This window comes from Lentzea nigeriaca, from assembly GCF_016907955.1.
In the GTDB taxonomy this organism is placed as follows: Bacteria; Actinomycetota; Actinomycetes; order Mycobacteriales; family Pseudonocardiaceae; genus Lentzea; species Lentzea nigeriaca.
This window is the reverse complement of the sequence record NZ_JAFBCX010000003.1, coordinates 57672-288357: the sequence shown is the minus strand read 5'-3', so window position 1 is coordinate 288357 and position 230686 is coordinate 57672. Positions and strand designations below refer to the sequence as shown.

The 230686-nt window shown below is 69.6% G+C and carries 200 protein-coding genes and 3 pseudogenes (2 of these 203 only partly in view); 128 read left to right on the top strand and 75 right to left on the bottom strand.

The genetic code is table 11. The features are described 5' to 3' along the window. From JOD27_RS12250 to JOD27_RS12240, 3 genes are all read left to right on the top strand, one after another. Positions 1–10 carry the final stretch of an acyl-CoA dehydrogenase family protein gene (locus JOD27_RS12250; protein WP_204762299.1) on the top strand. It extends 1184 nt beyond the left edge of the window, so only the last 10 of its 1194 coding nucleotides appear in the window; its start codon lies beyond the left edge, outside the window; the stop codon is at positions 8–10. A 239-nt stretch (positions 11–249) separates the two neighbouring features. Then, entirely contained in the window at positions 250–1935 is a 1686-nt protein-coding gene (gene tsrT, locus JOD27_RS12245) for a tryptophan 2-C-methyltransferase (protein ID WP_204762298.1), read from the top strand. Next, complete coding sequence (locus JOD27_RS12240; protein WP_204762297.1) at positions 1932–3269, top strand: FAD-binding oxidoreductase; 1338 nt, start codon at positions 1932–1934, stop codon at positions 3267–3269. Before tsrT ends, JOD27_RS12240 begins: the two co-directional genes overlap by 4 nt. Position 3270: 1 nt before the next feature. Here JOD27_RS12240 and JOD27_RS12235 read toward each other — a convergent pair whose 3' ends face one another. After that, a complete protein-coding gene (locus tag JOD27_RS12235) occupies positions 3271–4059 on the bottom strand; it encodes a lipoyl protein ligase domain-containing protein (protein WP_204762296.1) in 789 nt (262 codons plus the stop codon). A 63-nt stretch (positions 4060–4122) separates the two neighbouring features. Then, on the bottom strand, positions 4123–6129 hold the full coding sequence (locus JOD27_RS12230) for an ATP-dependent Clp protease ATP-binding subunit (protein WP_307830096.1): 2007 nt from the start codon (positions 6127–6129) through the stop codon (positions 4123–4125). Positions 6130–6255: 126 nt separating this feature from the next. On the opposite strand from JOD27_RS12230, the gene JOD27_RS44840 reads away from it, so the two are divergent. Beyond that, a complete protein-coding gene (locus JOD27_RS44840) occupies positions 6256–6699 on the top strand; it encodes a hypothetical protein (protein WP_239566958.1) in 444 nt (147 codons plus the stop codon). On the opposite strand, the gene JOD27_RS12220 is transcribed toward JOD27_RS44840, so the two are convergent. Beyond that, positions 6647–7453, bottom strand: coding sequence for an MmyB family transcriptional regulator (locus JOD27_RS12220; protein ID WP_372441692.1), 807 nt, complete (start codon positions 7451–7453; stop codon positions 6647–6649). The genes JOD27_RS44840 and JOD27_RS12220 overlap by 53 nt on opposite strands. A gap of 85 nt (positions 7454–7538) precedes the next feature. On the opposite strand from JOD27_RS12220, the gene JOD27_RS12215 reads away from it, so the two are divergent. Then, positions 7539–8546 carry a zinc-dependent alcohol dehydrogenase family protein gene (locus JOD27_RS12215; protein WP_239566957.1) on the top strand — a complete coding sequence of 336 codons (1008 nt, stop codon included), beginning with the start codon at positions 7539–7541 and terminating at the stop codon, positions 8544–8546. Positions 8547–8581: 35 nt separating this feature from the next. Here JOD27_RS12215 and JOD27_RS12210 read toward each other — a convergent pair whose 3' ends face one another. Next, a complete protein-coding gene (locus JOD27_RS12210) occupies positions 8582–12910 on the bottom strand; it encodes an OmpL47-type beta-barrel domain-containing protein (protein WP_204762293.1) in 4329 nt (1442 codons plus the stop codon). Positions 12911–13100: 190 nt separating this feature from the next. On the opposite strand from JOD27_RS12210, the gene JOD27_RS12205 reads away from it, so the two are divergent. Further along, positions 13101–13532 carry an MmcQ/YjbR family DNA-binding protein gene (locus tag JOD27_RS12205; RefSeq protein ID WP_204762292.1) on the top strand — a complete coding sequence of 144 codons (432 nt, stop codon included), beginning with the start codon at positions 13101–13103 and terminating at the stop codon, positions 13530–13532. A gap of 65 nt (positions 13533–13597) precedes the next feature. Here JOD27_RS12205 and JOD27_RS12200 read toward each other — a convergent pair whose 3' ends face one another. Next, positions 13598–14872: a vanadium-dependent haloperoxidase gene (locus JOD27_RS12200; protein ID WP_204762291.1), complete on the bottom strand. Its 1275-nt coding sequence runs from the start codon at positions 14870–14872 to the stop codon at positions 13598–13600. A 312-nt stretch (positions 14873–15184) separates the two neighbouring features. On the opposite strand from JOD27_RS12200, the gene JOD27_RS12195 reads away from it, so the two are divergent. Beyond that, complete coding sequence (locus JOD27_RS12195; protein ID WP_204762290.1) at positions 15185–16561, top strand: amino acid permease; 1377 nt, start codon at positions 15185–15187, stop codon at positions 16559–16561. A 9-nt stretch (positions 16562–16570) separates the two neighbouring features. Here JOD27_RS12195 and JOD27_RS12190 read toward each other — a convergent pair whose 3' ends face one another. From JOD27_RS12190 to JOD27_RS12175, 4 genes are read right to left on the bottom strand one after another with little or no spacing between them, the layout of a single operon-like run. After that, entirely contained in the window at positions 16571–17992 is a 1422-nt protein-coding gene (locus JOD27_RS12190) for a dynamin family protein (RefSeq protein ID WP_204762289.1), read from the bottom strand. Further along, positions 17989–19752: a dynamin family protein gene (locus JOD27_RS12185; protein WP_204762288.1), complete on the bottom strand. Its 1764-nt coding sequence runs from the start codon at positions 19750–19752 to the stop codon at positions 17989–17991. The genes JOD27_RS12190 and JOD27_RS12185 overlap by 4 nt, the downstream gene beginning before the upstream one ends. Before the next feature lie 7 nt (positions 19753–19759). Then, positions 19760–20362: an IniB N-terminal domain-containing protein gene (locus tag JOD27_RS12180; RefSeq protein WP_204762287.1), complete on the bottom strand. Its 603-nt coding sequence runs from the start codon at positions 20360–20362 to the stop codon at positions 19760–19762. 58 nt (positions 20363–20420) lie between these two features. Next, entirely contained in the window at positions 20421–20993 is a 573-nt protein-coding gene (locus tag JOD27_RS12175; RefSeq protein WP_204762286.1) for a hypothetical protein, read from the bottom strand. 376 nt (positions 20994–21369) lie between these two features. Between JOD27_RS12175 and JOD27_RS12170 the strand changes: the two genes are divergently transcribed. From JOD27_RS12170 to JOD27_RS12160, 3 genes are all read left to right on the top strand, one after another. Next, positions 21370–22710 (top strand): Hsp70 family protein, encoded by a 1341-nt coding sequence (locus JOD27_RS12170; RefSeq protein WP_204762285.1) that lies wholly within the window; start codon positions 21370–21372, stop codon positions 22708–22710. A gap of 68 nt (positions 22711–22778) precedes the next feature. Beyond that, complete coding sequence (locus tag JOD27_RS12165; RefSeq protein ID WP_204762284.1) at positions 22779–23216, top strand: hypothetical protein; 438 nt, start codon at positions 22779–22781, stop codon at positions 23214–23216. Further along, a complete protein-coding gene (locus JOD27_RS12160; RefSeq protein WP_204762283.1) occupies positions 23213–24604 on the top strand; it encodes a helix-turn-helix transcriptional regulator in 1392 nt (463 codons plus the stop codon). Before JOD27_RS12165 ends, JOD27_RS12160 begins: the two co-directional genes overlap by 4 nt. 631 nt (positions 24605–25235) lie before the next feature. Here JOD27_RS12160 and sigJ read toward each other — a convergent pair. Beyond that, the gene (sigJ, locus tag JOD27_RS12155) at positions 25236–26108 is read right to left on the bottom strand and encodes an RNA polymerase sigma factor SigJ (RefSeq protein WP_204762282.1); all 873 of its coding nucleotides are present in this window, start codon (positions 26106–26108) and stop codon (positions 25236–25238) included. Between the two features lie 131 nt (positions 26109–26239). On the opposite strand from sigJ, the gene JOD27_RS12150 reads away from it, so the two are divergent. Both JOD27_RS12150 and JOD27_RS12145 read left to right on the top strand, forming a co-directional pair. Then, on the top strand, positions 26240–26806 hold the full coding sequence (locus JOD27_RS12150; RefSeq protein ID WP_204762281.1) for an NADPH-dependent FMN reductase: 567 nt from the start codon (positions 26240–26242) through the stop codon (positions 26804–26806). A 28-nt stretch (positions 26807–26834) separates the two neighbouring features. Continuing rightward, the gene (locus tag JOD27_RS12145) at positions 26835–27251 is read left to right on the top strand and encodes a YybH family protein (RefSeq protein ID WP_307830094.1); all 417 of its coding nucleotides are present in this window, start codon (positions 26835–26837) and stop codon (positions 27249–27251) included. On the opposite strand, the gene JOD27_RS12140 is transcribed toward JOD27_RS12145, so the two are convergent. After that, positions 27241–27714 carry a group II truncated hemoglobin gene (locus tag JOD27_RS12140; protein ID WP_204762279.1) on the bottom strand — a complete coding sequence of 158 codons (474 nt, stop codon included), beginning with the start codon at positions 27712–27714 and terminating at the stop codon, positions 27241–27243. The two genes, JOD27_RS12145 and JOD27_RS12140, sit on opposite strands and share 11 nt — an antisense overlap. Positions 27715–27777: 63 nt before the next feature. Here JOD27_RS12140 and JOD27_RS12135 point away from each other — a divergent pair, with 63 nt between their 5' ends. From JOD27_RS12135 to JOD27_RS12095, 9 genes are all read left to right on the top strand, one after another. After that, positions 27778–28095, top strand: coding sequence for a winged helix-turn-helix transcriptional regulator (locus JOD27_RS12135; RefSeq protein WP_204762278.1), 318 nt, complete (start codon positions 27778–27780; stop codon positions 28093–28095). An 18-nt stretch (positions 28096–28113) separates the two neighbouring features. After that, positions 28114–28374 carry a hypothetical protein gene (locus JOD27_RS12130; RefSeq protein ID WP_204762277.1) on the top strand — a complete coding sequence of 87 codons (261 nt, stop codon included), beginning with the start codon at positions 28114–28116 and terminating at the stop codon, positions 28372–28374. Positions 28375–28467: 93 nt separating this feature from the next. After that, a complete protein-coding gene (locus tag JOD27_RS12125) occupies positions 28468–37902 on the top strand; it encodes a polymorphic toxin-type HINT domain-containing protein (RefSeq protein WP_204762276.1) in 9435 nt (3144 codons plus the stop codon). Continuing rightward, entirely contained in the window at positions 37889–38200 is a 312-nt protein-coding gene (locus JOD27_RS12120) for an Imm53 family immunity protein (protein WP_204762275.1), read from the top strand. The genes JOD27_RS12125 and JOD27_RS12120 overlap by 14 nt, the downstream gene beginning before the upstream one ends. Then, a complete protein-coding gene (locus tag JOD27_RS12115) occupies positions 38200–38691 on the top strand; it encodes a hypothetical protein (RefSeq protein WP_204762274.1) in 492 nt (163 codons plus the stop codon). The genes JOD27_RS12120 and JOD27_RS12115 overlap by 1 nt, the downstream gene beginning before the upstream one ends. Next, positions 38682–38978, top strand: a complete 297-nt coding sequence (locus tag JOD27_RS12110) for an immunity 53 family protein (protein WP_204762273.1) — start codon at positions 38682–38684, stop codon at positions 38976–38978. The genes JOD27_RS12115 and JOD27_RS12110 overlap by 10 nt, the downstream gene beginning before the upstream one ends. After that, positions 38975–39301 (top strand): PIM8 family immunity protein, encoded by a 327-nt coding sequence (locus tag JOD27_RS12105; RefSeq protein WP_204762272.1) that lies wholly within the window; start codon positions 38975–38977, stop codon positions 39299–39301. The genes JOD27_RS12110 and JOD27_RS12105 overlap by 4 nt, the downstream gene beginning before the upstream one ends. After that, positions 39294–39572, top strand: coding sequence for a DUF7336 domain-containing protein (locus JOD27_RS12100; protein WP_204762271.1), 279 nt, complete (start codon positions 39294–39296; stop codon positions 39570–39572). Before JOD27_RS12105 ends, JOD27_RS12100 begins: the two co-directional genes overlap by 8 nt. A 70-nt stretch (positions 39573–39642) precedes the next feature. After that, positions 39643–40008, top strand: coding sequence for a hypothetical protein (locus JOD27_RS12095; protein ID WP_204762270.1), 366 nt, complete (start codon positions 39643–39645; stop codon positions 40006–40008). 48 nt (positions 40009–40056) lie between these two features. On the opposite strand, the gene JOD27_RS12090 is transcribed toward JOD27_RS12095, so the two are convergent. The 4 genes from JOD27_RS12090 to JOD27_RS12075 all read right to left on the bottom strand — a co-directional run bounded on the left by JOD27_RS12090 (position 40057) and on the right by JOD27_RS12075 (position 43933). After that, complete coding sequence (locus JOD27_RS12090; protein ID WP_204762269.1) at positions 40057–40776, bottom strand: AfsR/SARP family transcriptional regulator; 720 nt, start codon at positions 40774–40776, stop codon at positions 40057–40059. Positions 40777–40790: 14 nt separating this feature from the next. After that, positions 40791–41648, bottom strand: coding sequence for a Dyp-type peroxidase (locus JOD27_RS12085; RefSeq protein ID WP_204762268.1), 858 nt, complete (start codon positions 41646–41648; stop codon positions 40791–40793). 59 nt (positions 41649–41707) lie between these two features. Continuing rightward, positions 41708–43267, bottom strand: coding sequence for a S8 family peptidase (locus JOD27_RS12080; protein ID WP_204762267.1), 1560 nt, complete (start codon positions 43265–43267; stop codon positions 41708–41710). Between the two features lie 222 nt (positions 43268–43489). Continuing rightward, the gene (locus JOD27_RS12075) at positions 43490–43933 is read right to left on the bottom strand and encodes a hypothetical protein (RefSeq protein WP_204762266.1); all 444 of its coding nucleotides are present in this window, start codon (positions 43931–43933) and stop codon (positions 43490–43492) included. A 356-nt stretch (positions 43934–44289) separates the two neighbouring features. Between JOD27_RS12075 and xynA the strand changes: the two genes are divergently transcribed. Beyond that, entirely contained in the window at positions 44290–44988 is a 699-nt protein-coding gene (gene xynA / locus JOD27_RS12070; protein WP_275591645.1) for an endo-1,4-beta-xylanase XynA, read from the top strand. Positions 44989–45363: 375 nt separating this feature from the next. Then, positions 45364–45855 (top strand): phosphotransferase family protein, encoded by a 492-nt coding sequence (locus JOD27_RS12065; protein ID WP_204762265.1) that lies wholly within the window; start codon positions 45364–45366, stop codon positions 45853–45855. Here the strand turns inward: JOD27_RS12065 and JOD27_RS12060 are convergent. Beyond that, complete coding sequence (locus tag JOD27_RS12060) at positions 45829–46347, bottom strand: GNAT family N-acetyltransferase (RefSeq protein WP_307830093.1); 519 nt, start codon at positions 46345–46347, stop codon at positions 45829–45831. The two genes, JOD27_RS12065 and JOD27_RS12060, sit on opposite strands and share 27 nt — an antisense overlap. 160 nt (positions 46348–46507) lie before the next feature. Between JOD27_RS12060 and JOD27_RS12055 the strand changes: the two genes are divergently transcribed. Then, complete coding sequence (locus JOD27_RS12055; protein WP_204762264.1) at positions 46508–46798, top strand: DUF4342 domain-containing protein; 291 nt, start codon at positions 46508–46510, stop codon at positions 46796–46798. A 45-nt stretch (positions 46799–46843) separates the two neighbouring features. Here the strand turns inward: JOD27_RS12055 and JOD27_RS12050 are convergent, their stop codons facing one another. Further along, positions 46844–47242 carry a MerR family transcriptional regulator gene (locus tag JOD27_RS12050; protein WP_204762263.1) on the bottom strand — a complete coding sequence of 133 codons (399 nt, stop codon included), beginning with the start codon at positions 47240–47242 and terminating at the stop codon, positions 46844–46846. Between the two features lie 132 nt (positions 47243–47374). Here JOD27_RS12050 and JOD27_RS12045 point away from each other — a divergent pair, with 132 nt between their 5' ends. The 4 genes from JOD27_RS12045 (at position 47375) to JOD27_RS12030 (ending at position 51121) form a co-directional block, all read left to right on the top strand. Further along, positions 47375–48673 carry a hemolysin family protein gene (locus JOD27_RS12045; RefSeq protein WP_204762262.1) on the top strand — a complete coding sequence of 433 codons (1299 nt, stop codon included), beginning with the start codon at positions 47375–47377 and terminating at the stop codon, positions 48671–48673. Further along, positions 48670–49722 carry a hemolysin family protein gene (locus JOD27_RS12040; protein ID WP_204762261.1) on the top strand — a complete coding sequence of 351 codons (1053 nt, stop codon included), beginning with the start codon at positions 48670–48672 and terminating at the stop codon, positions 49720–49722. The genes JOD27_RS12045 and JOD27_RS12040 overlap by 4 nt, the downstream gene beginning before the upstream one ends. Positions 49723–49748: 26 nt before the next feature. Further along, entirely contained in the window at positions 49749–50744 is a 996-nt protein-coding gene (locus tag JOD27_RS12035; RefSeq protein WP_204762260.1) for a sporulation protein, read from the top strand. 89 nt (positions 50745–50833) lie between these two features. Continuing rightward, positions 50834–51121 carry a DUF3040 domain-containing protein gene (locus JOD27_RS12030; RefSeq protein WP_204762259.1) on the top strand — a complete coding sequence of 96 codons (288 nt, stop codon included), beginning with the start codon at positions 50834–50836 and terminating at the stop codon, positions 51119–51121. Positions 51122–51128: 7 nt separating this feature from the next. Here the strand turns inward: JOD27_RS12030 and tatA are convergent, their stop codons facing one another. Together tatA and JOD27_RS12020 are read right to left on the bottom strand one after the other, a co-directional pair. Beyond that, complete coding sequence (gene tatA / locus JOD27_RS12025; RefSeq protein ID WP_204762258.1) at positions 51129–51392, bottom strand: Sec-independent protein translocase subunit TatA; 264 nt, start codon at positions 51390–51392, stop codon at positions 51129–51131. A 147-nt stretch (positions 51393–51539) separates the two neighbouring features. Then, the gene (locus JOD27_RS12020) at positions 51540–51896 is read right to left on the bottom strand and encodes an ArsR/SmtB family transcription factor (protein WP_204762257.1); all 357 of its coding nucleotides are present in this window, start codon (positions 51894–51896) and stop codon (positions 51540–51542) included. Between the two features lie 20 nt (positions 51897–51916). On the opposite strand from JOD27_RS12020, the gene JOD27_RS12015 reads away from it, so the two are divergent. The 5 genes from JOD27_RS12015 to JOD27_RS12000 all read left to right on the top strand — a co-directional run bounded on the left by JOD27_RS12015 (position 51917) and on the right by JOD27_RS12000 (position 57250). Beyond that, complete coding sequence (locus JOD27_RS12015) at positions 51917–53257, top strand: MFS transporter (protein ID WP_204762256.1); 1341 nt, start codon at positions 51917–51919, stop codon at positions 53255–53257. A 373-nt stretch (positions 53258–53630) separates the two neighbouring features. Further along, on the top strand, positions 53631–54560 hold the full coding sequence (locus JOD27_RS12010; RefSeq protein WP_239566954.1) for a cytochrome P450: 930 nt from the start codon (positions 53631–53633) through the stop codon (positions 54558–54560). A gap of 15 nt (positions 54561–54575) precedes the next feature. Next, complete coding sequence (locus tag JOD27_RS47415; RefSeq protein ID WP_459178533.1) at positions 54576–54665, top strand: hyalucidin A family RiPP precursor; 90 nt, start codon at positions 54576–54578, stop codon at positions 54663–54665. Between the two features lie 61 nt (positions 54666–54726). Continuing rightward, positions 54727–55962, top strand: a complete 1236-nt coding sequence (locus JOD27_RS12005; RefSeq protein WP_204762255.1) for a cytochrome P450 — start codon at positions 54727–54729, stop codon at positions 55960–55962. A 28-nt stretch (positions 55963–55990) separates the two neighbouring features. Further along, the gene (locus tag JOD27_RS12000) at positions 55991–57250 is read left to right on the top strand and encodes an SMI1/KNR4 family protein (RefSeq protein WP_204762254.1); all 1260 of its coding nucleotides are present in this window, start codon (positions 55991–55993) and stop codon (positions 57248–57250) included. A gap of 259 nt (positions 57251–57509) precedes the next feature. Here JOD27_RS12000 and JOD27_RS11995 read toward each other — a convergent pair whose 3' ends face one another. After that, complete coding sequence (locus JOD27_RS11995; RefSeq protein ID WP_307830092.1) at positions 57510–60266, bottom strand: AfsR/SARP family transcriptional regulator; 2757 nt, start codon at positions 60264–60266, stop codon at positions 57510–57512. A gap of 160 nt (positions 60267–60426) precedes the next feature. On the opposite strand from JOD27_RS11995, the gene JOD27_RS11990 reads away from it, so the two are divergent. Next, complete coding sequence (locus JOD27_RS11990) at positions 60427–60954, top strand: hypothetical protein (RefSeq protein WP_204762252.1); 528 nt, start codon at positions 60427–60429, stop codon at positions 60952–60954. Between the two features lie 69 nt (positions 60955–61023). Beyond that, positions 61024–61590 (top strand): hypothetical protein, encoded by a 567-nt coding sequence (locus JOD27_RS11985; protein ID WP_204762251.1) that lies wholly within the window; start codon positions 61024–61026, stop codon positions 61588–61590. A 54-nt stretch (positions 61591–61644) separates the two neighbouring features. Here JOD27_RS11985 and JOD27_RS11980 read toward each other — a convergent pair whose 3' ends face one another. Beyond that, a complete protein-coding gene (locus JOD27_RS11980) occupies positions 61645–62232 on the bottom strand; it encodes a maleylpyruvate isomerase N-terminal domain-containing protein (protein ID WP_204762250.1) in 588 nt (195 codons plus the stop codon). Positions 62233–62297: 65 nt separating this feature from the next. After that, positions 62298–63740, bottom strand: a complete 1443-nt coding sequence (locus JOD27_RS11975; protein WP_204762249.1) for a multicopper oxidase family protein — start codon at positions 63738–63740, stop codon at positions 62298–62300. A gap of 113 nt (positions 63741–63853) precedes the next feature. Between JOD27_RS11975 and JOD27_RS11970 the strand changes: the two genes are divergently transcribed. Genes JOD27_RS11970 through JOD27_RS11960 form a run of 3 tightly spaced genes read left to right on the top strand, consistent with a single transcriptional unit; the run spans position 63854 to position 66498 of the window. Further along, positions 63854–64714 (top strand): hypothetical protein, encoded by an 861-nt coding sequence (locus tag JOD27_RS11970; RefSeq protein ID WP_204762248.1) that lies wholly within the window; start codon positions 63854–63856, stop codon positions 64712–64714. 3 nt (positions 64715–64717) lie between these two features. Continuing rightward, positions 64718–65851: a sensor histidine kinase gene (locus JOD27_RS45950; RefSeq protein ID WP_204762247.1), complete on the top strand. Its 1134-nt coding sequence runs from the start codon at positions 64718–64720 to the stop codon at positions 65849–65851. After that, positions 65848–66498: a response regulator gene (locus tag JOD27_RS11960; protein WP_204762246.1), complete on the top strand. Its 651-nt coding sequence runs from the start codon at positions 65848–65850 to the stop codon at positions 66496–66498. Before JOD27_RS45950 ends, JOD27_RS11960 begins: the two co-directional genes overlap by 4 nt. Here the strand turns inward: JOD27_RS11960 and JOD27_RS11955 are convergent. From JOD27_RS11955 to JOD27_RS11945, 3 genes are all read right to left on the bottom strand, one after another. Continuing rightward, positions 66495–66641, bottom strand: a complete 147-nt coding sequence (locus tag JOD27_RS11955; protein ID WP_204762245.1) for a hypothetical protein — start codon at positions 66639–66641, stop codon at positions 66495–66497. The two genes, JOD27_RS11960 and JOD27_RS11955, sit on opposite strands and share 4 nt — an antisense overlap. Positions 66642–66954: 313 nt before the next feature. Continuing rightward, the gene (locus JOD27_RS11950; RefSeq protein WP_239566953.1) at positions 66955–68010 is read right to left on the bottom strand and encodes a hypothetical protein; all 1056 of its coding nucleotides are present in this window, start codon (positions 68008–68010) and stop codon (positions 66955–66957) included. A gap of 11 nt (positions 68011–68021) precedes the next feature. Continuing rightward, positions 68022–68576: an RNA polymerase sigma factor gene (locus JOD27_RS11945; protein ID WP_204762244.1), complete on the bottom strand. Its 555-nt coding sequence runs from the start codon at positions 68574–68576 to the stop codon at positions 68022–68024. A gap of 155 nt (positions 68577–68731) precedes the next feature. On the opposite strand from JOD27_RS11945, the gene JOD27_RS11940 reads away from it, so the two are divergent. The 14 genes from JOD27_RS11940 (at position 68732) to JOD27_RS11875 (ending at position 84202) form a co-directional block, all read left to right on the top strand. Then, on the top strand, positions 68732–69298 hold the full coding sequence (locus tag JOD27_RS11940) for a TIGR03086 family metal-binding protein (RefSeq protein ID WP_204762243.1): 567 nt from the start codon (positions 68732–68734) through the stop codon (positions 69296–69298). 152 nt (positions 69299–69450) lie between these two features. After that, positions 69451–70524: a cupin domain-containing protein gene (locus tag JOD27_RS11935; RefSeq protein WP_204762242.1), complete on the top strand. Its 1074-nt coding sequence runs from the start codon at positions 69451–69453 to the stop codon at positions 70522–70524. Continuing rightward, a complete protein-coding gene (locus JOD27_RS11930) occupies positions 70524–71765 on the top strand; it encodes a beta-ketoacyl-[acyl-carrier-protein] synthase family protein (protein WP_204762241.1) in 1242 nt (413 codons plus the stop codon). Before JOD27_RS11935 ends, JOD27_RS11930 begins: the two co-directional genes overlap by 1 nt. Further along, entirely contained in the window at positions 71762–72991 is a 1230-nt protein-coding gene (locus tag JOD27_RS46565) for a beta-ketoacyl synthase N-terminal-like domain-containing protein (RefSeq protein ID WP_204762240.1), read from the top strand. The genes JOD27_RS11930 and JOD27_RS46565 overlap by 4 nt, the downstream gene beginning before the upstream one ends. 5 nt (positions 72992–72996) lie before the next feature. Next, entirely contained in the window at positions 72997–73893 is an 897-nt protein-coding gene (locus JOD27_RS11920; RefSeq protein ID WP_204762239.1) for a cyclase family protein, read from the top strand. Position 73894: 1 nt separating this feature from the next. Next, positions 73895–75274 carry a B12-binding domain-containing radical SAM protein gene (locus JOD27_RS11915; protein ID WP_204762238.1) on the top strand — a complete coding sequence of 460 codons (1380 nt, stop codon included), beginning with the start codon at positions 73895–73897 and terminating at the stop codon, positions 75272–75274. A gap of 5 nt (positions 75275–75279) precedes the next feature. After that, positions 75280–76665: a coproporphyrinogen-III oxidase family protein gene (locus tag JOD27_RS11910; protein WP_204762237.1), complete on the top strand. Its 1386-nt coding sequence runs from the start codon at positions 75280–75282 to the stop codon at positions 76663–76665. Then, positions 76662–78032, top strand: coding sequence for a radical SAM family heme chaperone HemW (hemW, locus tag JOD27_RS11905; RefSeq protein ID WP_204762236.1), 1371 nt, complete (start codon positions 76662–76664; stop codon positions 78030–78032). The genes JOD27_RS11910 and hemW overlap by 4 nt, the downstream gene beginning before the upstream one ends. A gap of 1 nt (position 78033) precedes the next feature. Further along, entirely contained in the window at positions 78034–79218 is a 1185-nt protein-coding gene (locus JOD27_RS11900; protein ID WP_204762235.1) for a flavodoxin family protein, read from the top strand. Then, positions 79215–80039 carry an alpha/beta fold hydrolase gene (locus JOD27_RS11895; protein ID WP_204762234.1) on the top strand — a complete coding sequence of 275 codons (825 nt, stop codon included), beginning with the start codon at positions 79215–79217 and terminating at the stop codon, positions 80037–80039. The genes JOD27_RS11900 and JOD27_RS11895 overlap by 4 nt, the downstream gene beginning before the upstream one ends. A gap of 60 nt (positions 80040–80099) precedes the next feature. Then, on the top strand, positions 80100–81332 hold the full coding sequence (locus JOD27_RS11890; protein ID WP_204762233.1) for an MFS transporter: 1233 nt from the start codon (positions 80100–80102) through the stop codon (positions 81330–81332). Then, positions 81329–82003, top strand: a complete 675-nt coding sequence (locus JOD27_RS11885; protein WP_204762232.1) for a DNA alkylation repair protein — start codon at positions 81329–81331, stop codon at positions 82001–82003. The genes JOD27_RS11890 and JOD27_RS11885 overlap by 4 nt, the downstream gene beginning before the upstream one ends. A 4-nt stretch (positions 82004–82007) precedes the next feature. After that, positions 82008–83081 (top strand): LLM class flavin-dependent oxidoreductase, encoded by a 1074-nt coding sequence (locus tag JOD27_RS11880; protein ID WP_204762231.1) that lies wholly within the window; start codon positions 82008–82010, stop codon positions 83079–83081. Continuing rightward, positions 83078–84202 (top strand): alpha/beta hydrolase family protein, encoded by a 1125-nt coding sequence (locus tag JOD27_RS11875; RefSeq protein ID WP_204762230.1) that lies wholly within the window; start codon positions 83078–83080, stop codon positions 84200–84202. The genes JOD27_RS11880 and JOD27_RS11875 overlap by 4 nt, the downstream gene beginning before the upstream one ends. Here JOD27_RS11875 and JOD27_RS11870 read toward each other — a convergent pair. The 13 genes from JOD27_RS11870 to JOD27_RS11810 form a co-directional block, all read right to left on the bottom strand. After that, complete coding sequence (locus tag JOD27_RS11870; protein WP_204762229.1) at positions 84169–84828, bottom strand: response regulator; 660 nt, start codon at positions 84826–84828, stop codon at positions 84169–84171. The two genes, JOD27_RS11875 and JOD27_RS11870, sit on opposite strands and share 34 nt — an antisense overlap. Before the next feature lie 6 nt (positions 84829–84834). Beyond that, positions 84835–85497 carry a sensor histidine kinase gene (locus JOD27_RS11865; RefSeq protein ID WP_204762228.1) on the bottom strand — a complete coding sequence of 221 codons (663 nt, stop codon included), beginning with the start codon at positions 85495–85497 and terminating at the stop codon, positions 84835–84837. 765 nt (positions 85498–86262) lie between these two features. Next, positions 86263–86823 (bottom strand): GNAT family N-acetyltransferase, encoded by a 561-nt coding sequence (locus JOD27_RS11860; protein WP_307830091.1) that lies wholly within the window; start codon positions 86821–86823, stop codon positions 86263–86265. Beyond that, positions 86820–88238: an ABC transporter ATP-binding protein gene (locus JOD27_RS11855; protein ID WP_204762227.1), complete on the bottom strand. Its 1419-nt coding sequence runs from the start codon at positions 88236–88238 to the stop codon at positions 86820–86822. Before JOD27_RS11855 ends, JOD27_RS11860 begins: the two co-directional genes overlap by 4 nt. Next, on the bottom strand, positions 88235–89008 hold the full coding sequence (locus JOD27_RS11850) for an ABC transporter permease (RefSeq protein ID WP_204762226.1): 774 nt from the start codon (positions 89006–89008) through the stop codon (positions 88235–88237). The genes JOD27_RS11855 and JOD27_RS11850 overlap by 4 nt, the downstream gene beginning before the upstream one ends. Then, positions 89005–89949 carry an ABC transporter permease gene (locus JOD27_RS11845; RefSeq protein WP_204762225.1) on the bottom strand — a complete coding sequence of 315 codons (945 nt, stop codon included), beginning with the start codon at positions 89947–89949 and terminating at the stop codon, positions 89005–89007. The genes JOD27_RS11850 and JOD27_RS11845 overlap by 4 nt, the downstream gene beginning before the upstream one ends. After that, complete coding sequence (locus tag JOD27_RS11840) at positions 89946–91475, bottom strand: ABC transporter substrate-binding protein (RefSeq protein ID WP_204762224.1); 1530 nt, start codon at positions 91473–91475, stop codon at positions 89946–89948. The genes JOD27_RS11845 and JOD27_RS11840 overlap by 4 nt, the downstream gene beginning before the upstream one ends. A gap of 11 nt (positions 91476–91486) precedes the next feature. Continuing rightward, positions 91487–92275: a class I SAM-dependent methyltransferase gene (locus JOD27_RS11835; protein WP_204762223.1), complete on the bottom strand. Its 789-nt coding sequence runs from the start codon at positions 92273–92275 to the stop codon at positions 91487–91489. Then, on the bottom strand, positions 92272–93417 hold the full coding sequence (locus tag JOD27_RS11830; RefSeq protein WP_372441691.1) for an MFS transporter: 1146 nt from the start codon (positions 93415–93417) through the stop codon (positions 92272–92274). Before JOD27_RS11830 ends, JOD27_RS11835 begins: the two co-directional genes overlap by 4 nt. Positions 93418–93464: 47 nt before the next feature. Next, positions 93465–94487 carry a dipeptide epimerase gene (locus JOD27_RS11825; RefSeq protein ID WP_204762221.1) on the bottom strand — a complete coding sequence of 341 codons (1023 nt, stop codon included), beginning with the start codon at positions 94485–94487 and terminating at the stop codon, positions 93465–93467. Beyond that, positions 94484–95554, bottom strand: coding sequence for a PLP-dependent cysteine synthase family protein (locus tag JOD27_RS11820; RefSeq protein WP_204762732.1), 1071 nt, complete (start codon positions 95552–95554; stop codon positions 94484–94486). The genes JOD27_RS11825 and JOD27_RS11820 overlap by 4 nt, the downstream gene beginning before the upstream one ends. Next, entirely contained in the window at positions 95554–96342 is a 789-nt protein-coding gene (locus tag JOD27_RS11815) for a Rossmann-like domain-containing protein (protein WP_204762220.1), read from the bottom strand. Before JOD27_RS11815 ends, JOD27_RS11820 begins: the two co-directional genes overlap by 1 nt. Then, the gene (locus JOD27_RS11810) at positions 96339–97589 is read right to left on the bottom strand and encodes an ATP-grasp domain-containing protein (RefSeq protein WP_204762219.1); all 1251 of its coding nucleotides are present in this window, start codon (positions 97587–97589) and stop codon (positions 96339–96341) included. Before JOD27_RS11810 ends, JOD27_RS11815 begins: the two co-directional genes overlap by 4 nt. 287 nt (positions 97590–97876) lie before the next feature. On the opposite strand from JOD27_RS11810, the gene JOD27_RS11805 reads away from it, so the two are divergent. The 7 genes and pseudogenes from JOD27_RS11805 (at position 97877) to JOD27_RS11785 (ending at position 108022) form a co-directional block, all read left to right on the top strand. After that, entirely contained in the window at positions 97877–99301 is a 1425-nt protein-coding gene (locus JOD27_RS11805; protein ID WP_204762218.1) for an extracellular solute-binding protein, read from the top strand. Continuing rightward, positions 99298–101304 carry an ABC transporter permease gene (locus JOD27_RS11800; protein ID WP_204762217.1) on the top strand — a complete coding sequence of 669 codons (2007 nt, stop codon included), beginning with the start codon at positions 99298–99300 and terminating at the stop codon, positions 101302–101304. Before JOD27_RS11805 ends, JOD27_RS11800 begins: the two co-directional genes overlap by 4 nt. A gap of 52 nt (positions 101305–101356) precedes the next feature. Beyond that, a pseudogene (locus JOD27_RS44815) lies at positions 101357–102229 on the top strand (sugar-binding domain-containing protein); the annotation flags it as partial. 157 nt (positions 102230–102386) lie between these two features. Further along, positions 102387–102749 (top strand): annotated as a pseudogene (locus tag JOD27_RS46560) (glycoside hydrolase family 2 TIM barrel-domain containing protein); the annotation flags it as partial. Positions 102750–102839: 90 nt separating this feature from the next. Next, positions 102840–103994, top strand: coding sequence for an RICIN domain-containing protein (locus tag JOD27_RS11795; protein WP_239567024.1), 1155 nt, complete (start codon positions 102840–102842; stop codon positions 103992–103994). A 151-nt stretch (positions 103995–104145) separates the two neighbouring features. Continuing rightward, positions 104146–107286, top strand: coding sequence for a S8 family peptidase (locus JOD27_RS11790; protein WP_204762215.1), 3141 nt, complete (start codon positions 104146–104148; stop codon positions 107284–107286). A gap of 112 nt (positions 107287–107398) precedes the next feature. Further along, the gene (locus tag JOD27_RS11785; protein ID WP_204762214.1) at positions 107399–108022 is read left to right on the top strand and encodes a DUF4360 domain-containing protein; all 624 of its coding nucleotides are present in this window, start codon (positions 107399–107401) and stop codon (positions 108020–108022) included. A gap of 4 nt (positions 108023–108026) precedes the next feature. Here the strand turns inward: JOD27_RS11785 and JOD27_RS11780 are convergent, their stop codons facing one another. Beyond that, positions 108027–109367 carry an aspartate aminotransferase family protein gene (locus tag JOD27_RS11780; protein ID WP_239566952.1) on the bottom strand — a complete coding sequence of 447 codons (1341 nt, stop codon included), beginning with the start codon at positions 109365–109367 and terminating at the stop codon, positions 108027–108029. A gap of 78 nt (positions 109368–109445) precedes the next feature. Beyond that, complete coding sequence (locus tag JOD27_RS11775) at positions 109446–109928, bottom strand: Lrp/AsnC family transcriptional regulator (RefSeq protein WP_204762212.1); 483 nt, start codon at positions 109926–109928, stop codon at positions 109446–109448. A 136-nt stretch (positions 109929–110064) separates the two neighbouring features. Between JOD27_RS11775 and JOD27_RS11770 the strand changes: the two genes are divergently transcribed. Beyond that, positions 110065–111504: a gamma-aminobutyraldehyde dehydrogenase gene (locus tag JOD27_RS11770; RefSeq protein WP_372441684.1), complete on the top strand. Its 1440-nt coding sequence runs from the start codon at positions 110065–110067 to the stop codon at positions 111502–111504. A 161-nt stretch (positions 111505–111665) separates the two neighbouring features. On the opposite strand, the gene JOD27_RS11765 is transcribed toward JOD27_RS11770, so the two are convergent. Both JOD27_RS11765 and JOD27_RS11760 read right to left on the bottom strand, forming a co-directional pair. Beyond that, complete coding sequence (locus tag JOD27_RS11765; protein ID WP_204762211.1) at positions 111666–111860, bottom strand: hypothetical protein; 195 nt, start codon at positions 111858–111860, stop codon at positions 111666–111668. A 538-nt stretch (positions 111861–112398) separates the two neighbouring features. Beyond that, positions 112399–112554 (bottom strand): hypothetical protein, encoded by a 156-nt coding sequence (locus JOD27_RS11760; protein ID WP_204762210.1) that lies wholly within the window; start codon positions 112552–112554, stop codon positions 112399–112401. A 186-nt stretch (positions 112555–112740) separates the two neighbouring features. On the opposite strand from JOD27_RS11760, the gene JOD27_RS11755 reads away from it, so the two are divergent. After that, complete coding sequence (locus tag JOD27_RS11755; RefSeq protein WP_307830090.1) at positions 112741–114204, top strand: helix-turn-helix domain-containing protein; 1464 nt, start codon at positions 112741–112743, stop codon at positions 114202–114204. Between the two features lie 51 nt (positions 114205–114255). Here JOD27_RS11755 and JOD27_RS11750 read toward each other — a convergent pair whose 3' ends face one another. The 7 genes from JOD27_RS11750 to JOD27_RS11720 all read right to left on the bottom strand — a co-directional run bounded on the left by JOD27_RS11750 (position 114256) and on the right by JOD27_RS11720 (position 124559). Then, positions 114256–115737 (bottom strand): APC family permease, encoded by a 1482-nt coding sequence (locus tag JOD27_RS11750; protein ID WP_204762209.1) that lies wholly within the window; start codon positions 115735–115737, stop codon positions 114256–114258. Positions 115738–115900: 163 nt separating this feature from the next. Beyond that, positions 115901–117580, bottom strand: coding sequence for an urease subunit alpha (locus JOD27_RS11745; protein WP_204762208.1), 1680 nt, complete (start codon positions 117578–117580; stop codon positions 115901–115903). Further along, positions 117577–118263 carry an urease subunit gamma gene (gene ureA, locus JOD27_RS11740; RefSeq protein ID WP_204762207.1) on the bottom strand — a complete coding sequence of 229 codons (687 nt, stop codon included), beginning with the start codon at positions 118261–118263 and terminating at the stop codon, positions 117577–117579. Before ureA ends, JOD27_RS11745 begins: the two co-directional genes overlap by 4 nt. 6 nt (positions 118264–118269) lie before the next feature. Beyond that, a complete protein-coding gene (locus JOD27_RS11735) occupies positions 118270–121161 on the bottom strand; it encodes an aminotransferase (protein WP_204762206.1) in 2892 nt (963 codons plus the stop codon). Positions 121162–121165: 4 nt separating this feature from the next. After that, entirely contained in the window at positions 121166–122191 is a 1026-nt protein-coding gene (locus tag JOD27_RS11730) for an agmatine deiminase family protein (RefSeq protein WP_204762205.1), read from the bottom strand. Next, on the bottom strand, positions 122191–123171 hold the full coding sequence (locus JOD27_RS11725) for an alpha/beta hydrolase (RefSeq protein ID WP_204762204.1): 981 nt from the start codon (positions 123169–123171) through the stop codon (positions 122191–122193). The genes JOD27_RS11730 and JOD27_RS11725 overlap by 1 nt, the downstream gene beginning before the upstream one ends. After that, entirely contained in the window at positions 123168–124559 is a 1392-nt protein-coding gene (locus tag JOD27_RS11720) for an APC family permease (RefSeq protein WP_239566951.1), read from the bottom strand. Before JOD27_RS11720 ends, JOD27_RS11725 begins: the two co-directional genes overlap by 4 nt. A 78-nt stretch (positions 124560–124637) precedes the next feature. Between JOD27_RS11720 and JOD27_RS11715 the strand changes: the two genes are divergently transcribed. Further along, complete coding sequence (locus tag JOD27_RS11715) at positions 124638–125231, top strand: TetR/AcrR family transcriptional regulator (protein ID WP_204762203.1); 594 nt, start codon at positions 124638–124640, stop codon at positions 125229–125231. A 132-nt stretch (positions 125232–125363) separates the two neighbouring features. On the opposite strand, the gene JOD27_RS11710 is transcribed toward JOD27_RS11715, so the two are convergent. Next, positions 125364–126971: an amidohydrolase gene (locus JOD27_RS11710; RefSeq protein ID WP_204762202.1), complete on the bottom strand. Its 1608-nt coding sequence runs from the start codon at positions 126969–126971 to the stop codon at positions 125364–125366. A gap of 133 nt (positions 126972–127104) precedes the next feature. Between JOD27_RS11710 and JOD27_RS44805 the strand changes: the two genes are divergently transcribed. After that, positions 127105–127716: a TetR/AcrR family transcriptional regulator gene (locus tag JOD27_RS44805; protein ID WP_204762201.1), complete on the top strand. Its 612-nt coding sequence runs from the start codon at positions 127105–127107 to the stop codon at positions 127714–127716. 5 nt (positions 127717–127721) lie between these two features. Here the strand turns inward: JOD27_RS44805 and JOD27_RS11700 are convergent, their stop codons facing one another. From JOD27_RS11700 to JOD27_RS11685, 4 genes are all read right to left on the bottom strand, one after another. Then, on the bottom strand, positions 127722–128585 hold the full coding sequence (locus JOD27_RS11700) for a nuclear transport factor 2 family protein (RefSeq protein WP_204762200.1): 864 nt from the start codon (positions 128583–128585) through the stop codon (positions 127722–127724). 139 nt (positions 128586–128724) lie between these two features. Continuing rightward, on the bottom strand, positions 128725–130671 hold the full coding sequence (locus JOD27_RS11695; protein WP_204762729.1) for an ABC transporter ATP-binding protein: 1947 nt from the start codon (positions 130669–130671) through the stop codon (positions 128725–128727). Positions 130672–130694: 23 nt separating this feature from the next. Further along, complete coding sequence (locus tag JOD27_RS11690; RefSeq protein WP_204762199.1) at positions 130695–131285, bottom strand: TetR/AcrR family transcriptional regulator; 591 nt, start codon at positions 131283–131285, stop codon at positions 130695–130697. Positions 131286–131464: 179 nt separating this feature from the next. Beyond that, positions 131465–133165, bottom strand: a complete 1701-nt coding sequence (locus JOD27_RS11685) for an AfsR/SARP family transcriptional regulator (protein ID WP_204762198.1) — start codon at positions 133163–133165, stop codon at positions 131465–131467. Positions 133166–133255: 90 nt separating this feature from the next. Between JOD27_RS11685 and JOD27_RS11680 the strand changes: the two genes are divergently transcribed. Then, the gene (locus JOD27_RS11680; protein ID WP_204762197.1) at positions 133256–133504 is read left to right on the top strand and encodes a DUF4242 domain-containing protein; all 249 of its coding nucleotides are present in this window, start codon (positions 133256–133258) and stop codon (positions 133502–133504) included. Positions 133505–133517: 13 nt separating this feature from the next. Here the strand turns inward: JOD27_RS11680 and JOD27_RS11675 are convergent, their stop codons facing one another. Further along, positions 133518–134123: a hypothetical protein gene (locus JOD27_RS11675; protein WP_204762196.1), complete on the bottom strand. Its 606-nt coding sequence runs from the start codon at positions 134121–134123 to the stop codon at positions 133518–133520. Positions 134124–134198: 75 nt separating this feature from the next. Here JOD27_RS11675 and JOD27_RS11670 point away from each other — a divergent pair, with 75 nt between their 5' ends. The 6 genes from JOD27_RS11670 to JOD27_RS11645 are packed head-to-tail and all read left to right on the top strand — an operon-like array spanning position 134199 to position 139370. Then, a complete protein-coding gene (locus tag JOD27_RS11670) occupies positions 134199–136121 on the top strand; it encodes a thiamine pyrophosphate-binding protein (RefSeq protein ID WP_204762195.1) in 1923 nt (640 codons plus the stop codon). Positions 136122–136134: 13 nt separating this feature from the next. Then, a complete protein-coding gene (locus JOD27_RS11665) occupies positions 136135–136563 on the top strand; it encodes an SRPBCC family protein (RefSeq protein ID WP_204762194.1) in 429 nt (142 codons plus the stop codon). Further along, complete coding sequence (locus JOD27_RS11660) at positions 136560–137264, top strand: flavodoxin family protein (protein WP_204762193.1); 705 nt, start codon at positions 136560–136562, stop codon at positions 137262–137264. The genes JOD27_RS11665 and JOD27_RS11660 overlap by 4 nt, the downstream gene beginning before the upstream one ends. Positions 137265–137273: 9 nt before the next feature. Further along, positions 137274–137891, top strand: coding sequence for a sigma-70 family RNA polymerase sigma factor (locus JOD27_RS11655; protein WP_307830089.1), 618 nt, complete (start codon positions 137274–137276; stop codon positions 137889–137891). Further along, positions 137888–138118 (top strand): anti-sigma factor family protein, encoded by a 231-nt coding sequence (locus JOD27_RS11650; protein ID WP_204762192.1) that lies wholly within the window; start codon positions 137888–137890, stop codon positions 138116–138118. Before JOD27_RS11655 ends, JOD27_RS11650 begins: the two co-directional genes overlap by 4 nt. A gap of 31 nt (positions 138119–138149) precedes the next feature. Beyond that, positions 138150–139370, top strand: a complete 1221-nt coding sequence (locus JOD27_RS11645; RefSeq protein WP_204762191.1) for a cation:proton antiporter — start codon at positions 138150–138152, stop codon at positions 139368–139370. 31 nt (positions 139371–139401) lie between these two features. Here the strand turns inward: JOD27_RS11645 and JOD27_RS11640 are convergent, their stop codons facing one another. After that, entirely contained in the window at positions 139402–139995 is a 594-nt protein-coding gene (locus tag JOD27_RS11640) for a class I SAM-dependent methyltransferase (protein WP_204762190.1), read from the bottom strand. Positions 139996–140333: 338 nt separating this feature from the next. Between JOD27_RS11640 and JOD27_RS11635 the strand changes: the two genes are divergently transcribed. The 19 genes from JOD27_RS11635 to JOD27_RS11545 all read left to right on the top strand — a co-directional run bounded on the left by JOD27_RS11635 (position 140334) and on the right by JOD27_RS11545 (position 168174). Beyond that, on the top strand, positions 140334–140594 hold the full coding sequence (locus JOD27_RS11635; protein WP_204762189.1) for a hypothetical protein: 261 nt from the start codon (positions 140334–140336) through the stop codon (positions 140592–140594). A gap of 109 nt (positions 140595–140703) precedes the next feature. After that, a complete protein-coding gene (locus JOD27_RS44800; RefSeq protein WP_307830088.1) occupies positions 140704–143382 on the top strand; it encodes a ricin-type beta-trefoil lectin domain protein in 2679 nt (892 codons plus the stop codon). A gap of 505 nt (positions 143383–143887) precedes the next feature. Next, positions 143888–144454 (top strand): DJ-1/PfpI family protein, encoded by a 567-nt coding sequence (locus tag JOD27_RS11625; RefSeq protein WP_204762188.1) that lies wholly within the window; start codon positions 143888–143890, stop codon positions 144452–144454. Positions 144455–144691: 237 nt separating this feature from the next. Then, on the top strand, positions 144692–146206 hold the full coding sequence (locus JOD27_RS11620; RefSeq protein WP_204762187.1) for a sugar ABC transporter ATP-binding protein: 1515 nt from the start codon (positions 144692–144694) through the stop codon (positions 146204–146206). Beyond that, complete coding sequence (locus tag JOD27_RS11615) at positions 146203–147231, top strand: ABC transporter permease (protein WP_204762186.1); 1029 nt, start codon at positions 146203–146205, stop codon at positions 147229–147231. The genes JOD27_RS11620 and JOD27_RS11615 overlap by 4 nt, the downstream gene beginning before the upstream one ends. Positions 147232–147273: 42 nt before the next feature. Further along, positions 147274–148305 carry a substrate-binding domain-containing protein gene (locus tag JOD27_RS11610; protein ID WP_204762185.1) on the top strand — a complete coding sequence of 344 codons (1032 nt, stop codon included), beginning with the start codon at positions 147274–147276 and terminating at the stop codon, positions 148303–148305. A gap of 45 nt (positions 148306–148350) precedes the next feature. Next, complete coding sequence (locus JOD27_RS11605) at positions 148351–149490, top strand: Gfo/Idh/MocA family protein (RefSeq protein WP_204762726.1); 1140 nt, start codon at positions 148351–148353, stop codon at positions 149488–149490. 15 nt (positions 149491–149505) lie between these two features. Beyond that, positions 149506–150513, top strand: a complete 1008-nt coding sequence (locus JOD27_RS11600; RefSeq protein ID WP_204762184.1) for a sugar phosphate isomerase/epimerase family protein — start codon at positions 149506–149508, stop codon at positions 150511–150513. A 15-nt stretch (positions 150514–150528) separates the two neighbouring features. Further along, a complete protein-coding gene (locus JOD27_RS11595) occupies positions 150529–151674 on the top strand; it encodes an inositol-3-phosphate synthase (RefSeq protein WP_307830087.1) in 1146 nt (381 codons plus the stop codon). Positions 151675–151725: 51 nt separating this feature from the next. Next, positions 151726–153552 carry an RICIN domain-containing protein gene (locus JOD27_RS11590; RefSeq protein ID WP_307830086.1) on the top strand — a complete coding sequence of 609 codons (1827 nt, stop codon included), beginning with the start codon at positions 151726–151728 and terminating at the stop codon, positions 153550–153552. 310 nt (positions 153553–153862) lie between these two features. Beyond that, positions 153863–156697: a PQQ-dependent sugar dehydrogenase gene (locus JOD27_RS11585; protein ID WP_204762183.1), complete on the top strand. Its 2835-nt coding sequence runs from the start codon at positions 153863–153865 to the stop codon at positions 156695–156697. Between the two features lie 37 nt (positions 156698–156734). Next, positions 156735–158438, top strand: a complete 1704-nt coding sequence (locus tag JOD27_RS46555) for a ThuA domain-containing protein (RefSeq protein WP_307830085.1) — start codon at positions 156735–156737, stop codon at positions 158436–158438. Between the two features lie 31 nt (positions 158439–158469). Next, on the top strand, positions 158470–159963 hold the full coding sequence (locus tag JOD27_RS11575; RefSeq protein ID WP_204762182.1) for an arabinofuranosidase catalytic domain-containing protein: 1494 nt from the start codon (positions 158470–158472) through the stop codon (positions 159961–159963). 79 nt (positions 159964–160042) lie between these two features. Continuing rightward, on the top strand, positions 160043–160741 hold the full coding sequence (locus tag JOD27_RS11570; protein ID WP_204762181.1) for a glycoside hydrolase N-terminal domain-containing protein: 699 nt from the start codon (positions 160043–160045) through the stop codon (positions 160739–160741). A gap of 42 nt (positions 160742–160783) precedes the next feature. Next, complete coding sequence (locus JOD27_RS11565; protein WP_204762180.1) at positions 160784–161998, top strand: ROK family transcriptional regulator; 1215 nt, start codon at positions 160784–160786, stop codon at positions 161996–161998. Positions 161999–162090: 92 nt separating this feature from the next. Further along, positions 162091–162942 carry a sugar phosphate isomerase/epimerase family protein gene (locus JOD27_RS11560; protein ID WP_204762179.1) on the top strand — a complete coding sequence of 284 codons (852 nt, stop codon included), beginning with the start codon at positions 162091–162093 and terminating at the stop codon, positions 162940–162942. Between the two features lie 32 nt (positions 162943–162974). Further along, positions 162975–166469, top strand: coding sequence for a ThuA domain-containing protein (locus tag JOD27_RS11555; protein ID WP_204762178.1), 3495 nt, complete (start codon positions 162975–162977; stop codon positions 166467–166469). 57 nt (positions 166470–166526) lie between these two features. Further along, on the top strand, positions 166527–167204 hold the full coding sequence (locus tag JOD27_RS11550) for a hypothetical protein (protein ID WP_204762177.1): 678 nt from the start codon (positions 166527–166529) through the stop codon (positions 167202–167204). Further along, positions 167197–168174: a polyprenyl synthetase family protein gene (locus JOD27_RS11545; protein ID WP_204762176.1), complete on the top strand. Its 978-nt coding sequence runs from the start codon at positions 167197–167199 to the stop codon at positions 168172–168174. The genes JOD27_RS11550 and JOD27_RS11545 overlap by 8 nt, the downstream gene beginning before the upstream one ends. Here the strand turns inward: JOD27_RS11545 and JOD27_RS11540 are convergent. Continuing rightward, positions 168171–169346: an ROK family transcriptional regulator gene (locus tag JOD27_RS11540; RefSeq protein WP_204762175.1), complete on the bottom strand. Its 1176-nt coding sequence runs from the start codon at positions 169344–169346 to the stop codon at positions 168171–168173. The genes JOD27_RS11545 and JOD27_RS11540 overlap by 4 nt on opposite strands. Before the next feature lie 122 nt (positions 169347–169468). Between JOD27_RS11540 and JOD27_RS11535 the strand changes: the two genes are divergently transcribed. From JOD27_RS11535 to JOD27_RS46550, 12 genes are all read left to right on the top strand, one after another. Then, entirely contained in the window at positions 169469–170977 is a 1509-nt protein-coding gene (locus tag JOD27_RS11535) for a sugar ABC transporter ATP-binding protein (protein ID WP_204762174.1), read from the top strand. 59 nt (positions 170978–171036) lie between these two features. Then, on the top strand, positions 171037–171984 hold the full coding sequence (locus tag JOD27_RS11530; RefSeq protein WP_372441690.1) for an ABC transporter permease: 948 nt from the start codon (positions 171037–171039) through the stop codon (positions 171982–171984). Beyond that, on the top strand, positions 171981–172964 hold the full coding sequence (locus JOD27_RS11525) for an ABC transporter permease (RefSeq protein ID WP_204762173.1): 984 nt from the start codon (positions 171981–171983) through the stop codon (positions 172962–172964). Before JOD27_RS11530 ends, JOD27_RS11525 begins: the two co-directional genes overlap by 4 nt. Positions 172965–173004: 40 nt before the next feature. Then, positions 173005–174192, top strand: a complete 1188-nt coding sequence (locus tag JOD27_RS11520; RefSeq protein WP_204762172.1) for a substrate-binding domain-containing protein — start codon at positions 173005–173007, stop codon at positions 174190–174192. Between the two features lie 9 nt (positions 174193–174201). Further along, complete coding sequence (locus JOD27_RS11515; protein ID WP_204762722.1) at positions 174202–174981, top strand: SCO3242 family prenyltransferase; 780 nt, start codon at positions 174202–174204, stop codon at positions 174979–174981. After that, positions 174978–176306 carry an EboA domain-containing protein gene (locus JOD27_RS11510; RefSeq protein WP_204762171.1) on the top strand — a complete coding sequence of 443 codons (1329 nt, stop codon included), beginning with the start codon at positions 174978–174980 and terminating at the stop codon, positions 176304–176306. The genes JOD27_RS11515 and JOD27_RS11510 overlap by 4 nt, the downstream gene beginning before the upstream one ends. Continuing rightward, positions 176306–177160 (top strand): TatD family hydrolase, encoded by an 855-nt coding sequence (locus tag JOD27_RS11505; protein ID WP_204762721.1) that lies wholly within the window; start codon positions 176306–176308, stop codon positions 177158–177160. The genes JOD27_RS11510 and JOD27_RS11505 overlap by 1 nt, the downstream gene beginning before the upstream one ends. Continuing rightward, complete coding sequence (gene eboE / locus JOD27_RS11500; protein WP_204762170.1) at positions 177157–178236, top strand: metabolite traffic protein EboE; 1080 nt, start codon at positions 177157–177159, stop codon at positions 178234–178236. Before JOD27_RS11505 ends, eboE begins: the two co-directional genes overlap by 4 nt. Then, positions 178233–179618 carry an alkaline phosphatase family protein gene (locus JOD27_RS11495; protein WP_204762169.1) on the top strand — a complete coding sequence of 462 codons (1386 nt, stop codon included), beginning with the start codon at positions 178233–178235 and terminating at the stop codon, positions 179616–179618. The genes eboE and JOD27_RS11495 overlap by 4 nt, the downstream gene beginning before the upstream one ends. 2 nt (positions 179619–179620) lie before the next feature. Further along, positions 179621–179860: a helix-turn-helix domain-containing protein gene (locus JOD27_RS11490; RefSeq protein ID WP_204762168.1), complete on the top strand. Its 240-nt coding sequence runs from the start codon at positions 179621–179623 to the stop codon at positions 179858–179860. 47 nt (positions 179861–179907) lie between these two features. Beyond that, complete coding sequence (locus JOD27_RS11485) at positions 179908–180150, top strand: FadR/GntR family transcriptional regulator (protein WP_307830083.1); 243 nt, start codon at positions 179908–179910, stop codon at positions 180148–180150. A 500-nt stretch (positions 180151–180650) separates the two neighbouring features. Next, positions 180651–181040 carry a VldE C-terminal domain-containing protein gene (locus JOD27_RS46550; RefSeq protein WP_204762167.1) on the top strand — a complete coding sequence of 130 codons (390 nt, stop codon included), beginning with the start codon at positions 180651–180653 and terminating at the stop codon, positions 181038–181040. Between the two features lie 51 nt (positions 181041–181091). On the opposite strand, the gene JOD27_RS11475 is transcribed toward JOD27_RS46550, so the two are convergent. Then, the gene (locus tag JOD27_RS11475; RefSeq protein WP_204762166.1) at positions 181092–181589 is read right to left on the bottom strand and encodes a pyridoxamine 5'-phosphate oxidase family protein; all 498 of its coding nucleotides are present in this window, start codon (positions 181587–181589) and stop codon (positions 181092–181094) included. 45 nt (positions 181590–181634) lie between these two features. Here JOD27_RS11475 and JOD27_RS11470 point away from each other — a divergent pair, with 45 nt between their 5' ends. Together JOD27_RS11470 and JOD27_RS11465 are read left to right on the top strand one after the other, a co-directional pair. After that, complete coding sequence (locus tag JOD27_RS11470; RefSeq protein ID WP_204762165.1) at positions 181635–182231, top strand: acyl-CoA-like ligand-binding transcription factor; 597 nt, start codon at positions 181635–181637, stop codon at positions 182229–182231. Between the two features lie 55 nt (positions 182232–182286). After that, the gene (locus JOD27_RS11465) at positions 182287–184428 is read left to right on the top strand and encodes a DEAD/DEAH box helicase (protein WP_204762164.1); all 2142 of its coding nucleotides are present in this window, start codon (positions 182287–182289) and stop codon (positions 184426–184428) included. Here JOD27_RS11465 and JOD27_RS11460 read toward each other — a convergent pair. Both JOD27_RS11460 and JOD27_RS11455 read right to left on the bottom strand, forming a co-directional pair. Next, entirely contained in the window at positions 184425–185093 is a 669-nt protein-coding gene (locus JOD27_RS11460) for a TetR/AcrR family transcriptional regulator (RefSeq protein ID WP_204762163.1), read from the bottom strand. The genes JOD27_RS11465 and JOD27_RS11460 overlap by 4 nt on opposite strands. Then, entirely contained in the window at positions 185086–185916 is an 831-nt protein-coding gene (locus JOD27_RS11455) for an alpha/beta fold hydrolase (protein WP_204762162.1), read from the bottom strand. The genes JOD27_RS11460 and JOD27_RS11455 overlap by 8 nt, the downstream gene beginning before the upstream one ends. Before the next feature lie 349 nt (positions 185917–186265). On the opposite strand from JOD27_RS11455, the gene JOD27_RS11450 reads away from it, so the two are divergent. Next, complete coding sequence (locus JOD27_RS11450) at positions 186266–187846, top strand: elongation factor G (protein WP_204762161.1); 1581 nt, start codon at positions 186266–186268, stop codon at positions 187844–187846. Here the strand turns inward: JOD27_RS11450 and JOD27_RS11445 are convergent. Further along, a complete protein-coding gene (locus JOD27_RS11445; RefSeq protein WP_204762160.1) occupies positions 187837–189087 on the bottom strand; it encodes an RNA polymerase sigma factor in 1251 nt (416 codons plus the stop codon). The two genes, JOD27_RS11450 and JOD27_RS11445, sit on opposite strands and share 10 nt — an antisense overlap. Beyond that, positions 189087–189476, bottom strand: a complete 390-nt coding sequence (locus JOD27_RS11440; protein WP_204762159.1) for a YciI family protein — start codon at positions 189474–189476, stop codon at positions 189087–189089. The genes JOD27_RS11445 and JOD27_RS11440 overlap by 1 nt, the downstream gene beginning before the upstream one ends. A gap of 214 nt (positions 189477–189690) precedes the next feature. Between JOD27_RS11440 and JOD27_RS11435 the strand changes: the two genes are divergently transcribed. From JOD27_RS11435 to JOD27_RS11395, 9 genes are all read left to right on the top strand, one after another. Then, positions 189691–191235 (top strand): amino acid permease, encoded by a 1545-nt coding sequence (locus tag JOD27_RS11435; RefSeq protein ID WP_204762158.1) that lies wholly within the window; start codon positions 189691–189693, stop codon positions 191233–191235. Further along, complete coding sequence (locus JOD27_RS11430; RefSeq protein ID WP_307830082.1) at positions 191236–192054, top strand: urea amidolyase associated protein UAAP1; 819 nt, start codon at positions 191236–191238, stop codon at positions 192052–192054. Continuing rightward, positions 192051–192701, top strand: a complete 651-nt coding sequence (locus JOD27_RS11425; protein ID WP_307830081.1) for an urea amidolyase associated protein UAAP2 — start codon at positions 192051–192053, stop codon at positions 192699–192701. The genes JOD27_RS11430 and JOD27_RS11425 overlap by 4 nt, the downstream gene beginning before the upstream one ends. After that, positions 192698–196297: an urea carboxylase gene (gene uca / locus JOD27_RS11420; protein WP_204762157.1), complete on the top strand. Its 3600-nt coding sequence runs from the start codon at positions 192698–192700 to the stop codon at positions 196295–196297. Before JOD27_RS11425 ends, uca begins: the two co-directional genes overlap by 4 nt. Further along, positions 196294–197991 (top strand): allophanate hydrolase, encoded by a 1698-nt coding sequence (atzF, locus tag JOD27_RS11415; RefSeq protein WP_204762156.1) that lies wholly within the window; start codon positions 196294–196296, stop codon positions 197989–197991. Before uca ends, atzF begins: the two co-directional genes overlap by 4 nt. Next, positions 197988–198698: a TetR/AcrR family transcriptional regulator gene (locus JOD27_RS11410; RefSeq protein ID WP_204762155.1), complete on the top strand. Its 711-nt coding sequence runs from the start codon at positions 197988–197990 to the stop codon at positions 198696–198698. Before atzF ends, JOD27_RS11410 begins: the two co-directional genes overlap by 4 nt. A 34-nt stretch (positions 198699–198732) precedes the next feature. Continuing rightward, a complete protein-coding gene (locus JOD27_RS11405; RefSeq protein ID WP_307830080.1) occupies positions 198733–199608 on the top strand; it encodes a class I SAM-dependent methyltransferase in 876 nt (291 codons plus the stop codon). A gap of 690 nt (positions 199609–200298) precedes the next feature. Then, entirely contained in the window at positions 200299–201846 is a 1548-nt protein-coding gene (locus tag JOD27_RS11400; RefSeq protein WP_307830079.1) for an alpha-L-arabinofuranosidase B, read from the top strand. Between the two features lie 460 nt (positions 201847–202306). Then, a complete protein-coding gene (locus tag JOD27_RS11395) occupies positions 202307–204565 on the top strand; it encodes a S8 family serine peptidase (protein ID WP_307830078.1) in 2259 nt (752 codons plus the stop codon). Between the two features lie 50 nt (positions 204566–204615). Here JOD27_RS11395 and JOD27_RS11390 read toward each other — a convergent pair whose 3' ends face one another. Both JOD27_RS11390 and JOD27_RS11385 read right to left on the bottom strand, forming a co-directional pair. Then, positions 204616–205473 (bottom strand): phosphatidylinositol-specific phospholipase C/glycerophosphodiester phosphodiesterase family protein, encoded by an 858-nt coding sequence (locus JOD27_RS11390; RefSeq protein WP_204762153.1) that lies wholly within the window; start codon positions 205471–205473, stop codon positions 204616–204618. A gap of 117 nt (positions 205474–205590) precedes the next feature. Continuing rightward, positions 205591–205803 (bottom strand): annotated as a pseudogene (locus JOD27_RS11385) (copper amine oxidase); the annotation flags it as partial. 159 nt (positions 205804–205962) lie between these two features. Here JOD27_RS11385 and JOD27_RS11380 point away from each other — a divergent pair. Together JOD27_RS11380 and JOD27_RS11375 are read left to right on the top strand one after the other, a co-directional pair. Then, a complete protein-coding gene (locus JOD27_RS11380; protein WP_204762151.1) occupies positions 205963–206112 on the top strand; it encodes an NADPH-dependent FMN reductase family protein in 150 nt (49 codons plus the stop codon). 254 nt (positions 206113–206366) lie between these two features. Further along, positions 206367–206975, top strand: coding sequence for a DUF4360 domain-containing protein (locus tag JOD27_RS11375; protein ID WP_204762150.1), 609 nt, complete (start codon positions 206367–206369; stop codon positions 206973–206975). Positions 206976–207481: 506 nt separating this feature from the next. Here JOD27_RS11375 and JOD27_RS11370 read toward each other — a convergent pair. The 6 genes from JOD27_RS11370 to hppD are packed head-to-tail and all read right to left on the bottom strand — an operon-like array spanning position 207482 to position 213603. After that, the gene (locus JOD27_RS11370) at positions 207482–208108 is read right to left on the bottom strand and encodes a CoA transferase subunit B (RefSeq protein ID WP_239566949.1); all 627 of its coding nucleotides are present in this window, start codon (positions 208106–208108) and stop codon (positions 207482–207484) included. Further along, complete coding sequence (locus JOD27_RS11365; RefSeq protein WP_372441689.1) at positions 208105–208869, bottom strand: CoA transferase subunit A; 765 nt, start codon at positions 208867–208869, stop codon at positions 208105–208107. The genes JOD27_RS11370 and JOD27_RS11365 overlap by 4 nt, the downstream gene beginning before the upstream one ends. Next, positions 208869–210197 (bottom strand): fumarylacetoacetase, encoded by a 1329-nt coding sequence (fahA, locus tag JOD27_RS11360; RefSeq protein ID WP_307830077.1) that lies wholly within the window; start codon positions 210195–210197, stop codon positions 208869–208871. Before fahA ends, JOD27_RS11365 begins: the two co-directional genes overlap by 1 nt. After that, positions 210194–211522 carry a homogentisate 1,2-dioxygenase gene (hmgA, locus tag JOD27_RS11355; protein WP_204762148.1) on the bottom strand — a complete coding sequence of 443 codons (1329 nt, stop codon included), beginning with the start codon at positions 211520–211522 and terminating at the stop codon, positions 210194–210196. Before hmgA ends, fahA begins: the two co-directional genes overlap by 4 nt. 10 nt (positions 211523–211532) lie before the next feature. Beyond that, positions 211533–212399, bottom strand: a complete 867-nt coding sequence (locus JOD27_RS11350) for a hypothetical protein (RefSeq protein WP_204762147.1) — start codon at positions 212397–212399, stop codon at positions 211533–211535. Then, a complete protein-coding gene (gene hppD, locus JOD27_RS11345) occupies positions 212386–213603 on the bottom strand; it encodes a 4-hydroxyphenylpyruvate dioxygenase (protein WP_204762146.1) in 1218 nt (405 codons plus the stop codon). Before hppD ends, JOD27_RS11350 begins: the two co-directional genes overlap by 14 nt. 158 nt (positions 213604–213761) lie before the next feature. On the opposite strand from hppD, the gene JOD27_RS11340 reads away from it, so the two are divergent. Next, on the top strand, positions 213762–214268 hold the full coding sequence (locus JOD27_RS11340) for an Lrp/AsnC family transcriptional regulator (protein ID WP_204762145.1): 507 nt from the start codon (positions 213762–213764) through the stop codon (positions 214266–214268). Positions 214269–214644: 376 nt separating this feature from the next. Here JOD27_RS11340 and hisC read toward each other — a convergent pair whose 3' ends face one another. Further along, positions 214645–215712, bottom strand: coding sequence for a histidinol-phosphate transaminase (hisC, locus tag JOD27_RS11335; RefSeq protein WP_204762144.1), 1068 nt, complete (start codon positions 215710–215712; stop codon positions 214645–214647). Between the two features lie 54 nt (positions 215713–215766). Further along, positions 215767–216204, bottom strand: a complete 438-nt coding sequence (locus JOD27_RS11330; protein WP_204762143.1) for an Lrp/AsnC family transcriptional regulator — start codon at positions 216202–216204, stop codon at positions 215767–215769. A 161-nt stretch (positions 216205–216365) separates the two neighbouring features. Here JOD27_RS11330 and pdhA point away from each other — a divergent pair, with 161 nt between their 5' ends. From pdhA to JOD27_RS11315, 3 genes are read left to right on the top strand one after another with little or no spacing between them, the layout of a single operon-like run. After that, on the top strand, positions 216366–217442 hold the full coding sequence (gene pdhA, locus JOD27_RS11325) for a pyruvate dehydrogenase (acetyl-transferring) E1 component subunit alpha (RefSeq protein WP_372441683.1): 1077 nt from the start codon (positions 216366–216368) through the stop codon (positions 217440–217442). Next, the gene (locus JOD27_RS11320; protein WP_204762141.1) at positions 217442–218431 is read left to right on the top strand and encodes an alpha-ketoacid dehydrogenase subunit beta; all 990 of its coding nucleotides are present in this window, start codon (positions 217442–217444) and stop codon (positions 218429–218431) included. Before pdhA ends, JOD27_RS11320 begins: the two co-directional genes overlap by 1 nt. Beyond that, positions 218428–219702 carry a dihydrolipoamide acetyltransferase family protein gene (locus tag JOD27_RS11315; RefSeq protein ID WP_204762140.1) on the top strand — a complete coding sequence of 425 codons (1275 nt, stop codon included), beginning with the start codon at positions 218428–218430 and terminating at the stop codon, positions 219700–219702. Before JOD27_RS11320 ends, JOD27_RS11315 begins: the two co-directional genes overlap by 4 nt. Before the next feature lie 292 nt (positions 219703–219994). Here the strand turns inward: JOD27_RS11315 and JOD27_RS44775 are convergent, their stop codons facing one another. Both JOD27_RS44775 and paaZ read right to left on the bottom strand, forming a co-directional pair. Beyond that, the gene (locus JOD27_RS44775) at positions 219995–220288 is read right to left on the bottom strand and encodes a TetR/AcrR family transcriptional regulator (protein ID WP_204762139.1); all 294 of its coding nucleotides are present in this window, start codon (positions 220286–220288) and stop codon (positions 219995–219997) included. Positions 220289–220337: 49 nt separating this feature from the next. Further along, positions 220338–222365, bottom strand: coding sequence for a phenylacetic acid degradation bifunctional protein PaaZ (gene paaZ, locus JOD27_RS11305; RefSeq protein ID WP_204762138.1), 2028 nt, complete (start codon positions 222363–222365; stop codon positions 220338–220340). Between the two features lie 87 nt (positions 222366–222452). Here paaZ and paaA point away from each other — a divergent pair, with 87 nt between their 5' ends. The 8 genes from paaA to JOD27_RS11265 are packed head-to-tail and all read left to right on the top strand — an operon-like array spanning position 222453 to position 228695. Next, entirely contained in the window at positions 222453–223385 is a 933-nt protein-coding gene (gene paaA, locus JOD27_RS11300; protein ID WP_204762137.1) for a 1,2-phenylacetyl-CoA epoxidase subunit PaaA, read from the top strand. Then, on the top strand, positions 223382–223663 hold the full coding sequence (gene paaB, locus JOD27_RS11295) for a 1,2-phenylacetyl-CoA epoxidase subunit PaaB (protein WP_204762136.1): 282 nt from the start codon (positions 223382–223384) through the stop codon (positions 223661–223663). Before paaA ends, paaB begins: the two co-directional genes overlap by 4 nt. 6 nt (positions 223664–223669) lie before the next feature. Further along, positions 223670–224494, top strand: coding sequence for a 1,2-phenylacetyl-CoA epoxidase subunit PaaC (gene paaC, locus JOD27_RS11290; protein ID WP_204762135.1), 825 nt, complete (start codon positions 223670–223672; stop codon positions 224492–224494). Between the two features lie 5 nt (positions 224495–224499). Further along, the gene (gene paaD, locus JOD27_RS11285) at positions 224500–224991 is read left to right on the top strand and encodes a 1,2-phenylacetyl-CoA epoxidase subunit PaaD (protein ID WP_204762714.1); all 492 of its coding nucleotides are present in this window, start codon (positions 224500–224502) and stop codon (positions 224989–224991) included. Position 224992: 1 nt separating this feature from the next. Continuing rightward, complete coding sequence (gene paaE, locus JOD27_RS11280; RefSeq protein ID WP_204762134.1) at positions 224993–226042, top strand: 1,2-phenylacetyl-CoA epoxidase subunit PaaE; 1050 nt, start codon at positions 224993–224995, stop codon at positions 226040–226042. 16 nt (positions 226043–226058) lie between these two features. Then, positions 226059–227225 (top strand): thiolase family protein, encoded by a 1167-nt coding sequence (locus tag JOD27_RS11275; RefSeq protein ID WP_204762133.1) that lies wholly within the window; start codon positions 226059–226061, stop codon positions 227223–227225. Further along, positions 227222–228046: a 3-hydroxyacyl-CoA dehydrogenase family protein gene (locus JOD27_RS11270; RefSeq protein ID WP_204762132.1), complete on the top strand. Its 825-nt coding sequence runs from the start codon at positions 227222–227224 to the stop codon at positions 228044–228046. Before JOD27_RS11275 ends, JOD27_RS11270 begins: the two co-directional genes overlap by 4 nt. Positions 228047–228080: 34 nt before the next feature. Then, positions 228081–228695: a TetR/AcrR family transcriptional regulator gene (locus tag JOD27_RS11265; protein ID WP_204762131.1), complete on the top strand. Its 615-nt coding sequence runs from the start codon at positions 228081–228083 to the stop codon at positions 228693–228695. A 117-nt stretch (positions 228696–228812) separates the two neighbouring features. On the opposite strand, the gene JOD27_RS11260 is transcribed toward JOD27_RS11265, so the two are convergent. Beyond that, positions 228813–229901 carry an AraC family transcriptional regulator gene (locus JOD27_RS11260; protein ID WP_204762130.1) on the bottom strand — a complete coding sequence of 363 codons (1089 nt, stop codon included), beginning with the start codon at positions 229899–229901 and terminating at the stop codon, positions 228813–228815. A 126-nt stretch (positions 229902–230027) separates the two neighbouring features. Between JOD27_RS11260 and fabG the strand changes: the two genes are divergently transcribed. Then, positions 230028–230686, top strand: partial view of a 3-oxoacyl-ACP reductase FabG gene (gene fabG / locus JOD27_RS11255; protein ID WP_204762129.1) — the 5' portion only. It continues 46 nt past the right edge of the window; 659 of the gene's 705 nt are visible here — the first part of the coding sequence; it begins with the start codon at positions 230028–230030; its stop codon lies off the right edge, out of view.

The window sequence follows — 230686 nt, the reverse complement described above, 5'->3', positions numbered from 1 at the left end:
CATCGTCTAGTCGCCTCGTTGGCTTCGGGCGTCTGCAAGTACCACCAACTCAACATCAACAGGCGCTTTTCTACTACCAACTCGCTCGTGTGGCGGCGAGCGACGCCACGCGGGTTCGACGTGTGACGAACAGGTTGGGTGTAGTTACAGGCGATTCGATCATGAGTTGGTGGTACTTGCAGACGCCCCGATCACTTGGCCAACGGTGCGCGGCACGCCATTAGCTGACCGATTAGCGGGGAAGATTCGATGAGCAGAGGCCTGGTAACACTCGTCAACCCGAACAAGGTGCACCCGCCGATCGCACCGTACGCGCTCGACGTGCTCACCACGTCGCTGGAGAACGCGGGGTTCGAGGTCGAGGTGGTGGACCTGACGTTCCACCGCGACGACTGGAAGACGTTCCTGACGGAGTACTTCACGACGCGCGAACCGATGCTGGTCGGCATCACGGTGCGCAACACCGACACCGTGTACGCGTTCGAGCAACGCCCTTTCGTGGGCGAGCACAAGGAGATCATCACCGAGATCATCCGCCTGACCGAGGCACCGATCGTCGCGGGAGGCATCGGCTTCTCCACGATGCCGTTCGCGCTCGTCGACTACTTCGGCGTCGACTACGGCGTGAAGGGGCCGGGTGAGGTGATCGTGGTCGACCTCGCCGACGCCATCGCCACCGGACGCGACACCTCCACTGTGGACGGTCTGATCCGCAACACCCCGGACGGGATCGTCCGCACCTCCACCGTCCTCACGCCCCGGCCGCTCGTCGGGCCGACCGTGGTCAAGACGTGGCAGGTCGACGGTGCCGGGACCTACATCAGAAGATCCGGCGACAAGTACAAAGTGGACAACGGTGAGTACTACCGGCGTGGTGGCCTCGCGGGCATCCTGACCAAGTCCGGCTGCGTCTACCGGTGCGCGCACTGCGTCGAACCCGACGCGAAGGGCGGTGCCGTCGCACGCCGTGACGTCGCCGCCGTCGTGGACGAGATGCAGTCGTTGGCGGCGCAGGGGATCTTCGACCAGCACACCACCGACAGCGAGTTCAACCTGTCGATCTCGCACGCCAAGAACGTGCTGCGCGAGATCGTGCGGCGCAAGCACGCGAGCGCCGCCAACCCGCTCAACGACCTGCGCCTGTGGGTCTACTGCCAGCCCTCGCCGTTCGACGAGGAGTTCGCCGACCTGCTCGCCGCGGCGGGGTGCCAGGGCGTGAACGTCGGCAGCGACCACATCCGGCCGGACGTGCTCGCGAACTGGAAGGTCACCGGCAAGGGCACGACGTACTACACCTTCGACGACACCGAGCGACTCGTGCGGCTGTGCCGTGAGCGTGGGATCAAGACCATGGTCGAAGCGCTGTTCGCGATGCCGGGCGAGACGTGGGAGACCATGCGCGACTGCGTCGACGCGTTCATGGCGCTGGACGCCACGGTCACCGCGTTCTCGCTGGGACTGCGGCTGTTCCCGCACCACCCGCTCGGCATCTCGATCGCCGAGCAGTGCGCCGGCGTCCGCACGGTGCCGGGTCTGCAGTCGAACACCGCGAGTGGGCCGATCATCCTGAAGCCGTTGGAGATGTGCGCCGGCCTCGTCGAGTACGAGAGGCAGTTCATGTTCGACGAGCGCGGCGAGTTCCGGCTCGTCTGCTACTTCTCGCCGGACCTGCTGGAGGACGAGGGCACGAACACCGACCCGAACGGCCGCTGGTCGCGCACGGTCGAGTACCTCTGGTCGCTCGTCGACCCGGCGGACCACCACCGCGTCATGCTGCCGACGCTCGCGGGCATGAGCGAGTCCGAGAACAACTACGCCGACAACCCGTTCCTCATCGGCCTGACCAGCCTCGGCTACAAGGGCGCGTTCTGGTCGCATTGGCGGGAACGCGAGGAGATCCTGCGCGAAGCCCAGCTGGCAGGGGTCGTCCAGTGACGTTCGACGGTCTCGCCGCCAGGGTCCGCGGCCGGGTGCTGCTGCCGGGCGACGACGGGTTCACGACGAGCAGCAAGCCGTTCAACGAACGCTATGCCGGCATCGTGCCCGCGGCGGTGCTGTCGGCGAAGTCCACAGAGGACGTTGTCACGGCGATCACGTGGGCACGGGAGAACGACGTCCCGCTCGTCGCGCGCGGCGGCGGCCACAGCTACGCCGGAACGTCCGTCAGCACCGGACTGGTCCTCGACCTGCGTGGGCTCGATCAGGTGCACGTCGACCCGGATACGGCGCTGGTCACGGTCGGCGGCGGAACGCGGATGCGGGCGCTGTACGAGGCGTTGCGGCCGCACGACATCACGTTCCCGCTGGGCAACTCCGACGAGGTCGCCATCGGTGGCCTCACCCTGGGCGGGGGAGTGGCGGCGGTGTCGCGGGCGTTCGGCCTGACCTGCGACTCGCTCGTCAGCACCGATGTCGTGCTCGCGGACGGGAGCGAGGTGACCTGTTCCGCTGCCGAGAACTCCGACCTGTTCTGGGCGTGCCGAGGTGGTGGCGGCGGCAACTTCGGCGTCAACACGTCGTTCACGTTCCAGGCGCGCCCGGTGGTGGACAGCGCGACCTGTCTGCTGCTGTGGGAGTGGGAGCAGGCGATCGACGTCGTGCTGCTGGCGCAGGAGATCCAGCGCACCGCACCGGACGCGTTGGCGTTGCGCATCGGCCTGACCAGCACCGGAATGGTGTCGCTGATCGGCTGGCACCTCGGGTCGGCAGACGAGCTGCGCGCGTTGCTCGCGCCGTTGACGGGTACCCGGCCGTTCCGCTGTGACATCGAGGATCGGACGTACTGGGAAGCGGTGGAGTACGTGCACCACGAGACGGCCGGTGGCGCGTTCGCGGGCCGGACGCGCACGACGTCCGTTCCCCTGCCAGAAGAAGGCGTGCGCACGCTCGTCGCGGCCGTCGGCAAGTGGCCCGGCAGCGGCAATCCCGACGGCGGAGGCGCGGCGCTGTTCGGCTGGGGTGGTGCGATCAACGCGCTGTCCCCGACGGAAACGGCGTTCCCGCACCGCGACGCGTTGTTCCTGGTGTCGCTGGACACGTCGTGGATGCCGTCGGACGGTCCGCAGGTGGTGTGCGACAACCTGGAGTGGCTGACGACGTTGCACGAGGACATCGGCGAACACACCGACAACGCGTCCTACCTGAACTTCACCGACCCGGACCTGCCGGACTGGCGGCAGGCCTACCACGGCCCGAACCTCGCCCGGCTGGCCGAGGTGAAACGCCGGTACGACCCGGATCGGTTCTTCGAGTTCTCCCAGGCGATCTGAGTCAGGCGCCGTCCACCGGGTTCGCCCGTGTCCAGTCGTCGACGTGGAAGGGCGACCCGCCGCTGACGGTCCGCGCGTGCGTGACCACCTCGGCCGGCAGCTCTCCGTCGGACAGGCCGAGCCGGGCGCGGTAGTCCGCCGCGAACGCCGCGGCCACGTCGTCGGCGGTCAGCGCGGGCGCGTAGTCGGCCAGGCCCGCGATGGAGCTGCGGCGCAGGTCGTAGCCGAGCGCGTCGGACACGTCCGCGATCACGGCACGCACCCGGTCCGAGACGACGACCTGCACCACCGCGCTGAACAGGGAACCGGTGGCGGTGACGCGTTGCGCCGAGCCCACGATCTTCGCCGTGCCTCCGACGTTGACGCTGTACTCGCCGGGGCAGTACTCCCCGTCCACCTCGCCGACGCGGGCGTCGACGTCGCCGAGCCCGCGCAGCACCCTGGCGTGGTTCTCCGCGTTGTCCGCGAACGTGGCGCTGCCCGCGTGCCGGATGCCGGTGGTGCGGTCGAGGTGGTCGATCACGACGGCGCCGCTGTCGTAGGCGACCATCCGTCCGCCCGGTGACCGGACCACGGTCTCGAAGCCGGCCGCACGCGCCACCTCGGTGGCGGCGGCGATGCCGGGCGAGCGCAGGTCCCGGCCGCTGAAGGCGACCATTGGCCCATGTGGCACGTACACGTGGACGAGCTCAGACCACGTCGCACTCGGTGCGCGCAGCAACAACGCCGGGATCACCAGCTCGGTGACGGCGGGCCCGGCACTTCCGGACACCAGCAGACGGTTCTTCACGCCCGTGATTCTCGATCACGACCCGTGTGCATGCCGCTCAGGACCTGCATGTGCCCGGCGCGGTCATGCCGGGGGATCGGTGATCGTGAGCGACAGGTCCGAATCGGTGACCGTGACGACGACGTGCTGCCCGCTGTGCAACTCACCCGCGAGCAGCGCGCGGGACAGCCGCCGGTCAAGCTCCTTGCCGATGGTGCGGCGCAACGGCCGGGCCCCGTACTCGGGGACGTAACCGCGGGACGCGAGCCAGTCGATCGCCTGCCCGTCCACCTCCAGCGTGATGTTCTGCTCGCGCAGCCGCTGGCGGGTGCGTTCGAGCAGCAACCCGGTGATCTGCCGCAGCTGCCCGGAGTCGAGGCCGCGGAACAGGATGATCTCGTCGAGGCGGTTGAGGAACTCCGGGCGGAAGTACCGGCGGACCGTGGCCATCAACGGCTCGCGCAGCTGCTCGACCGGAACCCCCGAACTCGCCGCGGCGAGCAGCTGGTCGGCGCCGATGTTGCTGGTCATGATGATCACGGCGTTGGCGAAGTCGGCGGTGCGTCCCTGCGCGTCGGTGAGCCGGCCCGCGTCGAGCACCTGCAGCAGCGTGTTGAAGACGTCGCTGTGCGCCTTCTCGATCTCGTCCAGCAGCAGCACCGAGTACGGGACGCGCCGGACCGCCCCGGTGAGCTGACCGGCGTCCTCGTAGCCGACGTACCCCGGCGGCGCGCCGATCAGCCGCGCGACGGTGTGCTGCTGCGAGAACTCGCTCATGTCGAACCGGATGAGCCGGTCCTGCGAGCCGAAGAGCACCTCGGCCAGCACCCGTGCGACCTCGGTCTTCCCCACCCCGGTCGGCCCGAGGAACAGGAACGAGCCGACGGGCTGATGCGGGTGCTTGAGGCCCGCCCGGCCCTGGCGGACCGCGTCGGCGACGGCCTCCACCGCCTCGTCCTGCCCGACGATCCGCTCGTGCAGGTGATCCTCCAGGTGCAGCAACCGATCCCGTTCGGCCTCGGTGAGCTGCGCGACCGGGATGCCCGTGCTGCGGGACACGACCTCGGCGACGTCGTTCGCGCCGACCTCGGGCGCGTTGGCCAGCGCGGCGCGGGCGGCCTCCAGTTCGGCGACGGCACGGCCGAGCTCGTCCTCCAGCGAGGACGCGTCCCCTTCTGCCGCAGCGATCTCCCGCTTCAGCCGCCACACCCGCTGCTCGAGCACCACCGGATCCGGCGGCATCGGGGACTTCTCCCGCAACCGGACCCGCGCGCCCGCGCGGTCCACCAGGTCGACGGCCTTGTCCGGCAGGAACCGGTCGGTGACGTAGCGGGCCGACAGCTCCACGGCCGACACGATCGCCTCGTCCGTGATCCGCACCCCGTGGTGCATCTCGTACCGGGCGCGCAGGCCGCGGAGGATGGCGACCGACTCCTCGGCCGACGGCTCGGTGACCACGATCGGCTGGAACCGCCGCTCCAGCGCCGCGTCCCTGGCGACGTGCCGCCGGTAGTCCTCGACCGTGGTGGCGCCGATGACCTGGAGCCTCCCGGTCGTGAGCACCGGTTTGAGCATGTTCGCGGCGTCCATCGGCGCGCCTTCGGCACTTCCGGCGCCCACCACCGTGTGCAGCTCGTCGATGAAGAGGATCACCATCCGGTTCGTCGCGGCCACCTCCGCGATGACGCCTTCCAGCCGTTCCTCGAACTCGCCCCGGTACTTGGCTCCGGCGACCATGCCCGCGAGGTCCAGCGAGATGAGCCGCCTGCCGTTCAACGTGGTGGGCACCTCGCCACTCGCGATCCTGGCCGCGATGCCTTCGACGATCGCGGTCTTGCCGACTCCCGGATCGCCGATCAGGACGGGGTTGTTCTTGGTGCGCCGCGACAACACCTCGAGCACCTCGTCGATCACGTCCTCCCTGCCGATCACGGGATCGAGCAGGCCATCCCGCGCCGCGGCGGTCAGGTCGCGGCCGAAGTGGTCGGTGCGCCGCGTGGCGGAAGGGGACCGTCCCAGTCCGCCGAACAGCTTGCCGACCAGGTCCTCCAGCGAGTTGGACCCGAAGCCGAACAGCCAGTCGTCGCCCACGCCTGTCACCTCCACCTCAATCCTGCGCCTCGTCGGCCAAGAGCACAGGTCAGAGGCATTGCGCAGAGGTATTGCACCGAGACGCAAAAGCTTCTTCCGGGGCTCTGGGCGATGTTGACTGCCGCCATGGGTTCGAGAAGCTTCAGCAAGATCGCGGCCGCTGCCGCGGTGGTGGTGTCGGCCACCGTCCTGAACGCGCCGTCCGCCGGTGCGGCCGCGCAGGAGTTCATCTACTCGGCGCAGGACTACGGCTACGCCGGGGCGACGTTCGACTGGACCGGGCGGAGCTCCGCGTCGAACATCGACCTGATCGTGTCCGACTGGGGCTGCGACGCCAAGCCGGTCTACGCCTACTTCCTGTTCTACAACGGGTCGTTGCATCCCGACACCACGCCGACGCGCCGGTACGACCACTCCGGCTGCGACAAGGAGGACTACACGACCTACAACGACCTGAAGTGGTCGATCAGCGGCGACACGATCACCTACATGGGAGTCGTGGTGTGCCGCGACGCGTTCAACGGTCCGTGCAAGGTGGGTGGCCTTTCCGGGCGCAACCCCTACGCGTGAGGATGTCGGCGCTGGCCGCGTCCACCGGCAGCCAGGCCTCCAGGTGCAGCTCGGCCAGCGTGACGTCGACGGCGGTGGCGAACGACGTCAGCGTCGTGAGCAGCTGCAGGGTGCCGTCGGGCGTGCTCAGCCGCAGCGGGACCGCGAAGCCGAGGTAGTCGTCGCCGGGCGGCGGCGCGTCCGGCACGTACCCGGACAGTTCGGTGATCAGCTCGCTGAGCTGCGGATCGGGATGGCGGGCAGCCCTGGCGCGCAGGCCCTCGATCACGTGCCTGCCCCAGACGTCGAGGTTCTGCACGCGGCCGGCCATGCCGTCCGGGTGCAGGGCCAGCCTCCAGACGTTCACGTCGCCGGTCAGCAGTTCCGGTGCGGCGCCCTCGGTGAGCACGTCGATCGCGTCGTTGGCGGCGACGATCTGGCCGCGCGGGCCCGCGACGAGTGCCGGGTACGGCATGTGCCCGGCGAGCACCTGCTGCAGCGCATCCCGCACGGGCCGCATCCGGGGGTCGTCGAGGTTCGTCTCGCTGAACGCGGGCGCGTAGCCGGCGGCGACCAGCAGCGCGTTGCGTTCGCGCAGCGACAGGTCCAGCGACTCGGCGAGGCGCAGCACGAGCGGGCGGCCGGGCAGTGAGCGGCCGGTCTCGACGAAGCTCATATGCCGTTGGGTGGTGCCCGCACGCGTGGCCAGCTCCAGCTGGCTGATGCGGCGGGCGTCGCGCCACCGGCGCAGCTCGCCGCCCAGGGCGTTCCCGATCGTCGGCACCCGGTCTTTCTAGCCGGTCACGGGCCATTCCTCGCAGGGAATTGTTCTCCTCCAGCGGAAATCACAAGATCAGCTCATGACGGAGAAGATGCGGAGCTGGCGGGCGGCCAGTGGTGCGGGGATCGACGGGTTGACGCTGCGCGAGGAACCGGTGCCGGTGCCGGGACCCGGCGAGGTGCTGGTGGCGGTGCGGGCGGTGTCGCTCGGCTTCCGCGAGCTCCTCGTGCTGCGCGGCACGTACGTGTTGCCGGTCAAGGAGGATCTGGTCCCGGTGTCGGACGGCGCCGGTGAGGTGGTGGCGGTGGGACCGGGCGTCGAACGGACGCGCGTCGGCGACCGGGTGACCGCCGGGCTCTTCCCCAGCTGGGTGGACGGTCCGTTCGGGCCGGAGCACCTGCCGCAGCTCGGCGGGTCGCTCGACGGGATGCTCGCGGAACTGGTGGTGCTGCCGGAATCCGCGCTGGTTGCGGTGCCGCGGCACCTGTCTTTCGCCGAGGCCGCGACGCTTCCGTGCGCCGGGGTGACGGCGTGGAACGCGTTGTCCGGCGTACGCGCGGGCGACACGGTCGTCACCTTGGGCACCGGCGGCGTATCGCTGTTCGCGGCGCAGTTCGCCGGACTGCTCGGCGCCGACGTGATCGCCACGACGAGCGGTGAGGACAAGGCACGGCGGCTGAAAGCGCTGGGAGCTCACGAGGTGCTGAACCACCGCGCAACGCCGGACTGGCCGGCTCAGGTGCGGGAGTCGACCGGTGGGCGCGGTGCGCACCGCGTCGTGGACGTGGTGGGCGACCTGCCGAAGTCCCTGCGGGCCGTGGCGGTGGCCGGGGAGGTGGCGCTCGTGGGGTTCGTCGCCGGTGACGTGCCGATGCTCGACCCGAGGGTGTTGTTCGGCTCCGGTGCGAGCGTGCGGTCGATCGCCGTCGGCAGTCAGGCCCAGTTCCTGGCGATGAACCGCGCGATCGAGGCCGGCGGTCTGCGCCCGGTCCTGGACCGGGAGTTCGAGTTCGAGGACGCCGCGAAGGCGTTCCGGTACTACGAGGACGAGCAGCCGTTCGGGAAGGTCGTCATCACGGTGAGCTGACCGGGTGCCGGTCTCCGGCACCCGGTCAACGGGGATTACTTCAGGCCCACCGTGACGTAGAGGATCTGGCCGTCCTCCAGCTTGGCGCCGATCCGGTAGGCGTACCCGGCCGACAGGCCCTTGGTCTGCCAGTTGTAGATGTACTGCTGTGCCGTGGCGTCCCAGCGGAACGCGCCGTCGGTCGTCGCCGAGTCGGTCGAGACCGTCTCGTTGACCGAGGAGGTCAGCAGACCACCGCGGACGGGCACGACCCACTGCGGCGCGGTCCGTGACTGCACCAGCGCGCCGGTGCCGTTACGCAGCTGGAACTTGACCGGCACCGTGCTGCCCGCCTTGAACACGCTCGTCGAGCCGCTGGCGTTGATCGGCTGCAGGAAGCCGCCGAACTCGTACAGCTGCACCTGGTACCGGCCGGTTCGCGTGCTGGTGTTGCCCGCCTTGTCCTTCGCGGTCGCGGTGAACGACCATGCGCCCGGATCCGCCAGTGCCGTCGTGACGACGACGCAACTGTCCACACCGGACACCGCGTCGGTGGCGGTGCACGCGGGAGCCGGAGCGGTGAAGCGGTACACCGCGCCGTCGGCCACGCTGACCGACTCGAAGACCGGAGCGGCGGTGTCGACGTTGATGCCGTCGACGGTCGCGCTCTGGCTGTTGCCCGCCCGGTCGGTGACCGTGCCGGTGACGGACTGGCCCGCACCGTTGGTGCTCACCACGACGTCGTCGGGGCAGGCGGTCGCCGGGATGCCGGATCCCGTGTCGGCACAGGTGAAGTGCACCTTCACCGGCGCGGTGAACCAGGGCTTGGCGCCACCGACGATCTCGGCGGTGATGGACGGCTTGGTCTTGTCGAGCTTGATCGTCACCGAGTCGGTGCCGACGTTGCCCGCCACGTCCTTCGCCGAGCCGATGACGACCTGGCCGCTGGTGTCGGTGCCGACCACGACGTCCGGCGTGACCGATGCCGCGTCCAGACCGGAACCGGCGTCGTCGTCCTTGGCCGTGAAGTGCACGGTGACGTCACTGTTGGTCCAGTCGTCGGCGTTCGGGGCGGGCGACGTGGTGTGGCTGACGGCCGGGGCGATGTTGTCCCACTTCAGCGACACACCGTTCGGGGTTTCGGCGTTGCCCGCCTTGTCCACCGCCCAGTACGTCACGGTGCCCGCGCCGCTGCCGTCGAGCGGGACCGCGACCGTCTTGCTCGCGCCCGCGGCGACCTGCTCCGCGCCGCCGTCGATCCGGTAGTGCAGCTCCTGCACGCCGGACAACGCGTCCGTCGCGGTGAGCACCACGTTCGCCGTGGAGCCGGTGCACCAGCCGTTCGTCCTGGTGCACTGGTTGTCGCTGGTGGTGCTCGGGGCGGTGCCGTCGATGTTGATGCCGCCGACGGTCTTGCCCTTGGTGGTGTTGCCAGCGACGTCGTTCGCGTCGCCGCTCGTGACGGACTGGCCGGCCCCGTCGGTCTTCAGCACCGTGCTGCCGGGGCAGAACGCGACACCGGAGCCGTCGCTTCCGTCGGCGAGCTTCGGGTCGGCGCAGGCGAAGTCGACGACGACCTCGTCGCGGTACCAGCCCGCGGCGTTCGGCGAGGTGATCGGGCCACCGCTGATCACGGGACCGGCGCGGTCGATCATCACTCCGGTCGCGGACGCGGGCGTGCTCTCGTTACCAGCCTTGTCCTTCACCGTCACGGTGTTGGACGCGAGGTTGCGGCCCTCACCGGTGATGACGCTGTCCGCGGGCACGGTCGTTTCGTCCACACCGGACAGGCCGTCGACCGCGGTCCAGTGCACGGTGACGTCCGCGTTGTGCCAGCCGGCCGTCGAGGACCGGGTGAGCACGGGTGCGGTCCGGTCGATGTTGATGTCACCGACCGTCGTGGACGCGCTCTTGCCGACGCCGTCGACAGCGGTGCCGCTGACGCTCTGGCCCGCGCCCTCCGCCGTGACCGTGGAGGGGTCGCTGCAGCTCGCGAGCCCGGACTCGCTGTCGGCACACGCGAAGGAGACAACGACGTCCGTGTTGTTCCAGCCGTGGCCGTTCGCCGGGGTGCGGCTGCCGATGATCGTCGGCGCGGCCGTGTCGACCCACAGCGCCAGCGCGTTGCCTTCCGCGCTCTCCTGGTTACCGACCTGGTCGACGCTCCAGAAGGTGATCACGTGCTTGCCGCTCGCGGTGAAGCCGAACGGACCGGTGTACAGCTGCGCCGCGTTGTCGTCGACGCGGTACTGCGTCTGGCCGACGCCGGAGAGGGCGTCCGCGGCGGACAGCGTCACCTCGACGCTGTCGGCGTACCAGCCGCTGTCGAACGGCTGCGCGACGCTCGCGGTCGTGTTCGGCGCCGCGCGGTCGATCTTGATACCGGACACCGTCGTCGTGGCGGTGTTGCCCGCCTTGTCGGTGCACGAGGCGGACGCGGACAGGTCCGTGCCCTCACCGGTGACCGTGCTCGGCGACGGTGAACCCGCCACACCGGAGCCGCCGTCGGTGCAGGTCCACGTGACGGTGACGTCCTCGCGGCTCCAGCCGGTCGTGCTCGGCGTTCCGGTGAGCGTCGGCGCGGTCTTGTCGACGTTGATGCCGGTGACACTCGCGGTCGCGCTGTTGCCCGCCGCGTCCGTCGCGGTGCCGGTCGCGGTCTGGTTCGCACCTTCGCCCAGCGTCTGGGTTCCGGTGCAGCTGTCCACACCCGACAGCGCGTCGCCGCACTCGTAGGACACGGTGACGTCCTGGCTGTACCAACCGTCCTGCGCGCTGCCGGTGACGGACGGCGTGATGGTCGGCTTGGTGGTGTCGATGCTCACCGTGGCGGGGTCGGACGCCGTGTTGCCCGCGTTGTCCTTCACGGTGCCGGTGACGGCCTGGTCCTTGCCCTCGGTGCCGACCGTCTGGTTCGGACCGCAGGTCGCCACGCCGGAACCACCGCTGTCGCCGCAGGTGAAGGTGACCGTGACGGCGCCGTTGTTCCAGCCGTTCGCGTTCGCGGCGGGAGACTGCGCGTGGGTGATCGTCGGCGGGGTCTTGTCGATGTTGACGGTGACGGTCTTCGCGGACTCCGTGTTGCCGGCGTTGTCCGTGCTCCAGTACTCGACCGCGTAGGTGCCCTGGGCGTTCAGCGTCAGCTGGGCGCCGGTTTGCGCCGCGCCACCGTTGACCTTGTAGTGCGTCTCGCGCACACCGGACAGCGCGTCGCTCGCGGAGAACGCGACCGTGACGTCGGTGTTGTTCCACGCCGTCTGCGGCGCGGTCGCGCTCGTGACCGGCGCCGTCCTGTCGATGTCGATGTTCGACACGCTCGCGGTGCCGATGTTGCCCGCGAAGTCCCTGCCGGAGCTGTTGGCGGTCTGGTCGGCGCCCTCGCCGTTCAGGAACGTCTCGGTTCCGCACGTCGCCACCTGGGACAACGAGTCCGCGCAGGTGAAGACGGCGGTGACCTTCTGGTTGGTCCACGTGCCAGGAACGTACGGGCTGCCGTCGGGCAGCTTCGCGCTCGCGGTGAGGGTCGGCGCCGTCTTGTCGATGTTGATGCCGCCGACGGTCGTGCTCTGCGCGTTGTCGGCGTTGTCGGTGGCCGTTCCGCCGGCCGACTGGTTCGCGCCCTCGTTCGTGAGCGTCGTGGCACCGGGGCAGCTCTTGATCAGCGACAACGCGTCGGAACAGGTGAACCCGACGGTGACGTTGGTGTTGTTCCAGCCGGAGGAGTTCGCGGCGGGCGAGCGGGTGCCGCTGATCGACGGCTTCACGGTGTCGCGCTTGACGACGACGGACGACTCGGGCCCGACGTTGCCGAGCGCGTCGGTACCGCGGCCGGTGACCGTCTGACCGGCGGTGTCAGCGGAGATCGTGGTCGGCGCGGTCGTCGTGCCGCCGCCGACGCCCGTGCCGTCGTTCGCCGACCAGGACACGGTGGCGTTGCCGTTGTTCCACCCGGCGGCGTTCGCGGCGGGGCTGAGCGACGACGTGACCGAGGGGCCGGTGTTGTCCAGCACGTACGAGGCGGTCACCGTGTCGGTCTTCGAGCTGCACGTGTTGTTGTTGGAGCTCTCGCCGATGAGCACGGTCAGGGTCTGCAGGCCGTCCGCGCCGTTCGGGGTCGTGAGCGGCTGCGTCCAGCTGGTGACGCCGTTGAGGGCCACCTTCGGGAATCCCGTCACGTGGATGCACTTCGCGGTGTTGGCGAAGTGTGCGACCAGGTTGATCTGCTTGCCGGACCTCGCGTAGAAGACCCCGTTCGACGTGACACCGTCGCCACTGAACGTAATCGCGGGGTTGCTGAACGACGTCGCGAACGCGGCGGGTGTGCTGAGAAGGATCGCGGAACCGGCGACCAGCGCCGTTAGCCCCCGACGAGACCTCTGTTTCATATTTTCACCGATTCCGGAACGGGTGCGGATACGGTCCTCGTTTCGGAACGCGGATACGCACCGTTACCCCCGGCCCGGGCAAACGGCGTAATTGAGGTCTTTGGTCCCGAATCGGCGGGGACCTCCGGGCGATCTCACCGTTCTGGGAAGCTGTTCGGTTCAGGCTGGAAGTTGATCAGGAAGGGGGACCGTGGCTGACTACGCGGAGGTTCCGGACGAGGTCCTGGAGCGACTGCGGGCAGTGTGCGCGGCGCTACCCGAGGTGGCCGAGGAGCGAGCCTGGCGCGGCATCCGCTGGCGGGTGGCCCAGCGGGCGTTCGCGCACGTGCTGGAGATCGAGGACGGCAGGCCGCCGTCCTACGCGGACGCGACCGGGATGGCGGACGGCAGCGTGCTGACGTTCCGGTCGGAAGGGCCGGAGCTGGCGGCGTTGAGCAACGCGCCGCACCCGTTCTTCAAGCCCCGGTGGTCGGCCAACGTCGTCGGGCTGGTGCTCGACGACGACACCGACTGGGGCGAGGTCGGAGAACTGCTCGTGGAGAGCTACCTGGTGACGGCTCCACGGCGGCTCAAGGCGTTGGTACCCGGCGGCGACGCCATGATCCGGACGCCGCCGAGGTGACGGACGGTATGTGTCGAACGCACCCCGAACCCCCGCGAAGGTCCGCGAGGCGTTGCGGACCTGAGTCACCGGCGGGGGCCGAAGGAGCGGTCGAGGACGTCGTGGGCGACGCTCGCACCGAGCCGATGGCCGTCCTTGGTGGCGAACCGGTAGTGCACACCCGCCCAGATCCTGGCCTGGTCCAGCTCGGCCGCGGCCACCGAGAGGCTGCGGTAGTGGCGGGTGGTGCCGGAGTCGGCGCTGTGGGCGCTGAAGGACAGGTCGTCGCGGCCGAAGAACGCGCGCAGGGCCGTCGTGGTCGCGGCGGTGAAGCAGGCGTGGCCGGACGGGTACTCCGGCGAGGGCGCGGTGGTCCGCAGCGGGGTCCACGCGGGGTCGCCGCCGGTGGCCGGGTTGCCGTCGGTGTCGGCGAGCGGGACCGCCGTCACCGGGCGCCAGAAGTGCCAGCGCTTCTTCTCCTGGTAGCAGGCGATGAGCGAGTCGGCGGCGGCCACGTCCACCATCGCGAACATCCGGGCGGTCTGCAGGGTGCCGAGCCGGTGGGTCGTGGCGAGCTGGCGTTTGATCTGCCATTCCACCAGCCGCGGGTCGTCCCACCAGATCGCCGCCTCGGTCTGGCCGGGCGTGCGCGTGGTGCTGGTGGCCGAGCCGAGAGACTTGGTCTCGGTGAAGTCGCGGGCCCACGCGGCCCTGGTCAGCGCGGGCGGCCCTGGGGCGCGGTAGGGGCCGGGCGCGACGACGAACGGCTTCAGCGTGGCGAACCAGGCGCCGGTCTGGAGAAAGCCCGGCGGAGTCGGCCGCCACTGGCCGGGGCCGGTGCCGACGGGCCAGGTGGCGTCGGAGAACGCGCCGTCGTTGCGCCGCGCCTCGATCATCGCCGTCGCCGTGGCCTGGCCGACGGCGATGCCGCCGCGTTCGGACGGGCCGTCGGGGATCGCGGCGAGCGACTCCTCGTACTTCGCGCGCAGGGCGTCGGCCTGGGCGGGGAAGAGCCACTCGAGCGTGCGGTAGGCCGCCGTGGCCACGGCCGCCGCGGTCGAGTCGCCCGGACGGCTGCGGGGAGCGACCAGGTACGGCTCGTACGGGGTGCCGGCGATCGCGTTGACCGCGTCGTACACCGCGCCCTGCACGATCGCGAAGCTGCGCGAGGTCGCGGTCGGCGACTGCCGGGCGACGTCGAAGATGGCGTTCTCGGCGTGGAGATTCCACGTGATGACGGCGTTCTGCCGGAGTGTGGCCTCTGCCTGCGCCGTCACCGGCACGGTCAGCGAAAGCGCGGTCAGCAGAGCGGCTCCGCACAGTCGGCGCAGTTTTCCGGGCTCACGAACACCGCGTGTCATGGAATCCCCCAGTAGCCGATCGGCAACGGCTTCCAGTGTCCTGCCGCCGTGCGGCACGGGCAACAAGCCTTGCCGGGTATGCACTTGCTCCGAACGCTGCACACCGGGAGCGATCCGGCCGGCCTCTCGAATCGTCCACTGTGGACGCCAGTGCGACGGCTGAGCACCGTGACCTGCTGGAAACACGGCCGTCATGGATTGTCGGATCTGGACAATCCAGCGGCGTGACTTCGACGAATTGTCGACTGTTCCTCGCGGCGGTGCCGCTCTCAGACTGTGCGAAACCAATTCTCACCGAGGGAAGGAGGGCCGATGTCGCAGGACCTGCAACCCTCGTTGCGGAAGCGGCACCTCAGCATGATCGCCATCGCCGGGGTCATCGGCGCCGGTCTGTTCGTCGGCAGTGGCGCCGCGATCGGCAAGGCGGGACCCGGTGTTCTGCTTTCCTATGCTGCCGCCGGGCTGCTCGTCGTGCTCGTGATGCGGATGCTGGGCGAGATGTCGGCGGCCAACCCGGACACCGGCAGCTTCTCCGCCTACGCCGAGCGCGCGATCGGCCCGTGGGCAGGGTTCGCGATCGGGTGGTTGTACTGGTGGTTCTGGGTCGTCGTGGTCGGCATCGAGGCCACCGCGGGAGCCGCGATCGTGCACCGCTGGGTCCCGGCCGTTCCACAGTGGACGTGGGCTCTCGTCCTCACGATCGCGCTGACGCTGACGAACCTGTACTCGGTGCGATCCTTCGGTGAGTTCGAGTTCTGGTTCGCCGGCATCAAGGTCGCGGCGATCACCGTGTTCCTCGTCGTCGGCGTGCTCGCGATCGGTGGCCTGCTGCCGGGCTTCTCCTCACCGGGCCTCGCGAACCTCACCGGCCACGGCGGCTTCTTCCCCCAGGGCACCGGCCCGATCTTCGCGGCGATGCTCGTCGTGGTCTTCTCCTTCTTCGGCGCCGAGATCGCCACCGTCGCGGCGGGCGAGTCGGCCAACCCCGTGCAGGCCGTGCGCGCCGCCGTGAAGTCGGTCGTGTGGCGCATCCTCGTCTTCTACATCGGCTCGATCGCCGTCGTCGTCACGCTGCTGCCGTGGGACGACGCCAACGTCGCCAAGAGCCCGTACGTCGCGGTGCTCGACACCCTCGGCCTGCCCGCGGCCGCGGCGGTCATGGACGTCGTGGTGCTCACGTCGGTGCTCTCGTGCCTCAACTCGGGCCTGTTCACCGCCTCCCGGATGGTCTTCTCACTCGCCAGGCGCGGTGAGGCCCCTGCGGCGTTCGGCCGGGTCTCGCGGCGAGGAGTGCCGACGGCCGCGGTGCTGGCCTCCACCGTCGTCGGGTTCATCACGGTGGCGCTGAACTACCTCTCGCCGGACACGGTGTTCCTCTTCCTGGTCAACTCCTCCGGCGCGGTGGCGGTGTTCGTGTGGCTGGCCATCGCGGTGTCCCAGCTGCGGATGCGGCGCCAACTGGAACAGCGGACGCCCGAGCAGCTCACGCTGCGGATGTGGGGCTACCCGTACCTGACGTGGGCGACGATCGTCGGCATGGTGGCCCTGCTCGCGGGCATGCTGTTCGACGCCGACGCCCGGTCCCAGCTGCTGTTGAGCCTGCTCGTCGCGGCGGTCGTGGTGGTGGTCGGCGTGGTGCGCGGCCGTCGGCACGCACCGGAGGCCGTGGCGGTGCCGGAAACGACGTGACGAGGAGCTTCACCTCGCGTGGGTGAGCAGCCCTTCGCACGTCCGCACCAGCACGCGGCAGGCGTCGGCGGACTTCCGGGCCAGCATCGGGTTCTCCGCTTGCGCCTGCCAGCGTCGCAGTGCCGCGAACGCGGTGTGCCGCACCTCGGCGGCCACCGCGTCCGGGGCCAGGCCGAGGCGTGCCGCCGGTGCGATGCCGGAGTCGCCCAGCAGGCGCTCCGCCTCCGCCACCATCGGCAGCGGCAGGGACACGACGCCGGACCGCAACGCCGACAGCAGCCGCAGTTCCGCGAACTCGTGGGTGCCGGCGAGGATCCGTTCCACCTCGCCGGCCAGCCGCCCTCCGCCGGAGGTGCGCACGACCCGGTCCAGCGCCAGTAGCGCGGACCTGGCCTTCAGCAGGTCGCGGCGCTCGCTGAACTGCGTCTGCAGCACCCGCTGCAGCTCCCGCAGCCCGCTGCGCGCCACCAGTTCGTCGGCCAGCGCCGCCTGCGACCGGATGCCCTGGCGGATCAGCGTCACCGACAACCGGATCCCGAACACCCCGAACCGGCGCAGCAGAGCGGCCCGCTCCTGCGACCCCGACGTGAACCGGTCCGCCGAGAGCAGCGACGACTCCAGCGACTCCCGTGGCTCGGCCGCGAGTGCCGACAGGGCCACGAACTCGGCCTGCGTCAGGGTTCGTCCGGCCATGGCGACCAGCCCCGCGACGGCGACCACGTTGTGCGCCAGGCCGTGCAGTTCGGGCGCGGAGCGGTAGCGGGCCGCGATGGCACGGGCGGAGATCATCGCGTCGACCCGGCCACCGGCGATCTCGTCGGCGCGGGAGATCACCGCGACGGTGTTGATGGCGGCCGCGCGGGCGACTCCCTGGTCGCGGAAGGACTCCAGGAAGGCCGCGTCGGCCGAGTGCAGGTGCTTCATCAGGTACACCACGGCGTCGGCCTCGGTCGGCGTCTCGTCGTCCGGTGTCAGGAACCGCACCGCCTTGGCCGAGTTCTCCGCCGACAGCGAGGCGATGCCGGGTGTGTCGATCAACGTGGTGTGCCGCAGGCTCTGCGACGGCCAGTCCACGACCAGCCGGGACACGGCGGCACCGCCGAGGTCGATCGACAGCGCCCCGTCCCGCCGCACCACGGGCAGCGACACCGGGTTGCCGGTCACCGGGTGCAGCACGATGCGCGGCGAGCGCCCGTCCTGGTACCAGGTGACGACCCGCGTGCACTCACCGGCGTCCGTGGGAGCCAGCGAGTCGCCGACCAGGGCGTTCAGCAGGGTGGACTTGCCCGCCTTGACCCGGCCGGCGATCGCGACGCGCAGCGGTGACTCCAGCCGGTCCAGCTGGCCGCGCAGGAAGTGGGCGGCACGCGGCTGGTCGCGGTAGGCGTCGACCGCGAGGGACAACACGCGGCGGACCTCGTCGATGATCACGCCGTCACCTCCGCACGGACCTTCTCCAGCGCCGCCAGTTCCGCGGCGATCTCCTTCAGCCGCGCCGAACGATCCGCCGACGAGGCCTTCACGGACTTCTGGGCCGACTGGATCGATTCCTGCAGCGAGCGCTTGAGCTGGTCGGCCAGCGCGGTGAAGTGGTCGCGCAGGTCGCGTTGCAGCACCCGGAGCATGTCGCGGGACTCCTTGCCCGCGTGGAACGTCACGTCGTCGATGTAGCGGCGCAGCGCGGCTTTCGCGTCGTTCTGGCGGCGCTGTACGATGCGTTTCCGCTCGTCGCCGATGGTCTTGCCGCCCAGCAGCACCGCGGCGCCGATCGAGATCGGGTTGATCAGCGACAGGCCGATCGCGGAGCCGAGCAGCCCGAACATGAGCAGACCCGAGTAGCCGCCGCGCAGGCCGTTCAGCAACCGGCCGCCGACACCGAACTTCTCGTCGGACCGGACCTCCAGCGCACGCACCGCGCGCAACGGGTCGCCGGACGACGTCTGCAGCGACGGCAGCGTCTGCTCCCGGTCCGAGTCGAAGTGCTCGGCCACGCGCCGGGCCAGCCAGCGGGCCCGCTGGGTCGCCCACACCGAGTTCGCCGAGACGGCCGACGCGGCGGTGTCCTGGACCCAGGTCGTGAACTGGTCCCAGATCTTCGTCGGATCACCGTCCATGATGGACTCCTCCGCCTCGCGGACGATCTCCCGCATCCGGTCGCGCAGGTCGTAGTCCACGTCGGCGTTGAGGTCCGCGACGCCGTCGGACAGGGTCTGCTGCCAGCGCGCGGACCGTTCCTTCAGGCCCGCCGCGCGCTGCTCGGCCGCGGAGAGCTGGTCGATCAACGCCTGGGCGGACGCCGGATCCGACTGGGCCGACTCCTCCGCGCGCAGCGACGAGGTGATCTGGTCGATGACGGCGTGCACGTCATGGGCGGTGGAGCGGCGGGCGAGCGCCTCGGCCTCGCCCAGCACCTTCTTGCGGATGTAGGTGACCAGCGGCGGGTAGCCCGACTCGCGGTTCACGTCCTGGTCGCCCGTCTGCAGTGCGTGCCAGCGCAGCGTCGACGACACCGTGAAGAACGACGGCTCGAGCCCGACACCTTCCAGGTGGGCCTTGTTCTGCGCCGCGACGAAGCGCCAGTCCGGGTAGAGATCGGTCTTGGTGATCACACACGCCACGTTCGGGCACACGGCCACGGCGTTGCGCAGGAACTCCAGTTCCGGCGCCGTGTACTCCTGGGACGCGTCGGACACCAGGAGCACCGCGTCGGCGGTCGGCAGCGCGGACATCGTGGCCGCGCCGTGGACGGAGCCGAGCCCGCCGACACCGGGGGTGTCGACGAGCTCCAGCCCCTCGCCGAGGATCGGGCGGGGAATACCCACCTCGACGTGGTCCAGCCGTTCCCTGTTACCGGGGTTCCCCGATTCCGACGCGTACACCGGCAGCTGGTCCACCGGCACCTCGACGCGCGAGTCACCGCGCACCAGGGTGACGACGGGCTGCTCGGCGTACCGGACGACGGTCGGGACCGACGTCGCGATGTCGTCGAACACCGGGCACACCGGCGCCCCGAGCAGGCCGTTGACCAGCATGCTCTTGCCCTGCTTGAACTCACCGACGACCAGCAGCCGCACGCGGTCGTCCCGCAGTCGTGCCCTCGCCTGGCGCAGCCGCGCTTCCAGGTCAGGCCGTTCGTAGCGCGCGATGGCGGCGAGCGCGCGGTCGACGGCCTCGATCGGTGTGGTCGTCATGGTGGGTTCACGCAATCACTGGGTCGGGTTCGGCATCGTGTTCGACGTGTTCGAGGGCAGGCTCCGGCTCGACGTCCACCGGCAGGGGCTCGGGCTCGGGTTCGGGGAGCACGACCGGGTCGTCCAGCACGATCTCCGGGTCGTCGTCCTCCACGGGGTCCGGCTCCGGCGGCACGTCGTCCTCGACGCCGGCATGCTCGTTGAAGGAGTCCTTCACCTGCACGACGTTCGTGTCGTTGTCCTGGATGGCGACGGAGTTGACCTCGGTGTCGTCGTCGGAGTTGAACGAGTCGTCGATGATCGTGACGTCCCGGTCGTCGATGCTGATGTTCTGCTCGATGTTCGTCACCGGCTTCTCCACCACGTACTCGTGCGTGGTGTGGTGGATCTCCCGGACAGGATCGTCGTCGTGGGAGGACGATCTCTCCGCACCACGGCTGCGCACCGCGCCGGAGTCGGCCATGATCAGCCGCGCGTCCCGGACGTCCTGTCCGGTGACGCCGTTCAGGCCCGCCTTCTTCAACTCGGAGTCGGGGTTCTCGTCGAACGCCTTCTTCGCGTCGTCGTCCCTCAGCAGGTTCATCAGGAAGTCGATCAGGGTGGACAGCATGTCCGGCTCCTCACGTGGAACGGACCGGCCCCAGGTGGCCCTGGGGCCGGTCCGGGGATCAGAAGGCGGGCAGGTCCAGGTCCTCGACGATGTTGTCGATCTCGTTCTCGACGTCGATGTCGAAGTCGTTCGACTGGTCCGAGACGGCGGTCAGGTCGGCGTCCTGGTCCGAGGTCTGGTCGACGTCCTGGTCCAGGTCCTGGTCGGCGTCCACGTCCACGTCGGACTGCGCCGCGCCGCCGTTGCCACCGGACGCGTCCGCGTCGCCGCCGTCACCGGTCACGCCGCCGTTGCCACCGAAGCCGATGCCGCTGCCACCCGACGTGGAGCCGAAGTTGACGTTGACGAGGCCGTCCTGGTCGATGTCGCCGCCGGCGCCGCCGACCCCGAGGCCGTTGCCCCCGTCGGCGCTGCCGCTGTCGCCACCGACGGCCGTCCCGCCGTCGCCCCCGCCGCCACCCTCGGTGTTCGTGACCGTGGTCGTGTCCTGGTCCTGGTCGGCGTCCTGGTTCGCGGACTGCGGGTTGACCTGAGCCGTCTGCAGCTGCTGCTCGGCGGCGTTGGTGGTGTCCAGGTCGAGGTCGGCGGTCAGGTCGGCGAGGAACGTGTTGAGGTCGATGGGGTTGCTCATGTCCTGCTCCTTGGTGTTGGTCGCCGGCGGCGGTTCCGACCGGCTGACAACAACGAAGCTAGGTCCCGGCGAGGCCTCTGCCATCGGGATCGAACCCTGTTCGTCTCCGCCACGAACACAGGGATCGAGGGAGGGGAGGAGTGGCCATTGAGGGATTGCCCCCTGTTTTGTCAAGAGTGGTGAACCGGACCAACTGAGACACACGTGTAGGTACGTCCGCTGCGAAGTGCCATAGGAGAGTCCGATGTCGTACCAGGTTGGACTGGATCTGGGATCGACCTTCACCACCGTGTCGACCTGTAGACCAGATCAGGCCGCGAGGCTTGAAGTGCTTGTGCCGTCTGTGGTTTTCCAGAGTCCTGACGGGACGTTCCTCGTGGGACCCGACGCGGAACGCCGCGCGCTGACCGATCCCGGCCGGGTCGCGCGGGAGTTCAAGAACCGCATCGGCGATCCCACTCCGTTGCGGATCGGTGACGCCGCGTTGACGGCGGAAGCGGTGACGGCCCGTTTTCTGGTGCGGGTGCTCGCTTCCCTGCCGGGGGGACAGCCCGCGCGGGTGGCGGTGACTCACCCTGCGGGATGGGGTCACTACCGGCTGGAGTCGTTGCGGGCCGCCCTGTCCGCGAGCGGTCTGGCCGACGCGCTGTTCGTGCCGGAACCGCAGGCCGTAGTCCGCGCGCACGACGCGCTCGCCCGCCTGGAAGATGGTGCGGCCGTCGCCGTTTATGACCTTGGTGGCAAGACTTTCGACGCCGCCGTGGTGCGCAAGCTGTCCGCCGACCGGTTCGTGATGGCCGGGCCGCCGGAGGAGCTGGAAGTCGGTGGCCTCGACTTCGACGAGGTCGTGTTCCAGCACGTCGTCGAGGCGTTGCAGCCGGGGTGGGACGCGCTGGACGCCATGGATCCCGCTGTGCTGACGGCGGTGGTCGAGCTGCGGCGTGCCTGTACCGCCGCCAAGGAGAAGCTGTCCGCCGACACCGAGGTGCTGATCCCCGTTGCTCTACCGGGGATCGCGACGCGGGAGGTCCGGCTGGGACGGACCGAGTTCGAGTCGATGATCCGGCCGGTGGTCGAGGAGACCGTGGCCGCGCTGGACCGCGCGCTGCGTGCCGCGGGAACGTCGCCGCACGAGCTCGCCGCCGTGCTGCTGGTCGGTGGTTCGGCACGGATTCCGTTGGTGACGCAGGAGGTTTCCGCGCAGCTCGGACGGGCCGTGTCGCCCGCGCCGAACGGGATGGCCGCGATCGGTGCCGCGCTCCACGCACGCGGTCTCGAACCGGAACCCGCCGCGGTCGCCACCGCGATGTGGACCCGGCCGCCGCTTCCCGAAGCGCCGAAGTCGTTGCGGCGCAAGCGGGTGAGGCTGACACCGTTCGTGACGGCCGGTGTGCTCGCCGTGGCCGTCGCAGGTGCGTTGCTCGCGAACAACGCGCTGGCCAACAAGGCCGGTGCGAAGACGACGAGCATCACCCCGACGGCACCGACCACGACGACACAGACGACAGGGCAACCCACCGTCGTCGAGTACGTGCCCACCCAGCCGCCGGCTCCGGCGCCTCCGCCGCGGCAGAACACCACACAGCCGCCGAAATCCAAGCCCACCACCACGACCACGCGTCCTTCGACGACGGTCACCACGACGAAGTCCACTCCGCCGCCGCCGAGCTCGACGACCACCACCACGAGCGGCACGACGAAAGCCGGTGCCCCGTGACAAGACCCGCCGTACCTCCAAGACCCCGCCTGCAACGCTTCCAGCCCGTCGAACGGGTCAAGCCGCCGGTGGTCCGAACTGTCGTGTTGTCGTGGACCATCGCCGCAGTGGTGCAGCTGGCCAGCTCGGCGCTCGCGTCGACGGAGGCTCGGAAGCTCTTCGCCGACCTGCTTTCTCAGATCGCGCAAGGATTTCCGGCGGAAGCCGTGGCCACGCGGGAACGGGTGGCTCTCGCCGTGCTGGCGTTGCTGCTCGGCGGCGGACCGCTGCTGGCGTTGCTGGAACTGGGGTGCGTGGTCGCGCTGAACCGGGGGAAGCGGTGGGCGCGAATCGTGCTGGTGCTGCTCGCCGGTGTCGCGGCGGTGCACGCGGTGATCGCGGTTGGGGGACTGCGATCGACGTTCCTCGTGGGCCTGGTGGTGGCGAGCGGGATCGCCGTCCTCGCGGTGGTCGTCTCGTTCTCGCCCGCGGCTCGGGTGTGGTTCGGAGGGGGAGAGAAGCGATGAAGGCACCTGAGGTCGACCTGGCGTGGAGATCCGGGAACACGGCCGCGGCGATCGAGGCAGCCGATCGGATCCTCGCCGCGGGAGCGGACGAGAACTGCCTGGCCGCGGGAGTGGCCGCCGCGGCCGCGGCAGCCGACGGCTCGCTGCTCGACGCGGCGGCCAGGTGGCGGGTGATCGCGACCGCGCTGACCGGCGCACCCTCCGTCGCCGCGCAGGCACGGGCGGCGCTGGCCGCGTGCCTCGGCGGTGACGTCGAAGCCGCCGACCGGGACCTGGCCGCGGCGCGTGAGCAGCTGTCGGGAGCGGCACCGCGCGGGCTGACGGTGTTCCTCGACGGCGTCGACGCCGCGATCGAGGCGGTGCGCGGCGGGTTCGACCGCGCCGCACGCAGGCTGGCGGGACTGGCGGCAGCGACCGTGCCCGTCGACGGACTGGCCGCCGAGCAGTGGGACGACCTGGCCGTGACCGTGCTGATCGCCGGTGGCGACGACCGCACCGCCCAGGAAGTCCTGGCAGCGCACGAAGATCGCCCGCCGACGTCGCGGCGGCGCCTGCTCGCGGCCTGGCTGCACCTGCGGGCAGGACGCCTGTCCGAGGCACGCGCCGCGATCGCGTCCGCCGGTGGCGCACCGGTGCTGCGCCGGGACGCCGTGCTCGCGGCCGCCGTCACGATCGGCCTCGCCCGGCGCACCGGAGACGCGGACGCGTTGCGCGCCACGTGGCGCCGCGTCGCACCGGTCGTCGCCGGCGCGGACGTCGAGGTGCTGCTGCTCGACGCCTGGGGCGAGCTGTCCGTTGGCGCGGCAGCGGTGTCGCGGTTCGACGGCGAGACCGTCGTCGAGGCCATGACCTGCGCCATCGCCAAGGCCGGAGTGCCGCAGTGGGCGTTGCACACCAACCACTGGTGGAGGCTGCATCGCGCCGTCGGTGCCGGAGACGGTGAGGCCGCGACCCAGGCCGCGGTGGCGTTGCAGGCAACGGAACGAGGCCCGGTCGCCCACGCGTGGGCCTCCGTGGTGCGCGGAGACGTGAACGGACGCGAGGTGGCGGCCGTGGCCGCCGGGCTGGACGACGCGTGGGAGGCCATGGCGTTGTGCGGTGCCGCGGCGGCGAAGCTCGGCGACCCCGCCGAGGCACGCGAACTGCTGAGCACCGGACGGACGTTGCGGGCGAGGTTCGCCACCGAGGAACCCGCCGACGGACTGTCCAAACGCGAGCGTTCGGTCGGCGAGCTGCTGCTGGACGGCTTGACGCAGAAGGAGATCGGCGCACGGCTGTACATCTCGCCGAAGACGGTGGAGCAGCACGTGGCACGGATCCGGCAGAAGCTCGCGGTGTCCAGCCGTGCCGAGCTGATGGCGTCGCTGCGGTCACGCCTCGCCGGCTGAGCCAGGGCCTGTATCGAGGTCGGCGCCGGCTCTGACGGCGTCTGCAAGTACCACCAACTCAACATCAACAGGCACGTTCCTACTACCAACAGGCCTCCCGTAGACGCGGTGCGGCGACCACGTTGGAGGTAGTCGGGCGTGCGGAACACGCCGGTTTGATCTTGGTGTGCGCGTTCCCGCGACGGGGCGAACCTGCGCGGCGTGCAAGTTCGGGATGAAGGGTCCCTTCAGACCCCACGTGCAGGGCTCCGGCAAAGTCGTCCTGCCTGGCACGGCGCCTGCAAGTACCACCGCCTCTTGATCAAATCGCCGCTGACTGCACCCAACTGGTTCGATGTCCTGCGAATAGGCTGGTCGCTGGCGCGGCCGTACGGCGCCCTGCGGGCCGGTTGGTAGTAGAAAGACGCAGGTTGATCTTGAGTTGGTAGTACTTGCAAACGCCATCAGTGCAGGCCCGGCGCTCACCTGCCGACTTTGCCGGGACCCTGGACCCCACGTGTGACGAAGGTTCCCTTCATAAAGATCAACGAGGGGCACCTGTCCCGTAGCACATCAACGGGAACCAAGACGGAAACCTACGGGTCATTTCGAGACGCGCCCTTGGCGGCGTTTCGATCAAGAGTCGGTGGTACTAGGTGGTCCAGGGTCGCAGCTTTTCCGGGTTGCGGATCGCCCAGATGTGCGTGATGCGGTCGTCGGCGACGTCGAACGCGTAGACCGACGTCGTGACGCCGTTGTGCCGGATCAGCAGGCCGGGCTGGCCGTTGACGGTGCGTTCCAGCAGTGTGAAGTCGCCGGAGACACTGCCGGCGACGGCGAAGAGGAACTGACCGATCTGCTCACTGCCCGTGATCGGCAGCAGCGCGGTGGTGACCAGGCCGCCGCCGTCCGCCGTGAAGGTCGCGGCTGGGTCCAGGAGACCGACGAGAGCCGTGATGTCCTGGTGCTCCCACGCCTGTTTGAAGTCGCGGACCAGAACGGCCTGGCGGACGGCCAGCGTCTCCGGCGGTGGTGACGTGCGGACGCGCCGCCGGGCGGAGGACGCCAGCTCGCGGCAGGCGGCCGGGGTGCGGCCGGTGATCTCGGCGACCTCGGCGAAGGAGTAGCCGAAAACGTCGTGCAGGACGAGCGCGACGCGCTGGGCAGGAGTCATCGACTCGAGCGCGACCAGGAACGCCATGCTGACGGACTCGTCGAGCGTGACGCGGTCCGCGGGGTCGGAGGCGTGTCCTTCCGCGGGGTCGGGCAGCGGTTCGGGGATCCACGCGCCGACATACCGTTCGCGGCGGTTGCGTGCAGAACCGAGCAGGTCGAGGCAGATGCGGCTGGTGACGGTCGTGAGCCAGGCACCGGGCGAGGCGATCTCGTCCTGCCGTGGCCCCGACAGCGCGTACCAGCGGGCGTAGGCCTCCTGGACCGCGTCCTCCGCCTCGGCCAGCGAACCCAGCAGCCGGTAGGCGAGGTTGATCAGGTGGCGGCGCTCGTCGAGGACCAGGTCCGTCATCGGTGCTCCCGTCGGTTCGGTGTCTTCACTCTGTCCGACGAGACACCACCCCGAAGTGTCAGGGCCTGACATTCCCAGGGTCCATGTCGTCGTAGTGATCGGAAGCGAACACCACGAAACGAAGGAAGCCCATGATCAGGATCGGCATCATCCTCGGCAGCACCCGTCCGGGCCGCAGGGGCGAGCAGGTGGCCCGGTGGGTGGAGGGACGCGCTGCGGCGCGCGAGGACGCGGAGTTCGAGGTGATCGACCTGCTCGACCACCCGTTGCCGCACCTGGACGAACTGCCGGGGGAGTACCGCAACGCGCACACCAGGGCGTGGTCGGCGAGGATCGCGTCGTTCGACGGTTTCGTGGTGGTGACACCCGAGTACAACCACTCGGTGCCGGGCGTGCTGAAGAACGCGCTGGACTTCCTGCGCGCGGAGTGGCGCAACAAGGCGATGGGGTTCGTGTCGTACGGCGGTGTGGGCGGTGCGCGCGCCGTCGAGCAGCTGCGGCTGGCGTGCGGCGCGCTGGAAGTGGCCGACGTGGCAACGCAGGTGACGCTGCCGCTGGCGACCGAGTTCGAGAACTACGCCGTGCTGAAGCCGGGCGAGTACAACGTCGCCGCGCTGGACGGGCTGCTGGACCAGGTCGTCGCCTGGAGCACGGCACTCGCGCCGCTGCGCGCAGACGCTCCGGTCACCGCGGCCTGACTGACGGAGGGGAACGAAAGTGTCCGAAGTGGACGAAATCAGGAAGCACATCGGCCTCATCGCGGAGGGAATCAGGGCCAAGGACCTGGAGGCTCTCCGGCGGCTGTACTCGGAGGACGTCGTGTCCTTCGACGTGGAACCGCCGTTGCAGCACGTCGGCATCGACGCCAAGCTGAAGAACTGGGCGACGGCCTTCGTCTTCTTCCAGGACGTGGACTACGAGATCCGCGACCTGGCGTTGACGGTCGGCGACAGTGTCGCTTTCGGACACTGCTTCGGGCGTCTGAGCGGCACGCTGACGAACGGCGTGCCGACGGACGGGATGTGGGTGCGCGCGACGTTCGGCCTCCGCAAGATCGACGGCAAGTGGTTGATCACGCACGACCAGGTCTCCGTCCCGTTCGACATCGCGAGCGGCGCGGGGGCGACCGACCTCAGTCCTTGACGTACGGCGGCGCCACGCCCCAGCCCCACTGGGGAACCGGGGCCCCGTGGAAGGGCGTGGCGCCCGGCTGGGAGTTCTGCACCGCCAGCCTGGTGCCCCATTCGAGGTAGGAAACGAACGCGGCACGGAACTCCGGATCGTCCGGCAGTCCCACCTCGTCCGCCGCGTCCATGACGAGGTTCAGCCAGCGGCGGCGCTGCTGCTCGGTGATGGCCCGGCCGAGGTGCTTGCCCAGCATGAACTCGTACCCGCCCCGCTCGGCGGTGTAGTCGGCAGGTCCGCCGAACACCTCGCCCAGCCACAGCGCCACGTAGCGCGCGTGGCCGGGATCCATGCCGGCGAACACGGGCGCGAGCAGCGCGTCGTCGGCGACGCGGCGGTAGAACGCCTCGGTCAGCCGCAGCAACGCCTCGGCGCCACCGGCCCAGGCGTAGAGGGTGGGTGTTGACTGGTCGTTGATCACGACGCCAACTCCAGCATCACCCTGAACGCCCGGCAAGTACGCACCTTTTGGTGAGGAGCGCCCATGTACCACTGTCCTGTCGAGCTGGCCCTCGACGTCATCGGCGGCAAGTGGCGGGCGGTGATCCTCGCCCACCTCAAGGAACGCGCGCACCACTACGGCGAACTGCGCCGCAAAGTGCCTGGCATCAGCGAGAAGATGTTCGTGCAACGGCTCCGCGAGCTGCAGGAGGCGGGCCTCGTGGCACGGAAAGAGGTGTCCCCGAACGTCGAGTACTCGCTCACCGAGGAGGGCAGGACCCTGGGGCCAGCGCTCCAGGCGCTCTACGACTGGGGCCTCCTGCGCGCGGCCAGGACAGGTGTGGTCATCGCGCAGTCGTGACTCCTATGCTCTCCAGCCATGAGCAAACTGGGGGTAGTGGTCCTGCTCGTGCTGTGCCTGGGTGCCTGCGCGGAGTCCGGACCGACGAAGCAGGACGTCATCGCCAAGATCAGGGCCGACGCCGGCACCAAGGACGCGCCCGCGCAGGCCGTCGAGTGCGTCGCCGACTGGTACATGGGCAAGCCCGTGCAGGAACGGCAGGCCTTCCTCGACGGCAAGGCCGCGGCCGGAGAACCGGACCAGGCCGTGCTCGACTGCCTGAAGACCGCGGCGCCCTGAGGTGAGAGCGCGATGAGAGTGGTCTGAGAGACCCCGGCGCTTGGGTGAGGTGGGACCTCTGGGGGAGGTCTGCCTGTTGCGCTGGAGGTAGTCGTGAGGGCTAGGCGCTCGATCACGATCCCCGTGGTGGGGACGTTGCTGGTCTCGTTGGCCGTGGCGATAGCCGTGGTGACACGGGAGGATTGTCCGGACAGCAGACCGGACGGGCCCGCGGCCCGTGCGGCGGCGAAAGCTTGTGGCGAGCCGGTGGACGTGGCGCTGCTGACCAGCGCCACCCGGCTCGTCGTCGCCAATCCCGACGGAACGATGACCGTCACCCAGCACACCGCTCCACAGCGGGTGCGCCGCGACGACGGCTGGGTGGCGGTCGACACCGCGCTCGACCCGGTGACGGTCGCGCCCAAGGCCGCGGCGGTCGACGTGCGGTTCGCCGGCGGCCCGCAGGAGTCGCTGGTCACGATCAAGGACGACGACAGGTCCCTGGAATGGGGGCCCGCGCCACAGGAACCGCCGAAGGTGGACGGCGACACCGCCACCTTCGCGACCACTCGGGTCCAGGCGCTGGCGGACGGGTTCCGGATCGTCATCACCGGCCAGGGCGCGCAGCAGGTGCGCATGCCGGTCAACACCCGCGGGCTCGCCCTGCAGGAGAGCGACGGCGTGATCCGCGCGCTGGACGCCAAGCACCGCACCGTGTTCGTGGCCGAGCGGGCCACCACGCAGGCGGGCCCGGTGCCCACGAAGATCGAGAACGGCAACGTGGTCTTCACGCTGCCCGACGGCGCGTGGGAGCTCACGCAGGTCGTGCGCCACGACCAGGGCTTCGACGGCACGGTGCTGGCCGGCGGCCGCATCGACAGCGCAAAGCTGGGCGACGAGAACGTCACCAGCACCGTCAAGACCGCGGTGGCGCAGCAGGCTTCCCGCCTCCCGCTGGAGAAGCGCGACCAGCCGCTCGTCACCACCTTCACGCCGGGCACGACCGCCACGCCGGTCGTGACGTCCACCGACTACCCGGCCGACGAGCGGGCCCACGGCGCCCCGAAGCAGCCGGGGAAGGTCGTCTTCGCCGCGCCGGGCGCCGTGGAGTTCCGCCACCGCTGGCAGGGTGAGGGCGAGTTCACGCGGGTGCCCGCACCCAGCGGCACCGCCGAGGTCAGCGTGACGCCACCGGCCAAGGGCACGCAGGTGCTCGAGGTCAGGGCCGTCGACGCGACCGGCCAGGAGTCGGAGCTCGCGCCGCACGCCACCCGCGTCGCCGCGCTGCCGGAGCCGATCGTCAAGCACGACAACGGTGTCTTCACCGCCGAGCGCGGCACCGCGTTCAAGTATCGGTGGAACACCGACTGGATCTTCGAGAAGGCCGTGGACGGCAAGGCGAAGCTGAGCCTCGTCCCGCCCACCGCGAACACCGTCGAGGTCGTGGCCATCGGCGCCGACCCGTCGGTCGAGTCCGCGCCTGCCACCTTCACCACGGCCGCCGTCGGCACGCCGCAGGTCGCCTCCGCCGACTACCCGGCCGACGGCGTCGAGCACGGTGCGGCAGGCAAGGAGGGCACGTTCACCTTCCGCGCCACCGGAACCGACCCGGTCACCGGCTTCCGCCACCAGCTCGACGGCGGCGCCGTCACCGACGTCGCGGGCTCCGGCAAGGCGCAGGCGAAGATCACGCCGCCCACCGCGGGCGAGCACGTCCTGACCGTGAAGGCGGTCGGCGCGAACGGCGAGGAGTCGCCCGCCGCGCAGCACCGCTTCAAGGTCGCGTCCGCCGCACCTCAGGCACCCGCCGCGCCGCAGGTCGTCTCCAGCGACTATCCGGCAGACGGCCAGCCGCACGGCGCACCCGGCCAGGCGGGCACGTTCACGCTGAAGAGCCCCGGTGCCAACGGTTTCCGGTACCGGCTCGGCGACGGTCCGACCACGACCGTCGCGGCCGCCGGTGAGGCGCAGGTCCAGCTCACCCCGTCGACCAGCGGCACGCACACGCTCACCGCGTGGGCGCTCAACGGCCAGACGTCCGCTCCGGCCACGTACACCTTCACCGTCGGCGGTCTCCCGGTGCCCGCACCGGACGCCCCGGTCGTGACGTCCACGGACTTCCCGGCCGACGGCCAGCCGCACGGCAGCATCGGCCAGGCCGGCACGGTCACCGTCCGGCCGCAGGGCAGCACCGCCGCGGACGTGATCGTGCACCAGCTCGACACCGACGCGGCATCGAAGGAGCAGCCGGTCGCGAACGGCGCGGCGCAGCTCTCCGTCACCCCGGTCCGCTCCGGCAAGCGCACGCTCACCGTGTGGTCCAAGGTGTCGGCGACCGGCGCGCTGTCCACGCCCGTCCGGCACGAGTTCGTCGCGGGCGCGCCCGCCGGACCGCGGGACTTCTTCTACGACGCCGCCGGTCAGCTCGCCGGTGTCGCGAACAACTCCGGTGAGGCGGCCGCCTACCGGTACGACGACAGCGGCAACCTCCTTGCCACCGAACGGTTCGTGCAGGGCGACGCGACGGTGTTCGCGATCGTGCCCGCGCGCGGCCCGGCGGGCAGCACGGTGGAGATCAGCGGCATCGGTTTCGCCGCGCAGGGCACGACCGTGACGTTCGACGGCATCAACGCCCCCGTCACCGCCTCGTCCGGCAACCGCGTCTCCGTCACCGTGCCGCAGGGCGTCCGCGAAGGCGTCGTGCGCGTCACGGCCAACGGCAAGACCTCGGTCAGCCCGCGGCCGTTCCAGCTCGCGCGGGGCGTCACCGCGCCCGCGATCACCGCGGTGTCAACGGATCGCGGCGACGCCGGCAACGTCGTGACGATCACCGGCACCGGCTTCGACCCCGACATCGCCCGCAACGTGGTGCGGTTCCACCAGACCGTGGCACGGGTGCGCGAGGTGACGGCGACGAAGCTGGTCGTGCAGGTGCCCGACGCCGCGTCCTCCGGCAGGATCACCGTCCGCACGCCCGGTGGCGAGGCCACCAGCGCGGCCGACTTCCTGGTCGCGCCGCGGGGTTTCGTGACGGGCAACCTGATCTACGGCGGCAGGCTGCAGGTCGGCACCACGACGAACCTCGACATCCCGGCGGGCAAGGCCGCAGTGGTGCTGGTCGACGGCAAGATCGGCGAGCAGCTGAACCTGAAGCTCGAGAACAACACCATCCCGGTGCGCTCGGCGATGTGGATGTTCACCCCGCACGGCGGCGACTTCGCCCGCCGTGCGCTCGGCGACCCGCTCGACCTGTTCGCGGGCAGCAAGCTGCACCAGGACCTGCCGACGTTCAAGCACAACGGCACGTACACGATCGTCGTGGCGCCGGACGACGCGGCGGCCGGCAAGGTCAGCGTCACGCTGTCCAAGGACCTGACCGGCGACAAGCTGACCCGCGACGGGTCCGGCGTGCCGTTCGACATCCGGCAGGGCCAGCCGGTGAAGGAGATGCCGTTCACGGCGACCGCGGGTGAGTGGATGAGCTTCGGGCTCACCGACATCAGCGAGCCGGGCAACTACTTCAACGTCACCGTGGTCGACCCCGACGGTACCCGGCTCACCTGGCGCGCCCGGCTCGGCGACTACATCCCGACGATGGTGTTCCAGGCGAAGAAGACGGGCACCTACAAGGTGATCCCGAACTTCGACCCGAACCAGCTCGGCTCCGGCCGGGTCTGGCTGTCCAGCGTGATCGACGCGGGACCGTTGGCTGTCAACGGGAACCCGACGTCCTACCAGGTGCTGCGGCCCGGCCAGTCGGTGCGGATGCAGTTCCAGGGCACGGCGAACCAGCCGCTGGTGCTGGGGCACACCGACAACACCATCCGGGAGAACGGCCGCGCCGCCTACCCGGTCAGCATCATGTCCGAACCGGACGGTCAGCAGGTCGAGCTCCGTGAGGGCACGGCGGAGACGCGGAACCTGAGGATCCGCAAGACGGGCACGCACAACCTGTTCATCAGCGGATGGGAGGCCGTCGGCGCGGCCAAGGCGTGGCTGTCGACCGTCGCCGAGGGCGGCAAGCTGCCCCCGAACGCCTCCACCACGGTCAGGGTCGACCGGCCGGGCCGCGAGATGTGGCTCGACTACGACGGTGTCAAGGACAAGCCGCTGACGATCGTGGTGCGCAAGAGCGTGCCGGGTGAGGTCGTCATCAGGCTCTACCGGCCTGACGGCACCACGTCGGTCGGCGCCGTCAGCGACGGCAAGCTCGACGTCGCGGCGCTGCCGGTGACAGGCAAGTACCGGATCTTCGTCGACCCGGGCTTCGCGGTCACCGGCGACCTGACGTTCCACATGTCCGAACCGGCCGACCTCGGCACGCTCGTGCCCGACGCGGCACCGTCGAACCTGAACATCACCGTGCACGGCCAGAAGATCATCGGAAAGATCGCCGGCACCCAGGGCCAGCGGCTCACGATGGGCACGGCGTCCGACCGGATTCCGTTCCTGAAGTGGACCGTGATCAAGCCGGACGGCCGGAACCTGGACACGTCGGGCAACAGCGCGTTCCCGACCGCGCTCGGTCTCGACCTGACCCAGCTCCCGGTGACCGGTGACTACAAGGTCGTGATCGAACCGGTCGACCAGGACGTCCAGCCCATGGCCGGTCCGCTGACGGTGATGCTGAACTCGGAGACCGACGGCGGCAAGATCGAGTACGGCGGAGCGGCCAAGACCGTCACGTTCAACCGGCCCGCGCAGAACGGCAGGCTGACGTTCGACGGCACGCTGAACGACCTGCCGAAGCTGAGCATCAAGCGCAACATCGGCAACAACGGCGTCTACTACACGCTCTACGCGCCGGACGGCACGGTGGAGACGACCCGCAGGTTCATCAGCACCGAGCCGTACGAGTTCTTCAGCAGGCTCAAGGCGACCGGCACGTACACGCTCGTCTTCGACCCGGCCAACAGCCCGACCGGTTCGATCGACGTGTCCATCACCAAGCGGGCCACCGCGGCCCCGGTCACGCAGATCGCGCCGCCGACGGTGCAGGAACCGACCTGCCCGCAGGTGGACCGGCGGCCGCCCGCCGCCAAGGTGGGTGCCGCGCCGCAGGGCACCGACCAGCCGAAGGTCGAGGAGAAGGAGAAGCCGACCTCGACGCCGTGCAGCTCGAGCAGCGGCTGGCGCCCGGACGCCGCGAACCTCGGCGGCGTCGACTGGACCACCCGCTACGACCCGCGCCCGGTGCGTGATCGCCCGTTGCAGTTCGCGGTCGGCTTCACCGGCGTGGTCGGCACCGTGCAGTCCACCGACGGCAAGCCGCTCGCCGGCGTGACCGTGAGCGCACGGGACAAGAAGGCGACCACCGACGCGGACGGCAAGTTCACGCTGATCGGCCTGACCGACGGCCACGTGTCGCTGCGCGTGGACGGCCGCACCACCGGCCGTTCGTTCGGCACGTTCGACATCGGCGTGGACGTCAAGCAGGGCCAGGTGCTCGTGCTGCCGCACACCGTGTTCCTGCCGGAGATCGACAGGAACTCCGTCGTGCACGTGCCCAGCCCGACCATCACCGAGACGGTCCTCACTACGAAGTCCATCCCGGGCCTCGAGGTCCGCATCCCGGCGGGCACGGTTATCCGCGACGCGGACGGCAACGTGGCCACCGAGCTGTCGCTGACCCCGATCCCGATCGACCGCCCGCCGTTCCCGCTGCCCCCGTCGAAGGTGCCGGTGTACTTCACCGCGCAGCCGGGCGGCGGCTACCTGTTCCCGCAGGGCGCGACGATCATCTACCCGAACTACACCAAGGAGGCGCCGGGCACCCGGACGCAGTTCTGGAACTACGACCCGGACGGCAAGGGCTGGCACGTCTACGGCCACGGCACCGTCTCCAAGGACGGCACGCAGATCGTGCCGGACTCGGACGTGAAGTTCTACCGCCTGACCGGCGCGATGACCGTGGTGCCGGGCCTCAACCCGGCGGCCCGCTCGCCCAGGCCCAACAACACCAGGGTCGGCGACCCGGTCGACCCGGCCACCGGCCTGCTGGTCGACGAGCAGGTGGACCTCGTCGTCGACGACATCATGCCGATCGAGGTCAAGCGCACCTACCAGCAGGGTGACGCGTTCGTCCGCCCGTTCGGCGTCGGCGCCAGCTTCGACTACGGGGTCTTCCCGTGGGCACCGCTGGTCGACGGCGCGCCGACGTTCAAGGAGTTCGACCTCGTCCAGCCGGACGGCAGCAAGATCCACTACACCCGCACGAGCCCCGGTCAGGACTACGCGGGCGCCGTGTTCGCCGCGGACCCGACGCCGACGAAGTTCGACGGCTCGGTCGCGGTGTGGAACGACGCCGGCTGGGACGTGAAACTGCGCGACGGCACCATCTACGTCATCGGCGAAGAGGCGCCGCTGCAGGAGATCCGCGACAAGTTCGGCAACGCCACGACCATCACCCGAGCCCCGGCACCACCGGGCACCGACGGCAAGGTCAGGGCGAACGGCCCCATCACGCAGGTCACCTCGTCCAGCGGCCGGTGGGTGCGCTTCAGCTACGACGACGCGAACCCGGCCAAGGTCAAGTCCGTCGAGGACAACCTCGGCAGGCGAGTGAGCTACACCTACCTCCCGACCGGCCAGCTCGAATCGGTGACCAACACGGAAGGCGGCGTCACCAAGTACACCTGGGACGCCAAGGGTCTGCTCAAGACGATCACCGACCCGCGCGAGACCCGATTCCTGCTCAACGAGTACGACGACAAGGACCGCGTCAAGTCCCAGACTGCGGCCGACGGCGGTGTCACGAAGTTCGAGTACACCGACGTCAACGGTGCGATCACCGAGACCCGGATGATCGACCCGCGTGATGCCGTGCGCCGGTTCGTGTTCAACGACAAGGGACAGGTGGTCAGCGACACCAAGGCGTACGGCACCCCGTTCGCCCAGGAGACGATCACCGAGTACGAGACCAACGGCGTGCGAGTGAAGTCGACGACCGACGCGCTCAAGCGCAAGACCTCGTACGTCTACGACGCCAAGGGCTACGTCAAGGAGAGCACCGTTCTCGCGGACACGCCCAACGCGCGCACGCAGAAGTTCGATCGTCTCGGCCCGAACGGAGAACTCACCAAGCACGTCGACGACTACACCAAGGAGACGATCTACGAGCTCACCGCGCGGGGTGCGGTCAAGTCGGTGACAGATCCGCTTGGCCGCAAGACGTTGTTCGAGGTCAACGAACGCGGCCAGGTCACCAAGGTGACCGATCCGGCAGGCAAGTCCCGCATCACCGACTACTCCGGCACCGACGCGGTGCGGACGACGGATGAGCTGGGCAAGGTCAGCACGATCGGGTACGACGTCATCGGCCGCAAGGTCCGCACCTCCGACGCGGCGGGTGTGGTGACCGAGACCGCGTACACGGCGAAGGACTTCGTCGCCTCGGTCATCGACGGCCTCGGTCGCACGATGCGGTACGAGTACGACCGCAACGGCAACCGGACCAAGGTGGTCGACGCCCGCAACAGCGAGACCGTCTTCCACTACAACGCCATGGACCAGCTCCGTGCGGTCACCGACCCGCTCGGGGTGACTACCCCGGACGCGGTGTACGACCGCAACGGCAACCTGGAGAAGGAGACCGACCGCCGCGGAGTCGTCGTCGAGCACAAGTACGACCCGCTGAACCGGAGGTACGAGAGCACCTACGGGTCGGAGAGCAAGGTGACCAACACCTTCGACGCCGGTGACCGGGTGCGGTCCAGTGTGGACAGCGTCGCCGGCACGTCGACGATCGACTACGACGACCTGGACCGGGTCAAGCAGGAGACCACGCCGACCGGCTCGGTGTCCTACGCCTACGGCACGACGGTGCGGGACCGCACGACGACCGTGCCGGGACGTCCCGCGGTGCGGCACGTCTACGACGCGGCGGGCGACCTGCAGGAGATCCAGCAGGGCGGCACCGCGATCAGCGTCGTGACCCGGGACCGCGCCGGCCGCACGGAAAGGGTGGGTGCACCCGGCACCGGTGTCGGGCAGACCTACACCTACGACGACACCGGCAGGGTCAAGACGATCACGTACAAGTCGGGCGCGACGACGCTCGGCGACCTCGCCTACGAGTACGACGCCACCGGCCTGCCGATCAGGACCACCGGCGCGTCCTCGCGGACGATGCTGCCCGAGCCGTACGGACCCGCGACGTACGACAACGCCAACCGCATCAAGACCATCGGCGGTTCGACGATCACCTACGACCCGGAGGGCAATCTGTTGTCCGACGGCGCGACCACCTACTCCTGGAATGCGAAGGGAGAGCTCGCCACCGTCACGGGGCAGGGCAGGTCGGCGTCGTTCAACTACAACTCCGACGGCCGCAGGCTGGGCCGCACGGTCTCCGGCGTGACCACCAACTACGTGTACGACGGGCAGAACCCGTTGCAGGAGAAGGTGAACGGGCAGGTCACGGCGAACATGACCGCCAGTGGTGTCGACGGGTTCCACCTGCGCGAGTCCGGTGGCACCACGCGACGGTTCCTCACCGATGCGGTCGGCAGCACGGTCGGCCTGGTCGACCCGGACGGTGCGGGTGCGTCCTACACCTACGAACCGTTCGGCCGCACCTACGCGAGCGGAGCGGGAGCGGACAACCCGTACCGCTTCACCGGTCGTGAGGACGACGGCACCGGCCTGTACCACTACCGGGACCGCTACTACAGCCCCGTGCTGCAGCGGTTCATCAGCGAGGACCCGATCGGGTTCGAAGGCGGTCGCAACGTCCACGCCTACGTGGACAACCAGCCGACCGTCCTGGGTGACCCGAGCGGCAACAAGCCCACCAACAACGGCAAGAACAACCGGGAGAGCTGCTTCGTCAACAGCTTCGTCGCCGGCACGCCGGTGCTGATGGCGGACGGTTCCCGCAAGGCGATCGAAGAGGTGAGGACCGGCGACCAGGTCACCGCGACCGACCCCGAGTCCGGCAAGACCACGGCGAGGGAGGTCACGGCGACGATTGTCGGCAAGGGCGCGAAGCGGCTCGTCGACATCACGGTCGACACCGACGGGATGGCGGGTACGGCGACCTCGACCCTGGTGGCCACCGACGGTCACCCGTTCTGGGTCGAGAACAGGGGCCAGTTCGTCGAGGCGCAGGACATCCAGCGGGGCGACCGGGTGCGCACGTCGTCCGGCGAGCTGCTCGGCGTCACGGGCCTGGGCATCCGCGCGGTGGCTGACCAGCAGGTGTACAACCTGACGGTCGACACCGACCACACGTACTACGTGGTCGCCGGCGACAAGCCGGTGCTGGTGCACAATGCCCGCCCGCCGCGTCAGCGTCCAGACCCGAACGCCAAGGGCCCGCACTCCACCTTTATGCTCGGGCCGGACGGCAAGGTGAAGAAGTACGCCACCTGGCAGGAGCAGTCCAACCCGCGCAACCCTGCTCCGTGGGAGCTGGAGAAGCGGTACGACCGGTGGGGTCCGGCGCACACCAACCCGGACGGCACGGTGGTGGACACCCCGCACCTGAACCTGCCGGATGGAACGGCGCGCCCGCCGGACGCCTGGGAGGATCCGAATGCCGGTTGCTGAAAGCCCGTTCGAGTTCTTCCAGCGGTGGTACGCCGAGCAGTGCAACGGCGACTGGGAGCACGAGTTCGGCGTGGAGATCAAGACGCTGGACAATCCCGGCTGGCACATCGTGGCCGACCTGGTCGACACCGACCTCGAGGGACGCACCCTCGAGAAGTCGAAGTCGGAACCGGCTGAGGGACGGTGGATCTGGGCGTCGTCGGACGGTGAGCGGTACGAGTCGTCCTGCGATCTGCAGTCGCTCGACGAGGCGTTGAGCCGGTTCCGCGAGTTCGTGCTGAAACGGGCCGACGGCTGATGGGGAAGAGCAGGAGCGCCACGTCGATCCGCTCGCTGTACGAAGCGGATCTGCGCAAGGCGTACGGGGATCTCACGGCTCCACGGCGTGATTTCGCGCGGGAGATGGTGAAGCGCGACCCGTATGCGGCGCTCCTGCTCGACCTGTCGTCCACGGGTGACACCGAGGACGACACGGACATCAACCACGAGGTGGCCTTCACCTACTTCGTGCGCGGCAGCCGGCTGCTGATCGTCAAGCTGTCGATGGTCGGTCCGTACGCGGTGGTGCCGGCGTTCGGCGAGGACGGTCACGGCAGGGGAGAGCTCATCTCCCGCCCTGCCGGGCCGTTCGAGTCGCGGGTGCTCGACGTGGTGGCGGCGCACGGGTTCCGGCTCGTGCCCGCCGAGCATCTGGAGACTCCGGTGCCGGTGGCGGTCGTGCCCGGTCGTGCCGAGGTGTCGCTGTACGCGGCGCTTTTCGAGCCCGAGGCGGAGCCGCCGTGGCTGTGAGTGCGTTCGAGTTCTTTCAGCGGTGGTACGCCGAGCGGTGCAACGGCGACTGGGAGCACGAGTTCGGCGTGGAGATCAAGACGCTGGACAATCCCGGCTGGCACGTCGTGGCCGACCTGGTGGACACCGATCTCGAGGGACGCACCTTCGAGAAGTCGGAGGACGAAGACGGGCGGTGGATCCGGGCGACGTCGGACGGCGAGAGGTTCGAGTCGTTCTGCGATCTGCGGTCGCTCGACGAGGCGTTGAGCCTGTTCCGTGAGTTCGTGCTGGAACGGGGCACATGAGGTCGGTGCTCGACGAGTACGACGAACTCCTCCGCGACACCTCCTGGCACATGAGCCGAGTCGTCATCACGGAGGACGACGGGCGGGTCTCGTTGAGGGTGGAGGCTACGTCCACCGAGTCGGAACGCGTCGCGTTGTGCTTCGACGGGGTCGTCGAGCTCGCGTTCCGGCAGGAGAGCGGGTTCCCCCTCGACCTGCAGATCATCGACATGGGTGATGCGGGCTGGGAGGGGGTCACCTTCAAGGTGACCGATCCGGAGCACGGCATCGCGTCGTTCTGGTGCGCCGAATTCAGGATCGAGGTGGGCAACCCCGATGAGTGACCGTGTTTTCCTGCTCTGGCACGTGCATCACGTGGCTGAGGACGAGAGCGGGGCGGTCAGGCACTTCGACCCCGGCGGCGAGTTCTGGGCCGACGAGGAGGAGGGCGACGACGTGAAGGTGCTCGGCGTCTACTCCTCACGCGAGAACGCGATGGCGTGGATCGAACGTGCCAAGGAGCTTCCAGGGTTCCGCGACGACCCGGAGTGTTTCCACATCGACGAGTACACGCTGGACGAAGCCCAGTGGACCACGGGGTTCATCACGGTCTGACGAAGGTCAGCAGCGGATCCAGCCGATGGCAAAGGCCAATCAGCCGGCCTTACCAGAAGGGATCTTGACGATGAGGATCGAGGTGTCCGCTGTCGGCACGGATGATCTCGTGTCGTTCCGCTGCCCGGCCGGTGCGGGCGCGGGTGTGTGGAAGTCGGCGGAGCCACCTGTGGTCGGACACGAGTACGAGGTCGAGGTGGACGTCGACGACGAGGTCAGCTCTCGCTCGGGTGGCGTCGCCGGGGTACGGCTCGACGGGACGTCGGTGGTTCTCGGTGGCCTGTGGCGGATGACAGAGGACGGCGTGACCTACCTCCAGGTGGCGGGTTCACCGGTGTCGGTGGACGTGGCCGACGGCGACGCGACGGCCTCCGGTGAGGTGGTGGAGGTGGTCGCGGACAGGACCGCGGTGCACCTGTTCCCCTCCAACACCTGACGTGAAGAGCTCGGCGCCTCCACGAATTTCGTGGAGGCGTCGACCGGCTCAGCTCGCCTGCAGGATCGCCGCGAACTGCTCCCGCAGCTCGGGTCCGGGATCCAGCCCCAGCTCCTCGGACAACACCTCCGAGACACTCCGGTAGGCCGCCAGCGCCTCAGCCCGCCGCCCAGAACGCCGCAGAGCCAGCATCAGCTGATGCCAGAACCGCTCCCGCAACGGGTGCTGCGCCGTCAACGACCACAGCTCCGGCACCAGGTCGGTATGCCGCCCCAGTTCCAGATCGGCGTCGATCCGCATCTCCACCGCGGTGAGCCGCAGCTCTTCCAGCCGGGGCACCTCGGCCCGTTGCAGGACGGGCGAAGGAATTCCCTCCAACGCGGGCCCGCGCCACAGCTCCAGCGCGGCCGTCAGCAACCGGGATCGGGTGCCGGGGCCTGCCGCGGCGGCCTCCGTGGTCAGCTGCGAGAACCACGTCAGGTCCAATTGGGACGGACACAACGCGATCGAGTAACCCCCTGGTGTGGTGCGGATGAGCGAGTCCCCGAGGGCCTGCCGCAGCCGCATCACGTAGTTCTGCAGCGCCGCCACGCCGCGTTGAGGTGGCTGGTCGCCCCACACCTGCTCGATCAGCGTCGTCGTCGGCACCGTGCGGTTCGGTCTCAGCAGCAGTGCGGCCAGCAGCGTGCGGAGCTTGGCTGCGCTGATCGGGACGGGCACGCCGTCCGCTCGCACCTGCACCGGGCCCAGGATTCCGAACTCGAACACAATTCCCCCTGTTGTCACGACGACTCGACCATGGCGCGGCCGAGGTAGTCGTCCTTCGTGCCGTCGGTTCCCGGCAGGGTGAAGAAGTAGCCGCCGCCGAACGGCAGCACGTACTTCTCCAGTTCCTCCCCGACGAGGCGGCGTTGGGCGGCGGCGAAGCCTGTTTCCGGATCACGTTGGTAGCACATGAAGAGGTGGCCCGGTTCGGTGGCGAACGGATAGCCGCGGCGCAGGATCTTGTGCTTCTCCTCGGCGGGGCGGGCGCGCCGCACGTGGGAGTTCAGCATCTCGGGCAGTTCTTCACCCGACTCCTTGCGCCTGCCGAAGACCCGCTCCTGGTCCTCTGTGGACTTGTGGTCCCACGTCGGCGTCGCGAGCCTGATCAGTCGCACCACCTGGTACGTGCCGCCCAGGTAGCACGCGGGTTCGTCGTCCCCGACCCACACCTGAGGCGTCGTCGGGTTCCCCGCGCCCTCCTTGAACCCGAACGCGTTGCGGTCCTCGGGCAGCTTGTGCCCGTTGATCCGCCAACGAAGCGTCAGACCGGGCACGTCGGCCAGTTGGGAGTCCACCTGGTCCGGTGTGTCCGCGAGCGCCTGCAGCAGCAGATCTCCGTGGCACCACTGCTCTTCGAGCACGTCGCCCGCGAACTTCGGCATCGTTGTCAGCCGTCGTGGCGGGCGCAGGCCGAACCTGCCGTCGAACAGGGACGCGCCGGCTGCCACCGTGACGCCACGCGACGTGACCGCGCGCAGTGTCGCGGTGAGCTCGGCGCGGGTGCGTGCCGTGACGTCGTACGCGGCCACCCCCGCGGCGGCCGGGCTCGGTGCCAGCACGCCGGGTTGGTGGTGGACGGGAACGGCAGCGGGCATCGGCGCTTCACACGCCGTCAGACCCGCCGCCGCCAGTCCCGCCAGAAAAGTTCGTCTGGTCAGAGAGTGAGCGTCCACCCGACCAGCGATCCCTCGTCGAGGCTGAAGTTGTCGCGTACGACCAGCTTCCACGTCCCGTTGCCATCCAGAGTGGACAGTGAGAGCGGGAACGTCTGGTCCAGGTTGACCGCGCTGTCGGAGCTGTTGGCCTCGCGCAGCACGACCTCCGTGCCGGTCGGCGTGACCAGGCGCACGGACAGGTCGCCGCGGAACGGGTGTTCGGCCTGCACACGCACGGTGGCGTTGGTGGCGACCTTGCGCCCGCACGCCGTCACGTCGAGCGCGACGGTGATGCTGTCCTGGTCCGGCACGGCCCGGCGGGTGGTGTCGGAGACGGTGCAGACCGGCTGCGGAAGCGGACCCGTGTAGAGGAACCTGTTGGGAGACTTCTGCGTCGTGGGCGGGTTCATCGGCGGTTCGAGCGTGCTGGGGTCCAGCACGCCGGTCACCGACCGGTTGAGGATCTCGGCGTGCACCTGCGCGGGCGTCAGGTTCGGCGTCTGCGACAGCAGCAGCGCCGCCGCGCCGGCGACGTGCGGTGAGGCCATCGATGTGCCCTTGAGGATCATCGTCGCGTGGTCGGTGGCGTTGTGCGCGGACTCGATGGACTCGCCCGGCGCGAACAGGTCGAGGCAGGGGCCGTAGTTGGACCCGCTGTCGGTGCCCTTCCAGCCGCGGGCGCGTTCGTTGACGGGGTTGGCCGCGCCCACGGTGATCGCCGCGGGCACGTTGGCCGGGCTCTTGAGACAGGCGTTCGACTCGGAGTTGCCCGCCGAGACGACGTAGGAGATGCCGGCCGCGATCGACGCCTTGACGGCGTTGTCCTCGGTCGTGCTCTGGCCGCCGCCGAGGCTCATGTTCACCACGGCGGGCTTGGCCGCGTTCGCGGTGATCCAGTCGATGCCGGCCACGATCTGGCTGATCGTGCCGCTGTTCTCGCAGCTCAGCACGCGCACCGACGCGATCTTGGCCTTGCCGGCCACACCGAACGTCTTGCCCGCGATGGTGCCGGCGACGTGCGTGCCGTGGCCGCTGGTGCTGCAGTCCTGGCCGTTCCAGCCGTCGCCGATCGCGTCGAACGCGACGGTGGCCCGCCCTTCGAACTCGGCGTGCGCGGTGCGCACACCGGTGTCCATCACGTAGACGGTGACGCCCTGACCGGCCTGGTCCGCGTACTCGTAGCGGTTGTCCAGCACGGTTCCGCGCTGGTCGATGCGATCGAGGTTCCAGATCGGGTTGGTCCGCACCGACTCACCGCGCACGACGGAGTCGGCCTCGACCCGTTCGACGCGCGGGTCGGCGGCCAGCCGGCGAGCCTGCTGCTCGGTGGCGGTCATCGCGAACCCGTGCAACGCCGCGCCGTAGACGCGGTCGACCTTCCCGCCGTGAGCTGCGGCGACGCCGAGTGCGTTGACCTGACCGGTTTTCTTCAAGGTGACGATGTACTTGCCCGCGATTACTTCAGCGCCCGCGGGTCTGAGTACGTCGCCGACGGCCGCATGGGCGTCGGCGGGAACGACGGTGGCCGCGAGAACGAGAGCAGCGATTAATCCGCGCATGCGAAACAGAGCCCCCAAAAAATGACTGGCGGACGTCAGACGTCCGCACCCCCAGGTGTCGCGTGGGCCGCGCGCCTCAGAGGCTCCCACGGCATAGGAAGACCTTATACCGCCAAAAGGGGGCTTGATCAGCGTGCTGAGACACAGCACGAAAGTGTGCAACTGAGGCACATGAATGAACGAAGAAGCAAGGGGCCAGTATTTTCGGCGCTCGGGCTGGGCTTACTCGTCGGACTGGATGACCATGAGCCGGAAGGTCGTCGACGGCGACTCGCGCCCGCACGTCTGCAGCATGTGCCAGGCCAGGTTGCCCGGCCCGTTGTCGGCCTGAGGAAGGCGCTCCCTGCTGATCCCGAGGATGCCGTCCGGGCTTTCGTCGAGGATCTCCGGCGTGCCGACGAGCACGGCCAGCCCGTACGCCAGCACGTCGGCGCGCAGATCGTCGTCGAGGTCGTCGGAAAGCCCGATCATGCACTGCGGCTCGCCGTTCTTGTCCGAGCCGAGACCGACGAGGCCAGCGAGTCCGATGCTGCGTGCCGCCGGCATCTCGAACACCCGGATGTCCGTGCCCATCGCCAGTGCCATCAGCCTGGCCACCGGCGTGGTGAGCAGCGGGTCGTTGATGGAGGCGCCGTTACCTGAGGAGTCGTCCGTGCGTTCGCGCATGATGCCTCGGATCGTATTGCCGGAGGCGGCGATCAGCGGTCGCCCGCGCGGGCGTGTCGGCCAACGTCACCCGGACGACGCACCTCCGTCCGGAAGAGCACCTGAAAATCGGGCGACCGGCCAATCCGATATGAGCCCGCTGGCCATTTTCGAAATTTTGTCGAAACTTTTTAGCCAACCTTTAGCTCCGGCGCGCGCTGCTACTGTCGGCACTGTTGACCGGTGTGCCCGTCGAATTCGGCCGACCGGTCACAATCGCACCCGACGGCGGCCGTCACCGCGATCACCACCATCCGTCGCGGGTTGTATGGCGTGCCTGGCTGCCGTGCCGACCTCAATGATGAGGAGTACCGCATATGGCTGAAGCCACTGTGCGATCGTCGCGCCGCCCACGCGGCCGCGTCGCGTTGTTCATCTACGGCGCCTGCGCCGCGCTGATCATGGCGTTGGTGCCCGGTGCCGTCGCCACCGCCGACGTGGGCGCTGCCGCCACGTGCTCGAGTCAGACGGGCAACAACGGCGGTTACTACTACTCGTTCTGGACTGACGGTGGTGGCCGGGTCTGCATGGAGTTCGGGTCCGGCGGCAACTACAGCACCTCGTGGAGCAATGTCGGCAATTTCGTCGGCGGCAAGGGCTGGAGCAACGGTTCACGGCGGACCGTGAACTATTCCGGTAGCTTCAACCCGTCCGGAAACGCGTATCTGACTCTCTACGGGTGGACGTCGAATCCGCTCGTCGAGTACTACATCGTCGACAATTGGGGCACTTATCGGCCCACCGGCACGTACAAGGGAACGGTCACCTCAGACGGCGGCACGTACGACATCTATCAGACGATGCGCTACAACGCGCCGTCCGTCGAAGGAAACAAGACGTTCCCGCAGTTCTGGAGCGTCCGGCAGCAGAAGCGGACGGGCGGCTCCATCACCACCGGCAACCACTTCGACGCGTGGAACCGCGCCGGCATGCGGCTCGGCAACTTCAACTACTACATGATCCTCGCCACCGAGGGGTACCAGAGCAGCGGCAACTCCAACATCACGGTGAGGTGAGCCTTGCGGGCTGCGGCACGCCGGCGTGTGCCGCAGCCCGCGATGGCACGTCACGGCCGAGGACGGCGTCCGCCAGGTCGCCACGGTGGCCGACCTGGCCAACAAACCGCACTGCGGCGACGGTGCCGTGGCCGCGCTCGCCGGTCTGCGGGCCGCCATGAGCACGGCGGTCCGGTTGCGGGCAGCGGGCCTGGAGTTCGTGGTCGCACCGTCCGGCGAGCCGGTGGTGGAGCTGGGAGGCGACCACGCGCTCAGCGTGTTCCCGGTGGTGGACGGGACTCCTGGACACTTCGGCCAGCCGATGACCGCGGATGACGCTGTCCTGGTGCGGGAGGTTCTGGCCCGCCTGCACACCACCGGCGTCGACGCGCCCCCGTGCCCGATCGACCTGCCCGCACCGAGGACGGGCGGCCCGTGGAGCGACGGCCCGTACGCGGAGCAGGCGCGCAGGCTGGTGCACGACCACGCGGGTGTGATCCGGGAGCGGTTCGAGTAGTTCGAGCGGCTCGCGGAAGGCGTGCGGCGGTGGTGGTGACGCACGGCGAGCCGCATCCCGGCAATCTCATCCGGACAACGACGGGCTTTTACCTGGTCGATTGGGACACCGTCGGCATGGCGGTGCCGGAGCGCGACCTGTCCGTGCTGACCGACGATCCCGCCGAACTCACGCGGTACCGGGAACTGACCGGCCACGAGCGGTCAGCGGACGCGTTGCGGCTCTACCGATTGCGATGGTACCTCTACGACCTGGTGGATTTCGTCGACTGGTTCCGCGAACCGCACACCGACGACCCGGACACGATGCCGGCGTGGACGTCGTTCCGGGAAACACTCACCGCGCTACAGGTCCAGCCACATGATGCGTAGGCCGACGTTTCCCTGACTTGGGTGGCGGAATGCCCCAGGGGCAACCCCGAGCGTGACGAACCCAAGACTCTCGTAAAGGCGGACAGCGGCCGTGTTCGTGTCGACGACGGCGTTGAACTGAACGGCCGCGAATCCGCTCCGGCGGGCCCAGTCGATCATGTCGGTGGTGAGCGCCCGCCCCACGCCGGCGCCCCGTGCCCGTTCGGCGACCATCAGAGTGCCGGAGGCGACGTGGTTTCCGGGCCCCTGGCGGTTGGCGTACATGTTCGCGGTACCGAGCACCTGGCGGTCATCGGCGGCCACGACCACCCGCGCGGGCGCGGGCAACTGCCACATCCGCCTGGCGTCGTGCTCGCTCATACCGGGGTCGTAGGGAATGGTTTCCTGCGCGGTGATGACGTCACGAATGATTGACCACATCTGCGGCCAGTCGTCGTCCTGTGCTTCGCGGACCGCGAAACCCGGCGCGACACGATGCTGCGGTTCATACACGCCGTTGATCCTGCACGTCTATCGTGGTCGCTCACCATCCATTTATGCGCACCCCGACTCATTGCTCTGAGGGTTGAATCAGGGGGAAACCCTGATGGCACGACGCTCGATCGCGGGCAAGCTGGTGTCGTAAGGGGAGATCCGCAGTTCAAGGAGAGTCATGAGCGAATCCAAGCCCGAGTCCGCCCGTGCCGCCGTCGACTCGGTGGTTGACGCCGTTCGCGGTCTGGTCAGCGAGGGCATGAACCGTCGGGTGGTCGTCCGGGACAGCAAGGACGACGTGGTGCTGGAGGTGCCGGTGGCTCTGGGGTTGGTCGCGGCCCTGGCCGCTCCGGTGGCCACGACGATCGGTGCCGGTGTCGCACTGGTGGGCAAGTGCGGGATCAAGATCGAGAACCGCCAGCAGCCCGGGAACCAGCCCGTGACGACGGTCGAGTCCGAGCGGGTGTAGTCAGGGCCCCAGAGGCCCGCCGAGATGAGGCGGGCCTCTGGGGCGTCAGGGGAGCATCGTGTCCGGCGGGATCTGCAGGGCGATGGTGATCAGCGAGTGCACCCTCGTCGCGATGACCGCGAGCAGGCCCTGCATCTCCGGTGAGGCGCTGTCGGCGGCCGCCTGGAGGCACTGCAGGTCGGTGTCGACGCGGTCCAGGATCGCGGCGACGTCGGCCTCTCTGGCGTGCAGCGCCGTGGAGATCTCGTCGAGGGGAACTCCGTGGACCTCCAGACGTTGAACGAGGTGGATCCGGTCCACGTCGGCGGAGGAGTAGAGGCGGTAGTTCGACGCGGTGCGCTGCGCGGGGCTGATCAGGCCCAGCGACGTGTAGTAGTCGACGGTGCGGATGCTGACGCCGGCTCGGGCGGCCAGCTCGCCGATCTTGAGCAACGCTTCGCTCACGTGCACCTCCTCAGGCAAACCATACAGTGCTACGTGCTACTGTTGCCTCATGCCTGATGAAGCCGACGTAGACGGCTGCAGTAGTGGGCCGGGGCGAGCCCGGCTGAACGTTGCGAGTGCCGCGGGTGCGGCATGTTGATCTTTTCCGGCCTGCTGGCGATCGTGACTCTGACCGCCGCCACCGGCTATTTCGTGGCCCAGGAGTTCGCCTACATGGCGGTCGACCGGGGCCGTCTGCGGCAGATGGCCGAGGCGGGCGACAAAGCCGCTGAACGGGCGTTGCGCGTCACGCAGAAGCTGTCGTTCATGCTCTCCGGCGCCCAGTTCGGGATCACCGTCACCGCGCTGCTGGTCGGCTACGTGGCCGAACCGCTGCTCGGCACGGGGCTCGCGAACCTGCTCGGGTTGCCCGAGTCGTTCGGTGTGCCGCTGGCCATGGCGGTCGCACTGGTCTTCGCGACCGTTGTGCAGATGGTGCTGGGCGAGCTGCTGCCGAAGAACCTCGCGATCGCGAAGCCCGAGCCGCTCGCGAAGTGGCTCAGCTCCTCGACGCTGGTCTACCTCAAGATCGCCGGTCCGGTGATCCGGTTGTTCGACGCGACCGCCAACGGGCTGCTGCGCGCGATCGGGATCGAGCCCGTGGAGGAGCTTCCGCAGGGCGCGACGCCGGAGGACCTCAAGCAGATCGTCGGCGACGCGGGGGAGCGGGGGCACCTGGACCCGGAGCTCGCCCAGCTGCTCGACCGCGGCCTGGACTTCCGCGAGCTGGTCGCAGAGCAGGCGATGACGCCGCGGGTGAACGTGCGTTCGGTGCGGGTCGACGAGCCCGCGTCACGGGTGGTGGAACTGCTCGACACCGGTCACTCGCGCTTTCCGGTCGTGGGCAAGGACGTCGACGACATCCAGGGTGTGGTGGGGCTGGCCGAGGTGCTGACCCTCACGCCGGAACAACGGCCTGTCACGCCGATCGGCGACATCGCCTCGTCCGCGCTGGTCGTGCCGGCGACGTTGCCCCTTCCCGCTGTGCTGGAACGGTTGCGGACCGAGCGCCGCCAGCTGGCCTGCGTGCTGGACGAGTTCGGCGGCTTCGCCGGGATCGTCTCGCTGGAGGACCTCGCGGAAGAGCTCGTCGGCGAGATCCACGACGAGGACGACCTGGTCGAGGACGCCATCGAACGCGTCGACGGCACCACGTGGCAGGTGCCCGGCCGGATGCGGCTCGACGAGGTCGAGGACGCCACCGGCATCGCGCTGCCGGAGGACGACGCGTACGACACGGTGTCCGGCCTCGTGCTGCACCGGCTCGGCCGCACCGCGCAGGTGGGCGACGAGATCGAGGTCGGCGACGTCACGCTGCTCGTCGGCGTGGTGTCGCGCAACGTGCCGGACACCGTCGTGCTGACCGCGCGGGTGCGGGAGGAGGCTCGATGAGCATCGGAACCGCTCTCGGGATCTCGCTGGTCCTGTTGGCGCTCAACGCCTTCTTCGTCGCCGCCGAGTTCGCGCTGATCGCGGCCAAGCGGCACCGGCTGGAGCAGGAGGCCGAGAACTCGCGTGCGGCGCGGGCCGCCGTCGCGGGGGTGCGCGAGCTGTCGTTGATGCTCGCGGGCGCCCAGCTCGGCATCACCCTGTGCACGCTGGGACTCGGCGCGCTGGCCAAGCCCGCCGTTGCGGACCTCTTCGACCCGCTGCTGCGGCTGGCCGGCCTGCCCGACGCGGTGGCGTACGGCATCGCGTTCACGATCAGCCTCGTGCTGGTGGTGTTCCTGCACATGGTGGTCGGCGAGATGGCGCCGAAGTCGTGGGCGATCTCGCACCCCGAACGGTCCGCGGTGTTGCTGGCGTTGCCGTTCCGGGCGTTCGCGCACTCGGTCCGCTGGATTCTCGGCGGGCTGAACTCGACGACGAACCGCCTGCTGCGGCTGATGAAGGTCGAACCGCAGGACGAGCTGGCGCACGCGCACCGGCCGGACGACCTGCGCATGCTGGTGCGCCAGTCGGGCGAGCACGGGCTCATCCCCGAAGGGCAGCAACGGCTGCTGACCCGCATGCTCCAGGTGCAGAAGACCACGTTGCGCGAGGTCATGGTGCCGATCGCGGAGACGTCGACGGTCACCGAGCACACCACGGCGCGCGCGATCGAGCGCCGCAGCCTCCACTGTGGACGTTCGCGGTTCCCGGTCACGAACCTGCGCGGCGAGTTCGTCGGCCTGGTGCACATCCGCGAAGCCATGCGCGCCACCGCCGCGGGCACCGACCCGGCGGCGCGGGAACTCATGACCCCGGTGCTGACGTTGTCCGCTTCGATGCCGGTCGCGGCAGCGGTCACCGCGATGAGGGCGGAACGGGCGCAGCTCGCGCTCGTGTCCGGCGACGACGGCGTGATCGGCATCGCGGCACTGGAGGACCTGCTCGAAGAGCTCATCGGCGACTTCGACGACGAGACCGACGCACCGCGCGTTGCGGTGCGCCAGAACTGACTCACACCAGTCCCACAGGAGGAGACTTGTTCAAGCGGATGCTCAGCGCGTTCGGCGTCGGCGGACCGTCCGTCGACACCGTGCTGGACTCGCCGCACGCGACGCCCGGCCAGGTCGTCACCGGCCAGGTGCGCATCCAGGGCGGCACCGCGGACGCTGAGATCGGGCAGGTCGTGCTGTCGCTGGTGACGCGCGTGGAGGTCGAGCACGGCGACCACGAGTACGGCGGCGTTTCGGAGTTCTTCCGCCTGATCGTGCAGCAGGGCGTGCGGGTGCCCGCGGGCCAGCTGCTCGCGATCCCGTTCCAGCTGCCGATCCCGTGGGAGACCCCGATCACCGCCGTCGGTGGCGCGCAGCTGCCCGGCATGACCATCGGCGTGCGCACCGAGCTCGTGATCGCGGGCGCCCCGGACAAGGGCGACCTCGACCCGGTGCTGGTGCACCCGCTGCCCTCGCAGGACGCGGTGCTGAACGCGTTCGGGCAGCTCGGCTTCTCGTTCCGCAGCGCGGACGTCGAGGCCGGTCGCCTGCACGGCGTGCCGCAGGAGCTCGGCTTCTACCAGGAGATCGAGTTCTTCCCGCCCGCCCAGTTCGCCGGTGCGGTCAGCCAGGTCGAGCTGACCTTCGTGGCCAACCCGCACGAGCTCTACGTGATCCTCGAAGCCGACAAGCGCGGCGGCATGTTCTCGTCGGGCGGTGACGCGTTCGGTCACTTCCGCGTGTCACACCAGGAGGCACCGGCCACCGACTGGGCGTCGGCGATCAACGGCTGGCTCGCGCAGGTCGCCCAGCGCGGCCACGCGAACCCGGCGTTCGGCGGTGGTTACGCGGGCCACAACCCGGCGTTCGGCGGCCACCACGGCTACGACCAGCACGGTCACCACGGCCACCACCGCGGTCCCGGCATGGGCGGCATGATCGCCGCCGGTGCGGCCGGCGTGGTCGGCGGCATGGTGCTCGGCGAGGTCATGGAGGAGGTCTTCGACGACGACGGCGGCGATTTCGCGTTCGGCGAGGAGTGATCTGACCGTTTCTCCTGTTCCGGCGTCCTTGGCAGGACGCCGGAACAGGTGCGATGGTGGAGGCGAGCACGGCAGACCAGGAGGCCCGCATGGCGCTGGCAGACCACGAGAAACGTGAGCTGGCTGAGATCGAGCAGCGCTTGTCCGTCGAGGACCCGAAGCTCGCCGCCAAGCTCGCCAGGCCGTCCGCGCTGACGTTCCTGTCCAGCCGGACGCTGCGCGTGCTCGGCGTGTTCGCCACCTATGTCTGCGGCCTGCTGGCCATGATCGGCGGAGTGACCTGGTCGTCAGTTCCGCTGATCGGGCTCGGCGCGGCGCTGTGCGTGGGCGTGTTCGGGCACCTGGTGTTCCAGGCCTGGCGCGCGCACCGCGGCTAGCCGGGGCTCAGATCGTGGGCTTGGGCGTCTGCTGAGCCGCCTTGAGCTGCTGCTGCAGCTCGTCGACCTGCTGCTGGAGCCGCGCGACCTGGGTGGCGTCGGTCACCGCGGCGTCGGGCGTCTCGTCGTTGCGCAGTCCTGACGACTCGGCCTTGAGGATCTTGGCGGACCGCCCCAGGGATCGGGCCATCTCCGGGAGCTTCTTGCTGCCGAACAACAACACGATCACCACACCGATGATCAGCAGCTCGGTGGCGCCGAGGTTGCCCATGACTCACTTCCTTCTGGTGCGGACCTGCCGGCCTCACTCGTGCGAGGCCCACAGCCGACGATAACCCTTACCGCGTCAGCACATCAGGGTGCATTGCCCTACTGTCCATTACGGACCGATTGTCGTGGATGTGCCGCGGCGTCAGGATCAGTCGTGGTCGGGCTTGCCGGTCAGGTGGTGGTCGGCGGCGTTGACGGCCTCGAACAGCAGCCGCCGCACGTGCCCGCCCCGCGCCGCGTAGAGCGCCCGCCGGCCTTCACGGCGCACGGTGACCAATCCGGTCAGACGCAGTTTGGCGAGGTGCTGAGATACCGCCGGACGTGCGATGCCGACCTCGGCGGCCAGGGTCGTCACGTCGTACTCGGCGCCGCAAAGCAGCCACAACATGCGAAAACGCGTCGGGTCGGCGAGCATCCGGAATCCGTCGACAGCCGCTTCGACGTGCGCGCCAGAGGGTAGCTGTTGCCAGTGTTCGGTTGTTGCAACGTCGTCGCGTGCGTACATGAGCACATATAGTGCCACGCATGCTCGCCGTCCTGCGCAATCGCACGTACCGCCACCTGTTCGGCGCACACGTCGTGGCTCTCACGGGGACCGGTCTGGCGACCGTCGCGCTGGGGCTGCTGGCCTACGACCTCGCCGGCGCGGACGCGGGCGCGGTCCTCGGCACGGCGCTGGCGATCAAGATGGTCGCCTACGTCAGCGTGGCGCCGATCGCGGCCGCGTTGCTCGGCGCGCTGCCGCGGCGAGCCGTCCTGGTGACCCTGGACCTGGTCAGGGCCGGGGTCGCGGTGGCGCTGCCGTGGGTGGACCAGGTGTGGCAGGTCTACGTCCTGATCTTCGTGCTGCAGGCGGCGTCAGCGGCGTTCACCCCGATCTTCCAGGCCACGATCCCGGACGTGCTGCCCGGCGAACGCGACTACACGCGAGCCGTCACGCTCTCGCGGATGGCCTACGACCTCGAAGGCCTGCTCAGCCCGGCGCTGGCGGCGGCACTGCTGGCGCTGACGAGCTCGGGCAACCTGTTCCTCGGCACCGCACTGGGCTTCGCGGCGTCCGCGCTGCTCGTGGTCTCGACCGCCGTGCCGCGCCCGAAACCGGTTAGCCGCAGGGGAAGCCTCTACGCCGCGACCACCAGAGGCATCCGCATCTACCTCGCCACACCCCGGCTGCGCGGCCTGCTGGCGGTGCACCTCGCCGCGGCGGCGGCCGGGTCGATGGTCCTGGTGAACACCGTCGCCTACGTCCGCGACGTGCTCGATCGCGGCACTACCGACGTCGCCGTCGCGCTGGCGTTCAACGGCGTCGGCTCCCTGGCCGCCGCCCTGGTGCTGCCCGAACTCCTCGACCGCGTGTCCGACCGGGCCGTGGTGCTGCGCGCTGTGCCGGCGTTGTCCGCTTCGCTGCTCGTCGGCGCGACGTTCGCCTCGCTGCTCGACGCCTGGCACTGGCCCGCGCTTCTGGTGGTCTGGGCGTTGATCGGCGCCGGGTGCTCGTTCGCGCTGACTCCCGGTGCGCGGCTGCTGCGCCGGTCAGCTCACTCGGAGGACCGGCCCGCCCTCTTCGCCGCCGACTTCGCGCTGTCGCACGCCTGCTGGCTGCTCTGCTACCCGCTGGCGGGCTGGATCGCGAGCACGATGACCACGACCGCCGCGTTCCTCGTGCTCGGCGTGATCGCCGCGGCAGGTGCGCTGACCGCGCTCCGGCTGTGGCCGCGGCACGACCCAGCGGTGGTCGAACACGAGCACTGCGACCTCGACGCCGGCCACGACCACCTGCACGACGCGGTGCTCGCGGGTGGCGTGTACCGGCACGCCCACGAGTTCCGCATCGACGACCACCACGAGCGCTGGCCGCGGCACTGACCGGGCGAGTCGGCCCCGGACGAGACGCCCGCCGTCATGCGCTGCCGGTGCCGGATTCCAGGCCGTGAATAATATTCCATGCACTCGCAGATCTGTATGGCGCCGTTCGGAGTGTTGACGCCTCTTCGTGGCAGCGGTTAGCTGACCTTCTGTTCTTCCCCGCTGGCTTCCTTCGAGGGGAGCGAAGGTGGCACTCGGTCCGGACTCCGATCCACTGGCCGCACTAAGGAAACTCCGCAGCGATCATGGCTCCGTTTTCACCAAGAGCCGGGGTGAGATCTATGTGTCAGATCCGGTGCTGGCGAAAGAAATACTGGCGAACAACGACGATCTTTTCCGGGAGCATTCCGACTTTTTCCGGATCAGGACGGGAATGTTCGCACCCCGGTCCGCGCAGGTCGAGATCGGCCGGACCGCACGGGTGCTGCTGCGGCGGCACATCGCCGACCACGCGCACGAGCTCCCGGCTATCGTCGCCGGGCTGACACCCTCCAGCGACTGGCCGGACGCGGGAAACCGCCTCGTGTACGAGCACTTCCGCCCGGCACTGATCGGTGACGCCCCTTCGGCCGCCTTGCGCGAGACGGTCGACCAGGTCGTCGAACGGGCCGTGCTGGCCGGGGCACGTGACCGCTGGTCCTGGCTCGCCCGCCACCGGTTCCGCACCCGTGTGTCGCGGACCCTGTGCGCGGAGCTCGCTGTCCGGCGCGCTCGTCGGAGGGCCGAGCCGGCCGACCTGCTGGACGTAGTCGCACTCGCGGCGGCCGAGGGCACGCCGGACCCCGACCTCGCCGAGGTGTTCCTCTCCTGCCTCTTCGCGGTCGCCGGCTCGGTCGGTTTCCTGCTCGGCTGGTCGATCTACCTCGTGGGCACGGCGGAGTCCGAGCCGGTGCACCCCTCGTGGGTGGTGCGCGAAGCCTTGCGACTGTGGCCCGTGGCGTGGCAGTTCGGCCGAACACCCAACCGGGAGCACCGGCTCGCCGCGGTCACCGCGAAGCCGGGCGACGAGGTCGTCGTCTGCAGCTACCTCGTGCACAGGGATCCCTCCCACTGGAGCGAACCGGACGAGTTCCGCCCCGGCCGGTGGGCTTCCGGCGCAGGGCAGGAGGCGTTCATCCCGTTCGGCTGGGGACCGCACGCCTGCACCGGTGCCGGTGTCGCGACCACGGTGGCGGAGACGCTCGTCGGGCTGATCACCTCGGCCTACCGGCTCGACGTCGCCGCACCTTCTTCCAGGCCCCAGGTCTCGGCGGCGCTCGCGCCCCCGCGGTTCCACCTGCGGCTGGAACCGGTTTCCGCCTGAGGGGAGGTGATTCCAGTGTCGAAGATCTTCCGCGCCGCTCTGTCCGCGCTGAACATCCGCAAGTCCGACCGCCAGTACCGCTGGTACCTGTACCACCACATCTGACAGACCGGCGGGGAGCGACCCCACCGGGACCGCTCCCCGCCCACGGCGACTGGAGTGAGCGATGGACACGGATGTGCTGCGCGACCTGCGTGGGCCGAGCGCGGCCGCGGGCGGCGTGTTCTGGCAGACGGAGCGGCAGCTCATGGTGTTCGACGCCGATGCGGCCGCCCGCGCCAACACCGACAACTACGCCGACCTCACCCTGCCCGACCGCCTGCTCGACCTCCTGCTGCGCCGGCGGAGCACACCGGTGTCCTGGAAGCGCGTGCGGTCGGCCTGGATGGCTCAGCTCCGCACGCTCTCGGGTGAAGAAGGCCTGGCGGCGCTGGATGCGCGGATGGACTCACTGCTGCGCGCACGGACAGGCGAGCTGCTGAACCTGCCGTGGCTCGGGCACGAGGTCAGTTTCCGCTCCCTGCTCCCTATCGTGCTCGACGGTCTCTCCTCCGCGGACAGTGCGAAGATCACCGAGGACGCGATCGCGAAACTGGCGAGACTGATGGGCGAGGCCGAGGAAGACCCGCCGTGGTGGCGGTCGTGGCGGCCGGTGTCGATCCAGGTCAAGGCGGGCCTGGTGGTCCGCCGCGCACTGCGGCGCCGGTCCCGTGACACCACCGCCGCGCGGACGGACCTCACCCAGCCGATCGCCGCTCTGCTGGGCGAGCTCGGCATGGACCGCGCCGTCGACGCCGTCACCGCCGTGCTGACCGCCATCGCCGGCCCGCCGGGCGCGGCCGCGGCCTGTGTCATGTACGAGCTGGTCAACCGCCCCGACTGGGCAGATCGCCTCGCCGCCGAGTTCGCCTCGGCCGGCACCGCCGAGCTGTATCGCTCCGGCACCCGCTGCGCACCGGTGACGCACCGGTTCGTGAAGGAGGTGCTGCGCCGCTGGACCTCGCCGACGATGCTGACCCGCAGCGTCCGCACCCCGATGCGCGTGGCGGGCCACGACCTCGACGTGGGCCAGCACTTCGTGCTCAGCCCCGCGATGGTGCACCAGGACCCGAGACACTGGCGGGACCCGGAGGTGTTCGACCCCGACCGCTGGCTGCCCGGCGCACCCCACGGTCCCGCGGGCGCTCAGCACTACGTGCCGTTCGGCTGGGCGCCGACCGCCTGCGTCGGCGCCGGGCTCGGCCTGTGCCAGCTGGTGCTGCTGTGCCGCCTGCTGTGCACCACCTACCGAATCGAACTGTCACGGCCGGCCACACCGACGATGGCGATAGGCCCGGTCCCGCTGCCACTCGGGTTCGACGGCCGAGTGTCCATCCGGGGCCGGACGAACCCTAAGGTGTGATCTTCCGGATCCAGTTCAGGAGATCACCATGCAGGCGGAGCTGGCGGCTGTCGCGCACGAACTCATCACCACAGTCGAACCCGGCTTCGACTTCCTGACCCTGAGGGCCTCCTGCAGCGGGGGCGGGGGCACCCACCGGCTCACGGCCGGACCGTCCGAACAGGACGCGTTCTCGCCGCTGGCGAGCCTGCGCCAGGTGGGCCACGACCGGCCGGCCGAGTTCGAGATGAGGGTCGACGCGGACGGCACGTTCGAAGCCCTCGTCACCAGGGACGTCATCCAGGGCATGTCCTACCTCCCACCCACGTACACCGTCCTGCTCAAGCCACATCAGCGCCCGGCCAGGCACGAGGTGTCGACGCTGACCGAGGTGGAGGCCGCGATCGGGGTGTCGCTGCCCCCGGAGGTGCACGCGCTGTACGCGGGCCGCGCGAAGGTCGACGACGACATCTGCCTGTACTCGCCCGACGACATCCTTCTGACGTGGCAGATGTACATCGCGACGGAAGGGGAGGACCCGCGCGAATGGGAACAGCCCGTGCTCTACGCAGGACCTCCGAACGCCGTGCGGACCGTGCGCTTTCACCCGCTGTGGGTGCCCATCGGCTACAACGACTGGGGTGACATGCTGTGCGTCGACCTCGCACCCGGCCCCGCCGGACGGGCCGGCCAGGTGATCCAGCTCGCGGGTGAGGGACCGCTGACCTACCTGGCCGCCTCCGTGGCGGGCCTTGCGCTGCCGGACTCCTACCCCGGCACCGAGGGGTTGGAGGACCACTTCGACGTGGCGGACTACGGGCCGACCGGCGTGGCGGCGCTGCCACAGACCCTGCAGACGGTCACCGTCCGCGAACCCGGCGACTTCGACTTCGGCCTGCTCGCCCGGCTGACCTCGTTGCGGCAGCTCAGAATCGTGCGGGGCGGGTCCGTTCGTCTCAGTGCCCTCGCCCACCTGCCGCTGGAACGGCTCGAAGTGAGCGGCTATGAGGTCGAACTGCCGGCGTGCGAGACCCTGACCGCTCTGGTGGTCGACGGCCCGTTCGTCGGCTTGCCCCCGCTGCCGAACCTGCGCGTGCTCGACGTGTCCAAGGCAGAGGTGGACATCGAGTCGTTGCCCAAGGTCGACTACCTCGCGCTGAACGCCTCGCAGTGGCGGCGGTGCTCGATGACTCCTGCTGCCGCCACGCTCACGGGAGAGTCCTCGCTGGCACGTGCGCTGGTGTGGGCGGGCGAGCGCGGTGTGGAGCTGCCACGCGAGGTGGTCAGGGGACGAGTCGCGTCAGCCTGACGACGGAATCCGACACCTGACGCGGGTATCGCGCAGGCGTTGATGAACGCGGTTGTGCCGGACCGGTCGCATAGGCCGGCCGGTGCTGCTGCCCCTGCCGTTGTCCGGCACGCAGCATGTGCACTTCCGTGCTGGGCAAGGAGTTCAAGGACCTCCGGCAACTCGCTGTCGGACATGTGTGCCGCATCGGACGGTCATCCTGGATTGAGGCGATCTCGACCGCGGACCACGGGCCCCAGGTCCGCACGTTGCCGACGGGTCAACGCTCCGGGGCGACGGGTGCGTCGAGCTGCTGATGGACCCGTTCGGCATCGGTGCTGCGGCCTTGTTCCCGGTACAGCTCCAGGGCTTCCTTCCACGCCGCGCGGGCCTGGTCGGGTTGGCCGAGAGCGGAGTGGGCGTGGCCGAGCTTGTCGAGCGTGTCCGCGACGTCATAGGTGTGGCCCAGCGTGCGGAGGAGGGCGAGGGCCTGGTGGTAGTGGTCGACGGCACGGCGGTGGTCGCCGGTGTGGTCGGCGATGAAGCCGAGACTGTCCAAAGTGGCCGCCTCACCGCCGCGGTCGTGGTGGCGCCGGTACAGGACGAGGGCGGCGTGGCACTGGTCGCGGGCGGTGTCGAAGTCGCCCAGGCGCGCGGCGAGCCAGCCCACCGCGTTGAGAGCGACGGCTTCCCACACCGGCAGGCCGAGCGTGCGGAGGAGGGCGAGGGCGTGTCGGGCGTGGTCCAGGGCCTGTCGGTAGTCCCCTCGTTGTTCGCCGGCCGACGCGAGCACCAGGTGGGTGTATGCCTGTTCCACGGCGTTGTGGTCGCGCACGGCCAAGGCGAGAGCCTGGTCGAGGTGCCTGGAGGACTCTTCGTGCTGACCCAGCTGGGCATGGGCGCGGCCGAGGAGCCGGTGGGCGCGGATGCGGGTGGCCGGGTCGGGCAGGTGGACGGCGGCGTCCAGCGCGGCCTGCCACGTCGTCACCGCGTCGCGCAGGCGTCCCCGCCGGAAGTGGAGGGCGTCAAGTGCCTGGGCGAGGTGCCAGACGACGTGATGGCGGCCGTGGGCGACGGCGGCGCGCTGGGTCGCCAGGAGCGTGGGGTGTTCGGCCTGCATCCAGGCCATCGCGGCCGCGCTGTCGGGGAGGGGAAGGGGGTGGACGTCCGGAGCGGGCGAGCCGGGTTGCAGGAGTTGGCGATGGGGTTCCAGGAGGCGGGCGGCGGCCAACGCGGTGTGCAGGTGGAAGTCCATCACGCGGGTCAGGGCTGTCTTCCACACGTCGGCGGGAAGGTCGTCGACGGTGGTGGCGGCGTAAGCGCGGACCAGGTCGTGCATCACGTAGCGGCCGCCGGGGCGCCGTTCGAGCAGAGATGCTTCCTCCAACGCCGACAACGCTTTGCGGGCGCGGGCCGGTGGCAGGTCGGTGAGGGAGATCGCGGCGGGCAAGCTGATGTCGGGGCCGGGGGCGATGCCCAGCAGCCCGAACACGGTGCGGTGTTCGTCGGTCAGTCGGCGCAGGGACCACGACAGCACGGCGGGCAGGCTCGCCGCGGGGTCGCTGCCGTGGTCGAGCATCTCCAGCCCCAGCTCACGCAGCTCGGCGGCGACTTCGGCCAGCGGGAGGCCGGGACGCGTGGCTGCGTCGCGGGCGGTGATCGACAACGCCAGCGGATGACCCCCGCACAACTCGACCAGATCGTCGACGGCGTCAGGCTCGGCGGCGACACGGTTCGCGCCGAGGCGTGCGGCCAGCAGGGCACTCGCCTCGGCGCGGTCCAGGACGTCCAGTCGCAGGTGGCGGGCGCCGTGCCGGTCGATCAGCGAGGGCAGCAGGGCGCGGCCGGTCACGAGCACGGTGCAGGTCGGACTGCCCGGCAACAACGGGACGACCTGCTCGGCGGTGGCGGCGTTGTCCAGCATCACCAGAATCCGCTTCCCGGCGACCAGACTCCGGTACAGCGCGGCCTGTGCGTCCAGGTCGGCCGGAACGCGGCCGGGGTCGACTCCGAGGGCGTCGAGAAACCCGCGCACCGCCACGGCCGGAGCCATCGGCTCCTGCGTGGGGCTGAACCCGTGCAGATCCACGAACAGCTGCCCGTCGGGAAACCGGTCCAGGTGGCGGTGCGCCCACGCCAACGCGAGCCACGTCTTGCCGATCCCGCCCGTCCCGCCGATCGCCGAGATCAGCACCGGGCCGGCCGTGGCGGCCAGCGTCTCGTCCAGCAGCATCAGCTCGGCGGCACGGCCCGTGAACACCGGTGGCGCGGGCAGTTGCTGTGGCGCGTCCACCATCGCGGTGGGACCGAGAACGGGGTCGGTGTCCAGGATTCGCCGGTGCAGCTCCCGCAACTCGGGCCCCGGATCGGCACCCACCTCGTCGGCGAGCCGGGCACGGATGCTCTCGAACCGCAGGAATGCCTCGGCCTGGCGACCGTTGCGGTACAAGGCGAGCATCAGCTGGCCGGCGACCCGTTCGTCCAGCGGATGCGCGTCCGCTCGCTCGGCGAGCTCCGCGCACAACTCCGCGTGCCTGCCCCGCGCGAGCGCCAGGTCCACGCGGTCGACGTCAACGGCGAACCGTTCGCGCGCCAGGCCTTCGCGGACCGCGGTGATCCACGGCGTGTCCAGCCCTTCGAACGCCTCGCCGCGCCACAGTCCCGCTGCCTCCTCGAGCAACGCCAGCGCCCGTTCGTCATCACTTCCACGCGCCTGTTCCACGAGCATGCGGAAGCGGTGCAGGTCCACCACTTCCGGATCCACTCGCAGGACGTACCCACCGCCCTGCCGCACGATCGAGGCTTCGCCCGCCAGCACACGCCGCAGCCGTGAGGCGTAGTTGCTGGCCACCCTCCGTGCCTTGTACGGCAACCGGTCCCCCCAGACGCGGTCCAGCAGTTGCTCCACCGTGACCACCCGGTTCGCCTCCACCAGGAGCACCGCCAGCACGCACCGCTGCCGCGCGTGACCAACCTCCACCAGCCGGCCGTCGATCCGCAGCTCGACCTGCCCGAGCACCCGCAGCTCGATCGCCACGATGCCCACCTCCCCGGCCCCCTTACTACTCCGGCGCATGCGGTCCTACGACCGCTGACCAGGCGATTGCCCGAACATGGTGATGTCGCGATGAGCCGGTGGCCCACCTTGGTCAGCCCGGCGGAACAACCGCCAGGGCACATGAGTGAAGCGAGGTCACATGTTCAAGAAGTGGGTCACCGCCGCGGCCGTGACGGCGCTGCTGCTGACCGGAATCGGGACGCAGGCGCAGGCGTCACCGGCTGCTGAACCCCGAGCCGCCACCACGGCGGACAAAGCCGTCGAGATCTGGCACGCCATCGAGTCCAGATACGTCGACCTGAAGGTGACCGAGACAGGTCCGCTGACCAGGACGATCACGTTCGCCGACCACAAGGGCACGAAGTACGAGTACTCGTTCGACGTGCCCGAGAACGCCGCGAACGGCGACATGAAGGCCGAGTACAAGACGACGTGGACGTCGTGGCAGCTCAACCGCAGGGAAACCCTCGAACTGGCGCGGGATGGCGCCGACGCGGCCGTCATCTACGCCATCGCCGCCGCCGCCGGCTGCGGCGCATGTGTCGTGGGCGCCGTGATCGAGGGCTACTGGTCCACGCAGGCCAACGCCTACTACAACCGCGGCAACTGCGCGGAGATCAAGTTCTGGCTCGCGATCCGCGAGTACTCCGGGGGCTACTGCCGCTGATCAGCCGACCGGTGGCCGCGACCTGGGGGTGCGGCCACCGGGACGCGTCACCCGAAAGGAGACAGGAAGATGCGAGTGAAGCCGGCGACAGCGGTCGGCGCGGTGATGGCACTCGTCGCCACCGTGCTGATGTCCGCTCCTGCCGTAGCCGCAGGAGGTTCCGCGGACTTCGTCGTCCAGGCGCGAGCCGCCGGGCTGTCCGCGGAGCAGGCCGCAGGTCTTCAGGAGAAGGCCGACCGGTACCTGGCGAAGCTGGGCGGTCAGGCTCGCCAGGTCGCACCGAACCGGATCGAGTTGCCAGGAGCGGTGCTGAACATCCCGGTGCCCGGCGAGACCAGGCCACGTGCCCTGAGCGCGGCGGCTCCCATCCCGGAGTGTCAGGGCGGGGCGAACTACAAGTGGTTCTGCGCCTACCAGTACGAGAACTTCGGCGGCGCCCATGTCGGCATGAAGCGGTGCGGGCAGTGGAATGTCATTCCGTGGTCCACCACCGGGTCGTGGGAGAACAACCAGACGCGTGGCACACAGCCACTGCTCCAGTTCCTCGCCGGCTCGACCTGGAGGATGCCAGGCGCATATGCCGTGCAGCGCACGGGTGTGGGGTGGTCTTCGGTGTACCGGATCATGCCGTGCTGACCACTTCCCGCTGATCACGTTGTGCGTGGTGGTGCGATGGAGGTGGTGGCCCCGCTAGAGGGGATTGCCGTGCCAGCGCCAGTCGTTCTGCTCCGGCTGGCCGGGCAGCTGAACCCTGTTGGTGGACCACAACAACGCGGTCCACGGGTCGATGTCGGTCAGTGTCGCGGCGGTGTGCGGAAACAACCGCGCGATGACGTTGTGGCACATCTGCGATGGCGGAGTGAGGCGCAGGCCGAGCCCGAGCGCCAGATCGTGGCCGTGCACGAGCATCTCCACGCAGCCCATGGCCGCGAAGCCTTCGGGATCGGAGCGGCCGGTGGGGTGGTACGCCCTCGTGGTCGGCGAGCACGTGCGCACGACCGAGGCGAGCAGACGGCCGCTCAGCACCAGGAATTCCAGCAGTTCGGGTGCGGAGGCGTTGGCGTCGGCGACGGCCATGAACCGCGCATAGCGGTCCTGCGGCGCCGCGATCAGCTGGCCCGCGTAGGAGATGAGGCAGTCGCCGATGTGTTCGGCGGTGGCGCGTGCGGTCCATTCACCTGTGCCGGAGGCGGTCAGCCAGTCCTGGCCGACCGCCGGCTTCAGGGTGCTTTCCACCGCGTTGATCGCGAGGTCGAGGTCATCGGCCGTGACAGTCACGTGGCTCCTGACGGGACGGCAGAGTGATGAGATCACCACCGTAGGTCACCACCCCGGTGGTGCTGCTAGTGATGTCCGTGGCCGGTGGACAGCGTGCGCGCGGTGCTGTCCTCCGTGCCCGGCTGGACGATCACGAACTGACCCATCATGCCCTTGTCCTCGTGCTTGAGGATGTGGCAGTGGTACATGTAGGGCGTCCGCGGGTCGGCGTGCCGCCCGAACTCGACGGCCAGGCGGGCTTTCGTCTTGCCGGGCACGAACACGGTGTCCTTGGCGCCGCGCAGGTGCTCCGGCGGCTGCCCGCCGTCGAGGTCGAGCACCCGGAACGACACCTCGTGGATGTGGAAGTTGTGGGAGAACGTGACGTTGTCCAGCTCCCAGATCTCGTGGGCCCCGGCCGGCACGACCAGGTCGATCCGGGACATGTCCATGTCCTGCCCGTTGATGTTCGTGCCGTTGAGGCGGAACGTGCGGACCGTCGTGCCCTCGACCGGCGGTGCGAGGTGCGCGAGGTGGTCCGGCAGCTCGGGAGACGGGGAAAGCTGGTGGGCGGCAACGAGTTTCAGCACGTCGTAGTCGCCGTTCTCGACCTCGGAGTCGCCGTCGAAGCTCTTCAGCAGCACCTGCTCGCCGGGGGTGAACGCGGCCACGATCTCGAACCGCTCACCGGGGCTGATTCGGAACCGTTGCACCGCAGCGGGTTTGGCCAGCAGCCCGCCGTCGCTCGCGACGACGTGGAATGTCCTGTCGTCCGCGAACCCGAGGGTGTAGACGTGGGCGTTGGAGCCGTTGAGAACCCGGAACCGGACGCGGCTCGTCGTGACCTGGAAGAACGGATCGTAGGTGCCGTTGACCAGGAGCTGGTCGCCGAGCAGTCCGAACGTGCCGCCGAAGCTCTCGTCCAGCCGGCCGTCGGGCGTGAACTTCCTGTCCTGGATGATCAGCGGGATGTCGTCGGTGCCGTAGTCACGGGGCAACGCGACGTCGTGGTCGTCGTCGATGAGGAACATCCCGGCGAGGCCGCGGTAGACGTGCCGGGACGTCTGGCCGTGCGGGTGCGGGTGGTACCAGGTGGTGGCGGCCGGCTGGTCCACCGTCCACTCCGGACTCCAGGTGCCGCCGGGCTGGATCATCTGGTGCGGGCCGCCGTCCATCGCCGCGGGCAGCCGCATCCCGTGCCAGTGCAGGGTGCTCGCCTCGCCGAGCCCGTTCGTCACCGACATCGCCACCCGGTCGCCCCGCTTCGCGCGCAGCGTCGGTCCGAGATGGTCACCGTTGATGCCCCACGTCGACGCGGTCTTGCCCGGCAGCAGCTCGGTGCGCCCTTCCTGCAGCCGCAACGGGTAGCGCTTCACGCCGTCCGCGCCGGGCACGGGGTCGAGGACCGGCGGGATGCGCAGGGGGTTGCGGAACGTGAGGGCGCCGGCGTTGCCGTCCGCGCCGCCGCACCCGGCCAGCGCGAGTCCTGCCACGAGCCCGGTGAGGGCGAGGAAGCTGCGTCGTCTCATGACACCGGAGCATGGTCAAACCGCAGGTCGAAGGCGTCGGCCCTGGACGGCAACGTCCGTGTACATCCTCGGCGGTAGTGTCATCCTCCGGCGGTACGCGGCAGGTGTCCGCCGTGGACGGACGCGGTGACGCCGGCTCGAACGGCAGGCTCGCCGCCATGAAACTTCTGCTGATCCCGGCCCTGCTCGGCTCCCTCGTCACGACCGTCCCGGTGGCGCAGGAGGTGGACATCGCCGTCACCCCGGAGGGTTTCGCCGCCCCCGCGACGCTGCGGGCGGGCTCGGTGACGTTGCGGGTCCGCTCCAGCGATCCCCAGGGGGCGTGGATCGGGCTGGTCAAGCCCCGTCCCGGAATCACGCTGGAGCGGTACCTCGCGGATCTGGAACGGTCGATGGGCAGCGACCCCGTCGAAGGCGGCAAGGCGGTGCTCCAGGACGTCGAGATGCTCGGCGGCGTGGCCGTCGCGGGCGTTCCGGCGTCGGTGACGCTGCGGGTGCCGCCCGGCGATCACTACCTGGTCGACTTCCGCGACGTCGGCCAGCCCGGCCTCGCGAGCCGGGTGCGGCCGGTACGGGTGCTCCCCGAACGCGCAGGTGCGGCGGCACCGGCGTCGGCACAGATCACGTTGCTGGACGGGAGGTTCCTGGCGCCCGCGAGGCTCACCGGCCCGGTTCGCGTGGTCAACCGGTCCGCCCAGCACAACGAGGCGATGCTGATGCCCGTCCGGCCGGGGACGTCGCTGCCGGACCTGGACGCGTTCTTCACCGAGGTCGACGCAGGGCGGTACCCCGCGCGCTCTCCCTTCACCGGAGGCCCGACCGGCGTGGTGCCGTTGTCGCCCGGCCGGTCCGCCGTCCTGGACGCCCCGCTGCCGCCTGGCGAGTACGCCCTGGTCACTTGGGTCCGGGAGATCAGGACGGGCAAGATGTTCGCGGCGCGCGGGATGCGCGCGTTGATCACGGTGGGGGGATAGGACGTGCCACGACCGGCCGACCTCGCGCTGGGCGCCGCGCTCGCCGCCCTGGTTCTGATCGGCGGCGTGCTCGCCGTCGGGCCGCCGGGCCCGTCGGGCCCGCTGGACCTCGGCGCGATCGCACTCGCGGTGACGGCCGGGGCGGCGGTGGCGTTGCGGCAACGGTTCCCCGTGGCGTGCCTGCTGATCGTCAACATCGCCACGGTGGCGTGGTTCCACCTCGACTACCACGGCCGGCTGATCACCATCGCCCCGCTGATCGGCTGCTACACGCTGGCCGCGCACCGCGGCCCGAAGGCGGGCGTGCTCGGCGGGCTGTTCACCGCCGCCGTCACCGTCCTCGCGGTGCGGCTGGCGCTGAACGGTCAGTGGTTCGGCGACCAGGTGTTCAACGCCGTGCCGCTGGAAGCCGCCGCCACCGCGCTGGGTGCGGCCGTGCACTCGCACCGGGCGTTCGCGGCGGGTGCCCGCGATCGTGCCGAACGGATCGCGCAGGCTCGATCCGACCAGACCCGCAGGCAGGCGGCCGAGGAACGGCTGGAGATCGCCCGCGAGCTGCACGACGTGTTCGGCCACACGATGGCCGCGATCAGCGTCCAGGCCGGGGTGGCGGTGCACGTCATGCGGCGCAGACCGGAACAGGCCGCGGAAGCGCTGAACACCATCAAGCGCATCAGCGACGAAAGCCTGGCCGAGGTGCAGGTGCTGCTCGGCGCGATGCGGACGCCGGACCTGCGCACCGCGACCGGCGGTCTGGCCAAGCTGGACAAACTCCTCGACACCGCCGGCGTGAAGGTCGACCTGGTGGTGCGCGGCGAGGACCAGACCGTGCCGGTCGCCGTGGACCTCGCGGCGTACCGGATCATCCAGGAGTCGCTGACCAACGTGCGCAGGCACGCCCGCGCGTCGCACGTGCGGCTCGAACTCACCTACGGCGACGTGCTGGAGATCGTGGTGAAGGACGACGGCGAACCCGGCGAGGTGCCGACAACCATTGGCGGACATGGCATCGACGGGATGCGCGCCCGCGCCGAGAAGCTGGGTGGCACGCTGACCGCGGGACGCGTGGAGGACGGGTTCGAGGTGCGCTGCGCACTGCCGGTCAAGAATCTGGCGGCCGAGAAGGAGACTCCGTGATCAAGGTGCTCATCGCCGACGACCAGGCGCTGGTACGCGGCGGGTTCCGGGTCCTGATCGACAGTGAGCCGGACATGACCGTCGTCGGCGAGGCGGGCGACGGCGCGGCCGCGGCCGAGCTGGCCCGCGCCACCCGGCCGGACGTGATCCTGATGGACGTGCAGATGCCTGGGGTGGACGGCATCGAGGGCATCCGCCGGGTGGTGGCCGATCCCGACCTCGCGGGCGTGCGCATCCTCATCCTCACGACGTTCGACGAGGACGACTACGCCGTCGCGGGCCTGAACGCGGGCGCGAGCGGGTTCCTGTTGAAAACCACCGATCCGGGGCAGCTGCTGCACGGCATCCGCGTGGTCGCGGGCGGCGAGGAACTGCTGTCGCCCGGCCTGACCAGGCGGCTCATCGCCCGCATGACCAGGCCGGCCGCGGTCGACCACGACGTGTTCGAGCAGCTCACCACCCGCGAGCGCGAAGTCGTCGCACTCGCCGCGCAGGGACTGAGCAACGAGGAGATCACCCGCGAGCTGGTGATCAGCCCGGCCACGACCAAGACCCACATCAGCAGGGCACTCGCGAAGCTCGGTGCTCGCGACCGGGCACAGCTCGTGGCGCTGGCCTACCGGCACGGTCTCGTACGGCCGGGCTAGCCACCCGCCGACCGCAGCGCGGTTCGGACCGCGACGGCTTTGGGGTGGTCGAGGCGGTCGAGGATCACCAGCGCGTGGCGCAGCGCGTCTCGTTCGGCTTCGACATCGCCCGCCGCGCGATGGACGGCCGCGATGTGCCGCAACGTGTGGTTCGCACCACCGGTGCAGCTCCGGGCACGAGCCGAACGCCCGGTTGACGACCTCGACGTGACCGCTCGCCCTGGAGCGGAACTGCCACCGCTGGGACTGGGCGGCGTACGGGTCGCCTGCTGGACCGAGACGTCCCGGCCAACCCGCAGTCCTTTGTGGACATGGGCAATCCGTCGAGCTCCCTCACCGCACGCGGCCGCCTCCCCTCTGACGCGGCCGGGTCCAGGACGAGGTGGGGAGCCCAGCCGGGCAGCTGAAACGCCGAAGGGAGGCCGGTGCGACACCGGCCCTCCCCGAAGCGGTTCGTCAGATCTTGCCCGCCGCCACGTCGGTGAGGAAGACGCGGGACGACTTGTACTTCACCACCCCGGGCTTCGACGGGTGCGGCGAGTTGTTGTTCGGGACGGTCTCGTCGAGGATGGGCAGGCCGTTGTCGGCGTTGATGGTGAGCACGGCCGAGGCGTCGCCGCCCAGGATGTCGGCGCCCGTGGTGATGGTCAGCGCGCGCTGGCCGTCGACGTCGGTCTTGCCGACCGTCACCTGCTTGATGGTCGCGAGCAGCTTCAGCACACCCGCGCGAACCTCCGCGTTGGCGGCACCGATGAACAGCGCGTGCGTGGCGTTGCTCCACAGGTGGTTGCTGATCAGGTTCTCCAGCTCCTGGCCCGTCGGACGCGGCCTGGGGGCGGGGACCGGCTTGCCGATCTTGCGGAACTCCTCCGCGAGCTGCGCCTGGGCGTCCGCCCAGGCCTTGTCCGCCTCGGCGGGGCTCAGGCCGACTCCCAGCGCGTTGTTGGACGCGGTGATCATCGCGATCCTGGCCTTCTCCACGTCGCCGTTCGCCGCTTCGCGAGCCGCCGCCATCACCTTCGCGTCGAACGGGACGGCCGTGTCCTCGTTCCTGGCCACCGAGGCCGCCAGGCTCTTCGCCGAGTCGCCCCTGAAGATCTGACCCTTGTCCGTGTAGACGACGTAGAACGTGTACTCCGGGAGGCCCGCGGGCATCTTCGTGCCGATGATCAGCGACGAGTCACCGATCAGCGCGGTGGCCTTGACGTCGGAGGCCAGCTTCACGAGCGGTGACTCGACCACTGGCGGGGCCACCGGCGCGGCCGCCTCGGGAGTGGACGGGCCGACCGGGACGCTGCCGCCCGTCGTGCTCATCACCACGGCCGCGGCCACCGCCGCCGCGCCCACGGCGGCGAGACTCGCCCTGGGCCAGGAAAACCAGCGCTTTGGCCGCACGACCGTGGTCACGGGTTCCGCCATCGCCGTCTGCAGCACCGTGCGGGCACGGTCGTAGGCCTCAGGACTCGGGGACGGCACATCACTCAGCTTCTTCATCAGGTCCATTTCATCCATGAGTCGTCTTCTCACGTCGTCGGGACTTGCAGCAGCGCGGCCACTTCCGGGGCCTCTCGCAACGCCTTGCGCGCCTGGTGCAGCAGACGGCGAGCAGTGCCGGCGGGGATGTCGAGCACCCGCCCGGCCTCGGCCACGGTCAGGTCCTCCCAGGCGACCAGGCCCAGCACCTCACGTTCCTCGGGTTTGAGCCGGGCCAGAGCCCTGCGCAGCAACGCCTGCGTGTCCACGCGGGCGTCCACCGCCGGCCAGGGATCCCAGTCGCTCGCCACCCCGGTCAGGTCCGGTGCCGGCTCCTCGGCCGGTTCGGACCGCCAGTGCCGCCGCAACCTGTTCAGCGCGACCCCGTACAACCAAGGTCTGGCTTCGGGATACGAACGGTCGTAGGTCGCCCGTGACTCGTAGGCGGCGACCCATACGTCGCCGAGCACGTCCTCGGCGGCCTGACGTCCCACTCTGCGCGCGAGGTAGTTCCCGATCGCCGTCTCGTGACGGCTGATCACTTCCACGAAGGCATCGGTGTCTCCGCTCAGCGATCTGCCGATCAGTTCCGCGTCTGACGACATGAAGCTCCTCGGTTTCGCTTCGCCCTTGCACCCCGTCTTTGCCAACGCGCGGCGAAAGTGTTCAGGTTGCCAGAAACCCGCTGATCAGCGGGGCACAAGCCGGCCGGGTGAGATCAGGGGTGCCTCCCCTCCGACACGGGTGGTTCAGTGAGGAGATGACCGAACTGGTCCATGCGATGAGTGAGGCCGCCGACGGATTCGGCCGCCTCGTGCGCGCCGTGGCGCCGCACCAGTGGCAGCTGCCGACCCCGTGTCCGGACTTCACGGTGCTCGCGTTGGTCGAGCACGTGGTGGAAAGCCTGACGCAGTACGCCGATCTGGTGGTCGACCAGCGGTTCGACCCCGATTTCACGGCCGACCTCGCCGGCGCGGACGTGCCGGCCGCACATCGGGCCGCGGCCGCGCTGGCGATCGAGGCGTGGTCAGCCGACAGCGTGATCGAGGCCGACCACCCGATGCCGTGGGGCCCGGTGGCCGGCCGCGACCTGGCCGGTCACCTGGTGCTGGAACACGTGGTACACGGCTGGGACCTGGCTGTCGCCACGGGACAGTCCTCCCCGTTCCACGACAAGCTGGTCGCGGCCGCGGACCGGATCGCCCGTGCGCACGACGAGCGGGTACTGCGTCAGCCGGGCATGTTCGCCGCCGCGGTGCCGGTCGCCGCCGACGCGACTGCGTCCTGCCGCCTGGCGGGCTTCCTCGGGCGGCGCTTTTCGGGCTGATCTCCTCCCACGGGAGGACTTCCTCGCCGCATTTCTCCTCCCCGGCGGCCCGCGGCTGATCGACCCGCGGGCGATGCCCGGCCGAGCCACCGGCTGCGACGCTGATCGCGGTTCGGCGGTGCACGCGAGTGCCTGGCGGAAGGGGATCGGTGGTGACGGCGATCGACGGCGGCAGCGAGGTGGGAGGCGAGGTCGAGGACCTGCTCCGCGCGGTGGGGACCACGGTGCTGGCGCAGGACGACGGCACGCCCTTCGGCGACCTCGGCGTGGACTCGCTTGCCAGGATGGAGATCTCCAAACGGGTGCAGGACCGCTACGGCGGTGACATCGAGGACCTGTTGACGGAGGACACGACGCCGGCCGCCCTCCGCAAGATCATCAACCGGCTGGCCGGTCGCCGGCCGATCGCGCGCACCGAGAACCACGTGGAGATCGCCGCTCCCATCGGCTACGTGTGGGCTGCGGTCAACGACGTGCGCCGGTGGACCGAGCTGTTCACCGAGTACGCCTCCGTCGAAGTGCTGGCGGAGGGGGAGAACTGGGTCACCTTCCGGCTCACCCTGCACCCCGACGCGAACGGCGTCAGCTGGTCCTGGGTGTCGCGCCGCCGCTGGAACCGGGACAAGTGGACGGTCAGGGCGTGGCGGATCGAACGCGGCAACTTCGAGTTCATGCGGCTGCGCTGGTCGTTCGAGCAACTCGCGCCGGATCGCACCCGCATGACGTGGGCTCAGGAGTTCCGGATGAAGCCGACGGCGCCATTGGACGACGCGGCGATGGTCCAGCGGATCAACACCGGTTCGGCCGTGCAGATGGAGATCATCGCGCGCCGGATCGAAGAGCGCCGCCGCACTGTGCGGACCTGGGACACCACGTCGTCGGTGCGCAAGCGCGGCGGTGACATGCGGACGTTGATCGGACCGGCCGCCTGCGGTTCCGCCTACGGCATCAGCGGATTCGTCGAGCTGGCGCCTGGCGAGCGGATCGACGAGCACCTGCACCCCTACTCGGAGGAGCACCTGCTGATCGTGTCCGGCCAGGCCGAGATCGACTTGGAGGACACGCCGGTTCCGTTGCAGGCCAAGCAAGGCGTGCTCGTACCGCGCAATGTCCGGCACCGGCTGCGAAACACCGGCGACGTCCCGCTGGTCGCGGTGTTCGCGCTGAGCCCGCTCGCGCCGAGGCCGGAACTGGGGCACGTGGACACCGAGTCCGGAGGGCGCTGATGACGCGCCGCACCGCGGTGACCGGCATCGGCGTGGTCGCGCCAGGAGGCCCGACCAGAGAGGCTTTCTGGCAGCGGGTGCTGGAGGGCCGCCCGGCGGTCCGCACGATCACCGCGTTCGACCCCTCGCCCTTTCGGTCCCAGGTCGCTGCCGAGTGCGACGACGTGCCGGATCTGCATGAGGATCGGTACATCTCGATGGCTGCAGCCGCCGCCGACGAAGCCGTCGCCGACGCGGGGATCGATTTGTCCACAGTGGATCCGTTCACCGTCGGGGTCAGCATGGGCACCGCCGTCGGTGCGTCGCTCAGGCTGGAGGAGGAGTACGCGCGGGCCAGCGACAAAGGTCACGTGTGGACGGTCGACGGCACGCGGGTCCACAGTGACCTGTACCCGGCGCTGGTGCCGTCGAGCCTCGCGACGGAGGTGGCGATCCGGCTGAGGGCCCGCGGGCCGGTGATGACCATCTCCACCGGCTGCACGTCGGGCATCGACTCGATCGGCGTCGCCCACGAACTGATCGTCGACGGCGAGGCCGACGTCGTGATCGCCGGTGCGTCCGACGCACCGGTCACGCCGATCACCGCCGCCTCCTTCGACGCCATCCGCGCCACCACTCCTCGCAACGAGGACCCGGTCACCGCCTCCCGGCCCTTCGACGCCACCAGGGAAGGTTTCGTCCTCGGCGAAGGCGCCGCTGTGCTGGTGCTCGAAGAGCTTTCCGCGGCACGCCGGCGCGGCGCGCGCATCTACTGTGAGCTGGCTGGATACGCCGGCCGGGCCAACTCGTTCCACATGACCGGCCTCAAGCCGGACGGCACGGAGATGGCCGAGGCCATCCGGATCGCGCTCCGCCGCGCGGGTCTCCAGCCGGGTCAGGTGGACTACATCAGCGCGCATGGTTCCGGCACGAAGCAGAACGACCGGCACGAGACGGCCGCGTTCAAGCTGGCGCTCGGTGAGCACGCGCGCAGCACCCCCATCAGCTCGATCAAGGCGGTGGTGGGGCATTCTCTCGGCGCCATCGGAGCGATCGAGATGGCGGCCTGCGCGCTGGCGATCCGAGACCGCGTGGTCCCGCCGACCGCGAACCTGCGGAACCCGTCGCCGGAATGCGACCTGGACTACGTTCCGCTGATCGCACGGCAGCACCACGTGCGCAGCGCGTTGTCGGTGGGCAGCGGGTTCGGCGGTTTTCAGTCCGCCATGGTGTTCTCCGAGATCGCGGACGGTGGCCGGTGAGCCAGGACCCCATCGTGATCACCGGCCTCGGCGTGGTCGCGCCGAACGGAATCGGCACCGAACAGCAGTGGAAAGCCACTCTGGCCAAGCGCAGCGGCATCGCGCCGTTGCCGGAGGACGTGCGCGGCGGTTCCGGTTTGCCGGCAGGCGGCCTGGTCGCCGACTTCGACGCCGACCAGTTCGTCGTGGATCGGCAACGGGTGCAGACCGACCGGTGGACGTGGTTCTGCCTGGCTGCCGCCGAGCTCTGTCTCGCCGACGCGGAACTGGACTTCGACCGGACCGATCCCTACTGCCTCTCGGTGGTCACGCCGAGCTCGACCGGCGGCAACGTGTTCGGCCAGCGGGAGTTGCAGTCGCTGTGGTCGAAGGGTCCGCGGGCGGTCACCGCGTACCAGTCCGTCGCCTGGTTCTACGCGGCGAGCGCGGGTCAGCTGTCCATCCGGCACGGTTTCAAGGGCCGCTGCACGGTGACCGTCGCCGACGGCGCGGGCGGCCTGGCCGCCGCCGGCGCGGCGTTGCGGATGCTGCGCTCGGAGCCGGACCAGCGTGTGCTGGTCGCTGGCGGCGAGGCGCCGTTCTCCCCGTATTCCGTGGTCTGCCACCAGAAGCGGACCGACCTGAGCCGCTCGGGGGACTACCAGCCGTTCCGCACACCGGCGACCGGCGGCGTGATCGGTGAGGGCGGCGCGGCCCTGCTCGTCGAGACGCTGGAGTCGGCGACGGCGAGACGCGCTCCCGGCCGTTACGCCGAGCTGGCTTCGGTCGCCTGCACCCATGACGCCCACGATCACGTGCTGGCTCCACCGACACCGGACGCGCTGGCGGCGGCGATCACCCGTGCGCTGTGGCGAGCCGACGTGACCCCGGCCGAGGTCGACATCGTGTTCGCCGACGGAAACGGCGCCGAGGACTGGGACGCGTTGGAGGTGGCCGCGTTGCGGAGCTGCCTCGGCGCACAGCTCGCCGACGTCCCGATCGTCGTGCCGAAGACGATGACCGGGCGGCTCAACTCGGCCGGGGCGCTGCTCGACCTGTGCTGGGCCGCGCAGGCACTGGTGTACGACGTGGCGCCACCGTCCCTCGGGGCCGACGAGCCTGGGCGACTCGACGTGGTCGGCGAGCCGTGTTTCGCGGCCGGGCTGAGTGTCGCGCTGGTCGTCGCCCGCGGCGCCGGAGGCTTCAACGCGGCCGCGGTGCTGAAGTCGATCGGGGGACGGGCGTGACCACAATGGACAGGACCACCACCATCGTCGACCTCAGCATGCCGGTTGCCGACCTGCCGTTCGACCCCGGTGTGGTGAAGATCGAACCCTGGACCCACGCCGACGGGCCGCGCCGGATCGGCCGCAAGGCCGCCTTCTCCCGGCACGTGCCGCTCGCGACCAGGCTGGGCCGCGCGATCGGTTATCTCACCGGCCGCAGGCGGATCGACGAACGGAGCTTCCCGGACGGGTTGTTCCTGGGCAACGAGTTCCTCACCCTCTCGGTGCACGCGGGCACCCACGTGGACGCCCCGTTCCACTACGGGCCGACCTGCGAGGGCAAGGCCGCCAAGAAGATTCACGAGATCCCGCTGGACTGGTGCGTCGGTCCCGGTGTGCTGATCGGGCTGACCGACAAGAAGCCCGGTGAGTCGATCACCGTGGAAGACCTGACAGCCGAGCTCGACCGCATCGGTCATGAGCTCCAGCCCGGGGAGATCGTGTTGCTGCACACCGGATCCGACCACCTGTGGCCGACGCCCGCCTACTTCGGCGGCCACCCCGGCATGACCGTGCCTGCCCTGGACTTCCTGCTGGACCACGGGATCAGGGTGATCGGCACCGACACCGCGGGGTTCGACCTGCCGGCCCCGGTGATGATCGAACGGTACTACCGGACAGGCGACAGGACGCACCTGTGGCCCTGCCACCTGTTCGGCCGCACCCGTGAGTACCTGCAGATCGAACGGATGGGCCACTTCGACCGGTTGCCGGCGCCGACCGGGTTCACGGTGTGCTGCCTGCCGATCAACGTGCGCGGTGCCGGGGCCGGCTGGGCGCGGCCGGTGGCGCTCGTCCCAGCAGAAATCGACACCGCAGCCATCGACAACGGCGCCACCAGCAGTGAAGTCGTGAGGGGGTGACATGCGCGTCCTACTGATCGCCACCAACCGGGAAGCCCGGCCGTCCTACGCCGTGCCCGCGGGCGTGGCCTATCTGCAGAACGCCCTGCTCGAGGCGGGCCACGAGGCGCGGATCCTGGACCTGTGCTTCGAGCCGGACGAGCGGCTCGGACCGTTGGTCGAGGAGACCGTGCGGGAGTTCGACCCTGCGCTCATCGGGGTGTCCATCCGCAACGTCGACAACGAGACGTACCTGAGGTACCGGGGAAATCTCGGCGACGTCCGGATCGTGATCGAGGCCTGCCGGGCCAACTCGCCCGCGCCCGTGGTGCTCGGCGGCTCGGCGTTCTCGCTGATGCCGATGGAGATCATGAAGGTGCTGGACGTCGATCTCGGCGTGGTCGGCGAGGGCGAGTCAGCGATCGTGGCGCTGGCGGACGCGATCGGCAAGGGTGAGGCGATCGAGAGCTCGCCAGGCCTGATCCGGATGGTCGACGGGGCACTGGTCGCGGCGGAGCCGGCACGAGTCGCCGATCCGGCGAGCATCAGGGCACCGCGGACGTTCGTGCCGGATCCGCGTTACTTCAGCGCGAAGGTCGTCGGACCGCAGCCGACCTACGGCATCCAGACCAAGCGCGGCTGCACGTTCCGCTGCTCCTACTGCCCGGTGCCGTCGATCGAGGGCAAGCGGTTCCGGCTGCGCTCTCCGGTGGAGATCGTGGACGAGATGCGGCACGTGCGCGATCTTGCCGGGGTGCGCCGGTTCTTCATCACCGACAGCATCTTCAACCTGCCCAGGCGGCACGCGATCGCGGTGTGCGAGGAGCTGGTGCGAGCCGATCTCGGTGTGTCGTGGATGGCCTACACGAACCCGTTGCAATACGACACCGAGCTGACCGACCTGTTCAAACGGGCCGGCTGCGAGACGCTGAACTTCGGCCTGGACGCGGGCTGCGACGAGATGCTCACCAGTCTGCAGAAGGACTTCAGCCGCGAGGACATCCTCAACGCCACCCGCTGCGCCAAGCAGTCCGGAGTTCGCATCGTGCACTCGTTGCTGCTCGGCGGACCCGGTGAGACCGCGGAGACCGTCAAGTCCACATTGGACACGATGGCGGAGTGTCAGCCACACGTGCTCACCATCGCCTTCGGCATCCGTCTCTACCCGCAAACCCCGCTGTGGCAGAGCCTCGGCAAGCCGAGCGGCGACGTCGACATGCTGATGCCGCTGTTCTACGTGGACGAGGCCCTCGGCGGGGACGAGTGCACCGAGATCCTCCAGCTGATCAACACCTTCATCGCCGACCACCCGGAGGTGATGGTGCGGATGAACTTCGACCAGAACAAGCTCGCAACCGAGGTGGCCGCCAGCTCACTGCGCGTCTCCGCGACACAGGGATGAGTTCGATGACAGCAACCAAGGAACCCGCGCTGCCGTTCACGGCACGGGACCGCTACCCGGTCATGTGCTACCCGATGCCGTGGGCATCACCGGACTACCCGGCCATCGCGAGCCAGATGGGGCTGGGCTCGCCCGCCCCCACGCCGGGGCCGAAAGCCATGTACATGCACATCCCGTTCTGCCAGTACCTGTGCGGCTTCTGCCCGTTCGTCAAGTACAAGCAGGACCCCGAACGCATCCGGCAGTACCTGGTCGACCTCAAGCGGGAGATCGACAACTACGGTGCCACACCGTACTTCCGCGACGCCGCGTTCGGCTCGCTCTACATGGGTGGCGGCACCGCCAGCATCCTGGAGCCGGAGCAGCTGGCCGACCTGGTCGGGCACGCCAGGAGCGTGTTCACCTTCGCGCCGGACGCGGAGATCACCCTCGAATGCAGCCCGATCACGGTGGACGAGGACAAGCTGCGGCAGGTCGCGCAGGCCGGCGTGAACCGGGTGAGCTTCGGCGTGCAGACGTTCGACGACGAGGTCGGCAGGGCCAGCGACGTCGCGCAGGACGGCGACACCTCGCGCAGGGTGATCGGCTGGGCCCAGGCCGCCGGCATCGACCACATCAGCATCGACCTGATCTACAACCTGCCCGGCCAGACCGCGGAGCACGTCCGGTCGGACATCGACAGCGCGCTGGCGGCCGGGGTCAAGCAGGTCACCATGTTCCCGCTGTCGGTGATGCCGCACACCAAGCTGTTCCGAGACGTCAACGAGCGCAAGGTGGCGGGCATCGGCGAGCTCGACCACGAGCTGGAGCTCGCCAGGGTCGCCGCCGAGCACCTCGGGGAACGGGGCCTGGCGCAGACGTCGGTGCCGGACTTCTCGCTGCCGGAGGTCACCTACCGGCACGCACAGCTCCACTTCACGGAGTTCGAGGACCTGCTGGGCCTGGGCGCCGGTGCTATGGGCACGGTCAACGAGTACACGTACGTCAACGTGGCCGAGCTCAAGCGCTACCGGGAGCTGACCGAGCAGGGCCTGCCGCCGATCAACGCGGGCCAGCAGACGCCGGAGTCCGAGCGTCCCCGCGCCACCATGGCGATGGGCCTGCGGATGCTGGAAGTGAAGCGCTCGACCTTCGTGGCCCGCCACGGCGTGCAGCCGGAGGACTTGTTCGGCCCGCTGCTGACCGAGCTGACCGACCGCGACCTGATCGTCGTGGACGACGACGGCGTGCGGCTCACGCCCACCGGCACCCTGTTCGGCTACGACGTGGCCAAGGCCTTCTACTCCGACCAGATCAAGGCCGTCGGGCAGAAGCTGGCCGAATCGCTGGCCCGCAAGCGGGACGTGATCGACCTGGAACTCAACGGCTCGCACTCCGGAGGCACCGCGTGAGCACACCGACCATTCCCTACGCCAGTCGCGAGCGGATCTGCGTCTCGCACTACCCGCTGCCGGAGACCCCGCCGGAGCAAGCGGATATCGCCACCCTGATGGAGCTGGACCAGCCGAACACGCGGCCGGGCCAGAACGCGATGTACGTGCACATCCCGTTCTGCGACAAGATCTGCAACTTCTGCCCGTTCAACAAGCAGCTGATGGACGAGGCGAAGATGGACGCCTACCTGCAGCGGCTGAACGCCGAGATCACGCACTACGCCGGGACGCGCAGGGTGTCGTCGATGACGTTCGGCTCGCTGGCGATCGGGGGCGGCACGCCGAGCTGCATGACCGCCGACCAGATGGCGGGGTTCCTCGAGCACTGCCAGGACAAGCTGCGCTTCGCCGACGACGCGGAGTTCAGCATCGAGGGCAACCCGTCCAACTTCACCTACGACAAGCTGGTCGCCGCGCGCGCCGCCGGGTGCAACCGGATCAGCTTCGGCGTGCAGACGTTCAACGACCACTTCGCTGCCACGCTGGAAATTCCGCAGGAGCCGGAAACCTCCAGGGAAGCGACCCGGCTGGCCCGCAAGGCGGGCTACGACAACGTGGGCATCGACCTGATCTACAACCTGCCCGGCCAGACGGTCGAGCAGTGGCGGGCCGACGTGCAGGAGGCCATCGACTGGCGCTACGACCACGTCACGCTGTTCTCGCTGATCATCCCACCGTTCACCCGGCTGCACTCGTTGATCGACACCAGCAAGCTCGCCCGCCCCGGCGACCACGAACACGAGGTGACGCTGTACCGGCTGGCCTCGCAGATGCTCCGCGACGCGGGCTACGAGCAGTACTCGGTGTACGACTTCGCACTCCCCGGCAAGATCAACAAGCACGCGGTCCTGTACTTCTCCGAGCAGCGCGACCTGCTGGGCGTGGGCGCCGCCGCGTTCGGCTACCTGGGCCGGTACATGTACGTCAACAAGGGCCCGCTGGCCGAGTACGAGGGCTGCGTGGACGGTGGCGAACTGCCGGTGCTGATCGGCTCGAAGGCCGACCGCGGCGAGGAGATGTGCGGCCAGATGGCCAAGGGGCTGCGTCTGTTCAGCGTCAACCGGCACCTGTTCCGCGAGCTGTTCGCCGTGGACGCCGTCGACGTGTTCGCCGAGCAGATCGCCAAGCTCACCGCGCAGGGGCTGCTGACCGTCACCGACGACGCCATCGCGCTGACCGAGGACGGCGTGTTCTGGGGCAACAACGTCTGCCGCGAGTTCTTCTCCGAGCGGTTCACCCAGGTCGAGGCCATCCCGCGGGAAGTGCTCGCACGCGGGCGCCTGCTCAGGGAGGGCCAGAAGATGCCGAAGCGGCTGGACCGCTGACATGAGGACGAAGAACGTGCTCGGCATCTGCGGCTCGCCGAAGACCAGCGCGCCCAGCGCGAGCGAGTACCTGTGCCGGCAGGCGATGCGCGGCGCCGAGGAGGTCGGCGCGACGACCAGGGTGATCAGGCTGGTCGACTACCCCATCGAGGACTGCGACGGCTGCGGAGACTGCATGAACCGCACGCCGTGCCATTTGTTCAAACGGCCGGAGGACCGCTACATCCAGCTGTACAAGCACATCAAATGGGCGGACGCGTTCGTGTTCGCCTCCCCGGTGTACGCGCTGGGGCTGCCGTTCACCTGGAAGCAGTGGCTCGACCGGTGCGAGCCGGCCAACGCGGACGAACTGCAGTACCAGTACTACAACTACGAGGTGGCCGCGGACGTCAAGGGCACCGCGTTCCAGGGCAAGGTGGCCGCGCAGATCGTCACCTCCGCCGGCATCGGCCAGGAGTGGGCGATGGCGAGCCTGATGCCGTTGTGGACGAACGTGAAGCTGTCGGTGATCGCCAGCGTCGGACTGAGCTTGATCGAGTTCGACGAACAACCCGGCATCCGCACCAAACCGTGGGGCCAGGGCGTGCAGAACGCGGAGTACGCCATCGAGATCAGCCGGCAGATCGGCCGCAGGGTGGCCAACGCCATCGGCTTCTCCACGTTCAACGTGAACGGCTCGTCGCCGCGGCTGGGTCCCAGCAAAGGCAAGGACATCAGCGAGCACCTGAAGCTGCTGACCGATCTCGGCGACCGGCCTGCCGACGTCTCGCAGGGGCCCGGCGAGCTGACCGTGCTGGTGCTGGCCGGTCAAACCAAGAGCGAGGAGGCGATGCAGCGCATCGAGCGCATCCGCAAGCTCGCTCCTGGGCTCGACGTCCGGCTGGTGGCGGCGGTGGACCAGTTGCCGCACTTCATCAGCAGGGACTTCGTCAAGGGCAAGATCGCCGAGCAGAACCACCAGGTTCCGGTGCTGATGGACTGGGAACGCGGGTTCGGCGGCGCGTTGGGCCTGTCCGCGAACGTGGAGCCGCACCTGATCGTGGTGGACCGCCTCGGCCGGATGGTGCGGCAGATCTCCGGCACGCACACCACCCGCGACGCCGTCACCGAGGTGCTGGCGGTGCGCAACGACCTGTCCGGCGCTGGTCCGGTCTCGGTGGAGATCGGGATGGGAGAACCCAGATGACGCAAGGGTTGAGCACGCGCACCACCGTGCCGGCGACCGCGCGGGTGGTCACGCTGCCGGACGGCGCCCAGCTGTTCGTCCGCGTGGACGAGGGTGACCCGGAGGCGCCGCCAGTGGTGTTCCTGCACGGAAATCGGGACAACCACACACATTTCGCCGAGCTGGCCACGATGCTGTCCGGCGAACGCCGCTGCGCCAGCGTGGATCTGCGCGGCCACGGACTGTCGTCCAAAGAGGACGTTCCACTGTCCGCGCAGCAGTGCGCCGACGATCTCGTCACGGTGCTGGACGAACTGGGCTGGGAGAGCGCGGTCCTGGTGGGTCACTCGCTGGGCTCGGTCACGGCCATGGTGTTCGCGCTGGACCACCCCGATCGGGTGAATTCATTGGTGTTGATGGGATCGGCCGCGCACTACGAGATGAAGTGGCAGCGGCCACCGGTGACCGAGGAGACCTATCGGGACGTCATCGCGCAGTCCAACGAGCGGGCGGGGCCGTTTTTCTTTCTGCCGCACCATCCCGAGGTCGCGGCGAGGGTCATCGCGAGCTGGTCGTGGGTCCCTTTCTCCGTGCACAAGAATTTGATCCAGCTGCAACATCCGGACCTGCGTGAGCGGATCGGCGGCATCACCGCCCGCACCCTGGTGATCGCTGCCGACCAGGACAGGAGCACCCCGGTCAGCAGCGCGGAACTGCTGGTGGAACGCATTCCCGACGCGCAGCTGCACGTCGTGTCCGACGCCGGCCACTTCATGTTCCTGGAACATCCGGTCGAGGTCGCCACGACGATCAGGGACTTCCTGTCCCACCCCACAGAGTGAGTAACGTGTCGCGCAGGGTCACGATCAGTTGAGAAAGACCTTTGCGTGAAAGGGGAAAGCATGTCCGAGCCATCAGCAGGGGAGGCACGGCCGAACAGCGTGTGGCAGTCCCCGCACCGCACCACGCTCGCGGTGCTCACGGGCTGCGTTGTGCTGGTGTGGGCGGTGATGATGTCGGTATTCCCCGTCCTGCCGCACATCGCCGCCGAACTCCGCCTGGACTCGGCGAACCTGGGCGTGCTGCTCGCGGTGTCGTCGTTGGTGATGACCGTGCTCAACGTGCCGGCGGGCGTGCTGGCAGACCGTTACGGCCGCAAGCCACCGATCACGATCGGCCTGGGACTGTCCGCCGTCGGCATCGTCCTCGCCGCGTTGTCCACTTCGGGGCCCGCGTTGCTGATCGTCGGCTGGCTGGTGTTCGGTGTCGGCCGCGGCCTGTTCCTCTCCCCGGCCTTCACGGTGCCCGCCGACCTGTTCTCCTTCCAGCAGAGGGGAAAGGCGATCGGCGTGCTGGCAGGCGGGATCGGCGCGGGTTCGGTCATCGGCTACGTGCTGGGTGGTCTGCTCGCGGCCGGCGGCAGCTGGCAGCTGGTGTTGTGGGTGGACGGCGTGCTGCTGGTGATCGCCACGGTCGCCGCCGCGATGTTGCCGGAGAGCCTGAAGGAGAAGCTGCCCAGCACGCTGCCCAGGGCGTTCGCGCAGACGTTCGGCTGGTTCACCAACCGGACGGTGGTGCTGTCCGGTGTGGTGGCCGGTGTCGCGTTCGCCGTCGGTGTGGCCGCGACCTTCCTGGTTCCGTTCAGCCTCACGGTGCTCAACGCGTCGGCCTGGCTGATCGCGTTCGTCTTCATCCCGTACGAGGTCGTGGCCTCGGTCGGCACGACGGTCGCGGGCGCGATCTCCGACAAGATCGGCCGCAAGCCGGTGCTGATCGGCTGCCTCGCGCTGGTGGTGGTGGCGCTGGCCCTGCTGCCGCTGGTCGGTGTGTCGGTGGCGAGCGTGGCGATCATCTACGCGTTCGTCGGCCTGGCAGAAGGACCCGCGATCTCGTTGTCCACCACCATGGTCACCGACGAGGTGCTCAAGCTGGACCCGCGCCGCGTCGGCTCCGCGCTCGGTGCCAACCGGCTGGTGCAGGGCATCGGCCCGATCCTCGGTCCGGTGTTCGGCGGCCTGCTCGTGCAGGAGCTCGGCATCGACGCCCGGTTCTGGGTGCTGGCGGCGGCCGGAGTGGTCGCGGTGCTGCTGACCCTGCCGCTGCGCGGCACGCCCGCGAAGGTGGTGACGGCGTGAGCACTTCCGCGCTGCGCAAGGAGTTCAAGGACATCACCGAGGACGTGTCGGTGCCGCAACTGCGCAGGAACACCGCCGCGTTCTGGAAACGTCATCACGGTGATCCCGCCGGCGTGACGACGGCGTTGACCGGCCTGTGGACCGGTGCCGCCGACGAAAGCCTTCGCATGGGCATCGCCATGACGCTCGGCCCGGCCGCGGACACCGTCGCCGACGCGATGGAGTTCCTGCTCGTCACCGTGCCACGTGACGACGACTGGCGCGTGCAGGAGGCGCTGGCCAAGGGATTCGACTGGTTCTGTGCGGTCCGGGGCTGGGAGAAGTCCGTTCCGGTCATCGAGCAGTGGCTCGGACACGAGCACCACAACGTGCGCAGGGCCGCGGCGGAGGGCCCGCGCGTGTGGACGAAACGCCCGTACTTCAAAGACAACCCCGAGCATGCCCTGGAGTTGCTGGGCCGGTTGCGCGCGGACTCCAGCGAGTACGTGCGCAAGTCGGTGGGCAACTCGTTGTCGGACATCAGCAAGACCCATCCGGACCTCACCCTGGCCTCGCTGAGCGCATGGGCAGCCGAGCCCGGTGCCGCCTGGGTGATCACCCGCGCCTGCCGCCACCTGGTGGACACGCGCGCCGAGCAGACGAAGCGACTTCTCGCTGTGATGAAGGGATGAACCTGTGGCCATCGGTTCGGACGTGTTCTCACTCCCCACCTTCGCGGGCGCCGTCGACGGGCCGCCCACCGCCATGTTCCAGCGGATCAGCGAGCTGACCGTGCTCGCGGACCAGCTCGGTTTCGGCCGCGCGTGGTTCGCCGAGCACCACTTCCAGCCGCACGGCGGCATCCTGTCCGCGCCGGACGTCCTGATCGCCGCACTGGCCGACCGCGCGCCGCGGATCCGGTTCGGGCTCGGTGTCGTACAGGTGCCCTACCACCACCCGCTGTCCGTCGCGGAGCGGGTGGCCACACTCGACCAGGTCACCGGGGGCCGGGTCGAGCTGGGGCTCGGGCGGGCGTTCCTGAAGTGCGAGTACGACGGCTTCGGCATCCCGATGACGGAGAGCCGCGCGCGGTTCAACGAGGGCGTTGACGTCATCGTGTCCGCGCTCACCGGCAAGGAGTTCGGTCACGACGGGCAGTTCTTCCAGTTCCCGGAGCTGCACGTGGAGCCGGCGTGCGTGCAGGCGCCGCCGCCGGTGTGGGTGGCGGCCGCGACCACGCCGGAGACGTTCGAGTGGGCCGGGCGCAACGGTTTCCACCTGATGGTGGCGCCGCTGCTGTCGCCGGACCTGCCGTCGCTGGGCGAGAAGGTCGAGCTGTACCTGGACTCCTGGACCGCGTCGGGGCACGCCCTGGACGACGTCGAGATCATGGTCAACGTGCACGTGCACGTGGCCGACGACGACGAAACGGCGCTCGCCGAGGCAGAGCCGCACCTGCGCCGGTACGTGGACGAGACCCGCGCGGCCGGCGCCTCCGCGATCGCCACCTTCCACCGCGACGGCGTGCCTGCCGACTTCGCGCACTATCCGGCGCTGGGCAAGCGCTGGTTCGACTTCACGGTGCCCGGCGCCATCGAGCGGGGCGCGGTAGCGGTCGGCTCGCCGGAGACCTGCCGGCGGATTCTGAACGCCCTGGCCGACCAGCTGCACTGCACGTCGATCGCCGCCACCTTCGACTTCGGGCAGCCGCAGGAACTGGTGGAGCGGTCCATGCGCCGTTATGCCGCCGAGCTCTTGAGCGCGCTGTGAGCGGCTTCCCGTTGCCGTTCCGGCTGGCGCTGCGGGTCCTCGGTGCGCTGAAGGTGCTGGGCCTGCGGCCGGGGGAGCCGTTGCTGCCCCGCCTGCTGTTCATGGGCGCGGACTCAGGCGAGGCCGTGGATGCGTTGCGGCGCATCAGATCCGTGTCCGACTGGGTGCGGGAGTGGACCGCACTCGGTGAGAAGCACGAGGAGTTCGGGAGGCAGGCTGTCGACGGGGGCGACTCGGTCGGTGCGGTCGAGAGCCTCACCCGCGCGGTCGCGTACCTGCGGGTCGCCGAGTACCTCGAAGCCGACGATCAGGCGCGGCGCCGGCTGTGGACGCACCTGGTGGCGGTGAGCGCGCTGGTCGCCGAGCACAGCACGCCCCGCGTGGTGCGGCGGGACATCCCGGTACCGACACTGCTCAGCCTGCCGGGGACCGACGGGCCCGCGCCGTGTGTGCTGACGCTGGGAGGGGTGGACGGGGTGAAGGAGGAGTTCTTCGGCCTGCTCGCCGCCTACGCCGCCCGCGGCTGGGCCGGGGTCGCGCTCGACCTGCCGGGTCAGGGGGAGCTGCGCCGGTTCGGTGGGGTGCCGTGGCGCGCGGATGCGGAAACCGTGGTGTCGGAGGTGATCGACGGTTTGGTCAAGACACCGGAGATCGATCCGGAGCGGATCGTCGTGGTCGGCGGCAGTGCCGGCGGCTACTTCGCCCTGCGCATCGCCGCCACCGACCACCGGATCGCCGGTTGTGCGGTGATTTCCGCTCCAGTGCGACTTCTGGACGTCTATGCCTCCGCACCGGAACCGATTCCACGCACGATGCGGTACAACCTGAAGGCCGAGTCCGCCGAAGCGGCGCGAGAAGCCTTGCGCGCCTTCGACGTCGAGCCGCTGCTGGGCGACATCACCTGCCCGGTGCTGCAGATCCACGGCGGCCGTGACGGCACGGTGCCGATCGGGCAGAGCGAGCCGGTGCGGACCGTGCTGGGAGATCTGGTCCAAACCGTCGTCTACCCGGACGGCGACCACATGTGCTTCAACCACCGGCCGGCGTGGGAGGCGACCCTGCGTGGCTGGCTGACGGAGCGGTTCACTCACCAGCGCCGGATGCCGTGCTCGAACCCGTAGATCACGAGCTGCACGCGGTCACGGCAGCCCAGTTTCTCGTGCAGGTGCCGGACATGGCTCTTCACGGTGGTGTAGCTGACCATCAGGCGATCGGCGATCTCCTCGTTGCGCAGCCCCGAGACGACGAGTTGCAGCACCTCGAACTCGCGTCCGGTGAGACCGTCCGGCATCTCGGGTGTCTGCCCCGGCGGCGGCTGGGACACGAAGGCGGAGATGAGCCTCAGCGTGGAACTGGGTGACAGCAGCGCCTCGCCGGAATGCGCTGCCCTCAGCGCCGCGACGACGACCTCCGGCGGCGAATCCTTGACGATGAAGCCGGTGGCGCCCCGGCACAGCGCGGTGAACAGGTACTCGTCGTGGTCGTAAATGGTGAACATGACGACCTTCACGCCTGTGCAGCCGCCGGGGCCGGTGATGTGGGACAGGGCCTCCAATCCATCCATTCTGGGCATTCGGATGTCCATCAGCACGACGTCCGGTTTCAATTTACGGCACAGTTCGACCGCGTCCGCACCGTCCTCCGCTTCGCCGACAACGGCCATGCCGGCCCGTTCGCACAGCACGCTGCGCAAACCGATGCGGACGAGCGGTAGGTCATCAACGAGCAACACCCGGATGAGCCCCATTGCCGCTCACCCAGGCAGGGACACTTCGAGGGTGAATTGATCCGCGGCGCTCAGTCGTGTGGTCACCCGGCCGCCGCTTTGTGCGACGGCCTTGACCAGACCATTCAGGCCGGATCGGCCCTCCCGCTCGGTGCGTGTGACGCTGGTCCGGCCGGCCACGCTCGAGATGGTCAACAGGATTTCCGATCCGAATTCGAGCTGAACCGAGACGCGCCCGCCGGTGCTGTGTTTCGCCGCGTTGGCCACGCCTTCCCGGACGATCCTTTCGATCAGGATTTCCTGAGCGGGGGTGACCTGGAAGAAGCTCGACCCGGACACGGTCGTCGAGACGTCCACGACGTTGTCCGGAACCTGCGCAGGAAGCTCTTTCATCCACTGCACCAGCCCGTTCGGCGACGGCTTGTCGATCTGGCCTGCGCGCAACAGCGTCGAGACCCGGCGCAGGCCGCGCAGCGCGGCTTCGGACATGTCGGCGAGCCGGGCCAGATCCTTGGGGTCGCAGCCGCCGCCCTCCGCCCGCCAAATCCGCGTCTGCGAGGTGAGAAGCACCAGGTGATGGCCGACGATGTCGTGCAGCACGTCCGCGGCGTGTCTCAGGTCGGTCAGCGGATGCGCCTCCGACGGGTGGGCCGGCCTGTTTCCTTGCGAGGAATCACCCGCGTCATCCATTATTCCCCCCTGGCGTGATCGTTACTCGTGAGTCGGTTACCTGCCCCGCGCGTTGTTCCGGTTTCGGCAAAGATTAGCAGCTCGGTCGAGGAGGAGTCGGGAAACAGTTGCTCTCGACGCTGTTGCGAACGGGTGATTTACTTTCACTTTCAGTCGTGGTAGGGCAGTCGTCGTTCTGGTCTCCGAATCGGGCATTTGAGGCAAGTTTCGGTTTCATGTTAGCGGTGAGTTTGCTGGTATTGATCCAAGTAATTCGCCGATACTCCAACCGCAGTCGGCACCGGTCGTCCTCGCGGCTCATTCGATTTCTTGATGGGCGGTCGCTCGGTAATTGACGCGCCTTCGAGTGGATCACCATGACGTGATCGCGGATACCGACAGGAGGTGACCGGTGTTGTACCTCGCCGAGGGTTGCGAGGCCGAAGTGATCCCCGGCGGCGGTGTGCGAGCCGGCCCTGCCGGCCCTGGACGAACTCGTCGTGACCGCCTGGGCGGCCGGCGGCCCAGGCGCTACGAGGGCTACCTGGTGCGGAGGCACGGCAATGTGTGGGGCTGTGGACCGAGGGAGGCGAGTTCCGCTTCGACAGCACGACCGGGCTGCTGGAGAGCCTGGCGATCGACCGCGGCGCCACCCCGCCGCCGGTCGGTGCTGTGGGAGAAGATCGCCTGTCACAATTCGCGGTGGTACTGCCCAGGAACAGCCGAGACTGCCGTCGGTGGGTGGAAACCGCTGCAGGACAACGGTTTCCACCCACCGGCCGGTCATCAGGCCATCTCGGCCAGCAGCGGGACGGGGATCTCGAAGTGCACAGTCTGGTTGCGATCGGGGTCGCCGTCGCGCGCGTCGCACACCTCGACCGCGACGGAGCGCCAGAACGCTTCCGCGCCCGCCACGCGAGTGTCCGTGTGCAGGTAGATCTGTTCGTAGCCGGGGGTTTCCGCGATGAACCGGACCGCGGCGTCGACCAGCGCACGTGCCAGGCCGCGGCGGCGGTGCGACGGCCGGACGTACACCCGGAACAGCTGCGCCGTCCGGTCGCCGGAGTAGCGCTCGGCGATCCAGGCCGGGTGCGGCGGGCTGGCCGGTCCCTGCGCCCGCACGGCCGTCGTGCCCACGACCTCGTCCCCGTCGACCGCGACGAACAACGCGTGCCTCGGGGTGTCGAGGTAGGTGCCGGCCAGGTCGATCACGTCGGTGTGCCACTGGGGGCGGTAGCCGTGGCCGAACTCGTGGTAGAAGGTGTCCAGCATGACGCTGCGGGCGCCCGGCAGGTCGGCGTGGGTCGCCAGCCGCACCTCGTGGGACCCCTTGTGGTGCTCGTTCACTTCATCCTCTCTTTGGCGCCGTCCAACGTCGTCGCCACCGGGCCGTCCAGGACGACCCGTCCTTCGTGGAGCACGACCACCCTGTCGGCGAGGCGGGCCACGACGTCGAGGTCGTGGCTGATCAGCACGAGCGCGCACGGCACGCTCGCGAGCAGGTCGAGCAACCCGGCGCGGGTCACCGCGTCGAGGCCCGAGGTGATCTCGTCGCACACGAGCACCTCGGGTGCGGCGAGCAGGGCGCGCACGAGCGCGGCTCGCTGGAGCTCGCCGCCGGACAGACCGCGCGGCGGCCGCAGCACCGTCCGTGAGTCGAGGCCGACCTGGCCCAGGGCGGCGAGTGCGGCGGTACGGGCCTCGGTGGGGCGGGCGCCGCGCAGCCGCACTGCCGTCCTGGCGACCTGGTCCAGCACGGGACGGTGCTCGTCGAACGAACTCCGCGCGTCCTGGAAGACGTACTGCACGGCGGCGAGCGCGGCGCGCGGCCGGCGGCGCAGCGACCGGGCGAGTGGACGGTCGTGCAGCAGCACCTCGCCGGTGACCTGCTGGTGCAGACCGGCGAGGCAGCGGCCGAGTGTGGTCTTGCCGCTGCCGGAACGGCCGACGACCGCCAGCCGTTCGCCGATCTCCAGATCCACGTCGTGCAGCACGGTTGCGTTGCGGTAGCGGGCGGTCAGGCCGCGGACCCGCAGGCGTGGCGGCCGCTCGGGCACCTCGAACGACACCGGTGGCAGAGCGTCGAGCAGCGCACGGGTGTAGTCCTCTTGAGGATTGGTCAGCAGCTCGTCCGCAGGCCCCGCTTCGACGACGCGTCCGGTACGCAGCACCACGATCTCGTCGGCCAGCGCCCGCACCACCTCCACGTCGTGGGTCAGCAGCACCAGTGCCACGCCCTGAGCGACCACGGCGGCGAGCTCGTCCACGACCTCGGCGCGGGTCAGGGCGTCCTGCCCGGTGGTGGGTTCGTCGGCCACCAGCACCGCCGGGTTCCCGACCAGCGCCTGGGCGAGGACGACGCGTTGCTGCTGGCCGCCGGACAGCTGGTGCGGATAGCGGCGCAGCAGGTCGGCAGGCACCCGAGCGCGGCGCAGGGCCGTGTCCACCAGCGAGCCGGGATCACCGTCGTGCAGTGCGGCGATCTCACGGAACACCGCGCCGAGCCGGCGCACCGGGTTGAGTGCGGACGCCGGCTGCTGGGGCACGAACCCGACGCGCCCGTGCACCTCGACGCGGCCGCTCACCGCCACGCCGGGAGCGTGTTCGCCCAGCAGAGCCAGACCCGTGGTGGTCTTGCCGCTGCCGGAGCCGCCGACCAGCGCCAGCACCCGGCCAGCTGACAACGCGAAGCTCACGCCGTCGAGCAGCACGTGCCCACCCGCTTCGGCGCGCAGGTCTTCGACGTGCACGACCAGGCTCATGTGCGCACCTTCCGCAACGCGCGGTCGAACACCAGGTTCAACCCGACGGACAGAGCGACGATGAGCAGCGCGGGGACCACGACCGTCAACGGTTGCAGGAACAGCCCGCCGCGGTTGCGGTCGACCATCACGGCCCAGTCCGCGGCGTCGGGCGGCACACCGACTCCCAGGAAACTGGCCGATGCCACCAGGTACAGCGCCGCGGTGAGCCGGACACCCACGTCGGCGGCGAGGGTGCGCAGCATCGACCGTCCTGTGTAGACGATCGAGGTCTGCCACCACGACTCGCCCTGCATGCGCATCGCCTCCAGGGCCGGCCGTCCGGAGATCTCCAGTGCCGCCGCGCGGGAAAGCCTTGCGACGTCAGGAAAGTTGACGAGCGTGACGACTCCGACGAGCACCGGAAGACCCTGTCCGGCGATGGCGGCCACGAGGATGAGAACCAGCAACGACGGCACCGCCAGCAGGACGTCGAGCGGCCGCATGAGCAGCTCGTCGACCAGCCTCGACCGGGTGGTGGCCGCGAGAACGCCGTAGGGGACACCGGCCAGATAGGACGCGAGGGTGGCGATCAACGCCACCAGCACGACCGTCTGGCCTCCCGCGAGCACCTGGTACCAGGCGTCGCGGCCCACGAAGTCGGTGCCCAGCAGGCCCTGCGGCAGGAACGGCGCACGGCGGTTCTGCTGCTCCGGCACGAACAACGGTCCCAGCAACGCCAGCGCCAGCGGTACCGCGATCAGCAGCCCGCCGATGCCCGCCCGCCTCACGCGACCACCTCCGCGCGCGGTGCCAGCCGGAACGCCACCAGGTCGGCCAGCAGGTTGACGGTCACGGTCGTGACGGCGAAGACCACGGCCAGGCCCTGCACCACGGGAAGATCGCGGGCGGCCACGGCGTCCACGAGAACGGTGCCCAGGCCGGGGATCACGAACACCGCCTCGACGACGATCACCCCGCCCAGCAACCAGTCCGTGGTGCGCGCGACCTGCTGCACGGCCGGCGCCAGCGCGTTCGGCAACGCGTGGGCGAACCGCACCCGCGTCTCGCCGAGCCCGAGCCGGCGGGCGTGGCGCACGTAGTCCGAGGCCAGTGCGTCCACCATGCCCGCGCGCACCAGGCGGCTGATCGAGCAGATCGGCCGGGCCAGCAGCACCACCAGTGGCAGCACCAGCACCGCGGGCTGGGCGAGCAGGTCCGCGCCGACCGCCGTCGGCGGCAGCCACGTCAGCTGCACACCGAACACCGCGATCAGCACCACGGCGAGCGCGAACTCGGGGATCGAGTGCAGCGCCACACTGATCGACGTCAACGCCCGGTCCAGCAGGCTGCCTTCGCGCAGCGCCGCCAGGACACCCACCAGCACGGAGATCGGCACCAGCAGCGCCAGGGTCAGCGCCGCCAGCAGGAGCGTCGGGCCGATCCCGCCGAACAGGAAGTCCGCGACCGGTCGCCCCGACACCAGCGACACGCCGAAGTCGAGTCGTGGCAACGCGATCAGCCACTCCAGGAACCGTTCGGGCGCGGGGCGGTCTAGGTCCATGGCCGCGCGGATCTGGGCGATGCGTGCCGGGTCCGGGTTGTCGCCCGCCAGCGCCACCGCCGCGTCGCCGGGCAGTGCCTGCACGACGAGGAACACGAGGGTGACGACGGCGAGCACCTGCACCAGCCCGAGTGCGACCCGCCTGGCCGCGTAGGACGCGAGGCTCACCCCAGCCACACCTTGTCGAACCGGGCCCAGTCGAGGGTGTTGGCCGGTGCGGTGGAGATCCCGCCGACGCTCGGCTTCGCGCCCACGATCCAGTCGGCGAAGCCCCACATCAGGTAGCCGCCCTCGGCGTGCAGCACGCGCTGCATCTCCCGGTACGCCTCGTCGCGCGCGGACGCGTCCGAAGTGGACACCGCCTTCTCGTAGAGCGCGTCGAACTCCGGCCGGTTCCACTTGGTCACGTTGGTGCCCGCGCCCTTGAGCAGGCGTTGCGAGATGTGGGTCTCGATGGGCATCGCGCCGGAGCGGAAGCTCGACAGCGAGCCGTTCTTGAGCGTGTCGGCCCAGTAGCTGTCCTTGTTGCCCTGGACGACCTCGATCGTCAGGCCGGAACCCTTGACCTGGTCGGCGAACACCGTGGCCGCCTCCACCATCCCGGCCGCGGCGGTGGAGGTGTCGAGCTTGACCACCAGGCCCTCGGCACCGGCCTTGCGGATCAGGAACTTCGCCTTGTCCAGGTCGCGCTGCCGCTGGGGGATGTCGCCCGCGTAGTGCTGGTAGCCCTTGCCGAACAGGTCGTTGCCGACCTGTCCGCTGCCCGCGAGCACCGACTCCACCAGCTGCGGTCGGTCGGCGAGCAGGAACAGCGCCTCGCGCAGGTCGCGGTTGTCGAACGGCGGCCGGTCGAGCTTCATGGCGAACGCCTGCACGGCGCTGTTGGGGGAGCGGTGGATCGTCATCCGGTCGCCGGAGGCGTGGCTGCGCGCGGTGGTCGGCGTCAGGTCGTGCGCGTACTCGACCTGCCCGCCCAGCAACGCGTTGGTGCGCGCGGACTCCTCGTTGGCGATCACGAACTCCAGCTCGTCCAGGTGGGGAGCACCTTCCCAGTAGTCCGGGTTTCGCTTGAGCAGCACGGACTTTCCCGGCTCGAACGACACGAAGCCGAACGGACCCGACCCGATCGGCTTGGTGAAGTCCTCCGCACCCTCGGGCACGATGTACGTGCCGAACGCCGCGAGGGCGTTGGGGAACTCGGCGAACGGCCGCTTCAGCGCGAACTCGACGGTGCGGTCGTCCACCGCACGGCTGTTCGGCAGGTCGATCAGCGCGAGGCTCGACTTGGCGCGGAACGCCCGGTTCGGGTCGAGGATGCGCGCGTAGCTGGCGAGCACGTCCTGGGCGCGCACTGGTCTGCCGTCGTGGAACTTCGCCTGGCGCAAGGTGATCCGCCAGCGGGTCAGGTCCGCGTTCGGCTCCCACTTCTCCGCGAGGCGCGGCTGCGGTGACACGTCGTCGCCGAGGTCCGCGAGCTTGTCGAACAGCGCCTTGGACCGTGCGGCTTCGACGAACAGGTTCGCCAGGTGCGGGTCGAGGACCTCCTTGGCGCCGCCACCGGCGAACGCGGCGCGCAGCCTGCCGCCGGCGCGCGGCGTGGACGTGGCCGAGGTGGCACCGCTGCCGCATCCCGCGAGGGTGACGACCGTCAGGCCGGTGGTGAGACCGAGGAAACCGCGGCGGTTCAGGGGCATGCTGGTTCCTTTCACTGGCACCCGCTTCGGCGGAGGCGGGCCACGACGTGGAGACGATCACCGGACAGCGCGCCGCTCAGTGGGGCGTCGGCGGTCCAGGGCTCGTTGGTGCGCGGGCCGGGGGAGTCGAACAGGGCGAGGACGTCGAACCCGGCGAGGTCGAGCAGGTGACGCAGTTCCTGGGGGAACAGCAGCCGCCAGGCCGAGGTCTGCACGAGCGGTTCGGCGCGCCCGGCCCACTCCCAGGTGCGGCGGCGACGCAGCAACTGGCCGGCGTGGTCGATCCACAGCTCGGTGTGCGACGTGTACTCGGTGCCCCGCCACGTCACCGAGCGAGTGCGCACGCCGTCGAGGAGTTCGGTGTTGCCGAGGAAGAACGCGCCGTTGCGCATCTCCGCGACGAACAACCCGCCGGGTACCAGGTGGTTCCGGCAGCGGTTCAGGAACGCGTCGAGGTCGGCGTTGGTGTGGCAGTACAGCATCGCACTGTCCAAACAGGTCACGACGTCGAAGCGGCGGCCGAGGTCGAACGTCCGCATGTCGGCCGGCACTACCTCGACGGCCGGGTGGTGCTCGCGGACGTGCGCGAGCATGCTCTCCGAGCTGTCCACCCCGGCGACGCGATAACCGTTGCGGGACAACCACCCCGCGTCGCGCCCGGTGCCGCAGCCGACGTCGAGCAGATCCCGCCCGCTGGTTCCGAACCGCATGACGACGTCGTGCACGAACCGGGCCGCCATGTGCCCGGGATCGGGGAACTGGTGCTCGTACAGCTCGGGGTTGTCGGTGAGCAGGTTCATCGGACGACCTCCCGCTGTGGTGGGGCGAGCGCGCCGCGGCGGTGCAGCCACATCGCACCCGCGGCGCCGGTGAGCCCGATCGCGACGCACAGCAGGAACGCGAGCCGGTTGCCGAACCCGGCGACCCACCCGACGGCGGTGTTGCCGAGGGCGGCGGCCAGTCCTGACCCCAGGTAGAACACGCCGAAGTGGGTGCCGGCCAGACTGTCCGGGCCGAACGAGGGGATCAGGTCGTAGACCAGCGGGTGCGCGATCATCACGCCGGCCGCCAGCGCGAGCGTGGCCACCAGCACCGGCGCGAGGCCGGACCACAGTGCGGGCGCCGCGAACCCGGCACCCATGACCGCCAGGCCCGCCGCCATCACCGGCCCGCGTGCCCAGCTCGACACCCGGCGTGTGATGCGGACCTGGAACAGCAGCGTCGCGACCGTGGAGACGATGAACAGCGCGGCGACGATCGCGTTCGACCCCGTGGCCTGGTGCGCCTGGATCGGCAACAGCAGGTAGAGCTGGTTCTGCAGCACGAATATCCCGCTGAACACGCACGTGAACGCGACGAACCGGCGGTTCGTGAAGCACTCACGCCAGTCACCCAGGATCGATCCTCCGCGCCGGGCGGCCGGTCGTGCGGGCAGCACGACGGCCTGGGCGACGGTCAGCACCGCGAAGATCCCGGCCGCCACCACCGCGGACACCCGGAAGTCCCACAGCAGCAACACACTGCCGAGCACCGGCCCGCACAGCGCGCCCGCCTGAGCGTAGACGTTGAACCGGGCGAACGCGTCGGCGCGCGCGTCTCCGGCTTCCAATGCGATGTAAGCGCGCACCGCGGGGTTGAACAGCGCCCCGGCCAGTCCACTGAGGACGGACGCGGCCAGCACCACGGCGAGCGACTCGCCGATCGCGAACAGCCCGAACCCCACCGCGCGCAGGGCGCAGCCGGCGAGGATGACGGTCCGGGGTCCCAGCCGGTCGGAGGCGGTGCCGCCCAGCAGGAACAGGCCCTGCTGGCTGAGCGTGCGGACGCCGAGCACCACACCGATGACGGCCGCGGACATGCCCAGGCTGCCGAGGTGGGTCGCCAGGTAGGGGATCAGCAGGTAGAAGCCGGTGTTGACGGCGAACTGGTTGACCAGCAGCAACCGCACCGGCAACGCGAACCGGGGCGTGGTCGCGGCAGCGGTTCGGGTCATCGCCGCACCACCCCGAGGCCCGGCGCTCCGGAAAGCCGCAGCGTGCCGTCTTCTCCGCCGATGCCGGCCCACGGGTCGTGCGCCAGCAGCAGATGCCCGTCCAGGTCGACCCACCGCGCATGACCGGCGAGGTGGACCGCCGGCGCGATGCCCAGCGAACTGGCCACCAGACACCCGAGCATCACGTCCAGGCCGCCGTCCCTGGCAGCCGACACGATCTCCAGCGCCGGCCGCAGCCCGCCGCACTTGGGGAGCTTGACGTTGACCCCGTCGACCGCGCCCGCCAGCTTCCGCACATCGGCGACGGTGGCCGCGTCCTCGTCGGCGACCAGCGGTGCGGGACACCGTTCGCGCACCCACGCCAGCGCGTCCGGATCACCCGGCGGGATCGGTTGCTCCACCGCGTCGAGCACCACACCGGCGGCGGTGAGCCGGTCCACCACGCGCACCGTCTCGTCCGGGGTCCAGCCGCCGTTGGCGTCGAGCACCAGGCGTGCGTCCGGCGCGGCGGCCGAGACCGCCGTCGTGCTGGCCACATCCCGGTCCAGATCCGCGCCTGCCTTGACCTTCAGCACGGAGAACCCGCGCCCGGCCAGTGCGGCGGCCCGGACCGCCGCGTCGTCCGGTGTGGTGATGCCGATGGTGGAAGCGGTCGGGGTGTCCCGCCATTCCTGTGTCCCGGCGAGCACGTGCACCGGCACCTCGCGGCGCAGACCGAGCAGATCGTGCAACGCCGCGTCGACCGCGGCCCGCACGCCTTGCGGCACAGCGGCTTCGGCGTGCAGGGCGTCGAGCGCGGTCTCCGGGGAGTCCGCGAGCACCGGCCGCAACCGGTCAAGGCTGGACGTGATCGTCTCCACGTCGAGCCGGCAGTAGGTGCTGGTGACCACCTCGCCGTGCCCGCGATGTCCGTTGTGCTCAACGACAACCCGAACGGCGTCACGACGGGACATCACCGACCTGGAGATGCGCAGTGGTGAGTCCAGTTCGAGTCCGTAGACCTCCCAGTCGATTTTCATGCGAGCACCCCTGCCCTGGACGCGACTGTTCTGGGGGCAACCACCGTTCGGCACCGCGTCCAGCCCGTGGCCTCGACGCGGAGCGGATCACCGATCTCCACCGGCCGGTCGGAGGCAGGCCCGAGCAGGCCGCGGGCGTGGCAGAAGTCGTCGTCGAAGATCGTGCCGAGGTAGCGGTGCGGACCGTCGGGGAAGATCGTCGCCACCACCACGCCGGGCTCGACCCTGGCCGCCCACGCGGCGACCAGTGCGACCGCTCCGCTGCTCCAGCCGCCGGTGACGAAGGCGTCGCGGGCGAGCCTGCGGCAGGCGTCGACCACCTCGACGGGGCCCAGCCAGTGCACCTCGTCGAACTCGGCGTACGCGACGTTGCGAGGGTGGATGCTGCTGCCGAGGCCGCGCATCACCCTGGCCCGCGCGGGTTGTCCGAAGATCGTCGAGCCGACGGTGTCCACGCCGATCAGCCGCACGCCCGGCCAGTGCCGGCGCAGTTCCCTGACGACGCCGGCGCTGTGCCCGCCGGTACCCACGCTGCACACCAGCACGTCCACCGGATCCAGCTGCTCCACCAGTTCCCTGGCGAGCCCCGCGTAGCCCCTGGGGTTGTCGGGGTTGTTGTACTGGTCGGGCCAGTAGGCGTCGGGAAACTCGCTGAGCACGGCCTGGAGCCGGTTCAGGCGCGCCTGCTGCCAGCCGCCCACCGGGTGCGGCCGGTCGACCACCTCCAGCCGTGCGCCGTGTGCGCGCAGGAGGGTGCGCATGGACGGTTCGAGTTCGTTGTCCACCACCAGGACCACGGGGTGCCCGAACGCCTGGCAGGCGAACGCGAGCCCGAGGCCGAGCGTTCCACTGGTCGACTCCACGACCACCGCGCCGGGGCGCAGCTCTCCCCGTTCGCGAGCGGCGCGCAGCATGGACACGGCCGGCCGGGCCTTCATGCCTCCGGCGCTCAGGCATTCGAGCTTGGCCCAGAACCCGCCGTGCCGGTGGGGCAGCGGCGTGTCGATGCGGGCGACCGGGCTCTGGCCCAGGAGACCGAGCAGGTGCCGGTTCTGGCGCGGGATCATCACGACGGACGCTCCGTGTGGTGGTGGATCGTCGTGGCGCCGCCGTCGAGCCAGAAGAACGGGTAGGGCTCGGCGGACACGGCCCGCACACCGCTCCCGATGAACCACGGCAGGATCGCGGCCGCGGTCTGGGCGAACATCACCACCGGCTTGCCGGCGGCGGCCCGCAGCAGCGACTCGAACGTGCCGTTGCCGACGGTCATCCCGGAGGCGAGGACGAGATCGCAGCCGTCCAGCGCGCTTTCCGCATCGGTGATGATCGGCTCGTCCCACTCGGTCCTGCCGCCTTTGAGATCACACGCCACGTAGGTCGCGCCTCGCTCGCGCAGGTGGTGCAGCAGCGAGTTGACCACGCCGACCACCAGTACCCGGTCGCCCGGCGCGGGGTCGAGCAGGTCCACGACGGCCTGCGCGCGGGCCATGGACTTGGTCAGCGAGCTGCCGGGACCGACGGTGATGGACTTGGTGGCGCACAGGTGATGCGGCCGCACGTGCGTCAGGTAGGCGTCCAGTGCGGCGGTGCGGATGGCCGGATTCGGATGGTCGAGCAGGTCGAGCACCGTCGCGCCAACGCAACCGTGCACCTCGCCGTCGGTGATGTCCTCCACCGCGCACGAGCCGACCGCCTCCTCCACACGGAGGCTGACCACGGTGTTGCGATAGGACTGTCCGCGCGTGGCGTGCCGGGCACCCTGCCTGGTGGTGAACCCGACGCTGACGGCGCACGCCGCCGGATCGAGCCCCAACCGTCCACTTCGGACGATGTCGACGAGATCGGCGAGGGTCACGCGGACTCCTCGGCGTACTCGACGGACAGACCGCCCACGAGCCGCTCGGCCCGTGCCCGCGCGCCGAGACCGGCCGAGTCGGTCACCACGACATGGCCGAGGTAGCTGTTGTTGCTGGTCGGCTCGCCCGCGCGGTGGCCGGGCTGCTTGACCGTCCAGTCCACGACGTCGTCCGCGTCCTTGAGCGCCTCGGCACCGAGGACGGCCGACACCTGACCGGAGCGCGGCGGGAGCAGGAACGAGATCGCCGCGCTGCGCACACCGGTGTCCGCGGGGCGGAGGTCCGGTCGTTCACCGGCGGCCAGCTGCGCGTACGCGGCAGGCAGGTCGATGCCGGTGACCCGCCGGACCAGTTCGGTGATCTGGTTGCCCGCAGGGCGCGGGTTGACCTCGACGAGCTTCGGGCCTTCCGGCGTCAGCTTGACCTCGGTGTGCGCGACGCCGCGGTCCAGGCCCAGTGCCTCGACGGCGGCGACGGCGACCGACTCCGCTTCGCCGGTGGGCAGGTCGGCGGGGAACATGTGCCCGCTCTCGACGAACCACGGGTCACCCGCGACGCTCTTGTCGGTGACGCCGACGACATGCGTCGTGCCGTCCACCGTGACGGTCTCGACGCTGACCTCCGGCCCGGTCAGGAGCTCCTCCACCAGCACGGTCCGCACCCTGGGCTGGTTGCGGGCGTTGACGGGGAACGCCTCGATCGCGGCGAACGCCTCGCGCAGCCCGGTCTCGTCGTCGACCTTGCGGACGTACATGCCCGCGCACAGGTCGACGGGCTTGACCACCAGCGGATAACCGAGCTCGGCTGCCGCCTTGGCGAGCGCGGGCCAGTCCTCGGCGAGGGCGAAGCGGGGGCCGGGCACACCGGCCTCGCTCAGGGTGCGGCGGGTGAGGTCCTTGCGGCAGGCCCGTTCCACGGCGTCCGGATCGGAACCGGGCAGGCCGAGGTGCGCGGCGAGGAGTGCGGCGGTCGGGAGGTAGTAGTCGCACGACGAGATCACGCCGTCGAAGCGCAGCACCGCGTGCAGGCGCTCGACGTGGTGCAGCAGCGCGGGCACGTCGTTGGTCTCCGCCGTGAGCACGTTCTCCGCGGCCAGCAACGGATGCGGGTGCGCGGGGGCGGCGCGCAGGTAGTGGTGCAGGTCGCGGGTGATGAAGGTGAAGCGGTGCCCTGACTCGTTGATCGCCCTGGGCAGCAGCGAGCTCATCGCACCGACCCAGCTCTCGATCATCAACAGGTGAGCCACATGTCCCCCTCCTCGGCCGCGCCTTCCGCGGCCGACTGTAGAACATGGTAATCATTACCGTTTTCAAAGATCTACTCCCCTCGCCCGAAGGTTGATGAACGGCGCATTTGTGCACGTGAGGTGGGCAAATGCGCCGTTCATCGTGATCGAGGTGTCTTCACGCGCCGCGGGATCTTCGCTACGGTCGGGTTGGGAGCGCTCCCAGGCCAGCTCAGCGGCCTGTCCCGCCGGTTGCAACGTCGCCCCGTCGGTACGCGTCCGCTCGTGCGGACGCGAGAGGAGTGGTCATGGAGGAGAAATCGGACCTGTCGAGGCGCACCTTCCTCGGGATGAGCGCGCTGGGCGTGCTCGGTCTCGCCGGGTGCGGGGGAGGCGGCCCTGCCACGCCGCAGGTCGATGTTCAGGTACCCCAGGCACTGCTCGACCAGGCGGCCTCGCTCCGCGGCGGATCGGTGGGGATGCTGTCGCAGAAGCTGTACTCGGAGGCCGCCAACAAGGCGCTGGACCGGTCGCTGCAGGTCTTCGCGCAGGCCACGGGAACCACGATCCGCAACGACCTGGTCTCCGGAGACGCGGGCGACATGGTCGCGAAGATGGACGCCGAGGTGAAGGCGGGCACCAGCCGCGATCTCGCCTTCGTGAGCGATCGGCGGTTCGTCGGCCAGCTCCACAACCTCGGTGCCCTCACCGACGTCACCGACGTGGTCGACGAGATGCGCAAGCTCTACGGGGAGCCTGCGACGGAGGCGAGCACCTACTGCGTGTTCGGCGGGCGCTGGTTCGCGATCCCGTACCACTTCATCGCGTCCGCGATGTATCTGCGCAAGGACTGGTACACCGAGAAGGGTCTCCCGCTCAAGCCCCACTACACGTGGGAGGAGCTGCGCGACAACGCACTGGAGGTCTCCGACCCGGCGAAGCGGCGCTACGGCTGGGGCCTCACGGTGAACCGCTCCGGCGACGCCAACGGTTTCATCGGCAACGTCATCAACACCTACGGCGGGGCGATCGCGGACAACACCGGCACGAAGGTGGTGTTCAACTCGCCGGAGACGGTCGCGGCCGTCACGTTCATCGGCGACATCTACACGAACCCGAAGTACGCGCCGATGCTTCCGCCCGGCATCGGAAGCTGGACCGACTCGAGCAACAACGAGAACTGGCTGGCCCAGATCCTGGGGCTCACGCTCAACCAGTTCAGCGTCTACGCGGATTCGAAGACCAAGAACAACCCGGTCTACGCCAACACACACCCGTTCAACGGCGCCACCGGACCGGCGATCGACAAGCCGCTCGCGTTCGGCGAGTCCAACTCGTTCGTCGTGTTCAAGGGAGCGAAGAACCCCGACCTCGCCAAGCTCGTGGCGAAGTTCATGGTCGGCGGGAGCGCTCTGCTCGGTGTCGCGAAGGAAGCACCGTGCCTGGTCAACCCCTCGTGGGACAAGGTGTGGGACTCCGACCCGTACTACACCAGCGGTGACCCGGCCTTCCCGGCACTGCGGGAGCAGACCCGCACGCAGCTCCCGCTGAAAACCACGACCGGCTACGCGTTTCCCCAGGCCCCGAGCCCCGGCGACCAGGCGGCCACCGCCGCCTATCTGCTGACCGACATGATGCAGTCGGTCATCCAGGGCACCCGGCCTGCCGAGGCCGTCGCCACGACCCACGCGCGCATCGTCCAGGTCTTCGAGCAGCAGGGCTTCAAGCAGTGACCGTCCTGCGCACGCGCCCGGTGCCGGCTCGGCCGGCACCGGTGTCGTCCTCCCTCACCCAGTCGCAGCGGCTGCTCGGGCGCGACTGGCGTCTCGCCGCCGTATTCGTCGCGCCGACGCTGGTGCTGGTCACGGGCCTGATTCTGTTCCCGATCATCAGCTCGGTCTTCACCAGCGCCACCGAACGCCACGGTGCGGAGACGGTCTTCGTCGGCCTGGACAACTACACCGACCTCATCGGCGACACGGTGTTCCACAAGGGCGTGCTCAACTCGTTCGTCTTCACCGCGTACGCCGAGATCTTCAAAGTGACCCTGGGTCTCATCGCGGCGCTGATCCTGCACCACCTCCGCCGCGGCCGGGCGATCATGGCCGGGGTGATCCTGCTGCCGTGGGTGGTGCCGACGGTCGTCACGGCGTTCACCTGGCGGTCGTTGCTGGACCCGATCTTCGGCAGCGTCAACGTCCTGCTCACCGACTCCGGCATCGGGCCCGCCCTCGCCGCGATCGGGCTCGTCGACCGATGGCCAGCGGAGTGGCTGTCGGATCCCGCGCTCGCGCTGCCGTCGGTCATCCTGGTCAACGTCTGGAAGGGCATCCCGTTCTTCGCGGTGACCTTCCTCGCCGGGCTCAAGGCCATCGACGGCAGCCTCTACGAAGCGGCCATTGTGGACGGTGCGTCGCCGTGGCAGCGGTTCGTGCACATCACGTTGCCAGGTCTTCGGAATATCATGATCGTGACGGTGCTGCTGTCGTCGATCTGGACGTTCAACAACTTCGATCTGATCTGGCTGATGACCCAGGGCGGACCGGGGGACGCCACCGCCCCGTACGTGATGGTGGCCTACTCGAAGGCCATCCAGCAGCTGCAGCTGGGCGCGGGCGCCGCGGTCACGCTGGTGATGCTGCCGATCATCGGTGTCCTCGTGGTGATCCTCGTGCGGCTGATGCGCCGCGGCGACCTGCCGGGCGCGGGCGACCTGGGACGCAGGCGGCTGACCCCCGCCCAGCGCAGGGCACTGCCGTGGGTGATCGTCGCGGTCTCGGTGCTCGTGCTGGCCTGGGCGTCGCCGCACATCGTGTGGAAGGCCGCGCTCGTGCTGGGCGTGTTCGTCGTGCTCGCGGCCGCCGTCGGACGGGTCGTCTCCGTGCTCGCCGCGCGAGGCAACCGGCTGGCCGCACGCCTCGTCAGCGGCACCGGCACCGGGATCGCGCTGCTGGGGCTGCTGGGCTTCGTGCTCGCCCCGCTCTACTGGATGACCGTCACGGCCTTCAAGTCCGACAACCAGATCGTCGCGCGCACCGACGACCTCTGGCCGACCCCGTGGAACACCGAGCAGTTCACCAACCTGTTCACCGGCAAGGCGTTCGGCACCTGGTATCTCAACACGATCCTGGTGTCGGTGGCGTCCACCGTGATCGCCCTGGTCTGCGCGGCGCTGGCCGGCTACGCGCTGGCACGGCTGAAGTTCCGGGGGTCGGAGAGTTTCACGGTGACGATCCTGCTCACCTACGTGATGCCGGGCGCGCTGCTGTTCATCCCGCTGTACCAGATGATGAGCGGTGTCGGGCTCAACGATTCGTTGTGGTCACTCGTGCTCGCGTACCCCACGTTCACGCTGCCGTTCGCGACGTGGCTGCTCGTCGGCTACTTCAAGTCGATCCCGGCCGACCTGGAGGAGGCCGCGCTGGTCGACGGCTGCACGCGGTTCGGGGCGTTCCTCCGGATCGTGCTGCCGCTCGCCAAGCCGGGCCTGCTCGCGGTCGCGCTGTTCACGCTCACCAACGCGTGGAACGAGTTCCTGTTCGCCTTCGTGTTCATCACCAAGGACCACTACAAGACGTTGCCCGTCGGCATGCAGTCGATGATCTTCGGTGACGTCGTGCCGCAGGGGCAGCTGGCCGCCGCCTCGCTGCTGATCAGCATCCCGGTCGTGCTCATGTACGGGTTCGGGCAGCGGTTCCTGACCGAGGGTCTGACCGCTGGAGCCGTGAAGGGATAGACGCACTTTTCCGCCGCCATGAGAACTCCAAGCCAGGAGAAGGAGCTCGAGCATGGCAAGAGCATTGGTGTCGGCCGTCCTCGCGGTGGTGCTCGCCGCCGCGGGGGTGACCGCCCCGGTCCCGGCGGCTGGTTCCGCAGCGCCGGTGCCGGACGTGAACGGTGTCGCGGCGGGCAACGCCGCGATCGGGTCGGTCGATCTGGCCGGCAGGTGGAGCTTCACTCCGGCGGGCCGTCCTGCCACGACGATCACCGTGCCCGGTGGTGGCTGGTACAAGCAGGGCTTCACCGACGTGTCCGAGGCGACGTACTCGCGCACCGTCACGGTGCCGGACTCGGGGCAGCCGCAGTCGGCGTGGATCGAGTTCGGCGCGGTGAACCACCAGGCGACCCTGTCGGTCGACGGGCGGGTCGTCGCCACCCAGACGACCTCGTACACCCCGTCCAACTTCGACATCACCGCTTTCGCGGCTCCCGGCACGACGCACACGATCAGCGTGAACGTGAAGGGCCGCAACGCGTTGAAGACGGCGGCGGGCAAGTACCTGGTTCCCGACGCCGCCAACTGGTCGGAGGCGGTGCCGCAGGGGATCTTCCGTTCGGCGTTTCTGCGCGTGTACCCGGCCGTGTACGTGAGCGACGCCTTCGTCCGCACCTCGGTGACCGACCAGAGCCTCACCTACGACGTGTCGGTCACCAACACCTCCGCCAGCGCCCGCACCGTGACCCTCGACGGCACGCTCGCCTCGGACAACGGACAGACCTTCGCCTACCCCGCCCTGCCCAGTCGCACGATCACGGTCGCGGCCCGCTCCACCGCGACGGTCACGGTCGGTCCGGTGGCGTGGACCCTCGGCGCGGCCTCGTACTGGTGGCCGAACGCGCCGTACCGCGAGGGATATCGCGCTCAGCTGCACCGGCTGTCGGTGCACGCGACCACCGACGACGGCCGCACCAGCGACGCCACGTACCGGTTCGGGTTCAGGGAAAGCACCCAGAACGGCGAGTACTACCGCCTCAACGGTGTGCGGCTGAACGTGCGCGGCGACAACCTGCAGGGCGCCGACTACGACCGGATCGACAATGGTGGCAAGGGGGACGCCTACGACACGTTGCCGGGCTTCCTCCCCGCCGTCGACCGGCAACGGCGGCTGGCCGCAGGCGGTCGGCAACTACCTGCGGCTCAACTTCAACGTCGTCCGCATCCACCAGGAGCCGGCCAGTCCGTACATGCTCGACACGGCGGACGAGCTCGGCCTGATGATCATCGACGAGACCGCCATCCGCGGTGCCGGCAACGCACAGGACTTCAACGCGGGCCGCGCCAACATGGTGGCCCACGCCCGTGCACTGACCCTGCGCGACCGCAACCATCCCGCGATCATCCGCTGGAGCCAGATGAACGAGCCGAACCTGGCCGACTCCGACTCCGAGCAGTTCCAGAAGGACCTGTACGCGGCCGTGAACGGCGCCGACGGCACCAGGCCGATCACCCTCGAGGTGGCCCCCGGTGCGTCGCCCACCAGGTATCCCACCATGACGCAAGCCAACTTCAACCTCATCCCGCACTACCTCGACGGCACCGGCCGCTACGGCGAGCAGACCTGGTCCGTGGCCGGCAGGCCGGACGGTGAGGGCGAGTACATCTGGCCGGCGTGCAGCAGCAAGCAGGGCTTCGAGTGGTTCGCCACCGCGACCGCCGCCAAGCGCGGCAAGGACACCAGCGATCTGCGGCCCTACACCCTGTTGTCCGCCTGGGCGAGCGTCATCCCCGGCGTGCGGACCACGGACTTCACTCCGGAGGAGGGCGGCCGCCCCGTGTACGGTGTGGACAACCTGCCGGACCCGTGGAGCAACGCCCAGATCCAGCGGGTCCAGGCCGGGTTCAACCCGATCGCCGCGATCGACCTGCCCTACTGGTCGGCTTCCGGTGTGTCCGACGGGAACGGCAGCTTCCCGCTGCCGTCGGCCGTTCCCGGTGTCGCCGGCAACACCAGGGTCGACCGCAACATCACTGTCTTCAACGACGACTTCACCGGTACCGCCGTGGACTTCGCCTGGAGCGCCCGGCTGGACAGCCCCACCGGAGCGGTGATCGCCTCCGGCAGCACGACCCTCACCATCCCGCTGGGTTCGCGGGTGGCCCAGCCCGTGTCCTTCACGACTCCTGCCAGTGGCTCACGGGTGTACCTCGTCCTGTCCACCGGCAAGTCCGGCGTCACCACGTTCACCGATACCGCCGAGTACTTCACCCTGGGCGCCGGACAAGGCCCTGCGCCGGGCAGGTACCGCATCGTCAACCGCAACAGCGGCAAGCCGCTGGCCATCGCCGGCAACTCCACCGCCGATGGTGCCAAAGCAGTCCAGCAGAGCGGAAACGCGACCTGGACCGTCAGTGCAGGCCAGAACGGAGCCTTCAGCCTGCGCTACGACCCGACCGGCAAGGTGCTCGACGTCAACGGGTCCTCGTCCACCACAGGATTGCAGCTGCAGCAGTGGACGGCGAACGGCGGTACCAACCAGCAGTGGTTCCTCCGGTCGGCGGCTGACGGGTTCTTCACCATCGTCAACGTCGGCAACGGTCTCGCCGCGGACGTCTACGGACAGTCCACAAGCGATGGTGCGCAGGTCGTGCAGTGGACTGTCAACGGTGGTGCGAACCAGCAGTGGCAACTCCAGCCGCAGTCCTGAGAGGCCTTGTCAACCAGCCGATCGGCCACTCCTGGTAGTTCTGCGGGATGACGCCGTTGACAGTACGTCGGGTCTTCCGGTGGACGCCTCACAACGCGAGGTTTCACTACGGTCCTAGTGAAACCCAATCCGATGCGCTGGAGGTAGACCTGTGAGGGCTGGAAAGCGGTTTCCCTGGAGAGGGATCACCGCGCTCGCGTTGGCGGCCTGCCTCGTCACCACGACGACGGCGGCCGTCGCGCAGGCACAGGAACCGCCGCCGGGGGAGCGCGACCACAGCGTCACGCTGATCACCGGTGACCGGGTCGGCCTGGCGGGTGGCAGGGTCGTGCGGTATGTACCGGGACCGGGCAGGTCCGACGTCCCGGTACGCACCTACACCGAGAACGGGCGGCAGCACGTCGTGCCCGCCGACGCGCTGCCGTTGGTGACGAACGGCAAGCTCGACCCGCGGTTGTTCGACGTGACGTCGTTGGTCGAGTTCGGCTACGACGACGCGAGCCGCGACACCATCCCCGTGATCGTGCGCCCGGCGGCGGGCGCACGGTCGGCGACCGCGGTCCTGCGGGCGGGCAAGCCGGTGCCCGCGGCCGACGTGGTCACCGGCGTGGTCGAGAAGTCGGGCGGTGCCTGGGACTCATTGCGTGGTGGCGGCGTCGAGAAGGTGTGGCTCGACGGCGTCCGCAAGGTGGCGCTCGACCGCAGCACCCAGCAGATCGGTGCGCCGCAGGCGTGGCAGGCCGGGATCACCGGCAAGGGCGTCAAGGTCGCCGTGATCGACAGCGGTGTCGACGAGAAGCACCCGGACCTGCAGGGCAAGCAGGTCGCCGAGAAGAACTTCACCAACGCGCCGGACGCCACCGACGAGGTCGGCCACGGCACGCACGTCGCGTCGACGATCGCGAGCAAGGGCGAGAAGTACCGCGGTGTCGCGCCGGACGCGGAGATCCTCGACGCCAAGGTCTGCCGGGCGAGGGGCTGCGACGACTCGGCGATCCTCGCGGCCATGCAGTGGGCCGCCGAGCAGGGCGCTCAGGTAGTCAACATGAGCCTCAGCGGCCCGGACACGCCGGGCATCGACCCGGTGGAGGAAGCCGTCAACCGGATCTCCCGCGACACCGGCACCCTGTTCGTGGTCGCGGCGGGCAACGCTGGACGGCCGGAGACCATCGGGTCGCCCGGCAGCGCCGAGTCCTCGCTCACCGTGGGCGCGGTGGACCGCAACGACGGCATCGCGCCGTTCTCCAGCCGCGGCCCGGCTGCGGACGGCGCGGTGAAACCGGACGTCACCGCACCCGGCGTCGACATCATGGCGGCAGAGGCCGGAACGCAGGGCCACGTCGCGATGTCCGGCACGTCCATGGCGACCCCGCACGTCGCGGGCGTTGTGGCGTTGCTCAAGCAGCAGCACCCGGACTGGACCGGGCAGCAGCTCAAGGCGACCGTGATCGCTTCGGCCAAGTCGAACCCGGCGCTCAGGACGTTCGACCAGGGCGCAGGCCGGGTCGACGTGCCCAGGATGCTGGCGCAGCAGGTGACCAGCGCGCCGGCCAACATCAACTTCGGTGTGCAGTCGTGGCCGCACGACGACGACCAGAAGATCGTCCGCGAGGTCACCTACCGCAACACGGGCGAGGAACCCGTGACGCTCGACCTGACCGTCGATGTCGCCGGGCCGCACGGGAAGTCCGCACCCGCCGGGATGGTCACGGTCGCCCCGGCGAAGCTCACCGTCCCCGCCGGCGGTGAGGCCAAGGCCACGATCACCACTGACACCAAGGTGAACGCACCCGACGGCGCCTACAGCGGCGCGATCGTCACGTCGACCGGTGTGCGCACGTTGGTCGCCGTCAACCGCGAGGTGGAGAGCTACGACCTCGGTGTCTCGGTGATCAGCCTGGACGGCGGCGCTCCGCTGGACCACTCCACGTCGTTCATCAACCTCACCACCGGAAAGCGGTACACGGCTTCGGCCGAGAAGCTCCGCCTGCCCAAGGGCGGCTACATGCTGGACAGCGCGATGCTCACGCCGGACAGGAAGATCGTGCTGACGGTGCAGCCGCTCTTCCAGGTGACCGGCGGCACCACGGTCACGATCGATGCTCGCCGGGCCAGGCTGGTCGCGCTCAAGACGCCGGACCCTGCGGCCAGGGCCGTCATGGGGGCGCTGGGGTACACGCGCACCGTGGCGGGAGAACCGCGTTCAACCGCCTGGGTGTTCTCCGATGGGATGGCCGGGCGGCTGTTCACCGCCGGGCTCGGGCCGGACGTGCCGGACTTCACCACGATGATCACGGAACACTTCAAGGGCACGGCCCGCGACGAGAAGACCCCGGTCACCTATCGGCTGTCGTGGACCGAACGCGTCATGCCGACCGGGTACGAGCGCACGGTCAAGGCGACCGAACTGGCCGAGGTGTCGAGCGGCTTCCGCCCGGCGGGCGCCGGCTATCAGCACACGATCGGCGTGATGCCGCACGCCGCCGGAGACGACGGGGTCTCCTGGCCCATTCCGGTGGCAGAAGGCGGCCGTGGCGTCGACCTGGTCACGACGAGCTCGGGCGTGACGTGGAGCTGGCTCTACGACCGGGTGACGCCGGACGGCGTCACCGAGTACACGCTCGAAACCGGGAAGCGTGCTCTCGAGCCGGGCAGGAAGTACGCCCAGACCCTCGGTGCCGCGGTCTTCGGGCCGTCCGCGTCGGGCCTCGCACTCGTCCGGGTCGAGGACCTGATCGGCGTCCAGGTGCCGCTGTTCACCGACCGCAACGGCGGCGCGGGCTGGGCGGGCATCGGAACCGCGCGGACCGCGTTGTTCCACAACGGCACCAAGCTCGGTGAGTCGAGCAAGCGGAGCAACGCCTTCCGGGTGCCTCCTGAGGAAGGCGCTTACCGGGCCGAGATGGAGTTCAGTCGCGCGGCCGAGCTGTCGACGAAGGTCAGCGGCGCGTGGACGTTCAAGTCCAAGCTCACCAACGCCATCACGCCGCTGCCGCTCTCGGTGGTCCGCTTCCTGCCAGAGCTCGACGACAAGGACACCGCGCACGGCCGCGTGCTGGCCGTTCCGCTGAAGGTCGATCAGCAGGACGGCACCCCGAAGGTCAAGCACCTCGCCGTCGAGGTGTCGTTCGACGACGGCGCGACGTGGTGCCAGGTCCCGGTGGCCGGTGACAGGGCGATCGTGCGGCACCCGAAGGACGCGAAGTTCGCCTCGTTGCGCGGCAGGACCACCGATGCGGCGGGCAACACGGGTGAGGTGACGATCATCCGGGCCTACAAGATCGCGGGCTGACGTCGTCGCGACGCACGCGGGGACCGCGGATCGTCAAGCAATCGCAAGGCGATCAGCAGGTCCGCGGTTCCCGCGATCGGGTTGGGTGGAGACCCGTCGGAAGGTGCGTCCAATGATCAACACGATTGTCGCCGCTGCCGTGGCGCTGTCCACCGTCGTCATTCCGCAGGCCACCACACCGCCACCCGGCGGGGTCACCGCCGAACTGGTCACCGTCAACGGGTCCGGCTGCCTCCCTGGCACGGCCGGGGTGGCGGTGTCACCGGACAACGCCACCTTCCACCTCGTCTACAGCGACTACGTCGCCGCGGTCGGTGTCGGCACCAGACCGACCGACTTCCGCAAGCACTGCCAGCTCACCGTGAAGGTGAAGGTGCCGCAGGGCTTCACCTTCGGCATCGCCCAGGTCGACTACCGCGGCTTCGTCCACCTCGAACGTGGCGCCACCGGAACGCTGAGAAGCAACTACTACTTCCAGGGCTCGCCGGCCACGTCGTACCGGACTCACTCGTGGCAAGGCCCGCTGAACGACGACTGGCAGGCCACGGACTCCATCGACGTCGGGTTGCCGGTGCTGCGCCCGTGTGGCGAGGTCACGAACCTCCACCTCACCACCGAGCTGCGGGTCGGTGCGGGCACGTCGGATCCGAAGACGACGACGAGCTACATGGCGATGGACTCGACCGACGCCTACATCGCTTCGGTCTACCACTTCTGGTGGGCGCGGTGCCCGTGACCGATCAGATCAGCTTCCACGCGCCTTCGAGCGCGTGCCTGATGATTTGTTCCATCTCGTCGAACTGGGCCTGCTCGCAGATCAGCGGTGGCGAGAGCTGGATGACCGGTTCGGCGCGGTCGTCGGCGCGGCAGTACAGGCCGTTGTCGAACAGGGTGGTGGACACGTATCCCTTGAGGATGCGCTCGGACTCCTCCGCGGTGAAGCTCGTCTTGGCGGCCTTGTCCTTCACGAGCTCGATGCCGTAGAAGAAGCCCGTGCCGCGGACGTCGCCGACGATCGGCAGGTCACGCAGCTTGTCCAAAGTGGACTTGAAAGCGTCCTGTTCGGACAGCACGTGCCGGTAGACACCCTCGCGGTCGATGATGTCGAGGTTCGCCAGTGCCACGGCACACGACACGGGGTGGCCGCCGTACGTCGAGCCGTGCATGAAGATCGTGCCGTCCTGGCGGAACGGCTCCATGAGCCGCTCGTCGAGGATGACGGCGCCGAGCGGGGCGTAGCCGGACGTGAGGCCCTTGGCGGTGGTGATCATGTCGGGCTGGTAGCCGTAGCGCTGCGCGCCGAAGGTGTGGCCGAGGCGGCCGATCGCGCAGACGACCTCGTCGGACACCAGCAGGACGTCGTGCCGGTCGCAGATCTCCCTGACCCGCGCGAAGTAGCCGGGAGGCGGCGGGAAGCAGCCGCCGGTGTTCTGCACCGGCTCCAGGAACACGGCGGCGACGGTGTCCGCGCCCTCGAACAGGATGGCCTGCTCGATCTGGTCCGCCGCCCACCTGCCGAACGCCTCGTAGTCGTCGGCGTGTTCGGGAGCGCGGTAGAAGTTGGTGTTGGGCACCCGGATGGTGCTGGGCACGAGGGGTTCGAAGTCCTTCTTCAGCGCGGGCAGGCCGGTGATCGACAGGGCGCCCTGTGAGGTGCCGTGGTAGGCGAGCGAGCGGCTGATGACCTTGTGCTTCGTCGGCTTGCCGGTGAGCTTGAAGTAGTTCTTGGCGAGCTTCCACGCCGTTTCGACGGCCTCGCCGCCGCTGACGGTGAAGAAGACCCGGTTGAGATCGCCCGGCGCCTCGGCGACGAGCCGTTCGGCGAGCTCGATCGCCGCCGGGTGGGCGGCCGACCACAGCGGGAAGTAGGCGAGCTGCTTCGTCTGGCGGGCGGCGGCCTCGGCGAGCTCGTCGCGGCCGTGACCGACCTGCACGGCGAACAGGCCGGCCAGTCCGTCGAGGTACCGCCTGCCCTCGGTGTCCCAGATGTACGCGCCTTCACCGCGCGCGATGACGGGCACGCCGTGGTCGTCGGCGGCGGAGTGGCGGGTGAAGTGCAACCAGAGATTGTCAAGCGGCATGACACGTTTATCGCACATGGATGACAAGATCACAAGTGAATCCGTGGCGAAGTGGCGTGCTTGCAACTAAATCCGCAGTCAGCGGGTGCCCCACTGGTAGGACTGCTTGCGCAGGGAGAGGTAGACGAGCACCTCGGTGTCGGCAACGCCCGGCAACGTCCGGACGCGGCGGGAGATCAGGTCGAGCAGGGCGGCGTCGTCCTCGCACACGACCTCGCACAGCACGTCGAACCGGCCGGCGCAGATGACGACGTACGCGACCTCGTCGATCTCGGCGAGCGCATCGGCCACCGGCTCGATCGGCCCCTGCACGTTGACCGCGACGAGGGCCTGGCGGAACAGTCCGACCTGCAACGGGTCGGTGACCGCGACGATCTGGATCACGCCGGCGTCCGACAGGCGTTGTACCCGCTGGCGCACGGCCGCCTCCGACAGCCCCACCGCCTTGCCGATCGTGGCGTACGCCCGCCGGCCGTCCTGCTGGAGCTGTTCGATGATCGCCTTCGACACGTCGTCGATGACCAGCTGGTTGCGGTCATCCGCACCGTTCGTCTTCTTCACCGCCACAGTATGACCATTCGGCGGCCCACATCCGGGCAGGCGCGACCATCGCCATCGTGCAACTGTTCCGGTAGCGTTGGCGTGACATTGCTACTGATTCCGTCGTTGGAATAGCCTTTGACCGAGGAGAAGCACCGTGACGCTGGGACTGCGCAACTTCGTAGGTGGAGAGCACGTGGACCCGGTCGAGGGTGCCCGCGCGGAGCTGGTCGACCCCGCGACCGGTGAGGTGTTCGGCACAGCGCCGGTCTCGGGTGCGCAGGACGTCGACCGGGCGTGCCGCGTCGCGGCGAACGCGTTCGAGACCTGGCGCGAGACCACGCCCGCGCAACGGCAGCGTGCGCTGCTCGCGTTCGCCGACCTGGTGGAGGAGCACGCCGACGAGCTCGTGCGGGCGGAAAGCCGCAACACCGGCAAGCCGATCGGGCTCACGGCGAGCGAGGAACTGCCGCCCGCGGTGGACCACCTGCGGTTCTTCGCCGGCGCCGCGCGCGTGCTCGAGGGCAAGGCCGCCGCCGAGTACCTGCCCGGCCACACGAGCTTCATCCGGCGCGAGCCGATCGGCGTCGTCGGCCAGGTCACGCCGTGGAACTACCCGCTGCTCATGGCGATCTGGAAGATCGCCCCCGCACTCGCGGCCGGGAACACGATCGTGCTCAAGCCGTCCGACACGACCCCGGTGACGACGCTGCGGCTGGCCGAGCTCGCGGCCGAGGTGCTGCCGGCCGGGGTGTTCAACGTCGTGTGCGGCGGGCCGGAGACCGGGCGCGCGCTGGTCGAGCACGAGATCCCGCAGCTCGTGGCGATCACGGGCTCGGTGCGCGCCGGCAGCGCGGTGGCGGCCTCGGCCGCCCGCGACGTGAAGCGGGTGCACCTCGAGCTCGGCGGCAAGGCACCGGTCGTGGTGTTCGACGACGCGGACGTCGAGGCCGCGGCCGCCGCGATCGCCACGGCGGGCTACTTCAACGCGGGCCAGGACTGCACAGCGGCGACCCGTGTACTGGCCGGGCCGCGCGTGCACGACGCCTTCGTGGCCGCGCTCACCGGGCAGGCCAGGAGCACCACCACCACGTACGAGAAGGGCGCCGAGGATCCCGACGCACTCGTCCCGCCCGTGAACAATGCGCGGCAGCTCGCCCACGTCACCGGCTTCCTCGACCGCGTGCCAGGCCACGCCGAGATCACCGCGGGCGGCCGCCGCCAGGGCGACCGCGGCTTCTTCGTCGAACCGACCGTCGTCGCCGGACTGCGGCAGGACGACGAGATGGTGCAGCGGGAGATCTTCGGCCCTGTCATCACCGTGCAACGGTTCACCGACGAGGACCAGGCGGTCGAGTGGGCCAACGGCGTCGACTACGGCCTCGCCTCCAGCGTGTGGACCCGCGACTTCGGCCGAGCCATGCGGATGAGCAAGCGGCTCGACTTCGGCTGCGTGTGGATCAACGCGCACATCCCGCTCGTCGCCGAGATGCCGCACGGTGGCTTCAAGCGCTCCGGCTACGGCAAGGACCTCTCGCTCTACGGGTTCGAGGAGTACACGCGCGTCAAGCACGTGATGGCGAACATCGAGTCCTAATAGGAGAGACGCGGTAGCTTGCCATGAGGGTGGCGTGACCTACTTGCGTCCTGGGGCTTGACAGCCGCCACAACCGATCACGACAGGTCCAGCGGTGGTGAGCCACGTCGGGGGCTGTTTTCTCGGATCAGCTGGTCTGCTGGAACAGCCCTCATGTCCCGCTAGCCAAATCGAGCTGTGGCGTAGGCGCACGGGCCGACGGTCGAGCTTCTGACGACAGCAGGGTTGCTGAACATCTGGATCAGCTGGAAGCCCGCGAGGTCGAGGTACAACTCAAGTTCGCGCGGGTAGATGACGCGCCGCCTGATCAGGTCCTCGTCTTCTCGGCCGTCATCGTGGTGCCACTGCCGCCTCATGGTGTTGATCTGTGTGCGAGGGTTCCAGTCGTACTCGATCGTCACATCAGCGTGAAGCCCATCAACGTCCAGCCGGGACGTGTGCGGCTCGCTCCGGATCATCCGTGTGACCTAAGCCGGGAGCATCGGGGAGGCTTGCCCGGTCTCGACCTGGCTCTGTCGCTGGTCGAACGAGACGCCATGCCCATTCGTCTAGTCCGACCGTCCAATGTGGTCTGTGGTCAGTTCGCGTTCTCGGTCATACAGCAGGTCAGCGACGGATCGGCCGCCTCGCTGGGGCTTGTGCTGGCCGTACCGGCGACCAACACCACGTCGGCCTGTCGCATGTGTACCGATGTGGAAGCACACAAAGCAGGCCACGCAACCGGCGACCGCGACGACAACCGTTTCCCAGCCGCAGATGCAGAGCACCGCGATGCCCGCCGTCAGAACGCGCCACGGTCGGGGCCGGGCGCCCAGTCGCAGAGCGCCGAACCCAGGTCCGCCGCAAGAGCCGGAAGTGCCAGCAGCCGGAGGAACCCGATCACGACGAGTCCCATCAGATGGTCTGCGGACTCGTGATGTGTCGTACCGCGCTGAGCACCAGCGGCAGCGACGGCACGTTGACGAAACCGCGGCCTGGCTCCGCGATCCACCGGACTGGTTCGCCGTCGATCTCGGTGGGCGGCAACGGAATCCGGCTGGCTCCAGTCATCAACCTCACGCCGACCGGAAGGCCCTGGTTCAGATTGGTCGGCGACTTGATCAGAGGAACACCCACCGGCACGGCTGACCGGACACGGCGAGAATCAGGACGATGCAGGCGGAACGCCGATCACGTAAGGAGGCAAATCGACTACCGGTAGTATTTGCCTCCCCTTGATCCGCTTCGGAGACGCACGTGGCAGACGACGAACTGATCCACGACGAGCCGGCAGAGCCTGCGGCCGTGAGGTTGGCCAAGGAGATCCGACGGTTCCGGCTCAAATCGAGCAAGAGTGACGCTGACGTAGCCACCGACATCGGCTATAGCCGGCAGTACGTGTCGATGGCCCAGAAGGTCGGGAAGAGCCTGCCTTCCAAAGAACTCGTGAACGCGTTGGACAACGCCCTTGGGGCGGGAGGGTTGCTGGTCACGCTCCGGGAAATGGCCAGGTCTGAACAGCTCGAACTACGTCAGCGGATCACAGAGCCGCCGATCGTGTCCGCACGTGCGCCCGGGCCAGCAGTAGCCGAGCAGATTCGGCAGAGCCAAGCCGAATGGCTGCATGTCCGGAATGCTCCAGGTGTCCGCGGCCGGGAACTGACAGAACTTGCGGCCTGGTTGTATCCCCAGTCGCAGCGCGGTCCTGGCGGACACGTGCTGGCAGGCCCAGGCTGGCTGCTGGACGAGCCGATAGAACTGGACGAGGTACACCTGCAGTGGTCAGACGGGCAAGGCTTGCCTTCGGCTCTCCCGCCGATGGAACATGTCCTGCCGCTGACAGATCGCGGCTACCGGTACACGACCTACAGCCGTGCTGTTCGGGACCTGGTCCGGCCGCGACTGCTGGAGAACCGGCTCAGCTATCGACTGCTCGACGTCCAGGCCAGCAAGGGCCTGACCATGACGTTCGGAACAACCGCGTTCTTCGATACCTTCGATGTGAAGCAGTCCGTCGCACATGAGTTCAAAGCCGCGTGGCTGGCGGCAGATGGATCTGTCCCAGACTGGGATGCCCTGCCTCTGCGCGCCGCCGTTGGTGATCCGTTTGATCCTCAGCGTCTGCTCATGTCTCCAGGCGTCAGCACGCTGACCATCCGGCGAGGTAGTGATGGTGATCATAGATTTGTGCTGCACGAACGCGACGGCGGCAAGGTCGCAGACGGCGGCGGGGTTTGCCACGTCATGCCGGCCGGCGAGTTCCAGCCCTCGTCCGTTGACCCCACCGACGTCTACAACGACTTCTCCCTGTGGCGCAACATCATGCGCGAGTTCTCAGAGGAGTTCCTCGGAAACCCCGAGCACGATGGGAACAGCCCGCAGCCAATCGACTACGCCAACGAGGAACCCTTCAGGTCCTTCGAGCGCGCACGCGCGAGTGGACGTTTCCGGTTGTGGCACTACGGGTTGGTGATCGAACCGCTGGAACTCGGCACAATTCAGCTCACCGTGGCAGTGATCGACGACGACGTGTTCGACGGGTTGTTCGCGAACATGGTGCGCACCAACGACGAAGGCAAGATCGTTGGCGGCAACGGGCGGACCGACATGCCGTTCACAGGCGAGGCGATCGACCGTCTGAACCCGCGCCTGTCAGCCAGTGCCTTGACGCTGCTGCGGATGGCATGGAGGGACCGAGCGAGATTGCTTCAGGGAGAGTGATCGGCACCGAGGTCGACGACCTCGGTGCCGGGCCCGCGCCAGTCCCGCCTCTCACGCCACAGCTTCCTCGGTGCTTTCCGCGTTCGCACCCTCGCCGACGCGCGCGTAGGTCTCCGGACGGCGGTTGCGCAGCAGGACCGCGAGCACGCCGCCCGCCAGCAACGTCGCCGGGACGATGCCGACCAGTACGACGTTGACGCCGGTCGGTGCGTTGGTGAGCAGCCCGACGTTGCTGATCAGGATGTAGGTCGCCGCGGCCAGCAGCACGGAGGACGCGACCGCCGCGGTCAGCGCCGCCGGTGTGCTCGCGGCCTTGTTGCGCCGCACGAAATACACCACGCACGAGACCGCGGTGAGGGCCTGCAGCACCACGATGCCGACGACACCCGGCGTGTTCACCCACAGCAGCAGGCCGGTGACGGGGTCGGCGCCGGTGAGTGCGAACCCGCCGATGACGACGACCGCGACCACGGTCTGCACCACGCTCGCCCGGTACGGCGAACCGAAGCGCGGGTGGACGCGGCCGATCCACGCCGGCAGCACCCCGTCCTCGGACAACGCGTGGGTGTAGCGGGTGATGGCGTTATGGAAGGCGATCTGCGAGGCGTAGACGCTGGAGATCACGAGCAGGCGCATCAGCGTGGCCGCCCACGGTCCGACGTAGGTCTCGGTGGCCGCGAAGAACAGGCCGGGGATGTTGTCGCGGGCCGCGCCGACGACCTGGTCGCTGCCGTATCCGATCACCACGGACCAGAGGACGAAGCAGTAGAAGAGCGCCATGAACCCGACGGCGAAGTAGGTAGCGCGGGGGATGGTGCGCTCCGGGTCGCGGGCCTCCGTGCGGTACAGGGCGGTGGACTCGAAGCCCATGAACGCGGCGAAGGCGAACGCGAGCACCGCGCCCATTCCGGGGCTGAACGCCGCGGACGGGCTGAAGGACGCGAAGTCCACACCGGACGCACCACCGCGGGTGAGGACACCGATGGCGAGCAGCAGGAGAATTCCCGACTCCAGCACCAGCAGGACGCCCAGCACCTTCGCGCCGACGTCGATGCCCAGCCAGGCGATCACCAGCACCAGTGCGAGAGCGATCAGCGCGATGACCGGCCACGGCACGTCCAGCCCGAAGAGGTCGGCCAGCGTCGCCTTCGTCTGCGCGGCGAACAGGCCGTACACCCCGATCTGCAAGGTGTTGTAGGAGATCAGCGCGAGCAGGGCGGCGGCGAGTCCCCAGCCGCGGCCGAGCCCTTTCGCGATGTAGGCGTAGAACGCGCCACCGCCGCTGACGTACTTGGTCATCCGGGTGAACGCGACGGCGAAGACGATCAGCACCGCACCCGCTGCCAGGTAGGCGACCGGAGCCCCGACGCCGCCGATCATGAGTCCGAGCGGCGCGACACCGGCCATGACGGTCAGCGGGGCGGCGGCCGCCACGACCATGAAGACGAGCCCGCCCACGCCGAGGACGCCGCGTTTGAGCTGTCCTTCCGGCACGGGGGCGCTGCTGTGCTGCAACGACGAGGGTCGGGTCATGACGGCACCCTTCTCCGATGTGGTTGGGGTCACTCGGCCCCGCGATTGCTGAATCATTGGCCAGCACGCCACTCAAGTCAAGGTTTTCGTCGTTGGATGGTCACTCTGACACTCAAACGGTAGGTTGACGGCGCATTGGCAACGGAAACAGTAGGCCGGGCGCTCAGAGGAAGTACAGGCGGGAGAGGGCGACTGAGTCCGCCGGCGCGGAGGAAACGGGCTCGCCGTCGACGGTGACGCGTCCCGTCCGTTCCTCCACGCGGACTTCGGCGGTCCGGTCGTTGTGGATCATGTCGGCGGGGCCGATGCCGCGGGTTCCGCGCACACCCACGCGACGTCGGCGGGTCGTGAGGTGATCTTCCTGCGACTCGGCGGCGGCCTGGCTGACGAACGCGACCGACAGATCGGCGGGGGTGGGGCCGAATCCGCCCAGCTGGGGGCCGATCACCAACGGCTGTGAGCTGTCGATGCTCGCGTTCGGGTCGCCCGTGACGCCGTACGCGGGAAAGCCGGCCTTGAGCACGAGCTCCGGCTTCGCGCCGAAGTGGTCCGGGCGCCACAGCACGATGTCGGCCAGCTTGCCGGGCTCCAGGGACCCGACCTCGTGGGCCATGCCGTGCGCGATCGCGGGGTTGATCGTGAGCTTCGCGATGTAGCGCCTGGCCCTGTCGTTGTCGTGCCGCGGGTCCAGCGAGCCGCGCTCGGTCTTCATCTTGGCGGCCATGGCGAAGGTGCGCCGGAACGTTTCCCCTGCTCTGCCCATGCCTTGGGCGTCGGACGACGTGATGGCGATGATGCCCAGGTCGTGCAGCACGTCCTCGGCGCCCATGGTGCTCGCTCGAATCCGTTCCCTGGCCATCAGCACGTCCCCTGGCAGATCGGCCTTCAGCTCGTGGGCGTCCATGATCATGTGGAAGTGCTCGTCGACCGCGTCGCGGCCGAAGGGGAGCGTCGGGTTCGTGGACGACGCGATGACGTTGCTCTCTCCGGCCATCCGCATGACGTTGGGGACGTGCCCGCCGCCGCACCCCTCGACGTGGAAGGCGTGGATGGTCCGCCCCGCGAGTACGGCCAGGGTGTCCTCGACCGAGAGGCACTCGTTGAGCCCGTCGGTATGCAGTGCCACCTGGACGTCGTACTCCTCGGCGACCGTGAGCGCGGAGTCGAGAGCGCGGGTGTGCGCGCCGATGTCCTCATGGACCTTGAACCCGCACACGCCGCCCTCGACGAGCGCCTCCACCAGCGGTTCGCGGGTGGACACGGAGCCCCGGCCGAGGAAGCCGATGTTGATCGGCCACGCGTCGAACGCGGTGAACGCGTGGCGCAGCGCCCACGGCGTGCTGATACCCGGCCCCCACACCGGCCCGAACTCCTGGCTGAGCACCGTGGTGACGCCGGAGGCGAGCTCTGCCTCGAGGACCCTGGGCGACAGCAGGTGGACATGGGTGTCGATCGCCCCGGCCGTGGCGATCAGACCCTCGCCCGCGATGATCGTCGTTCCGCTGCCGACGACGATGTCGACGCCTTCGAGCGTGTGCGGGTTGCCGGCCCTGCCTATGCCCGCGATCCGTCCGTCGCGGATGCCGATCGACGCCTTGCGCACGCCCTGGACGGCGTCGATCAGCAGGACGTTGCTGATCACCAGGTCACAGGTTTCCCGTGCGGTCGCGGCCAGGATGTGCAGCCCGTCGCGCGCTGTCTTGCCGAACCCGACGACGAACTCGTCGCCCGGCATGCTCGCGTCGGACTCCACCTCGACGACGAGGCCGGTGTCTCCCAGTCGCACCCGGTCGCCCTTCCTGGGCCCGTAGGCGGCGGCGTAGTCGTTCGGTGTGAAGGTCATGGCTGTTCCTCGTGTTGGTAACCGCAGGCAACCGCGCGCCGCAGCGCTTCTTCCTTCGCTCCGGGGGCGTCCAGCGGGCCGTCGACGAGACCGGCGAAGCCGATGGCGACGCGGTCACCTCCGATGGGGGTGAGGTCCACCGCTGTTCGCTCGCCGGGCCCGAACCGGATCGAAGAGCCCGCGGGAATCGCGAGCCTCATCCCGTACGCCGCGGCACGGTCGAACCGCAGCCGCGGATTGGCTTCAAAGAAGTGGAAGTGCGAGGTGACGCTGATCGGCACCGTCGAGGTGTTGGTGACGAACACGGTCACCACTCCCGGCCAGTCCACCATCGGCTCGGGTCCGAGCAGAACCGCTCCGGGTGCGGTGCCGGAACCGGCCGTGCCGATCGGGTCGGTCACGACGATCAGCCTCGTGCCGTCGTCGAAGACCGCTTCGACCTTGACGTCGCCCATCACCTCCGGCACACCGGGAAGCACGTCGTCAGGACCGAGCACGGCCCGGCCGGCCGAGATCGCCTCGTGGAGCCGGAGCCCGTCGCGGGCGGCTTCGCAGACCGTGTCGGCGATCAGCGCGGTCGCCTCCGGCACGTTGAGCCGCAACCCGCGGGCGAGCCGGCGCCGTGCGAGCTCGGCCGTGTTGAAGATCAGCAGTCGGTCCCGTTCGCTCGGCGTCAGGCGCACGGCCGATCACCAGCCTTCCGACAGCACGCGGTCGAGGGTGTCCACGAAGAAGTCGGCGGCGGACCGGTCGATGCACAGCGGTGGCTTCACCTTGAGCACGTTCATCCGGTCGCTCGTCGGCTGGATCACGACGCCCAGGTCGAGCATCCGGTCGCAGATGGCCTCGGTCTCAGCCGCCGCGGGTTCGAGGGTCGTCCGGTCGCGCACCAGCTCCACGCCCAGGTACAGGCCGAAACCGTGGACGGCTCCGATGATCTCGTGCCGCTGCTGGAGTTCCTCGAGACGTGCCTTGAGATGGCCACCTGTGTTCCGAGCGTTTCCTTGCAGGTCCTCATCACGGATGATGTCGAGGACCTGCAGACCGATGCGGGACGACAACGGGCTTCCTCCGGTGGAGGAGAAGAAGTAGCCGCCATTGCGGTACTTCTCGGCCACGGCGCGGCTGGTGATGACGGCCGCCACGGGAACGCCGTTCCCCACCGCCTTCGCGACGGCGATGATGTCGGGAACGACGCCCTGCTGCTCGAATCCCCAGAACCAGTGCCCGAGCCGGCCGTAGCCGACCTGGATCTCGTCGGCGATCGCCAGGCCGCCGTGGCGGCGCACCGCTGCGTACACAGCGGCGAGATAGCGGTCGGGCAGAGGCATTCCGCCGGCGTTGCCGTAGAAGGACTCGCCGATGAAACCGGCCGGCGGTTTTCCGGACGCGGCGAGTTCGTCGATGATCGCGGCCGCTTCCGGTCCGTACCGGCTCGCGTCGACGCCCCGGTGCCGGCCCCGGTACGGGTTGGGCGCCGGGACGGTGTGGACCCAGGACGGCCGGCTGTGCAACGCGTTCGGGTTGTCGGCGACGGACGTCGAGACCGCGTCCGACGCGTAGGTCCAGCCGTGATAGGCCTCGCTCATCGCGACCACGTCGGACCGGCCGGTGGCCACGAGCGCGAGCCGGAGCGCCAGGTCGGCCGCCTCCGAACCGGAGTTCACCAGGAAGACCGTGTCCAGCGGATCAGGTGCGAGGTCCGCGAGCCGGGCGCTGAACGCGGCGATCGCCTCGTAGTTGAACCGGGAGTTCGTGTTCAGCAGCCGTAGCTGGCGTTCGGCGGTGGCGGCGATGCGGGGGTGGGAGTGGCCGACCACCGCGACGTTGTTGATCATGTCCAGCAGCGGGCGGCCCTCCTCGGTGACGAGGAAGTGGCGCCAGCCGCGTTCGATCCTGGGCGGCTCGCGGTAGTAGTGCTCCTGGACCTCGGCCAGGGCGCGTTCGCGTTGCGCCAGCACGGAATCGGCCGCACCGGTGCTCGTCGCGGGCAGCCCGAGCAGGGGAGCGGGGTCGGCGAGCGTGGCCAGCCATCCCGGTGCGTACTTCGGTGCCACGCCCTCGGGGACGCCTCCGGCCCGGTGACCCGCTGCGATCCGGGTCCGGCCGCGCGGCACCGTAGTCGCCACGACCGTGCCGGCGACCACGGCTCCCGTGGCGCGAACGGTCACACCGTGCGCCACCAACTCGACGTTGTCCGTGCTCAGCACGATGCCGGAGTCCGTCGGTGACACCTCGCAGTCCCACGGTGCGCGGAGTTCCTCGGATCCGGCTGTCCAGAGGTCGATCCCGGTCGCGATGGAGGCCGGCGCCGTCTGGCCGAGCACAGGGCTTCCCGCGAGGCGTGCCTCGCCGAACTTCGTCACCACGGCTCGATGCCCGGCCGAAAGCCGTTCCGCGGCAAGCCTTTCCATGATGTCGGCGTCCTGCCAGGCGCCATCGTCCAATGAGGACGATTGTGGCGACAGGTCCAGCACCTCCGCGTCCACGAGGGCGAGCAGCACGCCGTCCGGAACCGAAACACCGCTTGTGCTCAGGTACAACGCGTCGCGGATCAGCGCGGTCATCACCTCGGGCGGGACGGCGAGCGCCTGGTCCGCGATGCGCCACTCCCGCTCGAGGCGTGTCTCCGCGTAGGAGTTGTCACCGTCGACCGCCACCTGGTGGCAGCCGCTCACGACCAGGACCGCGGCCCGCAGCACCACGAGTGGCCAGATCGCGTCGACCTCGGCGTCGGACAGCGGACGCAGGGAGTGGTACGCGCGCACCGCGGGCAGGACGTCGGCCGGCTCGGCGCCGGGGTGATGCAGGATCGAGGAGATCGCGATCGCGAGCTCGCTGACGGTCCACGTCCTGGTCAGATCGCTGAAGTCGATCATCCCGTCGACGAGACCGTCCGCGCCGAGCACGGTGTTGTCGTCGGTGAGGTCGAGGTGCACGACCTGGACGGGCAGGTCGGGAACGAGCGGTGCGAGGAGGTCCCAGGCCCTCGCGGCGGCGCTCTCGATCTCGGCACGTCGAGCCGCGGGCAGCGCCGGACTCAGCGAGGCCACCGTCCGGTCGGCGTACCGGAGGTCCCACTGCAACGTCCGGTCGAGTCCATCACCGCCGGTGATGTCGGCGAGTGCCAGGTCGACCCTGCCCGCGACCTCGCCCAACCGGGCGATGGCGCGTGGAGCCAGGTAGGGCTGGTCGAACAGCGTGCCGCCGGGAAGGAACCGGAGCAGCCGAACCACCGCCGGGCCGTCCGGCGTGGCGACCGCTGCGCGTTGCACGGTCCCGTCGTCCGCGCGGAGCACCTGGGCGACCCTGAGGTCCGGGCAGGCGGCGGCGATGCGGTCCGCGGCAGCGTCCTGGACCGCGACCTCGGCGGCGCTGAACGCCGGGTTCGACACCTTGAGCACCGCCACCGGTTGCCCGGCCGGTGTGCGCAGGAGGAAGTTGGCGTCCTGGTTGCTGCCCAGCTGGTACGCGACGGCATCGACGCCGAACGACTCGTGGGCGACCCTTCGGGCCCACGCCTCGTCGACGCGGGGCGCGGGAAGTGTGACGGCGTTGAGGAAATCCATCCCGGTCGTCATCTCGTCACCCACGCCGGCCCGCCGCGGGCTCCTGCTGGGTGATGCAGTGAATGCCGCCGCCGCCGGAGAACACGTCCAGCGCCGGCACCATCACTACCTCTCGTCCGGGATACGCCACCTCGAGGATCTCCTTGGCCTGCAGATCGTTCGGGTCGTCGAACGAACACCCGATCACTCCGCCGTTGACGACGAGATGGTTGATGTAGCTGTAGTCGACCCAGTCGACGCTGTCGCGCACGACCCGTGGCGCGGGGACCTCGATGATCTCCCAGGGCCGACCGGAGGCGTCGCGTGTCTCGCGCACGACGGCCAGGATCTCGCGGGTGACGGCGTGGTCCGGATGTGCCGGATTTTCCTGCACGTGCACGAGGAGAACGCCGGGCGAGGGAATCGTGACGGTCAGGTCGACGTGCCCGCCGGTGCCCAGCCGCAACGAGTCGCGGTACAGGCCGCGCGGCAACCAGATGACGTGGTCGGCGCCGATCGTGCGCGCCAGTTCGGCCTCGACGTCCTCCTTCGTCCATCCTGGGTTCCGTCGTGGGTCGAGCTGCACCGTCTCGGTCACGAGCACGGTGCCGAGGCCGTCGACGTGAATGCCGCCGCCCTCGTTGACCATCCGCGAGACCTCCAGCTTCGCGCCGGCCCGGCCCGCCACGAAGGATCCGATGCGTTCGTCCCTGCCCCAGGTCGCCCAGGACTGGGCGCCCCAGCCGTTGAAGGCCCAGTCGACCGCGCCGAGCCGGCCGGACTCGTCCACCACGAAGGTCGGGCCGATGTCGCGCATCCACGCGTCGTCCAGCGGCGCCTCGACGATCTCGATCTTCTGCTCGCCGAGGTGGCGCCGGGCCGTCGGAGTCTCGGCCGGATCGACGACCATGGTGACGGGCTCGAACTCGGCGATCGTGTGCGCGACTCCCGCCCAGGACCTGGCGGCGGTCTCCTGGTTGTCGGCGAGGTAGGAGTCGCTGGTGGGGAAGGCCATCCACACGCGTGCTTGCGGTTCGGTTTCGGCAGGCATGCGCCAGGACATCAGGTGCTCCAAAGGCTGGTGGAAACGGGCTGGACGCCGAGACCCTTGCGCAGGGCTCGCAATCGGATCGCCCACATGTACCGTGCTACTTCCGCGTCGGGCGCGTAGTACTCCGCGGCGTGGTAGACGCCGGGATGGACGTGCAGCTCCGTGGGGACACCGGCGGCGAGGAGCCGTTGCGCCAACGCGAGGTTCTCGTCCAGGAAGAGGTCGGCGGTGCCCACGTCGATGAACGTCGGCGGCAGGCCGGTCAGGTCCTCCGCGTGCAGGGGAGCGGCATAGCCATCGGGCTCCTGCCCTGCGAGGAACCAGCCCCAGGCCTCGGTGTTGTCCCTGCGATCCCACGTCCCGACGGCCGTGACCTCGCCCTCCGACCTCGTGGTGTTCCGGTGGTCGACCATGGGGTAGAGAGCCACGATGTAGGAGAGCTCGGGTCCCCCGAGGTCTCTCGCCTTGAGGGCGGTGGCCAGGGCCAGATTGCCGCCCGCGCTCCCGCCGAAGATCGCCAACCGTCCCGGGTCGAAGTCCAGGGACGTCGCGTTGGCGCTCATCCAGCCGAGGGCGGCGTAGCAGTCGTCGACCTGTGCCGGGTGCGGATGTTCGGGAGCCTTGCGGTAGCCGGTGGAGACGACGAGCACCCCGAGCTCCTCGCAGATCCGCACGGCTGTCACGTGCTCGTAGTCGAGGTCACCGAGGTACATCCCGCCGCCGTGGATGAAGAACACGGCGGGCGAGGCAGGCTGGAACCGCCTGGGCCGGTAGACGCGGACCGGCACGTCCGGGCACCCGACCGGGCCGGGCACCAGCAGGTCCTCGGTGGAGCACGTCTGGGCGGCCTTGACCGGCGCGAGCATCTTCGCCGTGAGCGCGGCGTCGATGCGCCTGCGCTCCGCCACGTCCTCGATGGCGGACAAGCCACCGGGAAAGGCCTCGCGGAGCTCTTCCAACGGTGCCCGCAGCTCGGGATCGATGCCGTTCAACGGTCCTCCCGCGCGTCCACCAGGAAGCGGGTGTCGCGACGACGGCGCAGGTACAGCACCTCGTAGCCGAGCGCGGCGACGACGATCCCGCCGGTGATGACCAGGTCCACGGGAGCCGACTGGGACAGGGCGTAGCCGATGGCGATGATCACCACCGCCGGAGCCAGCGGCCAGAGCGGCATCTTCCACCCGGCGTGCGGCCTGCGCCGGACGGCGAGCGCTCCGACGGCCAGCAGCAGGTAGACCATGGCGATGATGACGCTGGTGATGCTCACCAGGGCTTCGATGTTCAGGAAGTAGGCGAACACAGCGCCCGGCAACGCCACCACCAGCGTCGCCACGACCGGCGTGTTGAAGCGCGGGTGCAGCCGGGTGAGCGCGGCGTTGATCGGAGCGGGCCACGCCTGGTCGCGCCCCGACGCGAACATCACGCGGCCGTTCTGCAGCACCATGACGATGACCGCGTTGAGGATCGCCAGCGCGATGGCGGCGCTCACCGCGGCGGCGACGCCGGGGCCCGCCCACTCCTCGACGAACTCGGGGAACTTCCGCACCCCCAGGTCCTCGAGCGACCCGGCACCGAGGACGATGGCGGCCGTCGGCACGACGATGACCGCCGCGCCGATGAGGATCGAGCCGAAGACGGCGCGGGCCACGTCCCGGCGCGGGTTGATCATCTCCTCGGCGAGGTAGGACGCGGTGCCGAAACCGTTGACGATGAGCATCGCGACGAGGAACCCGGACACCACGACGCCGAGGGTGAACGGGGAGAGCGCACCGTCGGTCAGCGCCTCCGGCCGCACCAGCGTGCTCACCGGGCGCTGGGCGTGCGTGAAGCCGAGGTAGGCGACCACCGCGGCCGCGAGGACCTCCAGAGCGAGGAAGCAGCTCGTCACGAACGCGTTGGCGCGGACGTCGAGGATCGCCGTGGCCGTGGCCACCAGCATCACGACCGCACCGGTGGTGGCCCGGTCGAGGTTCGCGATCGAACTCAGGTAGTCCGCCGTGCCGAGCGCGATGATCGGCGGGATGACCACGAGCAGGGCTGCCGTGAGCGCGAACGTCAGCCAGCCGAACGTGCGCCCGATCGTGTGGGTGATCATCGCGTACTCACCGCCGGAGCTCGGCGTGCGCGTGCCCAGTTCGGCGTAGCAGGCACCGACGGCGATCGAGACCAGGATGCCGACGAGCAACGCGATGACGACGCCGGACCCCTGCGTGACCAGCAGCTGCGGAACGATGATGAAAAGGCTGGACGCTGGCGTGATGCACGAGATCGTCAGCAGGAGCGCCGCACTCACACCGAGCACCGGCTTCAGCCGTCCCGACGCCGTGGAGAGAGGTTCGGCAGGGGGGTCGGCGGGCATCTCGGTGGGGGTCGCTGACATGGCGTCTCCTCGCGATTTGAAAGCCTTTCAAACTGTGTGTTGGGCAAACATGAGGCACGGCGTCGCTAGAGTCAAGAGGTGACCAAGCAGAAGTTCAGCCGGCTCGAGCGTCCGCGTGAGCGGGTCATGCAGGAGGCGTGGGCGCTGCTCGCCGAGCGCGGCCTGGCCGAACTGAGCCTCTCCGAGCTGGGGCGCCGCCTGGATACCAGCGCCGGTCACCTCTCGTACTACTTCGGCAGCAAGAACGGCCTGCTCCTCGAACTGCTGCGCTGGAGCGAGGACGAGCTGGCCAAGGAGCTGGCGCTCGTGGTGGAGTCCGACCGCCCGGCCGAGGAACGACTGCGCCAGGTGTGCCTGCTCAACTTCCCGCGCTTCGTCGGCGACCCGCGCTGGCTGCTCTGGGTCGAGCTGTGGCCGCGGGTGATGCACGAACCCGCCCTGCGCGAGGCCCAGCTCGAGTTCGACGCCGTCTGGCGCTCCGCGATCAGCCGGATCCTCAGCGAGCTGACCGACGACGTCGACACGCTCACGCAGCGCGTGTTCGCCCTCATCGACGGGCTGAGCGTGAGTTTGCTGACGGGCGACACCACGCTGACCGTCGACAAGGCGTGGGAGCACGTGAAGGCGTTGCTGCCCGCCGCCGGCGCGGGCGGGCTCAGCCGGAGTCGTTGATACGCCGCAGGAAAGCGAACTTCCTGACGGCCGTTCAGACGGTCATCGGCCAGATCCGGGTGCGAGCCGAAGCCGGGCGGGCCCACCGCCGGTCCTGACCGGGCTCGCTCCACTGTGGACGGACAGGCGCGCTCACCCGGCGAGTGCCGCCTCTCGGTGGACCACCGTCCCGGCCACCGCGGTGAGAGCGATGGGCGCGTCGGCCAGCTCGTCGGGATCGGCGCGCAAGGGGTCGAGCGTGAACGCCGTGAGGTCGGCCGGTGCTCCGGCGGTGATCGTCCCGGTGCGGCCGGCGGCCTCGGCGGCGAGGCGCGTGCAGCCCTCGAGCGCCATCAGCGGGGTGAGTCCCTGTCGCGGCTGCACGGGTGGGACGCCGGGCTCGCCTGCCGGACGGCGCAGCTGGGCCGCGGCGAGGACCCGGCGCGGGTCGAACGGGGCGACCGGCCAGTCGGAGCCGAGGACGACGGGGACTCCGGCGTCGCGCAGGTCGCGGCAGCGCCAGGCTCGGCCGGCCCGTTCGCTGCCGAGGCGCACCGACCAGTTGTCGGTGTGGTCGGCCCTGGTGAAGTGGCAGTGGGTCGGCTGCATGCTCGCGACGACCCCCTGCCGGAGGAACCGGTCGATCAGGTCGGTGGGCAACGTCTCGATGTGCTCGACGCGGTGAGGTGCCGTCGCGGTGCGGCCGAGTCCGTCGAGGGCTTCCAGGACGTGGCGGACGGCGGCGTCGCCGATGGCGTGGGTCGCCGTCGGGACGCCGGCCGCGGCCAGGGTGCGCACGGCCTTCGTGAAAGCGGCGGGGTCGGTCCAGAAGCTGTCGGTCGACTCGCCGTGCGAGTCGGGCTCCTCCAGCCACGCGGTGCCGTTGTCGATGGTGCCGTCGACGAAGAACTTCACGCCACCGACCTCCCAGCGGCGTCCGCCATGTCCCTGGAGCTCGATCAGCTGGGCCAGGCCGTCGGCGTCGACACCGGGATCGCACCAGGGCGCGAACCGCAGCCGCAGCGGGAGTTCACCGAGTTCCTCCGCGGCGGCGACGACTTCGGCGCTGTCGCTCAGCAGGTCCATGACGTGGCCACCGGTGAGCCCGGTGGCGGCCATTTCGCCGAGCAGCGCGCGCAGCCGGGCGGCACGGACGGCGACCGGTTCCCTCGGGGCATGCGCGGTGACCAGGTCCATGGCGGCGGACTCCAGCAGCAGGCCGGTCGGGTGGCCGTGTTCGTCACAGACCACGCTCGATCGCTGGGCGAACCGCCGCGGGCCGTCGACGCCCGCCATCCGCAGCGCGGCCGGGGTGGCCAGCGCGGAATGCGCGTCGAACAGCCGCACGAACGCCGGTCGGCCACCGACCGCGGCCTCGATCGGTGCGCTGGTGATCGGTCGGCCGCCGAAGACGTTGGGGTCGAGGCCCCACGCCTGGATCCACTCGCCCGGCGCCCTGTCCGCGGCCGCGGCAGCGAGCAGATGCCGCACCTCGTCGAGGGAACGGGCGGCGGACAGGTCGACGTCGGCGGTGAGCTGCAGCCCCATCACCGGGTGGGTGTGCCCGTCGATCAACCCGGGGGTCACGGTGGCGTCGCCGAGGTCGACGATCTCGGTCCGCGGTCCGCGCCAGTCGCGGACGTCGCGGCGGGTGCCGGTCGCGGTGACGACGCCGTCCTGGACGGCGATCGCCTGGACCGGGCGGTCGTCGCCGGTGAGGGTGTGGACGGTGCCGGCGCAGACGACGAGGTCCGGGTTCACGCGGGTTCCCTTCGGCAGGGGTGCGGGTCTCTTAACCGAATAGCATTCGTTTAAGGATGCGGTGGCCCGTCGGGAAGGTCAAGGAACTCGTCGATGCCTACGCTCGGTGGCGCCCGACGCAGTGGAGGACTTGGTGGCACAACGACGGAAACGGCTGCTCTCGACCGAGGTGATCCTCGACGCCTCGCTGGCGTGCGTCGACGCCACCGGCCGGCTCACGATGGCCGATCTGGCCGAGCGGCTCGGCGTGAGCGCCTCCTCGATCTACCACCACCTGCCGGGCAGGGCGGCGATCGTCGAGGCACTGCGCGAACGGCTGGTCGCGGTGATCGAACCACCCCCGCTGGACGGAACCGACTGGGGCGAGCAGATCACCCGGTGGATGCGGGACTACCGGTGTGCGCTCGCCGAGCACCCCGGCCTGATCCCGTTGCTGAACGAGCAGACGATGACCGCGGGCTCGGTGCTGCTCGGCTACGAGCAGGTCGCGACACTGCTGCGGCGTGCGGGGGTGCCCGTCGGAGAGGTGGTGCTCTGGATCAGCGTTCTCGACGCCTATGCGCTGGGATCGGCTCTCGACCTCGCGGCACCGGACGACGTGTGGCGGGTCGACCGCGACGACCTGCCCGTACTCGCCGAAGCGATCAGGGCGGCGCCGGCCGGGCGCAAGCGGGCGGACGAGGCTTTCGACCTTGGCCTGGAAGCACTCGTCGCCTCGCTGCGGCACCGGCTCTCCTCCGGCTGAGGAGGCTACTGCTGGCCGTCCGCGACGACGTCCCAGTGCTCGATGATCTTTCCGTCGACCACGCGGAAGATGTCCGCGACGACGTAGTCGGAGCTGAAGACCCACACGAGATCGCTGTCGGCCAGGGTGTTGCCGAACTGGGTGCGGCCGGCGGCCGGGGTGGACTGGGTGACGCCCTGCTGCTGCATGAACTGCTTGAGCGGCTCCGTTCCGTTCGCGGCCGCCGGGTTGTGCTGGTAGTACCGCGGGTCCCAGCTGGTGTCGATCACGGTCGCGTCCCCGTCGGAGAGCTTGCGGTAGGCCTCGACCGCGAACGTCCGGTTCTTCTCCTCCTGCTCCTCGGACAGGCTCGGCACCCCGTTCCGGTACTGGTACTGGTCGCTGAACAGGGAGTTGCCGCTGGCCGTCGTGGCAGGCACGGTCTGCGTGATGCTCCAGTGCTCGACCAGCTTCCCGTTGCCCACGCGGAACAGGTCGATCTTGGCCTCGCCGGTCGCCTCGTCCGCTGGAGTCGCCGAGGCGTGCCAGTGCACGGCCACCAGGTCGTGATCGGCGGCCGTGCGCTTGACCGTCGCCACCGCGCCGGGGATCTTCGCCTTGAGGTCCTGGAACTGCTTGACCTGACCGTCGGCTCCACCGGGCACGGACTTGTCGTGCTGCACGTAGTCCGATCCGATGAGCTCCCGCACCACGTCGGTCTTGTTCTGGTTGAACGCCTCCGAGTACAGGCGCAGGACGAGCGTCTTGTTCTGCGCCTCGGACGCCGTCGACGAGTCCGCCGCGGGGGCGGTGCCGGACGCGCCGCCGCACGCCGTCGTGAACAAGGCCAGGACGGCGAACCAGGGAAGGGTCTGCCGGGCGTATCCCATTCGGGTCTCCTGTGTGCGATCGGGAGGGGCCGGACGACTGTCCACATGAGACACGTCTGTGAACTCGAAGATCGTCCGGCCGCGGACGCCCGGTAGGGTGAGCGATTAACGCCTTAACCACAAGCGCGTGCGGAACGTCTCAGTTGGCCACCTCGTCCAGATACGCCTTCGCCTGGAGCGTGAACAGCTCGGCATACCCGGCCTTGGCCGCCATCAGCTCCTCGTGCGTCCCGTATTCGGCGACCTTCCCGTGCTCCAGCAACAGGATCCGTTCCGCCTGCCGCACGGTGGAGAACCGGTGCGAGATGTACAGCGTGGTCCGGCCTTCCGACAGCTCGCGCAGCCGCGCGAACAGGTCGTGCTCGGCCTGTGCGTCGAGCGCCGACGTCGGCTCGTCGAGCACCAGGATCGGCGCCTCCCGCTGGAACGCCCTGGCCAGCGCGATCTTCTGCCACTCGCCGCCCGAGAGACTGACCCCCTGGTCGAACCACCGGCCGAGCGGACTGTCGTAACCCCGTGGCAGCCGTTCGATCCGCTCGTCCGCGCCGGCCCGGCGGGCGGAGTCCTCGATGTGCGGCCGGTCCTCGAGCCGCGTCAGGTCGCCGAGGCCGATGTTCTCCGCGGCCGTGCCCTGGTACGTCACGTAGTCCTGGAACATCGCGCTGATCCGCGTGCGCAGCTCGACGGGGTCGTAGTCGCGGATGTCGACGCCGTCGAGCAGGATGCGGCCGCCGGTCGGGTCGTAGAGCCGGCAGAGCAGCTTGAACAACGTCGACTTGCCCGCGCCGTTGCGGCCCACCACCGCGACCGTCTCGCCGGGCCGGATCTCGAAGCTCACGTCGTCCAGCGCGGGTTCCTCGGAGCCGGGGTAGCTGAAGGTCACCGACTCGAACTCGATGTGACCCTCCACTGTGGACGGCATCGGCCGCGGCGACGCCGGCGCCGTGATCTCCGGCTTGGTGTCCAGGAACCGGTACAGCGTGTCGAGGTAGAGGTTGTTCTCGTACATCCCGGAAAACGCCGTGAACAGCCCGGACACCGACGTCTGGACGGACGCCGCCGCGGCCGTGTACAGCGCCAAGTCTCCCAGCGTGAGCCGGCCGCCGACCGACTCCAGCGCGATGTACAACGTGATCGCCGAGCCCGCGAGCGTGCTCAGCAGCCCCCAGGACGTCGAGCTGATGTTGCGGTTGATCGTCAGCTTCCGCTGGCGCTCGTAGGAGACGGTGCCGAGCCGGCGGAACCGGTCGACGAAGTACGGGCCGAGCCCGAACAGCTTCGTCTCCTTGGCGTAGGTGTCCGTTGTGACCAAAGAGGACAGATAATCCATTCGCCGCTTGATCGGCGACATCACGAACGTCAGCCAGAACGCGCGCGAGCCGTACTTCGACTGCGAGATGAACGCCGGGATCGGCGCCACCAGCGCGACCAGGGCCAGCAGCGGGCTGATCGAGACGAGCAGCGCGACCATGCTGCCGAACGTGATCAGCGTCCGCAGCAGCCCCAGCGCCGAGTTCATCATCGACAGCGGCCGTGTCGGCGCCTCCTGCGCGGCCTGACGCAGCATGTCGTACGACGACGAGCCCTCGAAGTACGCGAGGTGCAGTTCGCTGGCGTGCGCCATCACCTGGTGGCGGATGGTCAGCGTCATGCGCTCCTGCAGCAGCGACTGCGCGATCGACGTCAGCGCGCTGCTGATCGCGGTCGCGGCGAGCACGCCGAACTGCAACAACGCGATGTTCACGATGTCACCGGTGGTGCCGGTGTGCTGGATCGCCGCGACGACGGAGTCCAGCAGCAGCTTCGCGACGTACGCGGTCACGGTCGGCAGGAGTCCCGACAAAAGCGTGATCAGCGCCAGCATGACGGTGAGGATCGGGCTGGCCTGCCACGTCAGCTTCGCGACCTTCGGCAGACCGCGGACGGTGCCCGCCACCGACGTCTTCGCGCGCTTCAGGCGGGAGCGCAGGTCCTTCGGTCCGTCCTCCTGCTTCGGTTCGGGAATGTCGACCGGTCCGGTGAGCCCGCTGTCCGGCACCGTGGTCGCGTGCCGCCGACGGCCGCGCCGGCTCAGCATGAACTCCATGCCGCCGCCCCCGCCGCCCGGGATCATTCGGCCCCCATGGCGCCGTGCAGGAAGAAGTCGACCACCTGGCGCGTGGTGGGCGGGTCGACGTCGGGCGCCAGCCGGCGACCGCCGAACAACAACGTCAGGAAGAGGGCGGCGAGTTGCTCTGGCGGCAGCCGCAGCCGATCCTTCTCCGGCGTGAAGAGCTCGACCATCGCCCCGCGGATGGCGGCCATCGACTCACGGCGCCCGCCCTTCCACGTGCCGCCCTGATCCTTGAGACGCTGTCCGTGATCACGGTGCCTGGGCCGGCCGGACGCGTGCAGCGCGCCCATCAGCGCGCCCATCCGCTCGAGATGCGCGCCGAGCGCGTCGGCCGCTTCGACGAGCCGGTCCGCCAAGGGCTGGTCGACGGGGATCTCGGCGATCGCGTCGAGCACGTGATCGGGCCTGAGCGCCTCGGCCGTGCAGGCGTCGAACAGCTCGTCCTTGTCCTTGAACGCACGGAAGATGGTGCCTTCGCCGATGCCGGCGGCGCGGGCGATCTGGCTGCTCGTCACGTTCGCGCCGTGCTCCATCAGGAGCGGCAGCACCGCGTGCACGATCATGGCGCGCCGCTCCTCGACGCTCATGCTCGGCGCTCTGCGCCGGGTTTCGGGTGCTGGTGTCATGCACCCATGGTGCGGAGTGAGCGCTCACTCCGTCAAGCGAGCGCGACCTTGGCGGTCGCGTTCAACGCTCGCTGGTGCGCTGATCCTGCAGGTGTTGGCCGGTGCCGTGGTTCTGGTGCGCCGCAAGGTTCGCGACTGACTCAGCGGGCGGCCGCCCGGCAGCGGTTCTCCTCGATCGGCCGGTGCAGGGTGGCGTACAGCTCGGCCGCTTCGAGGTACAACGCGGCGGCCTGGGCGGTCTGCCCGGCCGCCCCGCGCAGTTCGGCCCTGACCTCCCAGAGCGCTGCCGACCACGGGCCGCCCTGCCACAGCCCGCTGATCCGTTCCGCCTCCGCCAGGTGCTGCCGGGCCCGGCTCAGGTCGTTCGCCCGCGCGCAGGCCCGTGCCGCCTCGATCCGGAACGCCATCGAGCACGGATCGCACACGTGGGCCGCCTCGGCGAGCAGGCGTTCGCCGTCGCGGACCGCGCCCAGTGCCTCGACGAGCCCGCCGGCGAGCACGCGCAGTCCGTGGATTCGGATGACGAGGTGAGACCGGATGCCCGACGCGTGCGCGAGCGGCATCGCGCGGTCGAGCAGCGCGACGGCGGTGCTGCGGTCGCCCCGCCGGATGTGCGCTTCCGCGGCACGTTCGAGCGCGATGCTCTGGGCCGAGAGGCATCCTGCCCGCTCCGCGTCCGTGAGCGACCGGTCGAGGTAGGCGGACGCCTCGTCGAGGTGGCCGGACAGCAGTGCGAGCTCGCCGAGCAGCAGGTGCGCCAGTGCCCGGCCGGCAGCCGAGTCGGCCTCGGAGGCGATGCCGAGCAGGTCGCGGCCGAACGACTCCGCGCCCTCGTGGCCTTCCGGTCCGTAGAGGTAGAACTCCTGGAAGCACAGGTGGGCGTCGAACACGGCGCCTTCCAGGCTCGCCGAGCGCCGGACGGAGTCGGCGAACTCCCGCCGGAACTGCTGGTGCCACGTGCCTTTCGCGTAGGCGACGAGCGCGAGCAGCGTGGACGCCTCGCCCAGCTCGTGCCCGAGGTTCGCGTCCAGTGCCAGCGCCCGTGCCCTCTTGGCGAGCCGTTCGGCTTCCTCGATGTTGCGGCGGCCCCAGGCGACCAGTCCGTTGGCGAGGGTCACCGCCACCGTCTGCCGCACCGACGGCGGCTCGGCCCCCTCGGCCAGCACGGTCTCGTAGAGCGCGACCGTCTCGGCGTCCGGTCCGACACCGATGCGTTCCCGCAGCGCCTCGCGGAGTTGTTCGAACTGGCGCAACGCTTCCCGGCGCCGCCCGGCCGCGAGGTGGCGCCGCATCAGCGCGCGGTGCGCCTCCTCGTCGGTCTCGTCGAGCTCCAGCAACCGGGTCCAGTCACAGGCGGCCCGCAGCAGCGCGATGTAGTGGGTCCTCGCCTTGGTTCGTCGTTCCTCCGCCCACCACTCGTACCGGTCGTCCGGCAGCACGTCACCGCTGTAGGTCGCGGCCGCCTCGGCACACGCCCGCGCGTCGCCAGAGGCCAGCGCGACGTCCGCGGCTCGGTCGAACCGGTCGAGGTCGCAGTCCAGGCGCCCGCCCGGCCACAGCACCAGTACGTGACCCTCGACGGCGATCGCGCCGGGCCCGCCGAGCGCCCGGCGGGCGTAGTGCACGGCCTTGCGCAGGTTCGCGCCGGCCGCCTCGACGGGCAGGTCGGGCCACAGCAGCTCCATGACCTGTTCGCGGTGCAGCCGATGCGCGTTCTCGAGCGCCAGCAGTTTCACCACGTCGGCGGCTCTGCGGCTGCGCCAGGCATGGCTGGGGACAGGGCTGCCGTCCACGGTGACGCCAAACCCGCCGAGTACACGCACCTGGCAGGTGGCAGGCATGGCCCGACCTTACGTCGGCCGCCGCGGGAACGCTCGGGGAACGCTCCGCTGCCTAACCTCGCCGCACAGAGTCGCAAGAGGAGGAACGCCATGCTGTTCATGGATGTCCACAATCAACTGCCCGACGGCGCCAGCGCGAAGGACGTGGCGGAAGCCCACCAGGCCGACCTGCGCACCCAGGACCAGTACGGCGTGCGCTACCTGCACTACTGGGTCGACGACCAGGCGGGCAAGGTGTTCTGCCTGGTGGAGGCCCCGGACGCGGAGGCGGCGCACAGAGTGCACCGCGAGGCGCACGGTCTGGTCGCCGACGAGATCTACCCGGTCGTGCAGGGGTAGACCTCCGGCGGCGTCAGCCCTTGGCGGTTTCCGCACGGCCGTCGCGGAAGAACCCGACGATCGAGTCGAGCCGCGTGAGCGGGTACGCGGCGCCGAACGCCGTGTTCCAGAACGATCCGGTGCGTTGCCGCCAAGGGCCGACATAGGCGTAGGGCTCGGCGAAGTGCCCGTCGCCGGGGGAGACGCCGTAGTTGACCTCGTCGAGGGTGATGCCGAGGTCGAAGTGCTCCGGCCAGAGGACCGGCGTCTGGTCAGGGGCGAACTCCCGCAGCGCCCGGTCGCCTTCGGCGAAGGCGTCGGCGATGAGCCGGGCAGCGGACGGGTCGATGTCGAGCTGCTCGTCGGGGGTGACGCCGGAGCCGTCGCGGTAGACGTCGCCGAGCGCGCGCAGGCGCACTCCCGCGCCGGCCGCCAGGTCGCCGCACGTGCCCTTGAGCGGCAGGCGCACGCCGTCGGTGACGAGCTGGTCGCCGTCGATGCGCAGGTCGGGTTCGGCGACGGTGCCGAAGCCGCCGGGTCTGATGCGCAGCCGGATGGTGCCGCTGCGGTCGTACTGCGGTCCGGCGAGGACCAGTTCGGCGATGCCGTGCAGTGCGCGGCGGGTCGTCTCGAAAGTCATGTCGTCTCCTCGTGTAACGCCGGTCACGGCTGCGGGAACTGAGTCCTCAGTGTCGGCTCACCGAGGAGGCGTTACATGTCGTGGCATCGGGTGGATCCCGCTGACGTCCCGGAGGACGGGCGGGTGCGCAGTGTCGTCGTGGACGGACGGACCGTCGCGTTGTCGCGGTGCGGTGCCGGGCTGGGGGCACTGGAGAACCGGTGCCCGCACCAGGGCGGTCCGCTGGGGGAGGGCGCGATCGAGAAGGGCTGGCTGCGCTGCCCTTGGCACGGCTACGACTACCACCCGCTGACGGGCAAGCCACCCGCGGGATTCTCGGACGGGGTCCCGGCGTTCGAGGTCGAGGAACGCGAGGACGGCGTCTACGTCGAGCTGCCGGAGCTGGAGGTGCGGCCACGCACCGTCGCGGACGTCATGGTCGAGACGCTGGTCGCGCACGGTGTCACGCACGTGTTCGGCATGGTCGGCCACTCGAACCTCGGGTTCGCCGAGGCGTTGCGCCGCGCGGAGGAACGCGGTGAGCTGACCTACGTCGGCATCCGGCACGAGGGCGCGGCCGCGTTCGCCGCCGGCGCGTACGGCAAACTCACCGGCCGGCCCGCCGCGTGCTTCGCGATCGCCGGACCGGGCTCGACCAACCTGCTCACCGGTCTCTACGACGCGAAGCTCGACCAGGCACCCGTCATTGCCATTTCGGGCCAGGTGCCGTCGAAGGTGCTCGGCCGTGGTGCGTTCCAGGACGTCGACCTCTCCGCGGTGTTCAAGGACGTCGCCGTGTCCACCACGACCGTCCACAGTGGAAGCGATCATGCGGAACTCGCTGCCCTGGCGGTGAAGCACGCGATCGACGGACGCGGCGTCGCGCACCTCGTGCTGCCGGACGAGGTGCAGGTGCTGCCGTCGGAGGCGAAGGCCGGGATGCCGGACGGCAGGTTGTCCGATCGGCGGACGCGACCGGACGACGCGGCCTTGTCCAGAGCGGCGGCACTGATCCGGGACGCTCGCCGGCCGGTGCTGATCGCCGGGCACGGCGCGTGGGCGGCCCGCACCGAGGTGCGGATGCTCGCGGAACGCCTCAACGCGCCGGTGCTGACCACGTTCAAGGCCAAGGGGGTCGTCGCCGACTCGCACCCGCTCGCGGGCGGCGTGCTCGGCCGCAGCGGCACGCCGGTCGCGAGCTGGCTGATGAACGAGTCCGACCTGCTCGTGGTGGTCGGCGCCTCGTTCGCCAACCACACGGGAATCGCGCCGTACAAGCCGATCGTGCAGATCGACGACGACCACGCCGCGATCGGCCGCTTCGACGCGGTGACCTGTGACGTGCTCGGTGACGCGGCGCTCACGCTCACCGCACTCGTGAACGAGCTGGACGAGGTGAAGTCGACCGACCAACGGCCCGATGTCGCCGCTCGGTGGGACATCTGGCGGCACGAGAAGTCCCGGCGCGCTGCCGACGACCGCGGTCGTGGCGTGTCCGCGGCGGCGGTTTTCGCCGCGCTGTCACAGCATCTGAGCGCCGACGCGATCGTCACCGTGGACGTCGGCAACCACGCGTACTCGCTCGGCCGCTACCTCGAGTCCAAGGGGCAGCCGGTGCTCATGTCGGGTTATCTCGGGTCGATCGGCTTCGGGTACCCGGCCGCGATCGGCGCGTGGGCCGCCGCGCCCGGCCGCCCGATCGTCGCCGTCACGGGTGACGGCGGGTTCGGGCAGTACGCCACCGAGCTGACTACCGCGGTGAAGTACGGCATCCCGATCAAGCACGTGCTGCTCAACAACAACGCCCTCGGCAAGATCAGCAAGGAGCAGCTCGCCGAGGACTACCCGGTCTGGCACACCTCGCTGCACAACCCGGACTGGGCCGCGTACGCCCGGCTCTGCGGCGCGACCGGCATCCGCGTCGACCGGCGCGACCAGCTCGACGAAGCCATGACCGAGCTCTTCACCACCGATGGACCGGCCTTGTTGTGCGTCGAACAGGACGCCGAACTGCTCTAGGAGGAGCATCCGCATGCCCAGAATCGTGACCAGCGCTGTGCTCGACGCCCCCGCCGAGGAGGTGTGGGAGCTGGTGCGGGACTTCTCCGCCATCGGCTCCTGGCATCCGTTACTCCCGGAGGCGAAGATCGAAGGCGGTGACCCCGCCGACCGGGTGGGCGCCGTCCGCGTCTTCCCCGCGGCAGGCGGGCACCGCGAACGGCTCGTCGCCCTGGACGACGCCGAGCGCAGCACCCGGTACGCGTTCGAGGACACCGCCGGACTGCCCGTGCGCGGCTACGTCTCCGGCCTGCGGGTGAGGCCCGCGTCCGACACCATGTCGCTGGTCGAGTGGACGGCCGACTTCGACTGCGACGCGACCGACGAGTCCCAGGTGATCTCCCAGGTCCGCGACGGGATCTTCCTGCCGGGCCTGACCGCGCTGAAGGAGCGTTTCGCATGACCGACTACAGCGACCTCAAGGCGATGTTCATCAACTGCACCCTGAAGCGTTCGCCGGATCGCAGCAACACCGAGGGCCTGGTGGACGTCAGCCGGGCGATCATGGAGAAGCAGGGCGTGCAGGTCGAGGTGCTGCGGGCGATCGACCACGACATCGCGATCGGCGTGTGGCCGGACATGAGAGAGCACGGCTGGGCGACCGACGCCTGGCCGGAGATCTACGAACGCGTCATGGCCTCCGACATCCTGGTGATCGCGGGCCCGATCTGGCTGGGCGACAACAGTTCGGTGACCAAGCAGGTGATCGAACGGCTCTACGCGTGCTCGCACCTGCTCAACGACGCCGGCCAGTACGCCTACTACGGCCGCGTCGGCGGGTGCCTGATCACCGGCAACGAGGACGGCGTGAAGCACTGCGCCATGAACATCCTCTACAGCTTGCAGCACCTCGGCTACACGATCCCGCCGCAGGCCGACGCGGGCTGGATCGGTGAGGCAGGGCCCGGACCGTCCTATCTGGACCCCGGATCGGGCGGGCCGGAGAACGACTTCACGAACCGGAACACCACGTTCATGACGTGGAACCTGCTGCACGTCGCCCGCATGCTCAAGGACGCGGGCGGGATCCCGGCGCACGGAAACCAGCGCTCCGGGTGGGACGCGGGATGTCGCTACGACTTCGACAACCCCGAGTACCGGTAGATTTCCCATGTGGATTCTGTCCGGATGCTGCCCGCGGACGACGTCCTCGTCGCCGGACTCCGGTCCGGTGACGAGGCGACGTTCGCGCGGCTGCTCGACAGCTGGTCGGCGTCGATGCTGCGGCTGGCCCGGTCGTTCGTGTCCACCGACGCTTCCGCGGAGGAGGTCGTCCAGGACACCTGGCTCGCCGTGATCCGCGGCGTCGGTGGGTTCCAGGGCGCCTCGTCGTTGCGCACGTGGGTGTACCGGATCCTCGTCAACACGGCGAAGAAACGGGGTGTCAAGGAGAAGCGCACGGTGCCGTGGACGAGCCTGGAGCCGGACGGTGGCCCGACCGTGGACCCGGACCGGTTCCGCGGGCCCGATGACGCCTATCCGGGGCACTGGCAGGAGTTTCCCGAGCCGTGGGTGCTCGGCGACGAGTTTCGCCACGTCGTCGCGCGGGCACTCGACGAGCTGCCGGAACGGCAACGCGTCGTGGTGACGTTGCGCGACGTCGACGGTCACACGTCGGACGAGGTGTGCGCGATGCTGGAGATCTCGGCGGCCAACCAGCGGGTGCTGCTGCACCGCGGCCGCGCGGCGGTCCGCGCACACGTCGAGAAGTACCTGGGGGGAGCGGCATGACCTGCGAGGAGTTCGTCGAGCTCGTCACCGCGTTCCTGGAGGGCGCGCTGGACGAGGAGACCGAACGCGACTTCGTCGCCCATCTCGCCGAGTGCCCCGGCTGCGAGCGCTACCTCGACCAGTTCCGCATCACCATCGCCGAACTGGGCGAACTGCCGCCGGAGACTCTGTCCGGCGACACGCGCGACCGGCTGCTGGAGGCGTTCCGGAACTTCCCGCGGGCGTAACGTCCGGCGGGCACACCGGCACTGAACTCCCATGCCGGATGTGGAGTTCGTCAACCTGCTGATCGTCGCCGCCATCGCGCTGACGGCACCACTGCTGCTCGGCCTCGCACCCGCACTGCGCGTGCCGGCCGTCGTCCTGGAGATCGTCGCGGGGATCGTCGTCGGGCCCTCGGGGCTCGGCTGGGTGGAGATCGACCTACCGGTGCAGATCGTCGCGCTGCTCGGGCTCGCGTTCCTGCTGTTCCTCGCGGGACTGGAGATCGACGTGCACCGGCTGAGCGGCCAGGCGCTGCTCGGTTACGTCGTCACGCTCGCGGTCGGCCTCGCCGCCGGGTTCGCCTTCCAGGCGGCCGGCTGGGTGCAGAGCCCGCTGCTGCTGGCGGTCACGCTGTCGGCGACCTCGCTCGGGCTGATCGTCCCCGTACTCAAGGACGCCGGCCGCGTCGACGGCGACGCGGGACAGGTCGCCATCGCGGGTGCGTCCGTGGCGGACTTCGCGGCCATCATCCTGTTGTCGCTGGCGTTCTCGATGTCCGGTGGAGGCCTCGGCGGACGGGTGGGCCTGCTCGGCCTGTTCGCGGGACTGGTCGTGCTCACCGGCCTGGTGATCGTCTTCGCCGGAAGGTCACGCCGCCTCGCGGACGCGCTGTTCCGGTTGCAGGACACCACCGCGGAGATCCGGGTGCGCGCGGCCGTCGTGCTGCTCGTGGCGTTCGTCGCGCTGGCCGAGGAGCTGGGGCTGGAGAGCATCCTCGGCGCGTTCCTCGCCGGGGTCGTGGTGGGCGTGATCGACCGGGACACGACGTCGCACCCGCGGTTCCGGATCAAGCTGGAGGCCGTCGGCTACGGCTTCCTCATCCCGGTCTTCTTCGTCACCAGCGGTCTGCGGCTCGACCTGGGCGGCCTGCTCGCCGACGCCGGGGCGCTCGCACGGGTCCCGTTGTTCCTCGTCGCACTGCTGCTCGCCCGCGGACTGCCCGCGTTCCTGCACGTGCGCTCGCTGCCGCGCCGTGACGTCTTCGCTGTGGCGCTGCTGCAGGCGACCTCGTTGCCGTTCATCGTCACGGCCACTCAGATCGGTGTGGCCGTCGGGCTGATGTCCCCGGTCACGGCCGCCGCGCTCACCTGCGCAGGGCTGCTGTCGGTGCTGCTGTTCCCGGCCGGCGCGGTAGGCCTGTTGTCGACTCGCGACCCAGACCAGACGAACGAGGGTGCACGTGAGGTAACCAACCTTCCTACCGTCGGTGACTGATCGGAAAGCCTTGCACCCGTCCGGCTCCTGATCAGGCCCGGCTCACCAGCAGGTAGCGCTCGTCATCGATCGGGCGCCCCCACAGTGCCGGATCGTCCAGCCGGGTGACCTCGGCTTCCCGGCGAACCTCCAGCACGAGCGCCCGGCACTCGGCGGAGGTCAGGCCGGCGCCTGTCGACCAGCGTCCCTCGACGAGCACGAGCAGGCCGCCGGGCTTGAGCAGGCCGACCCAGCGCCGCAGCGCGGCAGCGGGGTCGGGCAGCGCCCAGAGCACGTGCCGGGCCAGCACCACGTCGCAGGCGCCTGGTGCGCAAGGAGGCTGCGAGGCGTCGCCCTCGACGAACGCCGCGGCGACCCCGGTTGCGTTCGCCTTCGCCCGCGCGGCGGCGACCATGCGGGGTGAGAGGTCCACGCCACGAACCTCGTGCCCTGCCTGCGCCAGGAGCACGGACAGGCTGCCCGTCCCGCACCCGAGGTCGACGACGGACACCGGACCGCTCGGCATCAGGGGCAGGAGCACCGCGGCCCACGCGGCACGCACCTCCGGGTCGAGCAGCCCGTGGTCCGGTTCCTGGTCGAAAGTCGCCGCGTGCTGGTCCCAGAAGTCGCGCACTTCGCTCGTCATGCCCGCAGTTTGTCGCAAGCATCTGCACCGGGTGCACAGTGCGGGCGCCGTGGGCGCGATCTTCGCGGGTGCCTCCTCGACCACGCGGACGGGGGAGGTTCGTGCGGACCTCGACACCGAGGCCGCCGCCTGGTGGTTGCTGTCCCTCGCCTCCTCGCAGAGGTTCCGTCAGGCGACCGCCGGTGATCCGAAGGCGGTCGAGGCGCGGCTCGCCAGAATCCTGCCGTCGACGGGAGAACTTCCATCCGCCGCCAAAGAAGTTGCACCCTCACCACTTTCGGTAACAGGGCACAACAGAGTGGGCGATACACCCGCAGCGGGGGATGCGAGGAGTTGTCATGGCTGAGCGGGGCCTGACGAGTCGCGGCGCGCGGGCGGTGCTCGTCGGAGCGGTGCTCGTGCTGCTGTCCTGCGCGGTGGGCAACGTGCTGCTCGCCGCCGTCGAGTCCGTGTGGTGGCCGTTGGCCGTGGGCGTGGGCTGGTGGGGTGTCGCGGTCGGTGTGACGGTCCAGGCCGGGGCGGGTGCGCCGGCCGGATCGAGAACGCACCGCGTGGCGTCGGCACGGACGGCGTCGGCGGTTCCCGCTCGTCGCGGGTGAAGTCGCCAGGCTGACAACTGTGGCAGATATCTGCCACTGCTCCCCGGTGCCGCCCGGCTTCCTGGAAGGTGACGTTCGGCCAGTCTGCTCGCGAACGAGGGAGAGCAACGTGAGAGCAGCCATGAGGTCGTTGTCAGCCCTTGCGGTGCTGGTGTCCGCCGCACTGCTGCCGATCACGGCAGACCAACCGCGCGCCGCGGCCGCCGTCCAGGAAACGTATTACGTCGCTCCCGACGGAAATGACGCGAATCCGGGGACGATCACGGCCCCGTTCAAAACCTTGCCGCGTGCGCGGGACGCCGTCAGGGCGGTGAACGCGAACATGTCCGGGGACATCCAGGTCTACCTTCGTGGTGGGAACTACCCGATAGGCAGCACGGTGGATTTCACGCCGAGCGACTCGGGCACGAACGGGTACCGGGTCATCTATTCCGCGTACCAGAACGAGACGCCGGTGCTGAGCGGTGGCGTGCAGGTGACCGGCTGGACGCAGCACAGCGGCAGCATCTGGAAGGCTCCGCTCAGCCGCAGCAACAAACTTCGGGCGCTCTACGTCAACGACAAGCGTGCCTTCATGGCGACGAAGACGATCAACTCGCAGGGGTGCTACGGCACGTACAACGTCACCGCCGGGCAGGCTCCATGGGCGTTGGAGTCGGGCTCGCAGTGCGACGGCGCCAAGTACAGCCTGTCCGATCTGCCCGCCATTTCCCGCAATCCGGACGACATCGAAATCGAGACGGCGACGACCTGGACGACGGCCATCGCCGGAGTCCGCCAGATCAGCAGTGACGGCGCCAACCGTGTCGCGCTGTTCCAGCAACCGGGTGCGGCCATCGCGCAAGGCGCGTTCAACGGCAACTTCCAGTCCGGTGGAAGTCACAAGTTCATGAACGCCTACGAGTTCCTGGACTCGCCGGGCGAGTTCTACTTCGACAAGTCGAGTCAAACGGTCTACTACTACAAGGCCGACTCCGAGAACATGACGACCGCGACGGTCTATGCGCCGAACAACGTGTCCACGCTGCTTCGGGTCGCCGGCACGTCCACGGCCAACCACGTGCGCAACATCGTGTTCTCCGGCCTCACGGTGCAGCACTCGGACTGGAACCTGTTCACCGTGGCCGGCTCTTCGTTCAAACAGGCCCAGCAGGGCAACCTCGGCAACACCGTGTACGTCAAGGGCAACTTCCACGTCTACTACTACCGCAACGTCGACACCGCGCCGGGCATCATCCAGCTGGAGAACGCAGACGGGATCGCGCTGCTCCGCAACCGGGTGCAGCACACCGGTGTCGACGGGATCAACATGGTCAACGACGTGCAGAACACGCAGTTGATCGGGAACTACACGAACGACATCGCCGGGTCCGCCATCACGGTGGGCCATCCGCAGCACGTCTACATCGGGGACCACACCCCGACGAACCGCGAGAAGTACACCGCGCAGGTCGAAGGGCTTCCGAAGAACATCGAGATCAAGAACAACTACCTCTACGACAGCGCGGTGTTGTTCAACGGGCACAGCCCCATCTCGGCGTACTTCGCCGACAGCCTGACCGTGCAGCACAACCGGATCGAAAAGGCCCCGTGGAACGGCATCACGCTCGGCTGGGGCTGGTGGAACTTCGACGGCTCATCGGGCTCCGTCGCACCCAACCGGCCGACGACCACGGCGCGGAACAACAACATCAGCTACAACCACATCATCGACACGGTCCAGCGCCTCAACGACACGGCCCCCATCTACACGCTCGGCAGCCAGCCGGGAACCACGATCACCAACAACTACTTCCAGGGCGTCCCGTCCGGACACAAGTACGGACTTCACCCGGACGAAGGATCGGCGTACATCACCTTCCGCGACAACGTCCTCAGCGTCGACAAGAACGTCACGTGGCTCATCAACTCCGACGACTTCGGACGCAAGCACGACCTGAACATCACGCAGACGTACGGTCCGGTCAACAAGGTCTCCAACAAGAACCTGCCGAACAGCACCATCCAGGACATCCTCGTCTATTCCGACTACGTCTGGCCGGCGGCGGCCCACAGCATCGCCGTGAACTCCGGTCTGGAGGACGCCTATCGGGATGTCATCCCGCAGAGCAATTTCTCGCGGCCCGACTACGCTTTGCCCGACAGCACCTTCGTCGGCGCAGGGGTGTCGTCGATTCCGATCCGGAGCATCGGCGACGCGACCAGGACCGTCTGGCTGGCTCCACTGGGCACGACGAACTTCGCCGTCGGCCCGACGATGACCAAGGCGAGCGGGACGGCGACGACGATCGACGTACCGACCACCGCCGGTGACTACCGGCTCTACGTCCTCGACGCGCAGGGAAACCGGTCGGCCGAGTCGAAGTCGCTCGTCCGGCGGCAGGGCGGCGGTGGTCAGCAGGGCAGCACGATCGTGGGCGGCCAGTCCGGCCGGTGCGTCGACATCAGCGGATCGAGCACCGCCAACGGCGCCCAGGCGCAGCTGTGGGACTGCCACGGCGGCACCAACCAGCGCTTCACCTACACGGCGGGCAAGCAGCTGCAGGTGTACGGCAACAAGTGCCTGGCAGCGAACAACGGAGGCACTGGCAACGGCACCGCCGTGGTGATCTGGGACTGCAACGGCCAGACCAGCCAGCAGTGGAACGTGAACGCCAACGGCACGATCACGGGTGTGCAGTCTGGGTTGTGCATGGACGCCAACGGCGCAGGCACCGCCAACGGAACCAGGATCATCCTCTGGACCTGCGGTAGTGGCGCCAACCAGCAATGGAGCCTGCGCACCTGAACCGGCTCGGGGCCGGGACAACACCGCCCGGCCCCAGCACACTCCCTTTCGGACCGTCCACTGTGGTGCCGCGGACAATCGAACGGCATAAGACTGATCAATCTATCGCAGGTCGGTTGCGTTGGGTTCGAAATGAGTAATACAAATATGGCGGCTGGTGCGCCAGGAGACCGCCGGGCCCCTGTGCGCCTGAAGGCCACGGGTCGGCGACCACGTCGCAGAGGTGGTCAAGGCGCATGCCGCGATCGGCGACGTGCGAGGTGAGGCGTCCGATGTTCGGCTGATCGGCGCTGGGCATTGTTTCCATCGGACTAGTCCGACTCATCCAGGCCACATGTACTACCTATTGACCGTACTAACGGCGGGTCCTACCGTAGAAACTGTCGTACTAATCGCGTTCTGTGTCGGCGCGCTTCGCGTGTTCGATTCAAGGAGTACCTGTGACAACGCTGTCTCATACTCTCAAAAGCGCTTCACGCCATGCCTTTCGCGGTGAGGACCGGGCATGGCGCGAGTGCTGATGCTGGCGGGGGACGCCGCGGAAGAACTCGACTCGATGTACCCGTTGTTCCGGCTGCGGGAGGACGACCACGAGGTGGTCGTGGCCGCGCCCACGACACGTCCGGTGCAGCTGGTGGTGCACGACTTCGAACCCGGATGTGACGCCTACACGGAGAAACCCGGTCGCCGGCTGCCCGTGGACCTGGCGTTCGCGGACGTGCGTCCGGAGGAGTTCGACGGGCTGGTGATTCCGGGCGGCCGCGCGCCGGAGTACATCCGCACGGACCCGGACGTGGCCAGGATCGTCGCGTACTTCTTCGCTCACGAGCTCCCGGTCGGCACGATCTGCCACGGCGCGCAGGTCCCGGCCGCACTGGGGCTCCTGCGCGGTCGCACGACGGCCGCGTACCCGCCGCTGAAGGCCGACGTGGAGCTGGCCGGTGGCACCTTCGCCGACGCGCCGGACGTCGTGGACGGCGCGATGGTGTCCTGCCGCGGCTGGCCCGACCTGCCCCAGTGGTCACGTGCGTTCCTCCGAGTGCTGGCGAAGCAGGACGTCCAGCGGAGCTGATCGTCCACAATGGATGATCGCGTCGAACGCCTGCCGGGAGCCCGCTGGTCAAGGGAAAAATTGGCCGATATGTGACACCGCCACGACCTTGACCGTGCGAAAAGCGGCTCATTACCTTGACGGTCCGTGAGGTCGAATTCCCTGCTGTCGCAGCAATTATCGGGGCTCGGAGGACTCAATGGTGAGCTCGCCCAGGCGTGACCGCGCCCTGGTTCGCCCGTGGGCCGGAGTGACCGGATGACGGTCACGTCGACTCCACTGCTGTCGGTCAGCGGACTGGTGAAACGCTTTCCCGGCGTGATGGCGTTGCAGGGCGTGGACTTCGAGGTCCGCGCGGGTGAGGTGCACTGTCTGCTCGGGCAGAACGGGGCGGGCAAGTCGACGCTGATCAAGGTGCTGTCCGGGGCGCACCGGCCGGACGAGGGGGAGATCCGCTGGCAGGGTGAGATCGCGGAGTTCGGCAGTCCGACCGCCGCGATGCGCAGCGGTGTGGCTGCCATGTACCAGGAACTGGATCTGGTGGCGGGCCTGTCGGTGGCCGACAACGTGTTCCTCGGTCACGAACTGTCCACAATGGGCTTCACCCGGCGGGCGGAGGCGCGCCGCCGGACCCGTGCGCTGCTGGACCGGCTGGGCCATCCCGACATCCCGCCGGACCGTGACGTCGGCCGGCTTTCCGTGGCTCACCAGCAGGTGGTGAGCATGGCCAGGGCGCTGTCACTGGACAGCAAGCTGCTGATCATGGACGAGCCGTCGGCCGTGCTGGACCCGGACGAGGTGCGGATCCTGTTCGGGGTCATCCGCGAGCTGACCGCCCACGGCGTGGCCGTGGTCTACATCTCGCACCGGATGGCGGAGATCCGCGAGATCGGTGACCGGGTGACCGTGCTCAAGGACGGCCGCACCGTCGCGACGGGCCTGTCGGCCCGCGAGGTCAGGACCTCCGAGCTGATCGGGTTGATGACCGGGCGTGTGCTGGAGAACGTGTTCCCGCACAGGGAACCGGTCGACCCGGCGGCGCCGGAGGTGCTGGTGGTGCGGGGACTGGCCGACGGCGACCGCTTCAGCGGCGTGGACCTCACCGTCCGCGCGGGTGAGGTGGTCGGGCTCGCCGGGCTCGTCGGGTCGGGTCGCTCGGAGATCCTGGAAACCATTTACGGTGCGCGGAAACCGGCGGAAGGCACCGTCGAGGTCGAGGGCAGGAAGTTGCGGCCGGGGAGCGTCGGAGCGGCCGTCCGCGCGGGGATGGGCCTCTGCCCGGAAGAGCGCAAGAGCCAGGGACTGCTGCTGGACCAGGCCGTGTACCGCAACATCACGGTCTCGTCGCTGCCGTCGTTCGCCCGCTTCGGATTTCTGGACGACCGCACCGAACGCGCGCGCTCGAGCCTGCTCACCGAGGCGCTCGACGTCCGTCCGCCCGGCGTCGACCGCGTGGTGCGGGGCCTGTCCGGTGGCAACCAGCAGAAGGTCGTGCTCGCACGGTGGCTGCTGCGCGAGTGCCGCGTGCTCCTGCTGGACGAGCCCACCCGCGGCGTGGACGTGGGAGCGCGCAGCGAGATCTACGAGCTGATCCGCGACCTGGCGGCCAGAGGAGTGGCCGTGGTGGTCGTGTCGAGCGACGTCGAGGAGGTCCTGGGGCTGGCCGACCGGGTCCTGGTGGTGTGCGAGGGCAGGGTGGTCCACGAGGGACCGTCCGGCGAGATCGACGAGTCCCGGGTCCTCGACCTGGTCATGGAAGGACATGCCGCATGAGCGAGGACACCGCCGTGACCCCGACGAACAGACCCGTGCCCGTGAAGGAGTCGCAGAGCACCGTCTCGGCGCTGCTCTCCTCCGCGGCCGGACGCAACACCGGTCTTGTCGTGGCACTGGTCCTGTTGTGCCTGGCCGGGGTGGTCACCGCCGGCGACCGGTTCGCCGACGTCGACAACGTGCTCACGATCCTTCGGCTGGCCGCGGTGATCGGCGTGGTGAGCGTCGGCATGACGTTCGTGATCACCGGCGGTGGAATCGACCTGTCGGTGGGCGCGATCGTCGCGCTGTCCTCGGTGTGGGCGACGACGCTCGCCACACAAGGCTTGGCCAACAGCACGCACTGGATCGTCATGGTGTTCACCGCGCTCGCCGTGGGCGGGGCGTGCGGGCTGGTCAACGGCGTGCTCATCGCCTACGGCCGGGTCGTGGCGTTCATCGCGACCCTGGCGAGCCTGGCCGCCGCCCGCGGGCTCGCCGAGATCATCTCCAACCGCAAGACGCAGATCGTGAACGTACCGGGCTTCGCCGCGTTCTTCGACGCGTCGGTGCTCGGCGTGCCGGTGCTGGTCGTGATCTTCGCGGTGGTCGCGGCGGCCGGGTGGGTCCTGCTCAACCGCACCACGTTCGGGCGGCGGACGTTCGCCGTGGGTGGCAACCCGGAAGCGGCGCGGCTGGCCGGCATCGACGTGCGGCGCCACACCGTCCTGCTCTACACGTTGCTCGGCCTGTGCTGCGGACTGGCCGCCGTCATGCTCATCGCCCGCACCACGACCGGCAGCGCGACCCACGGCGGGCTGTACGAGCTCGACGCGATCGCCGCGGTCGTGATCGGCGGCACGCTGCTGTCCGGTGGCCGCGGCACGATCGCGGGCACCGTCTTCGGCGTCCTGATCTTCACCACGCTGTCGAACGTCTTCACCCTCAACAACCTCTCCATCTCCGCCCAGGCCGTCGCGAAGGGCGCGATCATCGTGGTCGCCGTCCTCCTCCAGCAGCGGCTGGCCAGACGCAGCGGCGTCTGACGCCGCGACCACGACCGCTGCCACCCGAGGAGCCGAAAAGCCATGCCACACAAGAGAACAACCCGTCTCGTAGCCGCGCTGACACTCGGCGTCGCGCTCACCGCGTGCACGGGCAACACGCCCCAGAACACCCAGAGCGGCGACAAGGGCGGGGTGAAGGTCGCCAACGACGAGCCGGGCAAGAAGGTCGTCATCGGCTTCTCCGCGCCGGCCGCCGACCACGGCTGGATGGCCGCGATCACCAACGCCGCCAAGGCGGAGGCGGGCAAGTACTCCGACGTGGAGCTGCGCGTCGTCGAGGGCACCAACGACGTCAACCTCCAGATCAGCCAGGTGGAGACGTTCATCAACGACAAGGTGGACGCGATCGTGCTGCTGCCGTTCGACGGCGCGGCGCTCACCCCGGTGGCGCTCAAGGCGATGAAGGCCGGCATCACCGTGATCAACGTCGACCGCCAGTTCGACAGCCCGTTCGCCGCGCGCTCCACCGTGCTGGGGGACAACCACGGCATGGGCGTGTCCGCCGGCACCTACATCTGCGAGAAGCTCAAGGGCCGCTCCGACGCGGTGGTCGCGGAGATCGCCGGCATCGACTCGCTGCCGCTGACCCAGGACCGCAGCAAGGGTTTCGCGGAGGCGCTCGCCAACTGCGGGCTCAAGGTGAGCAACCGCGTGGCGGCCGAGTTCACCGTGGAGAGCGGCGAGAAGGCAGCCGCGAACCTGCTGCAGGCCGCACGCAAGATCGACGCCATCTGGAACCACGACGACGACCAGGGCGTCGGCGTCACGGCCGCCATCAAGAACTCCGGCCGCAGCGAGTTCTTCATGGTCGGCGGCGCCGGATCGGCGAACGTGATGCGGGAGATCAAGGCGGACAACGGCTCGCACAAGGCGACCGTGGTCTACCCGTCCACCCAGGGCGCGGACGGCATCCGGCTGGCTCGGCTCGCCGTGCAGGGCAAGAGCCTCGGCGACCTGGTCGAGGTGGAGGTCCCCCGCCAGGTCGAACTGTACGCACCGGTCGTCACCAAGGAGAACGTCGACCGCTACCTGCCGACCGCCTTCGAGTCCTGAGAAAGGAGCACAACCACTGTGACGGCACCGATGCTGGGCATCGCGATGGTCGGCCACGCGTTCATGGGAGCCGCGCACTCCCAGGCGTGGCGGGTCGCCCACCGCTTCTTCGACCTGCCGGTGCGCCCGGTGATGGCCGTGCTGTGCGGCCGGGACCCCGCCCGCGCCCAGGCCGCCGCGGAGCGCCTGGGCTGGGCGGAGGCGGTGAGCGACTGGAAGTCCGTGCTGGACCGCGACGACGTGCAGGTGGTGGACATCTGCACGCCGGGTGACACGCACGCCGAGATCGCCGTCGCCGCGCTGGCCGCGGGCAAGCACGTGCTCTGCGAGAAGCCGCTGGCCAACAGCGTCGCGGAGGCGGAAGCCATGGCGGAGGCGGCCGAGCGCGCGGCCCAGCGGGGCGTGCGGGCGATGGTGGGGTTCAGCTACCGGCGGGTGCCCGCGCTGAGCCTGGCCCGCGACCTGGTCGCCCAGGGCAGGCTGGGACGGATCCACCACGTGCGCGCCGTGTACCTCCAGGACTGGATCGTGGACCCCGCCGCGCCGTTGTCCTGGCGGCTGGACAAGGAGAAGGCCGGTTCCGGAGCGTTGGGCGACATCGGCGCGCACATCGTGGACGCCACCCAGTTCATCCTCGGCGACACGATCAGTGAGGTGTCCGGGACGTTGGAGACGTTCGTCACGGAACGCCCGCTGGCGTCGTCACACTCCGGACTGTCCGGCACCGCCTCGTCCGACGAGACCGGACCGGTCACTGTGGACGATGCCGCACTGTTCCTGGCCCGCTTCTCCGGTGGGGCGCTCGGCTCGTTCGAGGCAACGCGGTTCGCCAACGGCCGCAAGAACGCGTTGCGCATCGAGGTCAACGGCTCCGCGGGCAGTCTCGCGTTCGACTTCGAGGACATGAACGTCCTGCACTACTTCGACGGTACCGAGGACTCCGCCGTCGCGGGCTTCCGCCGGATCGTGGTCACCGAACCGAACCACCCGTACGTGGCCGCCTGGTGGCCCGCCGGGCATGTCCTGGGCTACGAGCACGCGTTCACGCATCAGGCCGTCGACTTCGTCCGCGCCGTGGCTGAAGGAACCGACCCCACTCCGTCGTTCGCGGACGGGCTGCAGGTGCAGCGCGTCCTGGCCGCCGTCGAGGCGAGCGCGCTGTCCCGCAGCTGGCACCAGGTTTGAGGAGGAGACACCGAGATGGCACGCCCGATCACGTTGTTCACCGGCCAGTGGGCCGACCTGCCGTTCGAGGAGGTCGCCCGGCTGGCCGCGGGGTGGGGCTACGACGGCCTGGAGATCGCCTGCTGGGGCGACCACCTCGACCCGTGGCAGGCAGCGGAGGACGACGACTACGTCGCGGACCGGCTCGCGATCCTCGCCAAGCACGACCTGAAGGTGTGGACGATCTCCAACCACCTCACCGGTCAGGCGGTCTGCGACGACCCGATCGACGAACGGCACCAGGGCATCCTGTCCGCCAGGAACTGGGGCGACGGTGACCCGGAAGGCGTGCGGCAGCGGGCGGCCGAGGAGATGAAGGCGACCGCACGGGCCGCGGCCAGGCTCGGTGCGAGCACGGTCGTCGGGTTCACCGGTTCCTCGATCTGGAAGACCGTCGCCATGTTCCCGCCGGTGCCCACGTCCATGATCGACGCCGGCTACCAGGACTTCGCCGACCGCTGGAACCCGATCCTGGACGTGTTCGACGAGGTGGGTGTCCGGTTCGCGCACGAGGTCCACCCGTCCGAGATCGCCTACGACTACTGGACGACCGTCCGGACCCTGGAGGCGATCGGCCACCGGCCTGCGTTCGGCCTCAACTGGGATCCGTCGCACTTCGTCTGGCAGGACCTCGACCCGGTCGGGTTCCTGTGGGACTTCCGCGACCGGATCTACCACGTCGACTGCAAGGACGCCCGGCGCCAGGTCGGCAACGGCCGCAACGGCCGCATGGGCTCACACCTGCCGTGGGCCGATCCTCGGCGCGGCTGGGACTTCGTGTCCACCGGACGCGGTGACGTGCCGTGGGAGCAGTCGTTCCGGATGCTCAACACCATCGGGTACTCCGGTCCGATCAGCGTCGAGTGGGAGGACGCCGGGATGGACCGGCTCGTCGGCGCACCCGAGGCGCTGGAGTTCGTGCGCCGCAACGCTTTTGACGCGCCGTCGGCCTCGTTCGACGCCGCGTTCAGCTCTGGCGGCTGACGAGAGGAGACGGTGGTGACCGAACGAATCGGCTTGTGGTTGAACGGTGCCAGGGGGTCGGTGGCGACCACCGCCGTGAGCGGGCTGCTCGCGTTGCGCGCGGGTCTCGTGCCGCCGGTCGGTTGTGTCACCGAGCTGCTGGACGTCTACCTGCCGCCGTGGGACGCGTTCGTGGTCGGCGGGCATGACATCGTGACCACGCCGCTCGCGAAGCGGGTCGAGTCGCTGGTGCGCGACGGCGTGCTGCCGTACGACGTGACGGGGTGCATCGCGAGTGGGCTGGACGCCGCGGACGCGGAGATCCGGCTCGGTTACGACCCCGCGGCGGCGGCCGGCAGTCAGGCCGACGCCGCCCGGCGGCTGGCGGATGACATCGCCGACTTCCGCGCCCGGCACGACCTGGCCCGCGTCGTGGTGGTGAACGTGGCGTCGACCGAGCCGCCCACGCGGGTCGAGCACGACTCGCTCGCGGCGCTGGAGGAAGCGCTCGCCGTGCCGGGAAACGCAGTGCTGCCGCCGAGTTCCCTCGTCGCGTACGCCGCTTTCCAGGCGGGGTGCGGGTTCGTGGACTTCACCCCGTCCACCGGCGTCGCGCTGCCCGCGCTGGACGAACTGGCGCGGTCGAAGGGACTGCCCTACGCGGGGCGGGACGGCAAGACGGGGGAGACGCTGGTCCGGGCGGCGGTCGCACCGATGTTCACGTCACGGGCTCTGCGTGTGCTGTCGTGGACGGGCACGAACCTGCTCGGCGGCGGTGACGGGGCGACGCTGCAGGACCCGGCGCACGCGGACAGCAAGCTCGCGTCCAAGGCCAGGGGGCTCGCGGCGTTGCTCGGTGAGGACGTCACCGCGCCCCTGCACATCGACCACGTGCCCGATCTCGGCGAACGCAAGACCGCGTGGGATCACGTGTCGTTCGAAGGGTTTCTCGGCGCGCGGATGTCACTGCAACTGATCTGGAGCGGCCTGGACTCGTCCCTGGCCGCTCCGCTGGTGCTCGATCTCGCCCGTCTGACGGCCGCCGCCCACGCCGCCGGTCGAGCGGGTGTCCAAGGGGCTCTTGGCTTCTTCTTCAAGGACCCGTTGGGCAGCGACGAGCACCGGCTCGCGGAACAGGCCCGCGAACTGCACGAGTGGGCCCGCACCTTGAACACCCGCTGACACCTCCAGGTTGGACTCCGCTGCGCAACCTTTCCCTGCAAAGGAGCAGGCGTGAACACCACCACGAAGAAGCGAGCGGTCCTGCCGCTGCTCGCGGCCCTGCTGTCCGTCCTCGCCTTCGTCGTTCCGGCGCGGGCGGCGGACGAGTCCATCGCCGTCGACTTCTCCACGGGCGGCGGCGCTCCGACCTACCGGGCGTCGGGCTGGATCTACGGCATGACCGAGAACGCGTCCGGGCCCGCGGACAACTTCTACCGCGACGTGAAGTTCCGGTACATGCGCGCGGGCGGCGCCCAGCTCGACAGTCCCGGCGGCTGGGTGTCCGGCAAGTACGACCGCCGGTGGAACGCGACGCGCGCGCAGCTGCTGCGGACCCGTGCGCTGGGCGGCGAGTTCGTGTTGCTGCCGCACGACCTGTGGGGTGCCGACGGGTTCGCGATCTCCCGTTTCCCCGGTGACAACGGCAACTGGACCGACTACGACAACTTCCTCACCCGCCTGATCGCCGACGTGCGGGCCACCGGCGTCCCCGTCCAGTGGGACATCTGGAACGAGCCCAACATCACGATCTTCTGGAACCGCCCGCAGTCCCAGTACTTCGAGCTGTGGCGCCGTACGTACCAGCGCATCCGGGCGGAGTTCCCCACACACCTGATCGTGGGTCCGAGTTGCGCGTGCACCCCGTCCACCGGCGGCTGGTGGACGCAGTACCTGGACTTCGTGCGCTCCAGCAACACCGTGCCCGACATCATCAGCTGGCACTCGCTGCCCGGCGATCCCGTGTCGAACGTGCAGGTGGCGAACCAGACCCTCGACTCACGCGGCATCCCGCACCCGCGGCCGTACCAGATCAACGAGTACGGCGCGTCGAACGAGCAGAACCCCGGCGACGGCTCGTGGTACATCTCGCGGCTGGAACGGGCGGGCGCGGACGGCCTGCGGGCGAACTGGGCCAGCGGTGGCAACCTGCACAACGACCTCGGCAACCTGCTCGTCCACAACTCCGCGGGGCAGCACCAGCCGAAGGGGGAGTGGTGGGTCTACCGCTTCTACGGCTCGCAGACCGGCCAGATCACCACGGTCACGCCCAGCCAGAACTACGACGGGTTCGCGACGAAGGCGCCGGGTGAAGCCAAGATCCTGGTCGGCGGCGGCCGCACGACGGGCAACATCGCGGTCAACCTCCGGCGCCTGGACACCACCGAGGGCATCGTGAAGAACAACCAGGTGCGGGTCCTCGCCGAACGCATCCCGTACAACAACGGCGGAGCGGTCTCCGGCCCGGTGACCGCCATCGACACGGTCGTGACGCTGAACAACAACGGCACCACGGTGAACCTGCCGCATTCCAACGTCGACGAGTCCTTCACCATCACGGTCCTGCCGCCGTCCGGTGGTGGTGGCGGTGGAGCCTTCCAGTCCACCGCGGTCGCCCAGCACTCGCAAGCCTGCCTGACCAACCCTGGCCGCAGCACCGCCGACGGCACCCGGCAGCAGCAGATCACCTGCGGCACCGCCGACGAGCAGCGGTGGAACTTCAGCCCCGTGACCGGGATGGCCGACACCTTCACGGTCACCAACCAGCAGTCGGGCAAGTGCCTGGACGTCAACGGAGTGTCCACAGCGGACGGTGCCGCGGTCATCCAGTGGACCTGCAACGGCGGCACCAACCAGCAGTTCACCCTGCGGAAGGTCACCTACACCGGCAGCGCTCCCACCGACTTCCAGCTCGTCGCCCGGCACAGCGGCAAGTGCGTCGGGGTCGTGGGCGCCTCCACCGCGTCGGGTGCCCTGCTCGAACAGCGGACCTGCAACCCCGTGAACCAGGGCAGCCCGCTCAACCAGACCTGGCGCCTGCCCGGACGCCAGACCACCTAGCACCACCTCGGCCCGCGCTCCCCGGCAACGGGGAGGCGGGCCGAACTTCCGCCCCTTTCTGGGAGCGCTCCCAGGGGCGGATCGGCAGACACCTTCAACGAAGAAGGACGATCATGGCCTCGTACCTCCACTCCCCGGCGCCGCCGCCGGGTTTTCGCGCGTTCCGCGGTCTTCTCGCCCGTCTCGGCCGGCACCGCGACGCCCGCACCGGGTCCACCTCCGACGGGTCCGCTCAGCCGGACCGGACGCCCCGGCCGTCCACCGCGAACCCCGCACCAGCGCGCCACCGAGACCAAAGGTATGACCAGCCATGAGAAACCGACTCACCGCGGCGTTCTCCGCCGCGCTCCTGACCGTGGCCACAGCCGTCGCGGTCGCGGCGACCAGCGCACCGCCCGCCGCCGCGCACACCGTCAACCCCGCCGACTTCCAGCAAGTCGAACTGGCCAAGGGCGTCGCCGAGATGGGCGAGCCGATGTCGATGACCGTGCTGCCCGACCGCTCGGTGCTGCACACCTCCCGCAACGGCACGCTGCGCCGCACCACGGCGGCCGGCGCGACCAGCGTGATCGCCAACATCCCCGTCTACACCCACGACGAGGAAGGGCTGCAGGGCGTCGCGGCGGACCCCGGCTTCGCCACCAACCGCTACATCTACCTCTACTACGCGCCGCCGCTGTCGACACCGGGCGGTGACGCGCCGGCCAGTGGCACCGACTTCTCCGCGTGGAAGGGCGTCAACCGGCTGTCCCGGTTCACCCTCAACGCCGACTTCACGGTCAACATGGCGAGTCAGGTGACCGTGCTGGAGGTGGAGACCAGCCGGGGGATGTGCTGCCACGTCGGCGGTGACATCGACTTCGACGCGGCCGGAAACCTCTACCTGTCCACCGGCGACGACAGCAACCCCTTCGACTCCAGCGGGTACAGCCCGATCGACGAGCGCTCCGGCCGCAACCCCGTCTACGACGCGCAACGCAGCGCGGCCAACACCAACGACCTGCGCGGCAAGGTGCTGCGGATCAAGGTGAACGCCGACGGGTCCTACTCGATCCCCGCCGGGAACCTGTTCCCGCCCGGCACGGCCAAGACGCGGCCGGAGATCTACGCGATGGGCCTGCGCAACCCGTTCCGGTTCAACGTGGACAAGGCCACCGGCGCGATCTACCTCGGTGACTACGGACCGGACGCCGGCTCGACCGACCCCAACCGCGGCCCGGCAGGCCAGGTGGAGTTCAACCGGATCACCTCGGCGGGCAACTACGGCTGGCCGTACTGCACGGGCTCGAACACCACGAATGAGACCTATGTGCGCTACACGTTCCCGTCCGGGCCTTCCGGAGCCAGGTTCGACTGCGCCGCGCCGGTCAACACCTCGCGGAACAACACCGGCCTGACGAACCTGCCGGCCGCGCGCCCGGCATGGATCAAGTACGACAACTGCTCCTTCGCCGCGTTCGGCTGCGGATCGGAGTCCCCGATGGCCGCGCCGGTGTACCGGTACGACGCGGCGAACCCGTCGACGGTCAAGTTCCCTGCCTCGCTGGACGGGCACGTGTTCGCGACCGAGTTCGGCCGGCGCTGGATCAAGACGATCGACGTCAACTCCGACGGGTCGCCCGGACAGGTCGGCGACTTCCCGTGGCGCGGCACCCAGGTCATGGACGCGGCCTTCGGCCCGGACGGCGCGCTCTACGTGCTCGACTACGGCACGGGCTGGGGCAACGGCGACGCGAGCTCCGCGCTCTACCGCATCGAGTACATCGGGGCAGCGGGCAACCGCGCGCCGACGGCACGCGCGTCCGCCAACCGCCTGTCCGGCGCCGCACCGCTGACCGTGGACTTCTCCTCTGCCGGGTCGTCCGACCCGGAGAACGGCGCGCTGACCTACTCGTGGAACTTCGGCGACGGCAGCACGTCCACGGCGGCGAACCCGAGCCACACCTACACCGCCAACGGCCAGTACACCGTCACGCTCACGGTCGCGGACCCGGCAGGGCTCACCGGCAGCACCAACGTGATCATCACCGTCGGCAACACCGCGCCCGTGGTCACGTTGACCACCCCGGTCAACGGCAGCCTGTTCAGCTTCGGCGACAGCATCCCCTACACGATCACGGTGTCCGACGCCGAGGACGGGACGATCGACTGCTCGCAGGTGACGGTGTCCTACCTCCTCGGCCACGACAGCCACTCGCACAAGATCACCTCGCGCAACGGCTGTTCGGGCACCATCGAGATCCCGGTGGACGGTGAGCACGACACGGCGGCGAACATCTACGCCGTCTTCGACGCCGAGTACACCGACAAGGGCGCGAACGGCGTGCCGCCCGCGACCACCCACGCCCAGAACGTGCTCCAGCCCCGGCACCGCCAGGCCGAGCACTACACCACGCAGTCGGGCACCGGCCTGTTCGACAAGACGCCGGCCGAGGGCGGCCGCACCGTCGGCGACATCCACAACGGCGACTGGATCGCCTTCGACAACTACAACCTCACCGGCGCGAACCGGTTCACCGCGCGCGTGTCCTCCGCGGGAGCGGGCGGCACGATCACGGTGCGCACCGGTTCCCAGACCGGACCGGCGGTGGCCACGCTGACCGTGCCGGTGACCGGCGGGTGGGACACGTTCCGGGAGGTCTCCACCGCGCTGACGAACGTGCCGACGACCACCGGCAGGCTGTACCTGACGTTCGCGGGCAGCGGCACCGGTTACCTGTTCGACGTCGACGCCTTCACGTTCGACACGTCCACCGGCGGCGGACGCACCGGCCCCATCACCGGGGCGGCGTCCGGCAAGTGCGCGGACGTCACCGGTGGCAACAGCGCCGACGGCACCCGGATCCAGCTGTACACCTGCAACAGCGGCACGAACCAGCAGTGGACGGTCGACGGGACCACGCTGCGGGCACTGGGCAAGTGCATGGACGTCGCGAACGGCGGCACCGCCGACGGCGGCGCCGTGCAGCTGGGGACCTGCAACGGGGCCACGAGCCAGAACTGGTCCGCGGGCGCCAACGGTTCCGTGGTCAACACGAAGTCCGGCAAGTGCCTCGACGCCAACGGCGCCGGGACCGCCAACGGCACGGTGCTGATCATCTGGACCTGCCACGGCGGCACCAACCAGCGCTGGACCCTGCCATGACGACTCCGCCGCGTGCTTCCACACCAAGGAGGATCAGATGACCTACCAGGCTTGGCGACGGGCGCTCGGCGTCGCCGCCGCGGCGCTCGTCGTGGGCGGGGGCGCTTCCGCACCACCGGCGGCGGCCGCGGACGCGCCTTACGACGTGCTGGTGTTCTCCAAGACCGCGGGCTTCCGGCACGACTCGATCCCCAACGGCATCCAGATGATCCGCGAGCTGGGCGCCGCCAACAACTTCACGGTGACCGCCACCGAGGACGCGGCGCAGTTCACGACCGCGAACCTCGCGCAGTACGAGGCCGTGGTGTTCCTCAGCACCACGGGGGACGTGCTGAACGCCACCCAGCAGAGCGCCTTCGAGTCCTACGTCCGCGGCGGCGGCGGTTACGTGGGGATCCACTCGGCGGCCGACACCGAGTACGACTGGCCCTTCTACGGCGAGCTGGTGGGGGCGTACTTCGCGTCGCACCCGGCCATCCAGCAGGCGACGGTCCGGACGGAGAACCGTGCGCACGCGGCGACCGCGCACCTCTCGCCGGCCTGGGTGCGCACCGACGAGTTGTACAACTACCGCGCCAACCCGCGTGCCACCGCCCGTGTGCTGTCCACTTTGGACGAGTCGACGTACTCCGGCGGGACGATGGGGGCCGACCACCCGATCACGTGGTGCAAGCCCATGGCGAGCGGACGCTCCTTCTACACCGGCCTGGGCCACACGAAGGAGAGCTACACCGAATCGGCCTTCCGCACCATGGTTCTCGGCGGCATCCGGTACGCGGCGAACAGGACGAAGGCCGACTGCCGCCCGGAAACCGTCTACACCACCCTCTACAACGGGTCGACGACCGGGTGGACGCAGGCGGGCCCCGGCGGGTTCACCAACAGCGACGCCACGCTCACGTCGTTCGACGGCCTGGGCATGCTGTGGTACAGCGCCAAGGAGTTCCGGTCCTACTCCCTCAAGCTCGACTGGCGGATGCCGGGGGACGACAACTCCGGTGTGGTGCTGGGATTCCCGGCGGGCAGCACCCCGGACTCGGCTCTGGCCAACGGGTACGAGGTCCAGATCGACGCGACGGACACCGAGGACAAGACCACGGGGGCGATCTACGGGGTCAAGGCCCCCGACATCGCCGCCAGGGACGCCGCGCTGAACCCGCCCGGCGAGTGGAACACCTACGAGCTGCTCGTCGAGGGCGAACGCCTCCAGGTCTTCCTGAACGGCGTGAAGATCAACGACTTCACCAACACCGACCCGGCGAGGTCGCTCACCTCGGGCCACATCGCCCTGCAGAACCACGGGTCCGGTGACGACGTGTCGTTCCGCAACGTCCGGATCAAGGAGCTCGGAGGGACGGTTCCGCGCACCGGGCGGATCACCGGCGGCTCCGGCAAGTGCGTCGACGTCGCCGGCGGCAGCAGTGCGGACGGCACGAAGATCCAGCTGTGGACCTGCAACACCAACGCGAGTCAACAGTGGACGGTCAGCGGGAACACGTTGCGCGCCCTCAACAAGTGCATGGGCGTCGCCGGCGGCAGCACCGCCAACGGCGCGCAGGTGCAGCTGGTGACGTGCAACGGCAGCGGTTCGCAGAACTGGACCCCAGGGGCGAACGGCTCACTGGTCAACCAGCAGGCGAACAAGTGCCTGGACGCCAACGGCGGTAGTTCGGCCGACGGCACCCAGCTCATCCTCTGGACCTGTCACGGCGGCACGAACCAGCGCTGGACCCTGCCATGAGCCAGCGGCGAACCTTCCCAGGAGGTGCGGAATGAGGCTCTCGCCAGTCTCACCGGCGGTGCGAGTCGGGGCCGCCTCGGCGTTGACCGTGTTGGCGGCGGCCACGTTGACGTGGTCCACGCCGGCACCTGCGGCGGCGGCGACCACGGGACCGTGTGACATCTACGCCAGCGGCGGCACGCCCTGCATCGCCGCGCACAGCACGACGCGTGCGCTTTACGGTTCCTACAACGGAAATCTCTACCAAGTCAGGCGTTCGTCGGACAACACCACCAAGGACATCGGACTGCTCGCCGCGGGTGGCAACGCCAACGCGGCGACGCAGGACACGTTCTGCGCCAACACCTCGTGTGTCATCACGGTGGTCTACGACCAGTCGGGCAAGGGGAACGACCTCTGGTACCAGGGTTCGAGCGTGGTCCCCGGCTCGCCGCAGAGCAAGCCAGCGATCGCGACCTCCGAGTCGCTGGTGATGGGCGCCGACAAGAGCAAGGCGTACTCGCTCTACATCAACCCCGGCAACAGCTACTGGCGTGACGGTCACCTGACGGGCGTGCCCACCGGCAGTGCGCCGGAGGGCATGTACATGGTGACCAGCGGTACGCACGTCAACGGCGGCTGCTGCTTCGACTACGGCAACAGTGAAACAACCCGCAAGGCCGACGCGGCCGGTGCGATGGACGCGATCAACTTCAGCACGCAGTGCTGGTTCGGCGGGTGTTCCGGCCGCGGTCCGTGGGTTCAGGCGGATCTCGAATGGGGTCTGTACCCCGGCGGGAGCCAGCAGTGGAACCCGAGGCAGCGGGCCTTCACGGACAAGTTCGTCACGGCGATCCTGAAGAACAACGGGACCTCGCGGTTCGCGCTCAAGGGCGGCAACGCCCAGGCGGGCGACCTGACCACGTTGTACGACGGCTCGCTGCCGAACGGCTACAGCCCCATGAAGAAGCAGGGCGCCATCATCCTGGGCAGCGGTGGTGACTGCTGCAAGCCCGACGGCGGCGCCAACCTCAGCGCGGGCACCTTCTACGAGGGTGCGATGGTGGCGGGTTACCCGTCCGACGCGACCGAGAACGCGGTGCAGGCCAACATCATCGCTGCCGGGTACGGCGGTGGCGGTGGCAATCCGCCCGTGCCCGGCGGCGCGGTGCGTGCGGTGGGCGCGGGCAAGTGCCTGGAGGCGCCGAACGGCACCGCGGGCACGCAGACCCGGATCTGGGACTGCCAGGGCACCGCGGGCCAGAAGTGGGCCCGGTCGGCGTCAGGTCAGCTCACCGTGTTCGACGGCACCGCCCAGCGGTGTCTCGACGCGTACGGCCAAGGGACCACGACGGGCACGAGAGTGGCGATCTGGACGTGCAACGGCCAGGCCAACCAGCAGTGGAACGTCAACGCCAACGGCACGATCACCGGCGCGCAGTCCGGTCTGTGCGTGGACGTGTCCGGCGCGTCCACGGCCAACGGCGCGCTCGTCCAGCTGTGGACGTGCAACGGCCAGTCCAACCAGCAGTGGAGCTTGACCTGATCCGCGGTCGTGAGTGCTTTCGGCTGCCGAGGCCGAAAGCACTCACGACCATCCTCATCACTGACAAAGGAGTCGTGTGATGCGCATGCCCGAGCCGACGATCCACACCAGCCCGGCCGCGTGCTGGACGGACGGCTTCCGCACCGCCAACGGCGAATGCGGTGCGGTGCTGTACGGCGAGCCGGCGATGGAGAAGGTGCTCTTCGAGGCCGGCCGGTCCTGCCACCCCGCGTACGAGTTCCGGATCTCCAGTCCCGGCATGACCGCGGTCGGCGGCTACGGCCGGATCACCGACTCCCGCACCGGCGAGGTCACCTCGACCTGGACCGACGGGCACGGCACCTGGGCACGCCGCGCCTTCGCGTCCAGAGCCGACCAGGTGATCGCGCACGAGCTGCTGCCGGCGCCCGGCCGGACGATCGACACCACGCTGAGCGTCGGCACCGCGCTCGACGGCACGCGCGTCACGGCCAGAGCCACCGTCAGCAACGGCTCGGGCTACCTCACCCTGCGGGGTTCCTCCCCAGGCCGCGGCTACGAGGGCATCACCAGGGTGGTGGCGTTCGGTGGCACCATCCTCGCGAGCGGTGCCACGCTGATCGTCATCGGGGCGGCGAGGCTGCTCCTGCTGACCAAACTCGACCGGTACGAGTCGTCCTCACCCGGCTGGATCTTCCCGGCGCTGCGCACGGCACTCGCCGGGCTCGAGAGCGACTACGCCACCCTGTTCGCGCGGCACACCGCCACCAGTTCGGGCGACGATCACACGCAAGCGTGATGGCGCGACCGGTTCTTTCGTCGCCGGTGTGACAATTGGCCGATGGAGAGCACCCAGGGCATCGAGTCCGGTTCGCCGGCCGCCGTGCTGCGCATGCTGATGGACGGCAGGCCCCGCACCCGAGCGGAGATCGTGGCCGCGACCGGCCTCGCCCGCTCCACCGTGCGGGCCAGGCTCGACGTGCTCCTGGCCGCCGGTCTGGTGACCGGCGGCGGGACCGGTGAGTCCACCGGCGGGCGCCCGGCAGGCCGGTTCGTGTTCAACCCTGGCGCGCACCTCGTGCTGGTCGCCGAGGTGGGCGCCACCCACGCGACTGTCGCCGTGGCCGATCTCGGGTGCCGGTTGATCGCCGTCGAGCAGGTCGGCCTCGACATCGCCGACGGACCGGAGGTGATCCTCCAGCTCCTGGTCACGACCTGGCGCGACCTGCTGGGCGAGGTCGACACGCCGGACAACGAGCCGGCGATCGCCGGAGTGGGCATCGGACTCCCAGGGCCGGTCGAGCACTCCACCGGCCGGCCGAACAACCCGCCGATCATGCCGGGCTGGGACGGGTTCGACGTGCCGGCGACGATCACGGCGGAGTTCGGCGCGCCGGTGCTCGTCGACAACGAGGTCAACCTGATGGCCCTGGGCGAGCACACCGCCTCGTACCCGGACGTGCGGCACATGATCGTCGTGAAGGCGGCGACCGGCATCGGCGCCGGTCTGATCAGCAACGGCGTGCTGCACCGCGGCGCGGCGGGCGCGGCGGGGGACCTGGGGCACATCAGGGTTCCCGACGGCGGGGACGCGCTGTGCCGCTGCGGCAACACCGGCTGCCTGGAGGCGATCGCCGGTGGCCCGGCGCTGGCGGCGAAGCTGAGGGACCTGGGGATCGCCGCCGACTCGACGGCCGACGTGGTGCACCTGGTCCGGTCCGGCAACCTCGAGGTCGGCCGGGTCGTGCGGCAGGCGGGGAGGGACATCGGCGAGGTGCTCGCGGGGTGCGTGAGCATGTTCAACCCGTCGCTCGTGGTCATCGGCGGGCTGGTGGCGGAGGCGGGGGAGATGCTGCTGGCGGGGGTGCGCGAGTCGATCTACCGGCGTTCTCTGCCGCTGGCCACGGAGAACCTGCGGATCGTCGCGTCGACCGCGGGTGCGACGGCCGGTGTGCTGGGCGCCGCGGCGATGGTCGTGCAGCACGTGCTGTCGCCGGAGGTGCTGGACGTGCGGCTGGGTGCCGTCCTGTCGTCGATCTCCGCCGGAGAGGCCTGACCTACTTTTGGCAGAAAGTAGTCAGAAGTTCGTCCGGAATGGCCAGACTTCTGCATTGACCGCGCCATATGGCCGGGCTTACGTTCACCTGTATGTGGGACATTGGCGTCAACACATGGGTTTGGACGTCGCCGCTCACCGACGACGGGTTGGCCGCGCTCGCGCCGAAGGTCCGCGAGTGGGGCTTCGACGTCATCGAACTGCCGGTGGAGCAGCCGGGTGACTGGGACCCGCACCGCGCCGCCGACCTCCTGGCCGAGCTGAACCTCAAGGCCACCGTCTGTCTCGTCATGCCTCCCGGCCGGGAGCTCGTCGCGGCGGACGGCATCGCGGAGACCCAGGACTACCTGCGACACGTCGTTGACGTCGCGGCGATCGTCGGCAGCCCGGTCGCCGCGGGTCCCGCGTACAGCTCGGTCGGCCGCACCTGGCGCGTCGACGACCGGCCGCGGGTGTACGGCGAACTGCGCGCGAACCTCCACCCCGTCGTCGAGTACGCCGCGCAGCGCGGTGTCCGCATCGCCGTGGAGCCGCTGAACCGGTACGAGACGAGCCTGCTGAACACCGTGGACCAGGCGCTCGAGGCGCTCGACGGGCTGCCTGCCGAGGGGTGCGGGCTGGCGCTCGACACCTACCACCTCAACATCGAGGAAGCGGCGCCGGTGAAGGCGATTCTCGCCGCCGGCGCGCGCATCGCACACGTTCAGGTGTGCGCCAACGACCGCGGTACGCCGGGTCGCGATCACCAGGACTGGCCCGCGTTGCTGGGTGCCCTGGGTGACGCCGGCTACCGCGGTCCGTTGTGCATCGAGTCGTTCACCCCGGACAACGCCGCCATCGCGACCGCCGCGTCGATCTGGCGGCCGCTCGCCGACTCGCCGGATGCCCTCGCCGTCGAAGGCCTGGCCTTCCTGCACGCTGCCGCCGCCGCTCTCACCCGTTAACCGACCGCGTCACCACCCCCGGAGGAGTGGCAATGCAACGCAGACTCACGCGATTACTGTCGGTGTTGGCCGGTGCTCTGGTGGTGATGGGGCTCGTCCTGCCGACCACCCCGGCACAGGCTCATGGCCTGCACGTCCTGCTGTTCACCAAGACCGCTTCCGGCGCCTACCGGCACGACTCCATCCCCGCGGGCATCACGATGATGGAGCAGCTGGCCGCCGAACGCGGCTGGGAGATGACCAAGACCGAGGACGCGTCGGTCTTCAACGACACCACGCTCGCCACGTTCAACGTGATCGTGATGCTGCAGACGTCCGGCATGGTGTGGGACACCGCCGCGCAGCGCACCGCGATGCAGAACTACGTGCGCAAGGGCGGCGGCGTCGTGGCGATCCACAACGCCACGGACATGAACATCGAGCAGCAGTTCCCGTGGTGGGACCAGATGCTCGGCATGACCATGACCCAGCACTCGTCGATCGTGTCCGGCACCGCCAAGGTCGCCGACCACAAGCACCCGTCCGGCGCGAGCCTGCCGGACCGGTGGACGCGCACCGAGGAGTGGTACAACTTCAACCGCTCCGCACGCGGCGACGTGCACGTGCTGGTCACCGCGGACGAGTCGACCTACGACGCGGGCCCGTCCAAGATGGGCTACGACCACCCGATCTCGTGGTGCCGCAACTTCGAGGGCGGCCGGGTGTGGGCGACCGGCATGGGGCACAACGCGTCCAGCTACTCGGAACCCCTGTTCCGCCAGCACATCACCGGTGGCGTGGAGACCGCGGGCGGCATCGTGGGCGCGGACTGCGGTCCCACGGTGTGGGGCAGCTTCCAGAAGGTGCAGCTCGACAACTCCACCGTCGCGCCGAGCACGCTCGACGTCGCTCCCGACGGCCGGGTGTTCTTCAACGAGTACGGCGGCAACCTGAAGATCTACAAGCCGGACACCAGGACGACGGTCGTCGCGGGCACGCTCAGCGTCTACGGCCAGGGGCAGAACTCGGAGGACGGCCTGGTCGGCATGGCGCTCGACCCGGCGTTCGCCACCAACGGGTGGGTCTACCTGAACTACTCCCCGGCGGGAAGCCAGGAGATCGCCAGGATCTCGCGCTTCACCATGAACGGCGACCGGATGGACATGGCGAGCGAGAAGGTCCTGCTGACCCTGCCCGCGTCGCGGAAGGAGGAACCGGGGCACACCGGCGGCCAGCTGAACTTCGGCCCGAACGGCAACCTCTACATCAGCGTCGGTGACGACACCAACCCCAACGGCGACTCGGGTGGCTACGCGCCGATCGACGAACGTCCCGGTCGCTCGCTGTACGACGCGCAGGGCACCGCGGCCAACACCAACGACCTGCGCGGCAAGATCCTGCGCATCCACCCCGAGCCCGACGGCACCTACACCGTGCCTTCCGGCAACATGTTCCCGCCCGGCACGGCCAAGACGCGGCCCGAGATCTACGCGATGGGCTTCCGCAACCCGTTCCGCATCAGCGTGCACCCGACCACCGGCGTGATCTACGCGGCCGACTACGGTCCGGACGCGGGCGGCGACAACCCGAACCGCGGCCCGGCTGGTCTGGTCGAGTGGAACGTGATCAAGTCACCGGGCAACTACGGCTGGCCGTACTGCGTGGCGAACAACATCGCCTACAACGACTGGAACTTCGCGAACGGCACGTCCGGCCCGAAGTTCAACTGCGCCTCGCCGGTGAACAACTCGCCCAACAACACCGGTCTGACGACACTGCCCGCGTCCCGCGCGGCGGATGTCTGGTACGGCAACGGTGCGAACGGCAACGCGTTCCCGGAGATGGGGCCGAGCAGCGGCGGTGAGGCGCCGATGGCGTTCCCCGCCTACCAGTACAACGCGAGCAACCCGTCGAAGACGAAGTTCCCCTCCTACTTCGACCAGACGCCGTTCTTCGGTGAGTGGTCCCGCAACCGCATGTGGGAGTTCCGGCTGGACTCGTCCGGGAACCTGTTGAAAATCAACGACTTCCTGTCGAACATGTCGTTCGCCTCGCCGATGGACGCGAAGTTCGGTCCCGACGGGTCGATGTACCTGCTGACCTGGGGCTCGGGCTGGGACGACAACAAACCGTTGCCGGGCGCGGGGTTGTGGCGCATCGACTACACGACCACCGGTGAACGACTTCCCGTGGCGCAGGCGTCCGGCACTCCGCTGACCGGTCCCTCACCGCTGACGGTGCGCTTCTCCAGTGCGGGTTCCAGCGACCCCGGTGGTCTCCCGCTGACCTTCAAGTGGACGTTCGGCGACGGCGGCACGTCCACGGAGCCGAACCCCACGCACACCTACACCGGCAGCGGGAAGTTCACCGCCCAGCTCACCGTCACCAACTCGGCGGGCAAGATCGGCACCGCGAACGTGACCATCAGCGTGGGCAACACCGAGCCGGTCGTGAAGTTCACCGGTCCCGTCGACGGCGGCATGATCAATTTCGGTGACCCGATCCCGTACACGGTGTCCGTGACCGACCTGGAGGACGGCACGATCGACTGCGGCAAGGTGAACGTCCAGTCGAACATGGGCCACGACTCGCACAAGCACCCGATCGGCTCGCCGATGACGGGCTGCACGGGAACGCTCCAGACCACGATCGACTCGGGGCACCAGGGGCTCAACGTGCACGTCATCGGGTCGGCCGAGTACACCGACAAGGGCGCGAACGGCGTGCCGCCGCTGACCGGCAGTGCCCAGGTCGTGTTGCAGCCCAAGCAGAAGCAGGCCGAGTACTTCAACGGCTCGTCCGGTGTGACGATCGTGTCGCAGGCGGGCGCCGAGTCGGGCGCCAAGGTCGGTGACATCAGCAACAACGACTGGATCTCGTTCAAGCCGGTCAACTTCACCGGCATCAACCAGGTGTCGTTCCGGGTGTCCGCGCCGACGGGTGGCGGGGGCACGATCGAACTACGCGCGGGTTCGCCGACCGGCACGCTCATCGCGTCGTCACCGGTCACCAGCACCGGCGGCTCGGACACCTACGCCAGCACGCCCGCGGTGAACGTGACCGCGCCGGCCGGCACCGTCGAGCTGTTCGCGGTGTTCAAGACGTCGTCGTCGACCAGTTTCGACCTCGACTCGATCACCTACGTCGGACCGGGTGCGGGACAGCCCGGCGGCGGCACCGCGAAGGAGATCGTCGGCGCGAGCGGCAAGTGCGTCGACGTCAACGGCGGCAGCTCGACCGACGGCGCGAAGGTGCAGCTGTGGACCTGCAACGGCGGCGCCAACCAGAAGTGGACGCAGAACGGCACCACGCTGCGGTCGCTCGACAAGTGCCTCGACGTCACCGGCAACAGCCAGACCGACGGCGCGATCGTCCGGTTGTGGTCGTGCAACGGCGCGTCCGGGCAGAACTGGACCGCGCAGTCCGACGGCTCGATCCGCAACGGCACGAAGTGCTTGGACGCCAACGGCGCCGGCACGGCGGACGGAACCCAGCTCATCATCTGGACCTGCCACGGCGGGACCAACCAGAGGTGGACCTTCCGGTAGCCGAGGAGCCGGTCAGCGGTCTTCCGGGGCCGCTGACCGGCACGTCGAGGAGGAACGATGAGCAGGACCGTCCGGTCGCGCGCGACCAAGGCCGCCGCCTGGACCACTCCGCCGCCCAAAGCGAAGGGCCGGGTGTGGGCCGGTTTCCTCACGGCTTTCCTGCTCGGGCTCGCGGTCGCCTTTCTGATCACGTCGGGGAACGGGCCGGACGCGACCCAGCGGCGGATCGCGGAGCTGGAACGCGAGGACGCCGCACGCGACGCCGCGCAGCTCGGACCGCTGACCGACCAGGCCAAGGACATCCGGGACCGGCTGGCCCCGGTGCTCGCGGCCATGGCGCAGGCGGCTCCCGTCGACGGGTCGGCCCCGAAGTCGCCGCTCACGTCCGACGCGGTGACCGGGTGGCGGGATGTCGTCGCCGCGGCGGAGAAGTCGTACGAGCAGTCGCCTTCCGCGGGCAACGGGATCAACGTGGCACGCTCCGGCCTGCGCACGGCCGTGCAACAGCTCGCCGCGGCGGTGAAGGGCCTCGAGACGGCACTCACCGCGGCCGAACCGGTCAGGGGCACGCTGGTCGCGCTGGCGGGCGAGCAGCGCACGCTGGCACTGCGCACGTGGTCGGTGGCCGCGGTCCAGCTCGACGTGATCAACATCGAGGCGGGCAGGGGACACGTGCACGTCCAACTCTCCACCGGTGGCGCCCCCGGCGTGATCGCACCCGACGGCAATGGCTGATCACGTCGCCGGCCTCCTGGTCGGCGCGCGCACGCTGATCGAGCCAGTGCACCGCGCCACGATCGACGAGCTCGGCCCGGCGCTGCGTCGCGTCGCGGGCTATCACATCGGCTGGTGGGACGCGGAAGGCAGACCGTCACCGCCGGGCGGCAAGGCGCTGCGGCCCGCACTCACCCTGGCCTGCGCCCGCGCGTTCGCCGACGGGCCACAGTCGCCGGACGTGATCGCGGCCGCGACGGCGGTGGAGCTGATCCACGACTTCACGCTCCTGCACGACGACGTCATGGACGGCGACGAAACGCGGCGGCACCGCCCGTCGGCCTGGGCGGTGTTCGGGACCACGGCGGCGATCCTCGCGGGAGATGCGTTGATAGGACTCGCGATGCGACGGGTTCCACGCTCGTTGACCGGAGTGCTCGCGGACGTGCTGGTCGACCTGTGTGAAGGGCAGTCGGCCGACGTGGCGGCCGAGACGGCGGTGGACGTCGAGCAGTGCCTCGCCACGGCGGCGCGGAAGACCGGTGCCCTGCTGGGGGCGGCCTGCCGCCTCGGTGCTCTCGCGGCCGGAGCCACCCCCGCCGCCGCCGACCGCTGCCGGTCGTTCGGGGTGCACCTCGGCGTCGCTTTCCAGCTGGTCGACGACGTTCTCGGCATCTGGGGCGACCCGAAGAGAACCGGCAAACCGGCCCACTCCGATCTCAGGGCTCGACGGAGAACCCTGCCGGTCGTGGCGGCACTCGCCTCGGACACACCGGCGGGGCGCCGGCTCGCACGCGTCTACCTCGAGGGCGGCGGTGCCGACGAGATCGCCGAGCTCGTCGCGGAAGCGGGCGGCCGGGCGTGGGCGGAAGCCGAGGCGGACCGCCGCGTGCGGCTGGCGTTCGACTGCCTGCACCGGGCGGACCCGCGCCCGGCCGCCGCCCTGGATCTGCGCGGACTGGCCCGGCTGGTCACGAGTAGGGACCGCTAGCCGAGCTGCTGGTCCACGATGCTGGGTGACAGGACGTGGTGGACCACCATGGCCGCCGCCCCGAGCACGCCCGCCACCTCGCCTGCCCGCGACGGCACGATGCGCAGGTTCTCCGTGGCCAGCGGCAGCGAACGGCGGTAGACCGCCTCCCGCACCCCCGCCAGCAGCATCTCGCCCGCCGCTGCGAGGTCGCCGCCGACGACGATCAGCGACGGGTTGACCATGCTGACGCAGGCGGCGAGCACTTCGCCGATGGTGCGGCCGGCCTGCCGGATTGCCTGACCGGCCTCGACGTTGCCCGCGCGGACCAGGGCGACGACGTCGGCGCTCGTGTGGGCCTCGACTCCCTTGGCGCGCAACCGGGCAGCGATCGCGGAGCCGCTCGCGACGGCCTCCAGGCAGCCGGTGTTGCCGCAGCCGCACGGTGCGTCGTCGCTGCCCGGTGCCTGGATGTGGCCGAGGTCGCCCGCCGCGCCGACCGCGCCGCGGTGCAGGACGCCGTTGCTGATGAAACCCGAGCCGATCCCGGTCGCCACCTTCACGACGATCATGTGGTCGGTGCCGGGGAACGAGTGCGCGTGCTCGCCCAGCGCCATCAGGTTGACCTCGTTGTCCACCAGCACCGGAACGCCGAACTCGGCGCGGACGTGCGCGGGCACGTCGAAGCCGTCCCAGGCGGGCATGATCGGCGGGTGGTTCGGCTTGCCCGACGAGTGTTCGACCGGGCCGGGCAGGCCGATGCCGACGCCGGCCAGCGACACCGACGACACCCCGGCGTCCTTGACGAGTTCCCGCCAGGTCTGGGCCAGGCGCGCCAGCACCGGCTCCGGCCCGTCGGCGATGTTCAGGTCGAGCCGGCGCAGGGCCAGCGGGCCGCCGGCGAGGTCGGTCACGGCGACGGTCGCGTGCGTCGCGCCGACGTCGGCGGCCAGGACGGAGCGGGCGGCCGCGTTGAACGCCAGCCGCCCGGCGGGTCTGCCGCCGGTCGACACCCTGATGCCGCGGTCGGTGAGGAACCCCGCGTGTTGCAGCGCGTCGAGCCTGCTTCGGACCGCGGCGCGGGTCAGGCCTGTCTGGCTCGCCAGTTCGGCACGCGTGCGCGGCACCCCGTCGAGCAGCAGCCGCAGCAGCTGCCCGGGAGAAGCCGCAGGAGCCCAAGGTACGTCCGGCACGGGTCGAGTGAACCAGGGAAAGCCGACTAATGGTGATGTTCATCCGTAAGACATGTGCACTTTGGCAGAGAAGCGCCAACTTTTGATTGACAGTCGCCAATAGTCGGTCCTACGTTCGCCTCATGGCTGTGACCCACGGAACACCGGGGGCGGAAGACCCCGTCGTGCGGCTGGAGGGCATCGGGAAGAGCTTCTTCGGCGTACCGGTGCTGCGCGGCGTCGATCTCTCGTTGCACGCGGGCGAGGTGCACGCGCTGGTGGGGGAGAACGGCGCGGGCAAGTCGACGTTGCTGAAGGTGCTGGCCGGAGTCCACCGGCCGGACTCGGGGCGGATCGTGGTGCGGGACGAGGAGATCTCGTTCGCTTCGCCGCGCGACGCGCAGGCGGCGGGCATCGCGATCATCCACCAGGAGTTCACGCTGCTCGAGCACCGCACGGTGGCCGAGAACGTCCTCCTGGGCCGGGAACCGGTGCGACGTGGTCAGGTGGACCGGCGCGCGCTGGAGGCGGAGACCCGGCGACTGCTCGACTGGCTGGGCGAGGACGGCATCGAGCCCGGCACCGAGGTGGCCCGGCTTTCCGTGGCCCGCAAGCAGGTCGTGGAGATCGTCAAGGCGCTGTCGGCGGACGCCAGGGTCCTCGCGATGGACGAGCCCACCGCGGCGTTGGCGGACAACGAGGTCGAGCTGCTGTACGGCCTGGTGCGCAGGCTTCGGGATCGTGGGATCGCGATTCTGTATGTGTCGCACCGGATGCGTGAGGTGTTCGACCTCAGCTCACGGATCACGGTGCTGAAGGACGGTGCGTTCGTCACCTGTGCGCCGACCGCCGACCTGGACACCGACCAGGTCGTGCGGCACATGGTCGGCCGTCCGCTGGAGGCGCTGTATCCCGAACGCGCGAGCCGTCCCGGTGCGGTGCGGATCGCGTTGCGGGGAGCGGGAAACGAGCGGGTGCGGAACCTGACGTTCGAGGTGCGGGCCGGGGAGATCGTGGGCCTCGCCGGGTTGCAGGGCTCCGGTCGTTCCGCGATCGCGCGGGCGATCTGGGGCATCGAGCCGTTCACGACCGGCACCGTGGAGCTCGACGGCGTGCCGACCCGCGTCACCGGTCCGCGCACGGCCGTCCGCAAGGGCATCGGGTACGTGACGGAGGACCGCAAGGGCGAAGGCCTGGCGCTGCGGCAGTCGGTGCGGGACAACACCTTGCTGGTCCGCCGTGCGGCGTGCCGTGGTGCGGCGGCTCGTCAGGCCGCGGATCTGACGCGCCTGCTCGGCGAGGTCGGTGTCGTCGCGCGCGGGCCCCATCAGGAGGTGCGTTACCTCTCCGGCGGCAACCAGCAGAAAGTGGTACTGGGCAAGTGGCTTGCCGTGCGGCCGCGCGTGCTGATCGTGGACGAGCCGACCCGCGGCGTCGACGTCGGCGCGAAGCAGGCCCTGTACCGGTTGCTGCGCGAACTGGCGGACGACGGCATGGCGATCCTCATGATCTCCTCGGAGCTGCCGGAGCTGATCGGCATGAGCGACCGGATCCTCGTCATGCACGAAGGCGCGCTGGCGGGCGAACTTCCGGCCGGTGCCGACGAGGAAACCGTCATGGCACTGGCCACCGGGCACGGGACAGCGGCGTGAGCGCCGTGCGTGAGCAGGTCCGCCGGCGCAGCGAGGCGCCGGCGCGGACGAGAACGTTCGTGATCACTCCGGTCCTGGTCGTGTACCTCGCGCTGGCCGTGCTGCTGGTGGTCGGCAGCGTGCTGGTCGGCGTCCACGGAGGTGTGCTCCTCGATCACGGAGGCGTTCTCAACATCCTGACGCGCGGCACGGTGCTCGGGCTGGTCGCGATCGGGCAGACCCTGGTGATCGTCACCGGTTCCCTCGACCTGTCGGTGGCCTACCTGATCGGCCTGTGCTCGCTGGTGGCGGCCGAGACGATGGCGGGCAGCACGACGCTGATCGTGCCCGGTGTGCTGGCGGCCCTGGCGGTCGCGGCAGTGGTCGGGCTCGTCAACGGACTGGTGATCACCGTGCTGAAGGCCAACGCGTTCATCGCCACCCTCGGCGTCGCGCTGGTGCTGCGCGGCTACCTGGAGCACAACTACACCGGCCCGGCGGGCAGCGTGCCGCGCGCGTTCCAGCACATCGGCTACGACCGGATCGGGCCGGTTCCGGTGGCGGCGCTGCTGATGTTGCTGCTCGCGGCGGCGGCGTGGTGGTATCTGCGGCGCACCCGCACCGGCTACCACATGTACGCCGTCGGCGGGGATGTCGACGTGGCCCGGCTGTCCGGCGTGCGCACCGGGCGGACGATCGTCACCGCGCACGTGCTGTGCGCGGTCATGGCCGGGCTCGCCGGGGTGTTCCTGGCAGGACGGCTGGGATCGGGCGCCCCGTACGTCGGCACCGACGCCGGGTACGACCTGGAGTCGATCGCCGCCGTCGTGCTCGGCGGCACTGCCCTCGCGGGCGGACGCGGCGGTGTGGCCGGGACCATCGGAGGAGTGCTGATCCTGTCCACATTGGACACGATCTTCGACGACCTCGAGCTGGACTCCTTCTTCAAGGACGTCGTGCGCGGCGTCGTGCTCATCGTGGCGGTGGCGCTGTACGCCCGCCGCAGGACTGCCGGGAGATCGGCATGAGAGCGCGGCTGCGTCTGGGCGACGGCACCGGCCCTGTCCTGGTCGTGCTGCTGATCCTGTTGGTGGCACTGACGTTCGTCGGTCCCGCCTACGTCGAGCCCGCGGGCTACCTGGCGCTGCTCAAACGCGCGGCGCCGCTCGTGGTGCTGGCCGTCGGCCAGTACTTCGTGGTCGTGTCCGGTGGGTTCGACCTCTCCGTCGGCTCGCTGGTCACGGCCGAGGTGGTCGTCGCCGCCCGGCTGGTGGACGGTGACGACGCCAACACGTGGTGGGTGATCGCGCTGCTGCTGGGCTGCGGAGTCCTCGTCGGCCTGGTCAACGGGCTGATCACGACGAAACTGCTGGTGCCGTCGTTCATCGTGACCCTGGGAATGCTGCTGGTGCTCGACGGTGCGGTGTTCCTGTGGTCGGGTGGAGCACCGCGCGGCGCCCTGTCCCCGTCGTTCCGCGTTCTCGGCCGGGGCAGTGCCGACGTCCCGGTCATCGGCCAGGTGCCGTGGTCGGTGATCGTGCTGCTGGTCGTGCTCGTCGCGGCGGTGTGGTTCATGCACCGCGGAACCGGACGCATGCTGCTCGCGGTGGGGGACAACGACAACGTGGTCCGGCTCGCGGGCGGCCGGGTGGACCGCCTGCGCCTGCTCGCGTTCGTGCTGTCGGCGCTGCTCGCGTCGGTCGCCGCGATCCTGCTCGCCGGGTTCGCGGGCGTGTCGGCGCAGGTGGGTGAGGGCATGGAGTTCCGTGCCATCACCGCGGTCGTGCTCGGCGGTGTCCTGCTCGGCGGTGGCCGCGGCTCGGTGGTCGCCGCGGCCGCGGGCGCGTTGTCGCTCGAAGCGCTCTTCTCCCTGTTGAACCTGCTCGGTGTCTCCGGCGCGCTGGAGTCCGCCGTGCAGGGCGTGATCATCATCGTGGCCGTGGCCTACGCCGCTCACGGAGCCGGTCTCCGGCGGATGTTGCGCCGGCCCGTTCCCGACACCGCCTGAACCCTGCCTGTACCCCGTCGACGAAGCCGAGGAGCAGCACATGAACAGGAAATGGTCCGCCGCGGCTTTGGCGGGCGCTCTCACGCTGGCCGGCTGTTCCAGCGACCTTCCCGCCGCCCAGGCCCCCGGCGGCACCTCCGAGTCCGCCAAGGCGAAGTCGGAGTTCTTCGACCAGGGCGAGTACGAGCGTCAGCTGCGGTTCCGCACCGCGAAGGCGGTCGGGCTCGACTCACAGGACGGTGCGGCGAAGCCCTGGGAGCAGGCGCTCGAACCGCAGCTGGTCGACACGGCCAAGTTCGCCAAGCCGGGTGGCGGCTACCACCTCTGCTTCTCCAACGCCTCGGTGGACAACCCGTGGCGGCAGGTCGGGTTCAAGACCATGAAGGAGGAGGTGAAGCTGCACCCGGAGATCACCAAGTTCACCGTGCTCGACGCGGAGGCCAAGGACGACAAGCAGATCAGCGACATCCAGTCGCTCGCCTCCCAGGGATGCAACGCGCTGGTCGTCTCGCCGAACACCACCGCGACGCTCACCCCGGCCGTCGAGGCCGCCTGCGCGACGGGCGTGCCCGTGATCGTCTTCGACCGCGGCGTCAAGACCAGCTGCCCCGTGACGTTCATCCACCCGATCGGCGGGTTCGCGTTCGGCGCGGACGGCGCGGAGTTCCTCAAGGACAAGGTGAAGCCGGGTGGCAAGGTCCTCGCGTTGCGCATCCTGCCGGGCGTGGACGTCCTGGAACAGCGCTGGGCGGCGGCCAACGAGATCTTCGCCGGCAGCCAGGTGAAGGTCGTGGGGGTCGAGTTCACCAACGGCGACGCGGCCAAGACCAAGAGCATCGTCAACGAGTACATCCAGCGCGAAGGCAAGATCGACGGCGTCTGGATGGACGCGGGCGCCACGGCGGTCGCGGCCGTGGAGGCGTTCCAGGACGCCGGCGCGGCGATCCCGCCGTTCGTGGGTGAGGACCAGCAGGACTTCCTGCGGATGTGGGCCGACGAGAAGATGACCGCGGTCGCCCCGACCTATCCGACCTACCAGTGGCGCACGCCGATCATCGCCGCCCTGCGCGTCCTCGGCGGCAAGCAGGTGCCGCGGGAATGGGTCCTGCCGCAGCCGAAGGTCACCCAGGACACCCTGAAGGACTTCATCAAGCAGGACATGCCGCCGCTGCACTACGCCATGTGCGGCTGCGAGGGCATGCCCGGCTACCCGGCGCCCTGGAAGTAGCCCGGGATGATGAAGGCGTACGTGGACCTGGTGCGCGCACCGGCGGCGCTCACGGTGCTGGGGGACACGCTGGTCGGAGCTGGGAAACCGTTGCGGGGCAAGGGCCTGTTGCTTCCGCTGGCGTCCGTGTCGTTGTACTGGGCCGGAATGGCGCTCAACGACTGGGCGGACCGCGACCTCGATGCGGTCGAACGGCCGGAACGGCCGATCCCGTCCGGACGGATCAGCCCGGACGCGGCCCTGGCCGCCGCGGCCGGACTCACCGCGCTCGGCGTCGGTCTCGCCGCGGCGGCCGGGCGCAACGCTCTGCCGCTCGCCGCGGCGGTGTGGGCCTACGACACCGTGCTGAAGGGCACGCCCGCCGGCCCGTTCGCCATGGCCGCCTGCAGGGCGTTCGACGTCCTGCTGGGTGGCCGGGCCGTCCTGCCCGCCGGACTGATGGCCGCGCACACCCTTGGTGTGACGGTGTTGTCGCGGGGCGAGGTGCACGGCACGTCACCCGGCACGGCGAAAGCGGTCCTGGCGGGCACGGTGCTGACGGCGGTGGCGGCAGGTGCGTCCACCCGGCGGTTCACCGGGATCGCGGGGGCGCTGGGCTACGCGGTCACGGTGGGGCGCGCGCAGTGGCAGGTGGTCCGGCAGCCGTCCGCCGAGTCCGTCCGCGCCGCGACGAAGGAGGGCATCCACGGCATGGTGCTGCTCCAGTCCGCGCTGGCCGAGCACGGCGCCGCGCTGCCGCTCGTGCTGCCGCTGGCCCGAGCGTTGAGCAGGAAGGTGAGCCCGACATGACGTTCCACTTCGGCTACGGCACCAACGGGTTCGCCAACCACCGGCTCGACGACGCGCTCGCCGTGATCGCCGATCTCGGCTACACGGCGGTCGCGCTCACCCTCGATCACCACCACCTGGACCCGTTCGCCGACGATGTCGTCAAGCAGACCGAGCGGGTTGCCGCGCGCCTGCACGAACTGGGACTGCGCGTCGTCGTGGAGACGGGCGCGCGGTACCTGCTGGACCCGCGCCGCAAGCACCACCCGACGCTGGTGAGCGAGGATCAAGCGGTACGGGTCGATTTCCTGGTGCGCGCCAAGCAGATCGCGCTGGAACTCGGCGCCGACTGCGTGTCGTTCTGGTCCGGAGTGGGGTCGCCGGAGGCCTGGGACCACCTGAAGTCGGGCGTCGCAGCCGTGCTGGAGAGCGGGCCTTCCGTCCCGATAGGACTGGAGCCGGAGCCGGGCATGGTCGTGCAACGGCTCGACCAGGCACTGCGGCTGCGGACCGAGCTCGGGAACCCGGACCTGCTGCGGATCACCCTCGACGTCGGGCACTGCGTCGCGGTCGAGCCGCAGGACGCGGCGGCGTGCATCAGGCAGGCGGGCGAGCTGCTCGTCAACGTGCAGCTCGACGACATGCTGCCGGGTGTGCACGAGCATCTGGAGTTCGGTGAGGGACAGCTGGACCTGCCCGCCACGCTCGCCGCGCTGACCGGCATCGGCTACACCGGCGTCGCCGCGGTGGAGCTGCCCCGGCACAGCCACGCCGCACCGGACGTGGCGACGCGGGCACTGCGAGCGCTGCGCGCGGCGGAGTGGCTCGCCGACGCGGAACGGGCGGTCCGCGCCGATCCCGGCGCGATCGACACCCTGTTCCCCGCGGCGGGAAGGGCGGTGGGAGCAGGCCAGGACGCCGCACGGGTCCGCCTGCTCACCGCGTTCGCCGACGTGTCCGACGATCCGGTCGACGGCTTCACGAGGCTCTACCGGTACGGCACCTCCGCGGAACGGCGAGGTGTCCTGCGCGGGCTCGCCGAGGTGGGGGACTGTGCCCCGGCAGCCGGGGTCGCGCTCGTGGAGGACGCCTTGCGCAGCAACGAGACCGACCTGGTCGCGGCGGCACTCGGCCCGTTCGCCACCCGGCACCTCGGCAGGCACGCGTGGCGGCACGGCGTGCTCAAGTGCCTGTTCATGGGCATTCCGCTGACCGTGGTCGACGGTCTCGACCGGCACTCGGACGCGGAGCTGCTGCGCATGGTGGCCGCGTTCGCCGACGAACGCCGCGCGGCCGGCCGTCCGGTGCCCGCCGACGCCCTCGCCCTGCTCGGAAAGGCTTCATGATGCGCATCTTCGACCCGCACATCCACATGACGTCCCGCACCACCGACGACTACGAGGCCATGCACGATGCCGGTGTGCGAGCGCTGGTCGAGCCCGCGTTCTGGCTCGGGCAGCCGCGGACGAGCGTCGGGTCGTTCGTCGACTACTTCGACAGCCTGCTCGGGTGGGAGCGGTTCCGCGCCGCCCAGTTCGGCATCGCGCACCACTGCGCGCTCGCGCTGAATCCCAAGGAGGCCAACGATCCCCGGTGCGCCGAGGTGCTGGAGGTGCTGCCGCGCTACCTGGCCAAGGACGGTGTGGTCGCGGTCGGCGAGGTCGGGTACGACTCGATGACGCCGGAGGAGGACGACGCCTTCGCGCGCCAGCTGGAACTGGCGCTGCGGCACGACCTGCCGGTCCTCGTGCACACACCGCACCGGGACAAGCAGGCGGGCACGAAGCGGACGCTCGACGTGGTGCGCGAGTCGGGCCTGGCGCCGCACCGCGTCCTGGTCGACCACCTCAACGAGACCACCGTCGCGATGGTGGCGGACGCGGGCTGCTGGATGGGCTTCTCCGTCTATCCGGACACCAAGATGGACGAGGAGCGCATGGTGGCGCTGCTCGCCGAGTACGGCACCGAGCGGATGCTGGTCAACTCCGCCGCCGACTGGGGCCGGTCCGATCCGCTGAAGACCCGCAAGACCGGGCTGGCGATGCTGGACGCCGGGTTCGATGAGTCCGAAGTGGACACCGTGTTGTGGCGGAACCCGGTCGAGTTCTACGGCCAGAGCGGCAGGCTGTCGCTCGAACCGGTGACGGCGGGCGCGGTCGACGCGGCGACCGGCAGCTCGGTGCTGCGGGGTGAGCGGTGATCGCCTACTGCACCAACGTCCACCCGGCTCCCGACGTCGCGGGCATCCTGGCCCAGCTCGACCGGCACTCGGTCCGGGTGCGGGAGGCGCTGGAGGCGGACACGCTGCCACTGGGGTTGTGGCTGCCCGCGCCGGTCGCGCGAGGACTCGCGGAGGACGGCACCGCACGGCAGCGTTTCCGCGCCGAGCTCGCGAGCAGAGGTCTGACGGTCTCGACGCTCAACGCGTTCCCGTACGGCGACTTCCACGACGAGGTGGTCAAGCACGCGGTGTACTTCCCGACGTGGACCGATCCGCGCCGCCTCCAGTACACAGTGGACTGCGCGACCGTGCTCGCCGATCTGCTGCCCGATTCCGCGTCCTACGGCAGCATCTCGACGCTGCCGCTGGCTTGGCGGGAGCCGTGGACGGGCCGCGACGACGACCGTGCCGCGGAGGCTTTCACCGAGCTCACCTCGTCCCTGCGTCGGCACGGCAGGCCGATCAGGCTGGCCGTCGAGCCGGAACCGGGGTGTGTGCTCGACACCGTCGCGGACGCGGTCGGCTGGCTGGCGGGCCGGGTCGATCCCGAGTACATCGGGATCTGCCTGGACACCTGCCACCTCGCGGTGTCGTTCGCCGATCCGGCCGAGACGGTCGCGTCGATCCGCGCAGCGGGGTTGGACGTGGTCAAGGTGCAGGCGTCGGCGGCACTGGAGGTGGCGGAACCGGGCACCGCGGCGGGCAGGCGCGCGGTGGCAGAGTTCAGCGAACCCCGTTACCTGCACCAGGTCCGGGAGCACACCCCGGGCGGTGTCCTGGCGGCGGACGACCTGCCGGAGGCGTTCGAGACCCTGCCCGCCGAGCACCCGTGGCGCGTGCACTTCCACGTGCCGCTGCACGCCGTCCCGCCCACACCGCTCACGTCGACCACGGACGTGCTCGTGGCCGCGGTGGCGGCGGTGGACCCCGGCGTCCACGTCGAGGTGGAGACCTACACCTGGACCGTGCTGCCGGGTGCGGGTGACCTCGCCGACGGCATCGCGGCGGAACTGCGCTGGGCGCAGCGGCATCTGAAAGCGGGGGTTGCGGTGTGAAACCGTTGGTGGTCCTCAACGTCGTCGGCATGACCCCGGCGCTCCTCGAACACATGCCCAATCTCTCGCGGCTGGGCTGGCAGGCCGAACTGGGCACGGTGCTGCCCGCCGTGACGTGCAGCGCGCAGGCCACGCTGCTCACCGGCCTCACCCCGGCACAGCACGGGATCGTCGGCAACGGCTGGTACTTCCGCGACCTGGGCGAGATTCACCTGTGGCGCCAGCACAACCGCCTCGTCGGCGGCGAGAAGCTCTGGGAGACGGCGCGTCGGGCACACCCCGGCTACACCGCCGCCAACATCTGCTGGTGGTACGCGATGGGCGCCTCGACCGACATCACCGTGACCCCGCGGCCGATCTACCACGCGGACGGACGCAAGTCGCCGGACTGCTACGTCCGCCCGCCCGGCCTGCACGACGACCTCACCGGAGCCCTGGGCGAGTTCCCGCTCTTCCAGTACTGGGGGCCGACAGCGGCACTGGCGTCGAGCGAGTGGATCATCGGCGCCGCGCGGAAGGTCCTCGCCGAACGGCGGCCCGACCTGTTGCTGGTCTACGTGCCACACCTGGACTACGACCTGCAGCGGTTCGGACCGTCCTCACCGCAGGCGGCCAAGGCCGCGGCGGACGTGGACCGGGCGCTGGCGCCGTTGCTGGCCGACGCGTCGGACGCCACCGTCGTGGCGTTGTCGGAGTACGGCATCACCGACGCACGCTGCCCGGTCGACATCAACCGGGCGTTGCGCACCGCTGGTCTGCTCGAGGTCTACACACAGGCGGGGATGGAGTACCTGGATCCGTGGACGTCGCGGGCGTTCGCGGTGGCCGACCACCAGATCGCGCACGTGTACGTCGCCGATCGAGCCGATCTCGCGAGAACGAGAGCGGTCCTCGAGGGCCTTCCCGGTGTCGACGTGCTGTACGACCGGGAAGCGCAGGCATCCGTCGGGCTGGACCACGAGCGGTCCGGTGAGCTGGTGGCGGTGGCCGAGCCGGACGCCTGGTTCACCTACTACTACTGGACCGACGACCAGCGCGCACCGGACTTCGCCCGTGGTGTGGACATCCACCGCAAACCCGGCTACGACCCCGCGGAGTTGTTCTTCGACCCGGCCGACCCACTCGTCAAGGCCAGGGCGGGGTTGAACCTGGCCCGCAAGAAGCTCGGCCTGAGATACACGATGAACGTCGTGCCGCTGGACCCGTCGTGCGTACGCGGCACGCACGGCAGGCTGCCCGACCGGGCGGCGGACGGCCCGGTGCTGTTGTGCTCGGATCCGGTGGCACCGCGATCGGTAGAGCGCACCGGCCGAATCGCCGCGACCGATGTCCGCACCTTCCTGCTCGAACTGCAGGGGATTCCAGCGGAGGTGTTCAGGTGACCATGGCGCACCCGAATTGCGAACGCTCCGTGCTCGTGGGCAAGGAGCCCACGGCGGCGACCCAGCGCCTGCTGAGGCTCATGCGAACAGGCGCGACCGACCGCGCGATCGCCCGTGAGCTCGGTGTCAGCCTGCGGACCCTGCACCGGCGCATCGCCCGCCTGCAGTCGCTGCTCGGCGTCCAGTCGCGGTTCCAGCTCGGCGTGCTCGCCGCCGAGCTGGAGTGGCTCCGTCCGGGGTGAGCGAGTCCGTCACCCGAACACGCGGCGCTGGATCTCCCGCCGAGCTGGTGGCAGAGCGGATCCTGCAGCACATCGCGGAGCTGGAGCTGCGTCCCGGCGATCGCATGCCGACCGAGAACGAGCTGGCGGGCCGGATGGGGACCAGCCGGACCGTGGTGCGCGAGGCAGTGAAGATCCTGTCGGCGCTCGGCAGGGTGCGGGCGCACAAGGGGCGCGGGCTCTATGTGGCCGACGACGAGGGAATGCCGGGTTCGTCCCGGTGGGGCGGCTTCTTGCAGCCCGGCCGGTAGGAGGTGGGCGACGCGTACGCGGCATCAGCGTCCACCGGCGGGCTCCTCGTCATGAGTACGACTTCGCTCCGGTAAACGAGGGTACGGACGCGTTGGAGTCCTACCGGAGGGTGTCACTTTCTGTAGCGATGCGCTTACCAGTCGAAATGTGGGCATCAACACTTGCCTGTGACGTTCCCGTGTTCTTTTCGTAATGTTGCGCGCCGTGTGACCGTGCCCCCGTCCCCGACGCGAGGTGTTCCCGAATGCCGGGCCGACATAGAACGAAGCAGACAGCCAGCCGGAAGCTGCCCGTCGCAGCTGCCGCCACCCTCACCGCGGGCCTGGTCGCGACCTTCTGGGTCGTCCGCATTTCGGACCAGCCGGTCGATCCAACCGGAGCAGCCGCGCAGCTGGCCGCCCGGTCGGTCTCTGTCAGTCAAGACCTGCCGCCTGTTGCGACGTCGACCACCACGCCGTCGTCCTCACAACCTACGACCACCACCACCACGGTGCCTCCGGTGACCACGACGACAACCACGACCACCGCACCGGCCTGTCCGACCACTTTGGACGGAGTCAAACCGCATGTGGCGCAGGTAGGTCACCACCTCGCGGCCAAGTTCGGCGTCAGCGACATCGGCGGCGCCGCCGGTCGGGGCGGCTCCGGTGACCATCCCCTCGGCCTGGCGCTGGACTTCATGGTCGACACCGCCACCGGCAATGCCCTGGCGGACCACGTGCTGGCCAACCGTCGGGCGTTCGGCGTCACCTACGTCATCTGGCGCCAGCGCTACAACGACGGCAGCGGCTGGTCGACGATGGAGGATCGGGGTAGTCCCACGGCCAATCACATGGACCACGTGCACGTGTCGTTCCAGGCGTCCGCGACCGTCAAGGTCACCTGCTGATCTCTTCGGCTTGGGAAGCGGCGTTGCCGTTGATCTCCATCGCCTCCGCTCTCACAGATGGGCGGCGGTGCTGCCGCCGACTGGAAGAGCGGGCAGCCCGAGCTTGCGGTGGTCCCACGACCGGGTCCGTTCGACGTCGACCCGCACAGCGACGCGTTTGGCGAGCATGAACTCCACCATCGGCCGGGCTTCCTCGGTGTAGGGCCCGGTGTAGCGCTCCCACACGCTCACGCCGACCGCCCACAGCGCGTCGGGGTCGTCGACGATCGTGGCGCGGCCTTCCAGCGAGACTCCGCGCAACGTGTCGTAGGTGTGGCCGGTCTCGACCATCACGGTGACCCTGTTGTCGCGGCGCAGGTTCACGGCCTTCTGCGACTTGGCCTTGGTCTCGAACCACACCACGCCGTCGATCACCGCGTACCACATCGCGACGAGATGGGGCTGTCCGGAGGGAGCGATCGTGGCGAGCGTGGCGACCCGCTGTTCGGTGAGGAACTGGGCGATCTCGTCGGGGGACATCACGACCTGCGCGCGCTGGTTCACACCCATGAGAGCCCCTTTGCCGCTCGATGAGACTTAGTCCAGAATGAGACTATGTCTCACAGTCAAGCGGACGGTCTCGCCGTCCGCAAGAGGCGGGCGACGCACGCGCGGATCGCCGCTTCGGCCGCGCGGCTCGCCGGTGAGCAGGGGGTCGGCAACACGACCGTGGACCAGATCGCGCGGGATGCCGAGGTCGCGCGCGCGACGTTCTTCCGCTACTTCGATTCGAAGGAGAGCGCTGTCGCTGAAGGGATTACCGGCTCCTGGCTCACCCAGGTGACCGAGGCGATCGCCCGTCAGCCCGCTCACCTGCCCGCGAAGGACGCGTTGGTGGCCGCCTTCGCCGAGCTCGCGGACCAGTTCCCCGCGCACGCCGGCCAGATCCGGGAACTGGCCGGGCTCACCCGCGGGTCACCGGCCCTCGACGCCTGGACAGCCCAGACCTACCACCGCTACGAGCGCGCCATCGCCGAACTGCTGGCTCCGCGCATGTCCGCCGGCACCGAGCGCGATCCACGACCTCACCTGCTCGCCGCCCTGGCGATGGCGTCGGTCCGCGTCTCCCTCGACGACTGGATCCGTCACGGGGGCGACCTTCCCGCCCTGATCCACCGCGCCCTCGAATCGATCTCCGTCGAACCGGCGTGAAGGGCGTTCGGGTCTGGGTTCGGTACCCTTCGGACCGCCTGACGGAAGGACACGGGTGGACGACTCGTCGAAGGTCGGTAGGCACGCTCGCGCGGTGCTGGGCGCCGCGAAGGCGTTCCGCGCCGAGGCAGCGGGGGTGCGCGCGGAACCGGATCGGCTGCTCGCGCTCGCCGTCGCGAAGTACCAGGAGATCCTGGACTCGCTGGTGGCAGGCCAGCTCCGGGCCATGCCGGTGGACAAGCTCCGGGAGACGAAGGCGAACCTGCGGCTGAGCAAGCTGAAGGCCGCCGGGTATCGGACCGTCGCCGATGTCGCCGGCGCGCGCCCGGAAGAGCTCGACGGCGTGCCCGGAGTCGGCAGGCAGTCCGCCGAGCAGATCGTGCGGGTCGCCCGCGCCGTCGTCGACGGCGTCGCGCGCGACACGACTGTCCGGCTGAACCCCGACCGTGCTGACCGCGGCCAGACCGAGCTGCTGCAGCTGATGTCCAAGCTGCGCAGGGCGAACCAGCTCGTCGGTCCGCTGCGCGAGCCGCTCGCCGACGTGCTGGGCAGGGTCGACGCCGACGTGCGTGCCGCATCCCGTGCCGGGAGCCGGGTGCGGATGTTCTTCTCGTTGCGCAAGAGCCGGCAGGCGGCCGTCGACTCGCTCGGCCGGCTCGAGGCCCTGCTGGCCAGTCGCGATGTGACGGCGTTGCGCGCGGTGGGCACGCAGCTGCGCGTGCCGGACCTGGATCACCGCGCGCTGTGGCGCGACTACGAGCTCGACGCGGCCGCCTACAACACGCTTCTCGCCGACCTCGCCGGTGCGGAAGCGATGCCGGATCGCAGTGCCGCCAAGGGTTTCGTCCCGGCCGACATCGAGCACGAGGTCGACGCGACCACACTGGACACCAGCCTGCTGAAGGTGTCGCTGCGTGGTTACCAGGTGTTCGGAGCCAAGTTCGCGCTGGCCCGCAAACGCGTCATCATCGGCGACGAAATGGGACTGGGCAAGACGATCGAGGCCATCGCGGTGATGGCCGGCCTCGCCGCCACCGGGCGGCGCGGGTTCCTGGTGGTCTGCCCGGCGAGCGTCGTCGTCAACTGGGTCAACGAGATCGCCAGGCACAGCGACCTCGTGCCGCACCGGATGCACGGCGCGGGCCGCGACGGCGCCGTCGGCGAGTGGCTGGCGCAGGGCGGTGTCGGCGTGACGACGTTCGGCACGTTGCCGAAACTGGTGCTGCCGAAGAGGTTCCGCCCGGCGCTGGTCGTGGTCGACGAGGCGCACTACGTGAAGAACCCGGACACGCAGCGCTCACAGGCGGTCAACACGATCGTGCAGCGTGCGGAGCGGGCAGTGCTCCTCACCGGCACACCGATGGAGAACCGCGTCGAGGAGTTCCGCAACCTGGTCGGCTATCTGCAGCCGGGCGTCGCGGCCCGCACTGGCGCCATCGACGCCGTGGTGGGAGCGAAGGCGTTCCGCCGCGTTGTCGCACCGGTGTACCTGCGGCGCAACCAGGAAGACGTGCTGGGGGAGTTGCCCGAGCTGCTCGAGATGGAGGACTGGGTCGAGTTCGGCAGGCAGGACCGGCGTGCGTACCTCGACGCGGTGCGCGACGGAAACCTGATGGCGATGCGCCGCGCCGCCTACGCGCCGGGCACGCCCCGCGGCTCGGCGAAGCTGGAGCGGCTGCTGGAGATCATCGAGGAGTCGAGGGACAACGGCTGGAAAGTCGTGGTGTTCTCGTACTTCCACGACGTGCTGGACACGGTCGCGGACCACGTCGAGGTCTTCGGCCCACTGACCGGCGCGACGTCGGCGCAGGGCCGTCAGCAAATGGTGGACGCCTTCACGGCGTGCGAGGACCACGCGGTGCTGGTGGCCCAGATCGAGGCGGGCGGCGTGGGCCTCAACATCCAGGCCGCGTCCGTGGTGATCATCGCCGAGCCGCAGTGGAAGCCGAGCACGGAGGACCAGGCGATCGCCCGTTGTCACCGGATGGGCCAGGTCCGCAAGGTCCACGTGCACCGGTTGCTGGTCAAGGACAGCGTGGACGCGCGGGTGCAGGAGATCCGCGACCACAAGACCCTGCTGTTCGACCACTACGCGCGCGAAAGCGACACGAAGCACTCACACGCGAGCGCACTGGACTCGGCGGTGTCGGTGGAGCAGCGAGTGGTGCAGGCCGAGCAGCGGCGCCTTGGTCTCTAGGCCACCCCGTGGCCCAGGACGGGGCGCCCATCCACTTGGCGGTGGTCCGCTCCGGGCAGTCGTTCGGTGAACCGGACGGCATCCAGCGGACGGACCTGTTCGGCGGTGTGGCGGAAGCCGTGGTCGATCAGGTCGATGAGCCACTCGAAGCTCTCGCCGACGTCGGTGGACCACTGGAAGCCGCCAGTGGCCTGAAGGTCCGCGAAGCCGTGGAAGACGCTGCGCAGCGCACGCAGTGCGTGGGCCATCTTCTCCGGGGCGATGTCGTATCCCCGGAGGACGGCTTCGAAGGGGCCGAGTCCGCGCAAGGCGGCGATCGCGACCGGGTCGCCGGGGCCGGTCGGGGTCAGGCCGACAGTGGCGGCGTAGCGGCCTGGGTGGGTGAGCGCGAAGTCGCGGAGCGCGTGTGCGGCGGCTGCCAGCGCGTCACGTCCCGCGCGGCCCTGGGTGGCCGTGCCGATGGCGTCGGCGATCTCCGCGTGGGCGAGTGCCGCGATCCGGCGGTTGAGGTCGTCCTGGCCGGCGATGTGCTTGTACAGGGACGGGGCGCGCACTCCGAGTCGTTCCGCCAGCCTGCCCATGGTCAGTTCGGTGAAGCCGATCTCGTCGGCCAGTGCGGCGCCGGCCGCCGTGATCGTGTGGGCGTGCAGGCCGGCCCTAGGCATGGACCCCGTCCAGGAACGTCAGGATCGCAGCCAGAGTCTGCTGGGGGAACTGGACGTGCGGGTAGTGACCGGCACCGTCGATCATCTCCAGCTTGCCCAGGCCGCTCGGGAGATCGGCGATGATCGCCTCGCCCTCGGTCTGCGGCGAGGCCCAGTCGGGATCGTGCGTTCCCTGGACGACGAGCACCGGGCAGGTGACGTTGGCCAGCTGCTCGCCGGCGTCGGCGGGGGAGATCTTGCCCATCGCCTGGAGAACCTTCATACGTGCGGGATCGCCGAGCATCCCGGTGATCTCCGCCAGACGGGCGTCCCAGTCCGCCGGTTTGACGCCGGGGTAGGCGATGTCCAGGTACTTGGCCCACTGCGTGGTGCTGCCGAGGATGGCGGTGCCCAGGAGTCGGGCCATGCCGCGGCGGTAGCGGCTCATCCGGAAGTCGGACAGCCGGACCTGCTGCTTGCGCGTGAACGGCGCGAGCTCGACCAGTGCGGTGACCAGCTCCGGTGCCTTCGCCGCGGCGATCGTGACCGCGCCGCCGGAGATGGAGTGGCCCACGAGCACAGCGGGCCCGCCGAGGTGCTTCACCAGGGCGATCAGGTCCCCCGCGAGATCGGTGCGGGTGTAGGAGGACCAGCCGACACTGGACTCGCCGTGGCCGCGCAGATCCGTTGCGGCGACCCGGAATCCCGCTTCGACCAGCGCGGGGCCGAGGAACCGGTAGGCCTCGCGGCTGTCTCCCATGCCGTGGGCGAGAACGACCAGCGGTCCGGCGCCGGTCACCTCATAGGCGATTGTCCCGCCGTCGACGTTCAGGAACTCGGTCATGACTGCCTCCAGGTGGCCGTTGGCTAACTGCATTAGCTAAAAGCTATCACGATTAGCCAACGAGTCAAGCCCTTCCTGTCCGCAGCTCGCGCGAATGACGGGTCGTGCTCCGGTTTCCACCGGCCTTCGACCAGATGTCGCTCGTGCTCGACCTGAGCGTGGCCTGGCGTCTCGCCGGGCTCGACGACGTGCGGGTCCGGACCCCTCTCACCTGACAATCTCAGTTGCGTTGCCGGACAGCGGCCTGCTGAACTGCGCATGACCAGTCGTCCGGACGAGGAGAGGCACATGCGCGAGGCGTTCGTGTTCACCCAGAAGGTATTCGTTGCCTATCTAGAGGACATGACGCTTGTCGCGCACCTTGAACTTGGGGATTCTGGCTCACGTCGACGCTGGTAAGACCAGCCTCACCGAGCGGTTGCTGCACACCGCCGGTGTCATCGACGCACTCGGCAGCGTGGACGCGGGGAACACGCAGACCGACTCGCTCGCGCTCGAACGGCAGCGCGGTATCACGATCAAGTCCGCCGTCGCGTCGTTCGTCGTCGGTGACGTCCTGGTCAACCTGATCGACACACCGGGCCACCCGGATTTCATCGCCGAGGTGGAGCGGGTGCTCAACGTGCTCGACGGCGCGGTGCTGGTGGTGTCCGCGGTGGAGGGCGTGCAGGCGCAGACCCGCGTGCTCATGCGCACGTTGCGGCGCCTGGAAATTCCGACTGTCGTGTTCGTGAACAAGATGGACCGTCGTGGTGCCGATGGGCCGCGAGTGGCGCGCGACGTGGTCGAGAAACTGGCGACCGAGGTGCCGATCTACTTCGGATCCGCGATGACCGGTGACGGAGTGCGCGAGCTGGTCTCCGGTGTCACATCGTCGTTGCCGGTGACCGGCGTGGTCGACGGTCCGCTGTCCGGCACTGTGTTCAAGGTCGAACGTGGCAGAGCGGGGGAGAAGGTCGCGTTCGTGCGGTTGTTCTCCGGGACCGTGCGCGTGCGTGATCGGGTGAGAATCGGTGACCGCGAAGGAAAAGTCACCGCGATCGCGGTGTTCGAGGGCGGCTCGGCGCCGCGTCGTACCACCGCCGGGGCAGGGCAGATCGCGAAGCTCTGGGGCCTTGATGTCCGCATCGGCGACACGATCGGCGTCGCTCATCACGATCGCGTCCACCACTTCGCGCCACCGACGCTGGAAACCGTGGTGGAATCGGACGATCGTGCGGCTCTGCACGCCGCGCTGCAGCAACTCGCCGAGCAGGATCCGTTGATCAACCTGCGGCTCGACGGTGACGACATCGTGGTGTCGTTGTACGGCGAGGTGCAGAAGGAGGTCATCGAGGCGACGCTCGCTCTGGAGTACGGCGTGGCTGTCACGTTCCGCGAAACGCGAACGGTCCGGGTGGAACGTCTCCGGGGGGTGGGCGAGGCGGTGCGGTTCCTCGGTGAGAGCCCGTACGCGGCCGGCATCGGGTTCCGGGTGGAACCAGGGCCGGAGGAGTTCCGGCTGGAGGTAGAGCTGGGCTCGTTGCCGCTGGCCTTCTTCAGGGCCGCTGAGGACGCCGTGCGCGACACGTTGCGCGCTGAGCGGATTCACGACTGCACGGTCACGATGACGCACTCCGGCTACTCCTCACCGGTGAGCGTGGCGGGCGACTTCCGCGGCCTCGCACCGATCGTGCTGCGGGAAGCGGTGCGACGAGCGGGAACTGTGACGTGTGAACCGATGCACCGCTTCCGGCTGGAGATTCCGGCGGACGTGCTCACCGCGGTGCTCGTCGCGCTGGGCAAGGTCGGCGGCGTGCCACTGATGACGACCGCGACCGTCCTGGAAGGACACATTCCAGCGGCTCGAGTGCATGAGCTGCAACGACGGCTGCCCTCGCTCACCCGTGGGGAAGGCGTGCTGGAAACCGAGTTCGATCACTATGCCTGAGGGTCGTGTTGTGGCACAGGCTCGAGGTTCCGGATTCGGGCGTTGAGATAGCGCTGCTCGGGCAGGCTCGTCGTCAGCAGGGCTGCCTGACGGTAGCTGTCGACGGCACCTGCCGGATCTCCGGCCATTTCCAGCAAGTGGGCGCGCACGGCGTGAGTGCGGTGGTGCCGCCTCATCGTCGGATCGTCGAGCAACGGCCGGATGAGTGCCAAACCGTCCTGCGGGCCGAGCGCCATCCCGACGGCGACCGCTCGGTTGAGCGTCACGACGGGGCCGGGTGCCATCTGGGCGAGCATGGCGTACAGCAGGCTGATCTGCTGCCAGTCGGTGCCTTCCCAGGTGGCGGCTTCGGCGTGCACGGCGGCGACGGCGGCCTGGAGCTGGAACCTGCCGACGTGCCCGCGGGGCAGTACTCGCTCCAGGATGCGCACTCCTTCCGCGATCTGCTGGTGATCCCATCGTGAACGGTCCTGTTCGGACAGGGGCACCAGGTTGCCGCCATCGCTACGTGCGGCCGCGCGGGCGTGGGTGAGCAGCATCAGGGCCAAGGCGCCCGCCACTTCGTCGTGGTCGGGGATCGCCGCGTGCAGCTGCCTGGTGAGTCGAATGGCTTCCTCGGCCAGGTTCGAGTCGACCAGCGCGTCGCCGGTGGAACGCGTGTGTCCCTCGGTGAACAGGAGATGGCACACGTCCAGCACCGCGGCGATACGTGCGGGCAGCTCGGCCTCGGTCGGCAGTTCGAACACCGCACCCGCCGCCCGCAAGGTGTTCCGTGCCCTGGTGAGGCGCTGCGTCATCGTGCGCTCCGGTACCAGGTACGCGGCGGCGATCTGGGCCGTGCTCAGGCCCGCGACGGCGTGCAGGGTCAGGGCGACCTGTGAGGAGCGGCTCAAACCGGGGTGGCAGCACAGGAGCAACAACTTCAAGGAGTCGTCGTGCCCGTTGTCGGCCGGGGGCGCGAGGTGGGCGTCGCCGGGCTGTGCCGCGGCCACGGCTTCCTCGCGCCCCGCACGGGCGCTGTCGGCGCGGAACCGGTCGATCAGACGCCGGGAGGCGACCCGGATGAGCCAGCCGCGCGGGTTGTCGGGCACGCCGTCGGCGTCCCACTGCCGTGCCGCGGCTTCGGCCGCCTCCTGCGCGGCGTCCTCGCAGTCGCCGAGGTCGCCGTACCTGCGCAGGAGGGCGGCGAGGACGTGGGGCGACTCGCGCCGCCACACGTCCTCGACCACCCGCGGGTCCATCAGGCGTCCCCGCCGGGCCACATCGTGGGCCGAAGCTCGACCGTCTCGCCCGGACCCGAGAAGCGGGCCGCGATCTCCTCCGCACGAGCGTGGCTGTCCACGTCGATCAGGAAGAAACCGGCCAGGTGCTCCTTGGCCTCCGAGTACGGCCCGTCGGTGACCAGTGGCTTCTCGTCCGCCCACCGGTAGAGCCGCGACGACTCGGGCGCCGCCAGCGCCTCGCCGCCGAGCAGTTCGCCCTTCTCGTGCAGCTCGCCGAGCATCTTCTCGAACTCGGAGTTCAGCCGGTCCCGCTCCGCCCGCGGCATGTCCTGGTAGTGGGGCAGGTACTCGGGCGTCGGGTGCCCCCACGGCTGCGGGTTGGAGTGGATCAGGATCACGTACTTCACCATCGGCTCCTCGGTCGGCGTCGTGGATGCGTCCGGACGACCCATCCTCGCCTGAGACGTCGGTGCCGGGCTCCTCACGTCTACATCCCCGGCTCATTTTCGTCGGCGGCGTGGTTCACGGGGAATTTACGCACGTCACCTGTCGGCGAAATACCGGGGCCAGACAGTCATACCTGTCGCTCGACAGATATTCCGTCCGGCTCCGGGAGGGCCCATGAGCACGTCTCTCAGTGACACCGGTTCCCCTGGATCCGGCTACGCCCAGGAGTTGCGCAGGGGGGTGGGCACGTTCTCGTCCTTCGCCGCGGGCTTCTCGTTCGTCTCGATCCTCACCACGGTGTTCCAGCTCTTCGGGCTGGGCTTCGGCCTCGGTGGTGCCTCGTTCTTCTGGGCCTGGCCCCTGGTCTTCGCCGGGCAGCTGCTCGTCGCGCTGTGCTTCGCGGAGCTCGCGGCGCGGTGGCCGGTCTCCGGTGCGATCTTCCAGTGGTCCAGCCGCCTGGCGGGCACGACGGCGGGCTGGTTCGCCGGCTGGATCATGATCATCGGGCAGATCCTCACCGTCGCCGCGGCCGCGATCGCGATCCAGGTCGTCCTGCCGAGCATCTGGTCCGGCTTCCAGATCGTCGGAGGATCCGGCGCGGACTCCTCGGTGACCTCGGCGACCGGCGCGCAGAACGCGGTGCTGCTCGGCGTGATCCTCCTCGTGATCACCACGGCCGTGAACATCGCCGGCGTGCGCCACATGGCGTCGGCCACGAGCGTCGGGGTCACCGTCGAGATCGTCGCGGTGATCGTGCTCGTCCTGGCGCTGTTCGTCCTTCCCGAGCGCGGTCCTCAGGTCGTGCTCACGCACGAGGGGTGGACCGGCGAGGGTGCTTATCTCCCGGCGTTCCTCGCCTCGGCGCTGATGGCCGCGTACGTGATGGTGGGGTTCGACTCCGCGGGTGAGCTGTCCGAGGAAACACACTCACCGAGACGAACGACACCGCGCACGATCCTGCACGCGCTCATCGCGTCCGCGATCGGCGGCGCGTTGCTCATCCTCGGCGCGTTGATGGCCGCGCCGAGCCTCACCGACGGAAACCTCGCCACCGCAGGGCTTTCCTGGGTGCTCACCGAACGACTGGGCGGCGTGCTGGGGCGTCTGCTGCTGTGCTGCGTCGCCGTGGCCGTGTTCGCGTGCACGCTCGCCATCCAGACCGCGGGTGCGCGGATGATCTACTCGATGGCCAGGGACAAGGCCTTCCCGTTCCACAAGCAGCTGGCCAAGGTGTCCCCGCGCACCGGAACGCCGGTCGGCGCCTCGATCGTCGTGGGTGTCGGCGCCGCGGTCGCACTCGTGGTCAACATCGGTCAGTCCGCGCTCTTCACCGCGTTGTCGAGTCTGTGCATCGCGATGCTCTACCTCGCGTACCTCGGCGTGACCTTGCCGCTGCTGGTCACCCGGCTCCGGCACCGCAGGACCGATGGCTGGCCGGCAGGTGTCGACGAGCACGGCAAACCGCTGTTCGGCCTCGGCAGGTGGGGAATCCCGCTGAACGCGCTCGCCGTCGTCTACCAGATCGGCATGGCGGTCAACCTGTTGTGGCCACGGCCGGAGATCTACGACCTCACCGGCGAGACCTGGTGGCTGCGCTGGAGCGCGCTGCTCGTGATCGGCCTCAGCCTCGCCGCCGGTGCCGCGTACCTCCTCTACAAGCACCGGCTGCACGGCCGGATCGAGCTGCGCCACGTCCCGCACAGCGCACAGGAGGCCTGAGTGACCGACTCCGTTCTCAACGCCAGGGCGGACGCTCGCGCACGAGGCGGGCAGACGAGCGAGTGGATGCCCTACCTGCCGGCATCGTCGAGCCCGTACCGGCCCCTGGGAGTGGAAGCGCTCACCTGGGCGGAAACCGTTGCGCCGGGCGGATACACGCACAAGGTGCTCGCCAGGGGAACGCGGATCCGGTTCGACGACCCCACCGGTGACGCGTGCGCGCACGTGATCGTCTACAACGCGCTGGAAACGGTCGAGCGGCTCAACGTCGCCGACACCGTGAAGATCCCCTGGCAGGCCTACCTCGGTGCCGGGCACCCGTTGCTGTCGGGTGACGGCCGTGTGCTCGCGACGATCGTCGAAGACACGTCGGGACACCACGACGCGTTCTGCGGGACGACCACCGAGGCGTGGAACCAGCGCAAGTACGGCGATGCCAGGCCGGAGGGGCCGTCCCCGGCGGGCCGTTCGCTGTTCGTCAAGGCCGCGGCCAAACACGGTCTCGCGCCGCGCGACCTCCCGCCGAGTGTGTCCTTCTTCCAGGGAATCAGGGTCGACGCCGACGGTGCGTTCGAGTGGCGGGGATCGGCGGGGGAGGGCACCTCGGTCGAACTGCTGGCCGAACTGCCGTTGCTGATCCTGGTGGCCAACGTGCCGCACCCGCTGGATCCACGCCCGGACTACGTGGCCGGACCGCTGCGCGTGCACGCCTGGCGCAGCGCACCCACCGGGCCGGACGACGACCGTTTCCAGGCCACGCCCGAAGCACACCGGGCCTACCTGAACACCATCGACTACGCGGAGGCGCGAGGACTGTGACCAGCACGATGTCTCTCGACTGGTCGGAACCGCTGGTGCCGGGCGAGGTCGTGCTCGACGACCGGGTCGCTCCCAACGCCTCCTGGTCCGCCGTGGTGCGGGCCGGCCACGTGCTGACCATTGTGGACGTGGGAGGCAACCAGTCAGGCGACTGCCTGCTCTACAACGCCGCCGACACCGAGGAGCGCTACAGCGTCCCCGACACGCTGGCCTGGCAGGGAAACGCCTACGTCCGCACGGACACGGTGCTGCGCAGCAACCTCGGCAACCCGCTGATGACCGTGGTCGGCAACGAGATCGACCGGCAGGACACCATCGGCGGCGCGTGCTCCAAGGAGTCGAACACGCTGCGGTACGGCCACCACGTGATGTTCCACCACGGGTGCCGGGAGAACTTCCTGTCCGAGGGCGCCAAACACGGACTCGGCCTGCGCGACCTGGTGTCCAACCTCAACTGGTTCATGAACGTCCCGGTCGAGGCGGACGGCGCGCTCGGCATCGTCGACGGGATGTCCGCGCCCGGCAAGAGAGTTGCGGTGAGGGCCGACACGGACGTTCTGGTGCTGGTCTCCAACTGCCCCCAGATGAACAACCCGTGCAACGACTTCAACCCGACGCCGCTGCGCATGATCGTGGTGAGCCCATGACGTCGTTCGACGTGGTCCTGGTCGCCAACCGGGGCGAGATCGCGCGCCGGATCATCCGCGGTGCCAACGCCCTGGGCATGAAGACGGTCGCGGTCTACTCCGACGCCGACCGCGCCGCCCCGCACGTCCGGGAGGCCGACACCGCGGTCCGGCTCGGGCCCGCTCCCGCCCGCGACTCCTACCTGCGAGCCGACGCGGTCATCGAGGCGGCTCTCGACAGCGGCGCCGGGCTGATCCACCCCGGCTACGGGTTCCTGTCCGAGAGCGTCGCTTTCGCCCGTGCCGTGGAAACAGCGGGTCTGCGGTTCGTCGGCCCTGCCCCCGAGCAGATCGCCGCGTTCGGCGAGAAGCACACCGCCCGGGAGATCGCGCGCCGCGCGGGCGTGCCGATGCTCGCCGGCACCGGTCTGCTGTCGTCGGCCGACGAGGCCGCCGCCGCGGCCGAACGGATCGGGCTGCCGGTGATGGTCAAGGCGACCGGCGGTGGTGGTGGCATCGGCATGCAGGCCTGTGCCACCGCAGACGAGGTGCGCGGGGCGTTCGAACGCGTGGAGTCGCTGGCACGGCAGAACTTCGGCGCCGCGGGCGTGTTCCTCGAACGGCTGGTGCGCCCGGCCCGGCACGTCGAGGTGCAGCTCTTCGGCGACGGGCTCGGCCGGGTCGCGGTGATCGGCGACCGGGACTGCTCGCTGCAGCGCCGCAACCAGAAGGTCGTCGAGGAGGCGCCCGCTCCGGCCCTGCCGGGCCACGTCCGCGAGCTGCTGCACAGCTCGGCGCGGGAGCTGGCGGCGTCGGTGCGGTACCGCAGTGCCGGCACCGTCGAGTTCATCTACGACCCGGTCCGCCAGGAGGCCTCGTTCCTGGAGGTCAACACGCGGCTGCAGGTCGAGCACCCCGTGACGGAGATGGTCTTCGGTGTCGATCTCGTCGAGCTGATGCTGCGGCTGGCCCGTGACGGCGCGGACGGCCTGCCCGATCGTGTCTTCGACTCGCCGTGGATCCCGGACGGACACGCTGTCGAAGCCCGTGTCTACGCCGAGGATCCCGCGAAGGAGTCACTGCCGTCGTCGGGTCTGGTGACTCGGGCGGTCTTCCCGGAAGATCTCGACGGTGTCCGGGTCGACGGCTGGATCGAGACCGGGCTGGAGGTCTCGCCGCACTACGACCCCATGCTGGCCAAGGTGATCGCCGCCGGTCCCAACCGCGACGCCGCGCTCGACCTCCTCGGCGAGGCGCTCGACGGCTCCCGCGTCGACGGCATCGTCACGAACCTGGGGCTGTTGCGCGCCCTCACCGCCTCCGACGACGTGCGGGCCGCGGTGCACTCGACCTCCAGCCTCGACGTCACCACCGATCCCGATCCCCGCGTCGACGTCCTCGTGCCGGGGACGATGACGACGGTGCAGGACCTCCCAGGCCGGGTCGGGTACTGGCAGGTCGGTGTCCCGCCGAGCGGCCCGTTCGATCCGGTCTCGCTGACCGAGGCGAACCTCGCGGTCGGCAATCCAGCCACCGCACCGGGACTGGAGATCACGGCGACGGGACCGACCTTGCGGTTCTCGGTTCCGTCGGTCATCTGCCTCACCGGCGCACCCGTCGAGTCCTCTGTGGACGGTGAGCCGGTGCCGCAGTGGGAACCGGTCGACGTCCCCGCCGGTGGCACGGTGCGGATCGGTACGGCCGCCGGGCCTGGGCTGCGCACCTACCTCGCCGTCCGGGGCGGCCTCGACGTGCCCGCCTACCTCGGCAGCGCGGCGACGTTCACCCTGGGCGGCTTCGGCGGCCACGCCGGTCGCGCGCTGCTGGCAGGCGACGTGCTGCGGCTGTGCTCACCGGACGCCGCGGAGAACCCGGGACTGACCACGATCGGTGGCCCGACCCCGGCGCACCGCCGTCCCGCGATCACCGGCAGCTGGCAGATCGCGGTCACCGAAGGCCCGCACGGGGCACCCGAGTTCTTCACCCGTGGCGACCTCGACTCCTTTTACGCCAACGATTTCAAGGTGCACCACAACTCCGCGCGCACCGGCATCCGGCTGATCGGCCCGAAACCGGAGTGGGCGCGCCCCGACGGCGGGGAAGCGGGGCTGCACCCGTCGAACATCCACGACACCCCGTACGCCGTCGGCGCCATCGACTTCACCGGCGACACCCCCGTCATCCTCGGCCCCGACGGCCCGTCGCTGGGCGGGTTCGTCTGCCCGGCCGTGGTCGCCAGTGGTGATCTGTGGAAGCTCGGGCAGTTGCGTCCTGGCGACACGGTTCGGTTCGTGCGGGTGCGGGAGGCCGATGCCGCAGCCGACCGGCGATCCGTCCCGCACGTGGTCACTTCGGGCGGCGACGATGACGACGGCGTGTTGGGACGGTTGGAGGAGACCGACAACGGCCCTTCCGTCACGTATCGCCGTGACGGCGACAGCAACGTGCTCGTCGAGTACGGGCCCATGACCCTCGACCTCGCCCTGCGCATGCGGGTGCACGCGCTCCAGGAAACCCTTGCGGCCCATGCCCCGGAGGGCATTCTCGACGTCACGCCGGGCATTCGCTCCCTGCAGGTCCACACGGACCCGGCCCGGTTGAAAGCCTCCGACGTCGCGCGGCTGCTCCAGGAGCTCGAAGGCGAAGTGCCCGCCACGCAAGATCTCGTGGTGCCGTCCCGCACGGTGCGCTTGCCGCTCAGCTGGGACGATCCCGCCACCAGGCTGGCGATCGAGCGGTACATGGCCGGCGTGCGTTCCGACGCGCCGTGGACACCGTGGAACATCGAGTTCATCCGCCGCATCAACGGTTTGGAGTCGGTGGACGACGTCTATCGGACCGTCTTCGACGCGTCCTATCTGGTGCTGGGTCTCGGTGACGTCTACCTCGGCGCGCCGGTGGCGACCCCGCTCGACCCCCGGCACCGGCTCGTGACGACGAAGTACAACCCCGCGCGGACGTGGACGGCAGAGAACTCGGTCGGCATCGGCGGCGCCTATCTCTGCGTCTACGGCATGGAAGGGCCTGGCGGATACCAGTTCGTCGGCCGGACGGTGCAGGTGTGGAACCGCTACCGCCGCGGCGGGCTGTTCGCCGAGCACCCGTGGGCGCTGCGCTTCTTCGACCGGATCGAGTGGTACCCGGTCGAAGCCGACGAGTTGGTCGAACTGCGGGCCGAGACCGACGCCGGACGTGGCGACTTCGAGACGGTCGACGGCACGTTCTCGATCGCCGACCACCTCCGTTTCCTCGACGACAACGCCGACGACATCGCGGCCTTCCGAGCACGCCAGACCGCGGCCTTCGAGGAGGAGAAGGCCCGCTGGCGGCTCGCAGGGGAGTTCGACCGGCACGACGAACCCGAAGTGATCACCGCACCCGACGTGACGCTGCCCGCCGGCGCGGTCGCCGTGACCGCACCGTTCACCGCGACCGTCTGGCGGCTCGCAGTGCAACCAGGTTCCCCGATGACCGAAGGGGACGCGGTCCTCTCGGTCGAGGCGATGAAGATGGAGGCCGACGTGACCACACCCGTCACGGGCAGACTGGTCGAGCTGTACGTGAGTCCCGGCGACCAGGTCGACCCCGGTCAGATCCTCGCGGCGGTGCTGCCATGACGCTCGATCCCATCGCCGCCGTCGACAGGGCCTACGACCGGATCGAGGCCGAGGGCCGCCGGGAGATCTGGGTGACCCTGCGCTTCCGCGAGGACGCGCTGTCCGAGGCGAAGATCATCGCCGAACGGGTGGCCGCGGGCGAGGACCTCCCGCTGGCGGGCCGGGTGATCGCGGTCAAGGACAACATCGACGTGGCCGGGCTGCCGACGACCGCGGGTGCGCCGTCCTACATCTACCGCCCGGACTCGGACGCCACGGCGGTCGCGCGGCTGCGGGCCGCGGGCGCCGTGGTGATCGGGAAGACCAACCTCGACCAGTTCGCGACCGGGTTGGTGGGCACCAGAAGCCCGTACGGCGAGGTCCGCAACGCCTGGGACCCCACCAGGATCTCCGGGGGTTCGTCCGCGGGCTCCGCCGTCGCCGTCGCGCTGGGCATCGTGGACGCCGCACTGGGCACCGACACCGCGGGGTCCGGACGTGTCCCCGCCGCGCTCAACGGCATCGTCGGGGTGAAACCGACGAAGGGGCTGGTGCCCGTCACCGGAGTCGTGCCCGCGTGCTATTCCCTGGACTGCGTCACGGTTTTCGCCCGCGACCTCGCTCTGGGACGGCTGGTCGCCGAGCTCATGTCCGGACCCGACGCCGAGGATCCGTTGTCCCGCGAAGCCCGCGCGGACGCGGTTCTTCCGCCGCGGCCGCGGGTCGCCGTGCCCACCGGCGAGCACCTGGCCGAGATGGCACCCGGCTGGCGCGAGGCCTTCGCCGCGGCAGCGGAGAGCCTGGCCGCCACTGGCGTGGAGATCGTCGAGGTCGACATCGCACCGCTGCTCGAGGCAGCGAAGATGTTGTACGGCGGCGCTTTCGTCGCCGAACGCTACGCCGCCGTCGGTGCTCACATCGAGGCTCATCGCGACCAGATCGGCACCGGCCTCGACCCCACCGTGGCCGCGATCATCCTCGCGGGAGCATCGCCGACGGCCGCGCAGTGGGCCGCCGACACCGCCACGCTCGCCCGCCTCGGTGCGCAGGGACGCGCGTTGCTCGACGGCTGCGACGCGCTGCTGACCCCGACCACCACCTGCCATCCCACCCTCGAGGAGGTTGCCGCCGACCCCGTCGGCGTCAACAGCAGGCTGGGCCGCTTCACCAACTTCGCCAACCTGCTCGACTTGGCCTCACTCGCCGTGCCCGCCGGGTTCGTCGGCGGGCTGCCGTTCGGCGTGATGCTCACCGGTCCGGCGTTCAGCGACCGCGGCCTGGCCGATCTCGCCCGCCGCCTGCTCGCGCCCTCGATCGACCTCTTCGTCGTCGGCGCGCACCTCAGCGGCCAGCCCCTGAACTCACAACTGGTGCAAGCGGGCGGCACCCTGGTCCGCCCGGCCACGACTGCCGCGGCGTACCGGTTGCGCGCACTGGACACGACACCACCCAAACCCGGTCTCATGCGCGTCGCGGACGGCGGTGCCAGCGTCGAGGGAGAGGTCTGGCGGCTCCCGGCGGCGGGGTTCGGCACGTTCGTCGCCGCCGTTCCGCCACCGATGGTCATCGGCACCGTCGAACTCTCCGACGGCGCCGCGGTCCCGGGCTTCCTCGCCGAACCGTGGGCTCTGGAGGGCGCCGACGACATCACCCCGTTCGGGGGATGGCGGGCCTACCTCGCGGCCAACCGGACGAAGGAGACAATGACGAGGTGACTCGCCCCCGCCCCGGCCGCCCACGCCACGCGCCCGACGAGGGCGGCAGCATGTCGCCACGGGAACAGATTCTCGAAGCGGCCGCCGCGCTGTTCGTGGACCAGGGGTTCTCCGCGACGTCGACCCGCGCCATCGCCGACCGGGTCGGAATCAGGCAGGCCTCCCTCTACTACCACTTCGCGGGCAAGGACGACATCCTCCTGGAACTGCTCCGCACCTCGGTGCGCCCCAGCCTGGAGACCGCCCGTGCGCTGGAGGACGCCGCCCCGCAACTCCCGGCGGAGGCGGCGCTCTACGCCCTCGCCATGGCGGACGCGCACACGCTCGCGACGGCACCGCACAACATCGGCATGCTCTACCTGCTGCCCGAAGTGCAGCTGGAGCGCTACGACCTGTTCCGCGAGGACCGCGTGGAACTCCAGGAGACCTACGCCCGCCTGGGCGCCCGCGTCGCCGGGGACGACCCCACCTCGGCGGCGGGGGCGCGCCGGGGGGAGATGCTGATCCAGCTCGTCGAGGTCGTGATCCACCAAAGGCGGACCCGCGTACCGGGCGCGTCCGACTGCCACGCCATCGCCGAGGCATGCCTGCGGGTCTGCGGCGCCGACGAGCCGGCGATCGCCGCCGCACGCAGGGGCTACTCCGCCCTGCGGGGGAGCAGTGACGAGGAGATCTCGGAGAATTCTCCAGGCTTGCACGTTCTCTGAAGTGATCCATGTCGCCGATGTACGCAGCCACTTCGTGAGTAGCGTCGTGAACATGGAGAACGGCGGACCCAGCCGGACGGCGCTCGTCACCGCGTACGCCCGCGCCTACCACCAGATCGCTGACCAGCCACAGATCTTCACCGACCCCCTCGCGGCACGTCTGCTCGGCCATGTCGGGGAAGAACTGCCGGAACTGGGCACGGCCGCAACCGATCGCCTCGGCGGTGCCGTGACGGACCGGCCCCGCCGCCTTTTCTTCGCCACCAGGGCTCGCTTCGCCGAGGACACCGTGGCCGCGGCCGTCGCCGCCGGTGTGCGGCAGGTCGTGATCCTGGGCGCGGGCCTGGACACCTTCGCCTACCGCAATCCGCACCGCGATCTGCGCGTCTTCGAGGTCGACCACCCCGCCACCCAGGCGTGGAAGCGAGAACGCCTTGCCACGGCCGGAATCGACAGCCCCGACACGCTGACCTTCGTGCCGGTCGACTTCGAAACCCAAACGCTCGCAACGGAACTGGAAGCCGCCGGATTCAGCCGGACGGATCCGGCCGTGTTCGTGTGGCTGGGCGTCGTCTACTACCTGACGCCGGACGCCGCCCACGCCACCCTCGCCTACATCGCCGATCAGGCCCAGCCGGTCGAGGTGGTCTTCGACTACCTGCGGACCGCGACCACCGCCGCGGAACGCGCCTACCAACGCGCGCGTGCCGAACGGCTGGCCGCCATCGGCGAACCCCTGTTCAGCTACTTCACTCCCGACGGCATCGCCGCGAAGTTGCGCGCCCTCGGGTTCACCGGTGTCGAGGACCACTCCGCTCCCGACCTGATCTCCGGTTACCTCGGCGGATCCGTGGAGTTCGAGGGATCCTCGGCGCTGCACGCGATGCACATGCTGCGCGCGAGCCGCTGAGGTTGCCGCGTGTGCCTGGTCGTGCCCGCTTGCCAGTGAGCCGGCCAGGTGCCGGTGTGTTCACGTCGTAGGCGGGACCGAAGCCGCCCACCGGAGCACGAACCATTGACGTGAAAGTTGCCACCGTGTTTTGATTTAGCTCACCAGAAGATGTTAACGCTAACATCAGGGCTTCGCACCACTGGGGCCCACCCGTGACCAGCCTGCTGGTCGACCAAGGCTGCCGCTGCAAGGACGCAGGGAGTACGCAGACATGGCACCAGTCACTACACCTTTCGCGGGACACTGGCCCCTGGAGAGCGCCGACCGAGCTCGGCGCCGCGCAACCTAGCCTGAGTCACCCTCGCGCTCGCCTCGGTAGGGGATGTTAGCGCTCACTTGCAGGGTTCCCGCTTCCGAGTCGCGCCCTTCGGCCGCACAGCGGTGGAACTTCGAGCTCCGGGTGGAGTCCTTTGAGGACACCGCGCGGCTCGGGCGTGCGACCCGGTCCGGCTGACCGCACCGCGGACGCCGAAGACCGGCAACGGAGCGGTCATCACGGAGCGGTCATCCCGGCCTCGCCGACTCCTCCTTCGCGTCGTCCCAGACCGCCACCGGCCGCGGCGACGCCACCTTCCGCGTGACGAGCTGACTCGACGCCGACACGGATGTCGGCGCTCACCTCACACCCCACCTGGAGAAGGAGTTCTCGTGATCAATCCACCGCGCCGCGCCCAGCGTGCGCTCCTCGCCGCGGGTGCCACTGCCGCGCTCGCCGCAGGACTGCTCACCTCCACGGCCACCTCGCAGGCCGCCACCCAGGGGCCGTGCGACATCTACGCCGCGGGCAACACCCCCTGCGTGGCCGCGCACAGCACCACCCGCGCCCTGTACGGGGCCTACAACGGCCCGCTGTACCAGGTCAAGCGCGCCTCCGACAACACGACCAGGAACATCGGCCTGCTGAACGCCGGAGGTGTCGCCGACGCCGCCGCGCAGGACTCCTTCTGCGCGGGCACCAGTTGCGTCATCACCGTCATCTACGACCAGTCTCCCAAGGGGAACAACCTCACCCAGGCGCCTGGGGGCGGAGCCGCCGGCGGGCCGGACAACCTGGCCAACGCCTTCGAGGCGCCGATCACCGTCGGCGGACACAAGGCCTACGGCGTCTACGTCGCCCCCGGCACCGGTTACCGCAACAACAACACCAACGGCATCGCGACCGGTGACCAGCCGGAGGGCATGTACGCGATCTTCAACGGCGCACACTTCAACGGCGGCTGCTGCTTCGACTACGGCAACGCCGAGACCAACAACCTCGACACCGGCAACGGCCACATGGAGGCCCTCTACTTCGGCAACAACAAGGGCTGGGGCTGGGGCAGCGGCAACGGCCCCTGGGTCATGGCAGACCTGGAGAACGGCCTGTTCTCCGGAGTCAACCGCGGGTTCAACGCGGGCGACCCGACCGTCAACCACCGGTTCCTGACCGCCATGCTCAAGGGTGGCCCGAACCAGTGGGCCCTCCGCGGCGGCAACGCCCAGTCAGGCAGCCTGTCCACCTTCTACAACGGCATTCGCCCCACCGCCTCCGGCTACAACCCGATGAGCAAGGAAGGCGCGATCATCCTCGGCATCGGCGGTGACAACAGCAAGTGGGCCCAAGGCACCTTCTACGAAGGCGTCATGACCTCGGGCTACCCCTCGGACGCCACCGAGAACGCCGTCCAGGCCAACATCACCGCCGCCGGCTACAGCAGTGGATCGACCAGCACCGGCTCACTGACCCCCGGCTCCCGGATCTCCCTGCGGGCCACCACCGCGCCCTGCTGCACCTCGCACTACCTCCGCCACAACGACGCCGACAGCAAGGTCGTCATCTCGTCCATCAACTCCTCGAGCTCGGCCACCGACAAGGCCGACGCCACCTGGATCGTCCGCGCCGGCCTGGCCAACACCTCCTGCCTGTCCTTCGAGTCCGTCGACAAGCCCGGCCAGTTCCTGCGCCATTACAACTACCAGCTCAACCTGAACGCCGACGACGGCGGCAGCGCGTTCGCACAGGACGCCACGTTCTGCTCCACCACGGGCAACAGCGGCACCGGCAACTCGTTCCAGTCGGTCAACTTCCCGACGAAGTACCTGCGCCACTACAACTACACCGCCTACATCGCGAGCAACGGCGGCTCCAACACCTGGGACTCCGCCACCTCGTGGGCTCAGGACACCAGTTGGCTCACCGCGTCTCCCTGGAGCTGACGGGCGTCATTCTCTAATTTTCGGTAGGACGGGCGATCGCTGATCGGGTGGAAGTTCATTTTGGCGTTCGGCGTCACACTCGTGTCCGGGGCGGTGCTGGGAGTCCTTTCGCTCGTACTGTTCCCCAGATGTTTGTCGACGTTTGGCTGAGCTGTTTTCACCTATTACTGCTCCCGTTGGGCCAACCGCGCAGCGCTGCGCGGTTGGCCCGCATCCATCCTGACCCGTGTCCATTCCCCGGCCGGCCGAAGCCGTTGACATGTTCCCATTTTGGCAATTCGCCGCACTACCGCGCAACTGATCGAGTCAGCAGGATCGACCGGGTGAGCCCTGTTCGTCACCCGAGCGAAAGTAGATCTTCATGCTTACGCTGAGATCCTTGCGTCTGGTCAGAGCAAGTGCGGTTGCAATTACTCTGATCGGCGCCTCCGCAGTATCGGCGAATGCCGAGCCCGTGGCCGTGCGGGCCGTTTCCCAAGCGATTCCGGGAAGCTATGTCGTTGTTCTGAAGGACAACACGATCACCACTTCGGCCGCGCTGACCAGCAGGTACGGCGGCACGGTCACGGCCACCTGGCAGCACGCCCTGCACGGTTTCGCCGCGCGCATGAGCGCAGGCCAGGCCGCCCGGCTCGCGAAGGACCCGGCCGTGTCCTACGTCCAGGAGGACGGCCAGGTCCACCTCACCGACTCGCAGCAGAGTCCGCCGTCGTGGGGCCTCGACCGGGTCGACCAGCGGCAGAACGCGCGGGACAGCCGGTACACGTTCGAGTCACGTGCGGCGAACGTGCGGGCCTATGTGATCGACACCGGCATCAGGACGAGCCACGCCACGTTCGGCGGCCGGGCTGCTTGGGGCACGAACACCACTGGAGACAACAACAACACCGACTGCAACGGCCACGGCACGCACGTCGCCGGCACCATCGGCGGCGCCGAGTACGGCATCGCGAAGAGCGTGAACCTGGTCGCCGTCAAGGTGCTCGGCTGCTCGGGTTCCGGATCGTGGACGGGCGTCATCAGCGGCATCGACTGGGTGACCGCCAACGCCGTGCGGCCTGCTGTCGCCAACATGAGCCTGGGCGGTGGTGCGAACGCCGCGGTCGACCAGGCCGTGCGGAACTCGATCGCGTCGGGCGTCACCTACGCCATCGCGTCCGGCAACAACAACGCGAACGCCTGCAACTACTCGCCGGCCAGGGTGACCGAGGCGTTGACCGTCAACAACGCCACCGTCGACGACCGTCGGGCCTCCTCGTCCGACTTCGGCTCCTGCACCGACCTGTTCGCACCCGGAACGAGCATCACGTCGTCGTGGAACACCAGCGACACGGCGTCGAACACGATCAGCGGCACATCGATGGCGACCCCGCACGTGGCGGGCGCGGCGGCGCTGTGGCTCGCGAACCACCCGTACGACACCCCGCCGCTCGTGGCGAACGCGTTGCTCACCAACGCGACCCCGAACGCGATCACGGACCCGGCCGGATCGCCGAACCTCCTGCTGTACGCGCCTGTCTCCGACGGCGTGACGGACACCAAGGCGGACTACAACGCCGACGGACGCGGCGACATCGCGTTGAACGGTGTACCCGGCTGGGGCTCGATCCCGACCGCGTTCTCCGCGGGCACCGGCGCGTTCGGTGTCACCAACGCGGGTGTGCCGGACTTCGCGACCTGGTCGAGCACGCCCGGCGTGAAGTTGCTGACCGGCGACTTCAACGGCGACGGACGCACCGACATCGCGCTGACCGGTCCCGCCGGCTGGGGCTCCATCCCGGTCGCGTTCTCCAACGGCGACGGCACCTACTCCATCACGAACGCCGCGGTGCCCGACTTCCCGGTCTGGGCGACCACACCGGGCGTCAAGATCGTCACCGGCGACTTCAACGCCGACGGGCGCACCGACATCGCACTGGCAGGCGGCGCGGGCTGGGGTTCCGTGCCCGTCGCGTTCTCCCGCGGAAACGGCACGTTCAGCATCACCAACGCGGGGGTCGGGGACTTCGCGACCTGGGCGAACACGCCGAGCGTGAAGCTGGTGACCGGCGATGTGAACGGCGACGGACGTACCGACATCGCACTGACCGGTGTGCCGGGCTGGGGTTCGATCCCTGTCGCGTTCGCCAACGGGGACGGCTCGTTCAGCATCACCAACAACGGTGTCGCGAGCTTCCCCGGATGGTCGGCGACACCGAACGTCAAGGTTCTCACCGGCGACTTCAACAACGACCGGCGGATGGACTTCGCGTTGACCGGCGTGCAGGGCTGGGGTTCGATCCCGGTGGCGTTCTCCAACGGGGATGGTTCGTTCGGCGTCACCAACGCGGCGGTCGCGGACTTCCCGACATGGGCGACGACCGCGGGCGTCCGGATCGTGGCCAAGGACTTCAACGGCGACGGCCGCACGGACATCGTGCTGACCGGTGGCCTGGGCTGGGGTTCGATCCCTGTCGCGTTCTCCAACGGAGATGGTTCGTTCGGTGTCACCAACGCCGCGGTCGCGGACTTCCCCGCCTGGGCGAACTCGGCAGGAGTCGAACTCGTGGCGCGTGACTTCAACGGCGACGGCAGGACGGACCTGGCGTTGACCGGTGTCAACGGCTGGGGCTCGATCCCCGTGGCGTTCTCAGGCGGCAACGGCACGTTCGGCATCACCAACGCCGGCGTGACGGACTTCCCGACCTGGGCGGCGACCCCGGCGGCGTCGATCCTCTGACCAAGGGTGCGACGAGCCCAGGCCGGTGGCCTGGGCTCGTCGTGATCCGCTCAGGCCGCGTGGTGCTCCGCCGGGTCGTTCGCCAGGAGGAACTCACGCAGTCCCACCAGGTCGTCGGTGTTGATCTGGTCGACGTCGGCGGCGATCAGCTCGCGCCACACCGCGTCCCGCGGTGCTCCGGCCACGTCCGGCGTGGCCCAGAACCGCACCCGGTACCCGGCGGCATGCGCCTGCGAGACGATGCGGTGCAGCTTTTCCCGTTCCTGCACCGGAATCGGGCCCACTCCCTGCCACGTGAAGTTGTTCGTCCAGTTGTCGCTGACGAGCGGCATGAACGTGGCCGGCGTGCCGGTGCCGAGATCACTCAGCCGCCCGTCGTACCCGGCGAGGCGGCGGCACTGGGCGAGCATGTCCTCACGCGGCCGGTTCCCGCTGATGACCACCTCGACCGCGCCGCGCCGTTCGTGACCGTTGGTCCACTGGGTGAACATGGAACGGAACTCGCGCAGCGCCTCGTCCACCGCACGGTAGGTGGAGGGCCCGTCGCTCTTCACATCGATGAGCAGCTGCAGGGATCCGCGCCAGCGCGGGTAAACGCTGCCCTTGTTGGTACGCACCCGCTCGGCGAGTGGCTGGAGGTAGAGGCTGCGCAGGGTGCGGCCCGGTCGTGTGCCGGCCAGGTCGTGCGCCACGCGGAGTTCGCCGTCCACCAGCCACACGTCGGCCTCAACCGACCCGAACCCGTTGTCGAGGGCGTCGGCCAGCGGGCGAGCGTGCTCGTAGTCGTTGTGCGCATGGGCGCGTTCGAGCGGCTGCACGGGTGCCGCCGCGGCGACCGCGGGCGACACGACGCCGGCGGCAACGGTCCCGAGCAGCGCCAGGAGAACGGACAGCGTCGATCGCTTCATCTGGTAGTTCCCTTTCTCTGCTCACAGGGCACGGGCGATGCTGCCACCACCGGCGTGGTCCGTGATCAACGATTGGGGGAACTGTCGCGGAAATCAGGGAAAGCGACCTGTGCCCGATCACGAATGCTCGGCGTGGCAGTGCGGCACGTGGCCAGGCGGCGGCACGTCCAGCGAGGGGTTGCGGTCGAAGAACCCGGCGGGCTTGAGCGAGAACCCGACGTACTCGCACGGCATGATCGGCCAGTCCTCCGGCCGCGGCAGGTGGGAGGTGCCGAAAGTGTGCCAGAGCACGACGTCGGTGTTGACGAGGTCGCGTTGCTGGGGCACCCAGCGCCGATGCCGTCGCCGGGGTGCTGGTAGTCGCGTGCAGCTCCCGAGGGTCACAGCCGTTTACCCCCGAAAAGGCGATCGCGTCGAACCCCGACTGGGTGCGACACCGCGAGCAGCCTCTGGCACGCCGGGAAGCTCGCCGACAAACCAGTCACGTTCGTGTCGTCCGCCGTGCAGCACGGCGGACAGGAAGCCACGATCCGGTCGCTGAACAACGTCTTCTACCACTGGGACTGCGTCATCGTCCCGCTCGGCTACACCGACGACATCGTGTACGCGGCCGGTGGAAACCCTTACGGCACTTCATGACCCGCGGGCTTCCCGTCGACCATGCCCGACGAGACGACGCTCGAGTGCGCCCGCTTCCAGGGCGGCCGCCTCGCTCGCTTCGCCTAGGTGCTCGCGGGCGCGCGGTCGGAGGCGAGCCCGGACTGAGATGAGCAGGAGAGGGGAGGAGCGATCGTCAGGTAATCGCAAGGTGGCAGGAACCCCGCCAAGCCGCCGTCATCGTGTTGGGTACATCTTCGCCGCCGCTGCCCAGCGTACGAGCCGGAAGGTGTCCAATGATCCACGCGATTGTCGCCGCGGCCATGGCGATGTCCACCGTCGTCCTCCCACAGGCCGACATCCCGCCACCCGGCGCGGTCACCATCGACACGATCAACGGAAGCGGCTGTCCCAAAGGCACCACCTCGGTGACGGTGTCACCGGACAACTCCGCCTTCCACGTGGTCTTCAGCAGCTATGCGGCCAAGGTCGGCCCTGGTGCCGCGCCGACGGACTTCCGCAAGAACTGCCAGCTGAGCGTCAGGGTGAACGCGCCGGAGGGCTTCGTCTACGGCATCTCCAAGGTCGACTACGCCGGCTACCTCCACCTCGAACGCGGTGCCACCAGTTCCCTGAGGTCCAGCTACTACTTCCAGGGCATGACGGACACGGGCTACCGCAGCCACAACTGGCAGGGCCCGGTGGATGACGAGTGGCAGGCCACGGACGTGGGCTCGCCGATCATCTACCCGCCCTGTGGTGTGAACAGGAACCTCAACATCAACACCGAGCTGCGGGTCAACGTGGGCACGTCGGATTCGAAGAAGGCGAGCTTCATGGCGATGGACTCGCTCGACGGCCACGCCAAGACGGACTACTTCTTCTCCTGGAAGCGTTGCCCGTAACCGAAAACCTGGTCGCAGGCTCGGAGCGTTGATGGCTCCGGGCCTGACGACTGTGCTCGTCGACGCGCGATGCGTCGCCCCGCGATGAACGGCACGTTCTACGGTTCACAAGGTCTCGACGAGCTTTCTGAGCGGTGCGGAGAGGTCCGGTGTAGCAGCCGGGCTGCGACGTAGAGCAGTGCGAGGTGTCCGGCGTCGGTGTTGCACGTCGGCTTCGCTCAGGTCGACGTTCGCCGTTTGGCCGGCGAGGTCGAGCATGCGTGGATGGTCGAGCAGTCGCGGCTCGCCAGTATTCACAGTTGTTTCAGTGTGAACTGAAGTCAGTACATATCGTCGCACATGTCGCTGCTGACCTGCTGTTCAAGCAAGACTTCGAGAACCCACAACGTTGGAACGTTCTGCCGCACTGACTGCGGTTTGAACAGGGTTGAACCAGAACCCGTTGCCGTTCAACACCGGGAGTACATGTGCGCTGACGACGACACCGGCTCGGCCCGGTGTGCCCGTCAGCGCAGGGCGGGCTCCGTCTTCGCGCGCACCTCGTCCTCGGTGACCCCTGGTGCCAACTCGACCAGCCGCAGCCCGTCGGCGGTCACGTCGAGGACGCAGAGGTCGGTGATGATCCGCTGGACGACGGCCCTGCCGGTCAGTGGGAGGCTGCACTCGCTCACGATCTTGAATGACCCGTCCCTGGCGACGTGCTCCATGAGGACGATGATCTTGCGAGCGCCGTGGACCAGGTCCATCGCCCCGCCCATGCCCTTGACCATCTTGCCGGGGATCATCCAGTTGGCGATGTCGCCGGTCGCCGAGACCTGCATGGCGCCGAGGACGGCGCTGTCGATCTTGCCACCGCGGATCATGCCGAACGACGTGGCGGAGTCGAAGAAGCTCGCGCCCGGACGCACCGTGACCGTCTCCTTGCCGGCGTTGACGAGGTCCGCGTCGACGTGCTGCTCGTCGGGGTAGGGCCCGACGCCGAGGATGCCGTTCTCCGACTGCAGGACCAGTTCGACGCCCTCCGGTACGTGGTTCGGTACGAGGGTCGGCAGCCCGATGCCGAGGTTGACGTAGGCGCCGTCCTCGAGTTCGGCCGCGGCGCGTGCGGCCATCTGCTCCCTGGTCCAGCTCAACGGACCGTCCTCTTCTCGATGCGCTTGTCGGCGGCCGCCTCCGGCGGGAGCGCGACGACGCGCTGGACGAAGACACCTGGGGTGTGGATCTGGTCGGGGTCGAGTTCGCCGGGGTCGACGAGCTCCTCGACCTCGGCGATCGTGATGCGGCCGCACATCGCCGCGAGTGGGTTGAAGTTGCGCGCGGCACGCCGGAAGACGAGGTTGCCGTGACGGTCGCCTTTGCTCGCGCGGACGAGGGCGAAGTCGGCGATGATCGCCTGCTCCAGGACGTACTCGCGCTCGCGGCCGTCGACCGTGAACCGCCTGGTCTCCTTGGCCGGGGAGCTCACGACCACGTTGCCCTCGACGTCGTACCTCCACGGGATGCCGCCCTCGGCCACCTGCGTGCCGGCCCCGGTCGCGGTGAAGAACGCCGGGATGCCGGAGCCGCCCGCGCGCATGCGTTCGGCGAGCGTGCCCTGCGGCGTGAGCTCCACTTCGAGCTCTCCGGCGAGGTACTGGCGGGCGAACTCCTTGTTCTCCCCGACATACGACGACACGATGCGCCGCAGCCTGCCGGCCTGCAGCAGACGGCCGAGGCCCCAGTCGTCGACGCCGCAGTTGTTGGAGACCACCTCGAGGTCTGCGGCTCCGTGGTCCAGCAGGGCTTCGATGAGCGCGGACGGGATGCCGCACAGCCCGAAGCCGCCGACCGCGATGCTCGCCCCGGACGGGATGTCCGCCACCGCCGCGGCCGCGTCGTGGAGCACCTTGTCGATCACCGCGTGCCTCCGGGAGAGGGAGAGACCGCGGCCCGGCACTCGCCGAAGCCGATCGGGGCGGCGCCCTCGCGGTGGGCGCGAGCGCGCAGGACGACCTCGTCGCCGTCGAGCAGGAAGGTCCGTTTCTCGCCGTTGGGCAACGTGATGGGCTCGGTTCCGCCGTGGCTGAGTTCGAGGAAGCTGCCCTCCGATCCCGGCGTCGGACCGGAGATCGTGCCGCTGCCGAACAGGTCGCCGGGCCGCAGGCTGCAGCCGTTGCTGGTGTGATGGGTGATCATCTGCGCGACCGACCAGTACATGTGCCGTGTCGACGAGGAGCTGACGAGCGCGGGCTCCTCGCCCGCCGCCCGCATCCGCGCGGTGGCCAGGTGGACCTCGAGGTCGATGTCGAAGCCGCAGCTCCGCCGGTGTGCCTCGGAGTCGAGGTGCGGCAGTGGGGCGGGGTCGGCGGCGGGACGGTCCCACGGCGTCCGGTACGGCGCCAGCGCCTCGGGGGTGACCACCCACGCCGAGACGGTCGAGGCGAAGTTCTTCGCCAGGAACGGGCCCAGCGGCTGGTACTCCCAGGCCTGGACGTCGCGTGCGCTCCAGTCGTTGAGCAGGCAGAAGCCGGCGACGTGGTCCTCGGCCTCGTCGAGCGCGATCGGCTCGCCGAGCTCGTTGCCAGGGCCGATCCAGATCCCCAGCTCCAGCTCGATGTCGAGCCGCTGGGTCGGGACGAACGTCGGCGCGTCGGCGTCGGGGCGCTTCGTCTGACCGAGCGGCCGCACGACGGTGCCGCCGCTGACGCCGATGCTGGACGCCCGGCCGTGGTAGCCGATGGGCACCCACTTGTAGTTGGGCAGCAGCGGGTTGTCTGGCCGGAAGATCGAGCCCACGTTCACAGCGTGGTGGATGCCGACGTAGAAGTCGGTGTAGTCGCCGATCGCACCGGGGAGCAGGACGTCGACGTCGGCCACCGGGGTGAGCAGTGCCGCGACCTGCTCCTGCGCCGGGGAGCCCTCGACGAGCAGCCCGTGCAGTGCCGTCCGCAGGGCCCGCCGCGGGCCGGCGCCCAGCGCGAAGAGCGCGTTGAGAGACTCCTCGCCAGCGGCCTTCGCGGCAGCCAGCGCCTCGTCCTCGAGCAGGCCCGCGACGGCGAGCCCGGTCAGGTCGAGCACGTCGTCGCCGATCCGCACGACCCCGCGTGGTGCTCCGCCCGCGCGGGGTGCGACCACACCGAACGGCAGGTTCTGCAGCGGGAAGTCGCTTCCCTCACCCGCCGACGCGACCCAGCTGCGCAGGCTCGGGTCGTGCGTCACGTCGAGGTCGGCCAGGGCGCTCACGGCTGCTCCGGGGTGAAGCGCTTGACCAGACCGCTCCAGCAGTTCGCGTAGTCCCGCTGGCGCTGCGGTGACTCGGCGGCGTACGCCGTGACCCGCTGGGGGAAGCGGGTCTCGAACATGAAGGCGAGGGTGCCCTCCTGCTTGACCGGCTTCATCTCCTCCGTGCTGCCTGCTTCGAACGCCTTGGCATCCGGACCGTGGGGCATCATGCAGTTGTGGAGGCTGATGCCACCTGGCGCGAACCCGCCGCCGGGCTTGGCGTCGTAGACGCCGTACACGAGTCCCATGAACTCGCTCATGATGTTCATGTGGTACCACGGCGGGCGGAAGGTGTCCTCGGCCACCATCCAGCGCTCGGGGAAGCAGACGAAGTCGATGTTGGCTGTCCCCGGCGTCTCGCTCGGCGAGGTGAGCACGGTGAAGATCGAGGGGTCCGCGTGGTCGAAGAGCAGTGGGCCCACCGGCGAGAACCGTCGCACGTCGTACTTGTACGGCGCGTAGTTGCCGTGCCAGGCGACCACGTCGAGCGGTGAGTGGCCGAGCGTCGTCCGCCACAGGTCGCCGCCCCACTTCACGTAGAGCGTCGAGGGCACTTCGCGGTCCTCGAACGCCGCGACGGGCGTGAGGAAGTCGCGTGGGTTGGCCAGGCAGTTCGCGCCGATCGGGCCGCGCTCGGGCAGCGTGAAGGCGCCGCCGTAGTTCTCGCAGAGGTAGCCGCGGGCGGGACCTTCCGGCACCTCGACGCGCAGCTTCACACCGCGGGGGACGACCACGATCTCACCGGGTGCCGCGTCGATGACGCCGAACTCGGTGCAGAACCGGACCGGGTTGTGCTCGAGGACGAAGAGCATCTCGGCGTCGCCGTTGTAGAAGTACTCGTCGACCATCGAGTCCGTGATCGTGTAGACGCTGTTGGCGAAGCCCGTCTGCGCCTCGACGTCACCGCCGGTCGTGATCGTGCGGATGCCCGTGATGAACGTGGTCCGCTCGGTGTCCGGCAGTGGGTGCGGGTCCCACCGCATTTGCGCGATCGGCACCTTGGGGGCGTCGTCCGGGGCCGAGCGCCAGTGCTTCACGGACTCCGTGGGGCTGCCCGCCTCGGTCGGCACGAGGCTGAACTCACCCCAGTGGGCGACACTCGGACGGATCCGGTAGAGCCAGGAACGCTCGTTGCTGGCGCGCGGGGCGGTGAACGGCGAGCCGCTCAGCTGCTCGGCGTACAACCCGTAGGCACATCGCTGCGGCGAGTTGCGGCCGACCGGAAGGGCACCGGGAAGGGCCTCGGTCTCGAAGCCGTTGCCGAAGCCGGACAGGTACGAGGTCATCGCGTGTTCCTCAGGTTCGGTGCTGGAAAGCGGTGACAGTGGAAGGAAGACCCAGCGCGGCCAGGTCTTCGACCGGCGCGCTGGTGCTGCAGGAGCCGAACGAGCGGAACAGGTTCCGCACGTCGCCGGCGGCGTCCGCGGACAGGCCCGCGGTGGCTTCGACGACGGCCGCGGGATCGCGCTCCAGCAGAGTCGCCTCGACCTCGGCGACAGGTGCGCCGACGAGCGCGCGGGCTGTCCCCGCGATCACGTCGAGAAAGCCGAAGTGGCCGAAGCCGGTCGTGCTGTCGGTGTGGGTGATCGCGTGGTGGAGCCCGGCGGTGGCCTTGAACGGGAGACCCCGCTCGGCGGCGGCGACGAGGAACGCGGCCAGTTCGGCGGCGGACGGGAACATCTCCCGCCGTACGCCGCCACAGCGGACCTTTGCCCGGTGGCCATGCGCCTTCAGCAGGTCGAGGTCGGCGCCGTGCACCGGCCGGACGCCGACCTCGACCCAGACCTCGAGGCCTGGGACCTGGGCGACGAGCGCGTCGGCGACGGCGAGCACCTCCTCGCGTTCGGCCGACCCAGCGGGCAGGACGGTCTCGAACCCGCGCAACACCAGGTGCGGGTCCTCCAGCACCGCCTCGATCTCCCGGCAGGTCGTCCAGGCGGCCGGCCCGAGGGCGATCAGTTCGATCCGGTCCCCGTCGGCCAGGTGCTCCCGCAGCTCGGCGAACCGGCCGACCGGGCACACGAAGCGGTGCGTCAGCACCGGGCTCGCGGCTGCCCGGTCAGCCCGGTGACGGGCCACGGCGGCGGCCATGTCGAGCTCCTCCGGCGGGAACAGCCCAGCGTCGTCGACCAGGCCGCGGACCAGCTCGTCAGAGGTTGCCACGGCGATCCTGCTCGCGCTCGATGGACTCGAAGAGGGCCTTGAAGTTGCCCTTGCCGAAGCCCAGCGACCCGTGCCGCTCGATCAGCTCGAAGAAGACCGTCGGCCGGTCACCGAGCGGCTTGGTGAAGATCTGCAGCAGGTAGCCGTCCTCGTCGCGGTCGACCAGGATGCCCCGCCTCTTCAGCTCCTCGACCGGCACCCGGACCTCACCGATGCGGGCCCGCAGCTCGGGGTCGTCGTAGTAGGCGTCGGGCGTGTCGAGGAAGTCGACACCTGCCTTGCGCAGCTCGTCGACGGTGCGCAGGATGTCGTTGGTCGCGAGCGCCAGGTGCTGGGCGCCGGGGCCGCGGTGGAACTCGAGGTACTCGTCGATCTGCGACTTCTTCTTCGCGACGGCCGGCTCGTTGAGCGGGAACTTCACCCGGTGGTTGCCGTTGGCGACCACCTTCGACATCAGCGCCGAGTAGTCGGTGGCGATGTCGTCACCGATGAACTCCGCCATGTTCACGAAGCCCATGACCCGGTTGTAGAAACCGACCCACTCGTCCATCTTCCCGAGCTCGACGTTGCCGACGATGTGGTCGAGAGCCTGGAAGAGACGCTTCGGCGCACCCTCACGCTTCACGAACGTGCTCGACGCCGGCTCGTAGCCAGGGAGATGGGGGCCGTCGTAGCGGACACCGCCGACCACGCGCTGCACGAGCGTGTGCCGGGTCTCGCCATACGTCGCGATAGCGGCGACGCGGACGGTGCCGTGCTCGTCGGTCAGGTCGTGCGGCTCCTCGAGGACAGTGGCTCCGGCCTTCTTCGCCTGGGCGATGCACTTGTCGACGTCGGGCACCTCGAGAGAGATGTCGACGACGCCGTCGCCGTGCTTCGCGTGGTGGGCGACCAGCGGGCTGTCCGGGTGGACAGCACCCTTGAGAACGAAGCGGATCGAGCCGGACTTGAGCACGAACGCCTTGTGGTCGCGGTTGCCGTTCTCCGGGCCCGAGTAGGCGACCAGCTCCATGCCCCAGGTCGCCTGGTAGTAGCTCGCGGCCTGGGTGGCGTTGCCCACGACGAACACGATGGAGTCCCAGCCGCTGACCGGGAACTGATCCTGGGTCTCGTCGTAGTCGACGAGACCGACCAGCTGCCTGAGCTGCTCGGCGTCCAGGCCGGCGAGCTTCTCCTGCGCGGTCAGGGTGCCTTCGAGGGTCATGTCGTCTTCCTCCAGCAGCTCTGTGGGGGCTATCTAGGCACGGAGCATGCGGAGACTGCGAGAAGCTCGGCAACATCACCAAACAACGATGCGCACACTGCTACTCTCGCTCAGACGAACCCCACTGCAACTATGCAAATTGCCTAGCAGAGGGCGCCATGAACGAGGCCGCTCAGCTCGACGACATCGACTTCGCCCTGCTGGAGTCGCTCGCCGAGCATCCGCAGATCGGCGTGCTCGAGACCTCGCGCCGCATCCACGTCGCCAGGGCGACCGTGCAGGCCCGGCTGCGCAAGCTCGAGGAGGCCGGCGTGATCTCCGGCTACCAGCCGCACATCGACGTGGCGGCCGCCGGCTTCCCGGTGCAGTGCTTCGTCCAGCTGCAGACCGTCCAGGGCGAGCTCGACAAGGTCGCCGAGGAGCTGGCCGCGATCCCCGGTGTGCTCGAGGCGTACGCCACCACCGGAGCCAGCGACGTCCTGTGCCGGGTCGCGGCCCAGTCGCATCAGGGACTGCAGGAGGCGCTGATCCAGATCGGCCGGTCCCGCTTCGTCGCCCGTTCCGCCAGCATCGTCGTGCTCTCGGCGATCATCCCGTTCCGCACCATGCCGCTGCTGCAGACGCTCGACCGGCGCAAGGCCGCCAGGGCGCCGCGCTACCGCTGACCGGTGTGCGACTGCACAATCTGCAGAGCAGGTGGCGGTGCCAGTCACGTGTTGCGCCCGTCAGGAGCCGGTCACGACAGTGCGCGGAGTTGACGTCTGGGGATTGCCGTCACGGGTGTCGTTGTTGTCGTGCAACGAGATCGCTGTCCCGCTCGCTGATGGTCCCCGTGGTGATGTCCGCCAGCGGCCTCCCGCCGGTCACCAGACCGCCAATGCGAAGTCGTGCCGACAGCCCGAGTCGCAGCCGCTGATCGTCCGTCCACTATGGACGCGATGAAGTCATCGGACGTCGGCGGCCAAGATCGGCCGCAAGCTCCCACCGCCGTGTTGCGCGGCGTCATCGTGGTGGTGGGAGTCGCGGCGATCGTTCAGCTGCTCATGAGGTGAACGCGCGGGCGGCGGCGAGGAAGGCGTCGTTCTCGTCGGGCTCGCCGATGGTCACGCGGGCGCCTTCGCCTGCGAACGCGCGGACGATGACCTTGTGCGTCAGGCAGTGCTCGTTGAACGCGGCGGTGCGCTCGCCCAGCGGCAGCCAGACGAAGTTCGCCTGGGTCTCGGGCACCTCGTAGCCCATGGCGAGCAGTTCGCCGCGGACGCGGGTGCGTTCGGCGACGATGGCGCGGCAGCGGACCATCAGCTCGTCCTCGGCGTCCAGCGAGGCCATCGCGGCGACCTGGGCGAGGGCGTTGACGGAGAACGGCACGTAGACCTTGCGCAGCGCCTCGGCGACGGCGGGCGGGGCGACCGCGTAGCCGATCCGCAGGCCCGCCAGGCCGTAGGCCTTGGAGAACGTGCGCAGCACCGCGACGTTGTCGCGGCCGGCGGCCCACTGCTGTTTGGCGAGCTCGACGCCGTCGGGGATGTGCGCGTCGTCGACGAACTCCTTGTAGGCCTCGTCGATCACCACCAGCACGTCGGCGGGCACGCGGGCGATGAACGCCTCGATCTCGTCGGTGCGCAGTGCGGTGCCGGTCGGGTTGTTCGGGTTGCAGACGAACACCATGCGGGTCCGAGGTGTGATCGCCGCGGCCATCGCGTCCAGGTCGTGCACGTGCTCGGACGTCAGCGGCACGCGGATCTGCTTGGCGCCCGCGACATGGACGACGATCGGGTAGGCCTCGAACGACCGCCACGCGAACAGCACCTCGTCGTTCTCGGTGCAGGTCGCCTGGACGAGCTGCTGGCACAGCGTCACCGAGCCGCAGCCCAGGGCGAGGTGGTCGGCGGGGACGCCGAGCTTGTCGGCGAGCCTGCCGGTGAGGTCGGTGCAGCCCGAGTCCGGGTACCTGTTGATGCCCGTGGCCGCCTCGGCGATCGCCTTGACGACGCTGGGCAGCGGCCCGGCGGACACCTCGTTGCTCGCGAGCTTGATGGCGCCCGGGATGGTTCTGCCGGGCACGTAGGCGGGCAGGGACGCCAGGTCAGCACGGGTTCGCACGGTCATGCGCCAAATCCTCCGTCCGGCTCCTGGGAGCCGATCGATCGTTGGGGTTCAGGGTCAGTTCTCGGCGTCTTCGAAGATCAGGAACGTCTTGGTCGACAGCACTCCGGGAATCGTCTGCAGCTGCTCCAGGACGACGCGGCGCAACGCGTTGTTGTCCTCCGCCCTGACGAGCAGCATCACGTCGAACTCGCCGCCCGTCAGTGCCATGTGCCGCACCTCAGGGATCGCCCGCAGCTGGACCTGCAGATCGCGCCAGGTGTTCTGCCGCACCGTCATCGCCACGTAGGCCGACGTGGTCAGCCCGACCTTCAGCGGGTCGACCCGTGCGGTGAAACCGGTGATCACCCCGTCCGCCACGAGACGCTCGAAACGGGCGTAGGCGTTCGCGCGCGAGATCGTCACGCGTTCGGCCAGCGCTCGCCCGGACAAGCGCCCGTCGGACTCCAGTTCGCGCAGGATCCGGCGGTCGATCTCGTCCAGCTCCGTGTCCACGTGTCTCGCTCCTGGGGTCAAAAGTGCGGCACATCGAGCCAATTGGACCTGCTGAATCGTGCACGCAAGTCAATCGTCTCGCACCGCTTCCTGGATCTGGCCGAATGACCGTCAATCTAGGCAATATTCGCGACAACTGTAAAGCCATGTGGAGGTGTGGATTGAGTGCCGGTCAGCTCAAGGCGGCCATCACCCCGGCCCGGTTGCTCGACGAGACCGGCCGGCTGGTCAGGGGAGCGTCGGCGCCCGACCCGGAGGCGCTGGTCGAGGGGTACCGCAAACTCGTGTTCGCTCGCAGGCTGAACGAGCAGTGCGGGGCGCTGGTCCGTCAGGGACGGCTGGCCGTGTACCCGTCCTCGCGGGGGCAGGAGGCCTGTCAGGTCGCGTGTGCGTCGGTGCTCGCGGACGGGGACTGGCTGTTCCCGACCTACCGCGACACGGCCGCGATCGCCGCCCGTGGGGTGGACCCGGTCGAGGTGCTCACTCTGCTGCGCGGTGACTGGCATTGCGGGTACGACCCGAACGAGCACAAGGTCGCGCCCCAGGCCACGCCGCTGGCGACCCAGCTGTTGCACGCGGTCGGCGTCGCTCACGCGGCTCGTCTCAAGGGCGAGGACACGGTGGTCATGGCGCTGTGCGGCGACGGCGCCACCAGCGAAGGCGACTTCCACGAGGCCTGCAACTTCGCCGCGGTCTTCCGCGCCCCGGTGGTGTTCTTCGTGCAGAACAACAAATACGCGATCTCGGTGCCGCTGGCCCGCCAGTCGGTCGCACCCTCCCTCGCGGCCAAGGCGATCGGCTACGGCATGCCCGGCGTGCGCGTTGACGGGAACGACCTGCCGGCGCTGGAAAAGGTGCTCGGTGAGGCCGTCGCACGGGCTCGCGCGGGGGAGGGGCCGACGCTGGTCGAGGCGGACACCTACCGCATCGAGTCCCACACCAATGCCGACGACGCCAGCCGCTACCGCGCCGACGACGAGGTCACCGAGTGGCTTCCTCGTGATCCGCTGCTGCGGGTGCGCACCTACCTGACGGCGGTCGGTGCGCTCGACGACGACCGCGAGCAGCAGATCACCGCCGCCGCGGAGGAGATGGCGGCGGCGGTCCGGGCCGGAGTCGGCGCTGAGACGGTCGCCGATCCCGAGGAACTGTTCACCCACCTCTACTCCACCCCCACTCCGCAGCTCGTGGAACAGCGTGCGGCCCTGCGGGCAGAGCTCGAACTCGAGGAGGCCTGATGAGCGCCCCGAAGATGACCATGGCACAGGCGATCAACGCCGCGCTGCGGGACGCCATCGCCGAGGACGACTCGGTCGTCGTGTTCGGTGAGGACGTGGCCCAACTGGGCGGGGTGTTCCGCGTGACCGACGGTCTCCACCAGGAGTTCGGCGAGGGCAGGGTGTTCGACACGCCGCTGGCCGAGTCCGGAATCGTCGGCATGGCGGTGGGAATGGCCATGAACGGCATGCGCCCGGTCGTCGAGATGCAGTTCGACGCCTTCGCGTACCCCGCGTTCGAGCAGATCGTCAGCCACGTCGCGAAGCTGGGTAACCGCACGCGCGGCAAGGTGCGGCTGCCGATCGTCATCCGCATTCCCTACGCGGGCGGGATCGGTGGCGTGGAGCACCACTGCGACTCGTCCGAGGCCTACTACGCGCACACCCCAGGTTTGACCGTTGTCGCACCGGCCACCAACGCCGACGCCTACGGCCTGCTGCGCGCGGCGATCGCCAGCCCCGACCCCGTGGTCTTCCTGGAGCCCAAGAAGCACTACTTCGCCAAGGAAGAAGTCGACGTGTCGGTGCCCGTGCCGCCGATCGGCCGCGCGGTGGCCCGGCGCCAGGGCAAGGACGCCACGTTGATCGCTTACGGCCCCTCCGTGCCGGTGGCGCTGGCCGCCGCCGAGCAGGCCGCGACCGAAGGCAGGGACCTGGGCGTGATCGACCTGCGCTCCATCGTCCCGTTCGACGACGACACCGTGTGCGCCGAGGTCCGCAAGACCGGCAGGGCCGTCGTGGTCGCAGAAGCACCTGGCTTCGCCTCGGTGGCCTCGGAGATCGCGGCACGGGTCGGGGAGCGCTGCTTCCACCACCTGGAAGCGCCGGTTCGCCGGGTCACCGGGTTCGACGTGCCTTATCCGCCGCCGAAGCTGGAGCACCACTTCCTGCCGGGCGTGGACCGGATCCTCGACGCCGTCGACACGTTGCAGTGGGAGGACGCCGCGTGAGCACCCAGGTGTTCGACCTGCCCGACCTCGGTGAGGGACTGACCGAGGCCGTGCTGATCCGGTGGCTCGTCAAGATCGGTGACCCCGTCGCGGTGGACGAGCCCGTCGCCGAGGTCGAGACGGCCAAGGCGATGGTCGAGGTGCCGTCGCCGTTCGGCGGTGTGATCGCACAGCTGCACGGTGAGGAAGGCGCCACCCTCCAGGTCGGTTCGCCGTTGATCTCGGTCGAAGCGGGGACTTCCGCCGCGGAGTCCTATGTGGAGGAAGAACGTGCCGGTTCGGGCAACGTCCTGATCGGCTACGGAACTTCGGGGGCGGACTCGTCTCGCCGCCGCCGGAGAAGGGCCGTTCCCCGTTCCGCGCCCACGAGGCAGAACCGCAACGGGGAACGGCCCGCCGTGCAGTCGCCGATCGTGCGCAGGCTCGCCCGTGACAAGGGCGTCGACCTGACCACGTTGACCGGCACCGGTCCCGATGGCCTGATCATGCGCCGCGACGTCGAAGCAGCTGCCGCACCCGAGCCTGTCGCCGTGCCGCAGCCTGTCGTGGTCGTGAGCGACGTGGACCAGCGCACCGGCCTGCCGATCCGCACCCGAGTGCCGCTGACGGGCATGCGCAAGGCGGTCACGACGACGCTGACCCGCAGCCGCACCGAGATCCCCGAAGCGACGACCTGGGTGGACGTCGATGCGACGGCACTGCTCGATCTTCGCGCCGAGCTGAAGGAAACCGGTGCGGCACCGGGAATCCTCGCGATGATCGCCCGGTTCGTGGTCGCGGGCCTCGCCCGTTTCCCGGAGCTGAACTCCCGGGTCGACACCGAGCGCGGCGAGATCACCCACCTCGACGGCGTCAACCTCGGCCTCGCCGCGCAGACCGACCGCGGGCTCGTCGTCCCGGCGATCAGGGACGCGCACCGCCTGAGCATGCGCGGACTCGACGCCGAGATCCGCAGGCTCACCGCCGCGGCGCGAGAGGGAACCGCCACTGCGGCCGAGCTGACCTCGGGTTCGTTCACCCTGAACAACTACGGGGTGCTTGGGGTCGACGGCAGCGCCGCGATCATCAACCACCCGGAGGTCGCGATCCTCGGCATGGGCCGGATCCTGCCCCGGCCCTGGGTGGTCGGTGGAGACATCGCGGTGCGGCAGATCGTGCAGCTGTCGCTCGTGTTCGACCACCGCGTCTGCGACGGCGGCACGGCGGGCGGCTTCCTCCGGTTCGTCGCGGACTGCGTGGAGGCGCCGAAGTCGGCGATGGCGGACCTTTAAGCAGGTGGTCGCCTGGCCCAGATGGCGTCTGCAAGTACCACCAACTCAACATCAACAGGCACTTTTCTACGACCAACAGCTTCCGGTCGCCGCAGTTCGGCGGGAGGCGAACAGGTTGGCTGTAGTTGAGGACGATTCGATCAAGAGTTGGTGGTACTTGCAGGACTTTGTTGGCAAATAGGGGACTGCCTGCCGGAGGTCGGGCCGCGCCGGTTTGTCAAGCCCTGATGGACGCGCTCTCATGGTGGTGAACGGTCGAGTTGGTGGTAGTCGACGTGATCTGACAACGATGTCATCGGCGCATTTCTACAACCAACTTGTTGTGAGCGGGGCATGAGAGCGTTTCCCATCGCCCCTCGGATTGATCGTTTGTCAGCGCGCGTTCCAGGCCGAGCCGCAGCAGCTGTTCTTTGCTCTCGATGTGGTGGTAGACCGAGGAACGCGACAACCCCGACGCCTGCGTGAGGTGTTGCAAACTCGTGCCGTCGTGGCCGCATTCGGTGAACACCCGCACGGAGACCTCCAGCAGCCGCTCGAGGTCGTGGGGCCCTGTCGACCTCCCGCGCCGCGGTGCCTGCTCGCTCACCGGCTCACCGTCCCACGGGGTGATCGGCCGGCAGCGAGCAGGCGTTGCCCTATCGCTTGGCGACCAGCGTCAGGACGTCGTAGGTGGCGACCGGGTCGTTGTCCTGGTTCGTCACGACGGCGTCCCACCGCACCTCGCCGTACTCGGCGTTGGTGCGCGGGGTGATCTGCTTGACCGTCAGCTTCACGGCGATCGTGTCGCCGGCCTTCACCGGAGTGAGGAACCGCAGGTGGTCCACACCGAAGTTGGCGAGCACCGGTCCGGGGTTCGGCTCGACGAACAGCCCGGCCGCCAGCGACACCACGAGGTAGCCGTGCGCCACGATGCCGCCGAACAACGGGTTCTCGGCCGCCGCTTCGGGATCGGTGTGCGCGTAGAACGTGTCACCGGTGAACTCGGCGAAGTGGTCGATGTCAGCGAGGGTCACCTGCCTGGTCGCCGACTCGACGGTGTCACCGATCCTCAACTCCGCCAACGACTTGCGGAACGGGTGCACCTCGTCGACCACGCGGCGAGACCCGGTCGTCCAGCGTCCGGTGATCGCGGTCAGCATGTCCGGCGACGCCTGCACCGCGGTGCGCTGCATGTGGTGCAGCACGCCCCGCACACCGCCGAGTTCCTCGCCGCCGCCGGCGCGTCCAGGTCCACCGTGCACCAGCATCGGCAACGGCGACCCGTGGCCGGTCGACTCGGCGGCGTCGTCGCGGTCGAGCACCAGGATCCGGCCGTGCCACGGTGCCACTCCCAGCACCACCTGTCGTGCGACGTCGGCCTCGTGCGTCACGAGCGAGCCGACGAGGCTGCCCTTGCCGCGTGCCGCCAGTTCGGTCGCCTCGGCGGTGGTGCGATAGGTGAGCACGGTGCTGACCGGGCCGAACGGCTCGACGTCGTGCGGCTCGACGGCACCGGCGCGGGCGCGCAGCAGCACGGGGGAGAGGAAGGCGCCACGGTCGGCGTCGGCGTCCACCAGCTGCACGTCGTCCGGATCACCGAACACGATCTCGGCGGAGTTGCGCAGCGACTCGATCGCCTTGCGCACCTCCTGCCGCTGGTCGAGCGACGCCAGCGCGCCCATCCGCACGGTCTCGTCGGCTGGATTGCCCACCGTGACCTTGGCCAGCCGCGCGGAGATCGCGTCCACCACACTGTCCGCAATGGACTCCGGCACGATCGTCCGCCGGATCGCGGTGCACTTCTGGCCGGCCTTCACCGTCATCTCGGTGACGACGCCCTTGACGAACAGGTCGAACTCGGGATCGCCTGCCCGCACGTCGGGCCCGAGGATCGAGCAGTTGAGCGAATCGGCCTCCACACCAAGACGAACGCCGCCGTGCTGCACGTTCGGGTGGCTGCGCAGGATGCCGGCGGTGTGCGCGGATCCGGTGAAGGCAACGGAATCCTGCTCGTCCAGCACGTCGAGCAGGCCGCGCGGGCTGCCGCACAACAACTGCAGCGATCCTTCCGGCAGGATCCCGGACTCGATGATCTGACGCACGACGGCTTCGGCGAGGTAGGCGCCCTGGCTGGCGGGTTTGACGATGCTCGGCAACCCGGCCAGGAACGCCGGCGCGAGCTTCTCGAGCATGCCCCACACGGGGAAGTTGAAGGCGTTGATCTGCACCGCGACACCGGGGCGCGAGGTGTAGAGGTGCTGGCCGAGGAACGTGCCCTCGCGGCCGAGGCGCTCGAGACCGCCGTCCAGCACGACCGTGTCGTTCGGCAGCTCGCGCACTCCCTTGCTTGCGAAGCTGAACAGCGTGCCGACCCCGCCGTCGATGTCGACGAGCGAGTCGCGCTGGGTGGCGCCGGTGCGGAACGACAGCTCGTACAGGCCGCCCTTGTGTGCGCTGAGGTGCTTGGCCAGTTCCTTGATCAGCGCGGCGCGCTCGTGGAACGTCAGCTCGCGGATCGCCGGGCCGCCGACGCGCTTGGCGTGCTCGACCATCGCGCTCAGATCCAAGCCCTGGCTGGACATGCGTGCGACCTCTTCACCGGTCGCCGCGTCGAGCAGTGGTTCACCGTCGGCCTGTGCGCGGAACCATCGGCCCGAGGCGTAACTCTCCAGAAGTGCAGTCACTGTCACAGATTCCTCTCCCTTGCGAAGGCCGTGCTCCGTGTGTCACGGTAATACAGAACGTTCGGTCAGTAAATCGAGAGAGGCGCGATGACCGTCACGGAAACGGAGCTCGCGGGGCACTTCGAGGCGACCGTCGCGCGGGGCGACCGGGTCGAGCCACGAGACTGGATGCCCGAGGCCTACCGCAAAACGCTGATCCGGCAGATCGCGCAGCACGCGCACTCCGAGATCATCGGCATGCAGCCGGAGGGCGACTGGATCTCGCGGGCGCCCTCGTTGCGGCGCAAGGCGATCCTGCTCGCCAAGGTGCAGGACGAGGCGGGGCACGGGCTCTACCTGTACTCCGCGTGCGAGACGCTCGGCACCTCGCGACGCGAGTTGACCGAGAAGCTGTTGAGCGGCAAGCAGAAGTACTCGTCGATCTTCAACTACCCGACGCCGTCCTACGCCGACGTCGGCACGATCGGCTGGCTCGTGGACGGTGCCGCGATCTGCAACCAGGTGCCGTTGTGCCGCACCTCCTTCGGCCCCTACGGCCGGGCGATGATCCGCATCTGCAAGGAGGAGTCGTTCCACCAGCGGCAGGGCTACGAGCTGCTGATGACGATGATGCGTGGCACGGACGAGCAGCGGGCGATGGTGCAGGAGTCCGTCGACCGGTTCTGGTGGCCCGCGTTGATGATGTTCGGTCCACCCGACGACGCCTCGCCGAACACCGAGCAGTCGATGGCCTGGGGCATCAAGCGCAACACCAACGACGAGCTGCGGCAGAAGTTCGTCGACATGACCGTCCCACAGGCCCGTGCGCTCGGGGTGACGCTGCCCGACCCGGAACTGAGGTGGAACTCCGAGCGGCAGGCGCACGACTTCGGCGAGCCGGACTGGCACGAGTTCTGGGCCGTGGTCAAGGGAAACGGGCCGTGCAACGCCGAGCGGCTCGACCGCAGGCGCAGCGCCCACGAGGACGGCGCCTGGGTGCGGGACGCGGCGGTGGCGTTCGCCGAGGAGGGTGCGCGATGAGCGAATGGCCGCTCTACGAGGTGTTCTTGCGCAGCAAGCGCGGCCTCAACCACGTGCACGTCGGATCGCTGCACGCACCCGATGACAGGTTCGCCTTGATGCACGCACGGGACGTCTACACCCGGCGCAACGAAGGCGTGTCCATCTGGGTCGTGCGCGCGTGCGAGATCACCGCGTCCAGCCCCGACGAGAAGGACCCGATGTTCGCGCCGAGCGGGGACAAGGTCTACCGGCACCCCACGTTCTACGACATCCCCGAGCACGTTCCCCACATGTGAGGCCTGATGATCAGCGACGACCTGCTCGGGAACGACGCGCACTGGGCGTTCGGCACCGACTTCGAAGACCCGCTGGCCGGCGTGGACACGACCGTGCCGGACGGTGTCGATCCTGCGGCGCTCGCGCGGTACTGCCTGATGCTCGGCGACGACGCTCTCGTGCTCTCCCAACGGCTTTCGGAGTGGTGCAGTCGTGCCCCGGACCTCGAGGAGGACATCGCGCTCGCGAACGTCGCGCTGGACCTGCTCGGCCAGGCGCGGTTGCTCCTGGCGCGTGCCGCGGCCGCTGACCCGTCCGTGGTGCCGGCGTTGCCGGACGACTCACCGGTGCCCGCGGAGGACGCCCTGGCGTTCTTCCGCTCTCCGGCGGAGTTCCGCAACGTGACGATGGCCGAGCTGCCCAACGGCGACTTCGCCGAGACGATCACTCGGTTGCTGCTGCTGAGTATCTGTCGGCTGGCGGAGTTCGAGTCGATGGTGGCGCACCCGGACGCGGTGCTCGCCGCCGTCGCCGCGAAGGGCCGCAAGGAGCTCGCGTACCACCGCGACTTCGCGGCCCGCTGGTTCGTCACGCTCGCGCGTGGCACCGCCGAGTCCCGCCGGCGGGTGCTCGGTGCCCTCGACGGGCTGTGGGCGTTCTGGCCGGAGCTCGACGCGCCCGCCGACGTTGAAGTCGTGCTGGACCAGGTGTTCGCGGCCGCTGACGTGTCCCGGCCCGAAGTCACACCCGCTCGTGGTCTTGGTCGCGAGTGCGTGCACACCGAGGCGTTGACCGACTTGCTGGCGGAGATGCAGAGCGTCGCCAGGGCACACCCGAAGGGACTGTGGTGACAGTGCTGGAACGTGCCCGTGCCGTGGCCGCCACGGTGGTCGATCCGGAACTGCCGATGCTGACGCTGGCGGACCTCGGTGTGCTGCGCGACGTCGAGGTCTCGGCGCTGGGCGGGGTCGTCGTGTCGATCACGCCCACCTACTCCGGCTGCCCGGCGATGGCGACGATGCGCGACGACCTCGTGCGAACGTTGCGCTCCGAGGGCTTCGCGGACGTCGAGGTCAAGATCGCGCTGCGGCCTGCCTGGACGACCGACTGGATCACGCCCGCGGGGAGGGCGGCCCTCGCCGGCGCCGGCATCTCACCGCCAGGGTCCGCACCGCGGCGCGATGGTCCGGTGCCGCTCTCGCTGGGGCCGGTCAGGCGCGCGAATCGTTGTCCCCGTTGCGATTCCGGGGACGTCGAGCTCACCTCGGAGTTCGGTTCGACCGCGTGCAAGGCCCTGTACCGGTGCCGCGCGTGCCTGGAGCCGTTCGACCACGTGAAGGAGATCTGACATGGCGTTCCACCCGCTGGCCGTGTCCGCGGTCGACCGGGTCACCGACGACGCCGCGGCGATCACCTTCGCCGTGCCGGACGACCTGCGCGAGGTGTTCTCGTTCGCGGCCGGGCAGTCGCTCACGTTGCGCCGGGTCGTGGACGGCGTCGAGCACCGCAGGACCTACTCGATCTGTGCGCCGGTCGGCTCGTCTCCGCGGATCGGCGTGCGGGAGATCCCCGGCGGTCTGTTCTCCAGCTGGCTGGTGCGCGACGTCCGGCCAGGGGACTCCCTGGAGGTGCAGGCGCCGTCCGGCAGCTTCCGCGCCGACCCGGCCGAGGGCGGTCGTCACCTGTGCATAGCGGCGGGCTCGGGCATCACGCCGATGCTCTCGATCGCTTCGACCGTTCTGGGCAACCCGGACGCGCGCGTGACGTTGCTCTACGGCAACCGGACCACCAACACGGTGATGTTCGCGGAAGAGCTGGCCGACCTGAAGAACGCGCACAACACCCGGTTCGACCTCGTGCACGTGTTGTCCCGCGAGCCCCGGGACGTCGAGCTGTTCTCCGGCAGGCTCGACGCCGACCGGATGCGGCAGCTGCTCACCCGGCTCGTGCCCGTCGCGGAGATGGACCACGTGTGGCTGTGCGGGCCGTTCGAGATGCTCACCGAAGCCCGCGAAGTGCTTGCCTCGCTGGGAGTTCCGTCGGAGAAAGTCCACTTCGAGCTCTTCTACGTCGACGAGCCGCCGCCGCGGCTCCGGCACGTCGAGAACGTCGTCGAGGGCGACACCAGCGAGGTCACCGTCGTGCTGGACGGCCGGACGACCGTCACGCCGATGCGCCGCGACCGCACGATCCTCGACTCCGCCCAGCAGGTGCGCGGCGATGTGCCGTTCGCCTGCAAGGGCGGCGTGTGCGGGACGTGCCGGGCGCGGATCCGCGACGGCAAGGCCGACATGGTCCGCAACTACGCGCTCGAACCCGACGAGGTCGCCCGCGACTTCGTGCTGACCTGCCAGACGTTCCCCATCAGCGGCACCGTGACCGTCGACTTCGACGCCTGAGAATCAAGGAGCACTGTTGCACGAGGCATTCGTTCTCGACGGCGTCCGCACGCCGATCGGACGGTACGGCGGCGCCCTCGCCAAGATCCGCCCGGACGACCTCGCGGCGCTCGTCGTGCGCGCGGTCGTCGAACGCACGGGCATCGACCCGGCCGACGTGGACGAGATCGTCCTCGGTGCGGCGAACCAGGCGGGGGAGGACAACCGCAACGTCGCCCGCATGGCCGGCCTGCTCGCCGGGCTGCCGGACACCGTGCCGGGCTTCACCGTCAACCGCCTGTGCGCCTCCGGGTTGACCGCGCTCACCACCGCCAGGCAGATGATCGCGGCCGGAGACGCGGACGTGGTGATCGCCGGCGGCGTCGAGTCGATGACGCGCGCGCCGTGGGTGACCGAGAAGCCGAGCAAGGCGTTCGCTCGTCCCGGCGCGTCCTTCGACACCTCGATCGGCTGGCGCTTCACGAACCCGGCGTTCGGCGCGGACACCACGCTGTCGATGCCGCAGACCGCCGAACGCGTTGCCCAGCAGTGGAAGCTGACCCGTGAGGAGCTCGACGAGTTCGCGCTGCGGTCGCACCAGCGCGCCGTCGACGCGCAGAAGAACGGCCGGTTCGCCGCCGAGATCGTGCCGGTCGGCGAGGTGACGGAGGACGAGGGGCCGAGGGCCGACACCAGCCTGGCCAAGCTCGCCGGTCTGCGGCCGGTCCACGGGCCCGGCGGCGTGATCACCGCGGGCAACTCCAGCCCGCTCAACGACGGCGCGGCCGCCGTGGTCGTGGTGAGCGAGCGGTACGCGGCACGGCACGGCCTGCAGCCGCGGGCACGGCTCGTCGCGGGAGCGAGTGCCGCCGTTGCCCCGGAGATCATGGGCATCGGACCTGTTCCGGCGACGCGGAAGGTGCTCGGCCGGGCGGGCTGGTCGGTGTCCGATGTGGACGCTGTCGAGCTGAACGAGGCGTTCGCCTCCCAGTCACTCGCCTGCGTCCGCGACCTCGGTCTGGACCCCGAGATCGTGAACTCCGACGGTGGGGCGATCGCGCTGGGGCATCCGCTGGGCTGCTCGGGCACGCGCATCGTCGTCACGCTGCTGGGCAGACTGGAGCGGGCAGGTGGCAGGCGTGGCCTGGCCACAATGTGCGTCGGCGTCGGCCAGGGCTCGGCATTGCTGCTGGAGCGCCCGTGACCACCTTCCCTGTTTCCGTCGGCGTGTACGGGGGCGGCCGCATGGGCGCCGGCATCGCGCACGCGTTCGCCGTCGCCGGCAGCACCGTCACCATCGTCGAGACCCGTGCGGCCGCTGCCGACGCGCGTGTTCGCGTGGAGAAGACCCTGGCCAAGGCAGCCGAGAAGGGCATCGAGGTCGTCGGCGGCATCTCGGTCACCACGGATCCGGCCTCGCTCGCCTCCGCATCGCTCGTGGTCGAGGCCGTGCCCGAGCTCGTCGACCTGAAGTACCGGGTGCTCGCCACGATCGCCCGCTTCGCCCCGGCGGCCATCATCGGCACCAACACCAGCTCGTTGTCGATCGACGACCTCGCCTCCGCGCTCCCGAACCCGTCCGTCCTCATCGGACTCCACTTCTTCAACCCGGTCCCTGCGAGCGACCTGGTCGAGGTCGTGGTCGGCGCCCGCACCGCGCCGGGACTGGCCGGGCAGGCCCGGGAGTGGGTGCGCTGCCTGGGCAAGCGCGCGATCACCGTGCGGGACTCGCCGGGGTTCGCGAGCAGCCGCCTCGGCGTCGCGATCGCCCTGGAGGCGATGCGCATGCTGGAGGAAGGCGTCGCGTCCGCCGAAGACATCGACCGTGCGATGACCCTCGGCTACCGGCACCCGATCGGACCACTGCGCACGACCGACCTCGTCGGCCTGGACGTGCGGCTCGCCATCGCGGAGCACCTCGAACGTGAGCTCGGGCCGCGCTTCGCTCCACCGCGGTTGCTGCGGGACAAGGTCAGAGCCGGGCAGCTGGGCCGCAAGTCGGGGCAGGGTTTCTACCAGTGGTGACGCCAAGCTGACGCCGTTTGGGACAATGCACGGCATGACCACCTCGGAGAACGGCAAGGCGCGCCGCCGCGGACGACCGGGCTACGACCTGGAAACCCTGCTGAAGGCGGCCGCCGAGCTGTTCTACGAGCGCGGCTACGACGGCACCAGCATCCAGGACCTCGCCACCCGCCTGGGTGTCGCGAAGTCCGCCATCTACCACCACGTGCCCAGCAAGGAAGCCCTGCTCAGCCTCGCTGTCGACCGCGCACTCGACGGCCTGTTCGCCGAGGTCGCCAAACTCGAACAGGTAGACGGCCGCGCCATCGACCGCATCGAGCACCTGGTCCGCGGCAGCGTCACCGTCCTGGTCGACGAACTGCCCTTCGTCACGCTCCTCCTGCGCGTCCGCGGCAACACCGAAACCGAGCGCAACGCCCTCGCCCGCCGCCGCGAGTTCGACCACCTCGTCACCGACCTCGTCGCGCAGGCCGCGGCGGAAGGCGACCTCCGGGCCGACATCGACCCGGCCATGACCACCCGCCTGCTGTTCGGCATGGTCAACTCGATCATCGAGTGGTACCGGCCCCAGGGCGGCCTCACCAGTGCCGACCTCGCCGAAACCGTGGCCACCGTGGCGTTCGACGGCCTGCGCGTACGAAGCGCGTGAGCTCGGTGTGGATCGTGAGCGGAACTCGCGGCTCGTGCTGCAATAACCCACCGGGTGCGGACACGGTGTGGTCGCGGGTCAAGGCCGTCGACGGTGACGCAAATGCATCAACGGCGCCTACCTCCTGCGTTGGGCAGAGCCCAGGCCGGTCGTGAGTGGTTTTTCGTTGCTATGACGACGGAAACCACTCACGGCACCGGGCGTGGTACCCGTCCAGCGGCGGAACGCGCGGATGAAAGCCGCCGCGTCGGCGTAACCCAGTCGCAGCGCGACCTGCTCGACGCTGAGCTGGTGCAGGTTCATGAGCTCCACGGCCTTGGCCCGGCGGGCTTCCTCGACGAGGCTGCGAAGTGACGTGCCTTCCGCGGCGAGGTGCCGGCGGAGCGTGCGGTCCGACAGGTGCAGGCGCGCGGCGACAAGGCTCGCGTCGGTGACTCCTTCGGCGATGATCGTCCGCACGCGCTGTGTGACGCCGGGGGAGCTGCGTTCCAGCAGCAGTGTGTGGCACGCGTGTTCGCACGCCGTTTTCGTGAGTGGATCTGCTTGGGGGAGTGGGAGATCCAGCACCGCGGTGTTCGTGACGATCGCGTTGTGCGGCGCATCGAACCGCACCGGTGCGTCGAGCACGGTCTCGTAGTCGAGGGACGGTCGGGGTATGCGCAACTCCACGCGCATCGACGGCGGCGACTCGTCGAGGATGGTACGGAGGATGCCTGCCGTGACCGCGATCTCGCGCTCGACGAGGAACGCCCTGAGCGCCGGCGGCGAATCGGGTTCCTCCACGATCAGGTGGGCTTCGTCCTCACACACGCACAGACCGAGGCCGGTGACCGCGTAGGTGAGCGGCAGGTAGTGCAGACCGAACTCGACCGCGCCCCGCACCGTCGGGCAGGTCAGCAGTGCGAAGCCCAAGACCCCGTAGGCGCGCAGCGAAAGCCGTTCACCGACCGCCAGCCCGACACCGGACGCGGCACCGGACGCGGTGACCAGGTTGGCAGCCACAGCGAGTTCCTGCGTGCCGTTCACCACCGCGCTGCCGTACAGCATCTCTGGGGAAATCCCCGTGCCACGCAACATCTTCCGCACGTCCACGCCGTACTCGGCGCCGACCTCGACCATCGCCCGCATCCCGGCCGTGCCGCGGCGGAACCCGAACGGTTGGCCGGAAAGAGCAACAGGTCGGCCGCGATGGCCATCAGGCGACACCGTCGATCTCCCTAACCTCGAACCAGGTTGAGGGCGCCGGTGCCCGAGTTCGATCTCACGATAAGGGCGGCCGGGCCACCGACCTGCGGCATCACCCGGACGCCGATGATCCGAAAGGTGCACACGATGACCCGCACAGTTCTGGTGACCGGTGGCAACCGGGGTATCGGCCGGGCGATCGCCGAGGCGTTCCTCGCCGGTGGCGCACGGGTGGCGGTGACGCACCGCGGAGGCGACCACCCGGAGGGGACGTTCGGCGTGAAGTGCGACGTGACCGACGGTGGGCAGGTGGACGCCGCGTTCACGGCGGTCGAGGCCGAGTTCGGGCCGGTGGACGTCCTCGTCGCCAACGCCGGAATCACCGACAGCACGCTCATCACCCGGATGACCGAGGACAGGTTCACCTCGGTGCTGGACGCGAACCTGACCGGGGCGTGGCGTTGCGCCCAGCGCGCCGCCACGCCCATGGTGCGTGCGCGGCAAGGTCGGATGATCTTCATTTCCTCGGTGGTCGGGATGTACGGCAGCGCGGGCATGACGAACTACGCCGCCAGCAAGGCGGGCCTGATCGGGCTCGCCCGGTCGCTCGCCCGGGAACTGGGCAGCCGGGGTGTCACGGCGAACGTGGTCGCACCCGGATACGTCAACACGGACATGACGGCATCGCTGCCCACGCAGTACGGCAAGCAGTACCGGGAGTCGATTCCGCTGCGCCGCTTCGCCGAGCCGGAGGAGGTGGCGGGGGTGGTCGTGTGGCTCGCCGGTGAGTCGGCGCGGTACGTGAC

What these genes read in the sequence shown, in the direction of transcription:
- JOD27_RS11555 (WP_204762178.1), top strand. Translation starts at nt 162,975, where the DNA reads ATGCAACGCAGACTCACGCGATTACTGTCGGTGTTGGCCGGTGCTCTG.
- JOD27_RS11730 (WP_204762205.1), bottom strand. Translation starts at nt 122,191, where the DNA reads ATGTCCTGGCGCATGCCTGCCGAAACCGAACCGCAAGCACGCGTGTGG.
- JOD27_RS12105 (WP_204762272.1), top strand. Translation starts at nt 38,975, where the DNA reads ATGAGGTCGGTGCTCGACGAGTACGACGAACTCCTCCGCGACACCTCC.
- JOD27_RS11945 (WP_204762244.1), bottom strand. Translation starts at nt 68,576, where the DNA reads ATGTCGTCAGACGCGGAACTGATCGGCAGATCGCTGAGCGGAGACACC.
- uca (WP_204762157.1), top strand. Translation starts at nt 192,698, where the DNA reads ATGACGTCGTTCGACGTGGTCCTGGTCGCCAACCGGGGCGAGATCGCG.
- JOD27_RS11650 (WP_204762192.1), top strand. Translation starts at nt 137,888, where the DNA reads ATGACCTGCGAGGAGTTCGTCGAGCTCGTCACCGCGTTCCTGGAGGGC.
- JOD27_RS11680 (WP_204762197.1), top strand. Translation starts at nt 133,256, where the DNA reads ATGCTGTTCATGGATGTCCACAATCAACTGCCCGACGGCGCCAGCGCG.
- JOD27_RS12095 (WP_204762270.1), top strand. Translation starts at nt 39,643, where the DNA reads ATGAGGATCGAGGTGTCCGCTGTCGGCACGGATGATCTCGTGTCGTTC.
- JOD27_RS11505 (WP_204762721.1), top strand. Translation starts at nt 176,306, where the DNA reads ATGCGCATCTTCGACCCGCACATCCACATGACGTCCCGCACCACCGAC.
- JOD27_RS11940 (WP_204762243.1), top strand. Translation starts at nt 68,732, where the DNA reads ATGACCGAACTGGTCCATGCGATGAGTGAGGCCGCCGACGGATTCGGC.
- JOD27_RS11915 (WP_204762238.1), top strand. Translation starts at nt 73,895, where the DNA reads ATGCGCGTCCTACTGATCGCCACCAACCGGGAAGCCCGGCCGTCCTAC.
- JOD27_RS11525 (WP_204762173.1), top strand. Translation starts at nt 171,981, where the DNA reads ATGAGAGCGCGGCTGCGTCTGGGCGACGGCACCGGCCCTGTCCTGGTC.
- JOD27_RS11975 (WP_204762249.1), bottom strand. Translation starts at nt 63,740, where the DNA reads ATGAGACGACGCAGCTTCCTCGCCCTCACCGGGCTCGTGGCAGGACTC.
- JOD27_RS11510 (WP_204762171.1), top strand. Translation starts at nt 174,978, where the DNA reads ATGACGTTCCACTTCGGCTACGGCACCAACGGGTTCGCCAACCACCGG.
- JOD27_RS11895 (WP_204762234.1), top strand. Translation starts at nt 79,215, where the DNA reads ATGACGCAAGGGTTGAGCACGCGCACCACCGTGCCGGCGACCGCGCGG.
- JOD27_RS11635 (WP_204762189.1), top strand. Translation starts at nt 140,334, where the DNA reads ATGGCTGAGCGGGGCCTGACGAGTCGCGGCGCGCGGGCGGTGCTCGTC.
- JOD27_RS11585 (WP_204762183.1), top strand. Translation starts at nt 153,863, where the DNA reads ATGAGAAACCGACTCACCGCGGCGTTCTCCGCCGCGCTCCTGACCGTG.
- JOD27_RS11435 (WP_204762158.1), top strand. Translation starts at nt 189,691, where the DNA reads ATGAGCACGTCTCTCAGTGACACCGGTTCCCCTGGATCCGGCTACGCC.
- JOD27_RS12195 (WP_204762290.1), top strand. Translation starts at nt 15,185, where the DNA reads ATGTCGCAGGACCTGCAACCCTCGTTGCGGAAGCGGCACCTCAGCATG.
- JOD27_RS12215 (WP_239566957.1), top strand. Translation starts at nt 7,539, where the DNA reads ATGACGGAGAAGATGCGGAGCTGGCGGGCGGCCAGTGGTGCGGGGATC.
- JOD27_RS11490 (WP_204762168.1), top strand. Translation starts at nt 179,621, where the DNA reads ATGGCGCACCCGAATTGCGAACGCTCCGTGCTCGTGGGCAAGGAGCCC.
- JOD27_RS11690 (WP_204762199.1), bottom strand. Translation starts at nt 131,285, where the DNA reads ATGAGCGTCGAGGAGCGGCGCGCCATGATCGTGCACGCGGTGCTGCCG.
- JOD27_RS11660 (WP_204762193.1), top strand. Translation starts at nt 136,560, where the DNA reads ATGACCGACTACAGCGACCTCAAGGCGATGTTCATCAACTGCACCCTG.
- JOD27_RS12185 (WP_204762288.1), bottom strand. Translation starts at nt 19,752, where the DNA reads ATGACGACCACACCGATCGAGGCCGTCGACCGCGCGCTCGCCGCCATC.
- JOD27_RS12100 (WP_204762271.1), top strand. Translation starts at nt 39,294, where the DNA reads ATGAGTGACCGTGTTTTCCTGCTCTGGCACGTGCATCACGTGGCTGAG.
- JOD27_RS11625 (WP_204762188.1), top strand. Translation starts at nt 143,888, where the DNA reads ATGGCGCGAGTGCTGATGCTGGCGGGGGACGCCGCGGAAGAACTCGAC.
- hmgA (WP_204762148.1), bottom strand. Translation starts at nt 211,522, where the DNA reads ATGACCTCGTACCTGTCCGGCTTCGGCAACGGCTTCGAGACCGAGGCC.
- JOD27_RS11765 (WP_204762211.1), bottom strand. Translation starts at nt 111,860, where the DNA reads ATGAGGCGGCAGTGGCACCACGATGACGGCCGAGAAGACGAGGACCTG.
- JOD27_RS11515 (WP_204762722.1), top strand. Translation starts at nt 174,202, where the DNA reads ATGAAGGCGTACGTGGACCTGGTGCGCGCACCGGCGGCGCTCACGGTG.
- JOD27_RS11890 (WP_204762233.1), top strand. Translation starts at nt 80,100, where the DNA reads ATGTCCGAGCCATCAGCAGGGGAGGCACGGCCGAACAGCGTGTGGCAG.
- JOD27_RS11575 (WP_204762182.1), top strand. Translation starts at nt 158,470, where the DNA reads ATGAGGCTCTCGCCAGTCTCACCGGCGGTGCGAGTCGGGGCCGCCTCG.
- JOD27_RS12015 (WP_204762256.1), top strand. Translation starts at nt 51,917, where the DNA reads ATGCTCGCCGTCCTGCGCAATCGCACGTACCGCCACCTGTTCGGCGCA.
- paaB (WP_204762136.1), top strand. Translation starts at nt 223,382, where the DNA reads ATGAGCGAATGGCCGCTCTACGAGGTGTTCTTGCGCAGCAAGCGCGGC.
- JOD27_RS11825 (WP_204762221.1), bottom strand. Translation starts at nt 94,487, where the DNA reads ATGAAAATCGACTGGGAGGTCTACGGACTCGAACTGGACTCACCACTG.
- JOD27_RS11700 (WP_204762200.1), bottom strand. Translation starts at nt 128,585, where the DNA reads ATGGGATACGCCCGGCAGACCCTTCCCTGGTTCGCCGTCCTGGCCTTG.
- JOD27_RS11340 (WP_204762145.1), top strand. Translation starts at nt 213,762, where the DNA reads ATGAACGAGGCCGCTCAGCTCGACGACATCGACTTCGCCCTGCTGGAG.
- JOD27_RS11550 (WP_204762177.1), top strand. Translation starts at nt 166,527, where the DNA reads ATGAGCAGGACCGTCCGGTCGCGCGCGACCAAGGCCGCCGCCTGGACC.
- hppD (WP_204762146.1), bottom strand. Translation starts at nt 213,603, where the DNA reads ATGACCCTCGAAGGCACCCTGACCGCGCAGGAGAAGCTCGCCGGCCTG.
- paaE (WP_204762134.1), top strand. Translation starts at nt 224,993, where the DNA reads ATGGCGTTCCACCCGCTGGCCGTGTCCGCGGTCGACCGGGTCACCGAC.
- JOD27_RS12040 (WP_204762261.1), top strand. Translation starts at nt 48,670, where the DNA reads ATGAGCATCGGAACCGCTCTCGGGATCTCGCTGGTCCTGTTGGCGCTC.
- JOD27_RS12000 (WP_204762254.1), top strand. Translation starts at nt 55,991, where the DNA reads ATGCAGGCGGAGCTGGCGGCTGTCGCGCACGAACTCATCACCACAGTC.
- JOD27_RS11930 (WP_204762241.1), top strand. Translation starts at nt 70,524, where the DNA reads ATGACGCGCCGCACCGCGGTGACCGGCATCGGCGTGGTCGCGCCAGGA.
- JOD27_RS11900 (WP_204762235.1), top strand. Translation starts at nt 78,034, where the DNA reads ATGAGGACGAAGAACGTGCTCGGCATCTGCGGCTCGCCGAAGACCAGC.
- tsrT (WP_204762298.1), top strand. Translation starts at nt 250, where the DNA reads ATGAGCAGAGGCCTGGTAACACTCGTCAACCCGAACAAGGTGCACCCG.
- JOD27_RS11805 (WP_204762218.1), top strand. Translation starts at nt 97,877, where the DNA reads ATGGAGGAGAAATCGGACCTGTCGAGGCGCACCTTCCTCGGGATGAGC.
- tatA (WP_204762258.1), bottom strand. Translation starts at nt 51,392, where the DNA reads ATGGGCAACCTCGGCGCCACCGAGCTGCTGATCATCGGTGTGGTGATC.
- JOD27_RS11795 (WP_239567024.1), top strand. Translation starts at nt 102,840, where the DNA reads ATGACGCAAGCCAACTTCAACCTCATCCCGCACTACCTCGACGGCACC.
- JOD27_RS11870 (WP_204762229.1), bottom strand. Translation starts at nt 84,828, where the DNA reads ATGGGGCTCATCCGGGTGTTGCTCGTTGATGACCTACCGCTCGTCCGC.
- JOD27_RS12120 (WP_204762275.1), top strand. Translation starts at nt 37,889, where the DNA reads ATGCCGGTTGCTGAAAGCCCGTTCGAGTTCTTCCAGCGGTGGTACGCC.
- JOD27_RS11720 (WP_239566951.1), bottom strand. Translation starts at nt 124,559, where the DNA reads ATGTCAGCGACCCCCACCGAGATGCCCGCCGACCCCCCTGCCGAACCT.
- JOD27_RS12080 (WP_204762267.1), bottom strand. Translation starts at nt 43,267, where the DNA reads ATGCGCGGATTAATCGCTGCTCTCGTTCTCGCGGCCACCGTCGTTCCC.
- JOD27_RS12020 (WP_204762257.1), bottom strand. Translation starts at nt 51,896, where the DNA reads ATGTACGCACGCGACGACGTTGCAACAACCGAACACTGGCAACAGCTA.
- sigJ (WP_204762282.1), bottom strand. Translation starts at nt 26,108, where the DNA reads ATGACGGACCTGGTCCTCGACGAGCGCCGCCACCTGATCAACCTCGCC.
- JOD27_RS11560 (WP_204762179.1), top strand. Translation starts at nt 162,091, where the DNA reads ATGTGGGACATTGGCGTCAACACATGGGTTTGGACGTCGCCGCTCACC.
- JOD27_RS11665 (WP_204762194.1), top strand. Translation starts at nt 136,135, where the DNA reads ATGCCCAGAATCGTGACCAGCGCTGTGCTCGACGCCCCCGCCGAGGAG.
- JOD27_RS12135 (WP_204762278.1), top strand. Translation starts at nt 27,778, where the DNA reads ATGTACCACTGTCCTGTCGAGCTGGCCCTCGACGTCATCGGCGGCAAG.
- JOD27_RS11835 (WP_204762223.1), bottom strand. Translation starts at nt 92,275, where the DNA reads ATGAACCTGCTCACCGACAACCCCGAGCTGTACGAGCACCAGTTCCCC.
- JOD27_RS11685 (WP_204762198.1), bottom strand. Translation starts at nt 133,165, where the DNA reads ATGCCTGCCACCTGCCAGGTGCGTGTACTCGGCGGGTTTGGCGTCACC.
- JOD27_RS11865 (WP_204762228.1), bottom strand. Translation starts at nt 85,497, where the DNA reads ATGGATGACGCGGGTGATTCCTCGCAAGGAAACAGGCCGGCCCACCCG.
- JOD27_RS11840 (WP_204762224.1), bottom strand. Translation starts at nt 91,475, where the DNA reads ATGCCCCTGAACCGCCGCGGTTTCCTCGGTCTCACCACCGGCCTGACG.
- JOD27_RS11760 (WP_204762210.1), bottom strand. Translation starts at nt 112,554, where the DNA reads ATGACTGGAGCCAGCCGGATTCCGTTGCCGCCCACCGAGATCGACGGC.
- JOD27_RS11390 (WP_204762153.1), bottom strand. Translation starts at nt 205,473, where the DNA reads ATGAAGCGATCGACGCTGTCCGTTCTCCTGGCGCTGCTCGGGACCGTT.
- JOD27_RS12085 (WP_204762268.1), bottom strand. Translation starts at nt 41,648, where the DNA reads ATGCCCGCTGCCGTTCCCGTCCACCACCAACCCGGCGTGCTGGCACCG.
- JOD27_RS11750 (WP_204762209.1), bottom strand. Translation starts at nt 115,737, where the DNA reads ATGACCCGACCCTCGTCGTTGCAGCACAGCAGCGCCCCCGTGCCGGAA.
- JOD27_RS12045 (WP_204762262.1), top strand. Translation starts at nt 47,375, where the DNA reads ATGTTGATCTTTTCCGGCCTGCTGGCGATCGTGACTCTGACCGCCGCC.
- JOD27_RS12210 (WP_204762293.1), bottom strand. Translation starts at nt 12,910, where the DNA reads ATGAAACAGAGGTCTCGTCGGGGGCTAACGGCGCTGGTCGCCGGTTCC.
- JOD27_RS11920 (WP_204762239.1), top strand. Translation starts at nt 72,997, where the DNA reads ATGGACAGGACCACCACCATCGTCGACCTCAGCATGCCGGTTGCCGAC.
- JOD27_RS11320 (WP_204762141.1), top strand. Translation starts at nt 217,442, where the DNA reads ATGAGCGCCCCGAAGATGACCATGGCACAGGCGATCAACGCCGCGCTG.
- JOD27_RS11735 (WP_204762206.1), bottom strand. Translation starts at nt 121,161, where the DNA reads ATGACGACCGGGATGGATTTCCTCAACGCCGTCACACTTCCCGCGCCC.
- JOD27_RS11785 (WP_204762214.1), top strand. Translation starts at nt 107,399, where the DNA reads ATGATCAACACGATTGTCGCCGCTGCCGTGGCGCTGTCCACCGTCGTC.
- JOD27_RS11670 (WP_204762195.1), top strand. Translation starts at nt 134,199, where the DNA reads ATGTCGTGGCATCGGGTGGATCCCGCTGACGTCCCGGAGGACGGGCGG.
- JOD27_RS12200 (WP_204762291.1), bottom strand. Translation starts at nt 14,872, where the DNA reads ATGACACGCGGTGTTCGTGAGCCCGGAAAACTGCGCCGACTGTGCGGA.
- JOD27_RS12150 (WP_204762281.1), top strand. Translation starts at nt 26,240, where the DNA reads ATGATCAGGATCGGCATCATCCTCGGCAGCACCCGTCCGGGCCGCAGG.
- JOD27_RS11695 (WP_204762729.1), bottom strand. Translation starts at nt 130,671, where the DNA reads ATGGAGTTCATGCTGAGCCGGCGCGGCCGTCGGCGGCACGCGACCACG.
- JOD27_RS11535 (WP_204762174.1), top strand. Translation starts at nt 169,469, where the DNA reads ATGGCTGTGACCCACGGAACACCGGGGGCGGAAGACCCCGTCGTGCGG.
- JOD27_RS12075 (WP_204762266.1), bottom strand. Translation starts at nt 43,933, where the DNA reads ATGCGCGAACGCACGGACGACTCCTCAGGTAACGGCGCCTCCATCAAC.
- hisC (WP_204762144.1), bottom strand. Translation starts at nt 215,712, where the DNA reads ATGACCGTGCGAACCCGTGCTGACCTGGCGTCCCTGCCCGCCTACGTG.
- JOD27_RS11265 (WP_204762131.1), top strand. Translation starts at nt 228,081, where the DNA reads ATGACCACCTCGGAGAACGGCAAGGCGCGCCGCCGCGGACGACCGGGC.
- JOD27_RS11675 (WP_204762196.1), bottom strand. Translation starts at nt 134,123, where the DNA reads ATGACTTTCGAGACGACCCGCCGCGCACTGCACGGCATCGCCGAACTG.
- atzF (WP_204762156.1), top strand. Translation starts at nt 196,294, where the DNA reads ATGACGCTCGATCCCATCGCCGCCGTCGACAGGGCCTACGACCGGATC.
- JOD27_RS11570 (WP_204762181.1), top strand. Translation starts at nt 160,043, where the DNA reads ATGCGCATGCCCGAGCCGACGATCCACACCAGCCCGGCCGCGTGCTGG.
- JOD27_RS11985 (WP_204762251.1), top strand. Translation starts at nt 61,024, where the DNA reads ATGCGAGTGAAGCCGGCGACAGCGGTCGGCGCGGTGATGGCACTCGTC.
- JOD27_RS12005 (WP_204762255.1), top strand. Translation starts at nt 54,727, where the DNA reads ATGGACACGGATGTGCTGCGCGACCTGCGTGGGCCGAGCGCGGCCGCG.
- JOD27_RS11745 (WP_204762208.1), bottom strand. Translation starts at nt 117,580, where the DNA reads ATGACCTTCACACCGAACGACTACGCCGCCGCCTACGGGCCCAGGAAG.
- JOD27_RS11910 (WP_204762237.1), top strand. Translation starts at nt 75,280, where the DNA reads ATGACAGCAACCAAGGAACCCGCGCTGCCGTTCACGGCACGGGACCGC.
- JOD27_RS12175 (WP_204762286.1), bottom strand. Translation starts at nt 20,993, where the DNA reads ATGAGCAACCCCATCGACCTCAACACGTTCCTCGCCGACCTGACCGCC.
- JOD27_RS11855 (WP_204762227.1), bottom strand. Translation starts at nt 88,238, where the DNA reads ATGAGCCTGGTCGTGCACGTCGAAGACCTGCGCGCCGAAGCGGGTGGG.
- JOD27_RS11615 (WP_204762186.1), top strand. Translation starts at nt 146,203, where the DNA reads ATGAGCGAGGACACCGCCGTGACCCCGACGAACAGACCCGTGCCCGTG.
- JOD27_RS11820 (WP_204762732.1), bottom strand. Translation starts at nt 95,554, where the DNA reads ATGATCCCGCGCCAGAACCGGCACCTGCTCGGTCTCCTGGGCCAGAGC.
- JOD27_RS11545 (WP_204762176.1), top strand. Translation starts at nt 167,197, where the DNA reads ATGGCTGATCACGTCGCCGGCCTCCTGGTCGGCGCGCGCACGCTGATC.
- JOD27_RS11600 (WP_204762184.1), top strand. Translation starts at nt 149,506, where the DNA reads ATGGCACGCCCGATCACGTTGTTCACCGGCCAGTGGGCCGACCTGCCG.
- JOD27_RS11780 (WP_239566952.1), bottom strand. Translation starts at nt 109,367, where the DNA reads ATGCCGCTTGACAATCTCTGGTTGCACTTCACCCGCCACTCCGCCGCC.
- JOD27_RS11640 (WP_204762190.1), bottom strand. Translation starts at nt 139,995, where the DNA reads ATGACGAGCGAAGTGCGCGACTTCTGGGACCAGCACGCGGCGACTTTC.
- JOD27_RS11520 (WP_204762172.1), top strand. Translation starts at nt 173,005, where the DNA reads ATGAACAGGAAATGGTCCGCCGCGGCTTTGGCGGGCGCTCTCACGCTG.
- xynA (WP_275591645.1), top strand. Translation starts at nt 44,290, where the DNA reads ATGGCTGAAGCCACTGTGCGATCGTCGCGCCGCCCACGCGGCCGCGTC.
- JOD27_RS11565 (WP_204762180.1), top strand. Translation starts at nt 160,784, where the DNA reads ATGGAGAGCACCCAGGGCATCGAGTCCGGTTCGCCGGCCGCCGTGCTG.
- paaC (WP_204762135.1), top strand. Translation starts at nt 223,670, where the DNA reads ATGATCAGCGACGACCTGCTCGGGAACGACGCGCACTGGGCGTTCGGC.
- JOD27_RS46555 (WP_307830085.1), top strand. Translation starts at nt 156,735, where the DNA reads ATGACCTACCAGGCTTGGCGACGGGCGCTCGGCGTCGCCGCCGCGGCG.
- JOD27_RS11460 (WP_204762163.1), bottom strand. Translation starts at nt 185,093, where the DNA reads ATGCCTAGGGCCGGCCTGCACGCCCACACGATCACGGCGGCCGGCGCC.
- JOD27_RS11470 (WP_204762165.1), top strand. Translation starts at nt 181,635, where the DNA reads ATGTCTCACAGTCAAGCGGACGGTCTCGCCGTCCGCAAGAGGCGGGCG.
- JOD27_RS12115 (WP_204762274.1), top strand. Translation starts at nt 38,200, where the DNA reads ATGGGGAAGAGCAGGAGCGCCACGTCGATCCGCTCGCTGTACGAAGCG.
- JOD27_RS11475 (WP_204762166.1), bottom strand. Translation starts at nt 181,589, where the DNA reads ATGGGTGTGAACCAGCGCGCGCAGGTCGTGATGTCCCCCGACGAGATC.
- JOD27_RS11375 (WP_204762150.1), top strand. Translation starts at nt 206,367, where the DNA reads ATGATCCACGCGATTGTCGCCGCGGCCATGGCGATGTCCACCGTCGTC.
- JOD27_RS11445 (WP_204762160.1), bottom strand. Translation starts at nt 189,087, where the DNA reads ATGGACCCGCGGGTGGTCGAGGACGTGTGGCGGCGCGAGTCGCCCCAC.
- JOD27_RS11455 (WP_204762162.1), bottom strand. Translation starts at nt 185,916, where the DNA reads ATGACCGAGTTCCTGAACGTCGACGGCGGGACAATCGCCTATGAGGTG.
- JOD27_RS11610 (WP_204762185.1), top strand. Translation starts at nt 147,274, where the DNA reads ATGCCACACAAGAGAACAACCCGTCTCGTAGCCGCGCTGACACTCGGC.
- JOD27_RS11620 (WP_204762187.1), top strand. Translation starts at nt 144,692, where the DNA reads ATGACGGTCACGTCGACTCCACTGCTGTCGGTCAGCGGACTGGTGAAA.
- JOD27_RS12030 (WP_204762259.1), top strand. Translation starts at nt 50,834, where the DNA reads ATGGCGCTGGCAGACCACGAGAAACGTGAGCTGGCTGAGATCGAGCAG.
- JOD27_RS12160 (WP_204762283.1), top strand. Translation starts at nt 23,213, where the DNA reads ATGAAGGCACCTGAGGTCGACCTGGCGTGGAGATCCGGGAACACGGCC.
- JOD27_RS11950 (WP_239566953.1), bottom strand. Translation starts at nt 68,010, where the DNA reads ATGGATGAAATGGACCTGATGAAGAAGCTGAGTGATGTGCCGTCCCCG.
- JOD27_RS11990 (WP_204762252.1), top strand. Translation starts at nt 60,427, where the DNA reads ATGTTCAAGAAGTGGGTCACCGCCGCGGCCGTGACGGCGCTGCTGCTG.
- JOD27_RS12010 (WP_239566954.1), top strand. Translation starts at nt 53,631, where the DNA reads ATGTTCGCACCCCGGTCCGCGCAGGTCGAGATCGGCCGGACCGCACGG.
- JOD27_RS12130 (WP_204762277.1), top strand. Translation starts at nt 28,114, where the DNA reads ATGAGCAAACTGGGGGTAGTGGTCCTGCTCGTGCTGTGCCTGGGTGCC.
- JOD27_RS44840 (WP_239566958.1), top strand. Translation starts at nt 6,256, where the DNA reads ATGGGTTCGAGAAGCTTCAGCAAGATCGCGGCCGCTGCCGCGGTGGTG.
- JOD27_RS12180 (WP_204762287.1), bottom strand. Translation starts at nt 20,362, where the DNA reads ATGCTGTCCACCCTGATCGACTTCCTGATGAACCTGCTGAGGGACGAC.
- JOD27_RS12055 (WP_204762264.1), top strand. Translation starts at nt 46,508, where the DNA reads ATGAGCGAATCCAAGCCCGAGTCCGCCCGTGCCGCCGTCGACTCGGTG.
- JOD27_RS11645 (WP_204762191.1), top strand. Translation starts at nt 138,150, where the DNA reads ATGCCGGATGTGGAGTTCGTCAACCTGCTGATCGTCGCCGCCATCGCG.
- paaA (WP_204762137.1), top strand. Translation starts at nt 222,453, where the DNA reads ATGACCGTCACGGAAACGGAGCTCGCGGGGCACTTCGAGGCGACCGTC.
- JOD27_RS11605 (WP_204762726.1), top strand. Translation starts at nt 148,351, where the DNA reads ATGGTCGGCCACGCGTTCATGGGAGCCGCGCACTCCCAGGCGTGGCGG.